The organism is Brevundimonas goettingensis, from assembly GCF_017487405.1.
Taxonomy (GTDB): Bacteria; Pseudomonadota; Alphaproteobacteria; order Caulobacterales; family Caulobacteraceae; genus Brevundimonas; species Brevundimonas goettingensis.
This window is the reverse complement of sequence record NZ_CP062222.1, coordinates 3,667,501-3,892,753: the sequence shown is the minus strand read 5'-3', so window position 1 is coordinate 3,892,753 and position 225,253 is coordinate 3,667,501. Positions and strand designations below refer to the sequence as shown.

212 protein-coding genes, 5 tRNA genes and 2 rRNA genes (2 of these 219 running past the window's edge) are annotated in these 225,253 nt (G+C 67.5%); 115 read left to right on the top strand and 104 right to left on the bottom strand.

Annotation, left to right across the window (positions count from 1 at the left end):
• A protein-coding gene (locus IFJ75_RS19155) for an AsmA family protein (protein WP_225896910.1) crosses the window boundary here: on the top strand, positions 1-1,657 show its 3' portion. 383 nt of this gene lie to the left of the window's left edge; only the last 1,657 of its 2,040 coding nucleotides appear in the window; its start codon lies beyond the left edge, outside the window; the stop codon is at positions 1,655-1,657.
• Between the two features lie 73 nt (positions 1,658-1,730).
• Positions 1,731-2,606: an alpha/beta hydrolase gene (locus IFJ75_RS19150; protein WP_207870434.1), complete on the top strand. Its 876-nt coding sequence runs from the start codon at positions 1,731-1,733 to the stop codon at positions 2,604-2,606.
• Here IFJ75_RS19150 and IFJ75_RS19145 read toward each other — a convergent pair.
• Positions 2,603-3,496 carry an SDR family oxidoreductase gene (locus IFJ75_RS19145; RefSeq protein WP_207870432.1) on the bottom strand — a complete coding sequence of 298 codons (894 nt, stop codon included), beginning with the start codon at positions 3,494-3,496 and terminating at the stop codon, positions 2,603-2,605. The two genes, IFJ75_RS19150 and IFJ75_RS19145, sit on opposite strands and share 4 nt — an antisense overlap.
• A 99-nt stretch (positions 3,497-3,595) precedes the next feature.
• On the opposite strand from IFJ75_RS19145, the gene IFJ75_RS19140 reads away from it, so the two are divergent.
• Positions 3,596-4,423: a helix-turn-helix transcriptional regulator gene (locus IFJ75_RS19140; protein WP_207870430.1), complete on the top strand. Its 828-nt coding sequence runs from the start codon at positions 3,596-3,598 to the stop codon at positions 4,421-4,423.
• Positions 4,424-4,469: 46 nt separating this feature from the next.
• Complete coding sequence (locus IFJ75_RS19135; protein ID WP_207870428.1) at positions 4,470-5,915, top strand: AMP nucleosidase; 1,446 nt, start codon at positions 4,470-4,472, stop codon at positions 5,913-5,915.
• A gap of 88 nt (positions 5,916-6,003) precedes the next feature.
• Here IFJ75_RS19135 and IFJ75_RS19130 read toward each other — a convergent pair whose 3' ends face one another.
• Complete coding sequence (locus tag IFJ75_RS19130; protein WP_207870426.1) at positions 6,004-6,756, bottom strand: SAM-dependent methyltransferase; 753 nt, start codon at positions 6,754-6,756, stop codon at positions 6,004-6,006.
• Positions 6,757-6,865: 109 nt separating this feature from the next.
• Here IFJ75_RS19130 and IFJ75_RS19125 point away from each other — a divergent pair, with 109 nt between their 5' ends.
• The 5 genes from IFJ75_RS19125 to IFJ75_RS19105 are packed head-to-tail and all read left to right on the top strand — an operon-like array spanning position 6,866 to position 10,568.
• Positions 6,866-7,438, top strand: coding sequence for a hypothetical protein (locus IFJ75_RS19125; RefSeq protein WP_207870424.1), 573 nt, complete (start codon positions 6,866-6,868; stop codon positions 7,436-7,438).
• 23 nt (positions 7,439-7,461) lie between these two features.
• Complete coding sequence (locus tag IFJ75_RS19120) at positions 7,462-8,100, top strand: hypothetical protein (RefSeq protein ID WP_207870422.1); 639 nt, start codon at positions 7,462-7,464, stop codon at positions 8,098-8,100.
• Positions 8,100-8,402, top strand: coding sequence for a winged helix-turn-helix domain-containing protein (locus IFJ75_RS19115; RefSeq protein ID WP_207870420.1), 303 nt, complete (start codon positions 8,100-8,102; stop codon positions 8,400-8,402). Before IFJ75_RS19120 ends, IFJ75_RS19115 begins: the two co-directional genes overlap by 1 nt.
• A gap of 19 nt (positions 8,403-8,421) precedes the next feature.
• Positions 8,422-9,204: a tyrosine-protein phosphatase gene (locus tag IFJ75_RS19110; protein ID WP_207870418.1), complete on the top strand. Its 783-nt coding sequence runs from the start codon at positions 8,422-8,424 to the stop codon at positions 9,202-9,204.
• Entirely contained in the window at positions 9,201-10,568 is a 1,368-nt protein-coding gene (locus tag IFJ75_RS19105; RefSeq protein ID WP_207870416.1) for an anthranilate synthase component I family protein, read from the top strand. The genes IFJ75_RS19110 and IFJ75_RS19105 overlap by 4 nt, the downstream gene beginning before the upstream one ends.
• On the opposite strand, the gene IFJ75_RS19100 is transcribed toward IFJ75_RS19105, so the two are convergent.
• The 3 genes from IFJ75_RS19100 to IFJ75_RS19090 all read right to left on the bottom strand — a co-directional run bounded on the left by IFJ75_RS19100 (position 10,569) and on the right by IFJ75_RS19090 (position 12,096).
• A complete protein-coding gene (locus IFJ75_RS19100) occupies positions 10,569-11,135 on the bottom strand; it encodes a TadE/TadG family type IV pilus assembly protein (RefSeq protein ID WP_207870414.1) in 567 nt (188 codons plus the stop codon).
• Positions 11,132-11,596, bottom strand: a complete 465-nt coding sequence (locus IFJ75_RS19095) for a TadE/TadG family type IV pilus assembly protein (RefSeq protein WP_207870413.1) — start codon at positions 11,594-11,596, stop codon at positions 11,132-11,134. The genes IFJ75_RS19100 and IFJ75_RS19095 overlap by 4 nt, the downstream gene beginning before the upstream one ends.
• An 83-nt stretch (positions 11,597-11,679) precedes the next feature.
• Positions 11,680-12,096, bottom strand: a complete 417-nt coding sequence (locus tag IFJ75_RS19090) for a pilus assembly protein N-terminal domain-containing protein (protein WP_207870412.1) — start codon at positions 12,094-12,096, stop codon at positions 11,680-11,682.
• Between the two features lie 287 nt (positions 12,097-12,383).
• Between IFJ75_RS19090 and IFJ75_RS19085 the strand changes: the two genes are divergently transcribed.
• The 10 genes from IFJ75_RS19085 to IFJ75_RS19040 all read left to right on the top strand — a co-directional run bounded on the left by IFJ75_RS19085 (position 12,384) and on the right by IFJ75_RS19040 (position 22,106).
• The gene (locus tag IFJ75_RS19085) at positions 12,384-12,560 is read left to right on the top strand and encodes a Flp family type IVb pilin (protein WP_207870410.1); all 177 of its coding nucleotides are present in this window, start codon (positions 12,384-12,386) and stop codon (positions 12,558-12,560) included.
• 296 nt (positions 12,561-12,856) lie between these two features.
• On the top strand, positions 12,857-13,033 hold the full coding sequence (locus IFJ75_RS19080; protein ID WP_207870410.1) for a Flp family type IVb pilin: 177 nt from the start codon (positions 12,857-12,859) through the stop codon (positions 13,031-13,033).
• A 128-nt stretch (positions 13,034-13,161) separates the two neighbouring features.
• Entirely contained in the window at positions 13,162-13,677 is a 516-nt protein-coding gene (locus tag IFJ75_RS19075) for an A24 family peptidase (protein ID WP_207870408.1), read from the top strand.
• Positions 13,678-13,866: 189 nt separating this feature from the next.
• A complete protein-coding gene (cpaB, locus tag IFJ75_RS19070) occupies positions 13,867-14,811 on the top strand; it encodes a Flp pilus assembly protein CpaB (protein ID WP_207870406.1) in 945 nt (314 codons plus the stop codon).
• A gap of 8 nt (positions 14,812-14,819) precedes the next feature.
• Entirely contained in the window at positions 14,820-16,250 is a 1,431-nt protein-coding gene (locus IFJ75_RS19065) for a type II and III secretion system protein family protein (RefSeq protein WP_207870404.1), read from the top strand.
• Between the two features lie 7 nt (positions 16,251-16,257).
• Positions 16,258-16,947 (top strand): CpaD family pilus assembly protein, encoded by a 690-nt coding sequence (locus IFJ75_RS19060; protein ID WP_207870402.1) that lies wholly within the window; start codon positions 16,258-16,260, stop codon positions 16,945-16,947.
• Positions 16,948-16,954: 7 nt separating this feature from the next.
• A complete protein-coding gene (locus IFJ75_RS19055; protein ID WP_207870400.1) occupies positions 16,955-18,475 on the top strand; it encodes an AAA family ATPase in 1,521 nt (506 codons plus the stop codon).
• Positions 18,476-18,532: 57 nt separating this feature from the next.
• Entirely contained in the window at positions 18,533-20,134 is a 1,602-nt protein-coding gene (locus IFJ75_RS19050) for a CpaF family protein (protein WP_225896908.1), read from the top strand.
• A 10-nt stretch (positions 20,135-20,144) separates the two neighbouring features.
• The gene (locus IFJ75_RS19045; RefSeq protein ID WP_207870396.1) at positions 20,145-21,125 is read left to right on the top strand and encodes a type II secretion system F family protein; all 981 of its coding nucleotides are present in this window, start codon (positions 20,145-20,147) and stop codon (positions 21,123-21,125) included.
• A gap of 12 nt (positions 21,126-21,137) precedes the next feature.
• Positions 21,138-22,106, top strand: a complete 969-nt coding sequence (locus tag IFJ75_RS19040; RefSeq protein WP_207870394.1) for a type II secretion system F family protein — start codon at positions 21,138-21,140, stop codon at positions 22,104-22,106.
• A 172-nt stretch (positions 22,107-22,278) separates the two neighbouring features.
• Here IFJ75_RS19040 and IFJ75_RS19035 read toward each other — a convergent pair whose 3' ends face one another.
• From IFJ75_RS19035 to IFJ75_RS19025, 3 genes are read right to left on the bottom strand one after another with little or no spacing between them, the layout of a single operon-like run.
• Positions 22,279-22,725, bottom strand: coding sequence for an SRPBCC domain-containing protein (locus tag IFJ75_RS19035; protein ID WP_207870392.1), 447 nt, complete (start codon positions 22,723-22,725; stop codon positions 22,279-22,281).
• Between the two features lie 42 nt (positions 22,726-22,767).
• On the bottom strand, positions 22,768-24,069 hold the full coding sequence (locus IFJ75_RS19030; protein ID WP_207870390.1) for an MFS transporter: 1,302 nt from the start codon (positions 24,067-24,069) through the stop codon (positions 22,768-22,770).
• Positions 24,070-24,071: 2 nt separating this feature from the next.
• Positions 24,072-24,443 (bottom strand): hypothetical protein, encoded by a 372-nt coding sequence (locus IFJ75_RS19025; RefSeq protein ID WP_207870388.1) that lies wholly within the window; start codon positions 24,441-24,443, stop codon positions 24,072-24,074.
• A 94-nt stretch (positions 24,444-24,537) separates the two neighbouring features.
• On the opposite strand from IFJ75_RS19025, the gene IFJ75_RS19020 reads away from it, so the two are divergent.
• The 3 genes from IFJ75_RS19020 to IFJ75_RS19010 all read left to right on the top strand — a co-directional run bounded on the left by IFJ75_RS19020 (position 24,538) and on the right by IFJ75_RS19010 (position 26,529).
• Positions 24,538-25,872 (top strand): amidohydrolase, encoded by a 1,335-nt coding sequence (locus IFJ75_RS19020; RefSeq protein ID WP_207870386.1) that lies wholly within the window; start codon positions 24,538-24,540, stop codon positions 25,870-25,872.
• Between the two features lie 106 nt (positions 25,873-25,978).
• Positions 25,979-26,320 (top strand): RidA family protein, encoded by a 342-nt coding sequence (locus tag IFJ75_RS19015; RefSeq protein WP_207870384.1) that lies wholly within the window; start codon positions 25,979-25,981, stop codon positions 26,318-26,320.
• Complete coding sequence (locus IFJ75_RS19010; RefSeq protein WP_207870382.1) at positions 26,320-26,529, top strand: hypothetical protein; 210 nt, start codon at positions 26,320-26,322, stop codon at positions 26,527-26,529. Before IFJ75_RS19015 ends, IFJ75_RS19010 begins: the two co-directional genes overlap by 1 nt.
• 74 nt (positions 26,530-26,603) lie before the next feature.
• Here IFJ75_RS19010 and IFJ75_RS19005 read toward each other — a convergent pair whose 3' ends face one another.
• Entirely contained in the window at positions 26,604-26,969 is a 366-nt protein-coding gene (locus IFJ75_RS19005; RefSeq protein ID WP_207870380.1) for an endonuclease domain-containing protein, read from the bottom strand.
• A 100-nt stretch (positions 26,970-27,069) separates the two neighbouring features.
• Here IFJ75_RS19005 and IFJ75_RS19000 point away from each other — a divergent pair, with 100 nt between their 5' ends.
• Entirely contained in the window at positions 27,070-29,610 is a 2,541-nt protein-coding gene (locus IFJ75_RS19000; RefSeq protein WP_207870378.1) for a ligase-associated DNA damage response DEXH box helicase, read from the top strand.
• Positions 29,611-29,651: 41 nt separating this feature from the next.
• Positions 29,652-30,365 carry a ligase-associated DNA damage response endonuclease PdeM gene (gene pdeM, locus IFJ75_RS18995; protein WP_207870376.1) on the top strand — a complete coding sequence of 238 codons (714 nt, stop codon included), beginning with the start codon at positions 29,652-29,654 and terminating at the stop codon, positions 30,363-30,365.
• Between the two features lie 3 nt (positions 30,366-30,368).
• On the opposite strand, the gene IFJ75_RS18990 is transcribed toward pdeM, so the two are convergent.
• Positions 30,369-31,190 carry an ABC transporter permease gene (locus IFJ75_RS18990; protein ID WP_207870374.1) on the bottom strand — a complete coding sequence of 274 codons (822 nt, stop codon included), beginning with the start codon at positions 31,188-31,190 and terminating at the stop codon, positions 30,369-30,371.
• 203 nt (positions 31,191-31,393) lie between these two features.
• Between IFJ75_RS18990 and gcrA the strand changes: the two genes are divergently transcribed.
• Positions 31,394-31,927 (top strand): cell cycle sigma 70 cofactor GcrA, encoded by a 534-nt coding sequence (gcrA, locus tag IFJ75_RS18985; protein ID WP_207870372.1) that lies wholly within the window; start codon positions 31,394-31,396, stop codon positions 31,925-31,927.
• Positions 31,928-32,132: 205 nt separating this feature from the next.
• Here the strand turns inward: gcrA and IFJ75_RS18980 are convergent, their stop codons facing one another.
• The 4 genes from IFJ75_RS18980 to rpoN all read right to left on the bottom strand — a co-directional run bounded on the left by IFJ75_RS18980 (position 32,133) and on the right by rpoN (position 35,574).
• The gene (locus IFJ75_RS18980) at positions 32,133-32,678 is read right to left on the bottom strand and encodes a dihydrofolate reductase family protein (protein WP_207870370.1); all 546 of its coding nucleotides are present in this window, start codon (positions 32,676-32,678) and stop codon (positions 32,133-32,135) included.
• 55 nt (positions 32,679-32,733) lie between these two features.
• Positions 32,734-33,201 carry a PTS sugar transporter subunit IIA gene (locus IFJ75_RS18975; protein WP_207870368.1) on the bottom strand — a complete coding sequence of 156 codons (468 nt, stop codon included), beginning with the start codon at positions 33,199-33,201 and terminating at the stop codon, positions 32,734-32,736.
• A gap of 94 nt (positions 33,202-33,295) precedes the next feature.
• Complete coding sequence (gene hpf / locus IFJ75_RS18970) at positions 33,296-33,979, bottom strand: ribosome hibernation-promoting factor, HPF/YfiA family (protein ID WP_207870366.1); 684 nt, start codon at positions 33,977-33,979, stop codon at positions 33,296-33,298.
• A 74-nt stretch (positions 33,980-34,053) separates the two neighbouring features.
• On the bottom strand, positions 34,054-35,574 hold the full coding sequence (gene rpoN, locus IFJ75_RS18965) for an RNA polymerase factor sigma-54 (RefSeq protein WP_207870361.1): 1,521 nt from the start codon (positions 35,572-35,574) through the stop codon (positions 34,054-34,056).
• Between the two features lie 234 nt (positions 35,575-35,808).
• Between rpoN and IFJ75_RS18960 the strand changes: the two genes are divergently transcribed.
• Positions 35,809-36,591: a DUF805 domain-containing protein gene (locus tag IFJ75_RS18960; protein ID WP_207870359.1), complete on the top strand. Its 783-nt coding sequence runs from the start codon at positions 35,809-35,811 to the stop codon at positions 36,589-36,591.
• A gap of 4 nt (positions 36,592-36,595) precedes the next feature.
• On the opposite strand, the gene lptB is transcribed toward IFJ75_RS18960, so the two are convergent.
• The 5 genes from lptB to IFJ75_RS18935 all read right to left on the bottom strand — a co-directional run bounded on the left by lptB (position 36,596) and on the right by IFJ75_RS18935 (position 39,524).
• Complete coding sequence (lptB, locus tag IFJ75_RS18955; RefSeq protein ID WP_207870357.1) at positions 36,596-37,396, bottom strand: LPS export ABC transporter ATP-binding protein; 801 nt, start codon at positions 37,394-37,396, stop codon at positions 36,596-36,598.
• A 33-nt stretch (positions 37,397-37,429) separates the two neighbouring features.
• A complete protein-coding gene (locus tag IFJ75_RS18950) occupies positions 37,430-37,924 on the bottom strand; it encodes an LptA/OstA family protein (RefSeq protein WP_225896907.1) in 495 nt (164 codons plus the stop codon).
• Between the two features lie 8 nt (positions 37,925-37,932).
• The gene (lptC, locus tag IFJ75_RS18945; RefSeq protein ID WP_207870353.1) at positions 37,933-38,622 is read right to left on the bottom strand and encodes an LPS export ABC transporter periplasmic protein LptC; all 690 of its coding nucleotides are present in this window, start codon (positions 38,620-38,622) and stop codon (positions 37,933-37,935) included.
• On the bottom strand, positions 38,615-39,229 hold the full coding sequence (locus IFJ75_RS18940; RefSeq protein WP_207870351.1) for a ribonuclease D: 615 nt from the start codon (positions 39,227-39,229) through the stop codon (positions 38,615-38,617). Before IFJ75_RS18940 ends, lptC begins: the two co-directional genes overlap by 8 nt.
• A 208-nt stretch (positions 39,230-39,437) precedes the next feature.
• A tRNA-Leu gene (locus IFJ75_RS18935) sits at positions 39,438-39,524 on the bottom strand.
• A gap of 212 nt (positions 39,525-39,736) precedes the next feature.
• Here IFJ75_RS18935 and IFJ75_RS18930 point away from each other — a divergent pair.
• Complete coding sequence (locus tag IFJ75_RS18930) at positions 39,737-40,726, top strand: complex I NDUFA9 subunit family protein (protein ID WP_207870349.1); 990 nt, start codon at positions 39,737-39,739, stop codon at positions 40,724-40,726.
• A gap of 465 nt (positions 40,727-41,191) precedes the next feature.
• On the opposite strand, the gene IFJ75_RS18925 is transcribed toward IFJ75_RS18930, so the two are convergent.
• Positions 41,192-42,001 carry an undecaprenyl-diphosphate phosphatase gene (locus IFJ75_RS18925; RefSeq protein ID WP_207870347.1) on the bottom strand — a complete coding sequence of 270 codons (810 nt, stop codon included), beginning with the start codon at positions 41,999-42,001 and terminating at the stop codon, positions 41,192-41,194.
• A gap of 33 nt (positions 42,002-42,034) precedes the next feature.
• Positions 42,035-42,418, bottom strand: coding sequence for a citrate/2-methylcitrate synthase (locus IFJ75_RS19875; RefSeq protein ID WP_263973062.1), 384 nt, complete (start codon positions 42,416-42,418; stop codon positions 42,035-42,037).
• 940 nt (positions 42,419-43,358) lie between these two features.
• Between IFJ75_RS19875 and IFJ75_RS18915 the strand changes: the two genes are divergently transcribed.
• Both IFJ75_RS18915 and fzlA read left to right on the top strand, forming a co-directional pair.
• Entirely contained in the window at positions 43,359-44,345 is a 987-nt protein-coding gene (locus tag IFJ75_RS18915) for a cation diffusion facilitator family transporter (RefSeq protein WP_207870345.1), read from the top strand.
• 62 nt (positions 44,346-44,407) lie between these two features.
• Entirely contained in the window at positions 44,408-45,088 is a 681-nt protein-coding gene (gene fzlA, locus IFJ75_RS18910) for an FtsZ-binding protein FzlA (protein WP_207870343.1), read from the top strand.
• A gap of 45 nt (positions 45,089-45,133) precedes the next feature.
• Here the strand turns inward: fzlA and IFJ75_RS18905 are convergent, their stop codons facing one another.
• Positions 45,134-46,321: an acetyl-CoA C-acetyltransferase gene (locus IFJ75_RS18905; RefSeq protein ID WP_207870341.1), complete on the bottom strand. Its 1,188-nt coding sequence runs from the start codon at positions 46,319-46,321 to the stop codon at positions 45,134-45,136.
• A gap of 157 nt (positions 46,322-46,478) precedes the next feature.
• Between IFJ75_RS18905 and trhA the strand changes: the two genes are divergently transcribed.
• The 9 genes from trhA (at position 46,479) to IFJ75_RS18860 (ending at position 51,780) form a co-directional block, all read left to right on the top strand.
• Positions 46,479-47,183 carry a PAQR family membrane homeostasis protein TrhA gene (gene trhA, locus IFJ75_RS18900; RefSeq protein WP_404822106.1) on the top strand — a complete coding sequence of 235 codons (705 nt, stop codon included), beginning with the start codon at positions 46,479-46,481 and terminating at the stop codon, positions 47,181-47,183.
• Between the two features lie 108 nt (positions 47,184-47,291).
• Positions 47,292-47,954, top strand: coding sequence for a polyhydroxyalkanoate synthesis repressor PhaR (gene phaR / locus IFJ75_RS18895; protein ID WP_207870335.1), 663 nt, complete (start codon positions 47,292-47,294; stop codon positions 47,952-47,954).
• 62 nt (positions 47,955-48,016) lie between these two features.
• Positions 48,017-48,367 (top strand): hypothetical protein, encoded by a 351-nt coding sequence (locus tag IFJ75_RS18890; RefSeq protein WP_225896906.1) that lies wholly within the window; start codon positions 48,017-48,019, stop codon positions 48,365-48,367.
• A gap of 218 nt (positions 48,368-48,585) precedes the next feature.
• Complete coding sequence (locus tag IFJ75_RS18885) at positions 48,586-49,017, top strand: hypothetical protein (RefSeq protein ID WP_207870331.1); 432 nt, start codon at positions 48,586-48,588, stop codon at positions 49,015-49,017.
• Positions 49,018-49,050: 33 nt separating this feature from the next.
• Complete coding sequence (locus IFJ75_RS18880; protein WP_207870329.1) at positions 49,051-49,491, top strand: DUF4440 domain-containing protein; 441 nt, start codon at positions 49,051-49,053, stop codon at positions 49,489-49,491.
• 22 nt (positions 49,492-49,513) lie between these two features.
• The gene (hslU, locus tag IFJ75_RS18875) at positions 49,514-50,815 is read left to right on the top strand and encodes an ATP-dependent protease ATPase subunit HslU (protein WP_207870327.1); all 1,302 of its coding nucleotides are present in this window, start codon (positions 49,514-49,516) and stop codon (positions 50,813-50,815) included.
• A gap of 115 nt (positions 50,816-50,930) precedes the next feature.
• On the top strand, positions 50,931-51,107 hold the full coding sequence (locus tag IFJ75_RS18870) for a YegP family protein (protein WP_207870326.1): 177 nt from the start codon (positions 50,931-50,933) through the stop codon (positions 51,105-51,107).
• A gap of 287 nt (positions 51,108-51,394) precedes the next feature.
• Positions 51,395-51,589: a hypothetical protein gene (locus tag IFJ75_RS18865; RefSeq protein WP_207870324.1), complete on the top strand. Its 195-nt coding sequence runs from the start codon at positions 51,395-51,397 to the stop codon at positions 51,587-51,589.
• Positions 51,589-51,780: a hypothetical protein gene (locus tag IFJ75_RS18860; protein WP_207870322.1), complete on the top strand. Its 192-nt coding sequence runs from the start codon at positions 51,589-51,591 to the stop codon at positions 51,778-51,780. The genes IFJ75_RS18865 and IFJ75_RS18860 overlap by 1 nt, the downstream gene beginning before the upstream one ends.
• On the opposite strand, the gene IFJ75_RS18855 is transcribed toward IFJ75_RS18860, so the two are convergent.
• On the bottom strand, positions 51,761-52,465 hold the full coding sequence (locus IFJ75_RS18855; protein WP_207870320.1) for a glutathione S-transferase N-terminal domain-containing protein: 705 nt from the start codon (positions 52,463-52,465) through the stop codon (positions 51,761-51,763). The two genes, IFJ75_RS18860 and IFJ75_RS18855, sit on opposite strands and share 20 nt — an antisense overlap.
• Positions 52,466-52,491: 26 nt before the next feature.
• On the opposite strand from IFJ75_RS18855, the gene IFJ75_RS18850 reads away from it, so the two are divergent.
• Together IFJ75_RS18850 and IFJ75_RS18845 are read left to right on the top strand one after the other, a co-directional pair.
• Complete coding sequence (locus tag IFJ75_RS18850) at positions 52,492-52,896, top strand: hypothetical protein (RefSeq protein ID WP_207870317.1); 405 nt, start codon at positions 52,492-52,494, stop codon at positions 52,894-52,896.
• Positions 52,893-53,105 carry a hypothetical protein gene (locus IFJ75_RS18845; protein ID WP_207870315.1) on the top strand — a complete coding sequence of 71 codons (213 nt, stop codon included), beginning with the start codon at positions 52,893-52,895 and terminating at the stop codon, positions 53,103-53,105. The genes IFJ75_RS18850 and IFJ75_RS18845 overlap by 4 nt, the downstream gene beginning before the upstream one ends.
• A gap of 18 nt (positions 53,106-53,123) precedes the next feature.
• Here the strand turns inward: IFJ75_RS18845 and rimM are convergent, their stop codons facing one another.
• The 3 genes from rimM to ffh form a co-directional block, all read right to left on the bottom strand.
• Complete coding sequence (gene rimM, locus IFJ75_RS18840; RefSeq protein WP_207870313.1) at positions 53,124-53,654, bottom strand: ribosome maturation factor RimM; 531 nt, start codon at positions 53,652-53,654, stop codon at positions 53,124-53,126.
• A 120-nt stretch (positions 53,655-53,774) separates the two neighbouring features.
• Complete coding sequence (gene rpsP, locus IFJ75_RS18835) at positions 53,775-54,353, bottom strand: 30S ribosomal protein S16 (protein WP_207870311.1); 579 nt, start codon at positions 54,351-54,353, stop codon at positions 53,775-53,777.
• A 28-nt stretch (positions 54,354-54,381) separates the two neighbouring features.
• Positions 54,382-55,923, bottom strand: coding sequence for a signal recognition particle protein (ffh, locus tag IFJ75_RS18830; RefSeq protein ID WP_207870309.1), 1,542 nt, complete (start codon positions 55,921-55,923; stop codon positions 54,382-54,384).
• Positions 55,924-56,234: 311 nt separating this feature from the next.
• On the opposite strand from ffh, the gene ppc reads away from it, so the two are divergent.
• From ppc to IFJ75_RS18805, 5 genes are all read left to right on the top strand, one after another.
• The gene (gene ppc / locus IFJ75_RS18825) at positions 56,235-58,943 is read left to right on the top strand and encodes a phosphoenolpyruvate carboxylase (RefSeq protein WP_207870307.1); all 2,709 of its coding nucleotides are present in this window, start codon (positions 56,235-56,237) and stop codon (positions 58,941-58,943) included.
• Positions 58,944-58,995: 52 nt separating this feature from the next.
• A complete protein-coding gene (locus tag IFJ75_RS18820) occupies positions 58,996-59,169 on the top strand; it encodes a DUF1328 family protein (RefSeq protein ID WP_207870306.1) in 174 nt (57 codons plus the stop codon).
• A gap of 235 nt (positions 59,170-59,404) precedes the next feature.
• A complete protein-coding gene (locus IFJ75_RS18815) occupies positions 59,405-59,701 on the top strand; it encodes a UrcA family protein (RefSeq protein ID WP_207870304.1) in 297 nt (98 codons plus the stop codon).
• Between the two features lie 177 nt (positions 59,702-59,878).
• Positions 59,879-60,211 (top strand): UrcA family protein, encoded by a 333-nt coding sequence (locus tag IFJ75_RS18810; RefSeq protein ID WP_207870303.1) that lies wholly within the window; start codon positions 59,879-59,881, stop codon positions 60,209-60,211.
• Between the two features lie 154 nt (positions 60,212-60,365).
• Positions 60,366-60,698 (top strand): UrcA family protein, encoded by a 333-nt coding sequence (locus IFJ75_RS18805; protein ID WP_207870301.1) that lies wholly within the window; start codon positions 60,366-60,368, stop codon positions 60,696-60,698.
• A gap of 111 nt (positions 60,699-60,809) precedes the next feature.
• On the opposite strand, the gene IFJ75_RS18800 is transcribed toward IFJ75_RS18805, so the two are convergent.
• Positions 60,810-63,005 carry a M3 family metallopeptidase gene (locus IFJ75_RS18800; protein ID WP_207870299.1) on the bottom strand — a complete coding sequence of 732 codons (2,196 nt, stop codon included), beginning with the start codon at positions 63,003-63,005 and terminating at the stop codon, positions 60,810-60,812.
• Between the two features lie 181 nt (positions 63,006-63,186).
• Between IFJ75_RS18800 and IFJ75_RS18795 the strand changes: the two genes are divergently transcribed.
• Entirely contained in the window at positions 63,187-63,774 is a 588-nt protein-coding gene (locus IFJ75_RS18795) for a hypothetical protein (protein WP_207870297.1), read from the top strand.
• 39 nt (positions 63,775-63,813) lie between these two features.
• Positions 63,814-64,674, top strand: coding sequence for a glutamate racemase (locus IFJ75_RS18790; RefSeq protein ID WP_207870296.1), 861 nt, complete (start codon positions 63,814-63,816; stop codon positions 64,672-64,674).
• Positions 64,675-64,678: 4 nt separating this feature from the next.
• Here IFJ75_RS18790 and IFJ75_RS18785 read toward each other — a convergent pair whose 3' ends face one another.
• On the bottom strand, positions 64,679-64,888 hold the full coding sequence (locus IFJ75_RS18785) for a hypothetical protein (protein ID WP_207870294.1): 210 nt from the start codon (positions 64,886-64,888) through the stop codon (positions 64,679-64,681).
• Between the two features lie 100 nt (positions 64,889-64,988).
• Here IFJ75_RS18785 and IFJ75_RS18780 point away from each other — a divergent pair, with 100 nt between their 5' ends.
• Entirely contained in the window at positions 64,989-65,570 is a 582-nt protein-coding gene (locus tag IFJ75_RS18780; protein WP_207870293.1) for a hypothetical protein, read from the top strand.
• Positions 65,571-65,637: 67 nt separating this feature from the next.
• Here the strand turns inward: IFJ75_RS18780 and yihA are convergent, their stop codons facing one another.
• From yihA to rpmH, 4 genes are read right to left on the bottom strand one after another with little or no spacing between them, the layout of a single operon-like run.
• Positions 65,638-66,276, bottom strand: coding sequence for a ribosome biogenesis GTP-binding protein YihA/YsxC (yihA, locus tag IFJ75_RS18775; RefSeq protein WP_207870291.1), 639 nt, complete (start codon positions 66,274-66,276; stop codon positions 65,638-65,640).
• Position 66,277: 1 nt separating this feature from the next.
• A complete protein-coding gene (gene yidC / locus IFJ75_RS18770) occupies positions 66,278-68,116 on the bottom strand; it encodes a membrane protein insertase YidC (RefSeq protein ID WP_207870290.1) in 1,839 nt (612 codons plus the stop codon).
• Positions 68,117-68,120: 4 nt separating this feature from the next.
• The gene (gene rnpA / locus IFJ75_RS18765) at positions 68,121-68,552 is read right to left on the bottom strand and encodes a ribonuclease P protein component (RefSeq protein WP_207870289.1); all 432 of its coding nucleotides are present in this window, start codon (positions 68,550-68,552) and stop codon (positions 68,121-68,123) included.
• 46 nt (positions 68,553-68,598) lie between these two features.
• Positions 68,599-68,733 (bottom strand): 50S ribosomal protein L34, encoded by a 135-nt coding sequence (gene rpmH, locus IFJ75_RS18760; RefSeq protein WP_013268133.1) that lies wholly within the window; start codon positions 68,731-68,733, stop codon positions 68,599-68,601.
• A 146-nt stretch (positions 68,734-68,879) separates the two neighbouring features.
• Between rpmH and IFJ75_RS18755 the strand changes: the two genes are divergently transcribed.
• The 3 genes from IFJ75_RS18755 (at position 68,880) to IFJ75_RS18745 (ending at position 73,503) form a co-directional block, all read left to right on the top strand.
• Positions 68,880-69,617: a TVP38/TMEM64 family protein gene (locus tag IFJ75_RS18755; protein ID WP_207870287.1), complete on the top strand. Its 738-nt coding sequence runs from the start codon at positions 68,880-68,882 to the stop codon at positions 69,615-69,617.
• Positions 69,618-69,654: 37 nt separating this feature from the next.
• Positions 69,655-71,127, top strand: coding sequence for a sensor histidine kinase (locus IFJ75_RS18750; protein ID WP_207870285.1), 1,473 nt, complete (start codon positions 69,655-69,657; stop codon positions 71,125-71,127).
• Positions 71,128-71,286: 159 nt separating this feature from the next.
• Positions 71,287-73,503 carry an AGE family epimerase/isomerase gene (locus IFJ75_RS18745; protein ID WP_207870284.1) on the top strand — a complete coding sequence of 739 codons (2,217 nt, stop codon included), beginning with the start codon at positions 71,287-71,289 and terminating at the stop codon, positions 73,501-73,503.
• 34 nt (positions 73,504-73,537) lie between these two features.
• Here IFJ75_RS18745 and IFJ75_RS18740 read toward each other — a convergent pair whose 3' ends face one another.
• The gene (locus tag IFJ75_RS18740) at positions 73,538-75,301 is read right to left on the bottom strand and encodes a gamma-glutamyltransferase family protein (RefSeq protein ID WP_207870282.1); all 1,764 of its coding nucleotides are present in this window, start codon (positions 75,299-75,301) and stop codon (positions 73,538-73,540) included.
• 180 nt (positions 75,302-75,481) lie between these two features.
• On the opposite strand from IFJ75_RS18740, the gene IFJ75_RS18735 reads away from it, so the two are divergent.
• The 3 genes from IFJ75_RS18735 (at position 75,482) to IFJ75_RS18725 (ending at position 78,652) form a co-directional block, all read left to right on the top strand.
• Positions 75,482-76,651, top strand: coding sequence for a polysaccharide biosynthesis/export family protein (locus IFJ75_RS18735; RefSeq protein ID WP_207870280.1), 1,170 nt, complete (start codon positions 75,482-75,484; stop codon positions 76,649-76,651).
• A gap of 4 nt (positions 76,652-76,655) precedes the next feature.
• On the top strand, positions 76,656-77,237 hold the full coding sequence (locus tag IFJ75_RS18730; RefSeq protein ID WP_207870278.1) for a hypothetical protein: 582 nt from the start codon (positions 76,656-76,658) through the stop codon (positions 77,235-77,237).
• 104 nt (positions 77,238-77,341) lie between these two features.
• Entirely contained in the window at positions 77,342-78,652 is a 1,311-nt protein-coding gene (locus IFJ75_RS18725; protein WP_207870276.1) for a glycosyltransferase family 4 protein, read from the top strand.
• Positions 78,653-78,660: 8 nt separating this feature from the next.
• On the opposite strand, the gene IFJ75_RS18720 is transcribed toward IFJ75_RS18725, so the two are convergent.
• A complete protein-coding gene (locus tag IFJ75_RS18720; protein ID WP_207870275.1) occupies positions 78,661-78,990 on the bottom strand; it encodes a hypothetical protein in 330 nt (109 codons plus the stop codon).
• 182 nt (positions 78,991-79,172) lie between these two features.
• Between IFJ75_RS18720 and IFJ75_RS18715 the strand changes: the two genes are divergently transcribed.
• From IFJ75_RS18715 to IFJ75_RS20060, 4 genes are all read left to right on the top strand, one after another.
• Positions 79,173-80,912: a type I secretion system permease/ATPase gene (locus IFJ75_RS18715; protein ID WP_207870273.1), complete on the top strand. Its 1,740-nt coding sequence runs from the start codon at positions 79,173-79,175 to the stop codon at positions 80,910-80,912.
• Positions 80,909-82,258, top strand: a complete 1,350-nt coding sequence (locus tag IFJ75_RS18710; protein ID WP_207870272.1) for an HlyD family type I secretion periplasmic adaptor subunit — start codon at positions 80,909-80,911, stop codon at positions 82,256-82,258. Before IFJ75_RS18715 ends, IFJ75_RS18710 begins: the two co-directional genes overlap by 4 nt.
• A 150-nt stretch (positions 82,259-82,408) precedes the next feature.
• Positions 82,409-86,497, top strand: coding sequence for a DUF4214 domain-containing protein (locus IFJ75_RS18705; RefSeq protein ID WP_207870270.1), 4,089 nt, complete (start codon positions 82,409-82,411; stop codon positions 86,495-86,497).
• 189 nt (positions 86,498-86,686) lie between these two features.
• The gene (locus IFJ75_RS20060; protein ID WP_207870268.1) at positions 86,687-90,883 is read left to right on the top strand and encodes a DUF4214 domain-containing protein; all 4,197 of its coding nucleotides are present in this window, start codon (positions 86,687-86,689) and stop codon (positions 90,881-90,883) included.
• A 50-nt stretch (positions 90,884-90,933) separates the two neighbouring features.
• Here the strand turns inward: IFJ75_RS20060 and IFJ75_RS18695 are convergent, their stop codons facing one another.
• Positions 90,934-91,197 (bottom strand): hypothetical protein, encoded by a 264-nt coding sequence (locus IFJ75_RS18695; protein ID WP_207870266.1) that lies wholly within the window; start codon positions 91,195-91,197, stop codon positions 90,934-90,936.
• A gap of 68 nt (positions 91,198-91,265) precedes the next feature.
• Positions 91,266-92,486, bottom strand: a complete 1,221-nt coding sequence (locus tag IFJ75_RS18690) for a class I SAM-dependent methyltransferase (protein WP_207870264.1) — start codon at positions 92,484-92,486, stop codon at positions 91,266-91,268.
• Between the two features lie 271 nt (positions 92,487-92,757).
• On the opposite strand from IFJ75_RS18690, the gene IFJ75_RS18685 reads away from it, so the two are divergent.
• The 4 genes from IFJ75_RS18685 to IFJ75_RS18670 all read left to right on the top strand — a co-directional run bounded on the left by IFJ75_RS18685 (position 92,758) and on the right by IFJ75_RS18670 (position 97,637).
• Positions 92,758-93,684 (top strand): GDP-L-fucose synthase family protein, encoded by a 927-nt coding sequence (locus IFJ75_RS18685; RefSeq protein WP_207870262.1) that lies wholly within the window; start codon positions 92,758-92,760, stop codon positions 93,682-93,684.
• Between the two features lie 95 nt (positions 93,685-93,779).
• Positions 93,780-95,897, top strand: coding sequence for a glycosyltransferase (locus IFJ75_RS18680; RefSeq protein ID WP_207870260.1), 2,118 nt, complete (start codon positions 93,780-93,782; stop codon positions 95,895-95,897).
• Positions 95,894-97,051, top strand: coding sequence for a glycosyltransferase family 4 protein (locus IFJ75_RS18675; protein ID WP_207870258.1), 1,158 nt, complete (start codon positions 95,894-95,896; stop codon positions 97,049-97,051). The genes IFJ75_RS18680 and IFJ75_RS18675 overlap by 4 nt, the downstream gene beginning before the upstream one ends.
• Before the next feature lie 7 nt (positions 97,052-97,058).
• A complete protein-coding gene (locus IFJ75_RS18670) occupies positions 97,059-97,637 on the top strand; it encodes an NUDIX hydrolase (protein ID WP_207870256.1) in 579 nt (192 codons plus the stop codon).
• Positions 97,638-97,639: 2 nt separating this feature from the next.
• Here the strand turns inward: IFJ75_RS18670 and IFJ75_RS18665 are convergent, their stop codons facing one another.
• A complete protein-coding gene (locus tag IFJ75_RS18665) occupies positions 97,640-98,551 on the bottom strand; it encodes a WcbI family polysaccharide biosynthesis putative acetyltransferase (RefSeq protein WP_207870255.1) in 912 nt (303 codons plus the stop codon).
• On the opposite strand from IFJ75_RS18665, the gene IFJ75_RS18660 reads away from it, so the two are divergent.
• From IFJ75_RS18660 to IFJ75_RS18635, 6 genes are all read left to right on the top strand, one after another.
• Complete coding sequence (locus IFJ75_RS18660) at positions 98,531-99,286, top strand: DUF6492 family protein (protein WP_207870253.1); 756 nt, start codon at positions 98,531-98,533, stop codon at positions 99,284-99,286. The two genes, IFJ75_RS18665 and IFJ75_RS18660, sit on opposite strands and share 21 nt — an antisense overlap.
• Before the next feature lie 157 nt (positions 99,287-99,443).
• Positions 99,444-102,149, top strand: a complete 2,706-nt coding sequence (locus IFJ75_RS18655) for a coiled-coil domain-containing protein (protein WP_207870251.1) — start codon at positions 99,444-99,446, stop codon at positions 102,147-102,149.
• A gap of 303 nt (positions 102,150-102,452) precedes the next feature.
• On the top strand, positions 102,453-103,229 hold the full coding sequence (locus IFJ75_RS18650; protein ID WP_207870249.1) for an ABC transporter permease: 777 nt from the start codon (positions 102,453-102,455) through the stop codon (positions 103,227-103,229).
• Between the two features lie 45 nt (positions 103,230-103,274).
• Positions 103,275-104,438, top strand: coding sequence for a chain-length determining protein (locus tag IFJ75_RS18645; RefSeq protein WP_207870247.1), 1,164 nt, complete (start codon positions 103,275-103,277; stop codon positions 104,436-104,438).
• Complete coding sequence (locus IFJ75_RS18640; protein WP_225896905.1) at positions 104,435-105,112, top strand: ABC transporter ATP-binding protein; 678 nt, start codon at positions 104,435-104,437, stop codon at positions 105,110-105,112. The genes IFJ75_RS18645 and IFJ75_RS18640 overlap by 4 nt, the downstream gene beginning before the upstream one ends.
• A complete protein-coding gene (locus IFJ75_RS18635) occupies positions 105,109-106,005 on the top strand; it encodes a hypothetical protein (protein ID WP_207870246.1) in 897 nt (298 codons plus the stop codon). Before IFJ75_RS18640 ends, IFJ75_RS18635 begins: the two co-directional genes overlap by 4 nt.
• Positions 106,006-106,012: 7 nt before the next feature.
• Here IFJ75_RS18635 and IFJ75_RS18630 read toward each other — a convergent pair whose 3' ends face one another.
• A complete protein-coding gene (locus IFJ75_RS18630) occupies positions 106,013-107,194 on the bottom strand; it encodes a glycosyltransferase family 4 protein (RefSeq protein WP_207870244.1) in 1,182 nt (393 codons plus the stop codon).
• A 4-nt stretch (positions 107,195-107,198) separates the two neighbouring features.
• Positions 107,199-108,080, bottom strand: a complete 882-nt coding sequence (locus tag IFJ75_RS18625; protein ID WP_207870243.1) for a hypothetical protein — start codon at positions 108,078-108,080, stop codon at positions 107,199-107,201.
• A gap of 271 nt (positions 108,081-108,351) precedes the next feature.
• On the opposite strand from IFJ75_RS18625, the gene IFJ75_RS18620 reads away from it, so the two are divergent.
• The 3 genes from IFJ75_RS18620 to IFJ75_RS18610 all read left to right on the top strand — a co-directional run bounded on the left by IFJ75_RS18620 (position 108,352) and on the right by IFJ75_RS18610 (position 112,909).
• Complete coding sequence (locus IFJ75_RS18620; RefSeq protein WP_207870241.1) at positions 108,352-110,406, top strand: hypothetical protein; 2,055 nt, start codon at positions 108,352-108,354, stop codon at positions 110,404-110,406.
• Entirely contained in the window at positions 110,403-111,581 is a 1,179-nt protein-coding gene (locus IFJ75_RS18615; protein WP_207870239.1) for a glycosyltransferase, read from the top strand. The genes IFJ75_RS18620 and IFJ75_RS18615 overlap by 4 nt, the downstream gene beginning before the upstream one ends.
• A gap of 98 nt (positions 111,582-111,679) precedes the next feature.
• Entirely contained in the window at positions 111,680-112,909 is a 1,230-nt protein-coding gene (locus tag IFJ75_RS18610) for a WcbI family polysaccharide biosynthesis putative acetyltransferase (RefSeq protein ID WP_207870237.1), read from the top strand.
• A 14-nt stretch (positions 112,910-112,923) separates the two neighbouring features.
• On the opposite strand, the gene IFJ75_RS18605 is transcribed toward IFJ75_RS18610, so the two are convergent.
• Complete coding sequence (locus IFJ75_RS18605) at positions 112,924-113,673, bottom strand: hypothetical protein (RefSeq protein WP_207870235.1); 750 nt, start codon at positions 113,671-113,673, stop codon at positions 112,924-112,926.
• Between the two features lie 291 nt (positions 113,674-113,964).
• On the opposite strand from IFJ75_RS18605, the gene IFJ75_RS18600 reads away from it, so the two are divergent.
• The 9 genes from IFJ75_RS18600 to IFJ75_RS18560 all read left to right on the top strand — a co-directional run bounded on the left by IFJ75_RS18600 (position 113,965) and on the right by IFJ75_RS18560 (position 122,281).
• Positions 113,965-114,690 carry a glycosyltransferase family 2 protein gene (locus tag IFJ75_RS18600; protein ID WP_207870233.1) on the top strand — a complete coding sequence of 242 codons (726 nt, stop codon included), beginning with the start codon at positions 113,965-113,967 and terminating at the stop codon, positions 114,688-114,690.
• Positions 114,687-115,301: a PI-PLC domain-containing protein gene (locus IFJ75_RS18595; protein ID WP_207870231.1), complete on the top strand. Its 615-nt coding sequence runs from the start codon at positions 114,687-114,689 to the stop codon at positions 115,299-115,301. Before IFJ75_RS18600 ends, IFJ75_RS18595 begins: the two co-directional genes overlap by 4 nt.
• Positions 115,298-115,927, top strand: a complete 630-nt coding sequence (locus IFJ75_RS18590) for an HAD family hydrolase (RefSeq protein WP_207870229.1) — start codon at positions 115,298-115,300, stop codon at positions 115,925-115,927. Before IFJ75_RS18595 ends, IFJ75_RS18590 begins: the two co-directional genes overlap by 4 nt.
• Entirely contained in the window at positions 115,924-116,670 is a 747-nt protein-coding gene (locus IFJ75_RS18585) for a glycosyltransferase family 2 protein (protein WP_207870227.1), read from the top strand. Before IFJ75_RS18590 ends, IFJ75_RS18585 begins: the two co-directional genes overlap by 4 nt.
• Positions 116,660-116,992, top strand: coding sequence for a hypothetical protein (locus IFJ75_RS18580; RefSeq protein ID WP_207870225.1), 333 nt, complete (start codon positions 116,660-116,662; stop codon positions 116,990-116,992). The genes IFJ75_RS18585 and IFJ75_RS18580 overlap by 11 nt, the downstream gene beginning before the upstream one ends.
• A 64-nt stretch (positions 116,993-117,056) precedes the next feature.
• A complete protein-coding gene (gmd, locus tag IFJ75_RS18575) occupies positions 117,057-118,043 on the top strand; it encodes a GDP-mannose 4,6-dehydratase (RefSeq protein WP_207870223.1) in 987 nt (328 codons plus the stop codon).
• Positions 118,044-118,091: 48 nt separating this feature from the next.
• On the top strand, positions 118,092-119,048 hold the full coding sequence (locus tag IFJ75_RS18570; RefSeq protein WP_207870221.1) for an NAD-dependent epimerase/dehydratase family protein: 957 nt from the start codon (positions 118,092-118,094) through the stop codon (positions 119,046-119,048).
• Positions 119,049-119,210: 162 nt separating this feature from the next.
• Positions 119,211-121,352, top strand: coding sequence for a glycosyltransferase (locus IFJ75_RS18565; RefSeq protein WP_207870219.1), 2,142 nt, complete (start codon positions 119,211-119,213; stop codon positions 121,350-121,352).
• 56 nt (positions 121,353-121,408) lie between these two features.
• Positions 121,409-122,281 carry a CatB-related O-acetyltransferase gene (locus IFJ75_RS18560; protein ID WP_207870218.1) on the top strand — a complete coding sequence of 291 codons (873 nt, stop codon included), beginning with the start codon at positions 121,409-121,411 and terminating at the stop codon, positions 122,279-122,281.
• Positions 122,282-122,316: 35 nt separating this feature from the next.
• Here IFJ75_RS18560 and IFJ75_RS18555 read toward each other — a convergent pair.
• A tRNA-Val gene (locus IFJ75_RS18555) sits at positions 122,317-122,391 on the bottom strand.
• A 492-nt stretch (positions 122,392-122,883) separates the two neighbouring features.
• Between IFJ75_RS18555 and IFJ75_RS18550 the strand changes: the two genes are divergently transcribed.
• A tRNA-Arg gene (locus IFJ75_RS18550) sits at positions 122,884-122,960 on the top strand.
• 77 nt (positions 122,961-123,037) lie between these two features.
• On the opposite strand, the gene IFJ75_RS18545 is transcribed toward IFJ75_RS18550, so the two are convergent.
• From IFJ75_RS18545 to IFJ75_RS18525, 5 genes are all read right to left on the bottom strand, one after another.
• Complete coding sequence (locus IFJ75_RS18545; RefSeq protein ID WP_207870217.1) at positions 123,038-124,690, bottom strand: carboxylesterase/lipase family protein; 1,653 nt, start codon at positions 124,688-124,690, stop codon at positions 123,038-123,040.
• Entirely contained in the window at positions 124,690-126,009 is a 1,320-nt protein-coding gene (locus tag IFJ75_RS18540) for a spinster family MFS transporter (protein ID WP_207870216.1), read from the bottom strand. Before IFJ75_RS18540 ends, IFJ75_RS18545 begins: the two co-directional genes overlap by 1 nt.
• Positions 126,010-126,071: 62 nt before the next feature.
• Positions 126,072-126,659, bottom strand: coding sequence for a TetR/AcrR family transcriptional regulator (locus IFJ75_RS18535; protein ID WP_318781039.1), 588 nt, complete (start codon positions 126,657-126,659; stop codon positions 126,072-126,074).
• A gap of 240 nt (positions 126,660-126,899) precedes the next feature.
• Positions 126,900-128,474 carry an AMP-binding protein gene (locus tag IFJ75_RS18530; protein WP_207870215.1) on the bottom strand — a complete coding sequence of 525 codons (1,575 nt, stop codon included), beginning with the start codon at positions 128,472-128,474 and terminating at the stop codon, positions 126,900-126,902.
• Between the two features lie 95 nt (positions 128,475-128,569).
• Positions 128,570-130,750, bottom strand: coding sequence for a TonB-dependent receptor (locus IFJ75_RS18525; protein WP_207870214.1), 2,181 nt, complete (start codon positions 130,748-130,750; stop codon positions 128,570-128,572).
• 187 nt (positions 130,751-130,937) lie between these two features.
• Here IFJ75_RS18525 and IFJ75_RS18520 point away from each other — a divergent pair, with 187 nt between their 5' ends.
• The 7 genes from IFJ75_RS18520 (at position 130,938) to IFJ75_RS18490 (ending at position 138,682) form a co-directional block, all read left to right on the top strand.
• On the top strand, positions 130,938-131,825 hold the full coding sequence (locus IFJ75_RS18520; protein ID WP_207870213.1) for an SDR family NAD(P)-dependent oxidoreductase: 888 nt from the start codon (positions 130,938-130,940) through the stop codon (positions 131,823-131,825).
• Positions 131,826-131,871: 46 nt separating this feature from the next.
• Entirely contained in the window at positions 131,872-132,873 is a 1,002-nt protein-coding gene (locus IFJ75_RS18515; protein ID WP_225896903.1) for a LacI family DNA-binding transcriptional regulator, read from the top strand.
• 77 nt (positions 132,874-132,950) lie between these two features.
• Positions 132,951-134,096: a fumarylacetoacetate hydrolase family protein gene (locus IFJ75_RS18510; RefSeq protein WP_207870209.1), complete on the top strand. Its 1,146-nt coding sequence runs from the start codon at positions 132,951-132,953 to the stop codon at positions 134,094-134,096.
• Positions 134,096-134,854, top strand: a complete 759-nt coding sequence (locus tag IFJ75_RS18505; RefSeq protein ID WP_207870207.1) for an SDR family NAD(P)-dependent oxidoreductase — start codon at positions 134,096-134,098, stop codon at positions 134,852-134,854. The genes IFJ75_RS18510 and IFJ75_RS18505 overlap by 1 nt, the downstream gene beginning before the upstream one ends.
• 60 nt (positions 134,855-134,914) lie before the next feature.
• A complete protein-coding gene (locus tag IFJ75_RS18500) occupies positions 134,915-136,342 on the top strand; it encodes a sugar porter family MFS transporter (protein ID WP_207870205.1) in 1,428 nt (475 codons plus the stop codon).
• Between the two features lie 70 nt (positions 136,343-136,412).
• Positions 136,413-137,855 carry an aldehyde dehydrogenase family protein gene (locus IFJ75_RS18495; RefSeq protein ID WP_207870203.1) on the top strand — a complete coding sequence of 481 codons (1,443 nt, stop codon included), beginning with the start codon at positions 136,413-136,415 and terminating at the stop codon, positions 137,853-137,855.
• A complete protein-coding gene (locus IFJ75_RS18490; RefSeq protein WP_207870202.1) occupies positions 137,852-138,682 on the top strand; it encodes an aldose 1-epimerase in 831 nt (276 codons plus the stop codon). Before IFJ75_RS18495 ends, IFJ75_RS18490 begins: the two co-directional genes overlap by 4 nt.
• Positions 138,683-138,694: 12 nt before the next feature.
• On the opposite strand, the gene IFJ75_RS18485 is transcribed toward IFJ75_RS18490, so the two are convergent.
• Positions 138,695-140,485 carry an IlvD/Edd family dehydratase gene (locus IFJ75_RS18485; RefSeq protein WP_207932686.1) on the bottom strand — a complete coding sequence of 597 codons (1,791 nt, stop codon included), beginning with the start codon at positions 140,483-140,485 and terminating at the stop codon, positions 138,695-138,697.
• Positions 140,486-140,607: 122 nt separating this feature from the next.
• Here IFJ75_RS18485 and IFJ75_RS18480 point away from each other — a divergent pair, with 122 nt between their 5' ends.
• Positions 140,608-141,369, top strand: coding sequence for a FadR/GntR family transcriptional regulator (locus IFJ75_RS18480; RefSeq protein ID WP_207870200.1), 762 nt, complete (start codon positions 140,608-140,610; stop codon positions 141,367-141,369).
• Here the strand turns inward: IFJ75_RS18480 and IFJ75_RS18475 are convergent.
• Positions 141,366-143,006 (bottom strand): family 43 glycosylhydrolase, encoded by a 1,641-nt coding sequence (locus IFJ75_RS18475; protein WP_207870198.1) that lies wholly within the window; start codon positions 143,004-143,006, stop codon positions 141,366-141,368. The two genes, IFJ75_RS18480 and IFJ75_RS18475, sit on opposite strands and share 4 nt — an antisense overlap.
• 136 nt (positions 143,007-143,142) lie before the next feature.
• On the opposite strand from IFJ75_RS18475, the gene IFJ75_RS18470 reads away from it, so the two are divergent.
• A complete protein-coding gene (locus IFJ75_RS18470; RefSeq protein ID WP_225896902.1) occupies positions 143,143-144,054 on the top strand; it encodes a rhamnogalacturonan acetylesterase in 912 nt (303 codons plus the stop codon).
• A gap of 158 nt (positions 144,055-144,212) precedes the next feature.
• Here the strand turns inward: IFJ75_RS18470 and IFJ75_RS18465 are convergent, their stop codons facing one another.
• Positions 144,213-147,650, bottom strand: coding sequence for a TonB-dependent receptor domain-containing protein (locus IFJ75_RS18465; protein ID WP_207870194.1), 3,438 nt, complete (start codon positions 147,648-147,650; stop codon positions 144,213-144,215).
• A gap of 367 nt (positions 147,651-148,017) precedes the next feature.
• Here IFJ75_RS18465 and IFJ75_RS18460 point away from each other — a divergent pair, with 367 nt between their 5' ends.
• Positions 148,018-148,362 (top strand): TadE/TadG family type IV pilus assembly protein, encoded by a 345-nt coding sequence (locus tag IFJ75_RS18460; RefSeq protein WP_263973001.1) that lies wholly within the window; start codon positions 148,018-148,020, stop codon positions 148,360-148,362.
• A gap of 43 nt (positions 148,363-148,405) precedes the next feature.
• On the top strand, positions 148,406-149,992 hold the full coding sequence (locus IFJ75_RS18455; protein WP_263973000.1) for a TadG family pilus assembly protein: 1,587 nt from the start codon (positions 148,406-148,408) through the stop codon (positions 149,990-149,992).
• Here IFJ75_RS18455 and dapD read toward each other — a convergent pair.
• Genes dapD through argB form a run of 3 tightly spaced genes read right to left on the bottom strand, consistent with a single transcriptional unit; the run spans position 149,989 to position 152,497 of the window.
• Entirely contained in the window at positions 149,989-150,858 is an 870-nt protein-coding gene (gene dapD / locus IFJ75_RS18450; RefSeq protein WP_207870190.1) for a 2,3,4,5-tetrahydropyridine-2,6-dicarboxylate N-succinyltransferase, read from the bottom strand. The two genes, IFJ75_RS18455 and dapD, sit on opposite strands and share 4 nt — an antisense overlap.
• The gene (locus IFJ75_RS18445) at positions 150,855-151,574 is read right to left on the bottom strand and encodes a pyrimidine 5'-nucleotidase (RefSeq protein ID WP_225896900.1); all 720 of its coding nucleotides are present in this window, start codon (positions 151,572-151,574) and stop codon (positions 150,855-150,857) included. Before IFJ75_RS18445 ends, dapD begins: the two co-directional genes overlap by 4 nt.
• Positions 151,571-152,497, bottom strand: coding sequence for an acetylglutamate kinase (argB, locus tag IFJ75_RS18440; protein ID WP_207932683.1), 927 nt, complete (start codon positions 152,495-152,497; stop codon positions 151,571-151,573). The genes IFJ75_RS18445 and argB overlap by 4 nt, the downstream gene beginning before the upstream one ends.
• A 101-nt stretch (positions 152,498-152,598) precedes the next feature.
• Here argB and IFJ75_RS18435 point away from each other — a divergent pair, with 101 nt between their 5' ends.
• Positions 152,599-152,775 carry a hypothetical protein gene (locus IFJ75_RS18435; protein ID WP_207870189.1) on the top strand — a complete coding sequence of 59 codons (177 nt, stop codon included), beginning with the start codon at positions 152,599-152,601 and terminating at the stop codon, positions 152,773-152,775.
• Here IFJ75_RS18435 and IFJ75_RS18430 read toward each other — a convergent pair whose 3' ends face one another.
• Together IFJ75_RS18430 and IFJ75_RS18425 are read right to left on the bottom strand one after the other, a co-directional pair.
• Complete coding sequence (locus IFJ75_RS18430) at positions 152,776-153,864, bottom strand: nucleotidyltransferase family protein (RefSeq protein ID WP_207870188.1); 1,089 nt, start codon at positions 153,862-153,864, stop codon at positions 152,776-152,778.
• Positions 153,861-154,859, bottom strand: a complete 999-nt coding sequence (locus IFJ75_RS18425; RefSeq protein WP_225896899.1) for a GDP-mannose 4,6-dehydratase — start codon at positions 154,857-154,859, stop codon at positions 153,861-153,863. The genes IFJ75_RS18430 and IFJ75_RS18425 overlap by 4 nt, the downstream gene beginning before the upstream one ends.
• A gap of 123 nt (positions 154,860-154,982) precedes the next feature.
• Between IFJ75_RS18425 and IFJ75_RS18420 the strand changes: the two genes are divergently transcribed.
• Positions 154,983-155,675, top strand: a complete 693-nt coding sequence (locus IFJ75_RS18420; protein WP_207870184.1) for an acylneuraminate cytidylyltransferase family protein — start codon at positions 154,983-154,985, stop codon at positions 155,673-155,675.
• Here IFJ75_RS18420 and neuC read toward each other — a convergent pair.
• Positions 155,672-156,865 carry a UDP-N-acetylglucosamine 2-epimerase gene (neuC, locus tag IFJ75_RS18415; protein WP_207870182.1) on the bottom strand — a complete coding sequence of 398 codons (1,194 nt, stop codon included), beginning with the start codon at positions 156,863-156,865 and terminating at the stop codon, positions 155,672-155,674. The genes IFJ75_RS18420 and neuC overlap by 4 nt on opposite strands.
• The gene (locus IFJ75_RS18410) at positions 156,862-157,944 is read right to left on the bottom strand and encodes an N-acetylneuraminate synthase family protein (RefSeq protein ID WP_207870181.1); all 1,083 of its coding nucleotides are present in this window, start codon (positions 157,942-157,944) and stop codon (positions 156,862-156,864) included. The genes neuC and IFJ75_RS18410 overlap by 4 nt, the downstream gene beginning before the upstream one ends.
• A gap of 230 nt (positions 157,945-158,174) precedes the next feature.
• On the opposite strand from IFJ75_RS18410, the gene IFJ75_RS18405 reads away from it, so the two are divergent.
• The 6 genes from IFJ75_RS18405 to IFJ75_RS18385 all read left to right on the top strand — a co-directional run bounded on the left by IFJ75_RS18405 (position 158,175) and on the right by IFJ75_RS18385 (position 166,311).
• On the top strand, positions 158,175-159,053 hold the full coding sequence (locus tag IFJ75_RS18405; RefSeq protein WP_318781038.1) for an outer membrane protein: 879 nt from the start codon (positions 158,175-158,177) through the stop codon (positions 159,051-159,053).
• Positions 158,990-159,340: an OmpA family protein gene (locus IFJ75_RS20150; protein WP_318781037.1), complete on the top strand. Its 351-nt coding sequence runs from the start codon at positions 158,990-158,992 to the stop codon at positions 159,338-159,340. The genes IFJ75_RS18405 and IFJ75_RS20150 overlap by 64 nt, the downstream gene beginning before the upstream one ends.
• A 392-nt stretch (positions 159,341-159,732) precedes the next feature.
• A complete protein-coding gene (locus IFJ75_RS18400; protein WP_225896898.1) occupies positions 159,733-160,998 on the top strand; it encodes a capsule biosynthesis protein in 1,266 nt (421 codons plus the stop codon).
• 115 nt (positions 160,999-161,113) lie between these two features.
• Positions 161,114-161,791 carry a peptide-methionine (S)-S-oxide reductase MsrA gene (msrA, locus tag IFJ75_RS18395; protein ID WP_207870179.1) on the top strand — a complete coding sequence of 226 codons (678 nt, stop codon included), beginning with the start codon at positions 161,114-161,116 and terminating at the stop codon, positions 161,789-161,791.
• Positions 161,792-161,992: 201 nt separating this feature from the next.
• Positions 161,993-164,518: a TonB-dependent receptor gene (locus IFJ75_RS18390; RefSeq protein ID WP_225896897.1), complete on the top strand. Its 2,526-nt coding sequence runs from the start codon at positions 161,993-161,995 to the stop codon at positions 164,516-164,518.
• 104 nt (positions 164,519-164,622) lie between these two features.
• Positions 164,623-166,311 carry an amidohydrolase gene (locus IFJ75_RS18385; RefSeq protein WP_207870175.1) on the top strand — a complete coding sequence of 563 codons (1,689 nt, stop codon included), beginning with the start codon at positions 164,623-164,625 and terminating at the stop codon, positions 166,309-166,311.
• Between the two features lie 3 nt (positions 166,312-166,314).
• Here the strand turns inward: IFJ75_RS18385 and IFJ75_RS18380 are convergent, their stop codons facing one another.
• Positions 166,315-166,884, bottom strand: coding sequence for a YqgE/AlgH family protein (locus IFJ75_RS18380; protein WP_207870174.1), 570 nt, complete (start codon positions 166,882-166,884; stop codon positions 166,315-166,317).
• Between the two features lie 129 nt (positions 166,885-167,013).
• On the opposite strand from IFJ75_RS18380, the gene IFJ75_RS18375 reads away from it, so the two are divergent.
• Both IFJ75_RS18375 and IFJ75_RS18370 read left to right on the top strand, forming a co-directional pair.
• On the top strand, positions 167,014-167,496 hold the full coding sequence (locus tag IFJ75_RS18375) for a peroxiredoxin (protein WP_207870172.1): 483 nt from the start codon (positions 167,014-167,016) through the stop codon (positions 167,494-167,496).
• A 108-nt stretch (positions 167,497-167,604) separates the two neighbouring features.
• Entirely contained in the window at positions 167,605-168,012 is a 408-nt protein-coding gene (locus IFJ75_RS18370; RefSeq protein WP_207870170.1) for a very short patch repair endonuclease, read from the top strand.
• Here the strand turns inward: IFJ75_RS18370 and IFJ75_RS19855 are convergent.
• The 5 genes from IFJ75_RS19855 to IFJ75_RS18340 all read right to left on the bottom strand — a co-directional run bounded on the left by IFJ75_RS19855 (position 168,009) and on the right by IFJ75_RS18340 (position 172,849).
• Positions 168,009-170,069, bottom strand: a complete 2,061-nt coding sequence (locus IFJ75_RS19855) for an ATP-binding protein (protein WP_225896896.1) — start codon at positions 170,067-170,069, stop codon at positions 168,009-168,011. The two genes, IFJ75_RS18370 and IFJ75_RS19855, sit on opposite strands and share 4 nt — an antisense overlap.
• A 76-nt stretch (positions 170,070-170,145) precedes the next feature.
• On the bottom strand, positions 170,146-171,201 hold the full coding sequence (locus IFJ75_RS18355; protein ID WP_207870168.1) for a quinone-dependent dihydroorotate dehydrogenase: 1,056 nt from the start codon (positions 171,199-171,201) through the stop codon (positions 170,146-170,148).
• Positions 171,198-171,542 (bottom strand): DUF952 domain-containing protein, encoded by a 345-nt coding sequence (locus IFJ75_RS18350; RefSeq protein ID WP_207870166.1) that lies wholly within the window; start codon positions 171,540-171,542, stop codon positions 171,198-171,200. The genes IFJ75_RS18355 and IFJ75_RS18350 overlap by 4 nt, the downstream gene beginning before the upstream one ends.
• Positions 171,539-172,051, bottom strand: coding sequence for a SixA phosphatase family protein (locus IFJ75_RS18345; protein WP_207870165.1), 513 nt, complete (start codon positions 172,049-172,051; stop codon positions 171,539-171,541). The genes IFJ75_RS18350 and IFJ75_RS18345 overlap by 4 nt, the downstream gene beginning before the upstream one ends.
• Before the next feature lie 9 nt (positions 172,052-172,060).
• Positions 172,061-172,849 (bottom strand): methyltransferase domain-containing protein, encoded by a 789-nt coding sequence (locus IFJ75_RS18340; RefSeq protein ID WP_207870164.1) that lies wholly within the window; start codon positions 172,847-172,849, stop codon positions 172,061-172,063.
• Positions 172,850-172,921: 72 nt separating this feature from the next.
• Between IFJ75_RS18340 and gloB the strand changes: the two genes are divergently transcribed.
• Positions 172,922-173,650 carry a hydroxyacylglutathione hydrolase gene (gloB, locus tag IFJ75_RS18335; RefSeq protein WP_207870162.1) on the top strand — a complete coding sequence of 243 codons (729 nt, stop codon included), beginning with the start codon at positions 172,922-172,924 and terminating at the stop codon, positions 173,648-173,650.
• 9 nt (positions 173,651-173,659) lie between these two features.
• On the opposite strand, the gene IFJ75_RS18330 is transcribed toward gloB, so the two are convergent.
• The 4 genes from IFJ75_RS18330 to IFJ75_RS18315 form a co-directional block, all read right to left on the bottom strand.
• Positions 173,660-174,445 (bottom strand): DUF4908 domain-containing protein, encoded by a 786-nt coding sequence (locus IFJ75_RS18330; RefSeq protein ID WP_207870160.1) that lies wholly within the window; start codon positions 174,443-174,445, stop codon positions 173,660-173,662.
• Between the two features lie 49 nt (positions 174,446-174,494).
• The gene (gene phbB, locus IFJ75_RS18325; protein WP_207870158.1) at positions 174,495-175,220 is read right to left on the bottom strand and encodes an acetoacetyl-CoA reductase; all 726 of its coding nucleotides are present in this window, start codon (positions 175,218-175,220) and stop codon (positions 174,495-174,497) included.
• Positions 175,221-175,346: 126 nt separating this feature from the next.
• Positions 175,347-176,099, bottom strand: coding sequence for a DUF72 domain-containing protein (locus IFJ75_RS18320; protein ID WP_207870157.1), 753 nt, complete (start codon positions 176,097-176,099; stop codon positions 175,347-175,349).
• A 4-nt stretch (positions 176,100-176,103) separates the two neighbouring features.
• Entirely contained in the window at positions 176,104-176,736 is a 633-nt protein-coding gene (locus tag IFJ75_RS18315; protein WP_207870156.1) for a hypothetical protein, read from the bottom strand.
• A 191-nt stretch (positions 176,737-176,927) separates the two neighbouring features.
• Between IFJ75_RS18315 and IFJ75_RS18310 the strand changes: the two genes are divergently transcribed.
• Positions 176,928-178,532: a carboxylesterase/lipase family protein gene (locus IFJ75_RS18310; protein ID WP_207870155.1), complete on the top strand. Its 1,605-nt coding sequence runs from the start codon at positions 176,928-176,930 to the stop codon at positions 178,530-178,532.
• A 40-nt stretch (positions 178,533-178,572) separates the two neighbouring features.
• The gene (locus tag IFJ75_RS18305; protein WP_207870153.1) at positions 178,573-178,959 is read left to right on the top strand and encodes a hypothetical protein; all 387 of its coding nucleotides are present in this window, start codon (positions 178,573-178,575) and stop codon (positions 178,957-178,959) included.
• Between the two features lie 6 nt (positions 178,960-178,965).
• Here IFJ75_RS18305 and IFJ75_RS18300 read toward each other — a convergent pair whose 3' ends face one another.
• The 11 genes from IFJ75_RS18300 to coxB form a co-directional block, all read right to left on the bottom strand.
• Complete coding sequence (locus tag IFJ75_RS18300) at positions 178,966-180,636, bottom strand: putative bifunctional diguanylate cyclase/phosphodiesterase (RefSeq protein WP_225896895.1); 1,671 nt, start codon at positions 180,634-180,636, stop codon at positions 178,966-178,968.
• A gap of 19 nt (positions 180,637-180,655) precedes the next feature.
• The gene (locus IFJ75_RS18295; protein WP_207870151.1) at positions 180,656-181,258 is read right to left on the bottom strand and encodes a GNAT family N-acetyltransferase; all 603 of its coding nucleotides are present in this window, start codon (positions 181,256-181,258) and stop codon (positions 180,656-180,658) included.
• 207 nt (positions 181,259-181,465) lie between these two features.
• Positions 181,466-182,677: a M16 family metallopeptidase gene (locus IFJ75_RS18290; protein ID WP_207870150.1), complete on the bottom strand. Its 1,212-nt coding sequence runs from the start codon at positions 182,675-182,677 to the stop codon at positions 181,466-181,468.
• Positions 182,678-182,727: 50 nt separating this feature from the next.
• Positions 182,728-183,453: an SURF1 family protein gene (locus IFJ75_RS18285; protein WP_207870148.1), complete on the bottom strand. Its 726-nt coding sequence runs from the start codon at positions 183,451-183,453 to the stop codon at positions 182,728-182,730.
• 40 nt (positions 183,454-183,493) lie between these two features.
• Positions 183,494-183,748 carry a DUF983 domain-containing protein gene (locus tag IFJ75_RS18280; RefSeq protein ID WP_318781035.1) on the bottom strand — a complete coding sequence of 85 codons (255 nt, stop codon included), beginning with the start codon at positions 183,746-183,748 and terminating at the stop codon, positions 183,494-183,496.
• A 125-nt stretch (positions 183,749-183,873) separates the two neighbouring features.
• The gene (locus IFJ75_RS18275; RefSeq protein ID WP_207870144.1) at positions 183,874-184,752 is read right to left on the bottom strand and encodes a cytochrome c oxidase subunit 3; all 879 of its coding nucleotides are present in this window, start codon (positions 184,750-184,752) and stop codon (positions 183,874-183,876) included.
• 118 nt (positions 184,753-184,870) lie between these two features.
• Entirely contained in the window at positions 184,871-185,473 is a 603-nt protein-coding gene (locus IFJ75_RS18270) for a cytochrome c oxidase assembly protein (protein ID WP_207870142.1), read from the bottom strand.
• The gene (locus IFJ75_RS18265; protein WP_207932696.1) at positions 185,470-185,682 is read right to left on the bottom strand and encodes a hypothetical protein; all 213 of its coding nucleotides are present in this window, start codon (positions 185,680-185,682) and stop codon (positions 185,470-185,472) included. Before IFJ75_RS18265 ends, IFJ75_RS18270 begins: the two co-directional genes overlap by 4 nt.
• Positions 185,683-185,695: 13 nt before the next feature.
• On the bottom strand, positions 185,696-186,685 hold the full coding sequence (gene cyoE / locus IFJ75_RS18260; RefSeq protein ID WP_207870140.1) for a heme o synthase: 990 nt from the start codon (positions 186,683-186,685) through the stop codon (positions 185,696-185,698).
• A gap of 159 nt (positions 186,686-186,844) precedes the next feature.
• Complete coding sequence (ctaD, locus tag IFJ75_RS18255; protein WP_207870138.1) at positions 186,845-188,536, bottom strand: cytochrome c oxidase subunit I; 1,692 nt, start codon at positions 188,534-188,536, stop codon at positions 186,845-186,847.
• A 20-nt stretch (positions 188,537-188,556) separates the two neighbouring features.
• Positions 188,557-189,510, bottom strand: coding sequence for a cytochrome c oxidase subunit II (gene coxB, locus IFJ75_RS18250; protein ID WP_225896894.1), 954 nt, complete (start codon positions 189,508-189,510; stop codon positions 188,557-188,559).
• 302 nt (positions 189,511-189,812) lie between these two features.
• Here coxB and IFJ75_RS18245 point away from each other — a divergent pair, with 302 nt between their 5' ends.
• From IFJ75_RS18245 to IFJ75_RS18225, 5 genes are all read left to right on the top strand, one after another.
• Complete coding sequence (locus IFJ75_RS18245) at positions 189,813-190,178, top strand: PadR family transcriptional regulator (RefSeq protein WP_207870134.1); 366 nt, start codon at positions 189,813-189,815, stop codon at positions 190,176-190,178.
• On the top strand, positions 190,175-190,768 hold the full coding sequence (locus IFJ75_RS18240) for a DUF1700 domain-containing protein (RefSeq protein WP_207870133.1): 594 nt from the start codon (positions 190,175-190,177) through the stop codon (positions 190,766-190,768). Before IFJ75_RS18245 ends, IFJ75_RS18240 begins: the two co-directional genes overlap by 4 nt.
• Entirely contained in the window at positions 190,765-191,553 is a 789-nt protein-coding gene (locus IFJ75_RS18235) for a GIN domain-containing protein (protein ID WP_207870131.1), read from the top strand. The genes IFJ75_RS18240 and IFJ75_RS18235 overlap by 4 nt, the downstream gene beginning before the upstream one ends.
• A 671-nt stretch (positions 191,554-192,224) precedes the next feature.
• On the top strand, positions 192,225-193,655 hold the full coding sequence (tldD, locus tag IFJ75_RS18230) for a metalloprotease TldD (protein WP_207870129.1): 1,431 nt from the start codon (positions 192,225-192,227) through the stop codon (positions 193,653-193,655).
• Between the two features lie 82 nt (positions 193,656-193,737).
• A complete protein-coding gene (locus IFJ75_RS18225) occupies positions 193,738-194,292 on the top strand; it encodes a hypothetical protein (RefSeq protein WP_207870127.1) in 555 nt (184 codons plus the stop codon).
• Positions 194,293-194,313: 21 nt separating this feature from the next.
• On the opposite strand, the gene IFJ75_RS18220 is transcribed toward IFJ75_RS18225, so the two are convergent.
• A complete protein-coding gene (locus IFJ75_RS18220) occupies positions 194,314-195,228 on the bottom strand; it encodes a TraB/GumN family protein (RefSeq protein WP_225896893.1) in 915 nt (304 codons plus the stop codon).
• A gap of 216 nt (positions 195,229-195,444) precedes the next feature.
• Here IFJ75_RS18220 and IFJ75_RS18215 point away from each other — a divergent pair, with 216 nt between their 5' ends.
• Positions 195,445-197,526, top strand: coding sequence for a TonB-dependent receptor plug domain-containing protein (locus IFJ75_RS18215; protein WP_207870123.1), 2,082 nt, complete (start codon positions 195,445-195,447; stop codon positions 197,524-197,526).
• Positions 197,527-197,689: 163 nt separating this feature from the next.
• Here IFJ75_RS18215 and IFJ75_RS18210 read toward each other — a convergent pair whose 3' ends face one another.
• From IFJ75_RS18210 to IFJ75_RS18195, 4 genes are all read right to left on the bottom strand, one after another.
• Positions 197,690-199,510 (bottom strand): peptide MFS transporter, encoded by a 1,821-nt coding sequence (locus IFJ75_RS18210; RefSeq protein WP_207870121.1) that lies wholly within the window; start codon positions 199,508-199,510, stop codon positions 197,690-197,692.
• A 208-nt stretch (positions 199,511-199,718) separates the two neighbouring features.
• Positions 199,719-203,054, bottom strand: coding sequence for an error-prone DNA polymerase (locus IFJ75_RS18205; protein ID WP_207870120.1), 3,336 nt, complete (start codon positions 203,052-203,054; stop codon positions 199,719-199,721).
• Between the two features lie 59 nt (positions 203,055-203,113).
• Complete coding sequence (locus IFJ75_RS18200) at positions 203,114-204,724, bottom strand: Y-family DNA polymerase (RefSeq protein ID WP_207870118.1); 1,611 nt, start codon at positions 204,722-204,724, stop codon at positions 203,114-203,116.
• Entirely contained in the window at positions 204,642-205,310 is a 669-nt protein-coding gene (locus IFJ75_RS18195) for an ImuA family protein (protein ID WP_207870116.1), read from the bottom strand. Before IFJ75_RS18195 ends, IFJ75_RS18200 begins: the two co-directional genes overlap by 83 nt.
• A 209-nt stretch (positions 205,311-205,519) precedes the next feature.
• Between IFJ75_RS18195 and IFJ75_RS18190 the strand changes: the two genes are divergently transcribed.
• Positions 205,520-206,656, top strand: coding sequence for an N-acetyltransferase (locus IFJ75_RS18190; protein WP_207870114.1), 1,137 nt, complete (start codon positions 205,520-205,522; stop codon positions 206,654-206,656).
• Here the strand turns inward: IFJ75_RS18190 and mscL are convergent.
• The 6 genes from mscL to aroA form a co-directional block, all read right to left on the bottom strand.
• Positions 206,653-207,072 (bottom strand): large-conductance mechanosensitive channel protein MscL, encoded by a 420-nt coding sequence (gene mscL, locus IFJ75_RS18185; protein ID WP_207870112.1) that lies wholly within the window; start codon positions 207,070-207,072, stop codon positions 206,653-206,655. The two genes, IFJ75_RS18190 and mscL, sit on opposite strands and share 4 nt — an antisense overlap.
• A 111-nt stretch (positions 207,073-207,183) precedes the next feature.
• On the bottom strand, positions 207,184-207,474 hold the full coding sequence (locus IFJ75_RS18180) for an integration host factor subunit beta (RefSeq protein WP_207932680.1): 291 nt from the start codon (positions 207,472-207,474) through the stop codon (positions 207,184-207,186).
• A gap of 302 nt (positions 207,475-207,776) precedes the next feature.
• Positions 207,777-209,480, bottom strand: a complete 1,704-nt coding sequence (gene rpsA, locus IFJ75_RS18175; RefSeq protein WP_207870110.1) for a 30S ribosomal protein S1 — start codon at positions 209,478-209,480, stop codon at positions 207,777-207,779.
• A gap of 163 nt (positions 209,481-209,643) precedes the next feature.
• Positions 209,644-210,285, bottom strand: a complete 642-nt coding sequence (cmk, locus tag IFJ75_RS18170) for a (d)CMP kinase (RefSeq protein WP_207870108.1) — start codon at positions 210,283-210,285, stop codon at positions 209,644-209,646.
• Positions 210,282-210,560, bottom strand: coding sequence for a hypothetical protein (locus tag IFJ75_RS18165; protein WP_207870107.1), 279 nt, complete (start codon positions 210,558-210,560; stop codon positions 210,282-210,284). The genes cmk and IFJ75_RS18165 overlap by 4 nt, the downstream gene beginning before the upstream one ends.
• The gene (gene aroA, locus IFJ75_RS18160; RefSeq protein ID WP_263973061.1) at positions 210,560-211,795 is read right to left on the bottom strand and encodes a 3-phosphoshikimate 1-carboxyvinyltransferase; all 1,236 of its coding nucleotides are present in this window, start codon (positions 211,793-211,795) and stop codon (positions 210,560-210,562) included. Before aroA ends, IFJ75_RS18165 begins: the two co-directional genes overlap by 1 nt.
• A 235-nt stretch (positions 211,796-212,030) precedes the next feature.
• Here aroA and IFJ75_RS18155 point away from each other — a divergent pair, with 235 nt between their 5' ends.
• A complete protein-coding gene (locus IFJ75_RS18155) occupies positions 212,031-212,489 on the top strand; it encodes a TIGR02300 family protein (protein ID WP_207870104.1) in 459 nt (152 codons plus the stop codon).
• A gap of 173 nt (positions 212,490-212,662) precedes the next feature.
• Positions 212,663-212,738: transfer RNA gene (locus tag IFJ75_RS18150), tRNA-Ala, on the top strand.
• Positions 212,739-212,793: 55 nt separating this feature from the next.
• Here the strand turns inward: IFJ75_RS18150 and IFJ75_RS18145 are convergent.
• From IFJ75_RS18145 to IFJ75_RS18085, 13 genes are all read right to left on the bottom strand, one after another.
• Entirely contained in the window at positions 212,794-213,423 is a 630-nt protein-coding gene (locus tag IFJ75_RS18145; RefSeq protein ID WP_207870103.1) for an ATP-binding cassette domain-containing protein, read from the bottom strand.
• A complete protein-coding gene (gene modB / locus IFJ75_RS18140) occupies positions 213,420-214,115 on the bottom strand; it encodes a molybdate ABC transporter permease subunit (RefSeq protein WP_207870101.1) in 696 nt (231 codons plus the stop codon). Before modB ends, IFJ75_RS18145 begins: the two co-directional genes overlap by 4 nt.
• Before the next feature lie 25 nt (positions 214,116-214,140).
• Entirely contained in the window at positions 214,141-214,923 is a 783-nt protein-coding gene (gene modA / locus IFJ75_RS18135; RefSeq protein WP_207870099.1) for a molybdate ABC transporter substrate-binding protein, read from the bottom strand.
• Positions 214,920-215,423 carry a molybdopterin-binding oxidoreductase gene (locus IFJ75_RS18130; RefSeq protein WP_225896892.1) on the bottom strand — a complete coding sequence of 168 codons (504 nt, stop codon included), beginning with the start codon at positions 215,421-215,423 and terminating at the stop codon, positions 214,920-214,922. Before IFJ75_RS18130 ends, modA begins: the two co-directional genes overlap by 4 nt.
• Positions 215,424-215,433: 10 nt before the next feature.
• Positions 215,434-216,633, bottom strand: a complete 1,200-nt coding sequence (locus IFJ75_RS18125; RefSeq protein ID WP_207870098.1) for a molybdopterin molybdotransferase MoeA — start codon at positions 216,631-216,633, stop codon at positions 215,434-215,436.
• A complete protein-coding gene (moaC, locus tag IFJ75_RS18120; RefSeq protein WP_207870097.1) occupies positions 216,630-217,118 on the bottom strand; it encodes a cyclic pyranopterin monophosphate synthase MoaC in 489 nt (162 codons plus the stop codon). The genes IFJ75_RS18125 and moaC overlap by 4 nt, the downstream gene beginning before the upstream one ends.
• Positions 217,118-217,684, bottom strand: a complete 567-nt coding sequence (moaB, locus tag IFJ75_RS18115; RefSeq protein ID WP_207870096.1) for a molybdenum cofactor biosynthesis protein B — start codon at positions 217,682-217,684, stop codon at positions 217,118-217,120. Before moaB ends, moaC begins: the two co-directional genes overlap by 1 nt.
• A gap of 7 nt (positions 217,685-217,691) precedes the next feature.
• Positions 217,692-218,141, bottom strand: a complete 450-nt coding sequence (locus tag IFJ75_RS18110) for a molybdenum cofactor biosynthesis protein MoaE (protein WP_207870095.1) — start codon at positions 218,139-218,141, stop codon at positions 217,692-217,694.
• Between the two features lie 3 nt (positions 218,142-218,144).
• Positions 218,145-218,399 carry a MoaD/ThiS family protein gene (locus IFJ75_RS18105; RefSeq protein WP_207870094.1) on the bottom strand — a complete coding sequence of 85 codons (255 nt, stop codon included), beginning with the start codon at positions 218,397-218,399 and terminating at the stop codon, positions 218,145-218,147.
• Between the two features lies 1 nt (position 218,400).
• A complete protein-coding gene (gene moaA / locus IFJ75_RS18100) occupies positions 218,401-219,444 on the bottom strand; it encodes a GTP 3',8-cyclase MoaA (RefSeq protein WP_207870093.1) in 1,044 nt (347 codons plus the stop codon).
• A gap of 211 nt (positions 219,445-219,655) precedes the next feature.
• Positions 219,656-220,525, bottom strand: coding sequence for a tyrosine-protein phosphatase (locus IFJ75_RS18095; RefSeq protein ID WP_207870092.1), 870 nt, complete (start codon positions 220,523-220,525; stop codon positions 219,656-219,658).
• Positions 220,526-220,550: 25 nt separating this feature from the next.
• Positions 220,551-221,165, bottom strand: coding sequence for a TonB-dependent receptor domain-containing protein (locus IFJ75_RS18090; RefSeq protein WP_318781107.1), 615 nt, complete (start codon positions 221,163-221,165; stop codon positions 220,551-220,553).
• 48 nt (positions 221,166-221,213) lie between these two features.
• Complete coding sequence (locus tag IFJ75_RS18085) at positions 221,214-221,627, bottom strand: hypothetical protein (protein WP_207870090.1); 414 nt, start codon at positions 221,625-221,627, stop codon at positions 221,214-221,216.
• A gap of 244 nt (positions 221,628-221,871) precedes the next feature.
• On the opposite strand from IFJ75_RS18085, the gene IFJ75_RS18080 reads away from it, so the two are divergent.
• Positions 221,872-223,023 carry a TetR family transcriptional regulator gene (locus IFJ75_RS18080; protein WP_207870088.1) on the top strand — a complete coding sequence of 384 codons (1,152 nt, stop codon included), beginning with the start codon at positions 221,872-221,874 and terminating at the stop codon, positions 223,021-223,023.
• A gap of 121 nt (positions 223,024-223,144) precedes the next feature.
• On the opposite strand, the gene IFJ75_RS18075 is transcribed toward IFJ75_RS18080, so the two are convergent.
• The 3 genes from IFJ75_RS18075 to IFJ75_RS18065 all read right to left on the bottom strand — a co-directional run.
• A tRNA-Met gene (locus IFJ75_RS18075) sits at positions 223,145-223,221 on the bottom strand.
• A 59-nt stretch (positions 223,222-223,280) separates the two neighbouring features.
• Positions 223,281-223,395: ribosomal RNA gene (rrf, locus tag IFJ75_RS18070) — 5S ribosomal RNA — on the bottom strand.
• A gap of 73 nt (positions 223,396-223,468) precedes the next feature.
• Positions 223,469-225,253, bottom strand: a 23S ribosomal RNA gene (locus IFJ75_RS18065); it runs 995 nt beyond the window's last position.

Genomic DNA, 225,253 nt, shown 5'->3' with positions numbered 1-225,253 from the left:
GATCGAGGCCTCGGTGCGGCTCAGGAAGTTGCTGGCCGGCCAGATCGAGATGCCGCTGCTGTCCTTCACCCGTCCCGAGGTCGTGCTGATCGCGACGAAGGACGGCAAGAACAGCTGGACCTTCGGCAAGCCCAAGCCCGACACGGGCGAAGGGATGAAGCTGCCGGTGATCCAGCAGCTGATCATCACCGGCGGCCACATCGTTCTCGATGAACAGAAGCGCGGCCTGACGCTGGACGCCTCGGTCAATGCGCGCGAGACGGCCAATGACGGCGACGCCGGCTTCGTGCTGGACGGCAAGGGCAGTCTGAACCGCTCGCCCCTGACGCTCCGGATCGAAGGCGGCCCCTTCATCAACATCCGCCGAAACCGGCCCTACCATTTCAGCGCCAACCTCTCGGGCGCTCGCTCGCGGCTGGTGGCGGACGGCTCGATCACCCGCCCCTTCGATCTGGGCCAGTTCCAGTCGACCCTCAGCCTCCAGGGCCAGGATCTGAACGACCTCTATATGCTGACCGGCATCACCCTGCCCAACACCCCGCCCTACCGCCTGTCGGGCGCGCTCAAGCGGGATGACAGCACCTGGACCTTCAACGACTTCTCGGGCCGGGTCGGGGCGTCCGACCTGTCGGGCGACGTCAAGGTCGAGGCCAAGGGCCGGCTGCGCGTCGATGCGCAACTCGCTTCGCGCAATCTCGACATCAACGACCTGACCGCCATTCTGGGCGCGAAGACCCAGACCAATGCGGCCGGGACCAACACCACCACCGTCAGCTCCGGCGCGCCCGGCAAGCTGCTGCCCGACGCCACCCTGCAGGTCGACCGCCTGCGTTCGATGGACGGGACCCTGACCTACCGGGCCGCGACCGTGAAGGCCAACGACCTCGACATCCGGGCCGTCAATCTGGGGGCGAAGCTGGAGGCGGGCGTGCTCGACCTCGACCCGGTGTCCTTCACCTTCAACCGCGGCGAGCTGAACGGCACGGCGAAGATCAACGCCACCCGCGACATGCCCTATAGCGCCATCGACTTCCGCCTGGCCGGCTATCCGCTGGAGTCCATCATCCCCGTGACCAATGGATCGCCGCCGATCACCGGACGCGCCCTCGGCCGGGTGAAGCTGGAAGGCTCTGGCAATTCCATCCATCGTTTCGCGGCGGGGTCGAAGGGTTCGATGAGCCTTGTCGTGCCGCATGGCGAGATGCGCGCCGCCTTCGCCGAATTGCTCGGCATCAACGCCTCGGCGGGTCTGCTGAAACTGCTCAGCGGCGACCAGTCCAAGAGCGACATCCGCTGCGCCGTCGCCGATTTCAACGTTTCGAACGGCGTGGCGAGGGCCCAGACCTTCGTCATCGACACCGACGTGGTCCTGGCCAAGGGCTCGGGCTCGATCAATCTGGGCGACGAAACCCTGAACCTGAAGATCGACGGCGAGTCCAAGAAGCCGCGCCTGCTGCGGCTGTGGACGCCGATCCTCTTGCGTGGCCCGCTGACCAAGCCGAGCATCGGGGTCGATACGGCCTCGCTGGTCGGTCAGGGCGGTCTGACGGCCATCCTCGGAGCGGTGGTCGCCCCGGTCGCCGCCCTGTTCGCCTTCGTTGATCCGGGTCTGGCCAAGGACGCCGACTGCGGCGCCCTGATCCAGCACGCGGGATAATCGTCGCCGGACTTGAGCCGAACGGCGCGGCCGTGCGTATCTGCGGTTCGATGCGCTTGCCCAAAGAGACTCCATGACCCGCAGAGGCATACTCGCCGCCGGCCTCGGCTCGCTGACCCTCGGCTCACTGGCCGCCGCCTGCTCCCCGCTGGGCATGCTCAACACCCTCGGTCCGCGTGACCGGGGTGTCGGCCGTGTGGCGCGCGACCTGGCCTATGGCGACGACCCGCGCCAGAGGTTCGACCTCTACGGCCCGAAATGGGCGCCGGGCGATCCGACCCTGCCGGTCATCGTCTTCTTCTACGGCGGCGGCTGGGATTCCGGCTCGCGCACCCTGTACGGCTGGGCGGCCCAGGCCCTGGCGGCCAAGGGCTTTCTCGTCGCCCTGCCCGACTACCGGGTCGTGCCGCAGGTGGTCTTCCCGGCCTTCATCGAGGACGCCGCCCAGGCGACGGCCAAGGTCGCCGAGGTCGCCGGCCGGTACGGCGGCGATCCAGCCCGGCTCGGCGTCGCCGGCCATTCGGCGGGCGCCCATCTGGCCATGATGATCGCGCTGGATCGCCGCTACATGGCCGCCGTCGACCAGCCAAACCTGATCAGGGCCGCCGCCGGTCTGGCCGGCCCCTATGAGTTCCTGCCGCTGGACGTTCCGGCCTCGATCAACGCCTTCGGCCGCGCGCCCGACCCAACCCTGACCCAGCCCGTGACCTTCGTGCGGGCCGACGCCCCGCCCCTGTGGCTCGGCCATGGCACGGCCGACACCGTGGTCCATGACGAGGACACCGTCATCCTGAACGACCGGATGCACGCCGTCGGCGGTCGCTCCGAGGCCAAGCTCTATCCGGGCCTCAACCACGCCGACCTGATCGCGACCTTCTCGCCCCTCTTCAGGAAGAAGGCGCCGGTGCTGGACGACGTGGCGGCCTTCTTCCACCGCGAGCTGGGCTAGGCGGCCGAATAGTCCATGGCCTTCAGGTCGGCGATCAGGCCCGGCCCGGTCGGCGTCCAGGCCAGGGCCTCGCGGGTCAGGGCGCTGGAGGCCGCCATATCGAGGCCGGCGAAGATGGCCATCCAGCCGAAATGGGCGGGCGCCTCTTCCGGCGTCAGGCTGACGACCGGCAGGTTCAGGCCCTCGCCGAGAACCTCGGCGATGGCGCGGGCCGTGACGCCCTCCTCGGCGACGGCGTTATAGCGGGCGTTCTTCGTCCCCTTCTCCAGCGCCAGCCGGTACAGGGCCGCCACATCCTCGACATGGCCGGCCGACCAGCGGTTCAGACCGTCGCCCAGATACGCCGAGACGCCCTTCTGACGCGTGATCTCGATCAGGGGCGTGATCAGCCCCTGTTTGACCGTGTCGTGGACCTGCGGCAGGCGGATGACGCGAACGTCGACGCCCTGGGCCTTGAGCGTCTCCCCGGCCTCTTCCGAGGCGCTGCGAGGATTGGGGTGGTCGCGGTCGAAAACGTCTTCGGTCGCCGGCTTGCCCGGCGTCCCGCCGCCCATGCCGACGCCCGAGGTGATCAGGAAGGGCCGGTCGGACCCCTTGAGCACCTCGCCCATGGCCGTGATCACGCGCCGGTCCTTCTCGCAGTTGTCGACGAAGTTGGAGAAGTCGTGGTCGAAGGCGGTGTGGATCGCGGCGTCGGCCGCCGCGGCGCCCGCGCGCAGACTGTCCAGATCCTCGATGTCGCCGCGATGGACTTCGGCGCCCGCGGCGGCCAGGGCGGCGGCGCCCGCCTCGGACCGGGTCAGGCCCAGCACCGAATGGCCAGCCCCGATCAGTTCGGGCACGATCCGCGACCCGATGAAGCCGGTCGCGCCGGTCAGGAAAACACGCATGGAAAACTCTCCGTCTTGCTTGGGGAGCCTTCTGGGCGCAGGTTTGATCCTGTTAAAGTAGTGACCTTATCCCGGTATAATGACCACCCGGATCGCCGCATGACTGCCGAAGCCCCCAACCGCCTCGGAGACTATCTCAGGGGCCGCCGCGCCCGGATGGACCCCGCCGCCCTCGGCTTTGCGGTCGGTCGCCGCCGCACGCCCGGCCTGCGCCGCGAAGAGGTCGCCCAGCGCGCCAACATCAGCCCGACCTGGTACACCTGGCTCGAACAGGGTCGCGGCGGGGCGCCGTCCGCCGATGTCCTGGACCGCATCGCCTCGGGCCTGATGCTGACCGAGCCCGAGCGCGAGCATCTGTTCATCCTCGGCCTCGGTCGGCCGCCCGAGGTCCGTTACCGCCCCGTCGACGGGGTCAGCCCGCGCCTGCAGCGGGTGCTGGACGTCATGACCCACAGCCCGGCCATCGTGAAGAACGCTACCTGGGACGTGGTCGGCTGGAACGCCGCCGCCGCCGCCGTCCTGACCGACTATTCGAAACTGCCGCCAGAAGGCCGCAACGTCCTGCGGCTGATCTTCTCGGACTCGCGATTCAAGGCGGTGCAGGAGGACTGGTGGAAGGTCGCCCGCTTCGTGGTCGCCGCCTTCCGCGCCGATGCCGCCCGGGCGGGCGCCGGCGCAGAGATCGACCGACTGGTCGAGGAGCTGTCGCGCCAGAGCCCGGAGTTCGAGACCCTGTGGAAGGAGGTCGACATCGTCGCCCACGGCGAGGGGTTCAAGCGTCTGCACCACCCCGAGCTGGGCGTGCTGGAACTGGAGTTCTCGACCTTCGCCGTCGAGGGCAGGCCGGAGTTGGCGATGGTCGTCTACAACCCGCTGAACCCGGAAGACGCCGACAGGATCAGGGCTGTGGTCGCGTCGCGGAACTGACGCGCCCTCCCCTCGCCAATGTCATCTTCTTCCGTTAGAGGAGGCCATGACAGAAACGATGACAGCTCAGGCGGCGCTGGACCGCCTCGAAACCCTCTACACCCAGTCCGTGGCCAACCTGCGCGAAGCCGTGCGCCACTTCCTCGTTACCGGTGAACGGGCCGACGCCGAAGCCCGCGCCAGAGGCCTCTTCTCCTATCCTTCGCTGAAGATCAGCTGGTTCGGGGACCGCCCGATCGACCTGCCCATCCGCGCCTATGCCCGGATGTCGCGTCAGGGGGTCTATGCCACCACCGTGACCCGGCCGGAGCTCTACCGCGCCTATCTGCACGAGCAGCTGACCCTGCTGGAACAGGACTATGGCGCGACCTTCGAGGTCGAGCCCTCGACCCAGGAAATCCCTTTCCCCTATGTGCTGGACGGGTCCGACGTGGTGCTCAACCCGTCGCAGACGGCGGCCATCGCCCGCTATTTCCCGACCACCGACCTGGCCCATATCGGCGACGAGATTTCCGACGGCCTGTTCGATCCGGACGAGGACTTCCCCCTGTCGCAGTTCGACGGCCTGAGGACCGACTTCTCCCTTGCCCGGCTGCGCCACTACACCGGCACCCCGGTCGAGGACGTCCAGTCCTACGTCCTGTTCACCAACTACAATCGCTATGTCGACGACTTCGTGCGCTGGGCCTGCCAGCAGCTGCGCGATCCGGACAGCCCCTATGAGACCCTGTCCTGCGCCGGCGGGCTGGTGATCACCCGCGAGACCGCCGATCCCGAGGCCGCCGTCATGGACGCCGCCTGGAAGAAGCACCAGATGCCCGCCTATCACCTGACGGCGCCGGGCGCGACGGGCATCACCCTGGTCAACATCGGGGTCGGGCCGTCCAACGCCAAGACCATCTGCGACCACCTGGCCGTCACCCGTCCGCACGCCTGGCTGATGATTGGTCACTGCGGCGGCCTGCGTCCGACCCAGACCATCGGCGACTATGTCCTGGCCCACGCCTATCTGCGTGATGACCACGTGCTGGACGCCGTCCTGCCGCCGGACATTCCGATCCCCAACATCGCCGAGGTCCAGCGCGCCCTTTATGACGCGGCCAAGATCGTCTCGGGCGCCCCGGGCGAGGAGGTCAAGCGCCGGCTGCGCACCGGCACGGTGGTCACCACCGACGACCGGAACTGGGAGCTGCGCTATTCCAAGTCGGCCCTGCGCTTCAACCAGAGCCGCGCCGTCGCCATCGACATGGAATCCGCGACGATCGCCGCCCAGGGTTATCGCTTCCGCGTCCCCTACGGCACGCTTCTGTGCGTCTCGGACAAGCCGCTGCACGGCGAGATCAAACTGCCGGGTCAGGCCAACCGCTTCTATGAGGGCTCCATCTCGGAACACCTCCAGATCGGCATTCAGGCCATCGACATCCTGCGTCAGGAAGGCTCGCGCCTGCACTCCCGCAAGCTGCGCGCATTCGACGAGCCGCCATTCAGATAAGGCGCGCTAACGCTCGCCCCACGGGGGCTCGCTGCTTGAGCGCCATTCCGGTGAGGCCGCTACCGATCGCTGCTTGAGCGCGTGTCCCTCAGGGAACCGGCGCCCTAAGCAAATACAGGCCGAAGCCCAGCGCCCCCTCGCCGAAATCGAACATCAGACCCAACTGATGCGCCCGGCTGCGGATCGAGGCGGCCGCCGGGTGATCGGGGTGCGTCTTCAGCCAGGCCTCGACCGCCGCCATCATGGTCATCCGGTAGCGGTTCCAGAGTTCGGGCGACGACAGTTCGGCGGAAACGACCGTCAGCCCGGCCGCTTCGGCCGCGGCCTGCCAGCCCGCGTGGTCGGCATAGCTGTTGTTGAGTTCCACGATCTGCCGCAACGGCTGCGACGGCTCCGCGAGCCAGACCAGATCGCCCCACAGCAGCCAGCCGCCCGGGGTCAGCCGCCGCGCCAGTCCCTTCAGCATGCCGCGCGGATCGCGCACCCCGCCGCCGATGGGTTCGGTGGTCCCGAGCGCCACGATCAGGTCGAACGGACCGCCCGCCTCCAGCACCACGTCCGAGCGCGCCTCGTGCAGGATGATCTGGCAGGAGGCTTCGGAAGCCTCGATCCGCGACCGGGCCAATTCGGCCATGGCCGGGTCCAGCTCGACCGAGGTCACCTCGAACCCGAACATCTCGGCCAGGGTGATCGCCACGGCGCCGTTGCCGCTGCCGATGTCCAGCACCCGCGCGTGGGGCGGAAGACCCGTGGCCCGCACCGCCGCCTCCAGCGTCGCCATCTCGACCGCGTTGCACACGTCGAGGGCTTCATAGGCGATGCGGTGAAAGGTCGGACGCATGGGTCAGACTAACCTGCGCCGCAGGGTGTCTCCAAGAGGATCACGAAAAGCACTTTACATACCAAAGTGAATACCGTACCAAGCGCCATCACCGCAGGGGGACCGACCCATGACCACCACCGTCTATTCCGTTCCGTCATCCGCCGCCGCAGAGCCCACGCTGGCCATCTGCGCCGGGCGCGTCATGACCCTCGCCGGGTCGGTCTTCGCCGCGGCCAACCTGTTTCAGTACGGCGTCTACAGCGGCCTGCTGCATCTGCATCCGGCGGCCCTGTCGCTGAGCTGGCCCGCCGCCCTGATCGTCTTCTTCACCGTTCTGGCCCGACTGCGGGCCGGCGGCGGCGCCAATGGCCGCCGGGTCGCCCTGTGGTCGCGCATGGCCATCGGCGCCCAGATCCTGATCGCCCTGGGCCTGCTGGGCGTCAGCCTGCTGCGCCACGACTTCACCTTCATGTACTGGACCTCGCCGGTAGGTCTCGTGATCTACGGTCTGGCCTGGATGACGGCGGCGGCGCGCGGCGGTCGCGGCTGGATGATCGTCCCCTCGCTCGGCGCCTTCGTCGCGGCGGGGGTGGTGATCGCCCTTCTGGGCACGCCCCCCGCCTACCTCGCCTACGCCGCGGGTCTCGCCGCCTTCGTCCTCCTGCCGGGCCTGTGGCTCATGCTGGGCCATAAGGCCTGAATCGCTCTAGAGAAGATCAGAACATGACCGACGATCTCGACACCCGCTCCACGGACATCGCCTGGATCCGCAGCCTGGCCGAAGAGGGCGCCAACGCCCCGCTCGGCGGCGGCCGCATCCTGATGGCCGCCGGGGTCATCTACGGCCTGGCCAGCCTGACCCAGTGGGCCGCCATCACCGGCCTGACCCCTTTCAGCGTGCGCCAGAGCAACTGGATCTGGCTGGCCGCGACCGCCGTCTTCCTGCTGCTGACCCTGCTCGACAAACTCCTCCTCTGCCCCGCCGGCGGAGTGAGGACCGCCGCCAACCGCGCCGCCCAGGCGGCCTGGGCCTGCGTCGGAACCGGCATCTTCGCCATGATCGCCTCCATCGCCGTGGTGGCCTGGAAGATCGGGCCGACCGGCGGGGCGCTGATCTTCCTGCTGCCCTCCCTGATCATGGTCTTCTACGGCCTCGGCTGGGGCGTCTCGGCGGCGATGATGCGCTCGACCCGGCTGGGCGCCCTCTCCGTCGCCTCCTTCGTCTCGGCGGTGATCATCGCGACCATGACCGGATCGGACACCCAGTATCTGGCCTATGCCGTCGCCCTGTTCGCCCTGATGGCCCTGCCCGGCTTCCTGCTCATGCGCGCCGCCGGGCCCACCCGTTTCAAGGGCGCCTGATGTCCGACGATTTCGACATCGGCCGGATCGACGACGTCATCCACGGGCGGGTGCGACTGGGCATCATGGCTGTGCTGTCCGGAGTGGACAGCGCCGACTTCAACACCCTGAAGGCCCGGCTCCAGACCACCGACGGCAACCTTTCGGTCCACCTTCGGAAACTGGAGGAGGCCGGCTTCGTCGCGGTCGAGAAAAGCTTCCAGGGTCGCAAGCCCCTGACCCAGGCGAAGATGACCGAGGCGGGCCGCACCGCCTTCCTCTCCTATCTGGACGCCATGGCCGGGCTGGTGCGCGACCGCTGACCGGTCCTATAGAGCGGGCATGAGCACCGATCGCCTGCGCCGCCTCGAGACCCTCGACAACCTCCGCGACTATGGCGACTACGCCGTGGCGAGCGGCGGCCGCATCAAGTCGGGCCGGCTGATCCGGTCGGCCCATCAGTCGCGCATCAGCGACGCCGATCTGGCGGTGCTGGGCGAATACGGCTTCGGGACCATCGTCGACCTGCGTCGCCCGATCGAACGCTCGAAACAACCCTCGCGCCGCTATGCCGGGTTCGACGGCCGGGTGATCGAGAACGATCTCGACGCCGTGGGCGAGGCCCCGCACATCACCTTCCTGAAGTCGGCCGACCTGACCCCGGATTCCGGCCGCCGCTTCATGACCGCCCTCTATGGCGAGATGCCCTTCGCCCCCTCCCATCTCGAGATCTTCGCCCGGTATTTCGAGGTCCTGGCCGAGAGCGACCGACCGGTCCTTATCCATTGCGCCGCGGGCAAGGACCGCACCGGCATGCTCGCCGCCCTGACCCACCATCTGCTCGGCGTCAGCCGCGACGATCTGCTGGAAGACTATCTGCTGACCAATGTCGCGGTGGATCTGGAAGCCCGCGCGCCCGAAATCGCTCTGCAGATGCAGAAATTCACCGGCCGCCTCGCCGCCCCCGACGCCGTCGTCGCCTTCATGGGGGTCGAGGCCGCCTATCTGGACGCCGCCTTCGCGGCCATCGACGACCGCCACGGCTCGCTCGACGTCTATCTGGAACAGGCCCTGGGCGTCGACGCCGCCCGCCGCGAGCGGATCGCGGAGCGGCTGACCGCATGACGCAGTCCGGGCCCGGATCGGCCGGGGATCGCCCCCTTCGGGATCGGCCCGTCCAGACGCGGCGCTTCCTGCCCTGGGTCTCGCCGCTCAGCGTCGCCGCCGCGATCGCGGACCGTCCCGGCGCCCTGTGCCTGTTGTCCGATCCGACGATCCCGGGCAGCCGCTCCTTCATCGCCGCCGATCCCGACCACGTCGGCGTCCTCGAGAGTGCGCCCTGGGGCGAGCTGTTCAGGCCGTTGAACGCCCCCGGCTGGCGCGGCGGCGGGGTGGTCGGCCTGGCCAGCTACGACGCCGGCGCCCGCGAGGCGACCGGATCGCGCGAACCGGTCTGGCCCGACCTCATCATGGCCCGCTACCCGGCCGTCGCGGTCTTCGACCATGACACGGAAAGCCTGACCCTCGTCGGCTGGGGGCGCAACGGTCGGGAAGCCGGACAGGCCTGCGACGAGGCTCAAATCTGGTTCGATCTCGCCTGGGCGCCCGACCGCCCCGCGCCGCCCGCGACGGTCTTCTCCCCCGACGCCCCGCCCCGGACCTATCGTGACGCCGTCGCCGAGGTGGTGGCCCGCATCGCCGCCGGCGAGCTGTTCCAGGCCAATATCGCGCGCGGCTGGAGCGGCGCGCTGAACGAGGCGGCCGATCCGTTCGACGTCTTCCTGCGCCTGACCCTCGGGGACGGCAAAGGCCGGATCGCCCCCTACGGCGCCTTCTGGCGGGTCGGCGACCGCGCCCTGGTGTCCAACTCGCCCGAGCTGTTCCTCGCCCTCGACGCGGCGACCGGACGCATCGAGACCCGGCCGATCAAGGGCACCCGGCCGCGCCACCCCGACCCCGCCGTCGATGCGCTCAACGCCGCGGAACTGCGCGCCAGCGCCAAGGACCGGGCCGAGAACCTGATGATCGTCGATCTGATGCGCAACGATCTGGCGCGGGTCTGCCGCCCCGGCTCGGTCGTGGTGGAAAAGCTGTTCGAGATCGAGAGCCACCCGACGGTCCACCATCTCGTCTCGACGGTCAGCGGGACGCTGGCGCCCGGTCTCGGTCCGGCCCGGGTGCTGGAGGCGACCTTCCCGCCCGGCTCGATCACCGGCGCGCCCAAACATCAGGCCATGAAGGTGATCGCCTCGCTGGAGCCCCCGCGCGGCGCCTGGTGCGGCTCGCTGTTCGTCATCGACGAGAATGACGACCTGACCGCCTCGGTCCTGATCCGCACGGCGACCTTCGAGAAGGTCGAGGGCCGCTGGACCTTCCGCACCCAGGCGGGCGCCGGCATCGTCGCCGACAGCGACCCCGAGGCCGAACTTCAGGAAACCGAGGCCAAGATCAGCGCGCTCAGAGCCGCCCTCACCGGGCGTTCCGCCTGATCAGCAGTCGCTGCAGCCGACCTTGTCGACGCGGCGCGGGCGTTCGTAGAAGACGTTCGAGAACTTGGTCACCGCCGGCATCAGATATTTGACCGGGGAGCTGTAGTCATAGGTGGTCTCGGCCATCACGGCGCTCTCGCCGTTGGCGATCATATCGGTCGGCACCGTGACGGTGTCCCCGGCCTTGTAGGCGGTGATGCCGCTGGCCCGGCTCCAGTCGACCTTGGCCACACCCTTGGAATCGCGCGTCACGCTGGACACACGCGTGGTCAGGGTCGAGGTCGAGAACGGCTTCATGATCAGGGCGCCGATGGCCATGACGTCGTCCAGCTCGTCCTTGGTAACCACATCCGTCTGGGCCACCAGATCGGCGACGGCCGAGGCGCTGTGGGCCAGCCGTTTCTGGGACATATAGCCCTGACAGAACTCGGCCAGGCCAAAATAGAAGGCGATCATCAAGGGCGCGATCAGGGCGAACTCGACCGCCGAGACGCCGCGCCGATCGCCCGCCAGCCGGCTCAGGAAGCCCGCCGAACCCTTGCGCTTCTCGCTCCGGGGAGGCGTCATTGGTTATAGGGCTCGTTGCGGAAGGTGGTCGTCGCCGTCAGCATGGCCGCGCCATTACCCAGCCTGGACAGGGACTGGGCCATGAACGGCGTGATCAGCGGCTGGCTGTACCAGACCCGGATCAGCATCAGGCTGCCGGGCTGGCCGGTCACATAGGTCAGACTCGATGAGTCGAAGGTCTTGCCGTTGGCCATCGGGTCCGGCGGATTGGCGTTCCGGAACTGGGTGATTTCGCGCACATCGACCGTGGCGCGCGTCGGGCAATCGCCGCTGAAGATGCTCATGCGCGAGCACAGGGCGGTCTTGAACTGGGCGGCCGTCAGGCTGGAGTTGGCGGCCTGGCCGGTGCGGACCAGACGCCCGGTCTCGATGACGGCGTTCTCGAGAATGGAGTCCGTCACGAAGATCAGTCCGATCTCCATGATGGCGAACAGCATGAAGAAGAAGGGGAACGCGACCATGGCGAACTCGACCGCCGACGACCCGTCGCGCTTGCGACGGTCTGGTCGGGCGGATCGGAGACGGCGCAGACCCCTCACGACGCTCAGGGGGTCGGGGTCGCCGAGGCGCCCTCGCCGGTCGAGCGGATGCTGGGCGAGCAGGACGAGGCGCAGGCCATTTCCGTGACCTGGGCGCCGCGCCAGACGCGGACCGAGCCGGACTGGCCGCCGGTCACGACGATCTGGTTCTGGAACAGGACCCGGCCGATGGCGTCCACGGCGGTGACCTGGGTCGTTCCATAGCCCTTGCCCGTGACGAACAGGGTGTTGGCGTCCACCACCGTCGCATCGGCGATCTGGGGATTGGCCACGATGACCGAGCTGATCGAGCCTCGCACCGAGACCCGCTGCATGGTGTCGACGGCCAGGTTCATCGGCGCCGATTGGGCGAGGGCGGTTCCCGCGATCGCGAGCGCCGCGATGGCGACGACGGGAGCGAGACGGCGGGGGGTGACGATCATGGCGATATATCCTGCGCGCAAGGCCCACGCACGCAAACGGGCGCGCGAGACCCGGCGCGACCATGCTCTCCAAACCTCAACAAAGTCTGAAAAGACAGAGCGGCCCTGAACCTCAGATTTCAAGTAAACGCTTGGTAACCATGCCTTTCTACCTGAAGTGATATTCCGCTTTACTTGATTTTAATCGAGGAGGGCTACATTGTTCACGTGAATGGGGGATCCAGCGGGCGAAACCGATGGTCCCACGGTGGATACCAAAGCAGCTCGCTACCAGAAGGAAGACAACCATGACCAAGTTCATTTCCAAGTTCGTCCAGGACGAGTCGGGCGCGACCGCCATCGAGTACGGCCTGATCGCCGCTCTGATCGCCGTCGTCATCATCTCGGCCGTCACCACCCTCGGCACCACGATTTCGACGAAGTTCCAAGCCGTTACGACCGGCATGGCGGGCACCGGCGCCTAAGTCGCCGACCCTTAAATCTTGAAACCGGCGAGGGCCGGGGCGGAAACGCCCCGGCCCTTTGCTTTTGCGATCGGCCCTTCGCCGAGCGTCGCCCGAGCTTGGCCGCGCGTGTGCGCCCGACGCCTTGGTTCCATCGCCACGGGACTTTTTTAAAGTAAACGCCGGAGTAACCAGTCCCGACGACGCACTCTTAACTGCTTGGGGGCATGTTGATCGTGCGTTTGGGGGTCAAGCGGGCGACCGGTCTCCCCCCAGCCATTGTTGCTCGCAAAACCGCTTTTCAAAGGGATATCACCATGACCAAGTTCATCTCGAAGTTCGTTCAGGACGAGTCGGGCGCCACCGCCATCGAGTACGGCCTGATCGCCGCCCTGATCGCCGTCGTCATCATCTCGGCCGTCACCACCCTCGGCACCACGATCTCGACGAAGTTCCAGGCCGTGACCACGGGTATGGCCGGCACCGGCGCCTAAGTCGCCGACCCAGGTCTTGAAACCGGCGGGGGCCGGAGCGGAAACGCTCCGGCCCTTTGCTTGTCCGGTCACTGCATTTCCGAGCGGCTTGAAACCCGCCCTTAACGCGACCTCGCGATAGTGCCCCCATGGATACCGTGACCCTGCTCCTGCTCAGCGTCCTGCCCCTGCTGGTGATCGCCGCCGGCCTGCGCGACCTGACGACCATGACGATCCCCAACTGGATCTCGGGCCTGCTCATCCTTGCCTTCTTCCCGGCCGCCTTCATGGTGGGTCTGTCGCCCCTGACCGTGGCCGCCCACGCCGGCGTCGCCGTCATCGCCCTGTTCGTCGGCATGGGTCTGTTCGCCATGCGGGTCATCGGCGGCGGAGACGCCAAGCTGATGGCCGCAACCTGCCTGTGGCTGGGCGTCACGGGCTCGGCCATGTTCATCCTGTGGACCGGCGTCGCGGGCGGCGTGTTCTGCCTGACGCTGATGTTCGCCCGGACGCAGCTGCGTCCCTATGTTCACGGCGCTCCACACTGGGTCGACAGTCTGCTGGAGCCCAAGGGCGACATCCCCTACGGCGTCGCCATCGCGATCGGCGCCCTGATGGCCTTCCCGTCCAGCGCCCTGCTCACCGTCTTCGCCGCCGGACGTTAGGCGGGGCCACGCTTCCGGTCTCGCGCTGGAACAGCAGCACCGCGAGCGTCGACCTTCGTACACCGGGCTGAGAAGCGCGGGGCCCCGCCCCGCATTTAGGCGCTCGTTAACACGTGGCGTTCATTCTCATTAATGGCGCGTCGTCGGTGGGGACCGATTCCGTTTGCCCGACTGTGCCGGAGACCGTCGATGAAGCCCGCCCGTATCGCCGTCATCTGCGTCGCCGCCGCAGCCGCCATCGGCCTCGCCTTCGTGGTGCGCGCCATGGGCTCGAACGGCAAGCCGGTCGCCGTGGCCACCGCCGCGCCGATGGAAGCCGCCCGTCCGATGGCCAAGGTCCTGGTCGCCGCACGCGATCTGGAGCCCGGCAAGCGTCTGGAAGACGCCGACCTGACCTGGAAGGACTGGCCGGTCGACGAGGTCAATCCGGCCTTCATCACCGACGGCACGACCCCCGTTCCCGCCCCGCCGACCGCCAATGAGGCCAAGGCCGCCGCCGGAACCCTGGAAGGCGCGCCTGCTGCCGCCGCCAAGTCCGGCAACGCCATCGCCGAGGTCGCCCGCGCCGCCAACAATGTCGCCACCGGCGGCGCCAAGGCCGACTACTACGGCTCGGTCGTGCGCGAACCCATCCTGGCCGGAGAGCCCATCGTCGCGCGCAAGATCGTCCGCGCCGGCGACAGCGGCTATCTGGCCGCCTATCTCGAGCCCGGCATGCGCGCCATGGCCATCCGGGTGACGGTCGAGACCGCCGCGGGCGGATTCATCCTGCCGGGCGACCGGGTTGACGTCCTGCTGACCCGCCAGACCTCCCTGTCCAACCTCGACAACGCCGGTCAGAACTCCAAATTCTCGTCGTCCACCGTGATGCGCAACATCAAGATCCTGGCCATCGACCAGACCACCCGCGCCGGTGATGACGAACAGTCGGTGGTCGGCGCCACGGCGACCCTGGAGGTCGGCCCGGCCGACGCCGAGGCCCTGGCCCTGGCCAAATCCGAGGGCGAGCTGTCGCTGGTCCTGCGTTCCTATGCCGATACCGCCGGACCGTCGGGCCGCGTCCAGGTCCCGCGTCAGGCCGCCGCCGTCCGCATCTTCCGCGGCGGCGCTCCCGAAGTGGTCGTGGTCCAATGAAGCGTCTCATGAACCCCATCAACAAGCCTGCGCGCCTGCTCGCGGTCCTCGCCTCGGTCAGCCTGACGGCGCTCGCGCCGGTGGCGGCCTCCGCCCGGACCTTCGTCTCGGAAGCCGACGGCCGGTCCTCGGTCCAGGTCGGTTCGACACCGCGCCTGATCAACCTGCCGCGCGGCTCGTCGATGGCCATCGACCTGCCGACCGACGCCCATGACGCCATCGTCTCCAACCCGGCGGTCGCCGAGGCCCTGACCCACAGCTCACGGCGCTACACCATCATCGGCGTGGCCCCGGGCCAGACCGACGCCGTCTTCCTGGACGCCGCCGGCCGCACCATCCTGTCGCTGCGCATCCGCGTCGACGCCGGCGTCTACGCCCTGCAGGACACCATCGACCGCGTCGCCCCCGGTTCCCAGGCCCATGCCGAAGCGCTCAACGACAGCATCGTCCTGACCGGCATGGTCACCTCGCCCGGCGAGGCCGACCGCATCGTCCAGCTGGCCCGCGCCTTCGTCTCCGCCCCCGAGAAGGTCATCAATCTGATGACCGTCGCCGGCTCCGACCAGGTGACCCTCAAGGTCCGCGTCGTCGAGGTCCAGCGCAACGCCGTCAAACAGCTCGGCGTCAATCTTCAGGCCATCATCGCCAACGCCGCCGACGGCCTGTCCTTCACCCAGGCCCCGACCTTCGGCGTCAACGGCAACCTGCTCGGCGGCGGGGTGATCAACTACACCGACGGCGCGACCGACGGCGTCACCGCGGCCCTGGGCGCCTTCGAGCGCGCCGGTCTGGTTCGCACCCTGGCCGAGCCCAACCTGACCTCGGTGAACGGCGAAGGCGCCAGCTTCCTGGCGGGCGGCGAATTCCCGATCCCGGCCAGCCGCGACCGCGACGGCAATATCTCGGTCGTCTACAAGCCCTACGGCGTGCGCCTGTCCTTCCGCCCCGTGGTCCTCTCGGGCGGCCGCATCTCGATGCAGATCTCGGTCGAGGTCTCGGAACTGACCTCGGACGGCGCCTTCACCCTCGGCGCCGGCACCTCCTCGGCCCTGACTCTGCAGGCCCTGCAGGTGCGCCGGGTCGAAAACACCGTCGAAATGCCCTCGGGCGGCGCGATGATGATCGCCGGCCTGCTCAAGGAAAACTCGCGCCAGACCATCGATTCCCTGCCCGGCGCCGGCGGCATCCCGGTCCTGGGCGCCCTGTTCCGCTCGCGCGACTTCACCTCGGGCGAAACCGAACTGGTGGTCATCGCCGAGCCCTATATCGTCACCCCGACCTCGCCCGGCCGGATGCAGACCCCGGCCGACGGCCTGCGGATCGCCAGCGACCTGCAGACCAATCTGTTCGGCCAGTTGAACGAAGCCTACGGCACCCCCGCCCCCACCGCCTCCGCGGGCACGGGCTGGCAGGGCCCCGTCGGCTATGTGATCGAGTGAGGCCCCGATGACCCGCATCCTTCGCAAGACCGTCCTTGCCCTCGCCCCCTTGGCCCTCTCGGCCGGTCTGGCGGCCTGTATGGGCGCTCCGGCCGGCGGCATCGGCCCCGAGCCGCTCAATCCGGCGACGCGCTTCAGCCTGCAGGTCGAGCCGGGCGTCGATCGCATCGCCTTGGCGGTGCATGAGACCGGCCTGTCCGGCGCCCAGCAGAGCGCCCTCGTCGCCCTGACCGACCGCTTCGGCCTGCAGGGCGCGAGCGTCCTCCGTATCGAGGCCCCCTCGGGCGGCGACCCGGTCTCGGCCGAGTTCGCCTATCGTGTGAAGGCCGCGCTGGAGGGCATGGGCTCGCCCGGCGTGACCATCCAGGTCGTCGGTTATCAGGCCCCGGATCCCCGCGCGCCTGTCGTCGTCGGCTTCGAGACCGTCCGCGCGGCGGTGCCCCAGTGCGGCACCTACTGGGGCAATATGACCCGCACCAACGGCAACGACACCTCGGCCAATTTCGGCTGCGCCGTGACCGCCAATCTGGCGGCCCAGATTGACAATCCGCGCGACATCGTCACGCCGCGCGGCATGACCCCGGTCGACACCGGACGACGCGCCGTCGTCTATGACCACTACCGCAAAGGCGAAGCCACCGCGGCCCCTCAAGAGGAACTCGTCGCGAACCGGCGGGTCTCCCAGGCGGTGAATTGATCCGATCATGAGTAACGCCTTCGCCCCCCGGAGCTACGAAGCCTTCGAGGACGAATTCGATCTCGACGCCGAGTTCGCGCCTCAAGCGGGCGGTCCCGACGTGCGCGAACCGCTGCAGTTCACCGCACCCGCCGCGGGTGTCGCGCCCGCGCCCGCCGCGCCGATGAGCGCGCCCGTCGAGGTCAGCGGCCAGATGCCCGTCGCCGCCTCCAGCTTCAATCCGGTCGGCGACATGATGGCCGGCGCCGCCTCGGCCCTGCAGCCCTCGTCGATGGGCGCGGAAGTGTCGGTGCCGCGCATCGCCATCCACGTCTTCGCCGAACGTCAGGACACCCTGGCCGCCGCCGAGCGCGCCGGTCAGGACCGCCGCCTGTCGCGCGCCACGACCCAGATCCGCGTCGGCGGCGTCCCCGCCGCGGTCGAGGCCTATCACCACGAGCCGACGCCGCCCCTGATCATCGTCGAATGCCTGTCGGATCCGCACACCTTGCTGCAGCAGGTCGACATGCTGGCCGAGGTCTGTGACGCGGGCACCAAGGTCGTGGTCATCGGCGCGACCAATGACATCATCCTTTTCCGCGAGCTGATGCGCCGCGGCGTGTCGGAATATCTGGTCGCCCCGGTCCAGCCGTTGCAGCTGATCGCGGCCATCGGCGGTCTGTTCGCCGACCCGGCCCAGCCCTTCGTCGGCCGTTCGATCGCCTTCGTCGGCGCGCGCGGCGGCGCGGGCGCCTCCTCGGTGGCCCACAACACCGCCTATGCGATGTCCGAGCGGATCGGCGCCAACACCGTCATCGTCGACTATGACCTGCCCTTCGGCACCGCCGGTCTGGACTTCAACCAGGACCCGCTGAACGGCGTCGCCGACGCGCTCGGCCAGCCCGACCGTCTGGACGCCACCCTGCTGGACCGGATGATGGTCCGCTGCACCGACAAGCTGTCGTTGTTCGCCGCCCCCGCCACCCTCGACGTCGACTGGGACATCTCGCCCGACGCCTTCGAGGAGGTCACCAGCCGCATCCGCTCCACTGCCCCCTTCGTCGTTCTGGACCTGCCGCACCTCTGGTCCGGCTGGATGCGCAAGACCTTGATTTCGGCTGATGAAGTCGTGGTCGTGGCCACTCCGGACCTGGCCTCCCTGCGCAACGCCAAGAACATGATCGACCTGATCCGGTCGGGTCGGCCGAACGACGCGCCGCCGCGTCTGGTGCTCAACCAGGTCGGTGTGCCCGGCCGTCCGGAGATCCCGGCCAAGGACTTCGGCGCGGCGCTGGGCGTCCACCCCAGCCTGATCATCCCGTTCGACGCCAAACTGTTCGGCGCGGCGGCCAACAACGGCCAGATGATCATCGACTCGGGCGCCAAGTCCAAGGCCGCCGAGGCCTTCCAGACCCTGGCCCAGATCGTCTCGCGCCGCGAACTGCCCCAGATCGCCGGGCCCAAGGGCAAGTCTGCACCCGCAGCGGCCGCCGCCTCGGGCAAGCCGGAGAGCAAGTCGCTCTTCGCCAACATGTTCAAGAAGCGCTGATCCCCCGTGTTCGGTAAGCGCACAGGCCAGCCCAGCCCCTCGGCTCCGGTTCAGCCCATGGCTCAACCCGCCATGGAGGCCGCGCCCGCGTTCGGCGGCCAGTTCGGGGGCCAGCCCGGCCAGCCGCAACAGGGCGTCCAGACCCAGGCCTTCGCCTTCAGCGCCGAGGAGGCCGCCCAAGTCTCCTCAGGAGGGGCCGCCGCCGGCTTCGCCCAGGCGGCCGCGCCTGCACCCTCCGGTCCCGACCGTCTCGACGCCCTGGCGGCGCGGCCCAAGCCCGCCGCCCCGCCCGCGCCCAAGACCTCGGGCGGCCCCGGCCCGCGCGCCACCGCCGGCTTCGAACAGCTCAAGAAGGCCCAGCCCGTCGCCGAGATCGTGCGCGAGCAGAGCGACTATTACCACGCGACGAAGACCACCATCTTCAACGCCTTGATGAACACCATCGACCTGTCCCAGCTGGCCCAGCTGGACACCAAGGCGGCGTCGGAAGAGATCCGCGACATCGTCGCCGAGCTGGTGGCGATCAAGAACGTCTCCATGTCGGTCGCCGAGCAGGAGCATCTGGTCCAGGACATCGTCAACGACGTCCTCGGCTACGGTCCGCTCGAACCGCTTTTGATGCGCGACGACATCGCCGACATCATGGTCAACGGCGCCGGCCGGGTCTTCATCGAGGTCAACGGCAAGGTCCAGCTGACCAACGTCCGCTTCCGCGACAACACCCAGCTGATGAACATCTGTCAGCGGATCGTGTCCCAGGTCGGCCGCCGCGTCGACGAAAGCTCCCCGATCTGCGACGCCCGCCTGCCCGACGGTTCGCGCGTCAACGTCATCGCCCCGCCTCTGGCCATCGACGGCGCGACGCTGACGATCCGTAAGTTCAAAAAAGACAAGCTGACGATGAAGAACCTGGTGGAGTACGCCTCCATCAGCCCGGAAGGGGCCCGCGTCCTCGGCGTCATCGGAGCCTGCCGCTGTAACGTCGTCATCTCCGGCGGTACGGGTTCGGGCAAGACGACCCTGCTCAATACCCTGACCGCCTTCATCGACCCGACCGAACGCGTCATCACCTGCGAGGACGCCGCCGAGCTGCAGCTGCAGCAGCCGCATGTGGTCCGTCTGGAAACCCGGCCGCCGAACCTGGAGGGCCAGGGCGCCATCCACATGCGCGACCTGATCAAGAACTGTCTGCGGATGCGCCCCGAACGCATCATCGTCGGCGAGGTCCGCGGCCCCGAGGCCTTCGACCTGCTGCAGGCCATGAACACCGGCCACGACGGCTCGATGGGCACGCTGCACGCCAACTCCCCGCGCGAGGCCCTCGCCCGGATGGAGTCGATGATCACCATGGGCGGCTATGGCCTGCCGTCCAAGACCATCCGCGAGATGATCACCGGCTCGGTCGACGTCATCGTCCAGGCGGCCCGCCTGCGCGACGGCTCGCGCCGCATCACGCACATCACCGAGGTGGTCGGTCTGGAAGGCGACGTCATCGTCACCCAGGACCTCTTCGTCTACGAAATCACCGGCGAGGACGAGCACGGCAAGGTCGTCGGCCGTCACCGCTCCACCGGCATCGCCCGCCCGCGCTTCTGGGACCGCGCCCGTTATTACGGCCTGGAACGCGAGCTGGCCGAAGCCCTCGACGCGGCGGAGTAGAGTTCACGCCATGCTGCCCATTCTCGCCGCCATCCTCGCCTTCGTGACCATAGGCGGTCTCGGCTGGGCGCTTGTCGGCGGCGACGATTCCTCGACCGCCGCTCTCAAGCGCGCCCAGGGTCTCAGCCAGCGCAACCCGGCCAACGCCAAGAAGCTGGCCGCCGCCGCCGCGAGCAACACGCCCGAGGCGCGCCGCAAGCAGATCGTTGATCAGCTGAAAGAGGCCGACCGCAAGGAACGCAAGGCCCGCATGACCATGGCGGCCAAGCTGAAGCACGCCGGCCTGACCCTGAACATCAGGACCTTCTGGATCATCAGCGCGGTGCTGGGCGTCTTCGGCCTGCTGCTGCCGCTCCTGCTCGGCGCCAATATCTTCATCGCCCTGGGCGCCGCCGTCATCTTAGGCGCGGGCCTGCCGCGCTGGGTCGTGGGCTTCATCGGCAAGGGCCGGATGAAGAAATTCTCGGGCGAGTTCGCCAACGCCGTCGACGTCATCGTGCGTGGCATCAAGTCGGGCCTGCCGGTCCACGAGTGCTTCAAGATCATCGCCCGAGAGAGCCCGGCCCCGCTGGGACCGGAGTTCCAGACCTTGGTCGAGGGCATGGGCGTCGGCCTGACCCTGCCCCAGGCCCTGGACAAGATGTACGAGCGGATGCCGACCTCCGAGTTGCGCTTCTTCTCCATCGTCATCGCCATCCAGCAGAAGACCGGCGGCAACCTGGCCGAGGCCCTGTCCAACCTGACCACCGTGCTGCGCGCCCGTCGGATGATGGCCGAGAAGATCAAGGCCCTGTCGTCCGAAGCCATGGCCTCCGCCGGCATCATCGGCTCCCTGCCCCCCGTGGTCATGGGCCTCGTCTTCATCACCACCCCCGCCTACATCATGCTGCTGTTCACCGACCCACGCGGTCAGGTGATGCTGCTGGGCGCGGGCCTCTGGATGTCCGCCGGCGTCTTCGTGATGAAGAAGATGATCGCGTTCAAGTTCTAGGCGGGAAAGATCATGGTCGCCTTCCTCACCAATCCCCAGAACCTGCTCTCCATCCTCGTGGGGGTGCTGGCCTTCGCCACACTGTTCACCCTGCTGTCCTCCTTCGGCGGCGGGGCCAAGCTCGAGAACCGGATGAACGCCGTCGCCGTGCGCCGCGACGAGCTGAAGCGCCGCTCGCGTCAGGCCCTGGCCAAGGACAGCGGCCTGCGCCACACCGACGCCGGCTTCCACAAGGACGTGGTCGAGAAGTTGAATCTGGCCAAGATGCTGGAAGACCCCAAGGTCATCGAAAAGCTGGCCCAGGCCGGCTACCGGGGTCCCAAGCCGCTCAACCGCTTCTACTTCTTCCGCTTCGCCTCGCCCTTCATCTTCTTCGCCTTCGTCGGCTTCTACCTGTTCATCTTCAACGACTTCGGCCTGCCCCTGATGGCGCGGGTCACGGCGACGATGGCGGCGGCGGTGGTCGGCTTCTATGCGCCGAACATCTATCTCTCCAACATGATCACCAAGCGTCAGCAGTCGATCATGCAGGCGTTCCCCGACGCGCTCGACCTGCTGCTGATCTGCGTGGAATCCGGCATGTCGATCGAGGGCGCGATCCAGAAGGTGTCGCAGGAGATCGGCGGCTCCTCCATCGAACTGGCCGAGGAGCTGTCGCTGCTCTCGGCCGAGCTCTCCTACCTGCCCGAGCGGCGTCAGGCCTATGAGGGTCTGGCCAAACGGACCAACCACGCCGGGGTCAAGGCGGTCACCACCTCCATGGTCCAGGCCGAGCAATACGGCACGCCGCTGGGCGCCGCGCTCCGCACCATGGCCAAGGAAAATCGCGACCTGCGCATGTCCGCCGCCGAGAAGAAGGCCGCCGCCCTGCCGGCCAAGCTGACCGTGCCGATGATCGTCTTCTTCCTGCCGGTGCTGTTCGTCGTGATCCTGGGTCCGGCGATCATCAACATCCAGGACACGATGGCGAAGAGCCACTAAGCGGCTCTACTCAACTCATTCACCGCTCATCCCGGCGAAGGCCGGGATCCAGATTCACATGCGATGTTTGAGGTTTCGCGCCGTCGGTATCCCTGCGGCACACGCACTGTCTGGATCTGGATCCCGGCTTTCGTCGGGATGAGCGGTGTAAGGAGGGATGAGCGGTGAAAACTCAGCCCGCCTCGATCGCCTCAGCCGCCGCCTTCAGGGCCTCGCCGATCTGGATGTAGGCGTCCTTGATCGCCTTGCGGTGCTTGTCGTGGAAAAACTCGCCGCGGAAGCCGCCGAACCAGACGCCGTTGGCGACGATGCAGTTGCCGGGGACCAGTTCCTCGATCTCGAAATAGCGCATGGCGTTGAACTGCCAGCCGCGCCGCTCGTGCCAGATCAGCTGGGCGTAGGGCCGCCAGTCGCCGACCTTCCCCACCACCTGCCGCTCGGGCATGCCCGGAATGGCTTCGGTCAGGGTGATGGAGCCGCCATAGCCGATGCGGCCCTCGGCCCCCGTCTCGATCGGGTTCCACTGGCTCCAGGTCGCCAGATCGCCGACCAGGCTCCAGATGGTGTCCGAGGTGGCCTGCACCCCGATGCGGTTTTCGATGCGTGTCGAACTGTCCATTTCCGGTCTGTGGCACGACGGCCCGACCGAGGGAAGACGCCTCTACCGATTGCCTTCCGGTCCCGGCTGGGAGGCCGGGGGCTCGGACGCGACCTCGGCCCCAACACTGGTCGAGACGGCCGCCGCCCTCAGCGCCGCGCTGCTCAGACAGATCAGGAAGGCGAGCGCCAGAAGCACCGCATTGGCCGCGAACGGTCCGAAGGTCGCCACCTGATACAGCGCCACCCCGACCACCGGCGGGACCAGATAGCTGATGCCGGCGATGGACATCATCAGCCCCGCTACCGCCCCCTGCTCGGCCGGGCCCACCGCCAGCGAGGCGCCCGCCGTGAATCCCGGGCGGGCAAAGCCTACGCCCATCGACACCACCGCATAGCCGACGACCACGCCGTAGAAACCCGGCGCGAAAATGCTCAGCAAATTGCCCGCCAGCGCCATCCCCGCGCCCCAGCGCATCAGGGCGCGCGGCTCCAGCTTGAGCAGGGGGATCAGCCCCCACTGCACCATCAGGGTCGCGGCGGCGCCGGCAAACATGGCCGTGGCGATGAAGGGCTGGGCCTGAAGCGTCGACAGCCCCGTCTTCGCCATCTCGTCGATGACATGAAAGCCCAGCACCGAGATGTTGATCGCCTGCGCCCCCGTGACCAGCAGACCATAGATCAGGAAGTCCCGCACCCGCCCGTCCTTCCACAGGCCCCGTCCGTCATGATCCGGCAATCCCGTCGGCGAGGGCACGCGCGTCACGCCCCCGCTCGGCAGCTTCCGCGCCACCCAGACGAAGGCGCCCGCCGCCACCGCGGCGAAGACGTACATCGGTCCGGCCAGCCCCACGACCGGCAGGATCAGCAGCGGCGCCAGGGTCGGCCCGATCACCGTGCCCAGCCCCTGGGCCGAAGCCAGAAGGGACATGGCCTGGGTCCGCTCGTCCGGCGCCGTGCGATCGGCGACATAGGCCTGGGAGGCGATCGGCGCGGCCGAGCCGAAGACGCCGTAGATGGTCCGCGCCACCGCCATCAGGACGAAGGCCGCGACCGGCCCCAGCCAGTGCTCCAGCCCCGAGGTGGCGGCGAGGCCGAACCCGGCCATGGAGGCGCTGAACCCGGCCATGCCGATCAGGATGACGCGCTTCCTGCCCAGCCGGTCCGACAGCCGCGCCCAGACCGGCGAGGTCAGGGTCCACATCAGGGCCGAAATGGCGAAGACCCCGACCACCAGGGTATCGGCCAGATGGAACTGGCGCCCGATCGCCGGCAGCACCGCCTGCAGCGCCATGTTCCCGGCCGAAGCGATCAGGCTGACCGCGCAGAGCATGATGAAGGCCGGGGACCGGGGCGGCATGGACATGGTCAGTCGCCGATCAGGGTCAGGCTGGGCCGTGTGCGCCGCCCGTCATGCAACCCCAGCCGCGCCTTGACCTCCAGCAGGTCGGCGCCGGCGGGAACGATCAGCAGGGCCTTGGGGTTGGCGGCGTTGACGGCGATCACCGCATTCCTGGGGCAGACGTCGAAACAATCGGTGTGTTTGACGGTCAGCTCGGCCTTGCGCCCCTTGTCCGCCTTCGCGCTCTTGGGCGGCTTCAGATAGCGCTTCAGCGCCTTCTTCAGCGACACGTCGCCGTCGGGCCCGAAGCCGCCGTCCAGCTTCTTCGAGCATTTCTTGCAGACGAGGACGACGTCCTTCCACTGGGTTTTCGCGACCTGGATGGGTTTGTCAGCCATGCTCCGGAGATCGCTGACTCGCGAGACGGACGCAAGCGCCTTGCGCATCGCGTCGCTGAAGCTTCATGATCGGATGTCCCTCCCGGAGAAGCGCATGACCCGCCTGAAATCGCACCTGACCGCCTTCGTCATGACCTCGGCATTGGCGATCGGAGCAGGAGCAGCACAGGCCCAAAGCGCCCCGTCCGACACCCTCGCCGCCGACGTCGCGGCCGCCGTGGCCCAGATCAACCCCAGCGTCGTCGAATGGCGCCGTCACCTGCACCAGAACCCCGAGCTGGGCTTCGCCGAGGTCAACACGGCCGCCTATATCGCCGAACACCTGCGGGCCATGGGGCTGGAGGTCCGCACCGGGATCGGCAAGACCGGGGTGGTGGCGATCCTGCACGGCGGCCTGCCGGGCGATCACGTCGTCGCCCTGCGCTCGGACATGGACGCCCTGCCGGTGCAGGAAGCGACCGGCGAGCCCTTCGCCTCGACCGCCACCGGAACCTATATGGGCCAGACCGTGCCCGTCGCCCACGCCTGCGGCCACGACGCCCACATGGCCATGCTGCTGGGCGCCGCCGAGGTCCTGTCGAAGATGAAGGACCGCATTCCCGGGACCGTCGTCTTCATCTTCCAGCCCGCCGAGGAAGGCGCCCCTCCCGGAGAACCGCTGGGCGGCGCCGCCCTGATGATCAAGGAAGGCGCGCTGAACGATCCGAAGGTCGAGGCCATCTTCGGCATCCACGTCGTGCCCGGAAAGACCGGGACGCTCTTCTACCGGCCCCAGGGCTTCATGGCCGCGTCCGACCGCATCGACATTGTCCTGCACGGCAAACAGACCCACGGCGCCTGGCCCTGGCGCGGCGTTGACGTCATCGCCGCGACCAGTCAGGTGATCGAGACCATCAACACCCTGACCGCCCGGACCATCGACCCGACCATCCATCCGACGGTCTTCACCATTTCCACGATCAACGCCGGGGTCCGCTACAACATCATTCCGGACCAGTCGGTTCTGTCCGGCACCCTGCGCACCTTCGACATCGCCTCACGCGACGATCTGGTGAAGCGCGCCGAGGCGGCCATCGACCATGTCGCGAGCATCTATGGCGCGACCGCCGACTTCTCGATCCGCCAGAACGCGGCCCTGACCTACAACGACCCGGCCCTGTCGACCTGGCTGGCCCCGGTGCTGGAAGAGGCGGCGGGCGCGGGCAACGTCAATCCGGCCAGCCCTCCGACCACGGTCGCCGAGGACTTCTCCTACTTCCAGGGCCAGATCCCGGGCGTCTTCTACCACCTCGGCGGCACAAAGGTCGGCGAGGACCCGGCCACCGCCGCCCCCAACCACTCGCCCGGCTTCGACGTCGACGAGAGCGTCCTCCCCGTCGGCGTCCGCGCCCACGTCATGACCGCGATCCGGTTCCTGCAACGGCCGTGAGTTTCCTCCCCATGAAATGGGGAGGGGGACCCCGAAGGGGTGGAGGGGCTCTTTCCGCGCTCCAGACGCTCGGGTAAGCCACCCCCGAACTTCAGGAGCCCCCGCCATGATCACCCGTCTCGAACCCGGCGCCCGCATGAGCGAGGCCGTGATCCACGGCGACACCATCTATCTCGCCGGTCAGGTCGGCGAGCCCGGCGAGGACGTCGTCGCCCAGACGAAGACCTGCCTGTCCGAGATCGAACGTCTGCTGGGCCTCGCCGGATCGGACAAGTCGAAGATCCTGATGGCGACCATCTGGCTGGCCGACATCGCCGACTTCGCCGCCATGAACAGCGTCTGGGACGCCTGGGTCGATACAGCCAACCCGCCCGCCCGCGCCACCTCGGAAGCGAAACTGGCCTCGCCGGACTACCTCGTCGAGATCGTGGCGACGGCGGCGAAGTGATGAGTGACAGCGAACTCGAACGCTTCAAGGCCCAGCGCGTCACCGCCCTCTTCCGCCTCGACCTGATCGAGAAGGGGGCCCAGATCAGCTACGAAGACGGCACGCCCGTCGACATGGCTTCCGAAAAGGCCCGCCTCCAAGAAGTCGTCGCCGACATGGACCGCCGCATCGCCTGGCTCGAGGCCGAGGCCCCCGACAAGCCGAACTGATATCCTCACCAAGCGCAGCTTGGGGAGGGGGACCGCCCGCCTCTTGGCGGGTGGTGGAGGGGGTTCTTGCTTCCTTACCGTCGAAGACGCGCCTCCGCCGCCTCCCGGATCGCGACCAGAACCCCATCCAGATTGTCCCGGATCGACAAGGCCTGGAACCGGATGACTTCTATTCCCTGCCTTGCCAGCCATGCTGTCCGCCGCCGGTCGTGTTCGATCTGGTCAGGCTGATCGTGCACTGCGCCATCGACCTCGACGGCGAGCTTCGCGGCCACGCAGTAGAAGTCGAGAATGTACGGCCCCTCCGGCCGCTGGCGGCGAAACTTCAGCCCGGCCAGCCCGCCGTTCTTCAGGCAAATCCAAAGCCGCGCCTCGGGCGGCGTCAGACTGCGGCGGAGATCGCCCGCGCGATGATAGGTGACGGCGTCTGGCTTCGGCAAAGAACCCCCTCCACCGCCCTGCGGGCGGTCCCCCTCCCCACGCTACGCGTGGTGAGGATATTCCAAGTGAAACGGAACGGGAACATGCTATAGGTCCCGGGTGACGCTGACCGCCGCGACATTGCCGCCCCTGTTCGCCGACTGGTTCGCGAAGCGTGGCTGGAGCCTGCGTCGGCACCAGGCCGAGATGATCGCGGCGGGCGTCGCCGGACAGCATGCGCTGCTCGTCGCTCCCACCGGCGGCGGCAAGACCCTGGCGGGCTTTCTGCCCAGCCTGATCGAACTGGCCGGGCGCGGCCCGCGACCGGCCATAGGCCCCGGCTCGGGCATCCACACCCTCTACATCTCGCCGCTCAAGGCCCTGACCACCGACGTCGAGCGCAACCTGATGACGCCCATCCGCGAGATCGGGCTGAACATCCATGTCGAGAGCCGCACCGGCGACACCAAACAGTCGAAGAAGCAGCGCCAGCGCGACTTCCCGCCCGACATCCTCCTGACCACCCCCGAACAGCTGGCGCTGTTCTGCGCCTGGGATGGCGCGCGCGCATACTTCGCCGACCTCAAATGCATCGTGCTGGATGAGGTCCACGCCATCTGGAGCGGCAAGCGCGGCGACCTGCTGGCGCTGGGGATCGCACGGCTCCAGCAATTCGCCCCGGCGATGCGGCGGGTGGCCCTGTCGGCGACCATCGACGATCCCGATCTGATCAGGGATTGGCTACGGCCTCACGTCCCCGAAGGCGACCTGCAGGATGTGACCTTGGTGAAGGGCGACCCCGGCGCCCCGCCGGTCGTCGATGTGCTGGTGTCCGAGGGCCATGTCCCTTGGGCGGGCCACACCGGCCAGCACGCCATTCCCGAGGTCTATGAGGCCATCAAGCGCTCGGGCATGACCCTGATCTTCGTCAACACCCGCTGGCAGTCGGAGTTCGTCTTCCAGCAGCTGTGGGAGATCAATGACGACAACCTGCCCATCGGCCTGCACCACGGCTCTCTGGCGGCCGAGCAGCGCCGCAAGGTCGAGGCGGCGATGGCGCGGGGCGATCTGCGCGCCGTGGTCTGCACCTCGACGCTCGACCTCGGCATCGACTGGGGCGATGTCGATCTGGTCATCCAGCTGGCCGCGCCCAAGGGGGCCAGCCGCCTCGTCCAGCGCATCGGCCGCGCCAACCACCGGCTGGACGAACCGTCCCGCGCCCTGATGGTCCCCGCCAGCCGCTTCGAGATGCTGGAGTGTCAGGCCGCGCGCGAGGCCGTCGCCGAGAACGCCTTCGACTGGGAGCCGCACCACATCGGCACCCTCGACACCCTGGCCCAGCACATCATGGGTCTGGCCTGTTCCGAGCCCTTCCGGCTGGACGACCTGCACGCCGAGATCACGACCTGCGGCCCCTATGCCGACCTGCCCTATGAGCAGTTCGAGGAGGTCGTCGATTTCGTCGCCACCGGCGGCTACGCCCTGCGCTCCTACGACCGGTTCGCCCGGATCGTGAAGGACCGCGAGGGCCGCTGGAAGGTTCGCAACGCCGACACCGCCCAGCGCCACCGCATGAACGTCGGCGCCATCGTCGCGGCCGGGACGCTGAACGTTCGCGTCGCCTCGCGCCGGGGCGCCGGGGCGACCAAACAGCTGGTCGGCGGCCGCAAGGTCGGCGAGGCCGAGGAGTGGTATTTCGAACAGCTGACGCCCGGCGACACCTTTCTGTTCGCCGGCCAGATCTGGGCCTTCCAGGGCATCTCGGGCACCGACGCCCTTGTTACCCATGCCCAGGACAAGGACCCCAAGATCCCGTCCTGGGGCGGATCGAAATTCCCCATGTCGACCTCTCTGGCCGATCGGGTTCGCAGCCTGGTCCAGAACCGCGACCACTGGCGTGTCCTGCCCAACGACGTTCAGGAATGGCTCGAGCTGCAGGAGGCGAAGTCGGCCATTCCGACGGCGGACCAGATGCTGATCGAGACCTTCCAGCGCGGCAGCCGCCACTTCATGGTCGCCTATCCGTTCGAGGGCGGCCTCGCCCACAACACCCTGGCCATGCTGCTGACACGGCGGCTGGACCGGGCGGGCGTCGGGCCTCTGGGCTTTGTCTGTACGGACTATTCGATCGCCATCTGGTCGATCAAGCCCATGACTTCGACCGCCGACGGCGGCGATCTCGACTACGACGACCTGTTCCAGCCCGACATGTTGGGCGACGATCTGGAGAGCTGGCTGGAGGAGAGCTTCATGATGAAGCGCACCTTCCGCAACTGCGCCCTCATTTCCGGCCTGATCGAAAGGCGTCAGCCGGGGCAGGAGAAGACGGGCCGTCAGGTGACCTTCTCCACCGACCTGATCTACGACGTCCTGCGTCGCCACCAGCCCGATCATCTGCTGCTGCGCACCGCGCGAGCCGATGCGGCGGCGGGCCTGCTGGATGTGGCGCGGCTGGGTCAGCTGCTGACCCGCATCTCCGGCCACATCCGGACCAAGGCGCTGGAGCGTCCCTCGCCCTTCTCCGTTCCGGTTCTGGTGGTCATCGGCCGCGAGCGGGTCGGGGGCGGCGACGCAGCCGACATGATCCTGAAGGAATCCGCCGAGGCCCTGATCGCCGAGGTCATGGACGACGCCCCGCCTGAGTTGCAGGGGGCGGCGTGACGGCGACTGTGCGTGTTGAGGCCAAATCGGAGGAGTGGCGGATGGTTCTGGCGCCGAGGCGGAGCGGATGCGGCGGGCTGGCGGTGCGGATCGCCGGCGAGCGCTGCGTGCTGCGCTGTTCGGGCGCCATGCATGTGGTCGAACACGACGTCCTGATCGTCGCCGACCTGCATCTGGAGAAGGGCTCGGCCTTCGCCGTGCGCGGCCAGATGCTGCCCCCCTATGACTCGGCCGCGACCCTCGCCCGGCTGGAGGCCGAGATCGCCGAGGTGAACCCCGGCCGCGTCGTCCTGCTGGGCGACAGCTTCCACGACCGCCGCTCGATCCCGCGCATGGCCGACAGCGACCGCGAGACCCTGGAGCGGATCGCCTTCGGCCGCGACTGGCTGTGGCTGGAGGGCAATCACGACCGGGAAGCTTTAGGCGCCGACCTCGACCGCCTGCCCGGCTCGGTCATCGAGACCTTGTCGCTGGGCGCCCTGCGGCTGGTGCACGAGCCCATGCCGGGCGATCAGCCGGGCGAGGTGGCGGGACACCTGCATCCCGCCGCCCGCGTCGCCGCCTATGGCCGGGGCGTGCGCAAGCCCTGCTTCATTACCGACGGCAGCCGCATCATCCTGCCGGCCTTCGGCGCCTTCACCGGCGGGCTGAACGTGCGCGATCCGGCCATCGCCAGCCTGTTTTCGACGCCGCCGCTCGCCGCCGTTCCGGGCCGGGACGAGGTGCATGCGATCGCCTGGAAGAGTCTGGTCTAGGGCCTAGCTCTTCAGGCGCCAGCCCGAGCGGAACACCAGCCAGCAGGCGAAGGCCATGACGACCGTCAGGACCGCGCTCATCACCACCCCGATCATCAGACTGCCCTCGGCATGGCCGATGAAGCCCGCGCGGAAGCCGTCGATCAGATAGAAGAAGGGGTTGAAGTGGCTGACGGTCGCGAACGGCTCCGGCAGGTTCTGCACCAGATAGAAGGCGCCCGACAGGAAGGTCATGGGCATGACGACGAAATTCTGGACCGCCGCCAGCTGGTCGAACTTCTCGGACCACAGCCCGGCCAGCACCCCCACCATCCCCATCAAGAGCGAGGCGATCAGGCCGAAATAGAGAATGATCGCAAGATTGGCGACGCCCAGTTTCGCGAACGGCAGGACGCAGACGGCCGTCACCAGACCAACGGCGATGCCACGCGTCGCGGCGCCCATGGAAAAGCCGATCGTCAGCTCCAGCGGGCTCAGCGGCGGGGTCAGAAAGTCGGTCGAGGTGCCCATGATCTTGGCCTGGATCAGGCTGGAGGACGCATTGGCGAAGGCGTTGTTCAGGATGGCCATCATGATCAGGCCGGGCGCCACGAACTCGGCGAAGGGGGTGCCGTCGATCGGCGGTCGCGACCCCTTCAGGGCCACCACGAAAACCAGCATGTAGAGAAGCGTGGTCACCACCGGCGCCGCCACCGTCTGGGTCCCGACCTTCCAGAACCGCCGCACCTCGCGCAGGTACAGGGTCTGCACCCCCACCCAGTTGACCCCGTTGTAACGGCGGGGCGTCGGCAGTCCGGACGGGCGAGTGGAGGCGAGATCAGTCATGGGCCGGGAAATGCGCCCGACGGCGGCGCTTCGCAACCGCTTAGCGCCCCAAATAACACCGATTCAACATCTGGTTTCTGTGGACGGACTGATTCGCACATCTTGCGTCTGTTAACCGCTCGTTTACGATTGGTGGTAGGTCGCGGGTCCGGGAGGACGGTCTCGCCACTACATATTGAATCCTGATCCCCCCGGAGGGCGACATGACCGCAGGCTGGACCGAAGACCGCGTTGGCGCGCTGAAGAAGCTCTGGCTCGAAGGCCAGTCGGCCAGCCAGATCGCCAAACAACTGGGCGGCGGCGTCACCCGCAACGCCGTGATCGGCAAGGTGCACCGTCTGGGCCTGTCGGGCCGCGCGACCCCGTCGCAGCCGGCGCGCACCACCACGACCGCCTTCCGCCCAGCCAAGACCCGGACCACCCCGCCCAAGCAGGACTACGGCCAGCCCTCGGCTCCGCGTCGCATCGAGGCCGTCCAGCCGCGCCCGACCGCCCCGGTCCCGCCGACCCCGCTGCCCGTCGTCGTCGAACAGCCCGGCACCGCCACCGTCCTGACGCTCGGCGCACACATGTGCAAATGGCCGATCGGCGACCCGTCGTCGCGTGAGTTCAGCTTCTGCGGCCGTCGCGCCTCGGAAGGCGTCTATTGCGGCGAACACGCCCGCGTCGCCTACCAGCCCGCCGTCAAGAAGAACGGCACCAGCGAACTGACCCGCTCGCTGCGTAGATATATCTAAGTAGGGGCGCTAACGCTCGCGACGCGGTCGCTCGCTGCTTGAGCGCGAGGGCCGCGTCGTTGCGTTTGGCGTCTCTATGAGTTGCTCCGTCGAGACTTCGGCGGACACACATCCACCCCGCACGGCTCCCCAGTCAGCGCGGGCTCTGGGCGGGGCTGCGGTTATCCGGGTTGACGCAGCCCCATCGCCCTCTCGTCACGCCGTCTCAGGCAGGCGCATAAGTCAGCAGGACCACGTCATCCCCGACCAGTTCGCTCGACACCAGCTCCAGAGGCGGCGGCGCCTCACTGAAGAACAACACCCCCTCGGCGCCGAGCTTCGGCCCCACCACGACCGGGTGCAGATAGATCCGGTATTCGTCGATCATATCCGGCGCCATCAGCTGGTTCGCCAGACCCGGCCCGGCGATCTCGATCTCGCCCTCCAGCCGTTCCTTCAGCCCGCGCATCGCCGTCGCCAGGTCGCCCTCGACCAGGGTCGCATTGGGCCCCACCTCTTTCAGCGTTCGCGACACCACATATTTCGGCGTCGCCCGCCAGGCCTGGGCGTACTCACGCTCCGGCGCGTCCCAGCCGGGCTGGTCCTCGTCCCAGTAGCGCATGATCTCATACATCCGCCCGCCATAGACGCTGGCCGTCACCGCGCCCATGTGGTCGATGAAATGCCGGAACAGCGTCGGCCCGGGCCCGAAGGCGTCGTGGTTCACATAGCCGTCGAGCGACTGGTTCAATCCGTAGACGAGCTTGGCCATGGGCGGATCTCCGTGGAGATCAGCGTTCTAGCACCGACCCGGCCTGAAAGCAGCCTCAGGCGGCCGTGGCCGGAACCTTGTCGGTGACGAACAGGGCATGGGCGGCGTCGACCGTGCGGGCCTGACGCAGGCTTTCGCGCAGTTCCGGCGAGCGCACGGCGCGCGAGACCGCGGCCAGGGCGCGCAGATGGTCGGCACCGTCGCGCGGCGGGGCGAACAGGGCGAACAGCAGATCGACCGGACGGTCGTCGACCGATCCATAGGCGACGGGCGTATCCAGGCGCACGAAGACGCCGAACACGCGGGCCAGGCCTTCGATCCGGGCGTGCGGAACCGCCACGCCCGAACCCAGGCCCGTGGAGCCCAGGGCCTCACGTTCCAGAAGCGCGTCCATGACGCGGGCCGCATCCAGCCCCATGGCCGAGGCGGCGGTTTCGGCGACGACCTGAAGAGCCTGCCGTTTCGACGACGCACCGCTGCGCAGGACGATCCCGTCCTCCGCCAGCAATTCACCGATGTCCATGACTATCCCCGACTCGATACGCTCGTCCCCGATGGGGCGGGCGGGCTTTAACCCTTCCGCCGCATCAAGGAAAGCCTTCTACTGACAGCTAGCACTAAGGGCTTACGGAAGCGTGCCCATTGGTTTTCGGCCTGGAAGCGCCGCCGTTCAGGGTGGAAGAGGTCCGCTCCGGATCGATCCAGCCCACATTGCCGTCCGGCCGGCGATAGACCACCGACAGGCCGCCATGGGCCGCATTGCGGAATAGCACGACCGGATAGCCGGTCATGTCGAGCTCCAGCACCGCGCGTCCGACCGTGATGGTGCGGATTTCGGCCTCGGTCTCGGCGATGACCATGCCGACCGGCGGCGGTTCGTCCGAGGTTCCCGTATCGCCGAAGACGTCATCCTCGACGGAGTCCGGATTGCGCAGCACGATCGAGCGTGCGACCGAGGCCGCGGCCATTTCGGTCTTTTCGGGCGACAGGCCCTTGGGCCCGATATGGTGATCCTTGAGACGGCGCTTGTAGCGGCGGACCCGCTTCTCAAGCTTGTCGAGACTGTCGGTAAAGGCCGAATGTGCGTCCCCGCCGAGTCCGGTCGTCACCAGCGACTGGCCCGAGGCCAGGCGGACCCAACAGTCCACCTTGAACCCATAGCCATCCTTGGAGACAACGACCTCGGCGTCCTGACCGCCGCGTTCGAAGTACTTACCGACTCCCTCTTCGAGTTCCTGGGAGATGCGCGAGCCTAACGCTTCGCCGACATCCACTTGCTTGCCGCTGACTTGGACTTGCATGCGGATAGAACGCTCCCGACTGATTTTGGTGTCAATCGGGATCACTGTTTTGTGGTCGAATCTTCGAACGCCGGTCAGGCGAACTTCAGCATCCGGCGGCGTTGGACCGAGGACGGAATCCTCAAGGCTTCCCGATACTTGGCGACCGTACGACGGGCGATGTCGATGCCCGCCTCGTTCAGAAGCTCGACGATGCGGTCGTCGGACAAAACGTCACCCTCGGCCGTTTCGTGATCGATCATGGATTTGATCCGGTGCCGGACGGCCTCGGCCGAATGGGCGGCGCCGTCGCCGGTCGAGGCGATGGAGGCGGTGAAGAAGAATTTCAGCTCGAACACTCCGCGGGGGGTCGAGACATATTTGTTCGAGGTGACGCGACTGACGGTCGATTCATGCATGCTGATCGCGTCGGCGACGGTCTTCAGATTGAGCGGTCTCAGGAATTCGACGCCGAAGGCGAGGAAGGCGTCCTGCTGGCGCACGATTTCGGAGGCGACCTTCAGAATGGTCTTGGCCCGCTGGTCCAGCGACTTGACCAGCCAGTTGGCCTGGGCCGCGCAGTCGGCGACGAAGGCCTTCTCCGTCTCGGTCCGCGCCCCGGCCGAAACCGAGGCGTGATAGCGTTTGTCGACCAGCAGCTTGGGCAGGGTGTCGGTGTTCAGCTCCACCTTCCAGCCGCCGGCCGGGTCGGGGCGGACATGGACGTCGGGGATCACCGTCTGGGCCGTCTCGCCGCCGAAGCCGGCGCCGGGGCGCGGCGTCAGCCCCTTCAGCTCCGAGATCATCTCCGACAGGTCTTCGGAATCGACGCCGCAGGCCTGACGCAGACCCTGCAGGTCGCGCCGCGCCAGCATCTCCAGATTGTCGAGCAGGGCTTCCATGGCCGGATCGAAGCGGTTGCGCTCGATCAGTTGCAGCTTCAGGCACTCGGGCACCGAACGGGCCATGATCCCGGTCGGCTCGAAGCCGTGGCAGACGGTCAGGACCGCCTCGACCCGTTCCAGGCCGCAGCCCAGGCGGTCGGCGATCTCGGCCAGTTCGCCGCGCAGATAGCCGCCCTCGTCGACCGCATCGATCAGGCTGATGGCGATGGCGTGGTCGGTGGCGTCGAAACCGGCGGAGGACGCCTGGGCCTGCAGATGCTCCCAGAGGGTCGCCTCGCGCTGGTCCGGACGTTCGCCGCCCTCGCCGTCGGAGAAGGCCGAGCCGCCCTTGCCCGCGCTGGACCAGTCCGACAGCCCCGGCTGGGCCGCCTCGTCGGACAGGCGGTCGACGGTGCGCTCGCCCGGGGTGGCGTCGCCGTAGACGTCGCTGTCGCCGGCGTCGACGGTCGAATTGCGTTCGGAAATCCCTGTGTCGGAAAAACTCAGCTCGCTGCTTTCGCTGGAGGCGAGGGCGGGAATCTCGTCGCCGGCCTCGCGCGCCGGACCGGCCTCGGTCTCGTCGCGCTGGAGCAGCGGGTTCTTCTCGAGCTCTGTCTCGACGTATTCGTCCAGTTCCTGGTTCGACAGTTGCAGCAGCTTGATCGCCTGCTGCAGCTGGGGCGTGATGACGAGCCCCTGCCCCTGTCTGATCTCCAGCCTCTGACCGACCACCGCCGTTCGTCTCCCAACTCGGGCGTCTGGCCCGGAACTTGCTGTGCCCAGAATGGGGCCAAGGGGTTAACGCCGCGTTTTCCTCCCTATCGCTTGCAATGGGGGGCGCGGCGCGCCTTCGCGCCGTGACGGAGGGACCTTCCCACGCCGACCGTTTACCCTGTCCGTTTCGCGGGATTTCATCGTTCGGCGGCAGAGTGACGTGGAAACGCCCCGTCACAGGTCTCCCCCGCCATGCTGATGTTCCGCCCCCTGCTGCGCTACGCCGACTTCAAGGGTCGGGCGAGCCGGACCGAGTACTGGCTGTTCGCCGTCTTGCAGGGTCTCTGGTACGCACTGCTGATGGGCCTTGCCGTCGGCTCCATGGGACAGTCCGGGGCGGGCCGGGCGACAGCCGGCGTCGTGATCGTCTTCGGCCTGATCGTCGTCAGCCTCCTGGCTCTCATTCTTCCGAATTACGCGGTGCTGGTGCGCCGCCTGCATGACAGCGGACGCGGCGCGGTCTGGCTGTGCCTGATGCTGCCCTCGCTGTTGAGCAGCGTCATGGCGGTCGGCACGATCGCGACGGCGATCGGTTCGGTCGGCCTGGGCGCCAGCCGCGAGGCCTTCCTCGGCACAGCCCTGGTGGGACTGGGCGCGGCCGGTCTGCTGGGCATGCTCGGCTATATCGGCCAGCTGGTCATGTTCATCCTGACCCTGTTGCCCGGCACACGCGGCGAGAACAGGTTCGGTCCCGATCCGCGCGACCCGAGCCAGCGCTACGGCGGCGGCTCCAACCCCGATCTGGATACGGATCGCTGGGACGCCCTGATCGCCGAGGCCAAGCGCGGTGACCCGGACCAACCCTACAAGCCGATCTTCGATTTCGGCCCCGGCCCGATCCAGCCCGAACCGGTCCGTCGAGACGAGCCCGCGCCCTTCCCGGCCCAGCCGCAGCCCCAGTTCCAGGCGTGGAGCAATCCGGCCTGGGACCCCGGCGTCGCCCCGTCACGCCCCTTCGGCCGCCGCGGCGCCTGAAAGGTCAGCCGTAGAGGTCGCCCAGATAGACGCGGCGCACTTCCGGATCGTGGATCACCTGATCGGCGGTGCCTTCGAACAGGACCTCGCCGCCCGACATGATCGAGGCGCGGTCGATGATGTCCAGGGTCTCGCGGACATTGTGGTCGGTGATCAGGACCCCGATGCCCTCGCCCGCCAGATAGCGGATCACCTGACGGATGTCGGCGATGGCCAGGGGGTCGATGCCGGCGAAGGGTTCGTCCAGCAGCATGAAGGACGGCCGGCCCGCCAGCGAGCGCGCGATCTCGACCCGGCGCCGTTCACCGCCCGACAGGCTGGAGGCCGGGGCGTGGCGCAGATGGTCGATATGCAGCTCTTCCAGCAGCCGGGTAGTCTCGACCTCGATCCCCTTGCCGCTCTCGCGCAGCTCGACCACGGCCTTGATGTTCTGCTCGACCGTCATGCCGCGGAAGATCGAGGCTTCCTGCGCCAGATAGCCGAGGCCCATCCGGGCGCGCTGGTACATCGGCTGTCTGGTGATGTCCTCGCCGTCCAGCCAGATCGAGCCGCTGTCGGCCGGGATCAGGCCGGTGATCATATAGAAGCAGGTGGTCTTGCCGGCGCCGTTGGGGCCCAGCAGGCCCGCGACCTCGCCGCGCTGCACCGTCAGGGAGACGTCGCGCACCACCTGCCGCGCGCCGAAGGCCCGGGCGATGTTGTTGACCCTCAGGCCGCGCGCGGGGCCCGGCTCGGGGGCGAGCGTCGGTGCGACCCCGGCGGCGGGGTCGTTGACGTTGAGAGCGGAGAGTTCCTTGCGCGCCAAACCGGGCCTTTCAGTCGATCGAGACCCGCGGCCTCAGTTCGACCCTTGCGGATAGAAGACGCCCTGAATGCGGCCGTTCCCGCCCGCCGCCATGTCCGTCTGCCCCGTGTCGATATTATAGCTCAGCCGACCGCCGGTCAGGACGTTCTTGCCCTGGGTCAGGATGACGTCGCCGGTCACCACGATGGTCGCGCTCGAGACCGTATAGACGGCGCGGTCGCCGCGGATCGTCTCGTTCGGGGTGACGTAATAGACATTGCCCGTCGCCGTGACCGTCGAGATGTTCTGGCCCTCGGCATTGGTCCCGACGATGGAATCGGCGCGCAGCCGGTTCTGGCCCTGGGTCACCTCGGCGCGACCGCGCAGAGCGAAGCCCGTGTTGGTGCGCTCGCCGCCGTCGGCGCCGACCATGATCGGCTGGTCGCTGACGTTGGAGCGCGCCCTCGCCGAAGTCTGGGCGAAAGCCGCGCCGCCGACCACGGCCAGCCCGACCGCCGCCGAAACACCCGCGATAACCGTTCTGTTCATCGTCATCATCATCCACCCGAACGCGTCGTGTTGAACACGCCGCGAATCTTGTTGTCGCCGGAGCCGTTGAAGGTCACCCGCTCGCCCTGATCATAGATGGCATAGGACGATGCGGAAATGGTTCCAAGAGGGCCGTGGCCCTCGATGCCCTTGTTCCCGGTCGTGATCCCGGTCGCCGTGTCCACCACCGCCTCGGGCGTGGTCAGGGTGAAGCCCGAGCCGCCGTCGGTGATCCTGACGTTCGGACCGATGGTCACGGTGCGCTTGACCTCGTCATAGATGCCCGCGTCGGCGGTCATCTGGGTCACCTTGCGGCCGCCGAGATTCAGCCTCAGCACCGGGCCGTTCAGGCGGAAATGCCCGGTGTTCGGGTCGCGCACCGCGCCCGCCGCCCCGATCAGGAAGGAGCGGCCCTGGGCGTCCTGGCCGTGGAACATGGGATTGTCGAGCCGGACCTCGCGGCTCTGGGCGGCCTTGCGCTCGACGCCCGAGATCACCGTGCGGAACACCGTCCAGGTAAAGGCGCCGCCCGCCAGGACCACGATCAGGATCGGCAGCAGCCGGCGATACAGCTGCACCCGGCGCGAGCGCGCACGCCATTTGGCCGCGGCCTGGGCCAGACGCGCCTCGTCCTCGGCGCGCCGCGTCTCGACCGCTTCCTGATCCTGGCCCACGCCCTCAGGCCCGAACTCAGGCATGGGCGAAGATGTCCATCTCTTCCCAACCCTCGAGGTCCAGACGCGACCGGGTCGGCAGGAAGTCGAAACAGGCCTTCGCCAGTTCGGTGCGGCCTTCGCGGGCCAGCATCATGTCCAGCTTGTCCTTGACCGCGTGCAGATAGAGGACGTCCGAGGCCGCATAGTCGAGCTGGGCCTGGGTCAGGACATCCGCGCCCCAGTCGGACGACTGTTGCGCCTTGCTGAGGTCCACGCCCGCCAGTTCGCGGGTCACATCCTTCAGCCCGTGCCGGTCGGTATAGGTGCGGGCCAGCTTCGACGCGATCTTGGTGCAATAGACCGGCCCCGTCTCAACGCCGAGATAGAGCTGCATCATGGCGATGTCGAACCGGCCGAAATGGAAGATCTTGAGCACGCCCCGGTCGGCCATCAGGGCCTTCAGATTCGAACAGTCATAGGCGGGGCGACGCAGGCGCACGACATGGGCGTCGCCGTCCCCGGCCGACAGCTGGACCACGCACAGGGGGTCGCGGTGATAGCGCAGCCCCATGGTCTCCGAATCCACGGCCACCGAGGGGCCGAGGTCGAGATCGTCGGGCAGGTCGCCTTCGTGGAAATAAACGGTCATGCACAGCCTCTAGCCCAGCAGCGCCGTCGATGCGAGGGCGCCGGGTCGAGTGAAAAGTGCCGGTGAGCAAGAGGTGAGCAGGATCGCTTGCACGCATCCAGCCCGGCTCACGCCTTGCTCACCAGCACTTTTTCACAGCAAGCCACCCATGGCGGCGCCCGAAACGAAAACGGCGCCGCATCTGTCGATGCGACGCCGTTTCGAGAATTGGTGCCCAGGAGAGGACTCGAACCTCCACGACCTTTCGATCACTGGCACCTGAAGCCAGCGCGTCTACCAATTCCGCCACCTGGGCCCCTGTCGGTCGGCCGGTGAAGGCGTTTCCGTCGGGAAGGCGCGGACCTCTACGGGAGCCGGACGGGCGGGTCAATATACTTTTGCGACAAGTTTTGCGCATCGCGTTCAAACCCCCTGCCCGCCCCGTTATCCGGCTCCATTGTGCGGTGCGTTGCGATGCAGCGAGACCTGGTCTATCCCGCCACTCTGAGATTTCGATTGGAGCTTCCCATGTCCGCGTTCAGCCCGGGTCTGGTCACTGTGTTCGGAGGCTCCGGCTTCGTCGGCGCCCAGGCTGTACGCGCCTTGGCGAAAGCCGGCTGGCGGGTGCGGGTCGCCGTGCGCGCGCCCAACATCTCCTATGACCTGCGCCCGCTGGGCGAGGTCGGCCAGATCCAGCCGGTCCGCTGCGACATCACCTCGCCCGCCGATGTGGCGACGGCCCTCAAGGGCGCCAGCGCCGCGGTCAACCTGGTCGGCATTCTGCACGAGGGCGGCAAGCGCACCTTCCAGGCCCTCCACGTCGACGGCGCCCGCAACGTCGCCGAAGCCTGCGCGGCCGCCCGCATCGATCGTCTGGTCCAGGTCTCGGCCATCGGCGCCAATCCGGAGAGCGACAGCGACTACGCCCGCACCAAGGCCGCCGGCGAGATGGCCGTGCGCGTCGCCAAGCCGGACGCCGTCATCATCCGCCCCTCGATCGTCTTCGGCGCCGGCGACGGCTTCCTGAACCGCTTCGCGTCCCTGGCCGTCATGGCCCCCGCCCTGCCCCTGATCGGCGGCGGCGAGACCAAGCTGCAACCCGTCTATGTCGGCGACGTCGCCGAGGCCATCGCCCGCGCCACGACCCGTGCCGACGCCGCCGGTCGCACCTTCGAACTGGGCGGCCCGGCCGTCTGGACCTTCGGCGACGTGCTCAAATACATCCTGCGCGAGACCAAGCGCGAGCGCGCCCTGGTCCCCCTGCCCTTCGGCGTCGCCCGGATCATCGGCTCGCTTGCCCAGATCACCGCCGGCTTCGGGATCACCCCGCTGCTGACGAAGGATCAGGTCGTCTCGCTGGAGAGCGACAACCTCGTCGCCCCCGGCGCCGAAGGCCTCGCCGCCCTCGGCATCGAGCCCACCGGCCTGGAAGCCATCGCCCCGGCCTATCTCTGGCGATACCGCAAGGGCGGCCAGTTCGCCGAAAGCCCGGCGGCCGAGACGCTCGTCACGGCTTAAGACCCTTCTCCCTCCCGGGAGAAGCCCGTCTCCCTTCGCCGCTCATCCCGGCGAATGCCGGGATCCAGATCCATGCCGGGCGGTTGAAGCTTCGCGCCTTTCGGGACTTCGCGGCAGGCACGGCGTCTAAATCTGGATCCCGGCATTCGCCGGGATGAGCGGTGTGAAATGCGCCGACCCAGCATACCCGCGCCGAAAAACCCGCCCATGATCAAGGCCTTGGCGCACCATCGCCCCCATCGACTGCGCACGCCTCCGCGCGGCCGTACAATGCCGTCCGCCGGTCTTTGACATCGCGAATCCAGACCACCGCCCGGGCGCACGCCGCTACACCCGAGTGCACGCCGGGTGCATTTTTCAGCGCTGAAAAAATACCTTCAGAGTCCACGCCCTACGGCCCGAACCTGACACCTCGTCTTCGGCCTTGCACTTTTTGCACTCGCCTTTTTTCGAGTGCAAAGACCGTCAGGCGACGACGCCCATAGTCAGCAGGAACAGGCCGGTCGCGCCGATGGCGATCCGCCACCAGGCGAAGGGGGCGAAGCCGTGCTTGGACACGAAGCTCAGCATCCAGCGGATGACGATCAGGCCGCTCACGAAGGAAACGATGAAGCCCAGGGCGATGATCCAGGCGAAGTGGAAGTCGATCGAGTCCTTGGATTTGAGCAGGTCCAGACCGAAGGCCGCGACCATGGTCGGGATGGCGAGGAAGAAGGAGAACTCCGCCGCCGCCGGCTTCTCCAGCCCCAGAACCAGACCGCCCGAGATGGTCGCGCCCGAGCGGGACACGCCGGGCACCAGCGCCAGGCACTGGAACAGGCCGATCAGGAAGGACTGACGCCAGGTCAGGGCCATGGCGTCGCCAGTATGCGGCTTCGGCGCCCAGCGCTCGAGCACCAGCAGGATGACCCCGCCGATGATCAGGGCCCAGCAGATGGTCCTGAGGTCCTCGAAGAGGACCTTGGTGATGAAGTCGTGCAGGAACAGGCCCGCGACAGCCGAGGGAATGAAGGCGATCAGCACACTGATGGCGAAGCGGCGCGCCGACGGGTCGGTGGGCAGCCGGATCAGCACTCCCCACAGCCGCTGGAAATACAGCGCCACCACCGCCAGGATCGCGCCCAGCTGGATCAGCACCACAAAGGCGTTCCAGCGCAGGTCGGTCAGGCCGAGCAGGTGTTGGGTCAGCAACAGGTGGCCGGTCGAGGAGACGGGCAGGAACTCGGTCAGTCCCTCCACGAGCCCAAGGATGATCGCCGCAATCCAGTCCGCCATAGATATCCCCAATGCCCGGATGGGAGTGCCTGATCAGGCCCCGGGTCTGGGACCCACATAGCGCAGTCGGGCGGCGATAGGCGAGCCGTCCGTCGTCTGATCCAGCGCATGGCCGAGCAGGCCCACCAGACGGCCGATCAGCAGCATGTCCGAGGCGCCGTCGCGGGGCAGGTCCAGACGGCGGGCGACGAGAGCCAAAGCCAGGCCCACATTGGCTTTGACGCCCGTCGCCGCCTCGCCTTCGCGCACGATGGCGGCCAGATCGGCGGGCAGTTGGGCGGCTTCCAGCAGGGCCTGCGCCCGCGGATCGCCCTCGGGCCAGGCCGGATCGCCGAAGCCGGGGACGCGTCCGTCGGCCTCCATGCGACGCTGGGCCGCGCCCCTTGGATCGCGCCGGGCCTCGATCACCCAGGCGATGGTCCGCGCCAGTTCGAAGGCCTTGGGCGAGGCGGTGAAGGTGGCCAGCCCCGCCAGCGCCCCCCGCCGGAGAGGCGCCGCCCTCCGCCGCCGCTCGCGTGGCGATGACCGAGGGGTTCATGGCGTGGTCCATGATCAGGACCAGGGCCTGACGGATGATGGTGCTGTCGCGCTCCAGCACCTTCCAGCCGCGACCCAGCCTCTGGTGGAAGAACAGGCGAGGACCGGGGCCGGCGATGGCGTCGACCACCTCATTGAGCACAGAGGCGGCCTGGGCCTTGACCTGATCGGGGGTCTTGCCGGCGCTGGAGGCGTCCTCCTCGGCGCGGCGGGCCAGCGACGCGAACAGCCGGGTCCGGGCCGTGACCCCGCCGGCGCTGTCCAGCCGGGGGCCCAGCCCCGCGAAGGGATTGTCGCCCTGGGCGTCCCACAGCAGCCGGGCCGCGTCCTCCACGGTCGCCGTCTGCGACAGGGCGATGGCGTCCTGCCCCCGGTAGAACAGCCGCCCGTCCGACACCAGGCTCAGGGACGACCGGATGAGGGCCTCGCCCCGCGCCGGGGCGTGCTCGAAAGGTACGAAGGGCGGCGGGGTCTCGCCGGGCGCCAGGGGCGCGCTCAGCCGGGCGATGTCCCCGGCGGCGTACTGGCTGCGGCGCGGGTTGTCGGGGTCCGGACGGGCCGCGATCCGGCCGCGGCTGACATAGGCGTACAGCGTCTGGGTCTTGACCCCCAGCCGCTCCAGGGCCTCGCCCCGGCCGATCCAACGCTCTGTGGTCTCCCCGACCGCCGCCCCACCGCTTGCCATGCGCGATCCACGTCCTGCCTGTGGATGAATGCAGCGCTCACCATGCGGCCATTTCGTGACCGGGGCAATACGGCCAAGCTTGCTGAAACATAAGCCCGCTCTGGATTTGCGCCGCCTGATCGGCGACAAGGCAGGATGACCGAACCCGCCGGCGACACCCTCCCGTCAACTGTGGACAAGGCCGCGATCACGCGCCGGATCACCCGCCTCTCGGTCGGGGTCGCCGTGGCCCTGATCGCGCTCAAGGCCTTCGCCCTAGGCGCCTCCGGATCGGTGTCGGTTCTGGCCTCCCTGACCGACTCGGTCCTGGACCTGATCGCGTCGCTCGCCACCTTCTACGCGGTGCGCTGGGCCGCCGCCCCGCCGGACGAGGAGCACCGCTACGGCCACGGTAAGGGCGAGGCCATGGCCGCCCTGGTCCAGGCCGGTCTGATCTTCGCCTCGGCCGTCTTCATCGGCTGGGAGGCCCTGCAGCGCATGGTCGATCCGCGCCCGGTCGCCGCCGGGGGCTGGGCCGTCGCCGTCATCCTCATCTCCATCGGCCTGACCGCGGGCCTCGTCTGGCTGCAGGGGCGGGCGCTGAAGGAGACCGGGTCCCTCGCCGTCGCCGGCGACCGCAGCCACTATGCCGCCGACCTCGCCGCCAATGGGGTGGTCCTGATCGGCGTCGTCTCCGGCGCCTGGCTGCGCGCGCCGGGCCTCGACGCCGCCGCGGGTCTGATCGTCGCCGTCTGGCTGTTCTGGGGCGCCTTCGGCCTCCTGAAGGACGCCTCGGACCACCTGCTCGACCGGTCGGCGGGCGAGGCCGAGCAACAGGCGGTGACCACCGCCGTCCTCGCCGATCCGCGCATCACCGGCATCCACGCCCTGCGCACCCGGATGGCCGGCTCGACCCTGATGGTCCAGATGCACGTCGATCTGGACCCGCACCTGACGCTGGAGGCCGCCCACGCCATCGTCGAGGCCGCCGAGGCCCGCATCCGCGCCGTCCTGCCCGACTCTGACATCCTGATCCACGCCGACCCGGCCGGGGCCCGCCCCGTGGAACCTCCGGTCAAGCCGGCGGTTGAGACGCCGGTCGCGGGCGGCCAAACCGTCCCACACACAGGACCTTGGTCATAGACGGCGGCTGAACCGAGCGCGGTAAACGGCCCGTTAAGAGCGAGGGGGCCATGGAGTCGCGCATGACGGCCGTACTGTTCCACTTCCCCTTCGATCCCGGCTCGCGCTCGGCGCGACTGGCGCTGGGCGAAGCGCGGATCGCCGTCGAGGAGACAGGGGTGCGGCCTTGGGAGGCAGACTGCCCCGTCCGTGACCTCAATCCGTCCGGTATGCCCCCGGTGCTGCAGACCGCCCATCAGGGCCGGCCGCTGACCCTGTGCGAGGCCAATGCCATCATGGGCTGGGTCGAGGACCAGCAGAAGACGCCGCTGCTCATGCCCGCCGACGCCGGCGAGCGCGCCGAGGTGCGCCGTCTGACCACCTGGTTCGACCGCCGCTTCACCGACGAGGTCAACGCCGTCCTGCTGCACGAACGGATGGAGAAGCCCCTGCTCCGCCTCGGCCCGCCCGAGGCGCAAGGCCTGCGCGAAGGCCGCGCGGCCCTGCGCGAGCATCTGGTCATGCTGGAAGGCCTGCTGGGCGAGCGCGACTGGCTGGCCGGCCGCCGGATGAGCCAGGCCGATCTGGTCGCCGCCGCCCACGTCTCGGTGCTGGACTACTTCGGCGAGGTGGCCTGGAAGTCGTATCCGCTGCTCAAGACCTGGTACATGCGGCTCAAGTCGCGGCCCTGCTTCCGCCCCCTGCTGGCCGACCGGTTCCAGGGCCTGGCCCCCGCTCCCCACTACGCCGACCTCGACTTCTGAGGCCCGGCCGCCCGCCTCCCCGCGAGGGAAGACGGACCTCGGTGATCAGGCGCGTTCCACGCACATGGCCACGCCCATGCCGCCGCCGATGCAGAGGGTGGCCAGACCCTTCCTGGCGCCCGAGCGCTTCATCTCGTGCAGCAGGGTGGTCAGGATGCGGGCGCCCGAAGCGCCGATGGGGTGGCCGATGGCGATGGCGCCGCCGTTGACGTTGACCTTGGCCGGGTCGAGGCCGAGCTCTTTCAGCACGCACAGCGACTGGGCCGCAAAGGCCTCGTTGGACTCGACCAGGTCGAGATCGGCGACGGTCCAGCCGGCCTTCTCCAGCGCCTTCCTCGAGGCCGGGATCGGGCCGGTGCCCATGACCGCCGGGTCGACGCCGGCCGTGGCCCAGGACGCGATGCGGGCCAGAGGCTCCAGCCCCCGCGCCTTCGCGTCCTCGGCCGACATCAGCACCAGGGCGGCCGCGCCGTCATTGAGGCCCGAGGCGTTGGCGGCGGTGACCGTTCCGTCCTTCGTGAAGGCCGGCTTCAGCTTCTCCATGGCCTCCAGCGTCGCGCCGTGGCGGATGTACTCGTCCTGATCGACGGTGATGTCGCCCTTGCGGCCCGGGATGACCACCGGGACGATCTCATCGGCGAACCGGCCGGCCTTCTGGGCGGCCTCAGCCTTGTTCTGGGAGGCGACGGCGAAGGCGTCCTGGGCTTCGCGGCTGATGTGGCCCTCGGCGGCGATGTTCTCGGCCGTCTGGCCCATGTGATAGCCGTTGAAGGCGTCCCACAGCCCGTCCTTGATCATGGTGTCGACCAAGGCGATGTCGCCCATCTTCTGGCCGGTCCGCAGGTGCTGGGCGTGGGGCGCCTGGCTCATGCTCTCCTGACCGCCGGCGACGACGATCTTCGCATCGCCAAGCGCGATCTGCTGGGCGGCGACGGCGACGGCGCGCAGGCCCGAGCCGCAGATCTGGTTCAGGCTCCAGGCCGGGGTCTCCTTCGGGATGCCCGCGCCCATCGAGGCCTGACGGGCCGGGCCCTGACCGGCGGCGGCCTGAAGCACATGGCCCAGGATGACCTCGTCGACCTCGGCGCCCGCGACGCCCGCCCGCTCCAGCGCCGCCTTGATGGCGATCTCGCCCAGCTTCGAGGCCGGCAGGCCGGACAGGCCGCCGAGGAAGGATCCGACCGGGGTGCGGGCGGCGGAGACGATGACGACGTCGGAGAGGGGGGAGGCCATGATGGTATTCATCCAGTCGTGAAATATTGCGTGGCGTTTCTGCCGCATCCCGGCGCTTTCGTCACGCCCCTTACGCCGGATTCAGCGGATGGTCATCGTGTCGAGTCCAGATGGAGGGAACGAACCGAACGGTCGTGGGCTTGATGGGGCCATGAAGATGCGTTTGCGATCCCTGTTCACCCATGTCTGCACGCCTGACGCGCTGGACATGATCGACCACTACCAGACGCGCGCCGAGCGCCTCGCGGATCTCTGGGTGCACGTTACGGGCCTGTCGCTGGCGGGCGTCGGCGGCGTCGTTCTGGCGGGTCTTGCGGCCATCTATGGCGGGCCGGGCACGGTGATCGCCACCGCCGTCTACGCCGTCTGTCTGATCGCCATGCTGTCGGTCTCGACGATCTACAACTGGACCAATCCCTGCGCCGCCCGGCCCGTGCTGAGGCGGATGGACGAGGCGGCCATCTTCCTGATGATCGCAGGCTCCTACACCCCCTTCACGACCCAGAGGTTCGAGGGGATGTGGTCGATCGGCTTCACCCTGGCGGTCTGGCTGATCGCCGGCGCCGGCGTGGCGACCAAACTGGTCGCGCCGCGCATCTCCGACGCCTTCTGGAGCGGGGTCTATGTCCTGTTCGGCTGGCTGGCGGTCCTGGCCCTGAAACCCATGCTCGAGACTGTGCATCCGGTGGCCCTGAGCCTGCTGGTGCTGGGCGGGCTGATCTATACCGCCGGGGTCTTTGTCTTCATCAGCCCGCGCCTGAAATACCGCCGTGCGATCTGGCACGGCTTCGTCGTCGCCGGGGCCGGGGTGCACTGGGTCGCGGTGCTGCTCGGCGTCGTCCTGGTCCCTCAGATGGCCTAGCCGACTGTCATACCTGAGTATTTCAACCTTGTGCGGCGCCAAATATTGCACTGGCGTCCGTCTTCGCACTGCGGGATACTGAGGAAAAGAAAAAGGGAGTTGATTGGCGTGGCCGACGATAAACCCCAGACGGGGAAGACCAGGGCGGGCGACGTTGTCGTCATCAAGAAGTATGCGAACCGCCGTCTCTACAACACCTCGACCAGCGCCTATGTGACGCTCGAGGATCTGGCCAAGATGGTCCGGGACGGGGTCGAGTTCGTGGTGTTCGACGCCAAGACCAATGAGGAGCTGACGCGTCAGATCCTGACCCAGATCATCTTCGAGGAAGAGAGCCGCGGCGAGGCCCTGCTGCCCGTCCAGTTCCTGCGTCAGCTGATCGGCTTCTACGGCGGCCAGATGCAGGGCGTCCTGCCCTCCTATCTGGAGATGTCGCTCGAAACCTTCTCGCGCCAGCAGGAGCAGTATCGCGCCCAGGTGGCCAAGGCCTTCTCGGGCGGTCCGACCGGCAATCTGATGGAAGAGGCGGTCAAGCAGAACATGGCCATCTTCCAGAACGCCATGAAGATGTTCCCGGCCTTCTCGGGCGCCTATGGCGCGCGGGCCGAGCCCGAGGCGCCGAAGGCGGCGTCCGAGGCCGCGCCCTCGACCTCTCCGGAGCCCGCCAACGACCCCCTGGCCGACATGCGCCGCCAGATGGACGAGATGCGCGCCCAGATCGAGCGCATCTCCACCCCGCCCAAGACCTCGAAGGGCGCAAAGGGCGAATGACCGGCCGCGTTCCGCCTGTCGGACCGGTCACAGGGGTCGGGGGCGGCGCGATCACCCCCGCGGTGACGCGCACCAGTAATGAGGACCGGCGCGGACAGGAGCGCCGCTCGGCCGACCGCCGGGCCAAGAAGGAAAGCGCCTCGCGCGACCTCGTCCCGGTCGGCAAGCCCGTTCACCATGACCCGGCAGGCCCTGCCGCGTCGAAAGCCGCCCATGCCGCCGCCATGACGGAAGCCCAGGCCGCCGCCGCGGGCTTCGCGGCCCAGATGCTGGGTCAGGGCGGCCAGAGAAACGGCATCAAGGGCGGCCCGCCGGTCATGGATGCGGCCCGCTCCGCCTACCTCGGCGCGGAATATACGGGCGAGAAGGACCGCCGCCCCGCCGCCGGAGCGACCAAGCGCACCGACATCTGAGACGCGGAACCGCCATCTGGCGCGCGGTTTGCAGTGAGGACGGACATCTGTCCCGATCCTGCGGTCCGCGCCCATGTCTCACGCCGTCAGCTCCGCCTTCCGCGCCTTCGACGTGATCGTCGTCGCCCTGATCTTCGCGGCCCTGCTCTAGAACCTGTCGCGGAATTCACTGGTCGGGGAACCCCGACCCGGGATCAATGCGGGCCTGGAGACCGCGCATGATCCGCAGACCTGCCTCTTTGGCCCTCGCCTTGCTCGCCGCCGTCACGACGGCCGCGCCCGCACTGGCGCAGACCGCTGATCCCGCCCCTGTCGTCGCGGCCGAACGCGCCTTCGCGGCGGAGACCGCCACGGTCGGCGTCAACCGGGGCTTCACCCACTGGTCGGTCGACGACGCGGTGGTGTTCGACGAAGGCCGGGCTTCGACGGTTCGCAAGACCTATCCCGACCGCGACCGCCCGGCGGATGAGCCCGGCCTGAACTGGTGGCCGAACTTCGCCGGGATCGCGCGGTCCGGCGATCTGGGCTTCACCACCGGCGGGGTCGAGGTCGGCGGCCGCCGGACGGGTCACTATTTCACCGTCTGGAAGCTCCAGGCCGACGGGTCTTGGAAATGGGTCTATGACGGCGGATCCGGCGCGACGGCGTAGGGCGTGCCCGGGCCGGAGACCGAGCCTGTCGCCATGACCCCGGGCGCCGCGACGCCGATGGATCCGGTCGCGGCGCTCGCCGCCGTCGACCAGGCCGAGACCGCGCTGGCCGAGGCCGCCGGAGCCGATCAGCGCGCGGCCCATCTGGCGGTGCTGGCGGAGGATGCGCGGGTCTATGTGGCGCGCCGACCGCCCGCGGCGGGGAAGGCCGAAGCCGCAGCCGCCCTGTCGGCCTGGCCGAAGACCTTCCTGTTCGCGCCCAGGACCGGCGGCGGCGCCTCGGACGCGGGCGATCTGGTCTGGACCTATGGCGAGGCCGCATGGGAGGCGGACGCGGCCCTGCACCAGGGCTGGTTCGTTCGGGTCTGGCGACGGGACGAGGGCGAGGTCTGGAAACTGGTCTTCGTGCAGCTTGTGCCCGGGGTCGCGCCGCCGCCCCTGCGCGTGACGACGCAGCCCCCTCCCGCAAGCTGAGCGGACGCCCTATCTGAGCGTCATGACCGATCTGTCCCCCCGCGAAATCGTTTCCGAACTCGACCGCTTCATCGTCGGCCAGCACGACGCCAAGCGCGCCGTCGCCGTGGCCCTGCGCAACCGCTGGCGGCGCAAGCGCGTGCCCGCCGATCTGCGCGACGAGGTGACGCCCAAGAACATCCTGATGATCGGCCCGACCGGGGTCGGCAAGACCGAGATCGCCCGGCGTCTGGCCCGGCTGTCGGGCAGCCCCTTCCTGAAGGTCGAGGCGACGAAGTTCACCGAGGTCGGCTATGTCGGCCGCGACGTCGACCAGATCATGCGCGACCTCGTCGAGGCGGCTTTGATCATGGTCCGCGACACCCGCCGCGCGGGCGTGCGGGCCAAGGCCGAGGCGGCGGCCGAGGAGCGTATTCTCGACGCCTTGGTCGGTCCCGGCTCGGGTCCGGCGACACGCGACAGCTTCAGGAAGAAGCTTCGCGCCGGCGAGATGGACGACAAGGAGATCACCCTCGATCTGGCCGATACGGCTTCGCCTCTCCAGGGTATGGACATGGGCGGCGCCGGGGGCGTCGGCATGATCAATCTCAGCGAGATGCTCGGCAAGATGGGCGGGCCGCGCACCAAGTCCGTCCACACCACGGTCAGGGAGGCCCTGACGCCCCTGGTCACCGAGGAGAGCGACAAGCTGCTGGATCAGGACAGCCTGACCCGCGACGCCGTCACCCTGGCCGAACAGGAGGGGATCGTCTTCCTCGACGAGATCGACAAGGTCGCGGGCCGTCAGGATCGCGGGGGCGCGGACGTCAGCCGCGAAGGCGTCCAGCGCGACCTGTTGCCCCTGATCGAGGGAACCACCGTCTCGACCAAATATGGGCCGGTGAAGACCGACCATGTGCTGTTCATCGCCTCGGGCGCCTTCCACGTCGCCAAGCCTTCGGACCTGCTGCCCGAGCTGCAGGGGCGGCTGCCGATCCGGGTCGAGCTGAAGGCCCTGACGCGTGACGACTTCGTGCGCATCCTGACCGAGCCCGAGGCCAATCTGATCCGTCAGAACCAGGCCCTGCTGGCCACCGAGGAGGTGACCCTGAACTTCACCCCCGACGCCATCGAGGCCATGGCCGATGCGGCGGTCGCGGCCAACGGCCAGGTCGAGAACATCGGGGCCCGGCGTCTGGTCACCGTGATCGAACGGGTGCTGGAGGAGACCTCGTTCAAGGCTTCCGACCTGTCCGGCCAGACCCTGACCTTCGACGGCGATCAGGTGCGCGAGACCGTCGGCGACCTGGCGAAGAACGCCGATCTGAGCCGCTACATCCTCTAGCGCAATTGTAACTCACGCGCCTGTGTCCGGACGCCGACATTTGGCGATTGACGGTCCGGACCGATCTGCGAGCCTGAAGCGGCCCGACAGGGCCGAGAAATCAAGGAGACGCCCCGTGGCGCACAAGTTCGAAGTCTACAAGGACAAGGCCGGCGAGTTCCGCGTCCGGTTCAAGTTCAACTCCGAGGTCATCTTCTCGACCGAGGGCTATTCCGACAAGTCGGGCGCCAAGCGGGCGATCGAGTCGATCAAGAAGCACGTCGGCGACGCGGAAACCGTCGAGATCGATTAGTCCGGCTCGACAGCCACGACAGGAAGGGCCCCGCGGCGCGTCCGCGGGGCCTTTTCGTTACGCCCGCCTTATGCCCCGGGCCGCATTCGACATGGCGCGCTTACGGGGCTCGGGAGTGATATCCGCGCGAAAGGACATCTTCCCATGTCGCGCATCTCACCGGCCTCGCCGGAGCCTTCCCCATGGACCTGCTGGCGAGCGGCCCTGGCTGTTCTCGGCGCCGCCTTTGGGGCCGCGCCACGCTCTGGATCGATGTCATCCGGGCCGGTTCGCCGGAGGGCCGCCAAATGATGTCGGGCGTCATTTCCGAAACCCGACCGCGCGCCGTGAAGCCGCGTCATTATGAGGTGGTGGCCCGGGCGGGCGGCTGGAGCGTCATGCTGAACGGCGCCTGCACCCGGCCCTTCCGCAGCCGCCGCGCGGCCGAGCGGATCGCGCGCTCGCTGCAGAAACAGGCCGACGCCCTGAACGGGGCTCACTGATGGCCCTCGCACTCCAGACGCCGCCCGCGGTGATCGAGGTCCTGCCGGACGGACCGCACTGGCGGCTTCAGTCCAGCGACCGGCTGTTCAGCGGGATCTTCACCGACCGCCGCAGCGCCCTGAGGCACGCCATGGCCGAGGCGGAATGCCACCCCGGCCATGTGGTCGTTGTCAGCTCCGCGCGGGGATGACCAGCCCGCGCTGCACGGCGGGACGGGCCAAAGCCCGGTCCAGCCAGGCGGGGACATTCTTGAGGCTGGCGTAGTCGACGAGCTCGCCGGCCTCGTAGAAGCCGACCAGATTGCGGACCCAGCCGATCATGGAGATGTCGGCGATGGTGTACTCATCGCCCATGACCCAGTCGCGGCCCTCGAGGCGGGTTTCGAGCACGCCCAGCAGGCGTTTGGCCTCGGCGACGTAGCGGTCGCGCGGACGCTTGTCCTCATAGTCCTTGCCCGCAAACTTGTGGAAGAAGCCAACCTGGCCGAACATCGGGCCCAGACCGCCCATCTGCCACATCAACCATTGGATGGTCTGGTAGCGCAGGGCCGGATCGGCGGGCAGGAACCGGCCGGTCTTCTCGGCCAGGTAGATCAGGATGGCGCCGGATTCCCACAGGGCCAAGGGCTTTCCGCCGGGACCGTCGGGATCGAGGATGGCCGGGATCTTGCCGTTCGGATTGAGCGACAGATAGTCGGGCGTCCAGCTCTCGTTCTTCATGATGTCCACGAGGTGGACCTCATAGGGAATGCCGATCTCCTCCAGCATGATGGAGACCTTCACCCCGTTGGGCGTCGGCAGGCCGTAGTACTGCAGGACCGTCGGGTCCTTGGCCGGATACTGGTGGGTGATCGCAAAGGCGGACAGATCGGCCATGGGGCTCCCTCTCGTGGCGAGCCCCTATGTCGGAAGGCGAAAGCGTCGCCGCAAGCCGCAGCGTTGCCGAAGACGGCGCTCCGGGGCAGGGTGCAGGGATGAAAGCAGCGGCGGTATCAGCGGTGATGGCGGGACTCGCGCTCGCGGGGTGCACGCCGGAAGGAGATACGCCGACGAACCCGGCCCAGCCTCCCAAGCCGGTGCTGGGTCGGGACGTCTATTGGGACTATCTGCCCGCCGCCGACTGGGCTGAAAACCTTCCGGTGCTGGCGCTCGCGCGCAGGGGTCCGATCTACCCAACCGCCCCTGATGTCGTGCTGGCGATCTGGTGCCGGGATCAGAACCGGATCGAGCTTCCCGCCGTCTTCAACACCGGAGACGTCAACCCCAGCCGAGGCCGGAAACGATCGGCCTGTCGGGCGGAGGCGTGACGCTCATCGGCGTCCCGACCTGGCGATCCACGGGATTTGGCAGCGAGGGAGACTTGAGCCTGTCGCTGCAGCCGGGACAGCTCCCGCAGCTGCTGTCCGGCGACGCCCTGACGCTCACCGCGCCGGCCGGAGCCGATGACGGAGGGCGCTATCCCGCCCCACCGAAGGCGATGGCGGAGGCCTTCCTGCGCGATTGTCTGCGGCGGTAATCGGCGTCGAGAACCGGATCAGTCCGGTTCGCGCTCGCCGGTCTCGGTGGGGCGGACGGCGAGGAGCCAGCCGTCGGCGATGTGCAACTCGGGCGCGGCCTCTTTCGTGAAGGGCAGATACCAGGTCTGGCCGCCGGCGCTCGGCGTGATTTCCAGCATGTCGTCGGCGCCGAAATTCTGGACCGCCTTGACCTTGCCGAGCACGACACCCTCAGAGTCGCGGGCCTCGAGACCGACGAGGTCGGCGAGGTAGAATTCGTCCTCCTCCGGCTCGGGGAAGCGGTCGCGCGGGACGTAGAGTTTCAGATTGCGCAGGGCGTCGGCCTGTTCCTTGGTGTCGATCTCCTTCGCCCGGCCGACGACGCCGTCCTTGGTCGCGCGGGTCCCGGTGACCGTCAGGGCGTGGGAGCCGTCGGCGCGCAGCAGCGGGCCATAGGCGGTCAGGGCCAGGGGGTCGGCGGTATAGGCGGTGATCCGCACCTCGCCCTTCACCCCGAAGCCGCCGGCGACATGGCCGACGAGGATGAGTTTTGCGTCGTTCTGCGCCATCGTGGCCGCTCCGTTCGATCCGTGTGTCGCCAGATAGCAGAAAGGCAGCGTCCGATCGCTCGAACACTGCCCTCCGCCACCCTTGTTCCGGCGTGAACCGGAGACGTGGGCGAGAAACCCTTAGGCTTCGGTCTTGTCTTCTTCAGCAGCGCCTTCGGCCGGAGCCTCTTCGACGCTGACTTCAGCCGAACCTTCGGCTTCAGCGGCGGGAGCCTCTTCAGCAGGAGCTTCCTCGACGGCCGGAGCGTTCTTGGCGGCTTCGGCGGCGGCGGCGGCTTCTTCCTTGGCGCGGACGGCGGCTTCGGCAGCCTCGACCTTGGCGGCGGCTTCAGCCTCGGCGCGGTCGGCTTCGCGCTGGGCGCGCTCGGCCGAACGTTCCTGGGCCTTCTTGCCCGGCGTGCCCTTGTTCGGGTTGTTGCCCTGGGTCCACTTGACCTTGCCGGCCAGGACTTCTTCGGTGCTCTGCGAGATGAAGCGGGCGACGCGGTCGGTCGGCTGGGCGCCCTTGCCGAGCCATTCCGAGATACGGTCAGCCTTCAGGGTGACGCGCGGCTTGTCGCCGTCCTTGGCCAGCATCGGGTTGTAGGTGCCGACGCGTTCCAGGAACTTGCCGTCCCGGGGAGCGTGCGAGTCGGCGACGACGATGTAGTAGTAGGGGCGCTTCTTGGAGCCACCGCGCGACAGACGAATCTTCAGCATTTTCAGTCTCTTTCTTTAATCTGTAGTCTTATTTCTTGGGTGGAAAGCCCGGCAGGCCGGGCAGGCCTCCCGGAAGTTGTCCGCCGCCCAGACCCGCGAGGCGGTCCTGGATGGCTTTCATTTCGTCGGCCGAGGGTTCGGGCATCTTGCCCCCGCCCATGGCCTTCAAACGGTTGAGGTCGGGGCCGCCCATACCGGGCATGCCGCCACCCGCGCCGCCGCCGAGGCCGCCCAGCATGGCGGCCATCTGCTGCATCTTGCGCGGGCCGCCCTTGGCCATCGACTTGACCATATCGGCCATCTGACGGTGCTGTTTGAGCAGGCGGTTGATGTCCTGGACCTCGACGCCCGCGCCGGCGGCGACGCGCTTCTTGCGGCTGGCGTTGAGGAGGTCGGGCTTCTTGCGCTCGGCCTTCGTCATCGAGGAGATGATGGCTTCCTGACGGGCGATCGACTTGTCGTCGACATTGGCCTCGGCCATCTGGTTCTTCATCTTGGCGACGCCCGGCAGCATGCCCATGATGCCCTGAAGACCGCCCATCTTCTTCATCTGCTGGAACTGGGCGGCCAGGTCGTCGAGGTCGAACTGGCCCTTGGCCAGCTTGCGGGCCATCTTCTCGGCCTTGGCCTGGTCGAGTTCCTGCGACGCCTTTTCGACCAGGGCGACGATATCGCCCTGGCCCAGGATGCGGCCGGCGACGCGGCGGGCGTCGAAGACGTCCAGCGCATCGACCTTCTCGCCCGAGCCCATGTATTTGATCGGCAGGCCCGTGACGGCGCGCATCGACAGCATGGCGCCGCCGCGGCCGTCGCCGTCGGCGCGGGTCAGGACCAGACCCGTCAGGGGCAGGCGTTCGTGGAAGGCCTTGGCGGTGCGGACGGCGTCCTGACCGGTCAGGCTGTCGGCGACCAGCAGGGTCTCGACGGGATTGGCGATGGCCGCGACCTCGGCGACCTCGGCCATCAGACCCTCGTCGAGGGTGATGCGGCCGGCGGTGTCGAGGATCAGGACGTCGAAGCCCTGAAGCTTGGCGGACGTCAGGGCCCGTTTGGTGATCTGGACCGCGCTCTCGCCCGCCACGATCGGCAGGGTGGCGACCTCGATCTGCTTGCCGAGGGTGGCCAGTTGTTCCATCGCCGCCGGTCGACGCGTGTCGAGGGATGCAAGCATGACCTTCTTGCGATCGAACTTGGTCAGTCGCAGCGCCAGCTTGGCGGAGGTCGTGGTCTTGCCGGACCCCTGAAGGCCGGCCATCAGGACGACGGCGGGGGGCGTGGCGTTGGTATTGAGGCCGACCGGCTCCTCGCCGCCCAGCATCTCGATCAGGCCGTCATAGACGATCTTGACCACCTGGTCGGCCGGCTTGACCGAGCGGATGACCTCTTCGCCCGTGGCGCGCTCGGTGGCGAAGGCGATGAAGTCCTTGACCACCGGCAGGGCGACGTCGGCCTCCAGCAGGGCCACGCGCACTTCGCGCATCGCCTCGGCCACATCCTTTTCGGACAGGGCGCCGCGGCCGGTGATCCGGTCGAAAACGCCTGTCAGCCGCTCGTTCAGAGCCTCGAACATTCAACACCTTTCATGCGCTGAACCCCGTCCCCATAGCGAAACGGCCTCTGGCGACGATCACGTCGGCAGAGGTTTCTCGCCATCCTCGTCCATCCTGGGATGGGGTCGTGATGGTGGAGACGCGAGGTTCACTTGCGCCGGAAGCGGCGGCTTATGAGGGAAAGTGGGCCGTTTGTCGACTCTTGCGGGGAATTGAGCGTCCAGCGGCGGACCGCACAATCCGTTTCAGCGTTAGGGTTGCGGATGGTCAGATGGGAAACCCCTGATACGGTCCCGCTTCCACACCAGCCTCCCCGCTGAAAGACACGCCCATGCCGACTTCATCCGCTCCTGTCGCTGACGACCGTCTGCGCGAGGAGGTTCGCAAACTGGGCGCGGTGCTCGGCGAGGTCATTCGCGACGAGGGCGGGCAGGAACTCTACGACAAGATCGAGGCTGTGCGGCAGGCGTCGGTCGCCTATCACCGCGACCCGGGCTCGCACCCGGCCGGGCGGCTGGAGCGGCTGCTGTCGGAACTGTCGCTGGAGCAGGCGGTCGGGCTGGCGCACGGCTTCGCGGTCTTTTCCCTGCTGGCCAATGTCGCCGAGGACCGGGCCGGCAAGCGCCGCGCACGGACCCAGACGGCGGAGGGGGCGCGGCCCGATACGCTGGAGGGCGCCATGGCCCGGCTGGCGGCGGCGGGCAAGACGGCGGCCGATGCGCGCGACCTGCTGAACGACGGCCTGATCTCGCCCGTTCTGACCGCCCACCCGTCGGAGGTGCGGCGCAAGAGCGTCATCGACCGGATCGCGGCGGTGTCGGACCTGCTGGACGCCTGCGACAAGGATGATCTGTCCTGTTCGCCCGAGGTGCTGGACCGGGGACTGCGGCGTCAGACCGTCATCCTGTGGGCCACGCGGCTGGTGCGGACCACCGGCCTGGTGGTGCAGGACGAGATCGACACCGTCGTCTCCTTCCTCGACCGCATCTTCCTCAGGGTCGCGCCGGAGCAGCTTCAGGAGTGGAGAAAGGCGCTGGAGGCGCCCGACCTCAACCCCTTCATCCGCATCGGGGCCTGGGTCGGCGGCGACCGCGACGGCAATCCCAATGTCGACGGCAAGACCCTGACGGCGGCCTTGGCGACGGCCTCGCGGGCGGTGCTGCGCTACTATCTGGACGAGGTGAATGCGCTTGGGGCCGAGCTCAGCCTGTCGGGGTCGCTTGCCCATGTCTCGCCCGAGATGGCGGCCCTGTCGGGGGCGTCGGAGGACGACAGCCCGCACCGCGCCGACGAGCCCTATCGCCGCGCCCTGACCGAGATCTACGCCCGGTTGGCGGCGACCCACCAGAGCATCACCGGGACCCCGGCCCCGCGCGCCGCCCGGTTCGGCGCCGAACCCTATTCCGGACCCGACGCCTTCCGCGCCGAGCTGGCGGTGTTGCGCGACAGTCTGGTGGCCAACCACGGCCAGGTCTTCGCCGACGACAGCCTGACCCGGCTGATCACCGCGGTGGACATCTTCGGCTTCCACATGGCGACGCTGGACCTGCGCCAGAACTCCGACGTGCACGAGCGGGTGGTCGCCGACCTGTTCAAGGTGGCGGGGGTCGAGGCCGACTATTCGGCGCTGGACGAGGAGGGCCGGATCGCCCTGCTCTCAAGCGAACTGGCCTCAGGCCGGCTGCTGTTCAGCCCCTACTCGACCTATACGGACGAGACGCTGAAGGAGCGGGCCATTCTGGAGGCGGCGGCGAAGGCCCTGTCCGTCTACGGACCGCAGGCGATCCGGACCCATATCGTGTCCAAGACCGACGCGGCCTCGGACCTGCTGGAGGTCTATCTGCTGCTCAAGGAGGTCGGTCTCTACCGGCCCGAGGCGCCCGGCGAATGCCCGATCCAGGCCGCCCCCCTGTTCGAGACCATCGACGACCTGAGGGCCGCAAAGCCCACCCTGTCGCGCCTGCTGCAGGAGCCCTCGGCCCTGGCCGTGGCGAAGGCGCGCGGGGTGCAGGAGGTCATGATCGGCTATTCCGACAGTAACAAGGACGGCTCCTATCTGACCTCGACCTGGGAGCTGCATGAGGCGTCGCGGGCGTTACTGGACGTCACCGATGCGGCGGGGCTGAAGCTGCAGCTGTTCCACGGCCGGGGCGGGGCGGTCGGGCGCGGCGGGGGCTCCAGCTTCGCCGGGGTCGTCAGCCAGCCGCAGGGCACGGTCCACGGCCGGATCCGCATCACCGAACAGGGCGAGGTCATCGCCAACAAATACGGCGAACCGGACGTGGCGCGCAGGAACCTCGACGCCCTGACCGCCGGGGTGCTGATCGCGTCGCTCGCGCCGCCGCCGGACGACGAACTGACCGCGCGACATGGGCCGACGGCATCTAAGCTTTCGCAAGCCTCGATGACCGCCTACCGGTCGCTCGTCTATGAGACCCCGGGCTTCGTCGACTATTTTCGCGCCGCGACCCCGATCGCCGAACTGGCCGAGCTGAAGATCGGGTCGCGCCCGGCCTCGCGGACCTCCTCCACCGCCATCGAGGATCTGCGGGCCATTCCCTGGGTGTTCAGCTGGTCGCAGTCCCGCGTGATGCTGCCCGGCTGGTTCGGCTTCGGCAGCGCCGTGCAGGGCATGGACATGGCCGAGCTGCAGGCGATGGGCAAGGAGTGGCCCTTCTTCCGCACCCTGATCCAGAACATGGAGATGATCATGGCCAAGGCCGACATGACCATCGCCCGCCGCTATGCCCGGCTGGTCCCCGACGCCAACCTCGGCGCGACCATCTACGGCGCGATCAAGGACGAGTGGGACCGGACGAAGGACGCGGTCCTGCGCATCACCGGCCAGTCCGACCTGCTGGGCGGCCAGCCCGAGCTGGACCGGCTGATCCGTCTGCGCATGCCCTATGTCGAGCCGCTGAACCACGTCCAGATCGAGCTGATCCGCAGGCGCCGGGCGGGGGATACGGATCCGCTGGTCCGCGAAGGCATTCTGCTGGCCATCAACGGGGTCGCGGCGGGCTTGCGGAACAGCGGCTAGACCGGAACCTGCGACATTCTGTCACGTTCAGCAGGCCGAAAGGATTTCTGTCATGCTGAAATGGGCTCTCATCTTCGCCGTCATCGCCATTGTGGCGGGTCTGCTCGGCTTCGGCGGCATCGCCGGCGCCGCGGCGGGCATCGCCAAATTCCTGGCGGTTCTGGCTCTGATCGTCTTCGCCGTCTTCCTGGTGCTGGGCTTCACCGTGGCCAAGAAGGTCACCTGAAACAGCAGCTTGCGCGATAGCCGAAAACGATGAAGCGGCGGCCCCTCGGGTCGCCGTTTTTCCGTATGCGAACAGGTTTCGAAATCTGTCAAAAACGTCATGACTTCAATGTCATGACCTCGATTTAAAGCTTGGCCACACGGTCGCCGCCGAAGGGTCCGCGTGCCGCTCCGAAAGGGGTTCAGAACACGGTTCGTCGCCGACAAGAGCGACGCCTACTCAGGAACCGCCCATCATGAAACTGATCCTCACCGCCGCCCTCGCCGCGGCCGCCATCGCCGGCTCGGCCTCCGCCCAGAACGCCCGCATCCCCTATGGCGATCTGAACCTGTCCACCGCCTCCGGCGCCGACGCCTTCGACGCCCGGATCGCCAAGGCCGCACAGTCGATGTGCAAGAACGCCACCCGCCCGGTCAGCCGGCTGAACGACAGCGCCCAGTGCGCCGCCGCCGTCCGCGCCGAGGCCGTGGCCCAGCTGCCCGGCCAGACCCGCGCCCAGTACGCCGCCAACCGCCAGCCGATCACCCTGTAAGCGGGTGAAGAACAGAAATGTCCAAAGGGCCCGACGGAACGATCCGCCGGGCCCTTTTCTGTCCGCGATTTAAGGCGGCGCCTTATCTCGGCCATCACCGTCACACGCGCGCGAAACACGGAAAGCTCACACCAAACGGGTCGCCGACAGAGCGACGAACCCCTCAGGAGACACGCCATGAAGACCCAGCTCACCACCGCGTCCATCCTTGCCGCCGCCGCCTTCGCCGCAGCCCTTCTGGGCACGGGTGCCCCCGCCTTCGCCGGCGAGAAGGAGGCGCGCGTCCCCTTCGCCGATCTGAACCTGTCCACGACCCGGGGCGCTGACGTGCTGGACGTGCGCATCGATCAGGCCGCGCGCGACCTGTGCCGGGGCGCCCGCCGTCCAGGCAGCCGGATCAGCGACCGGGAGTATTGCCAGGCCGCCGTCCGGGCCGAGGCGATGCGTCAGCTGCCCCTGGGCTCGCAGCGCGACTACGCCATGGCCCGCCTGCCCCGGATCGATCTCTAGCCCGTCTGGTTAAGGGCCGTTCGTCCCCGGAGCGACTGTCAGAACGGCGCCCGCAAAGCGTGAGGAAAGTCTCACAAAGCGGGCGTCGCACTGTCACCGATCCGGCCTAGAGGGGCGCCGTCGCACTCCCCCGCGACGCACATGGATATCGGTCATGACCCGGTTCGCCCTTCCCGCCCTTCTCGCTGTTCTTTCCATCGCCGTCCCTGCAGTCGCGCAGGATCGCGCGCCCGCCCGTAACGACGACGCCCGCGTCCGTATCGACGATCTGGACCTGTCCTCTGCCAACGGCGCCGCCCGTTTCGACGAACGCATCGAGCGCCGCGCCCGCAACGCCTGCGCCGGCCGCCCGACGATCGCCGGGATGCAGTGCCGCGAGACCCTGTCGCGCGAACTGCGCGACGCCCTGCCCGCCCAGCAGCGTCAGGACTACGCCCGTGGCCGCTCGGGCCGGGTTCTGGCCATGGTCCCGAACGTCTCGGCCTGAGCCTTCCGCGTCCGAATTGAAAAGGGCCGGCGAGTCGCCTCGCCGGCCCTTGCCATTTGCACCCGCGCTACCGCGCGGCGCCCTCAAGCAGCCCGAAGGGCGTTAGGGCGATCAAGAGACGGGGAAGCCGCGAACCTTCAGCAAGGCCGAGACGTCGACGTCGCGGCCGCGGAACTGACGGTAGGCGTCGGCGCGGTCGGTGGTGTTGCCCGGCGCCAGCATGATCGACTTGAACCGGCCCGAGATGTCCGGATTGAAGACGTCGCCCGACTCCTCGAAATAGGCCCAGGTGTCGGCGTCCATCGTCTCGGACCAGAGGTAGCTGTAATAGCCCGCCGAATAGGCGTCCGATGTGAAGAGGTGATTGAACTGCGGCAAGCGGTGCCGCATCACGATCTCCCTGGGCATGCCGATGCGGGCCAGCGACGCCTTCTCGAAGGCGTCGATGTCGGTCGGCGGGGTGTCCTGGGTGTGCAGGTCCATGTCCACGATGGCCGAGGACAGGTAGCTGACCGTGGCATAGCCCTGGTTGAAGGTCTCCGAGGCGTCGATCTTGTCGACCAGGGCCTGGGGCATGGGCTGGCCCGTCTCCACATGCTTCATGAAGCCGTCGAGGATCGGGCGGGTCAGCACCCAGTGCTCATGCACCTGGGACGGATATTCCACGAAGTCGCGCGGGGTGTTGCCGAACGACGGATAGGTCACCACCGAGCTGAAATAGTGCAGGGCGTGGCCGAACTCGTGGAACATGGTCTCGGCGTCGTCGAGCGAGAGCAGGACGGGCTGGCCGGGTTCCGGCTTGGTGAAGTTGTTGTTGTTCGAGGCCAGGATGACCTTGGAGCCGTCGAGCTGGGAGAAGGACCGGTAGGTGGTCATCCAGGCGCCTGAACGCTTGCCCGGACGGGCGTAGTCGTCGGTGTAGTAGAGGCCCAGCAGGCGGCCGGTGGCCTTGTCGTGAACCTCGTAGGTCACGACGTTTTCCTCGAAGACCGGCACGGAGCCGGCGGGCAGCTTCTTGAACTGGAAGCCGTAGAGGCGTTCGGCCATGTAGAAGGAGCCGGCGCGGACGGCGTTGAGCTCGAAGTAGGGCTTCAGCTCGTTCTGATCGAGGTCGTACTTGGCCTTACGGACCTTCTCGGCGAAGTAAAGGTAGTCCCAGGGCTCGATATCGTAACCGGCGATCGCCTTCATGTCGGCGACCTCTTCAGCGACGCGCTCGCGGGCCGGAGCCCAGACGCGATCCATCAGCGACTTCGCGGCGGCCGGGGTCTTGGCCATGGTGTCCTGCATGCGCAGTTCGGCGTGGTTCCTGTAGCCCAGCAGCTTGGCGCGCTGGTCGCGCAGCTTCACGATCTCGGCGATGGTCGCATTGGTGTCGTTGGCGTCGCCGTTGTCGCCGCGATTGACGAACTTCTTCCAGACCGCTTCGCGCATCTGACGGCTGTCGGCGAAAGTCAGGAAGGGATCGACGCTGGAGCGGGTGTTCATGATGATCCAGCCCGGGATCGACTTGCCGCGCGCGGCGGCCGCGGCGGCGGCCTTGTTGGAGGCGGGCAGGCCCGCGACCCCGGCCTCGCTCGGGATCACCGTCCAGGCGTTCTCGTCGGCGACGACCTTCTGGCCGAAGCGGGTGAAGGCGTTGGACAGGGCGGTGTTGATCCGACCCAGCTCCGTCTTGCCGGTCGCGTCCAGATTGGCGCCCGAGCGGATGAAGCTGTCGCGGCTGCGCACGGCGAGACGCGTCTGCTGGGCGTTCAGACCCATGGCGTCGGCGTTGTCGGCGACGGCCTTCACGCGCTGGAACAGTTTGTCGTTGAAGCTGATCTCGTCGAAGAAGGCCGACAGGATCGGCGACATCTCGGTGTCGAGGGCGTCGTATTCATCGCCGCCGATGTTGCCGGTCATGACGCTGTAGATGTTCGAGACGCGGTCCAGCGGCGCGCCCATCAGCTCCATGGCCACCAGGGTGTTGGCGAAGGTCGGGGCCTCAGGGTTGTTGGCCACGGCGGCGACGTCCGCGCGGTTCAGTTCGATGCCTTCCAGCAGGGCCTCGCGCAGCTTGGCGGGCGTGACCTTGTCCCACGGCGGCACGCCGTCATAGGGGCCGGTCCAGGGCTGGAGCAGCTCGGCCTTCGGCGTCGTCTGTGGCAGGACCGCGCGGGCGATGCGGGCCTCCTCGGCGAGCGTGGTCGGGTTGGACACGGGCAGGTACTCACCCGCCATCCTGTCGGCCGGAGTTGGGACGGAGGCGCAGGCGGACAGGGCCATCAGGCTGCCGCCCGCGATGAGAAGCTGGCGTCGATGCATCGAAAACTCCGGTCGAATGCGGTCATGATGAAAAACCTTTAGGCGCGAACACGCTGGCGGTCACCTGAACGTCGTGTAACCCTGATCGTTCGTTCGCGGAGGGGGATTTCCAATGAACAGGTCGAAGCTGGCCTGCGCCGTTGTCGCAGGACTTCTGGCGAGCCTCGCAGGTGGGACAGTGATGGCCCAATCGCTCGAGCAGGTGTCGCCGTCGCCGCATCCGACCCCACTGGACTATCGGCGGACGCGGTCGGAGACGCCGATGCGGGCGGCGGGAACCACGACCCTGACGCCCTGGCTGGAGGAATGGGCGCGCGACCGGGCGGAGCGGCCCGTGCGCGATCAGGAAGCCCTGGACGCCGAGGCCAACGCCGCCATCGCCGATCCGGCGTCGGGCGTCTATCTGCGCGACGCGGTCGGTTTGAGCAGCCAGGTGCGGACGGTGTCGGACCGGGTGCGTCAGGTTCAGGCGCGCGACGCCGGCCGAAAGGAGGCGCGGCCGGCGCCCCATGCGGCCCTGCCGCTCGACGCACCCCGCCCAGTCGCCGTAGCCGCCTGCGGCGCCGACTGCCTGTCGCCGGACCTCAGGGACTGGGCGCGGCAAAGGGCCTACGGACCGGCGGGCGACCCGGCATCGCTGCAGGCCGAGGCCGAAGCGGTGATCCGCGCGCCCTGGTCGGGAGTCGCCCCCGCCCAGGCCGAAGACCCGGCGCTGATCGAGGCCCTGACCGCCTATCTGGCCCAACAGATGCGTGAGCGGCGCGGATAGCAATTCCCTGCGCCCGCCAGACCGGCTAAAGCCCGCCCCATGGCGATAGGCGTATTTGACTCCGGCGTGGGCGGACTGACGGTCCACCGTGAACTCGTGGCCCGTTTTCCGGAACGGGACTTCGTCTATTTCGCCGATCAGGCGCGGGGCGCGATCGGCGGCAAGACCGGCGAGGAGATCGTCGAACTGACCCGCGAGGGCTGCACGACCCTGTTCGACGCCGGCGCGAGCCTGGTGGTCCTGGCCTGCAACACCGCCTCGGCCGTGGCGCTGCGCCGGCTGCAGCAGACCTGGATTCCGGGACTGAAGGCCCATTACGGCCGGCCGGTGAATGTGCTGGGCATCATCGTCCCGACCATCGAGGCCGCGACCGGCCTGCCCTGGACCTATGAGGCGGACAAGTCGGCCAAGGACGACAAGATCGAGGCCATCGACATCCTGGGCGTCTTCTCGACGGCCGCCACGGCCATGAGCCGGGTCTATGAGATCGAGATCGACAAGCGTCGCGAGGATCTGGCGGTCTTCTCCGAGCCCTGTCCCGGCCTGGCCGGACTGATCGAACTGGGCGCGACGCCCGAGGAGCTGACGGTCGTGGTCCAGGAGCATGTCGACGCCCTGCGCCGCCGCATCGGCCGCCATCCCGACACGGCCATCCTGGGCTGCACCCACTATGAGATCATCGCCGACCTGTTCGCCCAGGCTCTGCCGGCGGGCACGAACCTGATCCATCAGCCGACCGCCGTCGCCGACGCCCTGGAACGCTACTTCGCCCAGCACCCCGAATACGACCTCGGCTCTTCGGGCCGCCGCGATTTCCTGACCAGCGGGACACCCGGACCGCAGTCGGAGCTGGTCAGCCAGTTCTGGGGCGCGCCGCTGACCTTTTCTCCGACACCCTAGACCATCAGTCCTCGAAGTCGCCGATCCGTTCGAACATCGCCTCGGCCTCATCGAAGGTGTCGAACATCAGCTGTTCGGGCGGATTGACCACCCAGAAGCGGCTGATCACGCCTCCCGCCGCGTCAGCCTCGTCCTGCTGCCAAAGGGCATGGGTCACATGCTCCTGCAGCAGGGTCCACACGCCGGAGCCTTGGGGATGGGCGGTATCGGGCATGGGCGTCTCCAAGGTTTCCGCCGGTTGTAACATCGATCTCCGGCTTGACGAGCCTCGCCGTTCGGCGCGTCGTGTCGCGGCCAATCCGGGAGGAGCCGTCGTGTCCGCCAAAGCCGCCATTCGCACCGCAGCCCGATCCGCCATCGCCGCCCTGTGTCTGTCCGCGCCCATGGCCCTGATCGCCCCGGCCGCCGACGCCGAGGTGATTGAGAAGGACGCCGACCATTTCGTCCTGCGCTATTCCGTGGGCCTGGAGACCGCGCCGGAGGACATCTACAGCGCGATCGGCGAGGTCGGGCAGTGGTGGGACAGCGCCCACACCTATAGCGGCGACGCGCGCAACCTGACCCTGCCCCTGGAAGTCGGCGGCTGCTTCTGCGAAGCCTTGGCCGACGGCAAGACCTTCGAGCATGGTCGGGTCATGCAGGCCGATCCGGAAACAGGCGTCCTGCTCGAGGCGCCGCTCGGGCCGCTGAAGGGCAAGGCGACCACGGCCCAATGGAGCCTCGGCTGGTCGGGCGTCGCCGGGGGCTGGGAAATGGTCATGACCTATGTGGTGCGCGGCCCGGGCCTGGGCGCCTTCGCCGAGGGCGTGGACGGGGTCATGCAGGGCCAGTTCAGCCGCTGGGTCCGTTTCACCGAATACGGACCGGACGTCCCGGCCGAAACGTCCTCACACTAGGACCTGATCGCGCTCAAGCAGAGAGCCGCCGCACGGCGAGCGTTAGCGCGGCCCGAAGGGCCCGAGCTTACGGCGCGGTTCCGGTCGTGCGCATGATCTCGGCGCGCAGTTCGGGCATGCCGTCGCCCTTTTCGGCGGACGTCAGGGCGACGTCCGGGAAGGCGGCGGGGCGTTTGGCGATGGCCTTGAGGGTCTTCTCGCGCACGGCCTCGCCCTCGCCCTTCTTGAGCTTGTCGGCCTTGGTCAGGACGATCTGGTAGCTGACGGCGGCCAGGTCGAGAGCGTCGAGCGCCTCGGTGTCCACCGACTTCAGCCCGTGCCGGCTGTCGATCAGCAGATAGACCCGTTTCAGCGTCACCCGGCCGCGCAGATAGTCGCGGCCCAGATCCTGGAATTTCTTGACCGTGGTCTTGGACGCCTTGGCCCAGCCGTAGCCGGGAAGATCGACGAGACGCAGCTGGCCGTCCAGGTCGAAGAAATTGACCTCGCGCGTGCGGCCCGGCTCGTTGGAGGCGCGGGCCAGCTTGTGCATGCCGACCAGGCCGTTGATCAGGCTGGACTTGCCCACGTTCGACCGGCCGGCGAAGGCGATCTCGGGCAGGTTCGGCTCGGGCAACTGGTCGATCTTGGCCGCCCCCATGACGAAGGTCGCCTGGCGCTGGAACAGGACCCGCGCGGCCTCGATCTCTTCGTCTTCGTATTCCAACTCAGGTCGCCTTCTTGAGCTTGGAGAAGAAGTCGTCGATCGGGTTCTCGGCCTTGAAGCGGTGCATGATGAAATACTGCTGCACGATCGAAAGAACGTTGTTCCACGCCCAGTAGACCAGCAGCCCGGCCGGGAAGCTGGCCATGATGAAGGTGAAGACCAGCGGCATGAACATGAAGATCTGGCGCTGGACCGGATCGGGCGCGGGCGGGTTCATGGCCTGCTGCAGCCACATGGTCAGGCCGTAGATGATGGCCAGGACGCTGAGCGCCAGGGTGAAGCCGCCGCCGACGTGGGGCGACAGGAACTGACCGATCAGCGGAGCCGTCGCCGGATCCCAGGGGATCAGGCCGAACAGGTTCCAGATGTTGGTCGGGTCGCGGTCCGACAGGTCGCGGATCCAGCCGAAGAAGGGCGCATGCCGCATCTCGATGGTGACGTAGAGCACCTTGTAGAGGGCATAGAAGACCGGGATCTGGACCAGGATGGGCAGGCAGCCCGCCAGGGGATTGATCTTCTCGGACTGGTACAGCGCCATGGTCTCGCGCTGCTGAGCGGCCGGATCGTCCTTATGCGCCGCCTTGATGGCCTCCATCTTGGGCTGGAGCTTGCGCATCTTCGACAGGCTCTCGTAGCTCTTGTTCGCCAGCGGGAACATGATGAGCTTGATCGTCAGCGTCAGCAGCAGGATGGCCACGCCGAAATTGTGGACCAGGCCGTAGAAGAACTCGACCAGCAGGAAGATCGGGCGCGTCAGGAACCACAGCATCCCCCAGTCAATGGCGTAGATGAAGCGCGGCAGCTTCATCGCCTTCTCGTAGTTCGCGAGGATCTCGTTGCGCTTGGCCCCGGCGAACAGGTTCTGCTGCTCGACGATGGTCTGGCCCGGCTGAATCGTATGCGAGGCGCCCAGCATCTGGGCGACGTGGATGTCGAAGCGGGTCGCGTCGTCGACCTTGAACTGGGCGGTGACCTTTTCCGTCTGGGGCGGGATCAGGGCCGCCATCCAGTATTTGTCGGTGATGCCGAGCCAGCCGCCGGTCGAGGCGTGCTCCTGGAGCGGCTTCTTCTCCCAAGCCTTGTACTTGAGCTGCTCCGTCGAATAGCCCTTGCCGTCGGCGGTGCTGAAGGTGCCGATGGCGCCCTCATGCAGGATCTGGGTCTTGCCCAGAGCCGGGGGCACGCCCTGGCGCTCGACGCGGCCATAGGGGGCGATGGTCACGGCCTGGGTTCCCAGGTTGGTGACGGTGTCCTTGACCGCGAACATGTACTGATCGTCGATCGAGACCACGCGGGTGAAGCGCAGGCCCTGGCCGTTGTCCCAGGTCAGGGTGATCGGGGTGGCGGGCGTCAGGGTCGAGCCGCTGGTCAGAGCCCAGACGGTGTTCGGGCCGGGGACGCCGCCGGTGATGTTGGGGCCGGTCCAGCCGAACTGGGCGAAGTAGGCGTGCTCCATCCCCTGCGGGCGGAACAGCTCCTCCATGCCCGAGTCCGGCTTGATGGTGGTGCGGTATTTGGTCAGGAACAGGTCGTCGATGCGACCGCCCTGCAGCGACAGCGAGCCGCGCAGGGTCGGGGTCGCGATCGGCACGCGCGCGGCGCCGCCCAAGGCCTGGGTGCGGTCGGTGACGAAATTGGCGCTCGTCGGCGTCGTCTGGGGGCCGACCGCGTCGGACACGCCCGGCTTGCCGCCCTGGGTGGTCTGGCTGGTCTCGTGCGCGGCCATGGCGGCGCGACGCGCCTTGCTCTGCGGCTCCAGGACGAAGATCTGATACAGGATCAGGATCACCACGGTGCAGATCACGAAGATCACCGTGTTGCGGGCGTTATCGAATTTCATTCGGTCAGCGGTCCTGGGATTGGGTATCGCGGGCGGCGTTAAGACGGGCGGGGGGCGGCGTATCGCCCGAAATCCCTGCGGAAGGGGCCGGCGCGGTCGCCAGCCTTGTAAGCGCCGATTTCACGTCGTCAAGCAAACGCGGCCACTCGCGGGCCGCCGTGCCCATGCGGGCGATCAGCACATAGTCGCTGCCCGGCACGCCATGATCGGAAACGAGGGCGCGAGCGGCCTCGCGCAGACGGCGCTTGGCCCGGTTGCGAACGACGGCGCCGCCGACCTTGCGGGTGGCGGTGAAGCCGACGCGCACGACGGGATCGCCGTCGGCCCGGTCAAGGCGCTGGACGACCACGGCGCCACGGGCCTGAGAAACACCTTTCGCGGCCGCCAGGAACTGGGGCCGCGAGGTCAGGCGTTCGATTTTCAGAACATCCGTCATGGTTCCTCCCCCAAGATAAGGAATTGGGGGGAAGAATACAGGCCGCTTAAGCAGTCAGCTTCTTGCGGCCCTTGGCGCGACGGCGCGCAACGATCTTCTGCCCGTTCTTGGTGGCCATCCGCGAACGGAAGCCGTGACGGCGCTTGCGCACGAGTCGCGACGGCTGATAGGTCCGCTTCACGGTCGGCTCCTCGGGTTGAATGTGGTCGCTACGGACAGATAAGCGTCCGCTGCAGGAGGGCGGGCGTATAAGGGGCCTGTCGGCGCGAGTCAACGCCGAACGCGCCCAAAAGCCCTTGTCGCACGCGGTCGCGTGTCGGAGTTCGAATGAATCGTCTGCGGCGCTTTGCGCCCCTCATCATCCTGGCCGGTGTGGCGGCCCTGATCTTCGGCATGGGCTGGAACCGCTATCTGTCGCTGGAGACCCTGCGCGTGCACGGCGCGGAGCTGCGCGCCTTCACCGCCGACCACTGGATCCTGAGCCTTCTGACCCTGATGGCGATCTTCACCATCGCCACCGCCAGCGTGGTGCCCGGCGTCTTCTTCGTGACCATCACGGCCGGCTATCTGTTCGGACCGTGGGTCGGCGGGGTCTCGACCTCGGTCGCCGCCACCCTGGGCGCGCTGATCGTCTACGGCGTGGCGCGCTCGGCGCTGGGCCGGTCGATGCGCGAACGGGCCGAACAGAACGCCGGCCTGATGCAGAAGGTCTGCGTCGCCATCGACAAGGAGACATTCTGGTACGTCCTGGCCTCACGCCTCGCCGTCGTGGTGCCCTTCCACATGATCAATATCGCCGCGGGCGTGATGGGGGTGCGGCTTCTGCCCTATGTGATCGCGACGGTGATCGGCCTCCTGCCCGCCCACATCATCTATTGCTGGATCGGCGCCCGGCTGAACGCCCTTTTGGCCAACGACCCCAACCCTGACTTCCAGGCCCTGTTCGGCCAGTTCTGGGCCCCGATGCTGGGCGTCTTCATCCTGGCGGTCGTCCTGCCCTTCGCCCTGAAGGGGGTACAGACCCGATTTACGCCGAAGACCGCGACGCCCAGGGTCCCGGAATGAGCATAGGCAGCGGCGCCATCCTTGCAGGACCCGGGACATGAGTCTGGGGGACGATCTGGCCGGAAAGGTGCGCGAGCGCCTCAGGATTCCTGCCGACTGGCGAGAACGGCTGACGCCGCATGCGCCGGACGGCCTGTCGTCGCGCCTGCTGCTGCTGACCGTCGCCTTCACCCTGGCGGTCGAGGCCCTGATCATCGCCCCAAGCGCCGCCTCCTTCCACGAGCGCTGGCTGTCGGACCGGCTGCAGGCCGCCGAACTGGCCTCGGTCGGGGTCGAGGCCCTGCCCTACAACGCCGTGGACGACAACACCGCCGAGAGCATGCTGCGCATCGGCGGCGTCTCGGCTGTGGCCATTTCCGATCAGGGGGTGATGCGTCAGCTCCTCCAGGCGCCCCAGCTGACCCGGGCGCCCGACTTCATCGACCTGCGCCGCCGGGGTCTGGCCGCGCGGCTGTGGGACCCGGTCGTCACCCTGAACGGGAAGCCCGACCGCTCCATCCGGGTGCGGGCCAAGCCGCGCTATCGCTCGGGCGACTTCATCGACGTGGTCGCGCCGGCCGAGCCGCTGAAGCTGGAGCTGCGCGCCTTCCTGCTGAACAGCCTGCTGGTCTCGATGCTGATCTCCATCGTCGCCGGCGCCCTGCTCTATGCGGGTCTGGCCTTCCTGGTGCTGCAGCCGCTGCGCCGGGTGACGCGGTCGATCGAAGGCTTCGCCGCCGACGTGGAGACCATCGCCCCCACCCCCTCGGACCGTCACGACGAGATCGGCCGGGTCGAGCGCGAGCTGGCGCGGATGCAGGATGAAGTCCGTCAGTCGCTGCGCGCGCGCTCGCGCCTCGTGGCGCTCGGCGAGGCGGTGGCCAAGATCAATCACGACCTGCGCAACATGTTGACCTCGGCCCAGATGGCGTCCGAGCGTCTGGCCTCCTCCGCCGACCCCCAGGTGGCCAAGGCCATGCCGCGTCTGGAGCGAGCCCTGGGCCGCGCCGCCGCCCTGACCCGCAATGTCCTCGACTATGGCAAGTCCGAGGAGCCGGCGCCGGTCCTGATCCGCATCCCGCTGGCCACGGCCGCCGCGGGCGCCGCCGAGGACGCCGGACTGGACCCGGCGGGGGTGCGCCTGACCAAGGCCATCCCGGCCCGCTTCGCCGTCGTCGCCGACAGCGACCAGTTGCACCGCATCCTGGTCAATCTGATGCGCAACGCCCGTCAGGCCATCGAGGCCGACTCCACCCGGGGCCCGCGCAAGGGCAAGGGTGTCATCCGCATCGCCGCCGAGGCGGATGGCGATGTGGCTGTGATCCTGATCGCCGACGACGGTCCAGGCATTCCGCCGCGCCTCTCGGAACGCCTGTTCGAACCCTTTGTCAGCGGCAAGGCGTCCGAAGGCACGGGCCTGGGTCTGACCATCTCGCGCGAACTGGCGGCCAACCATGGCGGCGAGCTGCGGCTTGTCGACACAGGGCCGAAAGGCACCACCTTCGAGATCCGGTTGCCCCTTCCGCTCTAGGGTGACCGTCGTTTGGGCGGCCCCGGCAAACTCCGCGGTCACGCATGCGAAGTCTCCGGATTGTCGCCCAAGCGTGACAGTTTTCGGGCGCTCGACGTAGCGTCGCTATTCGCGCTTGAAACTCTTTCTTCCCCGTCCCTCTCGCCTATAAGTCGACACATGACCCTATATCCGATCATTATGTGCGGCGGCGCCGGAACGCGTCTGTGGCCTGCGTCACGGCCCTCGCGCCCCAAGCAATTCATCGCATTGGCCGGAAACCGATCGCTGTTTCAGGACACGGTGAACCGGGTTTCCGACCTGGCGGGCGACGACGGTAAGGTTGTGGTCATCGCAGGCCTGTCCCATCGCGAGGCGATCGAGACCCAGTTGGCGGAGATAGACGTCAGCGGGCAGATCCTGCTCGAACCCGAGGCCCGGGATTCGGCCGCGGCCATGGCGGCGGCGGCCCTCTGGGTGCAGAAGCGCGACCCGCAAGGGATCATCGTTTTCGTCGCCTCGGATCACTATATTCCCGACGACGCCGCCTTCCGCAGTGCGGTGACGGAGGCCGCTTCGGCCGCGGCGCAGGGGCGGATCGTGACCCTGGGCGTCAAGCCGACCGAGCCGTCCTCGGCCTATGGCTATATCAAGCCGGAAGCCCCGGGACTGTCGGCCGTCGCCTCCTTCCACGAAAAGCCCGAACCCGAGACGGCGCGCGCCTTCATCGAGGCCGGCTATCTGTGGAACAGCGGTAATTTCATCGTTTCCGCCACCACCCTGATCGAGGAACTGGCCGCCCACGCTCCAGCGGTTCTCGCGGCGGCCTCCTCGGCCTTCGCCGTCGAGAACGCGGCCGATCCGGTGCTGGCGCTCGGCGAGGGCTTCCGCAATGCGCCGAAAATCTCCATCGACTATGCCGTCATGGAGCCCACCCAGAGAGCTTCGGTTCTGGAAGTCGATTTCGCCTGGTCCGATCTCGGCGCCTGGGACTCCATCGCCGCCAGTGGTGAGGGTGGAGTCGGCGTCCACATCCTCGAGGACGCCGAACGGATTCTGGCCCGGGCGCCCGACGGCAAGCTCGTGGCGGCCCTGGGGGTCCGCGATCTGGCCATCATCGTCGAGGACGACGCCGTCCTGGTCTGCGATCTGGCGCGGTCGCAGGAGGTCAAGCGGCTGGTCGAGCGGATGAAGGTCATCTCGCCGCGCCATCTGGACTTCCAGAAGCCCGGACCGGAGAGCCTCGAGACGGGCGCCCGGCGGTTCGCCGACTGGCTTCGGCTGCGCGCCCTGCCGATCTGGGCGACCCTGGGTCTGGGCGCCGACGGCGGCTTCAGCGAAACCCTGAGCCTGGACGGACAGGCGCCCGGCGGCAACCGCCGCGCCCGGGTCCAGACCCGTCAGATCTTCGTCTATGCCCAGGCCGGCGCCATGGGCTGGAAGGGGCCGTGGAAGCCTATCATAGCCTCAGCCCTGGAGCGCCTGCGCGCCGCCTATCTGCGCCCCGACGGCAAGACTCGCGCCCTGATCGGCGCCGACTGGAGCGTGGTCGACGACACGGCGATGCTCTACGATCAGGCCTTCGTCCTGTTTGCCCTGGCCGCCGCGAAACAGGCCGGGATCGACGACCCCGAACTTGAAGCCGATGCGGTCAGGCTGCGCGAACAGCTGTTGTCCGAGGCGATGCCCAACGGCGCCATGCGCGAAGTCGATGACCACCCGTTCCAGTCGAACGCCCATATGCATCTGTTCGAGGCCAGCCTCGCCTGGGAGGCTCTGAGCGACGATCCCGCCTGGAGCGCCATGGCCGACCGGATCGCCGGCCTGGCCATGGACGTCTTCATCGACCGCGAAGGCGGTTTCCTGCGCGAATTCTTCAACGAGGACTGGGCGCCCGCCGACGGCGAGGACGGCCGACTGTTCGAACCTGGCCACCAGTTCGAATGGGCCTGGTTGCTGGCGCGTTACGGTCTGCTGCGCGGCGACGCCCGCGCTACGGCCGCCGCCCGCGCCCTCTACGACAACGGCCGCAAGGGTATCGGCCAGCGCCCCCCGGTCGCTCTGGACGCCATGAACGAAGACATGACGATCCGCAGCCACCGCGCCCGGTTGTGGCCCCAGACAGAGTGGCTGAAGTCCTCCCTGATCCTCGCCGAAAACAGCGACGACGGCCCCCGCGCGGCCTATCTGGAAGACGCCGCAACGGCCCTGCGCGCCCTGTGGCTGTACCTGACCGAAAACGGGGTGTGGCGCGATAAGCGCTTCCCCGACGGGAAATTCCTGGATGAACCGGCTCCGGCCAGTTCCTTCTACCACATCATCGCCGCCTTCGATCAGCTGAGCCGGACCTATGCGGCGCTCGACCTGGGCTCCGGACACAGGCTGACGCTGGGCTGACGCGCTCCAGTCCGACGCGAATGGCGGCGCGGCCTCAGTGCGTGCGCGCCTGGCCTTCGCGTCGGTCGTCGGCCCCGCCGTCCCAGCCCCAGGTCCCGTCGGCGGCGCGCCGCCACAGGGCGCCGTGCAGGCCCGAGTTCTCCGACGCGTTCGGCTGGATGTGGATGCCCGCCGCATCCATGCCCTCGCGCAGGGCCGGGCTGAACCGTTCGGTGTCCGCGCCGAAGCCGTCACCCTTGGCCACCAGATTGGGCAGGTTGAAGGCCGCCTGGACCGGCAGGCCCCAGACCAGGGTCCCGATCAGCCCCTTGGCGTTATAGGCCAGGATGGACGAGCCGCCGGGCGACCCCATGGCCCCGACCAGATTGCCCTGCTGATCCATGATGATCAGGGGCGACATCGACGACCGCGGCCGCTTGCCCGCCGCGACGGCGTTTGCCGCCTGACCGCCGTCCGCACGGGTGGGGGTGAACGAGAAGTCGGTCAGCTGGTTGTTGAGGAAGAAGCCGTCGACCATCCGGCCAGAGCCGAAGATGCTCTCGACCGTTGTGGTCATGCTGACCGCATTCCCCTGGGCGTCGATGATGACCATATGGCTGGTGCCGCCCGGCTCGCGCGTGACGTCACCGCCGCGGAAGACCCCGCCCGGAGGCGTGCCTGCGGTGGCGGCTCCGGTGAGACCTGAAGCCAGTTCGGCGCGGCCCGCGACATAGTCCTCGTCCAGCAGCCCCTCGACCGGCACCCCGACGAAGGCCGGGTCGCCGACGTAGCGGTCGCGGTCGGCGTACATCAACCGCTGCAGCTGGGCGAAGGCGACCCAGGACGCCGCATTGTCCGGCCCCCAAGCAAGGTCCGGCGCATATTCCGACATCTCCAGCAACTGAAGCACGGCAACCCCGCTGGACGGCGGCGGCGGCACGCAGATGACATAGACCCGGAACGGCCGGCACAAGGCACCGCGCTCGATGGGCGTGTAGCCTGCGAGGTCAGCGGTCGTCAGCGAACCGGGACGCGGCGCCTCGTGGGTGGCGGCGACGATGGCCTCGGCGATAGGCCCCTCATAGAGGGCGCGGGCGCCGTCACGCGCCAGGGTGGCGACGGTCTCGGCATAGGCGGGGTTCCTGATGACGTCGCCGGCGACGTAGCGGGTTCCGTCCGGCTTGGTAAAATAGGCGTCGGCCCAGCGGGTGTGACCCTGACCGTAGTTGGCAGGCAGGGCGATCATGCTCGCCAGACGCGGGCTGACCACGAAGCCGTCGCGGGCCAGACGTTCGGCGTCTCCGAACAGCGCGCTCCACGCCAGTTTGCCGTGGGCCTTCTGGGCCAGGCCGAGCATGGCCACGGCGCCGGGCACGCCGGTGGAGCGGCCGCTGAGCACCGCCTGCTGGAACGGCAAAGGCTTGCCGTCCTCATAGAACAGCTCGGGCGTCGCGGCGGCCGGCGCCGTCTCGCGCCCGTCATAGGCGGTGACCTCCTTCGTCGCGGCGTCATAGACCATCATGAAGGCGCCGCCGCCGAGACCCGACGACTGCGGCTCGACCAGGCCCAGCACCGCCTGGACCGCGACCGCTGCATCGACGGCTGATCCGCCGCGCTTCAACACGTCGAGCCCCGCCTGCACCGCCAGCGGATTGGCGGCGGCGACAAAGGGACCGCGCGCGGGCGGGACGGCGGGTGCGGAGACAGGAGGTGCATCCACCGACGCCGCCCCGGAAAAGCCCGTCGCGCCCAGTCCCTGACAGGCCGCGAGAGCCAGAGAGGCGACAGCGACCAGGAATCCGGAAGGTGACAGGCGCATCAGGCGTCGCTTTCAGCTGGGAGGGAGGCTTTCATGACCTAGTCCCAAGGGTCTGCTCCGCCAAGTCCATCGACCGCCGGGAACGTCGAAAGCCGCGTCCATCGACCGCCGTCGCGCCGGAAGCGAAAATCGTCTTCGCGGGACTGGCTAGCCACTCAAAACGCCTTTAATCAGCGGACCATGCCCCTGCCCAGCACGCTCCTGCGAACCCTGTCGACCCTGACGCTGATCGCCGTCCTCAGCGGCTGCTCCACGTTGCCACGCGATGGCCCCACGGGCAGCGCGGTGGAACGCGGCGCGAGCAACGCGACGACCCAGGGCAGCTATGTCATCGTCGATCTGGACTACGCAGTCAGCGAACGGATCAAGGCTCAGCCCCGTCAATTCCTGGGCAGTCTGGCGGGCGGGGAGTCCGATGCGCCGGGCGGCCAGATTGGTCCTGGCGACGTGCTGGCGGTCTCGATCTTCGATCCCGGCGGCAGCTTGTTCGGCGCGGGCGGCTCGACCTCGACGGGCGTCCGTTCCGGCAGCCAGACCCTGCCCGCAGTTCCTGTCGATTCCAGCGGATCTGTGACCATTCCATTCGCAGGACGGGTACGGGTCGCCGGCCTGTCCACGACCGAAGCGGGAACGGCCATTCGTCAGGCCCTGGTTGGCAAGGTAGGAAACCCCCAGGTCATCGTGGCCATGGAGCAGAACAGCTACAACACCGTCACTGTCCTGGGAGAGGTCCGCCAACCCGGCCGCGCGCCCCTTTCCTCCAACGCCAACCGGATCGTCGATGTGATCGCCGATCGCGGCGGGGTTCCGCGCCCTGCCGAAGACGTCACCGTAACCATCCGGCGCAACGGCCAGGTGTTCAGTGCGCCCCTGTCCGTGGTGACTTCCGATTTCGACGAAAACATCCGGCTGGCGCGCGGTGACCAGATCAATCTGGTCTATACGCCGCGCCACTTCAGCACCTTCGGCGCCCTCGGCGCCGTCACTCAGGTGGACATGCTTGCCGGCCCCCTGAGTCTCGCAGGCGCGATCAGCAAGGTCGGCGGACTGGACACCAACAGCGCCAATGCCCGATCCGTCCTCGTGTTTCGTTTCGAGCGGCCTGAGGTGGCCCAAGCCCTGGGTCTGACCCAACCGGCCACCCTACGCGGCGTCCCGGTGGTCTATCGCCTGAATCTTGAAGAGGCCGAAGGACTGTTCATCGCCAATAATTTCGAGATCCAGGCCGACGACATCTTCTACGTACCGCGCTCCGGGTCGGCGGAGCTGAGCAAATTCTTCACCCTGGTCCAGACGTTCACGCGCGTCATCTATGACGTCTCGGTCACCAGCACGCTGTCCACTAACTAAGCCGATGGCGATTGGTCCGCTTGGCTTCGCCAGACGTCTGCTGGCGAGCCGGCCCGGGCGTGTCGATCACTCCCCGGTTCTGATCGAGGATCCGTGGTCCATTCAGGGAGAGCCGACTGCACCGCAACCGGTGCACACACTGCTGAACCAGATCGAGGCTGCGGCCCTGTCCGTGTACGAAAAACATGGTCTGCCGACACGAGTTGGCCAATACGCACGCTCGGCCCGGGGGCGCACGTGGAAATTCGTCGCCGAGACCCTGAACGCAGAGGAGCGATGGGCCCTGTTCCTGGCCAATGATTCCGGAAAGGGCTGGCGCTTCGCCAGCCTTGAGGATCTCGGCCTGATGGAGCCGAACGAGTCCGCCGAAACCCGCAGAGCCTCCGAACTTCTGGCCGCGTGCCAGACACTCCGGTCGAGCTTGACGGGTCAGGGAACAACGTCGCGGGCCGACGACATCGAGACAGCCCTCCGATTGGGGTCAGAATGGCGGCTCATTGAACTCACGCTCTCCCGCAAGCGGGACGGGCCGCTGCTGCTTGGAAAGCCCCGGCGAGCGGGGAAGCGAGCGCCGCCCACCGACTGATCGCGGCGCCCATCCGCAAACACACCGGAAATCATTCCGGCGCGCTTGCCCCGCAACCATGGCCCGGTAATGTCCCCGGCCCTTCGGAATCGAGACTGTCCCGTATGTCGAAAATCACCGCCTGCGTGGACGGACGCGACCTCTCCCTGGCCGAGGGCTCAGGCATCGCCACCTACGGCCGCAATCTGCTGACGACGCTGTCCAGCCTGGGGATCGAAACCCAGGTTCTGTATGGACCGCAATCGCCGGTGTCGCGGGAAAGCCTGATCAACGAGATCGCCCTGGTCGGGCCCGCCTCGAACGGCGGCCACCCCACTGCCCTGAAGCGGCGCGTGCGGATCGCCCGCGCGCGGTTCGGCCTGCCGGCGTGGCCGGTGCGGCGCGAGCATGTCATCTGGCCCAGGGACGGGGCGGTTCCGCCGCAGGCGGGCATGTTCTGGGCCAGCCAGGACCTCTATCGCACGGGCTATCGCTCATTCGTGAAGACCGGTCAGCTGACCGAGGTGAAGTTCAAACCTTCTGCCGACATTCCTCGCCCCGACGTCTGCCACTGGACCTCAACAATGCCGTTCCACGGCAAGGGCGCGGTGAATATCTACACGCTGCATGACCTGATCCCCCTGCTGCTCCCGCACCTGTCGCTCAGCGACAAGACCCAGTATCTCAGGACATGCCGCGCCATCGCGGCCAAGGCGGACCACATTGTCGTGGGTTCGGAATCCGCCAAGACGGACATCATGGCGATACTGGGCGTTGAGCCCGAGCGAATAACCAACACCTACCATGCCATCGAGCTGCCACGCGGCCATATGGACCGTCCGGACGCCGAGGTGGCGCGCGAACTGGAAGGCGCGTTCGGCCTGGAGTGGAAGGGTTATTTCCTGCACTACGGCACGATTGAGCCGCGCAAGAATCTCGGCCGCACCATCGAGGCCTATCTGGCTTCCGGCGTCGATACGCCCCTGGTCATCGCGGGCGGCGACGGGTGGCTGTTCCAGCCCGAGGTCGCCCTGCTGAATCAGGTCCAGGAAGGCGACGGCTCGGCGAGCAAGCGGATCCTGAAGCTCAAATATCTGCCCGCCGGGGTGCTTGCCAGCCTGGTCCGCGGAGCCAAGGCCCTGCTCTTTCCGTCGTTGTACGAAGGTTTCGGCCTGCCGGTGCTGGAAGCGATGACCATGGGCACCGCCGTTTTGACCTCGACGGCGGGCTCCCTGCCCGAGGTGGCGGGCGACGCCGCGGTCCTGGTGGATCCCTACGATGTCGACGCCCTGCGCGCCGGCATCGTCGCCCTGGACCAGGACGACGACCTGCGCACCGCCCTGGTCGAACGCGGGAAGCTACAGGCGGCAGCCTTCTCTCCGGCCGCCTATCAGGCGCGGGTCAAAGGACTATATGAAAAGCTCGGCCTGGTCTGACGCCCGGCCTAGGCAAGCGGGGCGCGTTCGAGACGGTAGCCGCCCTCAACCGCATTGAAGAGGTCAACGTCGCGACGATCAAAAGTCGCCAGCGTCTTGCCCGCAGGACCGATCAGTTCGAAGCCGCCCACGACCGGCCGCCAGCCGACGGCGGCTGCAAGGGGCTGAATGGCGCAGGCTTCGATATGGACGCCATAGCTGGTCGTGTCCTCTGACCGGGCGAATCCGCTCAGCGCGATCAGGCAGGTCGCCCCGCCGTCGCCTGAGGTCGCCCGCCACAGGCCGGTCGCATCCTCGATCGCGATCACGCCCCGATCGCCCGTTTCGTGGATGGACATCGGCGCCTCCCTGGCTTCACAGCCGCCCGTCAGGCCTGAGCCCGCCAACATCGCCAGCGCGGCGGTCCGCAAAATCCAAGACATTCGCCTGTCCGAAATTCTAACCGCCGACACGGCCTGCGGTGTCTATCCGGAATGACACAAAGAGCCTAGGATTGGAAATTATCAGGAGCCGACTTCGCGTGTTCAAAAGCCTGGTTTCCGACCAGCCCGGCGCCAGGCCTTTGATGGAGGCCTTCAAGGCCTGCAGGGTGCATTTCACCAACGCACTGATCTTCAGCGCGCTGGTCAATCTGCTCTACCTGGTTCCAACCCTCTACATGATGCAGGTGTATGACCGCGTCGTGCCGACAGGCGGCATGCTGACGCTCGCCCTGCTGACGGTGGTGGCGGTGTTCGCCCTGGGCGCCCTCGCCGCGCTCGACTGGCTGCGCACGCGGCTGCTGATCCGGGCCGGCCTTCGCCTTGACAAGCTGCTGGCGGCCAAGGTCATGGCGCGCATCGTCGATCTGCCGGGCGGCAAAGCCTCCAGCCAGACCATGCGCGAGTTCGACAATGTGCGGAGCGCGGTTTCCGGTCAGGGAATTCTGGCGCTGTTCGACGCCCCCTGGACACCGCTTTATCTGGCCTGCTGCTTCCTGCTGCACCCGGCCATCGGCGCCCTGACGCTTGCAGGCGGGATTATCCTGTTCGCCCTGGCGGTTCTCAATGAACGCGACAGCCGCCCCCGACTGAAGCGGGCGATCCAGTCGACCAACACCGCCTATGCCGCCCAGGAAGCCATCGCCGGCCAGACCGAGGTCGTCCGCGCACTGGGCATGCGCGAGGCCAGCATCAATCGCCAGATCGAGGAACGTAAGACCTCGGTGGAGCAATACGCCGACGCCCAGTTGAACGGCGGCAAATACTCCGGGGCCATCAAATTCCTGAGGCTGGCGCTGCAATCCCTGTCGCTGGGGCTCGCCGCCTTCCTCGCGGTCAAGGGACAGATTTCGCCTGGTTCGATCATCGCCGCCTCGGTGCTGCTCAGCCGCGCCGTGGCGCCGGTGGAGCTTCTGGTCGGCGCCTGGCCCAACCTGACCCAGGCCCGCACCAGCTGGAAGGCGCTTGTCGATCTTTTCGTCGCCACGGCTGAGGTCGAGCGGCCCCGCACCGCCCTGCCCGCCCCCGCGGGCAAGCTTCGGGTGGAGGCCGTTACGGTGCGCCTGCCCGGCACGGAAACGCCGCAGCTGCGTCAGGTGTCTCTGGTTTTGTCTCCAGGTCAGACCCTGGGCGTGATCGGCCCCAGCGGTTCCGGCAAGACGACCTTCGCCCGGGTCATCGCGGGAGCCCTCACACCGACCGCAGGCATCGTCCGGCTGGACGGCGCCGACTACGGCGCGCGGGAGTCCGACGATCTGGCCCGACACATCGGCTATCTGCCCCAGAATTCCAGCCTCTTCGCCGGCTCGATCAAGGACAATATCTCCCGCTTCGCCGCCGCGACCGGCGCGCCGGTCGCGGAAGTGGACTCGCGCGCCGTCGAGGCCGCCATGTCCGCCGGCGCGCATGAAATGATCCTGCGGCTGCCCAAGGGATATGACACGATGCTTGGCCCCTTCGGCGCCGGCGTCTCGGCCGGACAGGCCCAACGCATCGCCCTGGCCCGCGCCCTGTTCGGAAACCCGGCGCTGCTGGTCCTCGACGAGCCCAATTCCAGCCTGGACCAGGAGGGCGAGATCGCCCTGATGAACGCCATTCTCGCGGCCGCCGCACGCGGCGCCGCCGTCGTCATCGTCGCCCACCGGGCCGGGGTGCTGGCGCGGGTCGACCGGCTGATGACGTTGCGCGACGGCGCGGTGCAGATGGAAGGCCCCCGCGAAGACGTGTTGGCCAAAATCCGCGGCGAGCTGGCCGTCCCGGCCGGAAACCGCCCCCAATGACCGCCGTCTCACCCCATCCCGCAAACCCCTCGCCCGCCTCTCAACCGGTGACGGATTCTCCGCGCCTCGAGCTGATGATCGGCGGCGCGGTCATCGCCCTGTTCTTCATCATCTTCCTGGGCTGGGCGGCGTTCGCCCCGCTCGATGCCGGAGCCTTCGCCCAAGGCCAGGTCTCGATCTCCGGCAATCGTCAGGCCGTCCAGCATCGAGAGGGGGGCATCGTCAGCGCCCTGCATGTCGCCGAAGGCGACCGCGTCCAACAGGGACAGGTCCTGATCGAACTGTCGACCGGGGAACTGGCGGCGACAGAGCGCGGCGTCGCCGGTCAGGTCGTCTCCCTGCTGGCCCAGCGCGCCCGAATGGTCGCCGAACGCGACAGGCTGCCCGCCGTCGCCACACCGCCTGAATTCGCGACCCTGATCCCCGAGGACCGGCCGCTGGCGAATGAGGCGATGCGCCTGCAACGGCTGCAGTTCGCCGCCCGACGCAGCGGACGATCGACCGAAACCGGGGTTCTGGGCCAACGCATCGGCCAGTTGGACCAGCAACGGGCCGGGCTGGAGCGCCAGATCGCCTCCAATGTCGAACAGCGCCGGCTGATCGAGGAGGAGCTGGACGGCATCCGTGAGCTCGCGGCCAAGGGCTTCGCGCCACAGAACCGGGTTCGGGCCCTGGAACGGACCGCCGCGGCCCTCGACGGCGAGCTTGGCTCGCTGCGCGCCCAAGTGGCCAGCACGGGCGAGGCGGTCGGCCAGACCCGGCTGGAGATGCTCGGCGTATCGACCAAGATGAACGAGGACGTGGCGGATCAGCTGCGTCAGGCGGAGGTGGCCCTGAACGAGCTTCGTCCCAAACTGGTCGAGCTGCGCAGCCAGATGGCCCTGTCCCGCATTCGCGCGCCCGCCACGGGCCAGGTCGTCGGGCTGACGGTCTTCACCGTCGGCGGCGTCATCGCTCCGGGACAGGTTCTGATGGATGTCGTTCCGGACAACGCCTCCCAGGTCATTGTCGCCTCAATCAAACCCACCGATGTCGACAACCTCAGGCTTGGACAATCGACCGAGGTCAAGTTTCCTGGCCTGCGCGATCGCTCAACCCCCATCCTGCACGGGACCGTCGAGCGGATTTCCCCCGACAGCTTCACCGACGAGAAGACCGGGCAGAGCCACTATCGCGCCGAGGTGGTCATCTCGCCGGCTGAGCTTCGCAAACTGGGCGCCTCGGCTCGACACATCCGGCCCGGCATGCCGGTCGAGGTGGTGGTCCTGCTGAGAAAGCGCACCGCCCTGCAGTATCTGGTCGAACCCTTGGTCCGCAGCCTGTGGCGGACCGGATCGGAAGAATGACGCCGTAAATTGCAGGCCTTGCTACAGCTCCATGCCGTGGCGGCGCGCACGATGGCGCAGACATTCGCAATCGGTGCAAACCCTGACGCTTGTCCTTCGGGCTATTGACGTTACGGTGCTGAAACCACCAGTTCATTTCAGGCCTTTTTCATGCCCGTCCTGGCTCTTCTGCCCGAAGATACCGGTTTCACCGACAGCGGAGCGGCCATGGGGCCGGCGGGCGGCGGCGCGGTCCAGTTCAGCGAGGGAAGCTTCTCGTCGCCCTGCCCCGGCTGCGGCAGCTATCACGCCAACTTCGACAGCACGGATTTCGGACCCCTGGCCTTCCTGAACGGCGACGACCGCGGCGGGACGCCGACCAACAACAAGCCATCGCTCACGGTGACCGACGCTGGCGCCCAGATCACCCGCACCAATCAGAGCTGGACGACCGGCGCCCTGGGCACGGCTGCCTCGGTCAGCTTCGCCTTCCGCAGCACCGCACCCTCGTCGATGCCTTCGGACACGACCGGCTTCACCCGGTTCACCGAGGTCCAGATCACCGCGGCCCTGGCCGCGCTCCAGGCCTGGTCGGACGTCGCCAACATCACCTTCAACCGGGTCAATGACGGGGATGGCTATTCCGACAACGCCACCATCCTGTTCGGCGACTATGCCTCGGGACAGACCGGAGCGGCGGCCTTCGCCTATATGCCGGGCAACCAGTCGGTCACTTCAGCGTCAGGCGACGTCTGGGTGAACTATAGCGGCACAAGCGTCACGCCGGCGCTGCTGAACTATGGCCAGCACACCCTGACGCACGAGATCGGCCACGCCATCGGCCTGAGCCATCCCGCCGCCTACAACGCCGCCGAAGGCGTCAGCATCTCCTACGGCGTCGACGCCACCTACTATGAAGACTCCCGCCAGTACACGGTGATGAGCTACTTCAGCGAAACCAACACCGGGGGCAACTATCGCGCGCCCAACGGCACCTTCGCGAGCCAGTATTCCGCCGTCCCCCTGCTGGACGATATCGCGGCGGCCCAGCGTCTGTACGGCGCCAATATGACCACGCGGACCGGCGACACGGTCTATGGCTTCAACTCCAACGCCGACCGGGCCTGGTTCAGCGCGACCTCGGCCTCCACAAGCCTGATCTTCGCCGTCTGGGATGCCGGCGGCGTCGATACCCTCGACTTCTCGGGCTATAATCAGGCCGCGACGATCGACCTCCGCCAGGGTTCGTTCTCCAGCGTTGGCGGCCTGACGGGCAACATCGCCATCGCCATGGGCGCGGTCATCGAGAACGCTATCGGCGGGGCCGGATCCGACCGCATCTATGGCAACTCCGCCGACAACCGCCTGTCCGGCGGCTCCCTCGGATCCGACGTCATAGACGGCGGCCTGGGCACCGACACGGTGGTCTTCTCCGGCGCACTGGCGAATTACACGATCACCTGGAACGGGCGGACCGGCTACATCACCGCCAACGGCAGCCCCCAGTTCACCATGGTGACCAATGTCGAGTTCCTGGCCTTCTCCGACCAGACCATCGCCGCGGCTCCGACCGGCGGCCTGAACGTATCAGGCGACGCAACCAACGATCTGATGACCGGCACCACGTTCACCGACACCCTTTCTGGCGCCGGGGGAAACGATAGCCTCAACGGGCTGGGCGGGAATGACCAGCTTGACGGCGGCTCGGGGAACGACACCCTGAACGGTGGCGATGGCGACGACATCCTGACCGGCGGCCTTGGCAATGACCGGTTGGACGGCGGCGCGGGGGCGGATGAGGCGAGCTACGCCCTCGCCGCCAGCGCAGTCACGGTCAACCTGGCGGCGGGAACGGCGACCGGAGCCGGATCCGGAACCGACATTCTGATCGGCATCGAGGGCGTGCGGGGCACCTCTTACGATGACCTGCTGCGCGGCGACGCCGGAGCCAACATCCTGCGCGGCAACGGCGGCGCCGATATCATGTACGGCGGCGCGGGCAACGACGCGTTCTACTCCGGCCTGACCGGTCTCAGCGGTGGCGCGCCCGACTTCATCAAGCGAGCGGACGGCATCAACATTAACCGAGCCCAGGCGATCCAGCTCGACGGCTCCTTCGATGTCCTACCCCGCACGGACGTCGCCAATGCCGGGACCGTGCCGCACGCCACCGTCGTCTCCACCAGCGGCGGCAACGCCGAATGGTACGGATTCACCGCCACGGCCGGCGCTGCTATTGTCGTGGATATCGACAATGCGTCGTTCGACAGCGTGATCCGCCTCTACGATATCAACGGCCAACTCCTGGCGACGAACGACGACGGCTCGACACCGGGCGACAGCGGCAATGACACGGACTCCGCGATTACCTTCACCGTTCCCGCGAACGGCATGTATTACGTTGAAGTCACCGAATGGTTGTCCAACGAACCCTCGCTGACGACCAAGAACATTACGGCCGGCGCGACCTATACGATGCACATCTCGGTGCCCGGACACTCGGTGGCCAACACGGAACATGTTGGCGCGACCATGTTTGGCGAGGACGGGGATGACATATTCTATCAGGGCCTCTCTTCCGACATGAGCAATACCGGCTCGGCCAACGACCGTATAGACGGTGGAGCAGGCATCGACACGGTGCTCTATACCGGAAGCTACATGCAGTACGTCATCACGACGGCGAACGGCGTGACCACGATCAACGGAAACGCCTCCGGCGCCGGCACAGGCATCGACACCTTGACCAATGTCGAGTTTCTGCAATTCGGCCAGCAGCGTTACGCCCTGACCCCGGACGGCCCGGCGCTGACCGGGACAGAGGCCGGCGAGAACCTTTACGGAAGTCCGGGCAACGACATCATCCTGGGCTTGGGCGGGAATGACACCATCGTCGGCGCCCCCGGCAACGATCTTTTGAACGGCGGTGCGGGTTCGGATAATCTGGACGGCGGCGACGGGATCGACACGGCGGCGTATGCGGGCATCCGTCGTCAGTACGGGACGGCGAACAGTTCGACGGTGGTGGGCGGGCCGGAGGGCGGTGCGGATACGCTGACCTCGATCGAGAACGCGCGCTTCGTGGACGGGACGCTGACGTTCGACGTGGACAGCGCCTCGGCCCAGGTCATGCGGCTGTACGATGCGGCCCTGGGCCGGCACTATGACGAGGCGGGGCTGGAGGGCCAGGCGGCCTGGATCGCCAACGGGACCATCACCCTGCGCACCCTGGCCGACGCCTTCGTCCATTCGGCCGAGTTCCTCGACCGCTTCGGCGCCCTGGACAACCGCACCTTCATCGAACAGCTGTACCGCTTCTCCCTGGGCCGCGACGGTGAGCCGGAGGGGGTCAACGGCTGGACCGCCAGCCTCAACGCCGGGATGAGCCGCGGCGACGTCGTCATCGGCTTCTCCGAGAGCGCCGAACATCGGGGCCTCACGCAGGCGGTGCTCAACCAGGGTCTGTGGGTCGCCGACCAGCAGGCCCTGATCATCGCCCGGCTGTATGACGCCACCTTCGACCGGCTGCCGGATTCGGCCGGGCTGATCGGCTGGACGGCCTCGCTCAAGGGCGGCATGGCCCTGTCCCAGATCGCCTCCGGCTTTGCCGATTCCCCCGAGTTCCAGGCCCGCTACGGCGGCCTGTCCAACTGGGACTTCGTGGCCCAGCTGTTCCGCTTCTGCCTGAACCGCGAGGGCGACCCGGCCGGGATCCAGAACTGGGTCAACAACATCGACGCGGGCCTCAGGACCCGCGCCCAGGTCCTGCTGGAGTTCTCCGAGAGCCAGGAGCACGTCAACCTGACCACGCCCAACATGCTGGCCGGCATCCAGACCTTCGATTACCACTCCAGCCCGGCCGAGGTGGTCGGCGACGCCGCCGCCAAGGCGGCCGCCGAGCCTCTGGTCCTGCCGACCCTCACCTCTGAGGACGGGCCCGGCGACGCCCTGGTGCTGCCGGCCATGGCCAGTGAAGACGCCGCGATCAAGGACGTGGCCCTGACCCTGCCCGCCCTGATCCACGACGACGCCTTCGTCCTGCCGGCCGAGGTCGCGCTGGCGCCGCTGGTCCTGCCCGCCGACGACGGAACCGACGGGACCGGAGACGAGGCATCCGCAGCCCTGACCCACACGCCCCTGACCGGCGCCACCCCCGAAGCCGGTCACGACACCGCCCTCACCCTCTCCGACGACCCCGAATGGGCCGCACACCACATCCCCGCACGCCTCAACGACACCGGACACTGGACACTGCACTAAGACTCACGAAAACCCCCGGCGACCGCGGGGCCGCCGGGGGTTTCGCCTGACCGAAGGCGACAGGCCGTTCTACCGACAAGCGTGATTTTCGCAGGCCAGTAACGCGGGTTACCGTCTGGCTAGCCAAGCCCGATATGGCGCCCTAAAACTCAAGGTTGAGTATTCCGGGTTAAGTATCAGGGGGATAGCGTGCCGACGATTCTGGTTAGAGACACCACCTATGAGGTCGGTGAAGGTCAGTCGCTAGAGTTTGTGAACACCCCGGCCTTTCGGGTTCAGGATCCGACCCAGGACTATGGGCAACTGGAGCTGGCGCCGCATCTGATCAACCGTGGCACGATCTGGGCGCACAGCAATGCGGCGCCCTTCCTGTCCGGCACACGCGTCATTTTCAACGGCATATACAACGACTATCTGACCGATGGCGGGGACTTTTTTGAAGCAACCTTCGTCAACACAGTGACGGGGGTTATGCGCTTTTCCGGGGAAACCGCGTCTACGGACGTCTTCGGCTTTTTCTCCGGTGGCGGGAGCGCAGATTTTCAGAACGACGGAGTGTTTATCGTCGAGTCCCTCGGCGATGCGACCGCGCTGAGCACCTATAACGGCGGGGTTACGGGCAGCGACAGCGACTACATGGGCTTCGAGTTCCTGAACTCGGGCCGGGTGACCGTCACTTCCGACCGCAACGCCAGCGGGATCATGATGTACAATGGCGGCCTGGGTCATAACTCGGGGCTTATCGATGTCCGCGGCTCCGCCTCCGCCATCGGCGTGCTGATCTGGGGACATCACAGCGAGTTCCTCAACACCGGCACGATCACAGCGCAAAAGACGTCGGGAACCGACACCAGCATCGGCATATCCGTCGCCGCCGGTGTCTTCGATTCGCACATTTTCAACTCTGGCCTGATCAGCGCCGCCGTCGCCATCACCGAGCGCCCGGTCAGCGGCGGCTTCTTCCCCGTCGGCAACGACTGGATCGAGAACACCGGCGAAATCCGCGGCGACATCACCCTGTATTTCGGCACGGACAGGATCACCAACACCGGGCTGATCTCCGGCAACATCTCCTTCGCTTCGGGCGACGATCTCTTCCTGGGCGGTGAGGGACGGCTGGTCGGCCGTCTGTCCATGGGCGACGGTGATGACCGCGTCTTCTCCGGGACCGGCAACGACGATGTCTTCGGCGGCGCGGGTCGCGATGAAATTCACGCCGGGTCAGGCGCGGATGCGGTGGACGGCGGCGATGGCGACGACCTGATCTTCGGCGATGCCGGCGACGACCGCCTGACCGGTGGTGCGGGTCGAGACCTGTTGTTCGGCGGCGACGGCGCGGACATCCTTTACGCCGCTGGCGGCGACACCCTGATCGGGGGCGCGGGATCGGACCGTCTGGTGCTGTCGGCAGGGGCCGACGAGATCGTTCTGGGCGCGGACGGCGGCGACGATATCATCGAGGGTTTCGATGCCGCCGAGGACCGGTTCGCCCTGGGTGGCGCGCAGTTCCTGGGCGCGACGATCGAGGGCGCGGACACTCGCCTGACCTACACGGGCGGCTCGGTTCTGGTGCGGGGCGCAACGACGCTTTCCTTGTCACAATGGAACGCCCTGGCCACCGGCGGATCCAGCGCGTCTCCGGGGGGCGACGGGTCGCTGACAGGCGCGGCTTCGGCGGACGATCTGATCGGCGACGCGCGAGCCAACCGCATCGAAGGCGGGGCGGGGGCCGATCGCATCTTCGGCGAGGATGGGGACGACCTGCTTATCGGCGGCACAGGCGATGATCTCCTGGCCGGCGGACGCGGCTGGGATCGGCTTGAAGGCGGCGACGGCAATGACCGGCTGGTCGATGACGAGGGCGGGATGGACGCCTATGGCGGCGCCGGGGACGATATCATCGCGGGTGGAGTTGGGAACGACCGGATCGACGGGGGCGTCGGCGGGGATCTACTCTCGGGCGGCATTGGCAATGATGTCATCGACGGCGGCGCGGACGCCGACACCATCGATGGCGGCGATGGCGACGACACCCTTTACGGGGGATCCGGCGCCAACCTGATCACCGGCGGTTTTGGACACGACATCATCTACGGCGGCGACGACGGGGAGCGGCTCATCGGCGACTACGGCGACGACGAAATCCACGGCGGCGGCGGCAATGACAATATTTCCGGCGGATGGGATGATGACATTCTGTACGGCGACGCAGGTCACGACACCATCGACGCCGGAGGCGGGACCGATCTCGTCCATGGCGGCGACGGCGATGACGTCCTGAGCGGCGACGGCCTCTACAGCCGCTTCTTCGGGGAGGCGGGCAACGACGTCATCAACAGCCGTACCGTCGAGGGCTGGCTATACGGCGGCGAAGGCAACGACAAGATCTCCAACACCGGAGGCTCCAGAGGCCATCTGTTCGGCGGCGACGGAAACGACACCCTGCTGGGCAGCGGCACCGGCGACATCCTTCAGGGCGGTGACGGCGATGACACTATCTATGGGGGTCTGGGAAACTCACTGGACATCGTCGACTACAGCGACGCCCGGTCGGGCATTACCCTCGACCTTCGCATCCAGGGAGCTCAGGACACCGGCGGATCCGGTCGGGACTATATCGGCTTCGTTTCCCGCTTTGTCGGCTCGAACTTCGCGGACAATCTGATCGGCAGCAGCGGCGCCGAAACCTTCAATGGCGCCGCCGGCGACGACCTCATTACCGGCGGGGGAGGCAACGACACCCTTGACGGGGGAGCGGGCTCCGACACCGCCGTCTTTTCGGGCTTGTTTTCCGCCTATACCATCAGGACGATCGATGGCGTGACGACGGTATCGGGCACCGGGTCCGGCACGAGCACCCTCACCAACTTCGAGTTCCTGAAGTTTGCTGACCGGACCGTCGCGCTCGCTTCTTTGAACGTCGTCAACGGCACGGCCAGTGCGGACACCCTGAGCGGCACGACGGGCAATGACGTCATCAACGGTCTGGCCGGCAACGACATCCTGAACGGTCTGGCGGGCAACGACGTCCTGACGGGCGGTGCGGGTTCTGATCAGATCAACGGCGGCGACGGGATCGACACGGCGGCCTACGCGGGCATCCGTCGTCAATACGGGACGGCGAACAGTTCGACGGTCGTGGGCGGGCCGGAGGGCGGTGCGGATACGCTGACCTCGATCGAGAACGCGCGCTTCGTGGACGGGACGCTGACGTTCGACGTGGACAGCGCCTCGGCCCAGGTCATGCGGCTGTACGATGCGGCCCTGGGCCGGCACTATGACGAGGCGGGGCTGGAGGGCCAGGCGGCCTGGATCGCCAACGGGACCATCACCCTGCGCACCCTGGCCGACGCCTTCGTCCATTCGGCCGAGTTCCTCGACCGCTTCGGCGCCCTGGACAACCGCACCTTCATCGAACAGCTGTACCGCTTCTCCCTGGGCCGCGACGGTGAGCCGGAGGGGGTCAACGGCTGGACCGCCAGCCTCAACGCCGGGATGAGCCGCGGCGACGTCGTCATCGGCTTCTCCGAGAGCGCCGAACATCGGGGCCTCACGCAGGCGGTGCTCAACCAGGGTCTGTGGGTCGCCGACCAGCAGGCCCTGATCATCGCCCGGCTGTATGACGCCACCTTCGACCGGCTGCCGGATTCGGCCGGGCTGATCGGCTGGACGGCCTCGCTCAAGGGCGGCATGGCCCTGTCCCAGATCGCCTCCGGCTTTGCCGATTCCCCCGAGTTCCAGGCCCGCTACGGCGGCCTGTCCAACTGGGACTTCGTGGCCCAGCTGTTCCGCTTCTGCCTGAACCGCGAGGGCGACCCGGCCGGGATCCAGAACTGGGTCAACAACATCGACGCGGGCCTCAGGACCCGCGCCCAGGTCCTGCTGGAGTTCTCCGAGAGCCAGGAGCACGTCAACCTGACCACGCCCAACATGCTGGCCGGCATCCAGACCTTCGATTACCACTCCAGCCCGGCCGAGGTGGTCGGCGACGCCGCCGCCAAGGCGGCCGCCGAGCCTCTGGTCCTGCCGACCCTCACCTCTGAGGACGGGCCCGGCGACGCCCTGGTGCTGCCGGCCGTGGCCAGTGAAGACGCCGCGATCAAGGACGTGGCCCTGACCCTGCCCGCCCTGACCCTGCCCGCCCTGATCCACGACGACGCCTTCGTCCTGCCGGCCGAGGTCGCGCTGGAGCCGCTGGTCCTGCCGTTCGAAGAGCCTGCGCCCGGCGACCTCAAGTCCGATCTGTTCCCGGATGAGGCGCCCGTCCCGGGCCACGATGTCGCCCTGACCCTGCCCGAATGGACCGGCGGCGACGGGATCGACCTCAACGGCGACCATTCCGCCTGGCGCCGCGTCGACGACACCGGCCACTGGACCTTCCACTAGCCGCGAAAAGGGCCGGGCGGCGTCGCCCGCCCGGGCCCCGGCGCCTGTCCCTATTCCAGGCCGTCGCGAGTGACCGTGAACGATCGACCGTCTCGCGCGGCGGCGGCGGCGAGGTCGTTCTGCTCGATCTGCCAACGCCGCAAACGTTCATAGTCGATGAGGTGCTGGGGCTCGGCGTCCAGCCATTCTCCAAACGCGATCCGGCGCGCCTCATATTCAGGTTCGTCAGGATGCGGGATCGGGGGCACGGAGGGCACTTCCGCCTCGACCGTCTCGGGCACCAGGAAGTCTCCGGACGAGGTGCTGAGCATCATGGCGGCGATATCCGAAGGCTTGTGCGGAAAGAGGCGAACGCGCCCGGGACCATCGGGTTCAGCCGCTCTCAGGCGAAGGTAACGGTTTCCAGGTGCAGGCTCAGGCGACGAGGGTCGCCGTTTCCAAGCTCCTCGTCGGGCACCCAGACTTCGGAACTCAGGTCGATCCGCATCCGGTCGGCCCGTCGGTCGACCGTGACCACGGTCGGCCCCATAAGAGCCTCACCCGCGAACAGGACCGTGTCACCGTGGCTCATGCGCGCCGGTACCGCCCGTGGACGGAAATTCTGGAACACCAGCTCTGCCCGCGTCGCCTCACGTGGGAACACCAGGTCCAGAGAGCCCTCGCCGCTGAAGATGCCGAACTGCGGATCGCCGCTGAACCCCGTCGCCGTGGTGGACCGGATGAACTCGGCGCCTGAACGCGCGCCCAGCTGCAAGGGCCGGGCGATGACGGTGAACCCGACCAAGGGGTCGGCGTCCACAACGACCTGGGTGGCCAGGCCCGCGCGCAGGAAGCACTCGGTCAAAAAGTCCTCGGACCACCCGCTCTCGAACCAGCCGAATTTGTGGATGCAGTAGACGGAAAAGGCGTCCAGCCGCAGCCCCCAGTGGGTCCACCAGATGGCGTTGATAGGCTCTCCGGCCAGGACGATCTTGCCAGTTTCGCCCAGCGACCGGCCCAGGGTCTCGATCAGGGTCCAGGGCCTCACAGCGTGGTGCAGACACTCATAAAACAGCACAGCGTCCGCCGCCGCCGGCTCGTAGGAATCGAACGGCGACTGGACCGCAGAAATATCCCAGCCCGAGCGCGCGGCGCGCTGGTTCACAAGACTGACGAAGTCAGGATTGATATCGACCGCCCGGACGCTCAGCCCCAGATAGGCGGCAAGTTCCGATGACAGTCCCCAGCCGCACCCCATGTCGATGAGCCGGCCGCCGCGCGGAATCTCCGCCAGGCGCATGGCCTTGGACAGACGTTCGATGTGCAGGGCCAGTCCAGACGGCTGGGGATGGTTGTACGGATTTACCGCCGCGACATGCTCGGCGAGGTTCAGGGCGGTCATCTCGGTCTCGACCTGGTTCAGCTCGCGCCCGGCGATCTCGCGATAAAGGGCGATCTGCTCGGCGACATAGGCTTCGCTGAACGGATCCAGACTCTGATCGACCCGATAGCTCGGTTGGTAGCTGAAATCCGCCCAGTAGGCGTCGCATGCCGGTGAGCCCGGCCCGCCGATCTCATCGCTCCGCGAAACGAACGCGCCGAGCGAGGTTGCATCTACCAGCATTCAACACCATCCACGCCCGAAGCGTCCCATCATGCCCGGACGCCGCCACGGCGATCCAGAGGTCATGGTCAGATTAGCCGACCCCCGGACCCCACCACAAGGCGACAGTTCGCTACCGCAACATCATCGCCCCACGACAAGCGTTGCCTTAATTGCGGAAGAGAAAAGGGTCCGACATTCTGCGGAGTTCAGCTTCGGTTTCACTGGCTTATGCGGCTTGGATAAGCCTAACCGCTATGGTAGCTGACCTCGACGCCAAGGGAATTATGTCATGCAGGAAGCCATCTGGGTGGCCGGGCATCGCGGGATGGTCGGCAGCGCGATCGTGCGTAATCTCGAGGCGCAGGGCCGTCGTGTCCTGACCGTCGACCGCAAGGATCTGGACCTGCGCAACCAGAAAGCCGTCGAGACCTGGATGCAGCAGCATCAGCCGTCGTCGGTCATCTTCGCCGCGGCCAAGGTCGGTGGAATCCTGGCTAACGACACCCTTCCGGCGGATTTTCTCTACGACAACCTCTGCATACAGACGAACACGATCAACGCCGCCCACCTGGCCGGAGTGAACCGCTTCGTCTTCCTCGGATCGTCGTGCATCTATCCGAAATTCGCCGAGCAGCCGATCAAGGAAAGCAGCCTGCTGACGGGGCCGCTGGAGCCGACAAACGAGTGGTATGCGATCGCCAAGATCGCCGGCATCAAGCTCTGCCAAGCCTATATGAAGCAGTACGGTCGCCAGTATGTGTCGGTGATGCCGTGCAATCTTTACGGCCCAGGCGATAATTTCGACCTCAAGAGCAGCCACGTCATGCCGGCTCTGATCCGTAAGATCCTGGCGGCCAAGGAGCAGGACCTGCCCGACGTCGAGGTCTGGGGCACAGGCACGCCGCTGCGCGAGTTCCTGCACGTGGACGACATGGCCGCGGGCGCGGTCCACTGCCACGACAACTATTTCGACTTCGAGCACATCAACTGCGGCAGCGAGAAGGAAGTCACTATCCGTGGCCTGGCCGAAACCATCGCCGAGGCGGTCGGCTATGAGGGCGGCATCGTCTTCGACAGCAGCAAGCCAGACGGCACGCCGCGCAAGGTGATGGACTCAAGCCGCTTGCGCGCCCAGGGTTGGGAACCGAAGATCGAACTGCTGGACGGGATCCGCACGACGATCGACTGGTTCACCAAGACCTACCCCAAGGGCTGAACCGGGACGAGATGGGCGCGCGTCCCCGCAGCCATTCGTCGCAGTGACCGGCGCCCCGCAGGGCGGACATGAAGAACCGAAAGAACGCGGAACCGATGACACTTGCCGAGACTGCCGCCGATCCCGACCCGCAGCGTCTCGGCGCCGGTGTGAGCGACCGCCTGGTCTTCCAGGCCCTCTATGAGGCGGTGTTGGAGCGCGAGGTCGGCGAGGATCTCCTGGACCTCTACCTGCGGACCCTCGATAGCGGCTGGCCTGCGGCCGCGATCATCGCCTCAATCGCAGGTAGCGAGGAGGCTCAGGCGGTCCGCGAGCGGAACCTGCGCGGCAACCCGCCGATTCCGCCGTGGGAGCGTCCAATCCTCCTGGACCCGACGACGTTCGCGGATCTCGACGCCGCGGCCTTCTTCGCCCTGCTGTACGGCGCCGTCCTCGAAAGAGACGCGTCCGAAACCGAGCTGGGTCACTACAAGACCGAACTCGAACGCGGCACGCCCCTGCCCCATCTGATCGCCTCGATCGTGGAAAGCGAAGAGGCGCGGGCGGTCCGGGAGGAGGCGGTCGAGGCGGCGACGCCGCCGGAGGTGATCGAGCCGGAAGGTGTCGACGAGGCCGAATCACCGGTGATCATGCGGTCCCACGAGGCCTACAGCATCCGTACGGACGACGTGCTGGCCACCATCGCCCAGGTCTACCGCGCAGCCGGCCGCGAGCCGCCGGCCCTCGACGAAGCCTTGGGGCGGTTCGAACATTTCCGACGCGGCGCCGATCTCTCGGCGGTCGTCGCCGATGTGACCCCCGCCCCTGTGCCCGCCGTCGAACCCGAAGCGGCGATCCTGGAGCCCCGGGAACAGGTCGAATACGTTATCCGCATCCTCTACCAGGACATTCTCAAGCGGCCGCCAGCGCCGCAGGAGATCGCCGTCTGGTACGACATGTTCCAGAGCACGGGCCGGCTTTCCAACGTCGTGATCGCCATTGCGGAAAGCGCGGAGGCCCAGAATGTCCGGCGTGGCGCGGCGCCGTCCGACGTTTCGTCCGGCGTCTTGGTCCAGATGGCCTATGAGATCATCCTGGGGCGCGGCGCCTCGGCGTTCGAGGTCGACCATTTCCGGGATCGGATGGAGCGCTCCGGCCTGTCTGTCGAGTCCCTGACCGCCAGCTTCTTCCAGGACTCGATGAAACGCCGCCTGGCCGTCGAGACCCCCAATACCGAGAACGACCCCAGCCAGGCCTATCTGTTCGGCTCCGAAGGAGTGGTTGATGCTGAGGTCTGGGACACCCGACCCCGGCTGGAGCCCCGCGAGGGTGCAGTTCCGGCCAATCTCTTCCGTATGAAGCGGACCAAGGGTCCGGTCGTGAGCATCATCACCAGCCTGTATCGCGGCGGCGACTATATCGAGCCCTTCCTCGAGAACATCACGAGCCAGACGATCTTCAAGGATCACTGCGAACTAATCATCATCGACGCCAACTCGCCCGAGAACGAGGGCGAAGTGATCGAACGCTACGCCGAGCGCTTCCCCAATATCGTCTATCGCCGGTTCGAAAGCCGGATCGGCATCTACGAGGCCTGGAACATCGGCTGCGCCCTGGCCAAAGGCCGCTTTCTGACCAACGCCAACCTGGACGACTGCCGCCGGGCGGACTCGCTGGAACTTCAGGCCTCGGTGCTGGATTCCCTGCCCTTCGTCGACGTGACCTATCAGGACGTCCTCTATTCCTTCGAGCCCAACATCAGCTTCGAAGAGATCGAGGCACATGGGCTGCGCGCCAAACTGCCGGTCATCAGCCACTACAATCTGATGGAGTTCAACAGCCCGCATAACGGACCGATGTGGCGCAAGACCCTGCACGCCGAGGTCGGGGTCTTCAATGAGAGCTACAAGTCGGCGGCGGACTTCGATTTCTGGCTGCGCTGCCTGATCAAGGGCAAGACCTTCTACAAGCTCAACGAGCCGCATGTGGCCTACTACGTGAACCCCCAAGGCCTCTCGACCCGGGCCGATACGCGCGGCGTGGTCGAGGCCAATGCAATTTCGCGCACCCTCTATCGCCAGATCGTGTCGCCCCTTCTGACTCTGAGCGACGCCGACTTCCTGGCGAAGGTCGGACCGGTTTCGGCCGAGGTCGCCGACAGCCACAGGCGTTATGACATCCTGCAGGCGGCGCTGCGCGCGCACGGCGCCGGCCAGACCGGAGCCGCAGCATGAAGCTCCTGATCGACGGCGTCTTCTTCCAACTGGCCAGCTCCGGCATCGCCCGGGTCTGGCAATCGATCCTGCCCCTGCTGATCGCCGACACCCGGCTGGAGGTCCTGATCCTGGATCGGGGCGGAATCCCGGATATCCCGGGCCTGAAGCGGATTCCTTTCCCGGCCTACAAGGACCACTACACGGCCGATGACAGCATCCTGATCCAGAAGGTGTGCGACTTCTACAAGGTCGATGTCTTCACCTCGACCTACTACACGACACCGCTGACCACTCCGATGTTCCTGATGGTCTACGACATGATTCCGGAGCTGTTCGACTTCGACCTGTCGCACCGTCACTGGCAGGAAAAGGCCGTCGCCATCTCCTACGCCCGGTCGACGATCTCGATCTCCGAGAGCACGCGCACGGACTTGATCCGGCTCTATCCCCATACGGCGAACGCCGCCGAAGTGGCCTTGCTCGGCTATGACACGGCGGTGTTCAAACCGGCGACGGAAGCGGCCGTTCAGGCCCTGCGCGACGCCGTCGGCTTCGACCGGCCCTATGTTGTGATGGTCGGATCGCGCGAGCAGCATCTCGGCTACAAGAACACCCGGCTGTTCTTCGACGCCGTCGCCGCGATCAAGCGCACCGATTTCGACATCCTGTGCATCGGCGGCGAACCGGAAATCAATCCGGCCAGTCTGGCCCTTCTGCCGCCCGGGATGAAGATCAAGCGGATCGTCGCCACCAATGCGGAGCTGGCCGCGGCCTATACCGGCGCTCTCGCCCTGGTCTATCCGTCGCTTTACGAAGGCTTCGGCCTGCCCGTGCTGGAAGCCATGGCCTGCGGCTGCCCGGTCATCACCACCAAACGCGGATCTCTCGGAGAGGTGGCCGGCGACGCCTGCATCACCATCGAAGGCTCCTCGGCGCCCGAGATGGTCGCCGCTCTTGGTTCGGTGCAGGTCGAGGCGAACCGCGTGGCGCTTCGGCGCAAGGGACTTGAGCGGGCCGCGACCTTCTCCTGGAACGACATGGCCCAGGCCGTCTATGCGGCGACCGAGACCCTGAGCGAGACCAGCAAGACCGACGCCTACGCCGCCTTCGCCGAACGCTGGTCCGAGCTGCGCATCATGCAGTCAGAGGTCGACGTGGATCGTTGGGGCTGAGCCCCGAATGAAGACCCCTGCGGTGAAGGCGGAAGTCGTTCGCGACGTCGAGATTCTGGGCGGCTGGGTCAAGGTGCGGCGCACCGAGGTCCGTATGCCCGACGGCGCCGTGGTGGAGCGCCATATCGAGGATCACGGCCCGGGCGTCGCCGTCTTGCCTTACGACCCGGTGCGCAAGGTCGCCCTGGTTATCTCCCAGCCCCGCGTCCCGGTGCTGCTGGCCGGCGGCGGCGACATCATCGAGACCATCGCCGGCCGGCTGGACGGCAGCGATCCCGCCGATCGCATCCTGCAGGAGGCGATGGAGGAGGGCGGGGTCCGGCTGACCACGCTCGAACTTGTGGTCCATGCCTGGACCATACCTTCGATTTCCACCGAGCGGCTGCATCTCTATCTCGCGCCCTATGAGGCCACGGATCGCTTCGGCGTCGGCGGGGGCGCGGCGGAGGAACACGAGAACATCACCGTGCGCGAGATCAGCCTCGCCGATCTGGCCGTCGCCGCCGCCTCGGGCGCCCTGCCTGACGCCAAGACCCTGATCCTGGTCCAGGCGCTGCAGATTCGCCGCCCAGACCTGTTCGCCTGATATCAGGCCGCCGCGTCCACCGCCGCCCGGTCGGCCGCCCAGTTGGCCATGTGCATCCGCAGCAGGTTGCGGAAATAGTGTTCTGCGCCCTCGTCGGGCTCAGCCTGATAGGTCAGGCCCAACTCCCGATGCGCATAGCGATCGACAGGGATTCGTCCCGGCAGGCCGACGATGTTCGGATCGAATTCGGCGGCGTCGAGAACCCGGGGCGCATCCCAGAGCCGGGGCGCGACCTGGTTGATCATCTCCACGATCGTCGGCGTGGTCGGGTGGTTCTGGGTCAGGAAGAGTTCCTGCCGCCGGAATTGGTTCGAGATAAAATCGGCGACCCGGACATCGGTCTCGGCTTCACGGTCGGCGAGTATGCGCACGGTGTTCTCAAGACGCTCGGCAAACCGGAAATCAAGCCGATCCTCGTCATAGGCTGCGAAAATCTCTTCCTCTCCGGCGCCGGCCTCCAGAAGCGGGTCGACCACCGAACCGTTGAGCACCTTGCCGCCCTCCTCCAGCATCGGCCACAGCCCGTCGTTGTAGATGTAGGGAAACGAGATCAGCTGGCAGTCCGGACGAACGGCGCCGATCAGACTGTCAACCTTGTCGGACGTGGACAGGAAGCCGTGCTGCTCACCGATCGGCTGGTAGATCAGAACGTCGGCCTCCCGCAGATCCGACAGAAAGGAATCCACAGGAATTTCGCCCGACAGGGCCAGCCAGTTTTCGACGTGACGAATCGCCAGGCCGTCCTTCAGCTGGGGCAGGAAAGTCTTGAAGGCCTGCCCCTGGCAATTCGCGTAAACGAAGATTTTCATGGCGCCGTCGCTGGGTGGTAGGGGTTTGTCCGATAGGACGGAGAGGGTATTGTAATCGTCTCCGCAAGCAAGGCCTCTGTACCCATGAAGCGTTTCGGCACTCACGGCATCCTTATTCGCACCTATGAGAAGGATGCCGCCCGACTGGGCTTCTGCCTCGCCTCAATCGCCCGGTTCTGCTCCGGCTTCGACGACGTGGTGATCGTCTGCCAGGAAAAGGCGGTCGAGTTCATCCGCCCCATCGTAAACGCCTCGCCTGTCGGGCGTTTGAAAATCTGCCCTGCCTACGAGAACGACTATATCGGCCAGCAGATCACGAAGCTGAGAGCAACGGACTACATCGACACAGATTACATCTGCCATGTTGATAGTGACTGCGTTTTCTTCGAGGCCTTTAAGCCTCAAGACTACTTTTTCGACGACAAGCCAGCCATGTACTACAAAGACTATGATTGGTTCTACAGGCAGAAACACTTGAATCCTTGGCAATTCATCACCTCCCGACTGATGAATCGTCAGGTCGATTACGAATTCATGGCCCTGTTTCCGCTTATCTACCCCAAGGAATTGTACAAAGACCTTGAAGCGTGGTTCGTAGAAGCCAACGGTTATACGTATGAAGAACTGGAAGCTAAGCTTATAATTCCAAATCAGGTTTCGGAATTCAATCTGATGGGCGCGTTCAGCTACTATGAAGGTGGCGGTAAGTACCACACGTTCCTCGACTGGGGGGAAAATCCGATCAAGCACTATCTCAAACAATACTGCACCGACGCCTGGGTGGATCGCGAGATCAGCGACGAGGAATACGAAGAGCTTCGCCGCACCGTCGGCCAATAGGCCCGCCGCAACGCCTCGATCTTTGTCGCAAATCTGTAATACCGGCCGACAACGACGTCCCGCCTTGCGCGGGATCGACGGCGCTCGATAAACTCGACTCCATGTCGACGCTCGAGGACCGGTCGCGGCAGGTGAGTCCAGCCGGAGAAGGCATTCCATGACCAAGGCCGTTCGACCCCGGCCGGCCAAAACGCCGGTCAAAGCCACGGTGACCGCCACCGCTGAAACCCTTCCCGGGAAGAAGGCGATCACGGTCGCGCCTCCCGCCGCAGCCGGCCCCGCACCAGTCTTCCTTCATTCCGGCTTCCGGACGTCCAGCACCTGGTTGTGGAAACATTTTCGCGAGCGCCCGGCATTCCGCGCCTATTACGAAATCTTCCATGAGGCGCTCGGCGGGTTGCGCATGGACGCCGCCCGCACCGTGCAGAGCGATCAATGGCGTTCGCGCCACCCGTCCGGCGCGCCCTATTTTCTGGAATTCATTCCGCTGATGGACCCGGCGGGCGGGATTCGCGGCTTCACCGGCGAGCCCGCCCTTGCGGCCGCCTTCTTTCCCGACGGCGGCCTCGGCGGCGACCTCCCCTCCGGCGAGGTGAAGTATGTCGCGGGTCTGATCGCCAACGCCCAGGATGCGGGCCGTATTCCCGTCCTCACCTGCACCCGCACCCTGGGGCGGGCCGACGCCTTGAAGCGTCGGTTTGGCGGGACCCATATCCTGATCCATCGCAACCTGTTCCATCAATGGAACTCTTTCTCGGGCCAGCACCGGACCGGCAACCTCTACTTCCTCGAATATCTGTTCCTGATCATCGCGCGGTCCCGCGACGATGCGTTCATGGACCTGCTCAAGACCTTCACGCCGGCGGACATCGAGACCGATTTCCCGATGGCGATCGAAAGTCGCTACGATGACGCCTTCGCCATCTTCGTCGCCTGGCACGTGTATATGACCTTGCATGCGACGCGATCAGCCGACATCGTCATCGATGTGACGCGGCTCGCGAGCGACGACGCCTATCGCCTCAAGACCGAGGCGCGGATTCGCGAAACGACCGGACAGGCACTCGACCTGGGCGATGCGACTACTCATGTCGATGCACCCTGGCGACCGATCCAGAACCCGGAAACGACCAAACTGACCGTCCGCCTTCTGGTCGACAGCGCTTATGCGGCCCTTGGCGCCACTTCGGCCGAACAGGCGCTGGGCGAGGAGATGGTGGCTTCGGCCTGGGCCGAGCATCGAGCCCACGCGACCTATACCCAGGCCTATTTCGAGGCCGCCGATGCGGCGCCGCGAAGACTGGGACAGCGCGCCCCCCAAGGTGCGCTCAGCTATTCCGCCACGACGGTCACGTACGAGGATGAGGCCTCGCCGCTGCAGGACGAGAACGACGCCTTGCAGTCAGATCTGAACGATGCGCGCCAGGCCCTGATCGACCAGGAAGCTTTGTTCGCCGAGGCCGAAGACCGACGCACGGCCCTCAGCCGCGCCATTGTCGCGGAGGAGCGAGACGCGATACTGGCCTACACGGGCGCCGAGACCCAACGCCTGAAGGTCGCGCTGGAGGCCTCGGAGGCTGCGGGCGCGGCCTTGCAGGAGACCTATGAGGTCCGAATCGCCGAGCAGGCGGCCGAACTCACCGATCTCAGGATCGCCCTTGAACTCCAGGCCACGGCCCAGGCGGCCGCCCTGGCGGCGCGGACGGCCGAACTTGACCAGTTGAAAGTCGGGTTCGAAGCCACCGAAGCGGCGACCATGGAGCTTCGGCAAGCCCACACCGCGTTGACCGAGCAATGGGTCGAAACGAACGGCAGGGCCGAGAGCCTGACCGCCGAACTGGCCGAGACCCGATCCATGCTGGAGGCTTATCAGGAGGACAACGCGAGGGAAGCCTCGCACGCGCGCGCCGCCGTCCACAACGCCTTGGCCGATGCCGAATACGAAAAGGGGCTTCGGCTGGCCGCCGTGGCCCGCGAGGCGGAACTGACCGAAGCCTTGTCGGTCGCCGAGGCCGGAACCGCTGCGGTCCGGGACGAGGCCGACGCGACGCTCAAGGCCCTCAAGATCCAGGTCAACGCCAATGCGGCGCTGGAACGCGACCGGAGTCGGATCATGTTCGCGTTCGACGCGACGCGCGCCCGCGAGGGCGATCTGGAGGTGGACGCGGCCCGATCGGCGGCACGCGCCGCCGAACTGCTGGCCGAGCTCGAGGGCTTGCGGCTGACCCTCGACTATGAACGGATCGCCCGCGAGGCCGCCACGGCGGAAGCCGCAGAGGCGCGACGGGCCCTGGCCTATCTGGAAGTCGCCCACCGGGCGGCCCAGGACGATCTGGAGCACGCCACGACGGCGACGGCGAAGACCAACGCCGAACTCTCCGCCGCGCATGCGGACGACGCCCGCTCAAGGGAACAGGCCGAGAGCCTCGCCGGGGATCTGGCGGCGGCGTTAGAGGAACTGGGTCTTCTGCAACAGGCCCGGGACGAGATCGCGGCCGCGCGCGATGACCTCCAGATTCGCATGGACGGAGCGGTTCAGGAGAACATGCGGCTGGCGCGCCTCGCCGAGACCCGGTCGGAAGAACTGGAGGCGTTGTCACGGACCCTGACCGATGCGGAAGAAGGCCGCGCCGCCGCCCTTGGGCGACTCGCGGAATCGGCGGCGCGCGAAGCCGGGCTGCAAGCGGCTCTCGAGCAGGCCGGGACCGATCGCGACGCCGTCGTCGCCGAACGGGACAGCGCCATCGCCGAGCGTCACGACCTCGGCCAGCGACTCGCGGATCGCCAGGCGGAACTCGCTTCGATCAAGGAGGGCGTCACCTGGCGCGCGGCGTCAACGCTCAAAAGGCTGGGGGTCGGATAAGGCCTGATGTCCGATGCGCGCGCTCCAGAAAACGCCCTCTGATGACCGGGTTTGGGGAGGTTAACTGCGGCGCTAGGAAATGCTGGATGCTATTTTGGAATACTGCTAATCCCTACCCAAGCCCCGGGATGAAGGCCCGCGACCCCGGTTTTTTGAGAATTATCACTAACATAAGCACCTGACGCGGGCAGTTTCACGGGAACGGTCCAACTCCGGTCGCCGGCGTTCCCTGACCCGGGATCATCGGCGCCGCGGCATGGGGACCGTGGTCTGGCTGATACGGGAAGGGCCGAGCTTAAGCGTATGGGACTGAAGACGATTTCCAAGCATTTGCGCATCATCGGCGCGCTGATGATGCGGGAAACCAGCACGCGCTTCGGCCGTGAGGGACTCGGCTTCGCCTGGCTCGTTCTCGAGCCGCTGTCCTTCTGCTTCGGCGTCATCATCCTGTGGACGGCGACCAAGCCGGAATACGAGCACGGCATCCGCGTCTCGGCCTTCACCATGACCGGCTATATGTGCGTGCTGCTGCTGCGCCACCAAGTGACCTACACGGTTACCGCGATGCCGGCCAACATGGGTCTATTACACCACCGGCTGATCACACCCGTGCACATCATCCTGGCCCGTAACCTGCTCGAACTGGGCGGTGCGACCATCGCATTCCTCGTCGTCTATACTGTGCTGTTCTGTCTGGGTCAGGTATCCCTGCCGCACGACTACATCCTGTTGTATTCTGGTTGGATGCTGCTCGCGTGGATCGGCATGGGGACCGGTCTGGTCCTGGCCGGGGCGGCGATGCGGTTCGAGGTGATGGAACGGCTGATCACCCTTCTCATGTATGTTCTGGTCCCCCTGTCAGGGGCCTTCTTCATGATCGCCTGGGTGCCCGCCCACATTGCGTCGATCTATCTCTACATGCCCTTCCCCCACCCGATCGAAATGCTTCGCGCCGGGGTGTTCGGCGAGTTCGTGCCGACGACCTATCACACCTACTACGCCTTCATGTTCGGCTGCGCGCTGAACTTCATCGGCTTCATCCTGATCGCTATCTCGCGAGACCGTCTCGATGTGGAATAGCCCAGCCCAACGCCCGCCTGGCGGCGCATCAGACAGATATACGGTATGAGCGATCCGAAGCTGAACTACATCGGCCCCGTTCCCGAGGCCCTCACCTATCAGCGCCCGGCAAAGCCGTTTTGGCGCAAGGTGCCGCTCGCCTTCGTGATCGTCGTGATCGTCCCCAGCGTGGTCGCGGCCTTCTACTTCTTCCTGCTCGCCTCCGATCGCTATGTGTCCGAGGCGCGGTTTATCGTGCGGATGCCGCAGCAGACCCAGCCCTCCAGCCTGGGCGTCGCGCTCCAGGGCGTCGGCCTGTCGACGGGGTCTTCAGACGCATTCGCCGTGCACGAATACGTCAACAGCCGCGACGGCCTGCGCGATCTGTCCCGCCGCATCAACGTCAAGGCCATCCTGAAGGGCCGAAACGCCGACATTTTCTCGCGCTATCCGTCGCCTTGGCAAACGCCGAACGAAGAGGACACCTTCCACGCTTATCAGAAGCGGATCGTCGTCGGATATGATTCCACCACCGGCATAAGCACCTTGCGCACCGAGGCTTTCAGTCCGCAGGACGCCCGGGCCATGGCCGAAGGCCTCCTGGAGGGCGGCGAACAGCTGATCAACCGGATGAATGAGCGGGCCTCGACCGACGCCGTCACCAACGCCCAGTCGGCCGTCGAACAGGCCCGGGCCAAGCTGACCAAGGCGCAGATCGACATCACCAACTTCCGCAACCGTGAGAAATTCATCGACCCGGCGCGCAGCGCGACCGAGAGCGGCTCGCTCATCGGCGGCCTGCTGGAAACCGTCGCGGGCCTGCGCGCCGAGCGGGCCCAGATCGCCAACCAGGCGCCGCAGAGCCCGCAACTGCCGGGCATCGACGGCCGCATCGCCGCCTATGAAAGCCAGATCGCCGCGGAGCGCGCCAAAATCGTGGGCGACTCCGGGTCGCTTGCGCCCAAGATCGCCGATTATGAAAACCTGGTGCTGGCCCGCGAATTCGCCGACCGCGAACTGGCCCAGGCCACGGCCGCCGTGCTGTCGGCCCAGCAGGACGCCAGTCGCCAGAGACTGTATCTCGACCGGGTCGTGAATCCGGATCTGGCCGACAAATCGACCCAGCCGCGCCGTCTGATGAGCTTCCTGACCGTACTGTTCACCAGCCTGATGCTGTACGGCGTGGGCTGGCTGATCTGGGCCGGGATCAAGGAGCACCAGCAGACGTGAAGGACCTGGTCCCCGCCAATATCGGCCTTCGCGTTCAGGAGGTCAGCAAGACCTATCCGACGGGTCACAGCGCTGTGTTCCGCGATCTCAGCTTCGATCTTCCGCGCGACGGCCGGTTGGCGATCCTCGGTCGAAACGGCCAGGGAAAGTCCACGCTGATCAAAATTCTCGGCGGGGTGCTCGCCCCAAGCAGCGGCCGGATCAACTGGACGATGACGGCGTCCTGGCCGATCGGTCTGGGCGGCGGGTTTCAGGGCAGCCTGACCGGCATCGACAACATGCGATTCCTGGCTCGGCTCTATAATCGCAACTTCCGCGAAATCTACGACCGGGTCGAAGACTTCGCCGAGCTGGGCGCCTCGCTCAAATTGCCGGTCAAACACTATTCGTCGGGGATGAGGGCGCGGCTGGCCTTCGGCCTGTCGCTGGCGATCGAGTTCGACTGCTATCTGATCGACGAACTGGTCGCGGTGGGTGACGCCCGTTTTCAGGAAAAATGCCAGCGTGAACTGTTCCAGCACCGCGCCGGCCGAGCCTTCATGATGGCGTCTCACGACACCAATCTGATCGCCCAGCACTGCTCGCGGGCGCTGATCATCGAGAGCGGAAAGGCCAAGATGTTCGACGACATCGAGGAGGCCGTCGATATCTACACCTGGCTGCGCGCCGCATGAGCGCGCATCGCCTCTGCCTGGTTCACCTGCCCGCCGCCCAAGGGACGGCCTGGCGCGACGCGGCCAACGCCGCCGCCGCCGCCGCCGGCTGGCGCATCGTCGAACTCGGCCCCGACCAAACCCCTCCGGATGACGCGCACGACACGCTGATCCATGTGTTCGAGGCCCGTCTGGGCGAAGTCTGCGCGCCGTTGCAGCGGCTGATCATCGCTGATGACCCGGACCGGGCTGCCGAGGCGTTCGAGACGGTGCACGCCCTGGACCGAGATGCCGCCACCCGGGTCGTCGCGGTGCAATACGCCCGGGCAGCAGAAATGGCCGCAGCCGGCTGGCCCGTCGCCGACGGCCGCCTGCAGAGCCTGGATTTTCCGGGTCTGGGGACGATCACCCGCGAGGGCCCGCCGCCGACGGTGCGCGGCGCCGAGGGACCTCTGGCCTTCTATCGCACCTTGCCCCCGACGCCGGGCGTCTCGGTCAACTGGCCGACAGACATCGTCCTGAGCACCGAGGCCAGTGGTCCGGGCCGGAGGATGACGGACCTGACCGGCCGCCGCCGTCTTCTGCGTTACGGCCCCTATCTTGAACTCAGCCCCGGGCGCTGGACCGTGGATGTGGACTTCGCCTTGAGGATCGATCGCGCCAAGGTCGAGCTTCGATTCGAATGGGGCACCCAGCACGACGTGGACGTCGCGACCCACCTGCTCACCACGTCCGGCGTCTACGCCCTGACGCTTTCCAAGGTCTGGACCGAACCGGCTGTCGTGGAACTGCGGGTCTGGCTGGACCGGTCGGTGTTCGACGGCGATCTCGAGATCACCGGCTGCCGCGTCAGCTTCTCGCCCCTGGAGAGCGAACCGCCGGCGGCGCTGCCAGAGCCCGAAGCCGCCGCCTGACCCCGCGTCACTCGAGGGGGAGGCCGCCGTACCAGGCGTCTGTCCCGGGCGACGGGGGCGGGTTGGCCAGATCGCGGACCCGCCCGGCGATCCGCTCGCCGAAGCGCTCGCGGGTGAAACCCTCGACATAGGCCGATCCGGCGAGGTCGAATGCCTCGACAGACATCGACCCGCGATCCAGCCACAGCCGCCGCGCCCCGTCCGCGCCCAGGGCGTCGATCACGCCTTTCAACGCCTCCGCCAGAGCCTCGGGCGTATCGTCCAGAGCCAGGACGCCGAGCCCGTCTGCGATATAGCGGAGGTTGCTGATCGCATAGCTGACGGGCACGCAGCCGGCGGCCAGCCCCTCGATCACCGGGACGCAAAAGCCCTCGTGGCGCGAACCGGTGACCAGCACATGGGCGCGGCGGTAGGCGGCGGCCATTTCGGCGTCAGATACGGCGCCGACGAAATCGATGCTGTCGCCCAAATCCAGCTCACGCAGCAGCGCGTGAAGCCCTTCGACATAGTCCGGGTCGGAAAAGCGCAGATTGCCGACCAGCCGCAGCACGAAGGGCGTCGTCGAAATTCGCCGCAGCCGGTCCGCCGCCTGGATCAACTCGTGTACGCCCTTGGACTGGAAGAACCGGCCGACATAGAGCAGTTCGATCCGGGCGCGCGGCTTGTCAGCCAGACGCGCGCGAGCCGGGAATTCGACCCCGAGGGGGACCACCGAGACCCGGGCCCCGCCCTGGCCGTTGCGCGCCAGTTCCTCGGCGTTCTCGCGACTGTCGGCCCAGAGGGCATCGGCGCCGGAGAAGGCCTGGATCTGGACGAACGACTTCTCGATCACCGGCCAGTGCTTCTCGGGCATCAGCCGTTTGGGGGTGACGTTGTGAAAACGAACGACTTGTTTCGCATGGCCGTTGCCCAGCAGGACCGCATCGAAGAACGGATGGTAGACGGCGAAGACGTAGACGATCACATCGGCGCGCAGAAAGTCGGGGTCCAGCAGAAGGTCGGCCAGGGTCTCGACCTTGCGGCCCTTCACCTCGTCGTAGTCGTTCGCGGTCCACAGGCCCGTGACTCGCATATCCGGCCGGGCCGCGAGCTGGGCGTAGGTCTCGCGCGCCGCCGCGCCGACGGCGTCACCCCGGAAAAACCACGGGCAGACGACGACGACCTGAAGGGGTCGATCCGCCGCGCCCATCCGCTCAGGACTTCGCCGCGGGCCGCCGGCCCTGGACCGTGAAGCCAAGGCTGGCCTTGCCGCGGGTGATCCGCACCTCGCGCAATCCGGCGGCGGCGGCGGCGGTCTTCAGGGACTCTGCGGACAGGCCGGCGGGCGAGGCCTGCAGGGGCGCCGCCGACAGTCGAGCGCGCGCGTCGTCCAAGGTCAGACTCCCGTTCGACAAGGCGCCGACCATGTCCAGCACATCGAAACGGTGAAGCGTAAGCCGACCACCGGCGTCGAGAAGGTTGAACCATTGCGCCATCAGGGCCCGCGTCGCGGCCTCGTCAGCGCCGAGGGGATAGCCCGCCTCGACGACGATCTCCTTGACCCGCCCCTGCCCAAAGGACAGATCCGCGTCAGGAGACACCACATCGACGCCCGGCGCCGCTGCGCGAGCGACGACGATCGTGCCGGGCTTCGGCGCGTCCCCTGCGACGAACTGCAAGGTCAACTCCCCGGCCAGGGCCTCGGCGACTGCGCCCATCGACAGGATCCGCGCTCCACCCTCGTCAGGACCGGACGGCGTGAACTGGTCCATGCGGGCCTTGAGGTCGAGCAGGCCCAGGTCGAGCCTCGCGGTCAGCCGGTCCATATCCTCACGCAGAGCGTCAATGCGCGCATGTACGCGGTCGGCGCTCCGCGCCTCGCTCACCGCCAGGGTGACGCTGTTCAGAAGACCAGGAAGGTGCTGGTTCCAGCCGGCCTGCAGCCGCTCGACCCGCCCCTCCAGCGAGGTCAGTCGGGCATGGTCGATATGGGAAGGGATGGGAGTCGCCGGTCGGCTGGCGCTCAGGGCGGCGGCGGCCCTCCGCTCCTGGCGCTTCATCCGCCAGGGCCGCGTCATGCGAGCGAACCCCTTCATGGAAAAATCTTCGCGGAGCGGACGGGTGACGCGGGCGAACCGCCGTTTCATGCTCTCAGCCACAATAATCCACCCGTTCGGCCTGCCGGATCGGCATCATCCGGCGCCCCGTTGCTAGACGATGCCGTCCGCGCAGGTCAATGCGGTGAAGTGGGGGCACGCTCTTCCCCGACCGGCTTCGCGAGCCGCGCGCCGCACAGCCGCACTTGACCATTCAGTCCCGGTTCCTCAGGACAGGGTCGCCGTCGAGACGGCTTCGGAGACGGCCGACTTGCAGCCTATCGTTCCTGAGATTCTGGCCGGCCTTTCGGGTGACGTCCTGTGGGCCGGTTCGCTGCCGCCGCGCGCGGACATGGTCGACGGCAGCGCCCTGTTCGATCCGCACCAGGACTTTCGCCTGCCGCCTGGCTCGCATCAGGCCTTCGATATCGCCTATCTGGTCGAGCGGGATCTGGGTCAGATCAAGCAATGGCCTCTGGTCCTCGACGAGGCGTTGCGCGCGCTGCGGCCTGGCGGCGTTCTGGTCGTGCGGGCCCGGCAGTCCGCCTTCCTCAGCGTGTTCCAGTTCGCCAATTTCATCGAACGCTGGACCGGCGGCGCCTACGAACTCATCGACCAGACGCTGTCCGACCTGCAGTTCGTGATCAGCCTGCGGCTGGGTCACGGCGCGCCCCGCCCGGCGTCGGCGGCCGACTTCTCCTTCGCGATCATTACCGACGGGCGCCGCCCCGAAGCGGTGAAGACCTTCATTCGCAGTGTACTGAGGGCGGATCATCACGGGGGGGCATCGAGCGAGATCCTGATCTGCGGCCCGGATTCGATCCTGTCCGACCTGGGGCCGTTGGCCAAACGCATCGTGCATGTGCCCCAGTCCGACCGCTTCGCCAGCGTCGGCTGGATCACTCACAAGAAGAACGCCCTGGTCGCAAAGGCGACCCGCGAGAACGTCCTGATCGCCCACGACCGCTATTCGGTCCCGGACGACTTCCTGCTGCGCATGGCCGATTTCGGCGGCGATTTCGGCGTCGTCGTGCCGCATCAGGTGACCACCGAAGGGTTCGGCCTGCCCGATTGGGTCATGCTGTCCGACGATCTGAACTGGACCACGCCTGGCTGGATGGAGTTCGGCGACTATCACCCGTTCGCCTATGTGAACGGCGGCGTGATCATCGCCAAGACCCGCCTGCTGGCCGCGATCCGTTGGAGCGAACTGCTGCTCTGGGGCCAGGCGGAGGACGTCGATCTGTCACGACGCCTGGACAGGGCCGGGATCGTCGCCCGTCCCTGCCGTTCGTTGCTGCTGACCAGCGAGCCGCCGCGCAAGGGCTTCATCGAGGGTTTCGAACGCCTGCCCTGGCTGGAAGACGCCTATGCTCAGACCGAGGCCCCCGACTGGGGCGGCGAGACGCCCATCGGCCCCATGGGCCTGGCCCTGGCCGAGGCGCCGCGCAGGGTGGCGGGAAACGCGCCCATCGAGATGGAGGCCGAACTCGACCTCACCGGAGCGAAATCCCCCTCGGCCTTCGTCGCCCAAGGCCTGATCCTGCCCCGGGATTGGCGGCCGACCGGCCCGGGCCTCAGGTGGTCAGGGGCTGAGGCGCCGGTGTTCAGCTTCCGCCTGCCGGTGCTGGACGACGATGTCTCCCTGCGCATTAGCTTCGCCACGGCAGGTGATCTGGCGGGACTTCTTGGGATTCGGGTCAATGCGATGGATCGCCCGTTCGAGGTCGTCGACGACCGGACGCTTCAGGTCCGCCTGCCCCACCTCGACGCCACCGAGAGCCATCTTTTCCATGTCTGGCTGGTGCGGCCGCCCGTCGGGCCGCTGACGCCGCTGTCCCCCGTGACCCTGACGTCGGTGCGGGTCAGCCGCCGACACGACGATTTCGCCTATCGCCCGGGCAAGGAAATCGTCTTCGCCTCGGACGGCGCCGGCAAGCTGGTCATGGGACGCGGCTGGCGGCCGCAGGAGAGCTGGGGCGTCTGGGCGGCGGACCGTTCCGCTGAACTGATCTTCCACCTGGCCGAACCGCCCCGGCGGCGTCTCAAATTCGTGTCGACGATCCAGACTGTGGCCGGGCCCGCCCTGCCCGAGCAGGTGGTCAGCATCCATTTCGGCGACAAGGAGCTGGGCCGCTGGACCCTGTCGCCGCTGCGCTCGCGCCGCGAGGTCCGCGTCGCCTTGCCGCGCCGGCTCGACAGCCGTGAAATCCGCCTGACCTTCCGCTCCAAGCGGCTGATCTCTCACGCCGCCCAACCCGGTGGGATCGACGACCGGCTTCTGGGCGTCGGCCTGGTGAAGTGCGCCCTCGTGGAGGGTCGATGACGATGTCGAAGACCGCCATCCTGATCGTCGACCGCGACTTCCTGACCGAACATGTCGGTGTGCGCCGGGTCACCTTCCACTATTGGCGTCAGCTGCAGCGGGCCGGCTATTCCGTCACCCTCGGCACGCCCGAAGACGGGCGAATCCTGCGCGGCCCCGCCCTGTCGCTGGACCAGACCCTGGCCATGGTCGGCGATCGCCGGGACGACGCCCCGGACTGGACGTCCGCTTCCGGCCTGCCCCTCCCGGACCGGTTCGCCGCGCCGCGCGCCCCCAGGGTCTTCCGCTGGACCCGGAACGCCGTCCGGATCGAGGATTTCGAGATCTCGGTCCTGACCGATCCCTGGCTGTGCCGCCAGGGCATGCCCGATGTCGCCTTCACCATCGGCATCGTTCACGACATGGTGCCCAATCTCGTCGCCTGCGGCGCCCTGAACCTGGGGGCGGTGATGGACATCTACGCCTTCGCCCATGATCACGACCTCGGCTATCGGGCCTATATTCGCAACGCCACCCGAATTCTCTGCGTCAGTCAGAGCAGTGCTCGCGACTTCGTCGCCTTCTATCGGCTGGAAGGGGCGGAGGGCGACAAGGTGCGCTCCGTCATTCCCTTCATTCCCGACCCCGGCGCCCGGGTGAAGGTCGACATCGGCCGCGCGGGCGAACGCAAACGCCTGTTGCTGGTGAATGTTCTGGATATCCGCAAGAATTTCAGCGGCGCCCGCGCCAGTCTGGAGCGGGCCGCGCAGACGGGCGAAGGCTTTGACATCGATGTCGTCGGCCGCGAGCGCGTGCCGTTGAAACAGGTCGCCCGCTTCTTCGACGCCCTGGCGGCCTCAGGGCACCGGGTGCGCTGGTTCCGCCAGGCGTCCGACGACTGTCTGGCGCGTCTCTACGCCGAGGCCGACGCCTTGGTGTTTCCCTCCTTCTACGAGGGCTTGGGCTTGCCCATCCTGGAGGCCCAGAACCACGGGGTGCCGGTGATCTCGTCCAACGTCTCCTCCTGTCCCGAGATCAATCTGAACCCTGATCTATGCGTGGGTCCCTCGGACCACGCCGCCATGGCCGACCGGATTTCGGGCGTTCTGAACGGTTCGCGATCCACCCTTTCCGGCCCGGCGCTGAAGGCCGCCCTGATCGACAGCCTCGCATCCCGCGACCAGCTGCCGTTCTGAGCGCGGCGCCCCGGTTCGCCCGCGGGCCGTCTTGACAGGCGCCCGCTGCAGGATCGAAAGGTCGAACGGATGCGGTCTCCGCGTTTCGGATGAAGAGCTTGAAAATCTACGTGCACGGCAACTGTCAGGCGCCCACGCTCGGCGACCTGCTGGCCGAAGCCTGCGGTCCTTCGGTCGAGGTGGTGACGCGTCAGGTGTTCAGCATCGACCTGGATGCCGAGGTCGAGGACTATCGCCGCGACGTCGCTACCGCGGACGTCATCCTGGCCCAGCCCGTTGGTGAGAACTACCGCGGCACCGAGATTCTTTCGACCCAATGGATCAGGGCCAATGCCCGTTCAGACGCCAAGATCCTGACCTTCCCCGTCGTCTATCACCGGGGTCAGCTGCCGCAGTGTTTCGCGATGACAGCCTGGCACAACGGCCGGCTGGCCTATCACGACGCCCACGCCCTGGACTATTTCCTGCGCGGCAAGGAGGCGGACCAATTCGTGGACGACACCAGCACGTCCGATTTTCTGCCCGCCGGACTGGTTCATGCCGAACTGTCCCAGACCACGCTAGAGCTGATGCGTCGCGAGCACGCCGCCGCGACTGACCTGCGCGTCTCCGAGATCATCGCGGGGCGGCTGACCACGGAACAGCCTCTGCACACGGTGAACCATCCCACTCGTTCGGTGATGTGCGAGCTGGCGGATCAGGCGCTCGACAAGCTGGAACGGCCCGAGCGCGCCCGGCTGGAAGGCGTCGACATGCTCGACGGATTCGTCATGCCCCCCTATCTGTCGACCCTCCTGGCGTTGGGCCATACCGGCGCGGGGGTCTGGCTGGACGAGGTCCGGGTCGATGGACGGATCGAGACCCGGCGCGATTTCTTCCGCGAGGTCTTCGCGATCTACAAGTCGCTCGGCCCCGAAGCCGTCGCGACGGGCGTGGCGGTGGACCTGGAAATCAACGCCTATCTCGACCGCTATCGCCGGGCCCGGGCGGTGGAAGTCACCCATGACGAGCGGCCCCTCATCGAGGCCCTCTACAAGGTGTTCAACAACCGCTCGCCCAGCTCCGACGAGGTCTTCCACCATCTCCAGACCCTGCGTCGGCATGGACCTGAGGTGGTCATCGCCGTCTTCGTCAACTCGGCCGAGTTCGCCCAGACCGGCGGCGTCGAAGGCTTCCGCGCCCGCACTGGCCTGGAAGTCGACGCCCCTCCAGTGATCGCTGCGCCAGAACGCCCGCGCCGTCCCGACGCGACGCCGCAGACGCCTCAGCCCAGGCCCGCTGGTTGGAAACGGGCCAGGAAGACTCTTCTGTCGCTCGTGAACAAATAGGCGGGAGCCGCGGCTCAGACCGCATCGATCGCCGTCACCGGCGCATTCTCTGGTTGGCTTTCCGGCGCGGCGACCGGCTCGAAGGCGGCGACCGATTCCACGGGGACGAGTTCAGGTTCGGGCGGGGCCGGCGCCGGCGCCGGCTCGTAGGGCGACCCGCGCACGGGATCCAGTTCCCACTGGGTGATCTGGATCTGGCGCGCCGTGATCCCCGATCGGGTCAGCATGGACTGGAGGATGTCCTCGGGAATGACCGCGGTGGAGAACAGCTCCCGCAGATCCTCCAACGACCGGTAGGTCCAGGCATCGAGCATGACCTTCGGCCCCGCCACGGAAAACTGGTCGTTGATGAAGGCCTGGCCGTCCTCGCGACAATGGATGGTCGTATAGAGATCAGGGCGCGCGAGCCATTCCGGCAAGAACGGGCCGAGGGCGATGTTCAGGTCGGACCGGGTGTGGACGATGAAGTCGTAGTCCCCGGTCAGATTGACGGCGTTCAGCGCCAGCCGCGCCAGGAAATACTGGTAGAAGGTGTTGCGCACCCCGAAGCGGTCGTCGGCCAGGGTCGTCAGGCCGATCATCTCCACCACCTCCTCCTCAGTGGGAGGCTGAATCATCATGACGTCGTCGAACCGGTCGCCAAAAACGATCTCGTCAACGCCGTTGAATGGCTGGTTCCAGGTCGCAAGAAAGACCCGCGTCTCGACCCCGGCGGCGGTGAATTCACCACGAAGATTATCGATCCGGCGGGCAAGATGTTCCATCGGAGTCCTCAACGGACCTCGACAGACGATGGCGACGACAGGCGGTTTGGACACGGAACTCTCGGGCTGCGGCGCATCCTATGTTTACCGCTTGCCCGGGGTTGGCAAGCGGTGTCTGGCGATTTGCTTGCGGACCAGTGTTCGCCGCCGGCGTGTACAACCGGCGGTCCCGGCGCAGCGGGCGACTATCGGCAATTTACAAACCGAACGGTCCAGCCTAGACCCCGATCCGGCGGTCGCCTCAACGTTCAGCAACGGAAACCGATGAGCCTTCTATCGATCATCATACCGATGGCGGGACGCGGCAGCCGCTTCAGCGCTGTCGGCTACCAGGATCCCAAGCCGCTGATCCCGGTCGGTGAATCGCCGATGATCAAGGTCGTCATCGACAACCTGACGCCGTCGCGACCGCACCGGTTCATCTTCATCTGCCAGGCCGAACACGTCGCCGCTTACGGGCTGCGCGAGCGCCTCCAGGCCTGGGCGCCGGGCTGCGAGATCATCGAGATCGACGGCGTGACCGAGGGCGCGGCCTGCACCGTCCTCAAGGCCCGGGACCTGATCGACGCTGATCCGATCATGATCGCAAACAGCGATCAGTACGTCGACATCCCCATCGACAACTATCTGGCGGCCCAGGACGGGGTCGACGGACTGATCATGACCATGCGCGCCGACGATCCGAAATGGTCGTTCGTCGGCCTCGACGAGGCCGGCCGCGTCACCCGCGTCGTCGAAAAGGAGGTCATCTCCAACGAGGCCACCGTCGGCATCTATAATTTCGGCTCGGGCGCTGATTTCGTCCGTGCGGCGGACGAGATGATCGCGGCGGATCGTCGCGTCAACGGCGAGTTCTACGTGGCGCCAGTCTACAACGAGCTGATCGCCGAGGGGCAGCAGGTCGCGACCTACAACATCGGCGCCGAGGCCGAGGGCATGTACGGCCTCGGCACGCCCGCCGATCTGGAACTGTTCCTCTCGCTTGATGTCTCGGCGCCCTTGCGAGCCACCGCATGATCATCCTGAGCCATCGGGGCTTCTGGCGCACGCCTGACGAAAAGAACCGGCCCGTCGCCTTCGAACGCACCGTTGCGGAGGCCTTCGGGACCGAAACCGATGTGCGCGACCTGGTCGGCGATCTGGTCGTGTCGCACGATCCCGCGCTTACAGGCGCGCAGCCCTGGTCAGAGGTGCTGGACCTGTTCGAGGGCAAGGGCCTGCCCCTGGCGGTGAACGTCAAGTCCGACGGCCTGTCGGACGCTCTGGCCCGCGCCTTCGCGGGTCGCGACATCGACTGGTTCGCCTTCGACATGTCGGGGCCGGAAACTCTGCGGTATGCGACGGCCAGCCTGCCCTTCCTGACCCGGCACAGCGATATCGAGACCACCCCGATCCTTTACGATCAGGCGGCGGGCGTGTGGCTGGATTCGTTCGGCCCTATCTGGTTCGACCGGTCGGTGATCGAAACGCATCTGGCCGCCGGGAAACGGGTCTGCGTCGTTTCGCCCGAACTGCATGGCCGCGATCCGGACACCCTGTGGCCGCTACTCAAGGGCTTTTCGGACACTGAAGGACAACTCATGCTCTGTACCGACCGGCCCGACCTCGCCCGGAGCCATTTCGCATGATCAAGGCTGTCGTCTTCGACATGGACGGCGTCCTGATCGACGCCAAGGATTGGCACTACGAGGCCCTGAACCGCGCCCTGCGGCTGTTCGGCCTCGAGATCAGCCTGGCGGACCATCTGACGACCTTCGATGGCCTTCCGACTCGTCGCAAACTTGAGTTGCTGACCATCACGGAACGGTTTCCGCTGGAACTGCACAGCTTCGTCAACGAGCTGAAGCAGAACTACACGATGGAGATCGTGCACGCGCTGTGCAAACCCACCTTTATCCACGAATACGCCCTTTCCACACTGTCGCGGCGCGGTCTGAAGCTGGCGGTGGCCTCCAACTCCGTGCGCAACAGCGTGGAGACCATGATGCGCAAGTCCGGGCTGGATGCCTATCTGAAGCTGATGCTGTCCAATGAGGATGTCGCCAGGCCCAAGCCCGAACCCGATATCTACACCCTGGCCATGGAGCGGCTGGGCGTGGCGCCGGAAGAAACGCTGATCGTCGAGGACAATGACCACGGCATTCGGGCCGCCCGGGCCTCTGGCGCCCACGTCCTGGTGGTCAGGGGCGTGGAAGACGTCAACCTGGCCAATATCGACGCCCGCATTCTCGAGATCGAGGAGCGGGGCGCATGAACATCCTGATCCTGGCCGCCGGCGGCGGTGACACGACGGCTCCGGATGCGCCGGCCGGCTATCCGATCTGGCTCTCGGAGATCGACGGCAAGCTCCTGCTGGAGCGGCAGGTCAATGCCCTGCGACTTCAGGAAGGGTCGAAATTCATCTTCGCCTTCCGCGGGGCCGACATCGACGCCCAGCACGTCGACGATATCGCCCGCCAGCTCGCCTCCGACGCGGCCGTGGTCGAGGTGCGCCGGCGCACGGCCGGCGCCGCCTGCACGGCCCTGCTGGCGATCAGCCATATCAACCTGGACGAAGAACTGATCATTGTCAGCGCGACGGATCATATCGAGGTCGACTACGACGCCGTGGTCGCCGGCTTCCGGACGCGACAGGCCGACGCCGGCATCCTGACCTTCGATTCCCTGCATCCGCGCTATTCGTTCGTCACCACCGACGCCGACGGCTGGGTGCTGGAGGCGGCGGAAAAGCGCCCCATCAGCCGGCAGGCCAACGCAGGCTTCTACTGGTACGCCCGCGCGCGCGACTTCATCGACAGCGTCCAGCGGATGATACTGAAGGACGCGCACCTGAACGGCGTCTTCTACATCAGCCCCTCGCTGAACGAGATGGTGCTCCGGAACAAGCGGATCGCGGTTACCGCCATCGACCCGCAGCTCTATCACCCGCTGAAGGACCAACGTCAGGTGCTCAGCCTCGACTATCAGATCGACGAGAGGAAGCGCCATGCGTCATGACCGCCTCGAAGGAATGACCAAAGGTTGGTTCGTGGGCGATTTCGACCCGCATGTGTTGCGATCTACGGATTGCGAAGTCGCCATTAAACATTATAGGGCTGGCGACCACGAAGCTGCGCATTTTCATAGGGTAGCCACCGAGATAACGGCCATCGTCAGCGGATCGGTGCGTATGCTAGGCAAGGATTGGTCGGCGGGGGACATCCTGACGATCGAACCGGGTGAGACAACCGACTTCCTCGCACTGACCGACTGCGTCACCGTGGTGGTCAAGGCGCCGTCCGCGCCGAATGACAAATTCCTGGCGACGGCGCAGTCCTGAGCCGCCTTTTAAAACCCGAAACGGGGTCGCAGACCCCTGATGACAAGACGAAGGATCCTGACCGATGACGACGAAATGCGCGGTGATCACCGGCATCACGGGCCAGGACGGCGCCTATCTGGCGCAGCTTCTGCTCTCCAAGGGCTACCGCGTCGTCGGCGTGGTTCGCCGCTCCAGCCACTTCGGCGTCGCCACCCACCGTCTGGACTGGCTGGGCATTACGGATCAGGTCGAACTGGTCGACGGCGATCTGCTGGACCTGGGCGGCATGTGCCGCATCATTCGTGAATACAAGCCCGTCGAGGTCTACAACCTGGCGGCCCAGTCCTTCGTGAAGACCTCTTGGGCCCAGCCCAGCCTGACCGCACAGGCAACCGGCGTCGGCGTGGTCAACATGCTTGAGGCCGTTCGTCTGGAAGCCCCGGACGCGCGCTTCTACCAAGCCTCGTCTTCGGAAATGTACGGTCTGATCCAGGAAGCGGAACAGAGCGAGACCACTCCCTTCTATCCGCGCTCGCCTTACGCCGTGGCCAAGCTCATGGGCCACTGGATGACGGTGAACTACCGCGAGAGCTTCGGCATGTTCGCCTGCTCGGGCATCCTGTTCAACCACGAGTCCCCACTGCGCGGCCTTGAGTTCGTGACCCGCAAGGTCACCGACGCGGTCGCCCAAATCAAGCTCGGCAAGATGACCGAACTGGCTATGGGCAATATCGACGCCAAGCGCGACTGGGGCCACGCCCGCGACTACGTCCGCGGCATGTGGATGATGCTGCAGCATGACACGCCCGACGATTACGTCGTCGCCACCGGCCGCACCGTGACCGTGCGCGAAATGATCAACGTCGCCTTCGAGCACGTGGGCCTCAAGGCCGACGACTATGTCCGGATCGATCCGCAGTTCTTCCGTCCCGCCGAAGTCGACGTCCTGCTGGGCGATCCGGCCAAGGCCAAACGCATCCTGGGCTGGGAGGCGAGCACGACCATGGAAGAGATGATCCGCGAAATGGTCGACGCGGACCTCGCCCGGCATTCGCCCCCCACCGCCTGATCCCTGTCCCGTACCCCGTTGCGTCGCGAATTCCAGGGAACCGAAGTCTTGTTTTCTGAGGTCAATCCGGCTCCCGCCGTGGTCATGATCACGGGCAGCACCGGCTTCGTCGGCCGTCGGCTCAGCCGACGGCTGCGCGATGCCCTGCCGGCCGGATCGCGGCTGGTCGCCGCCGGGCATTCGGGGGCGCCGAATCAGCAAGGCCTGTCGGAGATCCAGATCGACCTGGAGGACGGTGCCTCGGTTGCCGCCGCCGTCGCCGAGGTTCGCCCCGACCTGGTGATCCACCTGGCTGCACGGGCCTCGGTCGGACAGGCGATCAGGACCGCAGGCACGACATGGGCGGTCAATTTCGGCGGCAGCCTGGCGTTGGCCCGGGCCATGGCGACCCATACGCCCGACGCCACCCTGCTCTACGCCAGCTCCTCGGAAGTCTATGGCGGCGCCTTCGGCGACTTCCCGGTTTCAGAGGACACCGTTCCGGAGCCCCTGACCGCCTACGCCCGCTCAAAGCTGGCGGCGGAGATGATGTTCGCCGACGTTCTGGACAGCTGCAAACTGATCGTCGCCCGCCCCTCCAACCAGGGGGGCGCCGGCCAGGATCCCCGCTTCGTACTGCCGTCGTTCGCCGAGCAGATCCGCGCGGGCGCTGCCGAAATCCACGTCGGCAACCTGTCCGCCAAGCGCGACTTCCTGCACGTGGACGACGCGATCGACGCCTATATGAGCCTGATCGCCGCGGCGCCGACCTTGCCCGAACGTTCGGTCTTCAACATCGCCTCCGGGATTCCGCGGGTGATTTCAGACCTTCTGGACCGCCTGCTGGAATTGTCCGGCAGCCAGGCCTCGGTCGTGGTGGACCCCGCGCGCCTGCGGCCCCTCGACATCCCAATGGCGTGCGTCGACGCCCGGCGTCTTTCCGAGACTACCGGCTGGCGACCGACGCGCACTCTGGACCAGATGTTGCGCGACGTTCTTGCCGACGCCGCCGTCGCTTCGGCCTGATGGCCGACACGCCCGTTCCGTTTGCCGGGCGAGCGACAAATAGGTTAGTGAATCTTCATCGTCCGACCGGGCGCATCCCCTTGATCCCCCCTGCCGGGCGCGTCCAGGTCGCGGATGGTCGATGACGCGGGTGACAGCCGGAGCGGCATAAGGGAATCCGGAATGTTTAGTCAGCAGAAGTCCAAGCTCGTCGACAGGCTCCTGGAGGCCCAGGCTTATTTCGACACGGACCGGCCGGTCGAGGGCGTCACCTCCCTGGGTCAGTACGTCCAGGAACAAGGCGGTTCTGCAGCCGCCCTCATTACCGTCGGGGACGTGGCCCTGGCAGCGAACCGCCCTGTCGAGGCAGGTCAATTCTTCGCTCGCGCCCTGTCGATCGAGCCCGCCAACGCCGTCCTGCTGGCCAAGATGGGCGACGTCGCCAAGGCCGAGGGCCGCAACTCCGACGCCCTGACCCTGTATATCCGGGCGCACAATCAGGACCCCCATAGCGAAAGCGGCGGTCGCGCCCATTCCATCCTGGCCGATGCGGACCGCCTGCTGGCCAGCGAGCTTCCCGATGGCGCGGTTCTGTTCTCGATCCAGGACCTGTTCGGCTATCTGAAGGCGCATCCGACCATGTCGGGCATTCAGCGGGTCCAGGCCGGCATCGCTGCCGACTGCATCGCCCAGAACCGGCCCAACACCCATTTCATCGTCAATGACCTGAACGGAAACATCGAACGCAGCGTCTTCTGGAAGATCCGTCCCGACGATCTGGCCGATCTGATAGCCTATGCGTCCGGGACCAGTGTCGATCACACCCGTCTGCGCGCCAAGCTGGATATCTGCGAGGCCAACGCCACCGCTGTCTATCCGGGGCACGGTTCGACGATCATCCTGCTGGGCTGCTTCTGGAGCCACGGCAACACTGCCGACCGCTTCATCACGGCCAAGCGCGCTGGCGCCCGCATCGGCGCCTATATCTACGACATCATCCCGATCTCGCACCCCGAGTTCTGCGACGCCGGCCTGGTGCGCGACTTCTCCCGGTCGGTCAGCGAACTGTGCCGGATCGTCGACTTCGTCCTGACCATCTCGGTCAGCACCAGGGACACTTTACTGGACTTCATGGGCAAATACAGCGACCGGACCTTCCCGGCCGCCGCAGTGCCCTTGGCCCACTCCTTAACGGCCCGCTCGCCCGGCAGCCAGTGGCCGGCCAAGCTCAACGCCCTGAAGGGAAAGCCATACGTCGCCTATGTCTCCACCATCGAGGGGCGCAAGAACCACGCCTATGTCGTCAGCGCCTGGCGTCAACTGGCGCTGGAAGGGGTGGAAACCCCGCACCTGATCTTCGTCGGCCGCTACGGCTGGCGCATCGACGGCCTGATGGATCTTCTGGACGGCACCGACAACCTGGACGGCAAGGTCCAGTTCGTGCACGACCTGACGGACTCCGAGCTCAACGCCGTATATGAACACTGCCAGTTCACTGTCTTCACCAGCTATGTCGAAGGCTGGGGACTGCCGGTCGGCGAAAGCCTGATGCATGGCAAGCCCTGCGTCGCGTCCAACAGCTCCTCCATCCCGGAGGTCGGCGGCGACTTTGTCGATTACGTCGATCCCCTGAACCTGCGTGAAGGGATCGAAACCTTCCGCAAGATGATCGTCGACGCCGACTACCTCGAGCAACGCCGCCTCAACATCGTCGAGAATTTCGTTCCGCGCTCGTGGGAGGAAGTTACGGCCGACATGTTGTCGCGCATCGCGGAGTTCAGTCAGGGGCCGGTCACCCCGGTGGGCAGCGTCTCGCTCCCGGAGGGTTATCTGTTCCAGCCGCGCTCGCTGATCGGCCCCGGCTTCTCGATCCAGGAGTATATGCACTCGCCGTTCCGGCTGCTGATCGCCGACCAGTTCTACGATCCGGAGGACCACGGCGCCTGGATGAAGGGCCGCTTCAGCGAAATCGTCTTCAAGACGGACCTGCCCCGCGACGAGGAGATCACCGTCTTCATCCAGATGCACTGCGCGCCTTGGCACGCTGACACCGAGGTGACCATCGCCGTCGGCGGCGGAGATCCGAAAAAGGCGCTCAAGTTCGATGTCGCCTCTCTGGCGGGCGGACGCATGATGCGGCTGTTCGGCAAGGTAGGCGCCGATGGGCTGTGCAGCGTCTCCATCACCGTCAACGGCGTCTATGAGGTGCCGAGCATCGACTTCCGGGACTTTGTCCTCGGCCTCAAGGCCCTCGGCTATACCGGCTCGTCCAATTTGCGGGCGCGCATGGACCTGCGCGACGCCATCGAGTTCGATACCGTCTAGAGCCCCATAGGGGCCTCCAGGAGCCCCTTTCGGGGTCTCATGGCGAAAGAAGACTCATGACCATCCGCCGCACCCTGACCGTCCAGGATCTGGCCGCGCTGCGCCAGAACAGGATCTTCACGACTCCCGATGGTTCCGATCGGTTGACGCCCGGTGAGACGGTTTCGTTCAACCCCGATGTGGTGATCGAGAAATACTCGGGTCATTTCTCGGGGCTGATCTTCTGCACCATGGGCGCCTTCTCCTACAGCTGGTCGCATTTCAACACGCTGGACATGGACCTGAAGATCGGTCGCTACTGCTCCATTGCAGGGAACGTCACCGTCTTCCCGGGCAATCACCCCCTGCAGTTCCTGACCACCTCATCGTGCACAGGCGACATTGAGCTGGCTCCCTTTCGCGCGGCGATCGAGGATTTCGGCGATACCGGCTTCGTGCCTCGATATTCGCCCGCCCCCCTGGCTCCCGCTCCGGTCATCGGCCACGATGTCTGGATTGGTCAGGACGCCACCTTGGCCCGGGGCATCACCCTGGGGCACGGTTGCGCCGTCGGCACAGGTTCTGTGGTGACAAAGTCGGTGCCGCCCTACGCCTTGGTGGCGGGCAACCCCGCACGCATTATCCGCATGCGTTTTCCCGACCCGATGATCGAGGCCCTGCTGGCCAGCGCATGGTGGCGGTATGCCTTCCCCCACTTCGGGGCGATGCGCTTCGACGAGCCCGAGCAGTTCCTGGGCGAGCTGGGCGAGCGCATCGCCGCCGGGACGATCACGCCCTTTGAGAGCGGCATTGCGGCCAAGGACCTGTTCTCCTCGCCGCCGACGCCGTCACCACCGCCGCCGCCGCCGCCGCCGCCGCACCTTGTCAGAAGCAGCGCCAACCGCGCGCTGAGGGCTCTGGGCCTGAAAAAGACACGCCAGACCCCATAAGCGCCTGTCGGGCTTTGGATGATGGATGGAAGAAATGGTGGACGCGACAGGGATTGAACCTGTGACCCCTACGATGTCAACGTAGTGCTCTCCCGCTGAGCTACGCGTCCGCCTTGGCGGTTCCGATGTCGCCGCAGCGGCTTCGGAACGGGAAGGCGCGGTCTATAGCCCGTGATCGCCGCATACCGCAAGGGCCTTTCTCGGCCATTTTTCCGGCCTGTCCCGACAGCGCGCGAACCCCGTCCCGACCCCCGGCCCGAACCGCGCCGGATGACGCCTTTACGGCGACGTCGGCAACAACCTTCTGGTCCGAAAATGATCCCTTAGACGGGGGGTCTGGAGCGGCTGACACAGGGGTGCGCGACGTTGATCGGGAAGTCGGCCCTTGGGGGTCGGCATTCAAATGACCGGTTCGCCGTGCTGGAAAAGTCGGGGCGTCACCATCCGCCTAGGCGGACTGCCGCCGGGCGCGCGTCTTCTGATCATGCCCCCGGCGCCAGCCCCGCACGATCCGCGCCGACATCATGTGACGATTGTGACGAAAGGCGCTTGCGCCCGCCGGAGCGAGCCGCTAGATAGCCGCCCTCGCCGAGAGGCAGTACGCACCCGTAGCTCAGCTGGATAGAGCATCAGACTACGAATCTGAGGGTCGGACGTTCGAATCGTTCCGGGTGCGCCATTCTCCTTCAGCGACTAAAAAGCCCCGCCATCGCAAGATGACGGGGCTTTTTGCTGTTCGACTTCCGGAGCCTGCGATCAGCAGCCGGCCGGCCCCGCCGACAGGTCCGGCGACACCACCCCGACGTTCCAGTTCCAGGCCAGGTTCAGGGCCTGGCGGCGGCAGACGGCGGCGCGATGCAGGTCGAACATGCCGGGCATGAGGTCGCGGCCGGCCTTGGGCGCCGCCTTGAAGGCCATCCAGGCCTCATCCGTACCGTAAGGGGCCCAGACGGCGGCGCCCGGGGCCTCGGGGCGGCCCGTCTTCACGAAGGAGGCCCAGTAGCCGACCATGGCCGCTGAGAGGGCATGCTCCTCAGCCGTGTCGGGGATGGCGGGCCAGCGCGGCGTGGTGCGGTCGATATTGCCGAACATGAAGGGCAGTTCCGAGGCGTGGAAGCCGTGCAGGTTCGCCTGATCCGCCGCCGGATAGCCGTGGTCGAACAGATAGAGGAAGGACGGCTTGCCCAGCGCCGTCTGGTCGCGCACCAGCCGCTCGGAGGTCCAGCCGTAGAGGGCGTCGCGGGTGGTGGCGAGGACGCTCTCTCCGAGGTCGGACGAGGGATAGAGACGCAGGAATTCGTCGGCCAGATCGCCGTAGCGGGCGCGGATCACGGCCTCATAGTCGGCGGCGGTGCGCGGGGCGGGCGGGGCGAGGACCCGCAGCGAGCGGATCTCGCCGCTGTTGAACCCGGCCAGGATCGGAACGGGCGCCTGGCGCCCCTGCGCGAAGACATCGACCAGCTGGCCGGTCAGGACCTTGCCGTCCACGGCGCCGAAGGGCGAGAAGCCGGACATGGCCGCGGCGTCGGTAAGCTCCTGCGCATCCTTCCCACGCAGCACCTGCAGGCTGGGCGCCTGAAGGGCGCGGGCCAGAGTGGTCCCCGCCGTCTCGGCCGAGGGGGCGCCGTAGCGGGCCTCCTTCAGCTCGGGCGTGGAGATCATATAGGCGCTCTGGGCGATGGCGCGCTGGAACAGGCCCCGGGCGATCGGCGAGGCCATCAGATACATGACGCTGAGCCCGCCGGCAGATTCACCCGCGATGGTCACCTGATCCGGATCGCCGCCGAAGGAAGCGATGTTCCGCTTGACCCAGGTCAGGGCCGCGACCTGATCCATCAGCCCATAGTTGCCCGAGATTCCGACCGGGGATTCCGCGCTGAGGTCCGGATGGGCGAGGAAGCCGAGGACGCCGAGCCGATAGTTGATCGAGACGACGACGATCCCCTGTTTCGCCAGGGCGGCGCCGTCATAGAGGGGCTCCTTGCTCGACCCGGCGACCAGGGCGCCGCCGTGGATCCAGACCATGACCGGCGCCTTGCCGGTCGTCGCCGGGGTCCAGACGTTCAGGGTCAGGCAGTCCTCGCTGGTGCGGCCCAGATCGGAAGAATAGATCGAGGCCGGCGCGCGCGAGGGCTGGATGCAGGCGGCGCCATAGTCGGAGGCGTCGCGCACGCCCGACCAGGCCGCGATCGGCGCGGGCGGCCGCCAACGGTTCTGGCCCACCGGCGGGGCGGCGTACGGGATGCCCTTGAAGGCCTGGATGCCGTCGGCCTCCCGGCCCTGAACCGCGCCGGCGGAGGCGTGGACCGTGGGGCGGTCCGAAGTCCCGGCAGGAGGGGGCGGCGCGAAGGCGGTCGTCAGCAAGGCGACCGCGGCGACGGCGGCGGTCAGCAGGCTACGCGCGAACATCAGGCGTCTCCGTTGGATTGGATTTTGCGGCCCAGTACCTTCGCGAGCCACAGGAACAGGCCGATGGCGACGAGGTAGATGGGCGCGAGGGCGTAAAGGGCGATCTGCAGCGAATTCTCAGGGTGGGCGGCGTGGAAGAAGTCGCTGGCCGCGCCCACGAAGGTCGGCCCCACTCCCATGCCGATGAAGTTCATCACCAGCAGCAAAAGAGCACCGGACATGACGCGTTGATGGGGCTTCACCTCCTCCTGCACCAGGGCCACCGAGGACGACAGATAGAAGTAGTTCAGGAAGGTCGGGCCGCTGAGCAGGGCCAAGGCCAGCGGCCAGGAGGGGGCCCAGACGAAGGCGATGTAGAAGGGCAGGGCCAGGCTGAGCGAGATGGCGGGCAGGAGGGCATAGGCCTTCTTCGACTTGCGCGTGAACCGGTCCAGCAGCCAGCCGGAGACGAAGATGCCGCCGCTCATGCCGATGGCCACGACCAGGGCGTACCAGACAGCGACGTCGCCCAGCCCCATGCCCTTCTCCCGCATCAGGAACAGGACGGAGAAATTGCCCATGCCGTAGGTGATGATCTGGGTGATGCCGCTGGCCAGCGCCGCCAGCACCAAAGCGGGCCGGGAGAAGAACATTTTCACCGTGGCCCAGAAGGGAGCCTTGGCCGGCGCGGTCGCGGGGGCGCCCTCGACCTGGTCCAGACCGCCGCGTTTCGGCTCCTTGACCAGGAAGGGGGTGGCGACGGCGACGATCAGGCCGACGATCCCGATGGCGACGAAGGCGTCACGCCAGCTGAAGACGGCGGCGATGGTCGCCCCGAAGGCGATGCCCAGGGCCGCGCCCACGGGCGGACCGAGGTTGAAGAGACCAAGCGCCATGCCGCGCCTGCCCGACGGGAAATAGTCGGTGATGATGGCGTAGGACGGCGGCACGCCCCCGGCCTCGCCGAAGCCGACGGTCATCCGCGCCGTCGCCAGTTCGCCGAAATTGCGCGACAGGCCGCAGGCCATGGTCGCCGCGCTCCAGATGCCGCAGGCGACGGAGACCACCGCCACCCGGTTGGTCCGGTCGGCCAGCCAGCCGACGGGGATGGCGATGAAACAATAGAAGAAGGCAAAGTAGAGCCCACCGAGCAGACCGAGCTGGCTGTCGGTGACGTGCAGGGTGTCCTGGATCGGCTTGGCCAAAATCGACAGCAGCTGCCGGTCGAGGAAGTTCAGCACATAGATGAACCACAGGGTCGCCAGGGCGATCCAGGCTCTCGCCCCCACGGATGACGGTCGGGTTCCACCCGGCGTCGCAGTCGCCTCGATCTCGCTCATGTCTTTTCCTCGGACTGCGGGCCTTCAGACCCGTCTCTGTTCTGGAAGATGGAAAGTCCGGCTTAGCCGGGCGGCGCGTTCGCGGCGCGTTCGGCCGCCCGGCTTTGGCAGATGCCGATGAAGCCGTAGGCCATGAAGGCGGCCATCCGCTCCTTGATGGCCTCGAAGTCGTCGGACCGGCACAGGCCGCCGGACAGGTGATCGATACGCCCGGTACGCGCCAGGCTCAGGGTCAGGGCTCCGGTGACGAAGTGGTAGCCCCAGAAGATGTCCTCGTCCAAACTCTCGGGCATGGCCTTCTTCAGCAGGCCGATCAGCTTGAGCACCACCGGGTCATAGAGCCGGTCCATGACCTCGGCGCCCCAGGCCGGGGTGTTGTTGATCTGGGCGCCGAGCACGCCGAAATTGCGCCACCCGTTTCCGCCCGTCGAATAGGTGTCCAGATCGGTGTCGAGGAAGGCCCGAAGCGCCCCCTCGACCGTCGGCTTGCCGCCGCAGGCGATCTCATAGGCGTCAAGCGCCTCCATCCGGCGGCCGGAGGTCACCGGCGCCCGGCGGGCCAGGACCTTGTCGAAGACGTCCTGTTTGTCGGTGAAATAGTAGTGGATCAGCGACTTGTGGACACCGACCTTGTCGGCGATGTCGCGCACCGTCACCCCGTGCAGGCCGTGCAGGGAGAACAGCTCCTCGGCGGCATCGAGAATCTGCTCCAGACTCTCGGCGCGCTGTTCGGCCTTGCGGCGCGGGGTTCGCGTGGCGGGTTTGGCGGCGGGGCGGGCGGGCGTTTTCGGGGCCGTTTTGGGGGCGTCTCGGACATGGGCTGAACCTCAGCACGGTTCGACGCTCCGGAAAACCGGTCCGCCGCCTCCGTGATGAAATCAGCCGCCATCTCAGGCCGCTCCGTAGGTGGCGCGGAGCTGGATCTTGTTGATCTTGCCGGTCGCCGCCAGAGGCATGGCCGGCACCCGCACGATCCGGTCCGGGATCCACCAGTCGGCGACACGGCCCTTGAGACTGGCCTTCAGTTCCGCGTCCTCGATGGCCTGCCCCTGACGCGGTTCGATGACCATCAGGGGTCGCTCGCCCCATTTGGGGTCGGCGCGTCCGATCACCGCGACCAAGCCCACCGAGGGCAGGGCCCCGACGATCTCCTCGATCTCGACGGGATTGATCCACTCCCCGCCCGACTTGATCAGGTCCTTGGACCGGCCGGCCAGGGTCAGGGCGCCGTTGTCGTCGATGATCGCCAGATCCCCGGTGTCGAACCAGCCGTCGTCGCCGACGGCGGGCTGCCCGGCGCCGAAGTAGCGGCCGACGACCGAGTGGCCCCGCACCTTCAGATGGCCGACGACATTCCTCTGCTCCGGCAGGGCGGCGCCCGAGGCGTCGGTCAGCAGCAGATCCATCCCCATCGGCGGGCGGCCCGAGCCGCGCGACACGCCGTCGGGCGTGGTCATGGGGGATATGGTCCCCTGCGGCGACAGCTCGGTCATACCCCAGCTGGTCTGGACGGTGACGCCGAGCCGGCTCTCCATCCGCTTCAGAAGGGTGTCGGGGCAGCTGGAGCCGCCGATCATGACGCGGTTCAGGGTGGGGACGTCCTCGCCGGTGGCGTCGAGATGATCCAGCAGGCCGATCCACACCGTCGGCACCCCGACGGCGACGGTGACGCCATGCGTATTGATCAGCCGCGCCAGCGACGGCCCGTCGGTGACCCGGCCGGGAAGGACCAGGCTCGCCCCCACCGCCGGCGCCGCGAACGGCAGGCCCCAGGCATTGGCGTGGAACATGGGCACCGCGACCAGCACCGTATCCACATCGGTCAGGGCCATGGCGTCGGCCTGCAAGGACCGGATCGTATGCAGATAGTTGGAGCGGTGGGTATAGACGACGCCCTTGGGCGCGCCCGTGGTGCCCGAGGTGAAGCACAGGCCCGCGGGGGTCCGCTCATCGAAGTCGCCCCAGACGGCGGGACGACCCGAGGCGGCCAGAAGCTCTTCCAGCATGACGGCGACGGAGGCCTGGTCACCGTCCAGCAGGATCAGCCGCTCCAGGCAGGGGCATTCGTCCATCAGGGTCCGGCCCATGGCGGCCAGACCCGCGCCCACGATCAGGACGCGGTCCTCAGCCTGGACGATCATGGCCGCCAGATGGGCGACGGTCAGGCGGGGATTGAGGGTGTGGCAGACGAGGCCCACGCCCATGGCCCCGTACCAGACTTCGAGGTGATGGCGGGTGTTCCAGGCCAGGGTGGCGACGCGCTCGCCGGGCTTCAGTCCCAGATCGAGGAAGGCCCCCGACAGACGATTGGCGCGGTCGCGGATGTCGGCATAGCCGGCGACGTTGTCATCGCCCTCGAGACCCGCCGTCACGATCCGCGCCCCGCCGTGCCATTTGGCGCCGTGGTCGAGGAAGCGGTCCACCGTCAGGGCGTAGTCCTGCATGAAACCGGGATCGAGGGTCATCAAAGGCGGCTTTCGGGGAGGCAGACGTCAAGCCAATGGGCAAACTTGACAAAGGACGAGCGTGGACGGGATCGCCGCCCACGCTCGCAGTCCGGCTAGAAGGTCTTGGTCAGGTTGATCCCGTACTGACGCGGCGGTCCGGCGTAGCGCAGGCCCGAGTTGATCGCGGCGATATAGGTCTCGTCGGTGGCGTTCATGGCGTAGGCCGCCCAGGTCCACTCACCCGTGTTCAGCTTGATCGAGGCGTTGACGATGTCACGCTCCGACAGGCGGTCGCCCAGGGCGGCGTTGTTGAAGATGGTCGTCCAGCTCTTGCCGATGTGGGCGTAGTCGACCCGCGGCGTCAGGGTCATGTTCGACCCCAGGGCGAAGGCGTATTGGATGCCCGCGTTGAAGGTGAACTCCGGCGCGTAGTTCTTAGTGTTGCCCGAGATGTTCACGCAGTTGGCGCTGGTCGGACCGGTCGCGGGATTGCAGACTCCGGTGCGGCCGAGACGCGGATCGGCGGCAAAGAAGTCGCCCATCTCCGAGCTCGACACCGATCCGGCGATATCGAACGACAGCGGCCCGAACCGGCCCTGGGCCGAGGCTTCCAGACCCATCATCGTCGTGTCGCCGATGACGTTCTGGATGCGGCTGATCTGCGGGTACTGCGGGTCGCCGATGTTGACCTGGTAGTCTTCGTAGACGGTGTAGTAGGCGCCCAGCTGGGTGCGCAGGCGACCGCCCATCATCGTCGACTTCCAGCCCAGCTCGTAGTCGACCAGGTTCTCGGCGTTGAAGGACGCGGCCGGCTGATAGAGGTTCGGACCGTTCAACCCGCCCATCTTGTGGCCTGTCGCCACGAAGCCGTAGACGAAGTTGGTGTCGTTCAGCTTCCAGTTCAGCGTGACCTTGCCGGTCAGCTTGTCGTCCTCGACCTTGTCGTCCTGGAACAGCACGATCCCGAACTGCGGATAGGTCTGGTAGACGTCGTCATTGGTCGAGACCGAATGGGCGTAGCGGGCGCCGACCTGCAGCTGAAGCTTGTCGGAGATGTCGTAGCTGATCTGACCGAAGGCCGCCGAAGTTTCCTTGGGCGTGTCGCCGTACAGATAGATGTCGAGCACATTCTCGGGGAAGCCGATGCGGTATTCGCCCCTGCCCGGCGTGGTCGGCGGGAACTGGGCCATGTCGTTCTGATAGTAGAGGCCCAGCAGCCAGGTCAGGCGCTGATTATCCGGCGACAGCAGGTTGAACTCCTGCGACCAGACCTGTTCGTCCAGCTGGTCGTAGAAGGTGTTGTTGCCGGCCGAGGTGCCGTCCAGGTCGGTGGCGAAGCGCGAGACACCGTTCTGATAGCCGGTGATCGACTTCAGGGTCATGCCGTTCTCGAAGACGTAGCTGACGTTCAGCGAGGTCCGGACGAACTCGTCATGCGCCTCGTTCGGGCCGTTCGAGGTGATGATGAAGGGATCGTTGGTCGCCAGGGCCGGGTCGGCCATGTAACCGCCCAGGTCGATGTTGTTGTAGTCGGTCTTCCACAGCACCCTCAGGGCGTCGGTCGGCTGCCACAGCAGGCTGGCGCGCACGCTGTTGGAATCCACCACGCCCGGGTGGCCGCGATAGGCGCCGGTGACGGTGTAGAAGCTGTCGCGGGTCTCGTGGTTGAAGGCCAGACGCATCGCGACCGTGTCGGTCAGGGGCAGGTTGATCGCGCCCTGCAGCTTGATGTCGTTGTAGTTGCCGGCCTGGGCGAAGGCATAGCCGTTGATGCCGGTGAAGTCCGGGTTGCGGGCGGTGATGAAAACCGCGCCGCCCGTCGCGTTGGCGCCGGCGAAGGTGCCCTGCGGCCCGCGCAGCAGCTCAAGGCTGCCGATGTCGTAGTAGGGCTCGGTCTGGAAATAGGCGGGGAAGGCGGCGACGCCGTCGCGATAGGTAATCACGCCCACGCCGACGGCCGTGGTGGCCTCGGACTTGCCGATGCCGCGCACGTTGAAGAAATTGCCCTGGCCGAAATTCTGGATCGTCGTGGACGGCGCCGCGAACTGCAGCTGGTCCAGCGAGGTGACGGCCTTGTTCTCCAGATCCTGACCGCTCAGGACCGTGGCGGCGACGGCGGTCGTCTGCAGGTTGCTGGTCCGGCGCTCGGCGGTGACGACCACGTCGGCGACGCTGGTCGATTGTTCCTGCTCGGAGCGGGTGTTGTCGGTGTCAGCTTGTTGCGCCTGGGCCGATGCGGCGGCGCACCACAGCAGAGCGGCGGCAGATGTCGTTATCCAGAGCTTGCGGCCCATGGTCAGTCCTCCCTCGATGTTCCTCGGACGCTCTGACGGCGCCATCGAAGCGAAGCCTCTCACCCTTTTCGACGGCCGTCAACATTCACTAGCCGTCCGGTGAAGATTGACCATCCGGCTAGTATTTGCTGCATTGCACCCATGAAGGTCGGCGCAGTCCGGCTGCTGCATCTCAGGGACGAAGACCATGACCATCGATCTCACCGGCCGCGTGGCCGTCGTCACGGGCGCGGGCGGCGGCCTGGGCCGCACCCACGCCATGGCCCTCGCCCGCCATGGCGCCAAGGTCGTGATCAACGACATGTCGGCCCCCGGCGTCGAGGCCGTGGTCGCCGAGATCACCGCCGCGGGCGGCGAGGCCGTCGGCTGCGTCTGCAGCGTGACCGACCGCCAGGCCGTTTCCGCCATGATCCAGGGCGCCGTCCACCGCTGGGGCTCGATCGACATCCTGGTCAACAACGCCGGCATCCTGCGCGACCGGACCTTCGCCAAGATGGAGCTGGACGATTTCGAGCTGGTGCTGTCGGTCCATCTGATGGGGTCGGTCAATGTCACCAAGGCGGCCTGGCCCTTCATGCAGGCGCAGGGCTATGGCCGGGTGATCTTCACCACCTCCTCCTCGGGGCTCTACGGAAACTTCGGCCAGTCGAACTACGGCGCGGCCAAGATGGCCCTCGTCGGCCTGATGCAGACCCTGGCGCTGGAGGGCCGCAAGTCCGGCATCCACGTCAACTGCCTGGCCCCCAGCGCCGCGACCCAGATGACCGAGGGCCTCTATTCCGCCGATGACCTCAAGGGCCTGTCGTCGGATTTGGTCAGCCCCGGCGTCGTCGCCCTGGCCGCCGAGGGCGCCCCGACCCGCACCATCCTCCTGGCCGGCGCCGGCGCCTTCGAACAGGCTCACATCACCATGACCCAGGGAATCTACGTCGGCGACGCCCGTGACGCCGCCGAACAGGTTCAGGCCCAATGGAGCGTCATCTCGGACCGCGCGGGCGAACTGGTCCCCGACTCGGGCGCCGCCCAGTACAAGCATGAGGTCCGCCACACCCTCGCGGAGCCCGTGCCCGCTTGAACGCTGCCGGATGGACCTTTCACCCGCCGCGCCCCATGGTCGGCGGATGAGCGGAATCAGGATCAGCGACGTCGCGGCGCGGGCCGGGGTCTCGGCCATGACCGTGTCGCGCGTCATGAACAACCGCGGCGCGGTGAAGCCCGAGACGCGCGAAGCCGTGCTCAGGGCCGTCGAGGCCCTGGGCTATGCGCCCAATGTCGCGGCGCGCAGCCTGGCGCTCGGCGGCCTCGATCGCATCGGCCTGATCTGGTCCAACCCCAGCGCCGGCTATCTGAGTGAGTTCCTGCTGGGCGCTTTGGAGGGTGTGCGGAACCACGGCGGCCAGCTTCTGGTCGAACAGTGCGACGACGACGCCGAGAGCGAGGTCGCGGCGGTGCGCCGTCTGGCGGCGGGCGGCGCCAAGGGTCTGGTCCTTCCCCCGCCGCATGGCGAGTCCATCGCGGCCCTGGCGGAGGCAGAGCGGCTGGGTCTGAAGGTGGTGGCCGTCGCCGCCGGGAGCTTCCGCTCGGAGGCCGGGGCCGTCCGCATCGACGACCGAGCCGCCGCCGGCGTCATGACGCGACGCCTGCTCGACCTCGGCCATCGCCGGATCGGCCTGATCACCGGCGCCGCCAACCAGAGCGCCAGCGCCGAGCGGGTGATCGGCTTCCAGTCCGAAATCGACGCCTGCCCTGGCGCGGAAGCCATCATCGAGGCGGGCGATTTCACCTATCGCTCCGGACTCGACGCCGCTGGCCTTCTGCTGGACCGGCCCCGCCCGCCGACGGCGATCTTCGCCTCCAACGACGACATGGCCCTGGGCGCCGTCGCGGTTGCGCATCAGAGAGGACTGGATGTTCCGCGCGACCTGACCGTGGTCGGCTTCGACGACATCCCCATGGCCACGGCGGTCTGGCCGCCCCTGACCACCGTCCGCCAGCCGGTCGCCCGCATGGCCGCCGAGGCCGTGGCATTGCTGGCCGAAGGCGCGACCGGTAGCGACCTCGTATTCCCCCACGCCCTGATCGAACGGGGCACCTCGGCCCCGCCCCGCCTGACAGCGTCTTGACAACCCGGCTCGCGCCAGTCGATGTTAGCGCTAACACAAGACGACCCCGGCGGACGCCGACCGGGGCGGAGGAACAGATGCAGCTGACGGACATCCTGCCCGAGGACTGGCGCGACGCGACCCTTCTAGGCCGTATTCAAACCGCCGAGGGCCCGACCCCGGTCCTGTTGCACGCGGGCCGTGCCCTCAACATCTCCGCCTTCGCCCCGACCTCGGCCGAGGCCCTGTCGCGCGCGGAACTGGCCACGGCGACCGGCCCGGATCTCGGCGCGATCGAGGACCTGAGCGTGGCCTCGGTCTGGGAAGATGGCGACCTCAAACTCCTCTCACCGCTCGATCTTCAGTGCGTGAAGGCCTCGGGCGTGACCTTCGCCGTATCCGCCCTGGAGCGGGTCATCGAGGAGCGGGCGCGGGGCGAAGCCTCCGTCGCCGCCGGCATCCGCGAACGCCTCTCCGAGCGCATCGGCGGTGACATGGCCAAGGTCAAGCCCGGCTCCGAACAGGCCGCCGAGCTCAAGGCCGCCCTGATCGCCGACGGCCTGTGGTCCCAGTATCTGGAGGTCGCCATCGGCCCCGACGCCGAGATCTTCACCAAGGCCCCGTGCCTGTCCTCCGTGGGTTGGGGCGCCCATGTCGGGGTTCGCGGGGACTCCCATTGGAACAACCCGGAGCCCGAGGTCGTCATCGTCGTCGATCCGTCCGGCAAGCCGGTCGGCGCCGCGCTCGGCAATGACGTCAATCTGCGCGACATCGAGGGCCGTTCGGCCCTGCTGCTCGGCAAGGCCAAGGACAACAACGCCGCCGCCTCGGTCGGCCCGTTCATCCGCCTGTTCGACCAGACCTTCTCGATGGACGACGTCCGCGACGCCACGGTCTCGCTCGAAGTCAAAGGCCCCGAGGGCTTCGTCCTGGCGGGCGCCAGCTCCATGCGCCTGATCAGCCGCGATCCGGAGGATCTGGCCAGACAGGCGTCCGGCAAGAACCACCAGTACCCCGACGGCTTCGCCCTCTACCTCGGGACCATGTTCGCCCCGATCCAGGATCGTGACACGCCCGGCGGCGGCTTCACCCACAAGGTCGGCGACAGGGTGAAGGTCTCCTCCCCGCGCCTCGGCGTGCTGGAGAACGAGGTCACCACCTGCGACATCGCACCGCCCTGGACCATGGGCGTCATGGCCCTGATCAAGAACCTCGCCGGCCGCGGCCTTCTGGGAGCCGCCTGATGAGCAGCAACACCTACCCTTCCTTGGCCGGCAAGGTCGTGGTCGTCACGGGCGGCGGCTCGGGCATCGGCGCGGCTCTGACCGAAGGCTTCGCACGTCAGGGCGCCCGGGTCGTCTTCCTCGACGTCGCCGACGCGGATTCGGCGGCCTTGGCCGACACCCTGTCGGGCCTCACGCCCGCCCCCGTCTATCGCCGCTGCGACCTGACCGACCTCGCCGCCCTGCAGGCGACGCTGGAGGCGATCGCGACCGAGGTCGGGCCGATCGAGGTCCTGGTCAACAACGCCGCCAATGACGACCGCCACTCTCTGGCCGAGGTCACGCCCGCCTATTGGGACGACCGGATCGCGGTCAATCTGCGCCACCTCTATTTCGCGGCCCAGGCCGTGGCGCCCGGCATGAAGGCGACGGGTCAGGGCGTGATCCTGAACCTCGGTTCCATCTCCTGGCACCTCGGTCTGCCCGACCTGTCGCTCTATGAGACCGCCAAGGCCGGGATCGAGGGCATGACCCGGGGTCTGGCGCGCGAGCTGGGCGTCGACGGCGTACGCGTCGCCTGTATCGTGCCCGGCAACGTCAAAACCCCGCGTCAGATGAAGTGGTACACGCCGGAGGGCGAGGCCGAGATCGTCGCCGCCCAGTGCCTCAAGGGCCGGATCGAGCCGAAGGACGTCGCGTCCCTCGCCATGTTCCTCGCCTCGGACGACGCACGTTTCATTACAGGCCACGAATACTGGGTCGACGCCGGCTGGCGCTGAGGCAACAGTCCATCATCACAACAGGGGCCGTCAGAGCCCCATGCGGAGGAGAAGAGGCAAATGGCAGGACCCACCGGGGGCAATGGCCCCGACATCGCCGGGACCGACAAGGTTAATCTCGGCTTCATCATCGCCATCGTCGCGGTCGCGACCATCGGCGGTCTGCTCTTCGGCTATGACTCGGGGGCAGTGAACGGCACCCAGGCGGGCCTGCAGGCGCAGTTCCATCTGGACGCCAACGGTCTGGGCTTCACGGTCGGCTCCCTGCTGATCGGTTGCGCCTTCGGCGCCTTCTTCGCCGGCCGCCTGGCCGACCTGGTCGGTCGCCGCTCGGTGATGATCGTCGCCGCCGTCCTGTTCCTGGTGGGCGCCCTGATCCAGGGCCTGACCGACACCCATATCCTGTTCGTCTGCGCCCGCTTCGCCGCCGGCATGGCCGTGGGCGCGGCCAGCGTCCTGTCGCCGCTCTACATCTCCGAAGTCGCCCCCGCCAGGGTGCGCGGCCGGATGAGCACGGTGCAGCAGGTGATGATCATCAGCGGCCTGACCGCCGCCTTCCTCGTGAACTACTTCCTGGCCAAACAGGCCGGCAGCAGCGTGGGCGAATTGGCCGGCACGACCGCCTGGCGCTGGATGTATCTGGCCCAGGCCGCGCCCGCCGCAGTCTTCCTGCTGGCCCTGTTCCTGATCCCGGAAAGCCCGCGCTATCTGGTCATGAAGGGCAAGGACGAGGCGGCCCGCGCCGTCCTGACCAAGCTGTTCGGCGCCGAGGCGGCCGACCGAAAGATCGGCGAGATCCGCGCCAGCTTCAGCCAGGGCCATCGCCCCAGCTTCCGCGACGTCGTCGGCAAGGCCGGTTTCCGCCCGATCGTCTGGGCGGGTCTCGTGCTGGCCACCTTCCAGCAGTTCGTCGGCATCAACATCATCTTCTACTACGGCGAGACCCTGTGGCGTCTGGCCGGGGTGTCCGAGGAAGTCGCCCTTGAGCGCAACATTCTCTCCGGCGCGGTGTCCATCGCCGCCGTCCTTGTGGCCTTGGCGGTGATCGACAAGGTCGGCCGCAAGCCCCTGCTGCTGATCGGTTCGGTCGGCATGGCCATCACCCTCGGCGCCATGACCTGGGCCTTCTCGGGCGCCGGCGCCGACGCGGCCGGCAACCTGACCCTGAACCCCACCGCCGGTCTGACGGCCCTGGTGGCGGCCAACCTCTATGTCATCTTCTTCAACTTCAGCTGGGGCCCGGTCATGTGGGTCATGCTGGGCGAGATGTTCCCCAACCAGATGCGCGGTTCGGCCCTGGCCATCTGCGGCTTGGCCCAGTGGGGCGCCAACTATCTGGTCGTCCAGAGCTTCCCGGCCATGGCCGAGGGCATCGGCCTGGTCGGCACCTACGCCCTCTACACGGTCGCGGCCGTGATCAGCATCTTCCTGGTCCGCTCCTTCATCAAGGAGACCAAGGGCAAGGAACTGGAAGACATGCAGGGCTGATCCCCGGCTGACATCCATCCCCTATCGGGCGGCGCTCCCCCGCCGCCCGATTTCATTTGAAGGCATCCCCATGACCGACACCCTCGAACTCTCCCACTGGATCAATGGCGAGAAAGTCTCCGCCGACCGTCCGGGACAGGGTCTGAACCCGTCCGATACTCGCGAGGTCGTGGCCCGCACGCCCGACGGCGGCGTCGCAGAGGTCGATCAGGCGGTCGCCGCCGCCAAGGCCGCGTTCGAGAGCTGGTCGGAGGCCTCACCGGAGGTCCGTTCCGATGTGCTGGACCGCGCCGGGACCCTCGTCATGGAACGCCGCGAACAACTCGGTCGTCTGCTGTCGCGCGAAGAGGGCAAGACCCTGCCGGAAGGTATCGGCGAGACCGTCCGCGCGGGACGCATCCTCAAATATTTCGCCGGCGAGGCCCTGCGCCTGCACGGCCAGAACCTGGCCTCGACCCGGCCGGGCGTCGAGATCCAGACCTATCGTCAGGCGGTCGGCGTCGTCGGCCTGATCACGCCCTGGAACTTCCCCATCGCCATTCCGGCCTGGAAGATGGCGCCCGCCCTCGCCTTCGGGAACACGGTCGTCATCAAGCCCGCCGGCCTGACCCCGGCGACCGCCGAAGCGCTCGTGGCCATCCTGCATGAAGCGGGCCTGCCCAAGGGTGTCGTCAACATGATCATCGGCCGCGGCGGCGTCGGTCAGGCCATCGTCGACCACAAGGACATCGACGCCGTCTCCTTCACCGGCTCCCAGAGCGTCGGCGCGGGCGTGGCGGCCGGCGCGGTCGCGCGTCAGGCCCGCGTCCAGCTCGAGATGGGCGGCAAGAACCCGCTGATCGTGCTCGACGACGCCGACCTCGAGCGGGCCGTGGCCATCGCGCTCGACGGCTCCTTCTTCGCCACCGGCCAGCGCTGTACGGCATCCAGCCGCCTGATTGTTCAGGACGGCATCCACGACAAATTCGTCGCCGCCCTCGCCGAGAAGCTGAAAGCGCTGAAGGTCGGCCCTGCGCTCGACCCGACCAGCCAGATGGGCCCGGCGGTGTCGGAGGCCCAGATGGAGACCTCCTATCGCTACATCGACATCGCGAAGAATGAGGGCGGCCGGATCGCCGTCGGCGGCGAGCGGCTGACGCTGGAAACGCCCGGCTGGTATGTCCAGCCGACCCTGATCGCCGACACCGCGCCCGACATGAAGATCAACAATGAAGAGGTCTTCGGCCCCGTCGCCTCGACCCTGCGCGTCAAGTCCTATGAGGAGGCGCTCGCCGTCGCCAACGGCGTCGAGTTCGGCCTGTCCGCCGGCATCGTCACCTCGTCTCTGAAGCACGCCCGCGACTTCCAGCGCCGCGCCAGGGCGGGGATGACCATGGTCAATCTGCCGACCGCCGGGGTCGACTATCACGTGCCGTTCGGCGGCACGAAAAAGTCCAGCTATGGCGCGCGTGAACAGGGCTTCGCGGCGCAGGAGTTCTTCACCCAGACCAAGACCTCGTACTCGGCAGGATGATCCGGCTCCGACACGGCGACTGGTCGGCGACGATCACGCTTCAGGGCGGCGCGGTCGCCGCCCTGAGCAAGGGGGGCGAGGACGTCCTGCGTCCGACGCCCAGGGGCGCGACCGACATCCTCGACTTCGCCTGCTTCCCCCTCGTTCCCTACGCCAACCGCATCGCCCAGGGCCGATTCAGCTTCGACGGTCGCGAGATCCGCCTGCCGGTCCTGCCCCGGTTTGCGCCCCACGCCCTGCACGGCGAGGGCTGGCTGGGCGTCTGGACCGTGCTCGAGCAGGCCGCCGACCGCCTCACCCTCAGCTTCGGCGCCGACGGCTGGCCCTGGCGCTATGAGGCGCGCCAGACACTCAGCCTGTCCGATGACGGCCTGCGCATCGACCTCGCCGTGATCAATCGCGACACCACGCCCATGCCCGCAGGGATCGGCCTCCATCCCTATTTCCCGCGCCATGCGGACAGCCGTCTGGACGCCCCGGCGACCGGCGTCTGGACCGGCGAGGACATCGTCCCCGACCGCCTCGCCCCCCTTGCCGAGGTCATCGACTGGACCGACAAGCCGGTCGCCGACGCCCCCTTCGTAGATCACTGCTTCGAAGGCTGGAGCGGCGAGGCGCGACTGTCAGACGCCGCCGGGACCACCACTGTCCGCGCCTCGGCCGACCGCCTGCACATCTATGTTCCGACCGGCGAGGACTTCCTCTGCGTCGAACCGGTCAGCCACCGCCCCGATGTCTTCAATCAGGCGCAGCCCGGCGAGCAGGGCTTCACCGTGCTTCCGCCCGGCGAAACCCTGTCGCTCTGGATGACCATCGGCCGGGACTGACGCCCTCGCCCCTCAGTGATTGTCGCGAGGGTTGCCGAATTTGTCGATGATCCGGTGATACTTCACCGCCGGCTCCAGCACGGCGCCGGTCTGCAGCGGTCCGACCGTGGCGCGCTGCAACTCCTGCCAGGGCGTCTGCGACGGCGGGTACTGGAAGCCGCCCGCAGCCTCCAGCGCGGCGCGGCGTTCGGCCATCTGCTCGTCCGACACCCTCGCATCGACGCGGCGGGTCTTCAGATCGACGCGGATCCAGTCGCCTTCGCGCAGCAGCGCCAGATTGCCGCCGGCCGCCGCTTCCGGCGAGGCGTTGAGGATCGAGGGCGAGCCCGAGGTGCCTGACTGCCGCCCGTCGCCGATGCAGGCGATGGCCAGCACCCCCTTCTCGATCAGCCAGGAGGGGGGGCGCATATTCACGACCTCGGCCGCGCCCGGATAGCCGATCGGCCCGGCGCCGCGCATGAACAGGACGCTGTGCTCGGTGATCCCCGTCGCCGGGTCGTCGATGCGATGGTGATAGTCCTCGGGCCCGTCGAAGACGACGGCGGGGCCTTCGAAGGCCTCCGGATCTTCCGGGTTGGTCAGATAGCGCTCGCGGAACTCCGGTGAGATCACGCTCGTCTTCATGATGGCGCTCTCGAACAGATTGCCGCCGAGCACCAGGAAGCCCGCGTCGGTCATCAGGGCCTGATCGAACGGCCGGATGACGTCGGGCAGGACGATCTCCGCGCCCTTGCAGTTCTCGCCCATCGTCCTGCCGTTGACGGTCCGGGCGCCCTCGCGGATCAGCCCCTGCTCCATCAGCTGATTGATCACCGCCGGCACCCCGCCTGCCTGATGGAAGTCCTCGCCCAGATAGGTCCCCGCCGGTTGCAGATTGACCAGCAACGGCACGGCGTGGCCCACGGTCTCCCAGTCCTTGATCGGGAGATCGACGCCCGAATGACGCGCCAGGGCGGTAATGTGGATCGGGGCATTGGTCGACCCGCCGATGGCCGAGTTGACGACGATGGCGTTGTGGAAGGCCTCGGGGGTCAGGATGTCGGACGGCTTGAGGTCCTCATGCACCATCTCCACGATCCGCCTGCCGGTCTGATAGGCGACCTGGGGCCGTTCGCGATAGGGCGCCGGAATGGCCGCCGAGCCCGGCAGCGACATGCCCAGGGCCTCGGCCAGGGAGTTCATCGTCGAGGCCGTGCCCATGGTGTTGCAATAGCCGACCGACGGCGCCGAGGTGGCCACCAGATCGATGAAGCCCTCATAGTCCAGCTCGCCGCGCGCCATCATCTCTCGCGCTTTCCAGATGATCGAGCCCGACCCGATCCGCTCGCCCTTCAGCCAGCCGTTCAGCATCGGCCCGACCGACAGGCAGATGGCCGGAATATCGACCGTCGCCGCCGCCATCAGACAGGCGGGGGTGGTCTTGTCGCAGCCGATGGTCAGGACGACGCCGTCCAGAGGATAGCCGTAGAGCAGCTCGACCAGACCCATATAGGCCAGGTTCCTGTCCAGACCGGCGGTCGGCCGCTTGCCGGTCTCCTGGATCGGGTGGACCGGAAACTCCATGGCGATGCCGCCCGCCTCGCGGATGCCTTCGCGGACCCGCTTGGCCAGTTCGATGTGGTGGCGGTTGCAGGGCGCGAGGTCCGAACCGGTCTGGGCGATGCCGATGATCGGCTTGCCCGAGCGCAGCTCCTCCAGCGTCAGGCCATAGTTCAGATAGCGCTCCAGATAGAGGGCCGTCATGTCCGGATTGGCCGGATTGTCGAACCAGGCGCGCGAACGGAGAGGCTTTTGAGTCTTCATCGGGGTCTCGGTCACGCGGGTCGTCCTGCGCCAAGGCGGCGCTTCAAGAGGGGGTTTGGTGTTATCATCCGACAAATCGGCGCTTTGTCGTTGAGCTCAAAGGGCTGTAGAGCCGGAGACATATGGCCAGACGCACGACCAGAACTTCCCGAATCGGACACGAGGGTCAGCCCGAACGCGGCGACCGCGCCCTTTCGGGTCACGCCCAGATCGTCCGCACCCTCGGCGAAGACATCCTGGCGGGCCGCTTCGCCTCCGGCGAGAAGCTGCCGCCCGAGCCCGAGTTGCTGGACCGGTTCGGGGTTTCGCGCACCTCGCTGCGCGAGGCGATCAAGACCCTGACGGCCAAGGGGCTTCTGGTGGTCAAGACCCGCGTCGGCACCAAGGTCTCGGACCGGGTGCGCTGGAACCTGTTCGATCCCGAAGTCCTGTCGTGGAAGGTGCGCACCGGCATGGACGCCGACTTCCGCCGCCATCTGGCCGAGATGCGCCGCGCGGTGGAGCCGGCGGCGGCGGAGCTGGCGGCACTGCACCGGACGGACGCCGACATCATGGCCATGCGGCTGGCCATCGCCGCCATGCGGGCCGAGACCCGTTCCGAATACGGATTCGCCCGCGCCGACCTGTCGCTGCACCTGGCCATCGGGGCGGCGTCGAACAATCCCATGATGCGCTCGATCGCCAGCGTCATCGAGACGGCCCTGCTGGAGGCCTTCACCCTCAGCCCGCCGACCCGCGCTCCCGACCTGCATCGTGAAACCGTCGACGCCCACGAACGCATCGTCGACCGCATCGAGGCGCGCGACGGCCCGGGGGCCGCCGTCGCCATGCTCGCCGTCATCGACGCGGGCTTCCGTCGGGTCGAAAGCGAACATCAGGCCTAGAGCGCCCGGTATTTGAAGTTCTTGAACCGGGCCTCGCCCGAGCCCCCGGCCGCATAGATGCCGGGCCGCAGCATCATGAAGCCGCCGCGCACGTTCTGGTGATAGCCCGAGACCTCCATCTGGCGGTCGAACTTGGTCCAGGTCACGCCGTCCGCGCTCGAGTAGCAGGTGACGATGTGGTTATCGTTCGTCATCCGCATATGCATGTGGCGACCGTTCTGATGGCCCGGCCGCCCGCGTTCCATCCCGTAGGTATGGGTCACGAAGCGCTTCTCGTCGAAGCCCAGGCCGGCGTAGAGGCCAAAGTCGTAGAAGAGCAGCAGGCCCGCGGTCACGCCCTCGTCGATCTCGATCTCGCACTCGATCTCATAGGCGTGCTCGCCCTGGACGAAGGTCAGGGGCGAACAGTCCTTGGGCGCGGCGCCCTTGGCGGCCATGTGCAGCACCCCGCCCTCACGGCGGAAACGGCGGCCTTCGTCCGAACCCGGATTGTAGAAGCTCCACTGCACGCCGAACTTGTCGGTCGAGAAGTCGTCCGACAGGGCCATGCCGTGCTTCTGGCCGGGCAGGTTGGCGGGCTTGGCCATCGGGTGCGACAGGTCGCCACCGACCGCGTCGGGCCAGCCGTCCGCCGACCAGACGATCTTGTCCAGCAGGGTCTGGCGGCCCAGGGTCCAGAAGGCGTTTTCATAGCCGTGATAGACGGTCCACCAGTCGCCGGCAGGCCCCTCGATCAGGGTCGCGTGACCACGCGACCACCACTTCTCGCGCGCGGTGGCGGTGCGGACGATGGGGTTGCGCGGATGGTTCTCCCACGGGCCGAAGACCGACTTCGAACGGGCGACGATGACCATATGGCCGGTCGGCGGACCCGCCGTGCCGCCCACGGCGGTGATCATGTAAAACCAGTCGCCGTGCTTCAGGACCTTGGGCCCCTCGGGCGAGAAGCCCTCGACGTCCCAGTCGACCGGATAGCGCCAGGGCTCATAGACGTGGCGGACCTCGCCGACCGTGGCCATGCCGTCGTCCGTCAGCTGGATCATGTCGCCGCCGCTGAGGAAGAGATAGCGTTTGCCGTCCTCGCCGACGACGTGTCCGGGGTCGATATGGTTGGGCAGATGCAGATCCACCGGCTCGCTCCACGGCCCCTCGATCTTCTCGGCATGGATGACATAGCTGGAGCGGTACTCGTCCGTGCGGGCGGGAATATAGAGGAAGAAGCGGCCGTCGTGCTTGCACAGCTCCGGCGCCCAGACCGAGCCGATGTTCTTCGTCAGGGCCGCCACGATCGGGGTCCAGTTGACCAGATCCTTCGACGCCCAGATCGTCAATCCGGGCACGGATTCAAACGACGAATGGGTCATGTAATAGGTGTCGCCGTCCTTCAGGATCGACGGATCGGGGTGATCGCCGGCCAGGATCGGATTGAGAAAGGTCCCGTCGCCGAGGTCGGCCAGACGCTGACCCTCGATGCCCTTGGGCCAGGTCATGGAGGTCCAGTCGCCGAAGGCGCGGGCCGCGTCGCGGTTCAGGGGCGCCGCCGGGGTTTCCACCGCGGAAGTCTGGGCCTTGGCGAGGGTCGGCGCGGCCACGCCCAGGGCGGCCAGACCGAAGGCTCCGCGTCTCGTCATCTTCATGGCTGTTTCCTCGTCGAGCCGATTTGTATTATAAATCCATCGTAGCGCCGCGATAGACGGCGACAAGGGGCTGGACCGAAGAATCGCCTTCGGGGCCCGCCGATTTCGGAGAGTTGACGTCCCTATGAGCCATTACGTGACCCGCCTGCTGACGGTGGCCCTCGCCGGCGCCCTGCTCGCGTCCGCCGCGCCCGCCGCCTTCGCCCAGAGCGCTACGACCGCACCCGCTGCCGCGGCGCCGCCCGAGCCCGTGCGGCCGATCCGCGCCTCCAAGATCATTCTGATCGGCGATTCGACCACCCAGTCGAACAGCGGCTGGGGTGGCCGGTTCTGCTCGGACCACGTCGTCTCCTTCGTCGCCTGCCTGAACCTGGCGCGCGGCGGGCGCAGCACCAGCAACTACCGGGCGGAAGGCTCGTGGGACATCGCCCTCGCTGAGATGTCGACCGGCGCCTATGTCGACACCTATGTGCTGATCCAGTTCGGCCATAACGACCAGCCGGGCAAGCCGGGCCGCTCGACCGACCTGGCTACCGAATTCCCGCAGAACCTGCGCCGCTACGTCGCCGAAGTGCGGGCCAAGGGCGCCATTCCGGTCCTGGTCACCCCCCTGACCCGCCGTCAGTTCGTGGACGGAAAGCTCGACAATGATCTGGAGCCCTGGGCGGCCTCGATCCGCGCCGTCGCCGCCGAGACCAACACCCCGCTGCTCGATTTGAACGCCGACAGCGCCGCCGCCGTCGAGGCCATGGGGCCCAGTTTGGCCGCCGGCTTCGCCCAGTCGCCGCCTTCACCGATTGTCGCCGCCGCCCTGCTGACTGGCACGACGGTTCCGGCCAACACCGGCGCGCCCGTTCCGGCGGCGCCCGCGGCCGGCGCGGCTCCTGCTCCCACCCAGAACAACGCCGCCGTCGAGCCGATGGGGGACGCCAAACTGTCGTTCGACTACACCCACCTCGGCCCGACCGGCGCCGCCTTCTTCTCGGCCATGGTGACCCGCGAACTGGCCCTCGCCGTCCCGGCCCTGCGCCGCAACCTGATCAACTGATCAACTGATCAAACAAGAGGCCGGACCGTCTCGCGACGGCCCGGCCTGATGCAAAAAGAACCGGAGCGTCTTTCGACGCCCCGAACGTCTTAAAAAGAACCGGAGTGTCTTTCGACACTCCGGCAGGGACGGAAGCCCGGGGAAGGACTCGGCTCGCCCTAGAAGACTGCGCGGGCGCCGATGAAGAACTGGCGGCCCGTCGAGCCGTAGTTGGTCACCACGGGATCATCCGCGTAACCCCAACGGTTCGTCGTCTGGTTGGTCAGGTTCAGGGCTTCCAGCGTCAGGGTGACCTGCTTGGAGACCTTGTAGGTCATCGACGCGTCGACGTTCAGCGTCTCTTCCGAACCCAGGAAGTCGTTGACCAGCGGCGAGTCCGAATAGCCCGGGTCGGTGGTGCCCGAGGCGATCGGGTACTGGGTCACATATTCCGCGCGATAGGCGGCCGAAACTCGGGCCGAGAACTTCGGCACTTCGTAGAAGAGCGTGAAGTTGAAGGCGTCCGGCGAGGCGCCGGTGAACGGGCCCACGCCCGTGATCAGCGGCTGCGGCGTCAGGATGTAATTCAGCTCGGATTCGAGGTGGGTGTAGTTGGCCTGGACGCCGAGGTTCTCGAAGTACCAGGGCAGGAAGGTCAGGTTTTGCTGATAGTTGACCTCGACGCCGCGGATATAGCCGCCCGGCGCGTCACGGAACTGACGGATGGCGAACGTACGGTCGGCATTGATGTAGTCGATCTGGTTCTGGGCCAGGACACGGTTGGCCGCGGTCGTCGCCGGGTCGTTGACGATAGCCTCGAACTCGGCGCGCAGTTCGGCGACGGAGGCCGAGTCCATGATCGAGGACAGGGTGCCGTCGCCGACCAGGGTCTGCGGGAAGCTCTCGATCTCCTTGTCGAAGATGGCGATCGAGAACAGGGCGTCCGGCTGGAAGTACCATTCGAAGCTGAGGTCGTAGTTGGTCGCCGTGAACGGGGCCAGCTTCGGGTTGCCGATCGTGATCGCGCCGCCGGTGGTCGCGCCGAGAGCGTTCGGCACGGTGAAGGCGGTGACGCTGGGCGCCAGGTTGCCGAGCAGCGGACGCGACATGACCTTCGAAATGCCGAGGCGGATCAGCATATTGTCCGCGACCTCGTAGGCCATGTTCAGCGACGGCAGGTCGTTTTCGTAGTTGTTGGTCGCGTTGATCGCCCGGCCGCGGTTGGTGAAGCCGTCCGAGGACACGTCGGTGATCGCGCGACGCAGGCCGACGTTGCCGCGCAGGGTGCGGCCGAAGACCGGGAAGTTGAAGTCGACCTGGCCGAAGAAGGAGTTGTCGGTTTCCTCGACCTGATAGGTCTGGGCGAAGTTGTACTTCGTCGAGATCCGCCAGTCGTTCCACTTGTTGACGCAGTTGCACTCGAAGTCGAACAGCGAACGGAAGGCGTCCAGATCCGGGGCGTAGAAGCTGGTCGGGGTGCCCGCCGGCAGGTCCAGGCCCTGGCCGAAGGTGTGCAGGCTGCCGACCTTGTCGATGGTCGTCCCGGCCTCGATCAGGCTGGGGTTCAGGGTCTCGCGCGCCGATTCCCGTTGCAGGGCGGTGGTGTAGAAGGTGTAGCGGCGTTGCGAGGCGCCGAACTTCAGGGTGATATTCTCGTTGGCGTCCCAGGCGAAGTCGAACGAGCCGCCTTCATAGTGGTTGTCCACCGTCCGCTCGAAATAGCGGATGGCCGAGAAACCCTTGACCACGTCCCACTTGGTCGGGTCGGCGACGTCGAAGCCGAAATTCATCGACGGCATGTCGCCACCGCCGCGGGCGTCATAGACGAAATAGCCGTCGCCGGCGGCGCCCGTGCCCGAGTTCAGGCGGGTGAACTCGACCAGCGAGCCCTGGGATTTGTTCACCGACCGGCTCTCGCCGTAGATGGCGTGCACCCGGAAGGTGTCGCTGAACTGGTGATCGATATTGATCGTGCCCTGCGAGAAGATCGTCTTGAAGCGAGCTTCGTCAGCCGCCGAACGCATGTCGACATTGCCGAGCACCAGATAATCGGCGTTCTGGCCATTCGGGCTCAGGGCGGCGTCGATCAGGCGGATCGACGGACGGCCGATCAGGGCGTTACGCATCGCCAGACCGAGCGAGTCAGCGACGTAACCGCGCGAGGTCGTGGCGTTGTAGTAGTCGAACGGCTCGAGGTTGTTCGGGTTGTAGCTGGCGGTCATCCCCGGGAGCACGGTGTTGCCGTACATCTGCTGGCCGCAGTCGATGCCGGCCAGGATGTCTGTCTCGGCGCGCGCCGTACAGGAGGCGTACAGGGCGCGGCGCTGGGCCGGGGTGCCGGCCGCCGTGGCGTTCGACATCTGATAGGTCGCCTGGTTGGCGGTGCCCTGGGTGTTGTTGCGGTTCAGACCGACCGGAACGATCTGGTAGTTGGTCGAGACCTGTTCCAGCTCCGAATAGACGCCGTCGAAGCTGATCGTGGTGCGGTCCGTCGGGCGCCATTGGGCGCCGAAGGTCATGCCGACGCGCTCCTGGCTCAGGTCCTGCTGGTTCAGGGTCGGCAGGGCCGGGATGCGGACCAGCGAGCCCGGAGCCACGGTCGTGCCGGCGGCGGTGCCGCTGGCGTTGTTATTCCTCAGCGTCGAACCGATCGGGTTGTTGATCAGGTTATAGGCCGCCAGGTTCGAACCGCGCAGGGCGTCGCAGTACGAGATATTGGTGATGTTGACGCCGGGAATGACGCCGTTGTTGCAGCTCGTGCCGATCGGGGCGGCGAAGCCCTGACGAGTCTGGATCGAGGTCCCGGCGGCGATGTTCGGCGTCCCGGCGAAGGTCGCGCCGCGATAGGTGTAGTCCGACTGACCGGCCTGACGCTGGTAGCTGTCGATGGTCTGGTCGCGCTTGTTGTAGGCGATCGAGCCCAGCAGGCCGATTTCACCGACGTGGTTGAAGCGCCAGCGGTCCGAGACCAGGGCGGCGACGCGCGGGTTGTTGGTCTCGCCGTTCTCGTAATAGGCGTCCTGGACCGACAAGGCGTAGCGGGCGCCGCGATAGTCGAACGGACGGCCGGTCTGCAGATCGACGGTGGCGCCCAGCGAGCCCTCTTCCGTCTCGGCCGAGGCGGTCTTCTGGACCTTCAGCGAGTTGAAGAGTTCCGAGGCGAAGGTGTTGAAGTCGAAGCCGCGCGAACGGTTGGGGCTGTCGCCCGCGATCGAGGCGCCGGCGGTCGACAGGGCCTCGACGCCGTTCAGGCGCACGCGGGTGAAGTCCGAACCGAGGCCACGAACGGTAATGGTGCGGCCTTCGCCGTTGTCGCGGTCGATCGAGACGCCCGGCAGGCGCTGCAGCGATTCCGCCAGGTTGGCGTCAGGGAAGTCGGCGATGTCCTCGGCGTTGATGGCGTCGACCATCACGTTCGCATTGCGCTTGGTGCTCAGGGCGCTGCGCAGGGCGCCGCGGATGCCGGTCACCACGACTTCGTCGACCTGGGCGGCGTCATCGTCAGGCGCGGTCTGGATCGGCGCCGTCTGGGCCAGTACGGGTTGCGCGGACAGGACACCCATGATCAGGGCGGTGGCGGATACGCACTGCAGGGCGCGCACGCGAAGCGTGTTCATTTCTGTTCTCCTCCCAAGACGTCCGCCCCTCTCTGGAGGCTGAACAGAATCTCGCCGTGTTTCGGCCCGGTTACCTATCCTGACGCGTGACACCGGTGTCAAGTCACACGTCGGAAAAGATCAAATCATATTACAATTTGAACCCTTCTCGATGGGACTGAGCCGTCCGCCCCGACACTCGTTGAGTGCATCATATATTGATGACGGACGATGCATAATCATTGTTTAACGATGATCTGCGACCTTTTCCATTCGAAACGGGGCGAGCGTCATGAAACGGGGATTTCGGGACAAGGCGACGAGGCGGTGTTCGACGCGCGTTCGGCGACAAGGATCGGCGGCGATCGAATTCGCCCTCGTCGGACCGATGATGATTCTGCTCCTCGCCGGAATGGTCGTTTACGGCGGCTGGTTCTGGCTCGCGCAGTCCGTGCAATCCCTGGCTACGGAGGGGGCGCGGGCGGCCGTCGGAGGGCTGGACGCCGCGGAGCGGGAACACCTGGCGCGGGCCTTCGTGACCGACCAGGCGGACGCCGCCGCCGGACTGGATCCCGTCCTCGTCACCGTCAGCGTCACCAGCGACGCCCAGGCGATCCGCGTCCAAGTCACCTATGACGCCCGCACCAACCCGGTGATGCTGCTGGCCGGCCCCCTGCCCAAACCCCCTGCCCTGATCGAACGCTCCGCCACCGTGCGGATCGGCGGCTATTGAGATGCGCCGCCTCCTCTCCGACCGAAGGGGTGGAATCGCGGTCATGGCCGCCGTCGCGGGCGGCCTGTTCTGCGCCCTGGCCGCCCTGACGGTCGACATCGGCTCCCTAGCCCTGCACGCCCGCCAGCTTCAGGGCGCGGCCGATCTGGCCGCCCTGTCCGGCGCCCGGGATCTCGATCATGCCGAGGCCGCCGCCAGGGCGACGGCCCAGGCCAACGCCGGGACGGGCGTGGCCGCGACCGTCCTGAAGGGCCGCTACGTCTCCGACCGGACGCTCGCCCCAGCCCAACGCTTCACCACCGACGCGCCGGAACCGAACGCGGTCAGGGTGACCCTGACCAGCCAGGCGCCGCTCTATTTCGGGCGTTGGATTCTCGGCAAGAACACGCTGGAGATCACCCGGTCGGGCACGGCGGCGACGCCGGGAGAGCCCCGCGCCCTTTTCTCCATCGGCTCGCGACTGGCCGCGCTGGACGGCGGCGTCGCCAATCAGCTGCTCAGCGGCCTGACCGGCAGCAGCGTCTCGCTCAGCGTCATGGACTACAACGCCCTGGCCGCAGCCAAGGTGAATCTGCTGGCCTTCACCGACGCCCTCGCCGCGGACATCGGGATCCAGGCCGGAGACTATGACGCCCTTCTGGCCCATGAAGTCGACGCCGGTCAGGCCCTGCGGGTTCTCGGCGCCCTCGCCGGGGGCCAGTCCTCGAGCGCCCTGTCGCGCCTCGGCGCCGCCGCCGTCGGAACCCGGCTCAAGGTCGGCGATCTGATCGGCGCCGAGGCCGACGCCGCTCACGGCCTGGCCCAGGGCCTTGACGCCTCCGTCTCGGCGATGGACCTCGCCATGGCCATGCTGGAGATCGGCGGAGGCGACCGCCAGATCGCCCTGACCACCGCGGCCCAGACCGGGATCGCCGACCTTCATATCCGCCTCGCCATCGGCGAGCGGCCCAATCATTCCCCGTGGATCACCGTCACCTCGAAAGGCCAGCCGATCGTCCGCACGGCCCAGACCCGCCTATACGTCCGTGCACGGACCAGCCAGAAACTCTCCGGCCTTGCCCAGGTCAATCTGCCGATCCTGATCGAGCTCGCCTCGTCGGAGGCGCGGCTGGACACCATGACCTGCAAGCCGTCGCGCACAGTCACCCTCGGCGTGCGCCCTGGTCTGGCGCGGGCGGACATCGGGGTGGTCGACGAGACGAAGCTGGATGATTTCAAACAGACCCTGACCCCGGCGCCGGCGACGTTGATGTCGGTCGCCGGTCTGGTCAGCCTGACCGGCCGCGCCACCGTCGAGGCGGCGGATCAGGGCTTCAAACCCCTCGCCTTCAGCGATGCGGAGATCACGGCGCAGACGATGAAGACGGTCCATGCCACCGGACTGGTCAATGGCGTCGTGGTCAGCCTGCTTCAGAAGCTGGACGTGACGGTCAACATCGTCGGCCTGCCGTTGGGGCTGGGCGGACTGGTCAGCGCGCTCGGGACCCTGCTGGCGCCGCTTGGCCCCGTTCTGGACGCCGTGATCAATCCGATCCTCGACGCCCTCGGTCTCCGGTTCGGCGAGGCGGATGTCACCGTGCTCGGTGCCGTCTGCCCGGACGGCGCCGGGCGCCCCGTCCTTGTCGGTTAGTCGCGAAGCAGTTCGTTGACGCCGGTCTTGGCCCGGGTCTGGGCGTCGACGCGCTTGACGATGACCGCGCAGTAGAGAGACGGCCCGCCGTTCGGATCGGGCAGCGAACCCGGCACCACCACGGAATATGCAGGCACCTCGCCGCGGAAGACTTCGCCCGTGGCGCGGTCGACGATCTTGGTCGAGCCCGACAGATAGACGCCCATGGCCAGGACCGCGCCCTCGCGCACGATCACGCCCTCGGCGACCTCGGCGCGGGCGCCGATGAAACAGCCGTCCTCGATGATGGTCGGATTGGCCTGCAGGGGCTCCAGCACCCCGCCGATGCCGGCGCCGCCCGAAAGATGGACGTTCTTGCCGATCTGGGCGCAGGAGCCGACCGTCGCCCAGGCGTCGACCATGGTCCCCTCGTCGACGAAGGCGCCGATGTTCACGAACGACGGCATCAGGACGACGTTCTTCGCAATGTGAGCGCCCTGACGGACGATCGATCCGGGCACGGAGCGGAAGCCGGCGGCCTGATAGTCGGCCGCGGTCCAGTCACCGAACTTGTTGGGCACCTTGTCCCAGAAGGGGCCGACGCCTGGCGCGCCCGAGGTCGGGCTGGCCACGGCGCGTTCGCCGGCGCGCATGATCTGGTTGTCGTTCAGGCGGAAGGACAGCAGCACCGCCTTCTTCAGCCACTGATGCGTGGTCCAGACGCCGTCGTCGCCGCGCGTGGCGACGCGGGCCTCGCCCGAGTCGAGCAGGGTCAGGGCCTGTTCGACGGCATGACGGACGTCACCATGGGTCGAGGGCGACAGCTCGGCGCGGTCATCCCACGCTTTTTCGATGACGGTTTCCAGCTGGGCGCGATCGAAGGTCATGCTTTAGTCTCCGCAAGATGGGCGGTGGCGAGGAAGGGGCCGAGGGCGGCAGCCCGAAAATCGATATAGGCGTCTGTCGAGGTCAGCGCCCTCGGGCCGACCAGCACTGTGGTCATTCCCAGGACCTTGGCCGGCTGCAGGTTGCGCGGCGTGTCCTCGAAGAAGGCGGTGCGCGTCGGATCGATGCCGAAGCGGGCGATCATCTTCGCGAAGGTCTCGGGCGCCGGCTTGGGCAGAAGCTCGGCGTCCTCGATGGAAAACAGGCCGCTGAACAGATCGGTCAGGCCGAGCGCCTCCAGCACCCGCCGCCCGTGTTCGGTCGAGCCGTTGGTGAAGACGTAGCGGGGGCCTTGCAGCCGCTCCAGCGCCAGACGCAGGCCCGGCTCGGGGTCCAGCCCGTCCAGCGGCACATCGTGGACATCGGCGAGGAAGTCCGCCGGATCGAATTTGTAGTCCTGCAGCAGCCCGCCGAGCGTCGCCCCGTGGTCGGTCAGATAGCGCAGCTGCAGCGCCCGCGCCTCGTCCTCCGGCAAGCCGGTCAGCCGCACCATATAGTCGAAGATCCGGCCCGAAACCCGCTTCAGAATCTGGCGCTCGGGCGGATAGAGGGTGTCGTCCAGATCGAACAGCCAGGTGGTGATCCCGGTCAGGTCGGCGGAAAGCTCGGTCGCCGGTTCGCCTGTTTCGATCGGCGCCGCGACAGGTTCAGCCGTCACGCCTTCACCAGGGTGCCGGCGCCGTGTTCGGTGAACAGCTCGACCAGCATGGCGTGGGGACGGCGGCCGTCCAGAATGACCACGGCCTCGACCCCGGCCTTCACGGCGTCCATGGCCGTCTGCAACTTGGGGATCATCCCGCCCGAGGCGGTGCCGTCGTCGATCAGGCCTTGCGCCTCCGCGACCGTCATCTGGCGGATCAGCTGGCCGTTCTTGTCCAGCACGCCCTTGACGTCGGTCAGCAACAGCATGCGCTTGGCGTTCAGCGATCCGGCCACGGCGCCCGCGACGGTATCGGCATTGACGTTATAGGTCATGCCGTCTTCGGCGACGCCGATCGGGGCGATGACCGGCACCCAGTCGTCGGTCTCCGACGCGATCAGGCCGGCGATCAGCTTGGGATCGACCTTGGTCGGCTCGCCGACGAAGCCCAGATCGACCTCGTGTTCGATCAGGCTGTCGGGGTCGCGGCGCGTGCGCGTCGTCTTCTCGACGGTCAGCAGGCCGGCGTCCTTGCCCGACAGGCCGATGCCGCGCACATCGGCCTCCTTGCCCGCGACACTGATCCAGTGGGCGATCTCCTTGTTCACGGCGCCGGACAGAACCATCTCGGCGACGACCATCGTGTCCCGGTCGGTGACCCGCAGGCCATCGATGAAGTTCGACTTCACCCCGGCCTTGTCCAGCATGGCGCTGATCTGCGGCCCGCCGCCGTGGACCACCACGGGGTTCACGCCCATCAGCTTGAGCAGGACCACGTCGGCGGCGAATTGCTTCGCCACGGCGGTCTCGCCCATGGCGTGGCCCCCGTATTTGATCACCACCGTCTCGCGGTCGTAGATCTGGATATAGGGCAGGGCCTCGGCCAGGGTTTTCGCCGTGGCCCAGCCGCGCTCCTCCGACTGGCGTTCAACTTCGTCCATCATCGGCGGGCTGATAAACGCGAAGCGTGGCGCTGTCACGGCGAAAGGCCATGAAACTCCACGCCCCGCCTGACCGTTCAGCCTTTGAGAAGGAGGGCTTCATGAAAGAGCACGACATCGACGACCACGGCCTCACCCCGGTCGATCCGGCCGAGGCCCAGCATCACGATGCGACCCTGTGTCCCGAATGCGAGGGAACCGGGACCCTGCCCGCTGGCGAAACCTGTCCGGTCTGCGAGGGCACGGGCAAGGCCACGGGCCGCACCGGCGGCGGCTGACTATTCCGCCGGATCGAAGATGGCGGTGAACTCCGCCTGGGCGCTCTCGAAGTCCGGGGGGCGTCCGATATCCAGCCAGTATTCGTGGATCGGATAGGCGCCGACCGTCTCTCCATCCGCGTTCAGGGCGTTGAGCAGGTCAGGCATGTCGTACATCCCCTCGGCCGGCACCCGCGCCAGAACCTCAGGCGACAGACAGTAGACCCCGGCGTTGGCCAGCCAGCGGAAGGTCGGCTTTTCGGTCAGGCTGGTGACGCGCGGCCCGTCGGTCTCCACCACCCCGTGCGGTGACTGGAAGGCGTGTTCGCGCACGCACAGGGTCGCCCTGGCCTGATGCTCGACATGGAAGTCGATCAGCTCGCCGAAGCTCATCCGGGTCAGGAGGTCGCCGTTCATGACCAGCATGGGCTGATCCGTCGTCTCGGTCAGCAGAGACAGGGCGCCGGCGGTGCCGCGCGGATGATCCTCGCGCAGGTACTCGATCTCGACACCGAGCGATGAGCCGTCACCGAAATGATCCTCGATCATCTCGGCCAGATAGTTGACCGCCAGACGGAAGCGCCGGAAGCCCTGGGCCTGCAGCCGTTCGATGATGGTCTGGAGCAGGGGTCGCCCCGCCACCTTCAGCATCGGCTTGGGACAGTTCTGGGTCAGGGGAAACAGCCGCGCCCCGCGCCCGCCCGCCATCAGAACCACCAGATTGTCGCGCGGCGCGGCGACCCCCAGCACATCGGGATAGAGACCGATGACCCGGCCCTTGCCGTCGACCAGCGGCGCCAGGCCGACGCCGCGATCCGACAGGGCGCGCACCGCATCCTTGTCCGAGACCCCGGACTTCAGCGACACCGGATTGGCGTTCATTACCGCGCTGAGCGGCGCGTCCATGGTCAGGCGCCGCATCAGACCCCGGCGGATGTCGCCATCCGACACCGAACCCACCAGCCGCCGTTCTTCGTCGACGACGAGGATGAGCTTGCGCCGTACCTGATCCAGCCGCTCGATGGCGGCCAGAAGCGGCGTCTCCGGCCCCATCATCTGGGCCTCGAGATTGGAGGGAGAGCTGGTCGGCAGTCTGGAAGAGACGGTCACACCGCATACTCCGCCGGGCGGTACAGCTGCGGGTGTTCGCGAATGAAGTCGGCGGTGCGGGCCAGGCCTTCCTCGACGCTGACCGTGGTGGCCCAGCCCAGCTTCGCCTTCGCGAGCGAGGCGTCGGCGATCAGCCGCTCGACCTCGCTGGCCGGCGGACGGATGCGCTGCTTGTCCTCGACCACCTGAACCTCGATCCCGGCGGCCTTGCCGATCATGGCCGGCAGGTCGCCGACACGGACCTCGCGCCCGCCGCCGGTATGGACCGTCAGCCCCTCAATGCCCGGAACGATCCCCGCCCGCAGGAAGGCGTCGGCCGTGTCGTCGACGAAGACGAAGTCGCGCGTCGGTCGGGTATCGCCCAGCATGACCGGCCGCCCCGCCAGAGCCTGCATGGTGATCGACGGGATCACCGCCCGGGCGCTCTGGCGTGGCCCGAAGGTGTTGAACGGCCTCAGCGTCACCACCGGGGTCTCGAACGAGCGATGATAGCTCTCGGCCAATTTGTCGGCGGCGATCTTGGTGGCGGAATAGGGCGACTGGCCGACCAGAGGATGGGCCTCGGTCATCGGAATGGTCTGGGCCGAGCCATAGACCTCGCTGGTCGAGGTATGGACCAGACGGCCCACGCCCAGCTCCCGCACCGCCTGCAGCACGTTCAGCGTACCCATCATATTGGTCCGGACGTAGCTTTCCGGCGCGAGATACGAGTACGGAATGGCGATCAGGGCGCCGAGGTGGAAGACGACCTCCCGGTCCTTCACGGCGTTGTAGACGCTGTCGCGGTCGGCCAGATCGCCGCGCCGCACGTCGAGGTCCGGCCGCACCGACGACCGATCCAGCCAGCCCGCCTCGCCGTCCGAGGTGTAACGCACCAGCGCCCGCACATCGGCGCCGAGCTCGACCAGACGCTCGGTCAACCGGCTGCCGATGAAGCCGCCCGCGCCCGTGACCAGCACGCGCTTGCCCGAATAGGCTTTCAAGAGATCGTCCACGCCGTCTGCTCCGTGCGGCCCCGCTCCCCGGCGAGCCGCTGTCGCGCCCATGATTCTCCGGACGTGGTTAACCGCGCGTAAGGCCGGGCCCGGCATTACTCCCTATGTTTCGAGGAGGACCGCATGATCGACGGCAAACGGGTGCTGGGCCTCGTCCCCGCCCGCGCGGGCTCGCAAGGCCTGCCCGGCAAGAACCTGCGTCCGCTCGCGGGACGCCCGATGATCGGCTGGACCCTGATCGCCGGTCAGGCCTCGACCACGCTCGACCGGCTGGTGATCACGACCGACGACGATGCCGTCATCGCGCTGGCCGAAACCCTGGGCGTCGAGACCCTGCGCCGCCCCGCCGAACTGGCCGACGCCCAGGCCTCGGTCATCGACGCCATCGACCACGCCCTGACCTCCATCGGAGAGGATTGGGACTATGTGGTTCTGCTCCAGCCGACCTCGCCGCTACGCACCGTCGCCGACATCGACGGCGCCGTGGCCCTCTGCAACGCCCGCAACGCCCCCTCGGTGATCGGCGTCTCCCCCATGCCCAAGCCGCCCGGCTTCTACGGCGCCGTCGACGAAAGCGGCCTGTGGAGGCGCAACGATCCGTCTACGGACGAAGCCGTCATTATCAACGGCGCGATCTATGTGGGAAGGCCCGACATCCTGCGTCGCGACTGTTCCTTCCAGTCCGAAGGAACCCTGACCTGGGCCATGCCGCCAGAGCGCGGCTGGGACGTCGACACCCTGTTCGACTTCGTCGTCTGCGAGGCCCTCTGGCCTCATGTGAGGGCAGGCGACGACCTCGGCGGGGTTCGGCGCTAGTTCGATCCCGGAGCCATATCCACGAAAGGCTTGCGCGCCAGCCCGGAGAAATCCGTCCGCTCCAGCACCTCGACGATCCGCTCCGCCGCCCGTCCGTCGCCGAAGGGCGCAGGCTGATGGCGCGCCGCCGTTCGGAAGATCGGATCCAGCGCCTGTTTCAGGGCCGCGGCCACCGCATCAGGCCTATTGGCGCAGTCGATGACGCTGGGCGGCTTCAGCCGTCCCGACTGTCGCTCTCCGACATTGACTGAGGGCGTCCCCGCCGCCGGGGCCTCGATCACCCCGCTGGAGGAGTTGCCGACCACGGCGTCGCAGGCCGTCAGGGCGGCCGCATAGCGCCGCGCGCCGAGGGATTCGAAGGTCAGGACCTGATCGGGCCGTTCGTCCGCGAAGGCCTTCAGCGCTGCCCGGACCGCCCTGGCGCCCGCGTCGGCATTGGGCAGGGTGATGACGATCTTCCGACCCTCGACCGTCGCCAGCCCTTTCAGGAAGGCCGCGATCTGCGCCTCGGTCGATGTCGCCGCGAGGGTCTCCGGATGGAAGGTGACGACTACGAACCCCGGCTCCAGCCCGTCCGGCGCCAGGCCCAGCATCACCGCGACCTCGGCCCGGCTCGCCCGACCGAAAGCGACCAGGTTGTCGACCCCGGTCGCGCCGACCGTGAAAACGCGCCCGGCCGCCTCGCCCATCTGGACGATGCGTCGGCTGTACGGTTCGGCGGCGGTGAAATGCAGGGCCGCCAGCTTGGTGATCGCATGGCGGGCGGCGTCGTCCACGGCGCCCGCCGTCCGATGCCCGCCCTCCAGATGCAGGATCGGCAGGCCCAGCGGGACCGCCGCCGCGGCCGCCGCCAGCGCCTCCGTCCGGTCGCCCAGGATCATGACGGCGTCGAGTTTCAGCTCAGCATAGGCCACGGCCGCCCCGGCCAGGACCGCCGCCATGTCGTTCGCAACCGACACGCCGTCGTCGCCCGCCAGAGGAACCGGGATCCGCGCCGCGATCGTCCGCCCGTCCGCCTCGATCTCCGACACCGTCGCTCCGTGCCGCTCCGACAGATGGGTTCCGCTGACGATCAGGACGGCTTCAAGCCGCGCCGAGGCCTCCAGCCGGGTCAGGACCGGGCGCAGCAGGCCGTATTCGGCCCGGGTCCCGGTAAAGACGCCGATCCGCGCGGGAGCCGTCGCGCTCACGCCTCGATGATCTCGTCGGCGGCATAGGCCCGGGTCGCGGTCAGACCGATCAGATCCCACAGCCGTCCCGGCGCCAGTCCGCCGCCCGCGCGCCGCGCCGCCAGATTCTCCGCGCTGAAGGCCTCGCCCGCCGCGATGGGCCGGGCCGCCACCAATCCGCGCCGCGCCACGGCGATGTTGGGGATTTCGGCCGCCACCGGCCGCTTGACCGGATCACCCAAGGCCTGCGAGACCCGTCGCGCCCCGGCGACCAGAGCGGCCATCTCATCAGGCTCCAGCGAGGCCTTGTGATCCGGGCCCTCGGCGGTGCGGTCCAGGGTCAGGTGCTTCTCGATCACGGTCGCCCCGCGCGCCACGGCGGCCAGTGCGATATCGATGCCCAGGGTGTGGTCCGAATAGCCGGGCCGGACGCCGAGCGCCGCATAGGCGTCCATCACCCTCAGATTGGCCTGCTCATGGGGCGCGGGGTACTGGGTCGTGCACTGCATCACCACGGTCCCGGCGAGGACCGGGGTGGCCTCGGGCGAGGCGAAGGCCTCGGCGAAGGCGCCCAGCGACGGTGCGTCCGACGATCCCGCGATCCGGCCGAACACCACACAGCCCAGCGCCTGTTCGACATCGTCCATCGTCGCCATCCCGGTCGAGAGCAGCAGTGGGCGATCCATCCGGGCGAGGGCCAGCAGGAAGGGGAGATTGGTCAGTTCGCCCGAGCCGACCTTGATCCGCTCCATGCCCAGATCGTCGACCAGCATATGGGCAGAGCCGATATCGAAGGGCGTCGACAGGAAGCGGACGCCGCAGGCCCGGGCGTGATCGACGACGCGCGACAAGGCGTCGCGGGGCAGGACCAGCCGCGACAGCATTTCGGCCTGGACGGCCCCCTGTCCCGCCTCGGCCTGATAGGCGGCGGTCGGCGCGGCCGCCGTGGACAGTTCGGCGGGATCGAAGGTCTGGAATTTGACGGTGTCCGCCCCCGTCTCGGCCGCGGCCTCGACCAGCCGCAAGGCCAGCGCCTCCCGTCCGTCATGGTTCACGCCGGCTTCGGCGATGATTTCACAGCGCGGGGCGTCGGATGTCATGCCGACAGTGCATAGGACGGTTCGGTCGCTGCCGGAAGACGCCGGTGTTCCAACCGCCGAAGCCACCGAAACACTGCATTATTTTTCCGTGTAGCATCAGCGTCACGGTTGAACGGGCACGCGGCATATACCGGCGATATCGGCTCGACCTCTAACGGCAACGCTGTTAGAAGGCCTGAGGCGGTGAGACCGCCGCATGAAACAATATTGGCTGCGGAGGGCTCACACCCATGCGTATTAAGAGTGTTTTTCTGGCGTCCAGCGCCGCGGCGGCTATCGCCCTGTCGGCCGGCGCCGCTTCGGCTGAGCCGGACGGCTGGTACGGCGCCGTCGACGCCGGCTTCCACACCATGGAAGACGGCATCAACGCCGAGTCCCAGACCACCGGCAACAACTGGAACTTCGAAGTCAACGACGGCTGGGCCGCGTTCGTCCGTCTGGGCTACCGCTTCAACCCCAACTGGCGCGTCGAAGTCGAGGGCGGCTACCGCTCGGGCGACGTCGGCAAGATTCGCGCCGTCACCGGCGCCAACGGCGTCTGCAACCTGACGCCTGCCACCGGCGGCTGCTACTCGCCGGACGGCGACATCGAATCCACCACCCTGATGGCCAACGTCATCTATGACTTCGGCTACGAAGCCTGGGGCGTTCGTCCGTTCGTCGGCATCGGCGCCGGCGTGAACCACGTCAACACCGACGTTGTGGGCCGCCTGCGCAACAACCGCACCGTCGGCTTCGCCGCCGACGACAGCTCCACCAAGTTCGCCGCGCAAGCCATCGCCGGTCTGGCCTGGTCGCTGTCGGATCGCGCCAACATCGACCTGACCTACCGCTACCTGACCGGCGACGCCGAGTTCGCCACGACCACCTCGGTCGCGAGCTATGCTCAGGGCACCTTCGAAGGCGATTACGACAACAGCCACACCGTGACCCTGGGTCTGCGCTACGCCTTCGGCGCCGAGCCGGTCGCCCCCGCCGGCCCCGCCGCCGTACGTGGCTCCGCCGGCCCCGCCGCCGGTCGCCCCCGCCGGCCCCGCGTCCGCCGGTGGCTCCGAAGCCCGCCGCTCGCCAGTTCGTCGTTTACTTCGACTGGGATCGTTCGGACCTGACCACGGAAGCCCAATCGGTCATCGCCCAAGCCGCCGCCTACTCGAAGACCGGCGCTGCGACCCGCATCCTGGTCGTCGGCCACGCCGACACCTCGGGTTCGGCCGCGTACAACATCGGCCTGTCGAACCGCCGCGCCCGCACCACGGCTGACGCCCTGGTCGCTCAAGGCGTCGCCGGCGGCGTGATCTCGCTGGACGGCAAGGGCGAAACCCAGCTGGCCCGCGCCACCGCCGACGGTGTCCGCGAGCCGCTGAACCGCCGCGCCACCATCGACATCAACTTCTAAGTCCCGAGGGGCCTGCTCCGGCAGGCCCCGACGGTCTTCGGATGTCGAAGACTTTGAAACGCCGGCCCGCGCAAGCGAGGCCGGCGTTTCTGCGTTCGGCGGTTGTGCATTCTGGTCGCGGAATCGCACCGCTCTCCGCAGGACGCCGCAGACCTCGGCCCTGAAGGGAGTATCCGAAACTCCACACTCCGCGGCCGGGTCGCCCTGGCGCGGGAACCCCCGGCGAGCCGAAGCATTCCGGGCGAGGGTCGTCCGTCCGGGCGTCACTTTTCGCCCCCGCCATGACGGAATCGACATCTTTCACACGACCCATGCGCGAGCCGCCTTGTCAGCGGCCAAGGTGGCGCTCTAGTAAGAGAGACCTCAGCGCAGAACTCAGAAAGTCCACGGGTTTGCTCGCCAGTCTCGACCCCGATTATCCGGAAGCGCCCTCCCCCGTCATGGTGGGCGCGGCGACCGACGGGCTGACGGGTCGGCGTTTTCTGATCGTCACCGCGCCATTCGGGCCGTTCGGGCGAGTCCTGACCCAGGCGCTGCGCTCCCGCGGCGCGGACGTCACGCGAATGCTCTTCAACGCCGGCGACGTCCTGTACTGGCAGGGCGCAGGTGCGATGCGGTTCAAGGGCCCCGCGGCCCAGTGGCCCGAGCGGCTGAAAGCCCTCCTGCCCGACTATACCGACGTCATCGTCTTCGGCGAAGGCGGCGCATACAACCAGGCCGTGTTGCGCGACGCCGCAGCCTATGGCGTCCGGGTCTGGGTGCTCGAGAACGGCTATTTCCGACCCGACTGGGTCACGGTCGAGCGCAACGGCGTGAATGCTTCCAGCGCCCTCCCCCGCCACCGGCTGGCCTACGAGCCCCCGGTCCCCGAGACCCCGGTAACCCGACCGGTCGGCCGCATCCTGCCGTACCATGTGCTCAACATCAGCATCTATCACCTGATCCAGCTGCCGGGTCGCTGGCTCTTCCCGCGCTATGTCGCTCCCTATACCCAGGCGCCCTGGCTTCAGTGCGCGGGCCATATCCGGCGCTATTTCGGCCTGGCCTTCCAACCGCGCAGCCGGACCGACACGGACGTCATTGCCCGCCGCGGCCCCTTCTTCATCGCCTGCCTCCAGCGCGAGGGCGACGCCCAGCTGCTGCGCTATTCGCGTTTTGCCGACAACGCGGCCTTCCTCGCCGAGGTCCTGAACAGCTTCGCCGCCCATGCTCCGCCCGAGGCCCGGCTGGTGGTCAAGAACCATCCGCTCGACCCCGGCCTGGTCAATCTGGGCCGGATCACCCGCGCCCTGGCGGAAGAACGCGGCTTGTCCGATCGGGTCGACTTCATCGACGGCGGCAACCTGGCCCAGTTGTGCCGCGCGTCGCGGGGCATGGTGGTCAACAATTCCAGCGCCGCCCTGTCGGCCCTGGGCTTCCACACTCCGGTCAAGGCCCTGGGCCAGGCCTTCTTCGACTTCGAAGGCCTGACCGACCAGAAGCCGCTGGACGCCTTCTGGTCGGATCCGAAGCAGCCCGACACCGGCCTGTTCAATCGTTTCCGCGCCCACGTCATCGCGCGTAGCCAGGTCAACGGCAACTATCACGAGCCCCGGTCGATGCTGCCGACGGCGCTTGCCCTGGCCACGGTGTTCGAAACCCGCGGCGGCCCCCTCTAGGTCCCCGGCGGGCCGGCATGTATCCGGCCGGGCTTTTCAGACGTATCTGCTGACGACGCCATTTTCGGGAACGGAAACCCGGCGCCGATCCTCCTTCGTCGAGAGCCAGATCGCCATGTCCGCCATTCGCCCCAAACTGATTCTTCGCCCCAGACTGATCGCCGTCGCCGCCATCCTGACCGCCGCGGCCTGCTCCCAGAGCGAGGCGCCGGCCTCGGCTCAAACGACCCCAGCCCAAACGACTCCGGCCCAGACGACCCCGGCACAGCGCGACACCGGCCGCCGCGAGGTCGCCGTCTTCGCCGGCGGCTGCTTCTGGTCGGTGGAATCAAACATGGAACATATCCCCGGCGTAGTCAGCGCCGTATCGGGCTATGCGGGCGGAACCTCGCCCCGCCCCACCTATGAGGCCGTCGAGGCCGGCAACGGCTATGTCGAGGCCGTCCAGGTCACCTTTGATCCCGGCCGGATCAGCTATCGCCAGCTGGTTGACCGCTTCTGGCGCACCATCGACCCCACCGACGCCCGGGGCCAGTTCTGCGACACGGGCCCGGCCTATGGCACGGCGGTCTTCGCCACCTCCGCGCAGAAGCCCGCTGCCGAGGCCTCGCGCCAGGCCGCCATGGCCGTCATCGGCGCCCGCCGCTTCACCACTCCGGTCCGGGATGCAGGCCGGTTCTGGCCCGCCGAGGCTTATCACCAGGATTTTGCCCGCTTGAATCCCGCCCGCTATGCAGGTTATTCGCGATTCTGTGGCCGCGCCGCTCGCCTGAGAGCGGTATGGGGAGCCTAAGCGACTGACTCTGTTCAAGGAACGATGACAGGTTAACAACTGTGGCCGAGGGGCAACCCTGTGGCGCTGTCATATCACTGTCACATCACTGTCGTCCGACGTTACAAGAGCCCAACTAGATGGGGCGAGATTTCGTCAGGTCAGCCATCTGACGGCCATGGGCCCGCTTGCCCGCATTCATCTGGGGATACAGATACAATGATGAACCGCAAACGCGTGTTCTGGGCGACATCCGCCCTCTTTACCGGCATGGTTCTCGCCGGCGCCGCCTCCGCCCAATCGACCGGTACGGAAGCGACCGAAGTCGAACAGGTCGTCGTCACCGGCACGCGCGGCCCGCGCACCATCGACGGCGCCATCGTCGCTGAAGACGCCGGCAAGAGCCGCAACACGATCACGCAAGAGTTCATCGGCAAGCAGGCCGCCGGTCAAACCATCCTGCAGACCCTGAACCTGACCCCGGGTCTGAACTTCACCAACAACGACCCCTACGGTTCGTCGGGCGGCAACATCCGTCTGCACGGCTTCGACGGCAACCGCGTTTCGCTGACCTTCGACGGCATTCCGCTGAACGACACCGGCAACTACGCCACCTACTCGAACCAGCAGCTGGACCCGGAACTGATCGAGCGCGCCTCGGTCAACACCGGCACCACCGACGTCGACAGCCCGACCGCCTCGGCGACCGGCGGCACCATCAACTACACCGTCCGCCGTCCGGCTTCGGACTTCGGCGGCTGGGTCCAGGGCACCCTGGGTGACTTCGGCATGCGCCGCATCATGGGCCTGGTCGACACCGGCGAGATCGGCCCGTGGGGCACCTCGGCCTGGTTCGCCGTCTCCAAGCAGGAGTACGACAAGTTCAAGGGCCTCGGCGAGCTCCGCAAGACCCAGTACAACTTCCGCATCTACCAGCCGCTGGGTGACAACGGCGACTTCATGTCGCTGTCGGCGCACTACAACGTCAACCGCAACAACAACTACCTCGGCCCGAACCTGCGTACGGCCACCGGCTTCTGCGACGTCGCCAGGACCCAGGTCTGCGTCGATCAGGTCAATGACCCGACCAACGCCTTCGGCTGGAACGTCGACCTGACCCCGACCTACACCGCCCCGACCTTCCGCAACGGCACCGCCGACGTGGACTCGAACGGCACGGCCTTCTACGGCCTGCGCATCAACCCGTCGAACACGGGCAACATCCGCGGCCAGTCGAAGTTCACCCTAGGCCACGGCCTGACCTTCACCTTCGACCCCTCGTTCCAGTACACCCTGGCCGACGGCGGCACCCAGAACGTGACGATCTCGGAACGTGACGCCACGATCCGCGGCACCATCGCCTCCACCACCCCGACCTCGGGCGTGGACATCAACAAGGACGGCGACACGCTCGACACCGTTCGCGTGATGAACCCGTCGGTGACCAACACCCACCGGTACGGCGTCAACACCTCGCTGATCTGGGATCTGAACGACGATCACCGCATCCGCGGCGCCTACACCCTGGATTGGGGTCGTCACCGTCAGACCGGCATCTACGGCCTGATCGACTTCTCCGACCCGACCAACCCCCAGTACGTGAACCCGTTCGGCGGTCGCGACAGCGACACCAACATCATCACCAACCTGGACGGTTACCAGCTGCGCGCCCGCGACCGTAAGTCGATCGCTGAACTGAACCAGTTCGCGGCCGAATACCGCGGTTACTTCTTTGACCGCGCCCTGCGTATCAACCTGGGTGTCCGCGCTCCGTTCTTCACGCGCGAACTGAACCAGTACTGCTACTCGCAGAACGCCTCGTCGAACGTCCGCTGCACCACCGAGACCCCGAACGCGACGCTCGCCAACGGCAACGTCACCTTCGCCGCCACGGGCACGACCCAGTATATCAAGCCCTACACCGCAGAGAAGAAGTACGACGACGTTCTGCCGAACGTCTCGGCCCTGTACCGCTTCGGTGAAGGCCACTCGATCTTCGCCTCGTACGCCGAAAACCTGTCGGCGCCGCGTACGGACAGCCTCTACACCGTCCTGCGTCTGGCGGATGGTTCGGTCGGCAACCCGAACGTTCAACCCGAGCACTCGGCCAACTACGACCTCGGCTACCGCTACTCGTCGCGGACCGTCGTGGCCTCGATCTCGGGCTACCTGAACAAGTACCAGGACCGCATCGTCAACACCTACGACGAAGACCTGGGCTACTTCGTGGACCGCAACGTCGGCGACGTGGACATCAAGGGCGTCGACGCCTCGATCGGCTGGTCGCCGACCGAAGCCCTGTCGATCTACGCCTCGGCCTCGTTCACCGACTCCGAACTGCTGAACGACTACCGCCTGACCGCGACCACCGTCGCGGCCACCAAGGGCAAGGAACTCGTTGAAACCCCTGACCAGATGTACAGCCTGCGTCTGGACTACAAGTTCAACGACGTCTTCTCGGCCGGCATCCAGGGCAAATACGTCGGCGAGCGCTGGCTCTCGGACGTCAACGACCTGAAGGACGACGCCTACGCCACCGCCGACATCGACGCCCGCTTCGACTTCTCGACCCTGGGCTTCGAAGGCACCTACCTGCAGATCAACGTGATCAACATCACGGATGAAGACTACTACGGCTCGCTGGGCACCGTGACCTCGGCTACCCCGGGTCAACCCGGCTACGGCCGTCCGTTCGCCCAGGTCGGCGCTCCGCGCACGATGATGGCCAGCCTGCGCGTCGCCTTCTAAGACGAAACGCAGTCAAGACGATCAGGGGGCGGTCCGGAACGGACCGCCCCTTTTTCTTTGGCCCTGGACCCGATACCCCTGTGCCCCTCACAGGAACCGTCGCCATGCCCAGGTCTCTCGTCGCAGCCTCCCTGACATCGGCCCTGGGCGCCCTGCTGGCCGCCTGCGGCTCGCCCGCTCTGTCCCAGGACATGGTCCTGCGCGGCGGGACCATCCATACCGGCCTCCCCGGCGACGTCACGGCTGAGGCCGTGCTGGTCCGGGACGGCCGCATCGCCTTCGTCGGCAAGGCCTCGGACCTTCCCGCCGCCCCCGGCGTCCCGGTGATCGACCTGAAGGGCGCCGCGCTGTTTCCCGGCTTCACCGACGGCCACGCCCATCTGGACGGCATCGGCTGGCGCGAGCTGACCCTGAACCTCGAAGGTTCGACCTCCGTCGTCGACGCCATGGCCCGGCTCAGCGCCTGGGCCTCCGCCCACCCGGAGGGGCCGATCATCGGCCGCGGCTGGATCGAGACCCGCTGGCCCGAGAGCGCGAACGGCCCCCGCTTCCTGACGGCCGCCGACCTGGACGCCGCCGCCCCCGGCCGGGTCGTGCTTCTGGGCCGCGCCGACGGCCATGCGGTCACCGCCTCCTCGGCCGCCCTCGCCGCCGCCCATATCGACGAGACGACACAGCCCCCGGCGGGCGGAGAGATCGCCAGGGACACGGCCGGCAAGCCCACCGGCTTCCTGCTGGACGCCGCCATGGCCCTGGTCGCCGACCTGCGCCCCCAGACCGATCCCGCCGCCCTGCGCGCCGCCTATCAGGCCGGCTTCCGGGTCGAGGCCGCCTATGGCTGGACCGGCGTCCATTTCATGAGCGCGCCGTGGAAGGACATCCCTCTGCTGGAACAGATGGCCGAGGCGGATGAGGCGCCGATCCGCGTCTATACGTCCGTGACGCCCGACGGCGCCCGTGAGCTGTTCGCTTCGGGCCCGCGCAGCGTCGCCGACGGCCGGATCATCACCCGGGCGATCAAACTCTATGCCGACGGCGCCCTCGGCTCGCGCGGCGCGGCCCTCTATGATCCCTATTCGGATGCGCCCGAGACGCGCGGCCTGATGCAGACCGACGCCGCCGAGATCGTGCCCATCTATGAAGGCGCACTGCGCGCCGGGATCCAGGTCGCCACCCACGCCATCGGCGACCGGGGCAACGGCTCGGTGATCGAATGGTACCGTCAGGCCATGGCCGAGGTTCCTCGGGCCGAGTGGAAGGGTGGAACCGACATTCGTTGGCGCATCGAACACGCCCAGATCCTCAGGCCATCGGACTATCAGGCCTATGTCGACCTGCCGATCATCGCCTCCATGCAGCCCAGCCACGCCATCGGCGACTTCCACTTCGCCCCGGCCCGCCTGGGCGAGGACCGGCTGAACGGCGCCTATGCCTGGAAGAGCCTGGTCGACCTCGGCGTCATCGTGGTCGGCGGGTCGGATTCGCCGGTCGAGCGCGGCGATCCCCTGATCGAATTCTACGCCGCCGTCGCCCGCCGCGACCTTGAAGGCTTCCAGGGCCCCGACTGGCATCCGGAGGAGGCGGTGTCGCGCGAAACGGCGCTGAAGATGTTCACCCTCTGGCCGGCCTGGGCGTCCTTCCGCGAAAACGAACTCGGCACCATTGAGGTCGGCAAGCGCGCCGACTTCACCGCCTTCGACATCGACCTGATGACCGTCCCGGCCGCGCAGATCCCGCACGGCCATGCGGTCCTGACCGTTGTGGACGGCAAGGTGGTGTACGAGCGGAAGTAGGCCCTACGCCCGCCCCGCCTGTCCCGACAGGAAGGCCGCATTGACGCCCAGTCGCGCCAGAGCCCGGCTCCACTTCGTCTCGTGGTCGCCGTCGAAGATCAGGTCCATGTCGGCGTCGGCGGTCAGCCAGACGTTCTCGCCCAGTTCGTCCTCCAGCTGGCCCTCGCCCCAACCGGCATAGCCGAGCAGCAGCTTGGACCGGCGCGGCCCGGTGGCGACGTCGGTCATGGCCAGAAGGGCGTCCTTCGTCCCCGTCATGGCAAGGCCGCTGAAGAAGCCGACACTGGCCTCGGGCGACATCCAGTCGTCGGTGTGCAGGACGAAGCCGCGCTCGCGGTCCACGGGGCCGCCGTCCATGACAGGACGGCCGATGGCGCTGTCGGGCGCCGGAATCTCCAGCTTCGAGAGCACGGACTTGAGGTCGACCGCCGGCGCGGGCCGGTCCAGCCTGAGGCCCATCGCATGGTCGGGCTCATGCACGCAGACCAGGATCACCGCATGTTCGAACCGGTCGTCGCCGATGCCCGGCATCGCGACCAGAAGCCGTCCGACGAGGGATTGGAAAGCGTCCATGTAGCGAATGATCGGTGCAGCGGCCCGTCTTTGCAAGCCGACGCCCCTGTTTGGCGCTTGGCGAGGCAACCGTGGAAGCCTATCTGCGCTTCTGGAGCCACGGCTTCCAACCAACCCTCGGAGACGACCATGACCATCCAGATCGGCGACACCCTCCCGGCCGCGACCCTCGGCACCCCGACCCCGGACGGCCCCAAGCCGATCACCACGGACGAAATCTTCAAGGGCAAGACCGTGGCCCTGTTCGCCGTCCCCGGCGCCTTCACCCCGACCTGCTCGGCCCGCCACCTGCCGGGCTACATCGACAACGGCGCCGATTTCAAAGCCAAGGGCGTGGACACCATTGCCTGCCTGTCGGTCAACGATCCCTTCGTCATGGGCGCCTGGGCCAAGGCCACGGACGGCGCCGAGGACATCCTGATGCTGGCCGACGGCTCGGGCGACTTCACCCGTGAACTGGGCCTGACCCTGGACGCGCGCGGTTTCGGCATGGGCGAGCGCTCGCAGCGCTATTCGATGCTGGTCAAGGACGGCGTTGTAACCGAACTCAACATCGAGGCCGGCGGCGAGTTCAAGGTGTCCTCGGCCGAGCACCTGCTCGCGCAGTTGTAAGCACCGGTGCTGAAGGGGTGAGGAGTGCTGGTGAGCGAGAGGTGAGCCTCACCTCAAGCGCGCCGCCTCGCTCACTTCCTGCTCACTGCCACGTCTCGCTCACGCCCGATGACTGACGTCTTCACCCCCGAGAAACGCAGCGCCGTCATGCGGCGGGTGAAGGGCAAGGACACCACGCCCGAACTGGCCGTCCGCAGTCTTCTGCGCGCGGCCGGGATCGGCTATCGGCTGGGCGGCTCGGGCCTGGCCGGAAAGCCCGATGTGGTGATGAAGGGCCGCAGGGTCGCCCTGTTCGTCCACGGCTGTTTCTGGCACGGCCACGACTGCCCCCGCGGCGCGCGTCAGCCCAAGGCCAATGCCGACTACTGGATCGCCAAGATCGGCCGCAACCGGGATCGGGACGCGCGCAATACGGCAGTCCTGACCGGGCAAGGCTGGCGCGTCGTCACCGTCTGGGAATGCGAAATGAAGGCGCGGGACTTCGCGCCAAACCTGATCGCGGAGATGAAGGCCTAGGCGGCGACCGTCTGGGCCTCTTCCGTCGTCGACAGCACCTGCTGCAGCGCCCCGAGCAGGGCCGGCGGGGTCAGGGGCTTGGACACGAAATAATCCATTCCGGCGGCCATACAGGCGGCGATGTCGTCGGGCGCCGTATCGGCGGTGACCGCGATGACCGGGGTTTTGGCATTGGGGCTTTCGCCGGCGCGCAGGCGACGGGTCGTCTCGCGCCCGTCCAGCTCCGGCATCCGCACATCCATGAAGATGACGTCGAAGGCGGCGGCCTCGCACTGACGCAGTGCGGCCATGCCGTCGGCGGCGGTGGAGATGTCGCAACCCAGCGGGGCCAGGATCAGCTCGACCGCGCGGCGGTTGATGTCGTGGTCGTCGACGACCAGAACCCGCAGGGGACGGTCCTGCTCGTCTTCGCCCTCAGCGGCGGCGTCGACGGGGAAGACGGTGTCTTCGACCGGCGCCTCGACAGAAGCGGCCTCGGCAGAAGCAGCCCCGACGGGGGCAGGCGCGGCCTCGACGGGCGGGGCCACGACCACGGGTTCCGACATTCCGGACAGCAGGGAGGCCAGCAGCGCCTCGGACGCACTGCCCGGTTCGGAGGTGATGATCGGGGCGGCCGGTTCGGCGACGGGCGCAGGCTTCCGCTCGGCGCGGGCGACCTCGGCAGGACGCAGGACGCGGGCGACGTCGGCGCGGCTGTCGGCGTCCAGAACCTTGACCACCGCCTCGGGATTGATGGCCGGGGCCAGGGTCAGCGACAGGGTGAAACAGGCGCCCCGACCGGGCAGGCTCCGGGCCGTCAGGCGGCCGCCCATCAGCCCGACCAGATCGCGGCTGATGGCCAGGCCCAGGCCGGTGCCGCCGTGACGGGCGCTGATGCCCTCGGCGGTCTGGTCGAACGGGGTGAACAGACGCAAGAGCTGGGCTGCGGTCATGCCGGGGCCCGTGTCCTGGACTTCGATCAGGATGGCGTGGCCCGAGGGCTCCTCGACCCAGGACTTCAGCCGCAGGGTCACCGAGCCGGTGTCGGTGAATTTGAGCGCGTTGGAGACCAGGTTGTTGAGCACCTGACGCAGGCGCATGGCGTCGCCGCGCACCATGGCGGGCATTTCGCTGGCGCCCTCTACCCGCAGCGACAGGCCCTTGGCCCGTACCGGACCGGCCCACAGACGCAGGGTCTGGGCCAGCATGACGCGCAGGTTGAAATCGGCGACCTCGACCGTCATCCGCCCGGCGTCGAGCTTGGAATGGTCCAGCAGATTGTCGAGCAGCCCCTTCATCATCAGGCTGGCGTCGGTGATCAGGGCGGCATTGGCGCGCGAGGAGGCGTCGCCCGCGATGCGGTCCATCTCGGCCGCCCCGGTCAGGATGGCGCCAATGGGGGTGCGCAGGTCATGGCCGATGGCGGCCAGGAAGGCGGACCGGCTGGCCATGGCGCGTTCGGCCTCAAGGCCGCGACGCTCGGCGTCGATCCGGGCCCGGCTCTCGGCCTCATAGGCCTCGTTCATGCTCCGCCAGGTCGAGATACAATAGGCGATGAAGACCACCACCGAGATGGCGACCGCCGTCACGAAGGCCGGCTCGGCCCCGTTGGCGATCATGAAGAAGGGCATCATCGCCATATAGATGCAGTGCGGAGCGATGGTGATGACCAGCACCTCGGCCGAACGCGGCGAATTGACCACGCCGTAGATGGCCCCGGAGGCCAGGACGATGGCCGCGCAGACCCCGCCCATCGGGCCGCCGAACAGCCACAGGGCGATCGACAGGCTGCCGAAACTGGCGGCGTTCAGGAACAGGACCAGGCCGCCGGCGAAGGTGCGCAGCGGCCCCATCCTTTCCGGCTCGCCGGCGTTCATCGGGGCGAAAATCACCAGATCCAGAAGCTGAACGGCGAAATAGCAGACGATCCAGGCCGCGCTGACTTCCCAGCCGAACAGGGGGCTGAAGATCATGGCCGTGGCCGCGCCCATGCCGAGGCGCTGCAGCAAGGCCTTGCGGCGCTGCAGGACGGCGGGCTCCCAACGCTCAGCGGTCGTCTGGATGGCAACCTCCGACATGCGTGTCCCCGCTCGAGGCGAATACGCGCCCCCGATCGCGGGACAATGACGTCTTGGCCCTAACGCTCCGTCAACGTCAGGTCGAAACTGCCTCAGAAACGCTGGAAAATCCATCCGCACGCAGCCGATCGGCCAGATCGCGCTTGATCCGGCCGATCAGACCCGGCCCTTCGTAGATCAGGGCGGAGTAGAGCTGAACGGCGCAAGCGCCCGCGCGGATGCGCGCATAGGCGTCCGCGCCCGAGGCGATGCCGCCGACCCCGATCAGGGGCAGACGGCCCTGCGCCGCAGCCGCCGCATCGCGCAGGGCGTTCAGCGCCTTGTCCTTCAGGGGCGCGCCGGACAGGCCTCCGGCCTCCCCGGCGTCGGGCGAGCGCAGGCCCGGCCGGTCCAGGGTGGTGTTGGACACGATCAGGGCGTCGATGCCGTTGCCGTGGGCGAGGGCCGCCTCGACGATCATGGCGATCTCGGCCGAGGTCAGATCGGGGGCGATCTTGAGGAAGACAGGGGCCAGGGGCCTGCCGTCGCCTGCGACCTTCGGTCGCGCCTCTGCCACCCGCCCGAGCAGGTCGTCGAGCGCCTCGCGGCCTTGCAAGGCGCGCAATCCCGGCGTGTTCGGCGAGGAGATGTTGATGGTGAAATAGTCGGCCAGACCGTCCAGCCGCTCCAGTCCGATCACATAGTCGGCGGCCCGGTCCTCGGTGTCCTTGTTGGCCCCCAGATTGGCCCCGACCAGCGCGCCCCGTCCGCGGTCGCCGAGGCGGGCCGCGAAAGCTTCCAGCCCGGCGTTGTTGAACCCCATCCGGTTGATGATCGCCCGGTCTTCCGTCAGCCGGAACAGGCGCGGCTTCGGGTTTCCGGCCTGGGCCAGAGGGGTGACCGAGCCGCATTCGACAAAGCCGAAACCGAGCTTCGACAGGCCATTCAGCGCCTCGCCGTTCTTGTCCAGACCGGCCGCCAGCCCGACCGGATTGGGCAGTTTCAGGCCCGCGATGGTCGTCGCCAGGATCGGATCATCGGCCCTGGCCGCCGGCAGGGGAACGGTCTGCAGGGCCCGGATCGCCAGACCGTGCGCGGTTTCGGGATCCAGCTTGCGCAGCAGGGCCGCGCCGAGATCGGTCAGGCCCGTCATGCGAAGATCGTCCCGCCGTCGGCCCCGACCGAAAAGGCCTTTTGCGCCGTCACCGCCGCGACCGGCAGCGGACCGTAGATGTGGGGAAACAGGGCGCCGCCGCGCGAGGGCTCCCAGACGAGGGTCTCGCCCAGAACGGTAAGATCGACAGTCAGCAGCAGCAGGTTCTCGCGGCCCGCATAGTGTTTCGCGACCGTCCCCGCCAGCTGGTCCTCGGCCGACAGATGGATATAGCCGTCGACCAGATCGGCGGCCGATCCGGCATAGGATCCCGCCGCCTCGGCCTCGGCCCATTCGGCCGCATCGACGACCTTGAAGGCCTCGGTCGGATGGCTGGTCATTCGTCCGCGCCGCCGCCGAAGGCCTTGGGGATCAGATAGCCGTCATAGGCGCAGCGCCCGGCCACATCGACCTCGAACACCGCCGCCGCCGCCGTCGGGAAGCCGCCGGCCATCCGGTCCATCACGCCGGGCGAGGCCGCGCTCTCGATCAGATATTCATAGGCCAGCATGTGGACGCCCGGATTGTGGGCCAGGACCAGCAGGCAGCCGGCCTCCTCCTCCGCACCCTCGACGAAGCGGCGAATGACGTCCTGCGGGGCGTTGTACAGGGTCGGCTCCAGCCGCACCTCGACGTCGCCGAACGATTCCTGCAGCACCTCCCAGGTCTCGCGCGTGCGGGTGGAGGTCGAGACCAGGGCCAGGTCTGGCCTCAGGCCCTTTTCCGCCAGAACGCGGCCCATGATGGCGGCGTCGGCGCGGCCACGGTCGGTCAGCGACCGGTCGCGGTCGAGCCCGGAGGCGGCGGCGCGCTCGGTCTTGGCGTGTCGCATCAGGATAAGACGGTGCATGGCCGGGGTTTACGGCGCTTCGGGCGTCGCATCCAGACCGTCGCCGGTCCGAGGCTCGATTTCCGCTACCGACCTGTGGCTTCGCGACGCCGGTTGCGGGACCAGATCGGGCGTGGCCCGCACGCGCACGGCGGACCCGCCGGGCCTGACCCGGGCATAGGCCTGACGCGAGGCCTCCAGCAGGATGACCCCCGCCGTCCCCGGCGCCAGGGTCTTGCCGATCTGTTCGATGCCGTCGGCCATGCCGAGCAGGGGCCGCCACGGCGGGGTGTAGAGGGTCTGGGACCAGGCCGTCGGTTCGAGCCCGACCGAACGCACCAGCCGTTCCAGCTGGCCGCGGGTGAAGGGCCGTCCGTGTCCGAAGGGCGTCGCCTCGGCCCGCGCCCACAGGCCGCCGCGCGCCGCCGCAGCCAGGATGATCCGTCCCGCCGGAGCCAGGGCCCGCACGGCCTCGGTCAGCAGCAGGGTCGGATCGTCCGCCTCCTCCAGCGCATGGATCATCAGGATGCGATCGAAGGCGCCCGCCGCGAACGGCAGGCGCTTGTCATCCACCAGAAGGGTGCGGTTGCGTCCGGCCACGGGCCAAAGCTCCACCCCCTGCCCGCCCGGCATGGCCGCGACCACCCGACGGGCGCCGACGAAGGCGTCCAGCCAGGGCGTGGCATAGCCGATGCCGAGAACATCGCAGTTGGTCGCCTCGCCCCAGGCGTCCTCAAGACGCCGCGCCAGCAACCGGCGCACCAGGGCCCCGGTCGGCTCGCCGTAGAAGGCGCGAAGATCCTCGATGCTGCGACGCATGACGCGCACTATATGCGTTCAGACGCCCCCCGTCGCCCCTGCCCTTCGCGCCCCACACCTCAGAGATCCCGCATGGCCCTGACCGTCCACCTCTTCCCCTGCCTGTCGGACAACTACGGCTTCCTGCTGCGCGACGAGGCGACGGGCATGACGGCGACGGTCGACACCCCCGACGCCGAGGCCATCCTGGCCGAGCTCGAGCGGCTGGGCTGGGGTCGGCTTGACCTGATCCTCAACACCCACTGGCACCCCGACCACGCGGGCGGCAACGCCGCGATCCAGGCGGCGACGGGTTGCGAAATCTGGGGACCCGAGGAGGTGCGCCGCATCGCGCCGCTGGACCGGGTGCTGGCAGGCGGTGAGACGGTGAGGCTGGGCGAGACGACCTTCGAGGTCACCGCCGCACCGGGCCATACGCTCGGCCATATCCTCTACCGCTCGGCCGCCGACGACATCGCCTTCGTCGGCGACACCCTGTTCCCGCTCGGCTGCGGCCGGCTGTTCGAGGGCACGGCCGAACAGATGTGGTCCAGCTTCGCGGCCATCACCGCTTGGCCCGACCGGACGGTCCTCTACGGCGCCCATGAATATACCGCCGCCAACGCCCGCTTCGCCCTGTCGATCGACGACCGGCCCGAGATGCAGGCCCATGCGCAGATGATCTTCGCCATGCGCGAGCGCGGCGAACCGACCGAGCCGACGACGCTTTCGGTGGAGAAGGCCTTCAACCCCTTCCTGCGCGCGCGCGACGCGGCCGACTTCGGCGCCCGGCGGGCGGCCAAGGACGAGTTCAAGGGTTGAGGTTGTCGCTTACCGGCGGACGGCCTGGATGATCCGGGCCGAGGACGGCCGGCCGGTCGGCCCCTGGTTCGGACGCACCGTCACCCTGAGCTCGCCGTTCGAAAAGGTCACCGAACTGGTCCGGCCCTCGGTGATGGTCACGGTCTGCAAGCCGTTGAGCTGGCTTCGCAGCGTCGGCGAGGCCGCCATCCGCAGCACCGCATCGGTCGTCACCATCAGGGCGTCCGTGCACAGGCCCTCGTCCTGTTCGCCGTCCAGCTGGACGCTGATCATCCGGCCGAGTGCGCGGCTCATCAGGAAGCTGCGCTGAACCATCAGGTTGGACAGCTGGATCGGTCCCAGCAGCGGCCGCTCCAGCGCCGGCGCCGGACCGGCCATGGAAGCGGGCGAACCGTTCGGCGCCCGCACCGAATACAAGGTCATGCCGCCGTCGGGCGTGACCCGCAGGATCTGGTCGCCGGCATCGTTGCGATAGATGATGTCGCCGCGCGGGGCCGGGCGGGCGGTCAGGGCCCAGGTCTCGTTGCGGCTGGCGAAGCGGAACAGGGGGCGGGGGCCCGACCGGTCGAAAATGAAGCTCTCGCCCGACTCGGCGACATAGCGGCCGGTTTCCGGCTGGGCCCGACTGGGCCCTCGGCCGAGGCTGCGCGACTGTTCCTGCTGGGCGTTGGACCGGACCTGGGCCTCGGCATCCGCCGGAACGCTAGTGGCAAGGAGGGTCGAGGCGACGAGAGCGACAAACGCCATCGTCGCCGAAAGCGGCGCTGTCGCCGTCTCGACCCGTTGCAACTTCATGCGCTTATCGGTGCAAGCTTGGCGCGGCGGATTTTGGGCGCCGCTGTGTTCAGCCGACCAGATACTGGCCGCCATTCAGGCTGAGGGTGCAGCCTGTGACATATCCAGCACGTTCGCCGGTCAGCCAGGCCACCATGTCGGCGATCTCCTCGCCCTTGCCGAGCCGTCCGACCGGGATCTGGGCGATGATGGAGTCCAGCACGGTCTGGTCCATGGCGCCGACCATCTCTGTGTCGATATAGCCGGGCGCGATACAGTTGACCGTCACCCCCTTGCGCGCGTTCTCCAGGGCCAGAGCCTTGGTGAAGCCGATCATTCCGGCCTTGGCGGCGGAATAGTTGGTCTGGCCGACCTGACCCTTCTGGCCGTTGATCGAGGAGATGTTGACGATGCGGCCATAGTTGCGGTCGCGCATGCCGGTGATCACCTGGCGCGTCATGTTGAACACCGAGTCCATGTTCACCCGGATGACGTCGGACCACTGGTCGTGGCTCATCTTGTGGAAGAAGCCGTCGCGGGTGATGCCGGCGTTGTTGATCAGGACATCGATCGGGCCCAGCTCGGCCTCGACGTCGGCGACGGCGCGGGCGCAGTCCTCGAATGATCCGACATTGCCTTTGACCACCATGACGCCCAGTTCGCGGGCGGTGGCCTCGGCGGCCTCAGTGTTTCCGGAATAGCCGGCGGCGACGGCCATGCCGTCTTCCTTCAGCCGCTGAACGATCGCCTTGCCGATGCCGCGCGTTCCGCCGGTCACCAGAGCCACTCGCGCCATGTGCGTTTCCCCGTCCTGTTTCCTGTCCTCGCCGTCGGGGTCTGCCGCCCCGACCGGCTTCTGGAAAAAAGCTTTAGCCCGCGCGGAGTTGCGCGAAAAGCCGGTGTTACGCGGCGTGATCCGTGATCAGGCCCTCAGCTTGTCGATCAGGGCCATGGCCGCCGCCGGGTTCCTGACCTTGGCCCCGGCGATGAAGTAGGCGAAGACGTCGCCGCGTTTCGCCCAGCCCGCCGTCTGTTTCGCAATGGCGTCCAGTTCGGCCGAAGTCATGCCCGTCGGCTCGTCCTCGCGGCTCGACATCAGCCGCGCATAGGTGAAGTCGGCGGTCTCCTGATCGATCCGGGGCCAGGTCGGGCTCTCGTCATCGACGGCATAGACGATGGCCGCCCCGTATTTCCGCGCCAGGTCGTAGAATTGTTCGTTGTCGAAAGTCGGGCTGCGGACCTCCAGCGCATGCCTCAGCCGCACCCCGTCCTTTTCCTTGGGCAGCAGCTTCAGGAAGCCCTCGAAGTCGACCGGATCGAATTTCTTGGTCGCCATGAACTGCCAGTTGATCGGCCCCAGCTTGTCGCCCAGCGCCGTCAGCCCCTGATCCAGAAACCGCTCCAGGCTTTCATTGCCCTCCGACAGGACCTTGCGATTGGTGCAGAAGCGGCTGGCCTTGACCGCGAAGACGAAGTCGTCGGGCGTCTCGTCGCGCCACTTCATCCAGGTGTCGATCTTGAAGCCGGAATAGTAGGTGCCGTTGATCTCGATCGAGGTCAGTTTCGAGCTGGCGTAACCCAGCTCCTTCTTCTGGCTCAGCTTGTCCGGATAGAAGACCCCGCGCCACGGCTCGAAGGTCCAGCCGCCGATGCCGACATAGGTTTTTCCGCTCATCACATCAGCCTTTCGGAATGAACCGCACGGAGTTCAGGGAGGTCATCGTATCCGCGTCGAGGCCGATTCGCCCTTGTGTCGTGGCCACCACCGACCGGGTCCCGTCGCTGACCACGGCCCACAGACATTCGCCGCCCGCCGCGTGGAAGCCCGTTTCCTCGTCCTCCGTGCCGCAGGTCACGGTCGCCTTCAGTCCCGGTCCGCCCCGCGCCGTGAACCGTTCGACCGGCACAGGCTCGAACCGGCCGTAGGTGGTCATCAGCACGCCCTGGGCGTTCTTCTCGAACCCGGCCTGCTCCGTCGCCACCGTGTCCAGCGACCCGTCGACGGGCTGGAAATAGATCAGGGCCTCGCCCTCCCCGCCTTGGCCCGGTCCGAACAGGCCGATACAGACCACCCCTTCACCAACGTCGCCGCAACCGTCCGTGTGGCGGTCCGGAGCATAGTCGAAGGCGATGCCGAGGGCGGGGTCGCTATAGGTCTTCCAGCCCGCGGGAAGGGCCGGGGCGGCGGCCGGCGCAGGCGCGGGAGCGGTCGTACCGGCTGGAGACGGCGCGGCCGGGGCCGCCGGTTCGGGCCGGTCACAGCCTGCCAACGACGGGATCAGGGCCAGTGCGGCCAGCCAGTGTCTGGACATCGTTTCCTCGCCCCTGCCGGGTTCGTCGGTCACAGCCTCGGCCGGATGTGAGACCGGGGCAAGTCCTGATCCCACCCTCACGGGCTGCAACGCCCGGAACGCGCCATTGGTCGCGACCTGCCTTGACCGGTTTCCGTCGCGAGCCGAAAGTCACGCCGAAGAGACGCTCGAAAGTCTCCCGAGGAAACGCCATGATCGACCCCATCGACCGCCGCGGCCTGCTGGCCGGCGCCGCCGCGAGCCTGTCTTTGGCCGCCTCGCCGTCTTTCGCCGGGCCTCGCGATGACACCGGTGTCCAAGCAAGGACGAATGCCGGTCGTATCCGGGGCTTCCGCGATCGCGACGTCGCCGTCTTCAAGGGCGTGCCCTATGGCGCGGACACGGCCCAGACCCGGTTCGCCGCGCCCAAACCGCCCCGCCCCTGGCGCGGCGTAAGGCCCTGCCTCGACTTCGGCGCTCCCGCACCCCAGCCCGGCGGCAATCCCGGCGCCGGCTATCTGCCGGACAGCGCCTACACCCAGGACCAGACGTCGGAAGACTGCCTGAACCTCAACCTCTGGACCCCGGCGCTGGACGGCGCGAAGCGTCCTGTGCTGGTCTGGTTCCACGGCGGCGGGTTCTCTGGCTGGTCGGCCAACAGCCCCCTCTATGACGGCGCCAATCTGGCCAAATGGGGCGATGCGGTCGTCATCACCGTCAACCACCGCCTGAACGCCTTCGGCTATCTGTATCTCGGCCAACTCGGAGGCGAGCGCTTCGCCGATTCCGGCAATGCGGGGATGCTGGACCTGGTCCTCGCCCTGCAGTGGATTCGCGACAATATCGAAGCCTTCGGCGGCGACCCGGGCCGGGTCAGCCTGTTCGGACAATCGGGCGGCGGGGCCAAGGCCTCGGTCCTGATGGCCATGCCCGCCGCGCGCGGCCTGTTCCACCGCGTCATGACCATGAGCGGCCAGCAGGTCACCGTCACCCCGGCCGAGATGGCCACCACCGCCGCCCGCAAATTCCTGACCAACGCCGCGGTCGAGAGCCCCGACGCCCTGCTGACGATGTCGAAGGACCAACTGATCGCGGCGACGCGCGGCGTCTCGACCGGCCCGGTGCTGGACGGCCGCAGCCTGACCCGCGACCCGTTCGAGCCGGACGCCACCCCCGTCTCGCGCGACGTCGCCCTGATCATGGGCAACACCCATGACGAGACCCGCTATCTGATCGGTCTGGACGAGCCGGCGCTGTCGAACCTGACCTGGGACGAGCTGCTGCCCGCCCTGAAGCGGTCGATCCCCAACTTCTTCGGCCCCCTGACCCCGGAATCGGCGGTCGTCTGGTATCGCGACAAACACCCGGCCTATTCGCCCAGCCAGATCTTCTTCGCCATGACCACAGAGCTGCGGTCCTGGCGGGCCCAGATCATCCAGGCCGACCGCCGCGCGGTTCAGCCGGGCGCCAACACCTGGGTCTATCAGTTCGACTGGCAGAGCCCGGTGCTGGACGGACGCATGGGCGCGCCCCACTGCGGCGACATCCCCTTCATGTTCCGCAACCACCGCGAAATGGTCTCCATGACCGGCGGCGGGCCGGAAACCGACGCCGTCGCCGACGCCATGTCCTCGGCCCTGATCAATTTCGCCCGCACCGGCGATCCCAACGGCGCGGGCGTCCCCGCCTGGCCGAAATACGAGCTGCCCGGCCGGGTCACCATGCAGTGGAACACGGTGTCGAAGGCCACCCCCGACCCGCGCGGTGAGGAACGTCGCCTCGTCGGCCTCATCCCCTACCGCCAGCCGGGCACCTGATCAGGGGAACGGAACCGCGCGGCCCGCCGTTCGGCCCAGCATGATCGAACTTCTCCTCGACGCGTCCAACATCCTGGGCGGCTTCCTGCTGGCCATCGGCCTTCTCGTCCGGCTGCCTTCCGTGGGCGACAACCTCGGGCGGGCGGCTGAACGCCTGGGCGCTTTCGGCTGGATCGTGGGGATCGTGGCCCTGACGGCCGGAGGCTTCTTCCTCATCCAGCACCTGATCAGCGGACCGCGCGTCTTCCACTATGAGGTGGTGGCCATCATCACCGGCGTCCTGCTGCTGTGGGACCGGCTGAATCTCAGGGCGCGGACCGGGCGCGACCTTCCAGCCAGCGGCGCATCCGGGGCGGGACTGGTGCTGGCGATTTTCGGGATCGTCGCGATCCTGGTCGGCCTGCAGGGCCTGATGACCCCGAACTGACGCGATTCAGGCCGACCGCTGCTTCAGCGGCGCGGAGCCGTCGGACAGGCTTTCGTTGAGATAGACCTCGGCCTCCTGCGCCGGCAGGGCGGGGGCATAGCCGAAGCCCTGACCATAGTGGCAGCTGGCGTCGAGCAGCAGCTTGGCCAGCCCGGCGTTCTCCACCCCTTCGGCGACCACCTCGAGGTTCAGGTCGCGGCCCAGATTGACCACCGACTTGACGATCTTGGCCGAGCCCTCGTCCTTGTCCATGGTCAGGACGAAGTAGCGGTCGATCTTCAGCGTGTCGAACGGGAGGCGCGCCAGATAGGACAGGGACGAGAAGCCGGTGCCGAAGTCGTCGAGCGCCAGCGAGGCCCCGACGTCCTTGAGTTGCTGCAGGATCACCGCCGCCCGGGCGGTGTCGCGCATGATGTCGCCCTCGGTGACCTCCAGCTTGAGCGCGCCCTTGGGCAGGCCCGTCTCCTGAATGACCCGCTGCACGTCCTCGACCAGATTGGGCCGCTCGATCTCCCCGACCGACAGATTGACGCTGCAGAACAGCTTGCCGGCCAGCGGATGGCGCTGCAGCCATTCCGCCAGCTGCCGCGCCGACTGGGTCATCATCATCAGACCCAGATCGTTCATCAGGCCCATTTCGTCGGTCAGGCCCAGGAACTCGTCCGGCGGCACCAGACCGCGCTTGGGGTGACGCCAGCGGGCCAGGGCCTCGAAGCCGGCGACGGCGCCGGTGTTCAGGTTCACGATCGGCTGGAAGAAGGGTTCGATCTCGCCGCGCACGAAGGCGTTGCGCAGGTCCGCCTCCAGCGCCAGCCGGCTCAGGCTGTCGCTTTCCAGCGCGCGTCCATAGGCGGCGGCCCCGCCACGCCCGGCGCCCTTGGCCTGACCCACGGCCAGTTCGACACGGCGCAGCAGCTCGGCCGGATCAGGCGCATCCGCCCCACCCTCGCAGGCGACGGAGCCGATCGAGACGGTCGGATAGATGTCGAAGCCGGCGACACGCAGCGGCTGCTCCAGCGCATCGCGCACCCGGTCGCTGGAATGGGTGATGCCGCGTTGCAGGATGACCGCGAACTCGTCCTCGCCGACCCGCGCCGGAGCCGCGTCGTCGGAGAAGGCGGCCGCCAGCCGCGAGCCCAGGGCCGACAACACCAGATCGGTTCGTTCATGGCCCAGGGCCTCGTTCAGCCGCCTCAGCCGGTCGACGTCGGCGACCACCACATCATAGTCGCCGGGCACGGCCAGGATGTCTGAGGCGCGGGCCAGGAAGGCGCGGCGGTCCAGCAGACCGGTCAGGGCGTCCTTCTCGGCGCCCCCGAACTTGGTCTCCAGCGCCACCATCCCGGCGGCGCGCAAGCCGTCCTCCAGCCAGACGCCGCGCCACAGACAGGTCTCGGACCCGCGCATGCGCAGGCGCACGGCGATCTCGGAGCCTTCCTCGCGCGGGGTCAGGATGCTTTCGGCCAGCGACCGGTCCTGCGGCAGGGTGATGGCGACAAAGGCGGCGCCCGAACATTCCGGCGCCAGCGGCCCCAGTCCCAGCGGACGGGTCGCTCCGGTGAATCTCAGGGTGTCTTCGGAAGGGGTCCAGATCCACAGGGCCGTATCGGCCGCGGCCAGGGCCTCGATCGCCGTCGTCGCATCCCAGGCCAGTGTTCGGGATCGCGTGGGGGTCACGGGCGGGGGCGCTCTTCCTTCAGGAGGACCTTTGTTCGGCCCGTTCGGCGTCTTCTGACAAGAGGCCGAACAGCAGATGATCTGCCCATGCGCCGTTAATTTTAAGATAAGCCCGGGCCTCGCCCTCCAGCCGGAAGCCGGATTTTTCCAGCACGCGGCGCGACGGGGCGTTGGAGGGCAGGCAGGAGGCTTCCAGCCGGTGCAGCTTCAGCTGGCGAAAGGCATGGCGCGACATCGCCTTCACTGCCGCCGTGCCGTGGCCCTCGCCCGCATAGGGGCGGCCGATCCAGTAGCCGAGGGTCCCGGTCTCGGCGACGCCCCGGCGGATGTTGGACAGGGTGATGGCGCCGTAGAGGGTCCGCCCCGTGGGATCGAGCACGAAGAAGGGCCAGGCGTTGCCCAGCTCCATCTCGCGCGCATAGACGGTCAGCCTGCGCCGATAGGCCGCCCGGGTCAGGTCGTCGTCGGGCCAGGCCGGCTCCCACGGCTGCAGATAGTCGCGCGAACTCTCGCGCAGATCGGCCCAGGCCGCATAGTCGCCGATGCGCGGCGGCCTGAGGACCACCCCCCGCCCCTCGACCACCGGTCCGGTCGCATCCGTCATCCAGTCGAGAAGGGCCATGGCGGGCAGGTTAGCGTGGGGGATAGCGACATGGAAACCCTCTCCCGGCGGGAGAGGGCTTGAGCGCCTGAGAGCGTCAGCGATCAGACTTGCGCGAAAGGGTGAGGGGTTCCCTGCCAACCGATGAGCGCCGGCCCCTCACCCCTTCGGCTGTACGCATCGCTTCGCTCTGCGAGCCTCAAGCCCTCTCCCGCCGGGAGAGGGAGGTTATTTCGCCAACCCCTTCACGAACGCCGCGCCCGCCGCATGGGCCGCCTTGGGGCCCAGCACCGAGGTCGCCGACAGGCCCGTGGCCAGCACCCTCTGACCCACCCGGCGCAGATCGTCCGCCGTCGCCGCCGCGATCCGGGCGGCGCTGTCGTCCGAGGACACGGGCGCGCCGTAGATCAGGGTCTGGGCGGCGTTGCGGCCCGCGCGGCTGGCCGGGCTCTCGTCCGACATCCACAGGCCCGCCTTCAGCACGGCCTTGGCCCGCGACAGCTCGGCGTCCGTCGGCCCGTCCGTCGCGAGCGCGCGGATCTCCCCGGCGCAGACGTCCGCCAGTTCCACGGCCCGGTCGGCGGCGGCGCCCGCATAGACGCCCAGCACCCCGATGTCCTCATAGGCTTCCTGATAGGCGTCGATGGCATAGGCCAGGCCCCGCTCCTCGCGCGCGCTCTGGAACAGGCGGGACGCCATGCCACCGCCGAGGATTTCGGTGAACAGCCGCATGGCCGGCAGGTCCGGATCGGTCGCTGACACCGACGGCAGCTGGAAGACGATATTGGCCTGTTCGATCTTGCGGCTCAGCGTCGCCGCCCCGCCGGTGAAGGTCGCGGGCTCCGGCGCTTCGGCGGGCGTCGCCACGGCCTGACCGAACCAGCGCTCGGCCAGCGCCAGCAGCTCGGCCTCGTCCACGGCGCCGGACACCGCCACCACCATCCGGTCGGGCGAATAGAGGCGGGCGCGCCAGTCGCCGATGCTCTCGCGCGTGACCGGCGCCAGGCTCTCGACCGAGCCGAGGATCGGCCGCCCCATCGACTGGCTGGCGAAGGCCTTCGTCTGGGCCATCTCGAACACATGGTCATCGGGGGTGTCGAAGGCCTCGGCGATCTCCTGCGCGACGACGTCCTTCTCGCGCTCGATCTCGGCCGGATCCAGTCTGGGCCGGAAGACGAGGTCGGACACGACCTGCATCGCCAATCCCAGCGACCCGTCCAGGGCCCGGACCTCGAAACTGGTGCGCTCATATCCGGTGGCGGCGTTGATCGTGCCGCCCTCGGCCTCGATCCGCTCGACGATGTCCCTGGCCCCCATGTCTCCGGCGCCCTTGAACACCAGATGTTCGAGAAGATGGGACCATCCTAACCGGGTTTCGTTCTCCCACCTCGCTCCGCCGCGCACGGCGACGGTCAGGGCCAGGGTCTTCAGGCCGGGCATCGGATCACAGACGACGCGGACGCCGTTGGCGAGGGTATGGAGGGTGGCGGTCAGTGTGTGTCTTTCGCGGACGCCGGCGCCAGTCGCCGACGGAGCATGGCCACATAGAAGCCCATCAGGGCCACCGCCAGTCCGAACCAGGTCAGGGCATAGCCGAAATGATTGTTGGCGAAGGCCGCCGGCGGGGCCGAAGCTTGAAGCGCGCCCAACTCAGGATTGGTCGAAGACAGGGCGTAGAGGGTGAATTCCGAGGCGTCCGGCGCGCCCAGGGCCTTCGCCATGGCGGCGCTGTCGCGGGCGTAGAAATGGTTGACCCCCGCGGTCTTTGACGGCGCGGGCGTCATCCCGCCACCGCCTTTCGGCGTGCGCCTCAGCTCGACCAGCAGGGACAGGGGCAGGGTCGTGTCCAGCACGCGCGGCCGGGCCGGGACGGTGTCCGGCAGGAACCCCCGGTCGATCAGGAAGGGCTTCGCCTCGCCCGGCGCGCGGCAGACCGAGACCAGCCGCACTCCGACGCTGCCGTCATGAATCGTCTGCAGCTCGACATAGGGCGCGGTCGGCAGGCCCGGGCAGACGATCAGGGCCTTGCGGAACTCAGGGTTCGGCGCGGTCAGGACCTCGGCGATCGGCGCGGGCGGGGCCTTGGCCGCCGCATCCGCCTGGGCGATCAGGCCTTCCTTCCAGTGCAGCCTCTGCACCTGCCAGACGCCCAGCCCGATCAGCAGGACCAGGCAGGGCAGGACGGCGAGCGTCAGGATCCACGGGAAGCGCTTCACGAAATCCTCCCCCGTCGGGGGAGGATCGAAGCTGAGCCGCTCATCGCTCCCGCCCCTTCATCTGCAGCGCGATCATCAGCCCCTTGCCGGGCCGCATCAGCCCCAGAGACAGGATCAGCGAGGCCGGCAACGCGATCAGCAGCATCAGCCAGATCGGCGGGTTCAGCGCGATCTGCAGATAGAGGGCCGTGAACACCACGATCCCGCCGGCGATCTGCATGATGAAGATGGCGGCCCCGTCGCCGGTGTTCAGCCGGCTGAAGTCGAAGCCGCAGGCCTCGCAGCGTTCGACCACCTTCAGGAATCCCTCGAATAGCCGCCCCTCGCCGCAGTTCGGACAGCGGCAAAGCAGACCGGCCCGGATCGGGTCGATCCGGGCCGGCTCAGGTGCTTTCGAAAGTGGGTCTTGGCTCAAACGCCCTAGCCGAAGATGACGTAGACGAAGGCGAACAGGAACAGCCACACCACGTCGACGAAATGCCAGTACCAGGCGGCGGCCTCGAAGCCGAAATGCTGCTTGGGCGTGAAGGCGCCGTTCAGCAGGCGGATCAGGCAGACGATCAGGAAGATGGTGCCGACCAGAACGTGGAAGCCGTGGAAGCCGGTCGCCATGAAGAAGATCGAACCATAGAGGCCCGAGTTGGCGGCTTCCTCGTTGAAGAACAGGTTCTCCAGAATGATCTCGTGGTACTCGTACGCCTGCACGCAGGTGAACATCAGGCCCAGGGCGATGGTCAGGACCAGGGCCAGTTTGGCGCCCGAACGGTCGCCGACCTGCAGCGCATGGTGCGCCCAGGTCACGGTGCAGCCCGAGAGCAGCAGAGTCACGGTGTTGAGCAGCGGCAGCTGCCAGGCGTCCAGGGTCTCGATGCCCTTGGGCGGCCAGGCGGACCAGGCCTTGGCGGTGTCGGCCCAGCCGGCGACCTCGGGAATGTGCTGACGCGCGGTGTGGAACACCGACATCTCGAAGAACATCCAGAAGAAGGCCGCGAAGAACATGATCTCCGAGGCGATGAACAGGACCATGCCGTAGCGCAGGCCGATGGCCACGACCGGGGTGTGATCGCCCTGGTTGGCTTCCTTGACCACATCGGCCCACCACAGGCCCATGCCGCCGAGCGTCAGGACCAGGCCAACGAAGAACGGCCAGTGGGTGCCAGCCTCGAAGCCGAACAGCCCCTTCATCCAGATGACCGCCCCGACCATCATCACCACCGTGGTGGCCGAGCACCACAGAGGCCAGATGCTGGGATTCACGAGGTGATAGTCGTGATGCGGAGCGGCGTGGTTATCGGCCATCTTCAGGATCTCGTTGAGAACGCGAAAGTCGTCAGCTTCAGGCTATAGCCGATTTTGACGGTCCGTCGAGCGGGGCGCGGGGCAAAAATGAGGCGAGCGTTGCGGGAAGCCCGCAGGCTCAGCTTTTCGCCGGAATCGCCAGCCCGGTCTGACCGTTACCCAGGGCCACCGGCGCGCCGTCCTTCGCCGGATAGAAGGTGTAGCTCAGGGTGATTTCCGTCGCCCCCTTCGCCTCGCGATCCGTCGCCAGTTCGGGGGCGACGAAATACTGGACCGGGAATTTCCGCGTCTCGCCGGCGGCGATCGTCTGTTCGTCGAAGCAGAAGCACTGCAGCTTCTGGAAATAGGGTCCGGCGTATTCCGGGGTGACATTATAGGCCGCCCGGGCCTGGATCGGCTGGTCCGAGGTGTTGGTCACGTCGAAATAGGCGAGACCGGTCTCGCCGATCCGCACCCGCTGAAGCGTCTGTTCGGCCGTAAACTTCATCGGCATGTCGCGGACATTGGTGTCGAAGCGGATCGTCACCATCCGGTCCAGCACCTGATCCGGCGCCTTCTCGGCCCGGCGCACAGTGCCGTCGAAGCCGGTGACCTGACAGAACATCCGGTAGAGGGGCACGGCAGCGAAGGCGGCCCCGGTCATGCCGATCACCGTCAGCAGGCAGATCGCCGCGATCATCCGCGCCCGCTTCGAGGCGACCCCTCCCGAAGATCCGCTCATCGGGCCAGTGTCGAATCGTAGGTCTTCTCGGGATGCATCGGGCCGGCGGCGAGTGCGGCTTCCTTCTCCCGCTCGGCCTTCTGGTTGGCCTGCATCCTCAGGAAGGTGGTCGAGAACAGGAGGACCACGAAGGCCGCCAGGGCCAGGCCGATCCAGACGTTGCGGCGGCTGCGGGCCGCGACCTCTGCGGGGGTGAGCTGGATGACCATCGGAAGCGGCGTCCTACAGGGAAACGGGCGGCAGGCTGGACAGGTTCTCGACGAGCAGCGCCGCGAACAGGGCCATCAGATACAGGATCGAGAAGGCGAACAGGTTGCGGGCCGGTTTCGACGCCTGTTTGACGTCGTACAATGCGGCCTCTCGCCCCACGGTGTCGGCCTTGTCGGGTCCCTCGGCGCCGACGGGATCGCCCGCGCGCGACCGATAGAGCCGCCAGGCCAGACCGAGGAAGCCCAGGCCTCCGACCACCGAGACCGCCAGATAGATCCAGCCGCCCAGACCGGTCAGGCCGGGCGCTATGGCCACGGGCACGAAGATCAGGGAGTAGATCAGGATCTGCAGACGGGTCGATTTTGCGCCCCGCGCCACCGGCATCATCGGAATGCCCGCCTTGGCGTAGTCGCCGGCCGAATAGAGGGCCAGCGCCCAGCTGTGCGGCGGGGTCCACAGGAAGATGATCAGGAACAGCAGCCAGGCCTGCCCGGGCGCCGACCCCGTCGCCGCGGCCCATCCGATCACGGGCGGCAGGGCGCCTGCGGCCCCGCCGATGACGATGTTCTGGGGCGTCCGGCGCTTCAGCATCACCGTGTAGAAGCCGGCGTAATAGACGATGGTCAGGGCCAGCAGACCGGCCGCCAGCCAGTTGGTGTTCATGCCCAGCAGCATGACCGAGAACAGGCTCAGCACCGCCCCGAAGGCCATGGCGTCATTCTTGTTCACCCGCCCCGCCGCGACCGGACGGCCGCGCGTGCGCCGCATCAGGGCGTCGGTCTCGCCCTCGATGGCCATGTTGAGCGCGCCCGCCGCGCCGGCGCCGACGGCGATGCACAGGATGGCGATGGCCGCGACGAACGGATTGATCGATCCCGGCGCCACCACCAGCCCGGTCGCGCCCGTGAACACCACCAGCGACATGACGCGCGGCTTGAGCAGCTGGAAATAGTCTTCCGGCTGGGCGGTGGAAAGGACGGGGGCGGCGGCGGTCTTGGTCACGGAAACTCTTCTACACCGTCATCCTCGGGCTTGTCCCGAGGACCCGTTGTTCCACCGCAAGGAAAGAACCCCGGAGGCGCGGCAGCCACCCGGGGTCCCTTTTAGTCGTTCGTGTCATTCCCGCCATGGGTCCTCGGGACAAGCCCGAGGATGACGGATTCAGTGGTCGTGCTCGTCCTTGACCACCGGCAGCTCGTTGAACTGGTGGTAGGGCGGGGGCGAGGACAGCGTCCATTCCAGCGTCGTGGCGCCTTCACCCCACGGGTTGGCGACGCCCTTGCGACGACGGATCGCGGCCTCGGCCAGCATCACCAGGAAGACGCCGACGCCGACGATGGTGATCACATAGCCGATCGACGAGACGTGGTTCCACAGGGTGAAGGCGTCCGGATAGTCGATATAGCGACGCGGCATGCCCTGCAGACCCAGGAAGTGCTGCGGGAAGAAGACCACGTTCACGCCGACGAACATGATCCAGAAGTGGGCGCAGCCCAAGGCCTCGTTGTACTTCACCCCGAACATCTTCTCGAACCAGTAGTAGAAGCCGGCGAAGATCGCGAACACCGCGCCCAGCGACAGGACGTAGTGGAAGTGGGCGACGACGTAATAGGTGTCGTGCAGGCTGTAGTCGATGCCGGCGTTGGACAGGACCACGCCGGTCACGCCCCCGACGGTGAACAGGAAGATGAAGCCGATCGCCCACAGCATGGGCGTCTTGAAGTCGATGGAGCCGCCCCACATCGTGGCGATCCAGCTGAAGATCTTCACGCCCGTGGGCACGGCGATGATCATGGTGGCGGCGACGAAATAGGCGCGCAGGTTCACCGACATACCGACCGTGTACATGTGGTGGGCCCACACGATGAAGCCGATGAAGCCGATGGCGACCATGGCGTAGGCCATCGCGAGGTAACCGAAGACCGGCTTACGCGAGAAGGTCGAGACGATGTGCGAGATGATGCCGAAGCCGGGCAGGATCAGGATGTAGACTTCGGGGTGGCCGAAGAACCAGAACAGGTGCTGGAACATCACCGGATCGCCGCCGCCGGCCGGATCGAAGAAGCTGGTGCCGAAGTTGCGGTCGGCCAGCAGCATGGTGATGGCGCCGGCCAGGACCGGCAGCGACAGCAGCAGCAGGAAGGCGGTGATCAGCACCGACCAGGCGAACAGCGGCATCCGGTGCAGGGTCATGCCCGGGGCGCGCATGTTGAAGATGGTGGTGATGAAGTTGACCGCGCCGAGGATCGAGCTCGCGCCCGCGACGTGCAGGGCGAAGATGGCCAGATCGCCGGCCGGTCCGGGGGCGCCCTTGGTCGAGAGCGGCGGATAGATGGTCCAGCCGCCGGCGATGCCGTGGCCCGAACCGCCGTCCGAGAACATCGAGAGCAGCAGCAGCACCCAGGCCGCGACCAGCAGCCAGAACGAAACGTTGTTCATGCGCGGGAAGGCCATGTCCGGCGCCCCGATCATGATCGGCACGAACCAGTTGCCGAAGCCGCCGATCATCGCCGGCATGACCATGAAGAAGATCATGATCAGGGCGTGGGCGGTGACCACGGCGTTGTAGCCGTGCTTGGACTGGTCAACGAGGCCCAGCAGGTTGATCGAGGAGCCTTCGCGGAAGATCTGGATGCCCGGCTCGGCCAGTTCCCAGCGGATCAGGCCCGACAAGGCGCCGCCGACGATGCCCGCCATGATGGCGAACAGCAGGTACAGGGTGCCGATGTCCTTGTGGTTGGTGGACAGGAACCAGCGGGTGAAGAAGCCGGGCTTGTGATCGTGGGCGTCGTGAGCCGCGTCGTGGGCGTGCCCGTGTCCGGCGTGATCGTCTGCAGTGATGTCGGTGGCCATGATCTCTATCGGGCTCGCGATTACTGGGCGGCCGGCGCGGCAGGCGCCGCGGCAGGAGCGGTTGCGGGGACGCCGGTGGTCGCGCCCACAGAGGCGGCGGCGGGGGCAGCGCCGGCTTCGGCGGCGGGGACGGCGGCGTCAGCGGCGGCCGGAGCCGCCACGGGCGCGGCGGCCGGAGCGGCCGACTTCGGAGTCATCGAGCCGCCCTTGGACACGACCCACTTCTCGAACTCGGCCTGCGAGACGACATGGATCTCGATCGGCATGAAGGCGTGGTCGTCGCCGCACAGTTCCGAGCACTGGCCGTAGAAGACGCCTTCGCGCTCGGCGCGGAACCAGGTCTCGTTGACCCGGCCCGGAACGGCGTCGGTCTTCAGGCCGAAAGCCGGCAGGGCGAAGGCGTGGATCACGTCGGCGCCGGTGACCAGCACCTTGACCACCTTGCCGACCGGCACCACCAGCGGCTCGTCGGCGGCCAGGCGATAGAGGTCGTGCGGCATGCCGCGCTTGGCCAGTTCGGCCTCGGGCAGGACATTGGAGATGTACTCCGGGATGCCCTGGTCGGGATATTCATAGGCCCAGTTCCACTGGTTGCCGGTCGCCTTGATGGTCAGATCGACGGGCGGGGTGTCGTGGTAGGCGAACAGCAGGCGGAACGAAAACAGCGAGATGCCGACCAAAATCAGCACCGGCACCACCGTCCAGACGATTTCAATCGCCGTGTTGTGGCTCCAGCGCGCCGGGACCGGATTGGCCTTCTTGTTGTAGCGGATGACGATCCAGATGATCAGCGCCAGGACGAACAGGCAGATCACCGTGATGATCGGCAGCAGGATCGCATTGTGGAAGAAGATGGCGTCGCGCTTGAGCACGGAGGCGGCGGGCTGCAGGTCGATGCCGCCCGGCGTCGGCTGTCCAAGACGGTCCTGCGCCCAGGCCGGCGCGGACGCGAGGGCGAAGGCCGCGGAGGCCATCAGCCCACCGACGGTTCTGCGCAGACGCGCCGTATTTTCTCCCAGCCCCAATCCCATGCGGAACCCCCATAAACCCATTTGCAACAGGCCTTTGCGAGCGACTCGCAACGCCCGCCGCGCTCTCTGAACACGGCGCTCCCGCCGGTCCTTATCGGCTCGTTTCGCGCTTGCCAAGCGGTCGGCGCCGCGAAGAAGCCACACAGTCATCAGGGTCGATCATTAAATCGCAGTCATGTTTTGACAGCTACCTTGCGACGCACGATACCTTGTCATAGTCTCTCCTCATCGAAGGAGGACACGACGTGCCCGAAACCATAGAGATTCAGTTGAAGAAGGGGGTGCTGGGACTGTGCGTCCTGGCCCTCCTCAAGCGAGGCGACAGCTACGCCTATGAGATCGCCAGTCGCCTGTCGGACGCGATCGACATGGGCGAGGGCACCATTTACCCGCTGATGCGGCGGATGCAGTCCGACGGGCTGGTCGAGACCTATCTGGTCGAATCCAGCGCCGGCCCCTCGCGCAAATACTATCGTCTTTCCGAAGCCGGTCGCGAGGCTCTCGCCGTCCAGACCGCCGACTGGAAGACCTTCACCGATGCGGTCGATGCGGTCCTCAACGAGGCTCCGCTGACCCCCGTGCCCGAAAACACGACTGGAGACGTCCAATGACGCGCGCCGACTTTCTCGCCCGACTGAAGCGGGGCCTGGTCGGACTGCCGACCTCGACCGCCGCCGACATCCTCAACGACTACGAGGCCCATTTCGACGACGGCAAGGCCGCCGGACGTTCCGAGGCCGAAGTGGCTGACGCGCTCGGCGATCCCGACCGCCTGGCGCGCGAACTCAAGGCCGAAGCCGGGGTGAAGCGCTGGACCCAGGAACAGACCCCGTCGGCCGCGGCCGGCGCCGTCTTCGCGGTTCTGGGTCTGGGCGCGATCGACATCATCATCCTGCTGCCGATCCTGATGGGCGTCATCGGGACCCTGTTCGGCTGTTTCGTCGCGGTGATCGCCCTGTTCGGCTCCGGCCTGGGGGTAATGGTCGCCGGTCCGTTCGCGGGCTTCCCCGGCGGCGGCCTGGCGGCCTTCTTCATCGGCCTGGGCCTGATGGCCTGCGCCGTGACCGTCGGCGCCCTGCTGTCGATCGCCACCATCCTGCTGGTGAACGGCCTGATCTGGTTCGCCCGCCTGCACTACCGGCTGCTCAAGCCGGCCCTTGAACCCCACGCTGTCAACTCGACCTCGGGAGATCCGGCATGATCCGCACCCTTCTCGTCATCGCCGGGGCCGCCTTCGTGCTGGCCCTGGCCTCCATGGCCGGCGGCGTCGCCATCGGCGGTCGCGACATGGCCGCCCACGGCTGGAACTGGACCTTCCCGGGTCACGGCGACGGCGGCGACCTGACCATCACCCGTCAGGACGGGACCCAGGCGGCGGAAGTCACCCGCACCCTGGCCTGGACCGGCGGCGACAAGCTGGTCGTCGACCTCTCGGCCGATGTCGAATACGTCCAGGGCGACACTCCCGGCATCACCGTCCGGGGCCCCGCCGACCGGGTCGACAAGGTCCGCATCGAGGGCGACCGTCTGGTCTGGGCCGACGACAGCGAAAGCCACCACGGCGAACGCATCGTCTTCGGACGCCGCGCCAACGGCAAGGGCATCTGGGTCGACAGCGGCGAGGTCCATATCGTGGTCACCGCCCCGGCCGTGCACATCTTCGACCTGCGCGGCTCCTCGGACCTGACGGTCAAGAGCTATGACCAGCCGACCCTGACGATCGATTCCTCCGGCAGCGGCGATTTCAGCTTCTCCGGCGTCACCAAGGCCCTGGACCTGACCATGACCGGCTCGGGCGACGGCGATCTGGAGAATCTCCTGACCACCGACGCCAATATTGAGATCTCCGCCAGCGGCGACGCCCGTGTCGCCCCGACCGGGGCGGTGGTCGCCGACCTCTCCGGCTCCGGCGACCTCGAACTCCTCACCCCGCCGGCGACCCTGCGCCAGTCCATCACCGGCTCGGGCGACGTCCGCCAGGAATAGGCCTTTCTCCCCACGACAGTGGGGAGGGGGACCGCGAAGCGGTGGAGGGGCCGATCCCCTTGGCCCGATCCCCCTTCCGCCCGTCGGGAGGGGGATTTTCTTTGCCTCCGCTATGCCCCGCTTATCCCCACGAACGTCGGGATAGGCGGTGGGCGGATCCGGGCGCCCGAATTCCCAAACCCGCGCAATTCCCAACACCAATCCCAACGATTTCGGCACCTTGCGAACATTCAACCGTCGCGAACCCGCCCCACCCGCGACCTCGCCTATAATCCTCCCGTTCCGTCGTGGGAGGCGCAGAGGCCTTGCGACCGTCTGGCGGCGGAATGCGGAGAAGCGGGAAGTCTGGTTCCGATCAGACGGTAGGGGCCAGGGGGATACTGAGCCCGGTCCGGGGATCGTGTCGCAAGCACGACCCGCCCGTGGGCGGCGCTGCGGTAAGGCGATAAAACCGCCACCTGACGCAAGCTGCTCGAAACTCTTCGCGCGGGGCCAGAAGGCGGCGTCGAAACGGTATTCAAATCTCTTCTTCCGGGCGCCGCCCGGCGGCTCCGCTCGCCTCCCAACTCGCCGATCGCATCGGGAGATCGCGAACCCATGTCCGCATCACATGTCCGCATCACAGGCCAGTTCCCCGTGACGAACCGCCCCCGCCGTCCTATCTATCGGCCATGACCGTCCACACCTCCCCGCCCCCGATCCTCGAAACCGCCGGTGTCGATCCCTCCGAGGCCCTGTCGATCCTCGAGAGCGCCCTCGTCGGCGCCGATGACGGGGAGCTGTTCCTCGAGCGGTCGGAGTCGGAATCCCTCGTCTTCGACGACGGCCGGCTCAAGTCCGCCGCCTATGACGCCTCGGAGGGTTTCGGCCTGCGCGTCGTCGCCGGAGAGACCGCCGGTTACGCCCACGCCAACGAGATTTCCGCCGCCTCCCTGCGCCGCGCCGCCGACAGCGCGTCGCTCGCCAAGGCCGGCCATGCGGGCGTGACCGCCGAAGGGCCGCGCGCCACCAACCAGAAACTCTATGACGAGGTCGATCCCCTCGCCGCTCCCGCCTTCTCGGACAAGATCGCCCTGCTGGCCGAGATCGACGCCTGGGCCCGGGCTCGCGATCCGCGCGTGGTCCAGGTCTCGGCCTCCCTGATCGGCGAACGCCGCGCCATCGAGATCCTGCGCGCCGACGCCATGACGGTGCGCGACATCCGCCCCCTGGTCCGGCTGAACGTCTCGGTCACGGTCGAGAAGGACGGCCGCCGCGAGAGCGCCTCGGCCGGCGCCGGCGGCCGCGCCGGGTTCGACACCTGGATCGCGCCCGAACGCTGGCAGGCCCAGATCGACGAGGCCCTGCGTCAGGCCCTGGTCAATCTCGAGGCCGTCGACTGCCCGGCGGGCGAGATGGACGTGGTCCTCGGCGCCGGCTGGCCCGGGGTCCTGCTGCACGAGGCCATCGGCCATGGCTTCGAGGGCGACTTCCACCGCAAGGGCTCCTCGGTCTTCACCGGCATGATGGGCAAGCGGGTCGCGGCCCCGGGCGTGACCGTGGTCGACGACGGCTCCATCGCCGGCCGCCGCGGCTCCCTGTCGGTCGACGACGAGGGCACCCCGACCTCGCGCACCGTCCTGATCGAGGACGGCATCATGGTCGGGCTGATGAACGACCGGCTGTCGGCCCGCCAGTTGGGCCAGCGCGCCACCGGCAACGGTCGCCGCCAGTCCTTCGCCCACATGCCCATGCCGCGCATGACCAACACCTTCATGGAAGGCGGCAAGGACAAGCAGGCGGACATGATCGCCTCGACGAAGCGCGGCCTGTACGCGGCCAATTTCGGCGGCGGCCAGGTGGACATCACCAACGGCAAGTTCGTGTTCCAGTGCACCGAGGCCTATCTGATCGAGGACGGCAAGATCACCGCCCCCGTCCGCGGCGCCACCCTGATCGGCGACGGGGCCACGGCCCTGCAGAATGTGACCATGATCGGCGACGACTTCGCCTTCGATCCGGGCGTCGGCGTCTGCGGCAAGGCCGGGCAGGGGGTTCCCGTCGGCATCGGCCAGCCCTCACTCAAGATCGGCGGCCTGACGGTCGGCGGCACGGCGGTCTGACCGAACGGCACTCCGGAACCGGGGCCTCGGCGTCGGGTTTCGCAAACAACGCCCGAACGTTCGGGACGCGAGGAACAGGCCCATGACCGGCAAGGATGTTCTGGACTACCTCAGCCAGCCCCGGGCGCGCTGGGTCATGGCGGGCGTCGTCGCCGTCGCAGCCCTGGGTCTTGGCGGCATGATCCTGACCGGCGGCAATGACGGCGAGGCCCGCGCCGGCGGTGGTCCGGGCCTGAGCGTGGCTGTGGTCGCGCCGGTCGAGCCCGACGTCGCCCCTGGCGGCGTCATGGATGTCGGCCAACTGACCAACGGCTTCGACGGCAAGATGCCCGAGGCGCAGACCGCCTCCGACGCCACCCAACCGCCCGACGACTACTACGCCGAACAGCCGGCCTATGTGGAACCGCAGGTCCAGCAGATGCCCCCGCCGCGCCCCGGTGACGAAGTCCATCCTTATGTTGACCGTCAATCGCCGCCCCCGCCCCGCGATGGCAATCCACGCGCGTTCGGCTTCGACCAGCCGCGCCCCGACTACGCCGCCGAACGTGAGGCGCGTCGCGCCTTCATGGAAGCCCGCGAGGCCGAGCGCCGCGCCCGTCAGGATCGCCCGGTGGCCGGACCTGACACCTTTTACTGAGGTCAGAGCCGCCGACCGAAGCTAGCGCTGGTCCTCGCGCCAGATCGGGCCATGAATCTCCAGCCCCTGGGCCTCCAGCTGGTCCAGAACCCCGCCCGACTCCGCCAGGATGCGCAACGGCGCGACCCCCATGGTGACCCCGGGCCGGGTCAGGGCCAGTTTGGTCGCATCGGCCCACTGACCGCGCAGCACCGGAGCGATCTCCGGATCGCCCGACGGCCAGCACATGTTCAGGGCCTGATCCAGCGGCGTGGCCAGCACCTCGGGGACCTTCAGCGACCGCCAGGCCTCCAGCCGCGCCGCCGCCCCGGCCGGACCCGCCTCCGCCGCCCGCATCGAGGCCTCGAGGCAGGGCAGATAGGTCTGGGGCGGCTGGGTGATCAGATTGTCGACCAGTTCGTCGCCGCGCACGAACCCGACCGGCTCGCCTGCGATATGGGCCGTCCGCGCCGCCCGCCGGACCGCGTCGGGAGCCCCGCGACTGCGGCCCCGCTCGTACCCGGCCTGTTCCAACAGGTCGAAGCTGAGGCCGACGAAGCTCTGGGTGCGCCAGTTCGGGTTACGGTCGCCGGCCTTCAGCGCCTCCAGTCGCGCCTGCATCTCGGGCGACAGATAGTCGGCGGTCGTCTTGCTCTCGGGCAGTCTGGCGATGGTGCGGATGCGCCAGATCAGCCGGAGGACGTCGCTCAACGACGCCCGCCCCTCCTGCGGATACAGGATGCGTTGCGACCGGGCCGTCGCCGCCTCCAGCGCCTCGGGTCTCCATTCGAAGTCGCGCGGCACCCCGCCGATCGCTCCCACCAGAATGACCGTGCTCTCGCCGTCACTGATCTCCCACATAGGGGCTCCGGCCCGACGGGCGACGACAACGACCTCATCGACGGTGTCGACCTGTTCCTCCTGAGAGGGCGCCGCTTGGGCCCTCGTTTGAGCCATGGCGATAGGCGCAACGGCCAAGCCCGCACATAAAGCAACCAGCGATGTCAGGCTTCGGAAGTCGTTCATGTTCAAATAATGACTCGATGATTACAGAACATCCACATGACTTTCCGGTAATGATGGAGACGATTTAATCCACCTTTCAGCCTTGTAACTGGAGGCAGCTCGCCTGTCCCTCCAAAACCCTCCCACCAAAGAGGGGAACCCCAGGCGATGACCAAGACAATCCTGCTGGCCACTACGGCCCTTATCTTCAGCGCCGGCGCGGCGTTCGCCGGAACCGAGCCCCAGGTCGCCCAGGCCCCCGTGCCGACCGGCCCGACCCAGCCCGGCCCCGGCGTCGCTCCCCTGGCCGACGCGACCCAGCGCGGCGTCCTGGTCTTCACCCCGGACTTCTTCGCCGAACAGCGCCCGAACACGGCCCTGGACATGGTCAACCGGGTCCCCGGCTTCTCGGTCGAGGACGGCTCCGGCAGCCGGGGCTTCGAGGGCGCGGTCGGCAACGTCCTGATCAACAACGCCCGTCCGGCGTCCAAGAACGACACCGGCTCCAACGTTCTGTCGCGCACCCCGGCCAACCGGGTCGAGCGCATCGAACTGGTCCGGGGCGGCGCCGCCGGCATCGACATGCAGGGCTATTCGGTCGTCGTGAATGTGATCCTGAAGAGCGGGACCAGCCACCAGTCGATCGTGACCTTGAACTCGACCCTGTTCGAGGGCGGTCAGGACATCTACGGCGGAAGTTACCAGTTCACCGCCACCAACGGCGATCGCAGCTGGGGCGTGACCCTCAGCGACGGCATGGGAATGAGCGATTCCAACGGCGTCGGGCGTGTGATCCGCCGCGACGCCAACGGAAACGTGACCCGCGACGAGCATGTCTTCACCGACGGCTACGGCGGGGGCAACGGCATTCGCGGCAACTATTCAGGCCCCCTCGCCGGCGGCAAGATCGACCTGACCGCCCGCATCGGGATCAACGACTGGCATGGGATCCAGACCCAGACCTCCCCGACCGTCCTGCGTGAAAGCCTGGACGACCAGGACAGCACCTCGGGCGAACTGGGCCTCGTCTACACCCGGCCACTGAACGCCCGCTGGACCGCCGAAGCCCGGCTGATCCATCAGTACGAGGACTTCGACAACACCTCGACCAGCAACTTCAGCCTGAACAATGTCGCCGATCCGGAACAGGCCTTCACCGCCAGCGGCAACTCGTCGGAGAGCATCCTGCGCGGGCTGGTCCGCAACGAGCGCTCGCCAAAACTGACCTTCGAGCTCGGCGGCGAGGTCGCCTACAATATGCTGGAGGTCGAACAGGCCTTCACCATCGGCGGGACCAACATTCCCCTGCCTTCGGCCTCGGTGAAGGTCGAGGAGACCCGCGGCGAGGCCTTCGGCAAGGGCACCTGGCGTCTCCACCCCGACCTGACCCTGGAGGCCGGCCTGCGTCTGGAGGCCTCGACGATCAGCCAGTCGGGCGACGCCAATCAGGAAAAGAGCCTGTTCTACGCCAAGCCTCGCTTCCTCGCGACCTGGACGCCCATGCCCAACAACCAGCTGCGCTTCCGCTTCGAGCGCGAGCTGGGCCAGCTGGACTTCGGTGACTTCGCCGCCTCGGCGGACCTCAACGACGGCAATGTCTATGGCGGCAACGTCGATCTGGAGCCAGAACAGCGCTGGATCTCGGAACTGACCTATGAGCGCCGCTTCTGGGGCGAGGGCATCGTTTCCATCGGCTACCGCCACGACAAGATCATCGATGTGATCGACAGCCTGCCCCTGCCCGGCGGCCTGTCGGCGACCGGCAACATCGGTGACGGCACGCTCGATCAGCTGTCGCTGAACGTGGTCGTCCCGACCGACAAGCTGCACATCCCCGGCGGTCGTTTCACCTTCCGCAACGACTGGAACAAGACCGAGGTCACCGATCCGACCACAGGCGAAACCCGTTCGATCTCGGGCGTGCGTCCGACCCAGGCCAATGTCGGCTTCTCGCAGGACATCCACTCTTGGAAGACCCAGTGGGGCATCAATGTCCTGCCGCTGCTGGGCCAGAAGCAGTTCTACCCGGATCAGGTCTCGGGCTGGCGCGGTTCGGGCTATTACGAGATGTTCGTCGAGTACAAGCCGACCCCGACCCTGTCGATCCGGGGCCAGCTGAACCTGTGGGACGACTTCCAGATCCGCCGCACGGTCTATTCGGACCGCGCCGCCGGGACAGTCCTGTTCACCGAGGACCGCCAGATCGACCCACGCACCTTCTGGTCCTTCCGGATCCGCAAGACGTTCTAGGAGGGGTCGACTTCGTCGACGCGCTAACGCTCGCGACACGGTCGCTCGCTGCTTGAGCGCGGGCGTTATGCGTCGAGAAGGAAATGGGCGAGCGGTAGCCCCAACAAAAAAGGGCGGCGTCCATGCGGACGCCGCCCCTTCTTTTTGATCCTTGGATCAGGCGCTACTTCACGCCCCTCATCATCCACTTCAGGACCGGCGAGCCCAGCAGCAGCAGCACGCCGAAGCCGACCCCCCAGATGCCGATCTCCTGGAACACCTTGGCATAGGTCGCCAGGGCCAGTTCCGGGTTGGTCACCACGCCGCCGACGGTTTCCGTCGAGGTCGATTTAGCGACCAGGCCCGCGATGATATGGGCCAGGGCCGAAGCCATGAACCAGGCGCCCATCATCATCCCGACCATCCGCGGCACGGACAGTTTGGTGATCATGGACAGGCCGACCGGCGACAGCATCAGCTCGGCGATCGAGTGGAGGAAATAGGCCAGGAACAGCCAGATCAACGGCACCTTGAAGGCGCTGTCGGCCTGGGTGTGGGCGGCCCACACCAGCAGCAGGAATCCGGCGCCGACCCCGACCAGGGCCATGCCGAACTTGACCGGGACATTGGGCTCCAGGCCCTTCTTGCCCAGCCACACCCAAAGGCCGGCCATGATCGGGCCGAAGATGATGATGGTGCCGGGGTTGAAGGTCTGGGTCATGGCCGCGTTGAACCAGCCGGGGATTTCGGTCGACTGGTCGGCAAACAGGGTCAGGCTGGAGCCCGCCTGTTCGAACAGGGCCCAGAAGACCACCGAGAACATGGTCAGCAGCAGGGCCGCCAGCATCTTCCAGCGGCCGTCGCCCTTGATGAAGATCACCGAATAGCCCAGCAGGCCGATGAAGACGGCCGGCACGAGGTAGAGCAGCGAAGCCTCGACCGCATCGTGCTGCTGCACGATCAACCACATGGGCACGACGAACAGGATGCCGAGGATATAGATCCAGGCTTCGCGCGGGATGCCGAAGGTCTTCTTGTCCAGCTTGGCCGAGGCCGGCGGATCGGCGCGGTTGCCGAGCCATTTCTGGCCCACCCAGAAGGTGATCAGACCCGCCAGCATGCCGATGCCGGCCAGGCCGAAGCCGTATTTCCAGCCGTATTTGATGCCCAGCCAGGCGCAGACCGCCGAGGCCAGGACCGAACCCAGGTTGATGCCGACATAGAAGATGGTGAAGCCGGCGTCGCGGCGACGATCGCCCTGCTCATAGAGCGAACCCACCACGGTCGAGATGTTCGGCTTCAGGAAGCCGACGCCGACGATGATCAGGGCCAGGGCGAAGAACAGGGTCGCCTGACCACCCAGGTCCACCTGGGTCCGCTTCTCATAGGCGCCGGTCGGGATCTGGGCCGGGAAGCCTGCGGCGGCATTATCGGCCTGGGCGCGGGCCACGGCCGCCTCGGGCGAGGTGGCGGCGGCGGCGGCCGGACCATCGGCCGGAACCGCGGCCGCGGCCGGATCGGTCACGGTGGCGGAGGCCGGCACGGCTTCGGGCGAAGGCGCGGCGGCTACGGCCTGGGCGGTCTCGACGGCCGTCGGCAGGTTCAGGACGCGAATCCCTTCCGGCCCGATCTTGATCGGAACCCGCTTGTCGCCATCCACGATGAACATCTGGCGGCCGGTGTCGCGGCCTTCGACCGCGACCTGATATTCGCGGCCCTCGTATTTGATGAACTCCTTGCCGCCCGATCCCTCGAACGCCATCATGAAGTGACCGGCGACCAGCAGAAGCGCGCCGATGGTCACGGCCTTGCGCGAGCCCAGGAAGCGGTCGGCGATGGCGCCGCCGATGACCGGCATCAGATAAACCAGCGCGGCATAGGCCGCGTAGATGCCCTGGGCGTTGCTCGAATCGAACAGGAAATGCTGCGTCAGATACAGGACCAGCAGGGCCCGCATGCCGTAGAAGGAGAACCGTTCCCACATCTCGGTGAAGAACAGGATCACCAACCCCCGTGGGTGCCCCAGAAACTGTTTGTGAGGCGCTTCAACAGCCCCTCCCCCATCCGTCATACTCAAGCGACTGCTCCTTCAGGTGCGCCGATCCGGCGCGATTGGGCGCATAAGCAGCACGGCGGGAAAGACCGGACAAGTCTTAAGGATGAATCCGGACCGTCGCCTCAGTGTCGCATGCGGCCGCCGGAGGGCCTGCGGATCAGTGGAAATCGCGTGATCCGGGCAGGATGCGGACGTCGCGGGGGTGGCGACGGCGGTTGGGGCCGGTCGGCGAATGGCCCGATCCCCGCGCCTCGTCGGGGGACACCACGCCGTCCTCGCTGATGCAGCCCAGCATCGGGGTCCAGTCGATCAGGTCCTCGACGACCAGATGGCTGACCCCCTCGGCGCGCTGGATACGGCCCTTGGCCAGCACCATCCGCGCGCCCATGGCGACGGGACGCAGCCGTTCGAAGACGTCGGGCCAGACGACCAGATTGGCCACCCCGGTCTCGTCCTCCAGCGTCAGGAAGACCACCCCCTTGGCCGAGCCGGGCCTCTGGCGCACCAGAACCACCCCGCCGACCGCGACCCGCCGCCCCGCCGGCGCCGACTGGTAGTCGAGCGCGGTCAGGGCCCCGGCCTGCCTCAACCGCTCGCGCAGGAAGGACACGGGATGGCCCTTCAGCGACAGGCGAATGGTCTGATAGTCGCCGACCACCTCTTCGCCCTGACTCAGCTCCGGCAGGGCCTCGGGCGGGCGGCCGTCGGCCTCGCTCAGTCCCATGGCCGCGAACAGGGGCGCGCCCGACGCCGGCGGTGCGCCCTTCGCCGCCCACAGCCCCTGCCGCCGCGACAGTTTCAGCGACCCGAAGGCGTCCGCCTCGGCCAGCTTGTCCAGCGCCGCCGGCGGCAGTTTGGCGCGCAGCCGCAGATCCTCCAGATCGGCGAAGGGGGCCTGGGCGCGCTCCTCCCCGATCCGCCCGGCCCATTCCTTCCGGAACCCGTCGATGGCGCGAAAGCCGAGACGCAGGGCGCGGCGCTCACCCTCCCCCCTCTTTTCGAGGGTCGCGTCCCAATCGCTCGCATTCACATCCGGATGCCTGACCTCGACCCCATGCTCACGGGCATCACGGACCAACTGGGCCGGAGCGTAGAATCCCATCGGCTGGCTGTTCAACAGACAGGCGGTGAAGACCTCGGGATAGACGCACTTCACCCACGCCGAAACATAGACGATGTGGGCGAAGGAGCAGGCGTGGCTTTCCGGAAAGCCGTACTCGCCGAAACCCTTGATCTGGTCGAAGCAACGGCGGGCGAAGTCGGGCTCATAGCCCCGACGCACCATGCCGTTGATCATCATCTCCTCATAGTGGCCGATCGTCCCCATGTGCCGGAAGGTCGCCATGGCCCGACGCAGACCATTGGCGTCCTTGCCCGTGAACTCTGCGGCGACCATGGCGATCTTCATCGCCTGCTCCTGAAACAGCGGCACGCCCAGCGTCTTCCGCAGGACATAGGCCAGCTCCTGCGGATTCTCCCGTGAGCCGGGCATTTCGAAACGGTAGCTGCCAGGTCCGTGGCGCGCCTCATGCTCCCGGCGCTCCAGCCGGCGTTTGAGATAGGGATGCACCATTCCGCCCTGGATCGGACCCGGCCGGACGATCGCCACCTGCACCACCAGATCATAGAACTCCTTTGGCTGGAGGCGGGGCAGCATGGCCATCTGGGCCCGGCTCTCGACCTGAAACACGCCCAGGGAATCCGCCTTGCACAGCATGTCGTAGACTTCCGGCGCCTCCTTCGGGACCGTGTCCAGGGCCAGAGTGCGATTATAACTGTCCTCGATCATCGCGAAGGCGCGCTTCATCGCCGTCAGCATGCCCAGCGCCAGCACATCGACCTTCATCAGCTTCAGATGATCGATGTCGTCCTTATCCCATTCGATAAACGTGCGTTTTTCCATCACCGCATTGCCGATAGGGACGATTTCGACCAGCGGCCCCTGACTGAGAACGAAGCCACCGACGTGCTGGGAAAGATGGCGGGGAAATTTGATCAGCTCGGCCGTCAGCTGAAGCGCCAGAGCCATGCGGGCGTCATCGCGATCGAGGCCGGTCTGATCGACGTGGTCGTCCTTCACCGCATCGCCGTATGAGCCCCAGACGGTATCGGCCATCCGGGCGGTAACATCCTCGGTCATGCCCAGAGCCTTGCCGACGTCGCGGATCGCCGAGCGCGGCCGGTAATGGATGATGGTGGCGACGATCCCCGCCCGGTCGCGGCCGTAGCGGTCATAGACATACTGCATGACCAACTCGCGCCGCTCGTGCTCGAAGTCGACATCGATATCGGGCGGCTCGGACCGTTCGCTGGAGATGAAGCGCTCGATCAACATGTCCTGTCGGGTCGGATCGACATTGGTGACCTCCAGACAGAAGCAAATGACGGAGTTCGCCGCCGAACCCCGGCCCTGACAGAGGATGTTCCTCTCCGGATCGCGCGCCCAGGCGACGACGTCGTGCACGGTCAGGAAATAGGGAGCGTATTTGCGCTCGCGCACCAGCCGCAGCTCCTTGCGGATGGTCTCCACGACCTTCGTCGGCACGCCGTCCGGCCATTTCTTCCGCGCGCCGCGACAGGTCAGGCGGATCAGCCACCCCTGTGGCGACCACCCCGGCGGCACTGGCTCGTCGGGGTAGTCATAGCTCAGCTCCCTCAGCGAAAACCTGCACGCCTCCACCACTTCGATGGTCCGTTCCAGCGCCGCCTCATGCCCCCGGAACAGCCGGGCCATGGCGGCCGGGCCCCGCAGATGGCGTTCGGCGTTGGACTGGAGCCGGACCCCGGCTGCGTCGATGGTGGTTCCCTCGCGGATACAGGTCAGGACGTCCTGCAGGGGGCGGCGGTCGGGGTGGTGGTAGAGGACGGCGTTGGTGGCGATCAGGGGGGCGCCCGTGCGCTCGGCCATTGCCGCCAGCCGGTTCAGCCGCGCCCGGTCGTCGCCACGCCACAGGGGCTGGGCCGCCAGATAGAGGGTGTCCGGCCAGCGGGTGCGCCAGTCCTTCAGCCGGGCCTCGAAGGCGGCGTCGGGGACGATGGGCGCCACGGCCAGGGCGATCATCCCCTCGCCGAAGGCGACCGCCTGATCGAAGGTCAGCCGGGTCTCGCCCTTGGTGGTCCGTGCCTGCGCAGGATCCTCGGCCTCGACCTCCGCATGGGCCTCGCCGCCAGGGAAGCCGATCACGTTTGAGGCGGACGGGGCCGCCGCCGGATCCGGCAGGATTTCGCTCTTGCCCAGGGTCAGCAGGCGGCACAGCCGGCCATAGGCGGGGCGGTCGCGCGGGAAGACGATCAGCTCGGTCCCGTCGAGAAACCCCAGTCGGCAGCCGACTACCAAGGGAATGTCCTGATCCTCGGCCCCCATCAGGGCGCGCACCATTCCCGCCAACGTATTGCGGTCAGCGACGCCCACGGCGGCAAGACCGAGCGCCTTGGCCTGGATCATCTGCTCGCCCGGATGGGACGCCCCCTCCAGAAAGCTGAAATTGGTCATGACGCCGAGCTCGGCGTACTGGCCGGACCACACGGAAGATGGCGAAGAAGAGATCGGGCTCACGGGAACATGCCATGCATCCACCAGGAGGGCGCGCGCTCCTCGTCGGCGCCCGTGTACTCCCGGCCGTAGAGACCCTCGCGGAACAGCCAGTAGCGCAGACCCTGATCGTCCTCGACGCGGTAATAGTCTCGGGTGCGGGCTTCACGGTCTGCGGGCGGCGGGCGCCACCATTCAGGCGACAGCCGTTCGGGACCATCGGCGCGGGCGACGCGGCGCGCCAGCCGACGCCAGGTGAACAGGGCGGGCGCCCCGTCGGGCAGTTCGGCGATGGCCTCGACCGGCTCGGGCGGGTCGAGCAGCAGGATGGGGCGATGTCGGGGGTCGGCGTCAGCGGCGTCGGCGTCCGGCCGCACCGCCTTGCTGAGGCCAAGGGCGGGCCGCCAGCGTTCGGCGCGTTCGGGCAGCCACGACCCCTGCGGCTCCGCGACCCGCACCGCCCCATCGCCCAGCCGCGCCGAGAGTCGATCGATCAGGGCGGTCAGACTCTCGGCATGGCGCGCCGCCGCCTCGTCCTCCAGCGAGACCTGATACGCCTTCAACGGTTCAGCCAGGTCGGCCGAGAGCATCAGGGCATCGACGCCGAAGCCGAGATCGAGCCGCTCCACCCCGCGCTCGCGGAACAGCCGCATCCAGACCGCGACGTCGCGTCCCGGCAGGCCGGACTTGATCGTCAGGGCCGTGGTCCGGCCGTCGGTGCGGAAGCCGGTCAGGGTCAGGACCCGCGCCCCCTGACCGTCCTTTTCGAGGGCGGCGGCGAGGTCGGCCGCCAGTTCCGGCAGACGTCCCTCAACCCCGGCGATGTCGCACAGGGGTTCGGCATGGGCCTCCCACGCCCGGTATTTCGGCGGCGGGCGCGTCGGAACCAGCGCCTCGGCGGCCAGACCCAGGGCCTGATCCAGCCGCTTCACCAGACCCACGCCCGCTCCGTCGCGGAAGCGGCGGGCCAAGCCCGCGCGCGGCATCTCATAGAGGTCGCCGATCCGCTTCAGCCCGAACCGTCGCGCCTGTCTGAGGGCCGCCGCCTCGATACGCAGGGCCTCGACCGGCAGGGGGGCGAGGGCGTCCCGGGTCCGGCCTTCCGGAACCACCGCATGGTCTTTCCCCCAGCGCGCCAGGGCCCAGGCCGCGCCAGGGGTGGGAGCCAGGGCGACGCGGGCGCGGGCGCCGGCCTCGGCCAGACGCGCCTCCATCCCGGCCAGAAGCGCCGCCTCGCCCCCGAACAGATGGCCGGCGCCGGTGACGTCGAGGAACAGCCCCTCCATCCCTTCCTGTTCGGTATCCACCACCACCGCCGGGGACCAGCGCTCGGCCCAGACAGCCAGCCGCTGCAGCGCCCCCCGGTCGGCGGCGAGGTCGGCGGGGCGGCAGATCAGGGTGGGCAGGATGGCGCGGGCGTCGGCCTGGGTCTGGCCCGCCGACAGGCCCGCCGCGCGCGCCGCCGCGTTCAGGGCGTGGATGACCGCGCCCCGGGCGGTGCGGGTGATCAGGGCGAAGGGCGGGCCTTCGTGCGCGCCAACCGGGACTTCAGGCGGCGAGACCCGTCCGGCCCCGTTCGCCCAGACCGTCACCGGCCAGTCGATCAGCCAGACGGAGACGATGCGTCTCATCATCCTGCTCCAGTTTCCAGACGCCGGGCCGCTCCGAACGGCTACGGGTCAGTTCGGCGCTGAGGGCGAAACCGCCCGGGGACCTCAGGTCGTCGGGATTCGAGACGCTCCTCAGGGTTGTGATGCGCCAGCGGCGGCGGGCGGCGCTGAGCCCGCCTTCGGTCTGTCTCAGAAGCACCCCGACCGCCGCCCCGTCGCGCGCCGCGAACTCCAGCCGACGGGTCTGGGCCAGGGAGGCCGCCTCGACCGTGGTCAGGGCCGCAGAGACCGCCCCGGACCTCAGGGCCTGCTCCATGATCCACAGCAGTTCGCTCTCGGTCCGCCCCTCGCTGAGGATCAGGCCGGCGCCGCGCCCGTCGAGCCCCGCCCCCCGAAAACCCGGGCCATAGGGCCGTCCATGCTCGCCCGACCACCGGCGGCCCGCCGCCAGCAGCACCGGGCGGCCGTCATCCTGCGGCAGACGCGACAGGGCGAAGGCGAAGGCCCCGGCCATGTCCCGCGTCCCGACCACGCACACCTCTTCCAGCCCCTCGGCGAGGGCGGGCCAGGCGGTGGAGCCCGAAAGGGTCTGAAGGGGCGGGGACATGGGTGTGGATGGGGACATCGGAGGAGCAAAACCTGAATGTTCATTATTTGTTCCGGTCGCCGACAGAGTCAAATCCTGAATCGTTTCGCGTGAGGACGGCAACCCTTGCGCAATCCATAGTTGTTACAGGACAGGCTTCCCGTGGCCTGGGTCATGCAGCCCAGTACCTCAGACACCCCCGCCGTCCCGCATCGGGAAGGATATGTCCGATGAGCCTGCGCCCCTTCGAACCCGACGACCACGACGCCGTCAACGCCCTGCACCGCGGCGTCTGGTGGCCTGAGCGGTCCCACGCGGGCTGGGCCTGGCTGGCGACCAATCCGGCGCGGCTGGACATCGGGGCGCCGTCAGGCTGGGTCGTCCCGGACCGGGACGGCGCCGCGGCCGCCTTCATGGGCAATCTGGTCCAGCGGGTGTGGAAGGACGAGCGGCTGCATCACGTCGCCACCGGCTTCTCCGTCATCGTGCCCCCGGCCGTGCGCGGCAAGAGCCGGGCCCTGATCCGCGCCGTCCTGGACCAGCCGAACATCGCCGCCGGCTATACGCTGAACGCCAATCCCAAATCGGCGCCCCTCTACGCCCGCCACGGCATGCGGGCCTGGCCGGCGCGAACAAACGCTCTGAAACTATCCTGGATCGTCGATCCGATCGACTGTCTGCGGGGCCGGCTGCTGCGCGAGGCGGTGAAGCGGGCGCCCCATCTGACCGATCCGTACCGCGAGCGCTTTCTGCGGTCCGATCGCGCCCTGGGCCGGGTTCGGCGCCCCCGCTTCCCGTCCCTGGTCTCAACCCTGACCGACCTCTCGGACGGCTCGCCCTATTGCGACTTCTGGCGGGCGCTGAAGGGCGAAGGTCGGGCGGTCGCGGACCGAAGCCCGGAGATCCTGCGCTGGCGCATCGCCGATCCGGACCAGGCCGAACCGCCGCTGCTGCTGGCCTATACGCGCGACGGCGCCGTGACCGGCTATGCGATGGCCATCCAGGCCAAGGCGACGCCGATCGACCCGGTGTTTCTGGAGGTCCTCGACCTCGTCGCCCTGGAGGACGAGCCCCACGCCATTCCGGCCCTGATGCGGGCCCTGATGGATCAGGCCCGCACCCGCGGCGCGGCCAAGGTGCGGTTGCAGGTGGTCAATGAGGAGCTGAAGCGTCGCCTCGGCGCCTGGGCCCTCGGCGCCCGGCACGAAGGCGGCTGGGGCCACGGTCATTTGCGCTTCCGCAACGGAGCCGACGCCGGAGATCTGGCCACATGGTCGCCGACGCCCTTCGACGGCGACCACGGCGTCTGTCAGCGCCCGGCCCCGCGCCGCCAGCGGGCGACGACCGGCGCCGACCTGCGAGCCTAGGGGCGCGCCTTCAGTTCGTCGCGGATTTCGGTCAGCAGCAGTTCCGTCGGCGTCGGGGCGGCCGGAGCCTCAGGCGTCGGATCGGCGGCGTTCTGACGGCGCAGCTGGTTGATGCCCTTGACCAGCATGAAGACGACGAAGGCCACGATGGCGAACTGGATCACCGTGTTCAGGAAGGCGCCGTACTGGATCGAAACCTTCTCCACCGCCTCGGTCGCCGTGTTCTCGGGCCGCATAACCCACTCCAGCTTGGAGAAGTCGATGCCGCCGGTGATCAGGCCGATCGGCGGCATGACCACCTGATCGACCAGGCTCTTCACGATGGAGTTGAAGGCCGCGCCGATGATTACCCCGACCGCGAGGTCGACGACATTGCCCTTGATGGCGAACTCGCGAAATTCGGAAACCAGGCTCATCGATCTGTCCTTCTCAGCCAGCCAAAATCAGCCGCCGGAGCGGTTGCTGAAAAGGACTGAAAACCGGTTCGCCTGCGTTTTCAAGCCGCAAGCTTCAGGACCCCGTCGGGATCAGGCGTCGCCCGAGGCGTTGAGCCGCTCGCGCAGCTCCTTGCCGCTCTTGAAGAAGGGCACCGATTTGGCCGGCACGTCGACGGTCTCGCCGGTGCGCGGATTGCGGCCGGCGCGGGCCGGACGCGAGCGCACGGAAAACGCGCCGAAACCACGAAGCTCCACACGGCCGCCTTCGGCCATGGCGTCGGTCATACGGCCCAGAACGACATTGACCACCCGCTCGACCTCAGCGTGAGTGAGGTGGGTGTTTTCAGCCGCCAGCTTCTCGATCAACTCTGACTTGATCATCCGTTTCAAGGCCCCCGCCCTGTCTTGTTTTGCCCTTCCAGAGGCGTTTGAGCCGTCAGATACGCGACAGCGGGTTCCACCCTAACCCTCGCGCGAGCGGTGAAAAAGCCCTCATGAGCAAAAGGGGTCTGCAAAGATCATTAATTGTACGCAATCAGACACTGGTCATTGATGCTTGATCGGCAAAGAAAAAGGCGGCCGGATCGCTCCGGCCGCCTTCTCAGTCAGTCTGTGCAATCGGTGCGCGAGCCTCAAGCAGCGAGGTTCCGCGAACCGAGAGGTAGGCTCAACAAGGACTTAGATCAGTCCTTGCCGGCCTTTTCGCGCAGGGCCGCGCCGAGGATGTCGCCGAGCGAGGCGCCCGAGTCCGAGGACCCGAACTGCTCGATGGCTTCCTTCTCGTCGGCCATTTCCAGCGCCTTGATAGACACCGAGACGCGGCGCGAGGCCTTGTCGATGGCGGTGATCTGGGCGTCGACGCGGTCGCCGACGGCGAAGCGTTCCGGACGTTGCTCGTTGCGGTCGCGGCTCAGGTCCGACTTGCGCACGAAGCTGGTGACCGGAGCGTCGTCTTCACCGAACTTGACCTCGATGCCGCCCGACTCGATCGCCGTGACGGTGACGGTGACGGTCTGACCCTTCTTGTAGGTGTCGCCTTCGCCGACCGGATCGCCGCCGAGCTGCTTGATGCCCAGCGAGACGCGTTCCTTTTCGACGTCGACGTCCAGGACCTTGGCCTTGACCATCTCGCCCTTGCGGTAGCGCTGGATGGCTTCTTCACCCGAGACCGACCAGTCGAGGTCGGACAGGTGCACCATGCCGTCGATGTCGTTGTCCAGGCCGATGAACAGGCCGAACTCGGTGGCGTTCTTGACTTCGCCCTCGACGGTCGAGCCGATCGGGTGAGCGGCGACGAAGGCGTCCCACGGGTTGTCCTGGGCCTGCTTCAGGCCCAGCGAGATGCGGCGCTTGGAGGCGTCGACGTCCAGGACGACCACGTCGACTTCCTGCGAGGTCGAGACGATCTTGCCGGGGTGGACGTTCTTCTTGGTCCAGGACATTTCCGAGACGTGCACCAGGCCTTCAACGCCGGCTTCCAGCTCCACGAAGGCGCCGTAGTCAGTGATGTTGGTGATGCGGCCCGTGTACTTGGCGCCGACCGGATACTTGGCTTCCACGCCGTCCCAGGGGTCCGACTGCAGTTGCTTCATGCCCAGCGAGATGCGCTGGGTGTCCGGGTTGATCTTGACGATCTGGACCTTGACGGTGTCGCCGACGGCGAGGACCTGCGAAGGGTGCGAGACGCGCTTCCAAGACATGTCGGTGACGTGCAGCAGGCCGTCGATGCCGCCCAGGTCCACGAACGCGCCGTAGTCGGTGATGTTCTTGACGACGCCGTCGCGGACTTCACCCTCTTGCAGCTGGCCGACCAGCTCGGTGCGCTGTTCGGCGCGGGCTTCTTCCAGGATGGCGCGACGCGAGACGACGATGTTGCCGCGCGGACGGTCCATCTTCAGGATCTGGAACGGCTGTTCCTTGCCCATCAGCGGGCCGACGTCGCGAACCGGCCGGATGTCGACTTGCGAGCCCGGCAGGAAGGCCGAGGCGCCGCCCAGGTCGACGGTGAAGCCGCCCTTGACGCGACCGACGATGGCGCCGTTGACCGGCACGCCTTCGGCGAACACGACTTCCAGACGGGTCCAGGCTTCTTCGCGGCGAGCCTTGTCGCGGCTGATGACGGCTTCACCCAGGGCGTTCTCGACGCGCTCGAGGTAGACTTCGACGTCGTCGCCGACCTTCGGGATCACGGCGCCTTCGCCGATGCCGAATTCACGGGCCGGGATACGACCTTCGGTCTTCAGACCGACGTCGATGATGATGATGTCCTTTTCGACGCCGACGACGCGGCCGTGAACGACCTGGCCTTCGCCGAGGTCGCGGCCCTGCAGTTGTTCGTCGAGCAGCGCGGCGAAATCGTCGCGCGAGGGGTTGTGAGTATCAGCCATGTAGCTCTGGTGTTTCCGAATGGGTTGTGGCGCGTGACCGGACGGCCCCGCGCGAGGTGGAACAGAAGTTGGGAAGTCGATCTGGGACGCGAGGCCTGATGAAGACCAGAGCGCCCGCGGAAGCCGAGGTTGGAGCGTTGGATTTGTCCGTTAGGCCGATGGCTTAACGGGCGCGCGCCGCCTCGACGATACGGCGGGCCGCATCGAAGGCGGCCTCTATATCCATTTCGGTCGTGTCCAGCAAGACCGCGTCCCCGGCCTGGACCATGGGGGCTGCGCCGCGGCCGGCGTCGCGCTCGTCCCGCTTGACGATATCGGCCAGCATCTCGTCGAAGCCGATGGCGTCGCCGCGTGCGGTCAGCTGTTTCCAGCGGCGGGTGGCGCGGGTGTGCGGCGTGGCGGTGATGAACAGCTTGGCCGTGGCGTCGGGGGCGATGACCGTGCCGATGTCGCGCCCGTCCAGCACCGCTCCGCCCGTCTGGCGCGCGAAATCCTGCTGCAACTGCAGAAGCGCGGCGCGCACGCCCGGATAGCCGGCGATGCGGCTGGCGGCCTCACCGGCTTCGCCCGTGGTCAGGCGGGCATTTTCCGAAAGCCCCGACACCTCCAGAGACCGGGCGGCGGCCTCGGCGGCGGCCTCGTCGTCCAGCGACCCGCCGGCGTCCAGCACCTTCAGGCCGACGGCGCGATACAGCAGGCCGGTGTCCAGATGTGGCAGGCCATATTCGGCGGCCAGCCGGGCGGCGATCGTCCCCTTGCCCGAGGCGGCGGGTCCGTCGACGGCGATGATGAGGAAGCTGCTCATACGCCTTGCCTTTCCGAGCTGAAGAGATCCCATGCGGCCGAGGCAAAGCCCGCAAGGCAGGCCAGGGCGACCAGGGCCATGAGCAGCACGGTCAGATCAAACTGCCAACCGTCCTGCAGGCGGCTGATCGCGAACTCGGCGCGGGTGGGCCCCTTGCCGGAGGTCATGTGGATTCTGCCCGCGGTGTGAACGGCCCAGCCGGCATAGCCGACGACAATCGTCAGCAAGCCGAAGACCACGCCGCGCACCGGCGCCGTTTCCTGCTTGCCGGCCACTACCCGACATCCCCGCCGAGGCCGTTCATCAGATCGACGAAGCCGGGGAAGCTGGTGGCGATCATGTCGGGCTCGTCCACGGTCACCGGCGCGGCGGCGGCGAGGCCGAGCACCAGATGACTCATGGCGATACGGTGATCGTGGGCGGTGTGGACGGTCGCGGCGCCGGGGACTGGACCACCGGTCACGAGGAAGCCCTCGGGCTCTTCCTCGACCGCGACGCCACAGGCGCGCAGGCCGTCGACCATCAGCTTGATGCGGTCGCTCTCCTTGACCCGCATCTCGCCGACGCCGCGCATGACGGTGACGCCCTCGGCAAAGGCGGCCGTGGCGGCCAGGATCGGATATTCGTCGATCATCGAGGCGGCGCGCGCTTCCGGGACGACCACGCCCTTCAGGGCCGAATGGCGGGCAGTGATGTCGCCGATCTCCTCGCCGCCGCTTATCCGACGGTTGGCGATGGTCAGATCCGCGCCCATCTCGATCCAGGTGTCGAACAGGCCGGTGCGCAGGGGATTGAGCATGACGCCCTCGACCGTCACCGAAGAGCCCGGGACGATCAGCCCGGCCGCCAGCGGGAAGGCCGCCGAGGACGGATCGCCGGGGACTGAGACGGCGGTCCCGGTCAGGGGCTGGCCGCCCTTGAGACGAATGATCCAGCCTTCGCCGTCTTCCTCGACCTCCACCACCGCCCCGAAGGCGCGCAGCATCCGCTCGGTGTGGTCCCGGCTCTTTTCCGGCTCGGTGACCGAGGTCACGCCCTCGGCGTTCAGCCCGGCCAGAAGGATGGCTGACTTGACCTGGGCCGAGGCGACGGTCTGGACATGGTCGATGGCGGTGAGGGAGCCGCCGGTCAGGGTGGCGGGCAGAAGCCCGGCCTTGCCGCTCCAGTCGAAGGTCGCCCCCATCCGGCCCAGATGGTCGGTGACCCGGCCCATGGGACGGCTGCGCAGGGAGGCGTCGCCGTCGAAGGTCGCGGTGATCGGATAGCCGGCGGCCGCGCCCATCAGCAGGCGCACGCCCGTTCCCGCGTTGCCGCAGTCGATGACCGAGGCGGGCGACTGAAAGCCGCCTTGCCCCGTGATGCGCCATTTACCGTCGCCCAGACGCTCGATCGTCGCGCCGAAGGCCTCGGCGGCGCGGGCGGTGGCCAGGACGTCGTCGCCTTCCAGCAGCCCTTCGACCTCGGTCACGCCCGAGGCCATTGCGCCGAGGATCATCGACCGGTGGGACATGGATTTGTCGCCGGGCGCGCGGACCGTTCCGGTCAGGGCCGAGCCGGGCTTACTGGTCAGATTAGAGGCGGAAGACACCCGCTTGAACTCCGAAACGAGAGATATGGAGGGGGTGCGCCCCGTGATCGAGGCCGCAGTGCAGCCGCCGGGACCAAAGAGGGCTTTTGACAGCGAGCCCCCACAGTGGCAAGGGACGCGACCGAAATCCCCACACCCAATCAAAGGCTCCCCTCACGTGGCCGATCCCCAACTTGGCGCCAAGCAGGTCTGTCCGAACTGCCAGGCCAAATTCTACGACCTGAACCGTCGCCCCGCTCACTGCCCGAAGTGCGACACCGAATTCGATCCGGAAGAAGCGATCAAGCTGCGCAGCCGTCGCGGCCGTCCGGGCGGTTACGCCGCCGACGACGCTGAAGATCAGGTCGACGAGAAGAAGGTCTCGGACGACGAGGATGAGGAAGAGGACGTCGCAACCCCGGAAATCGACGAGGAAGGCCACGAGCCGATCCTGACGCCGGACGACGAGGACGATGTGGTCACCGACCCGACCGACGAACCCGGCATGGGCTCGAGCGACGGCGACGACGATGTCCTGGCCGACGATGACGACGACTCCGTCCCCTTCATCGAGGATGAGGACGACGACGGCTTCGACGAAGACATCGCCAAGGGCGGTGACGACGACGATCTCTGATCGAACAACGGACTCCGGAGGCCGCCGAACGGCGTGCTTCCGGAACATCCGGAGGCGGTGAAAATAAATCCGGAATCGGGGTTGATCGGAAAATCACCCTGACATACTAACGCCGCCTCGCCGGGGACCACAGGGAACCGGACGACACCGACCGGAGGCGCAACCTTCGGATTGGGGCTTTAGCTCAGCTGGTAGAGCGCTTGCATGGCATGCAAGAGGTCAGCGGTTCGACTCCGCTAAGCTCCACCAAATTCCTGGGGGCCGACAGCATCGCTGTCGGCCCCCTTTGCTTTTCCGGATCCGTTCAGACCTGCCGACCGCGATCCAGCGTCAGCACGGTCTCGGCCAGGGCCGCGACGTCGCGATCATCGTGGGACACCACGATCATGGGTGTCTTCACCGTGTCCCGCAGCCTGAGCAGCCAGGCGATCAGGGCCTGGCGGCGCGCGTCGTCCAGACCGGCGAAGGGCTCATCCAGCAGCAGCAGGCGCGGACGCGGCAGCAAGGCCCGTGCAATAGCGACGCGGCGCATCTCTCCGCCCGACAGGCCGGCGGGACGGCGATGTTCGAACCCCTCCAGATCGACCAGCTTCAGGGCCTCGGCGACCGACATGGGCTTCTTCGCCCAGCGCGCCCCGAAGGCGACATTGGCCCCGACCGACAGATGCGGGAACAACCGCCCGTCCTGAAACACATAGCCAAGGCCGCGCGCATGGGCGGGCGGGTCCAGACCCATGGCCGTATCCACCAGCGCCCGGTCATTGACGGTCAGCCGGACCTCCTCGGTCGGGATCAGCCCGGCCAGCCCCTGCAACAGGGTGGTCTTGCCCGCCCCCGAGGGGCCCACCAGGGCGACGGCCTTGCCCGGGGCGTCGCAGGCCGCGTCGAGCGCGAAATCGCCGCGTCTGGCGCGGACCCAGAAGGACAGGCTCATGCGCCCCTCCGGGCCAGGGCGCGGCGGTTGATCCATTCGGTGACCACGAGCGCGCTTACCGAGACGAGAACCGACAGCAGGGCCAGCCTCAGGGCCGCCTGTTCGCCGTCGGAGCGCTGCAGCACCGTATAGATGGCGACCGGCAGGGTCTGGGTCTCGCCCGGAATGGAGCCCGCGAAGGTCACGGTCGCCCCGAACTCCCCGAAGGCCCGCGCGAACCCCAAGAGGGCGCCGGCGACCAGCCCCGGCAGGGCCAGGGGCAGGGTGATGCGAAGAAAGACCTGCAGCGGCGATGCGCCCAGGGTGGCGGCCGCCTGCTCCAGCCGGCGATCGACCGCCTCAAGTGACAGCCTGAGCGGCCGCACGACCAGCGGCAGGGCCATGATCCCGGCGGCCAGGGCCGCGCCGCTCCAATGAAAGGCCAGGGTCAGGCCGAAGACCTCATACAGCCAGCCCCCGACCGGTCCGCGCACCCCGAAGACCATCAGCAGCGCCAGACCCGTCACCACCGGCGGCAGGACCAGAGGCAGGTTTACCAGGGCCTCGACCAGCCATTTGCCCCCGAACCGCCCCCGCGCCAGCAACAGGGCCAGCCCCAGGGACACGGGGACGACGCCCACGAGGGAGGCCGCCGCCACGCGCAGCGACAGCCACAGGGCCTCGGCCTCGAACGGGGTCAGGGGCGCGAACAACAGAGCCTCTTCAGGACAAGGAGCTTCAAGACAGGGGCTCGAAGCCGTGGCGACGGAACACCGCCCCCGCTTCCGACGTCCGCAGCCAACGCAAGAAGGCCGGCGCGGCGGGCGAAGCCATCGGCGTCAGGGCGGCGGGATAGACGATCTCGGGCTGTTCCGCGGGGGGAGGCTCCTGGACCACCCGGACCCCGGCGAAGCCCGTCGCGTCGCTGCGATAGACGACGCCCAGCTGCGCCTCCCCCCGCGCCACGAAGCTGCGCACGGCCCGGACGTCGGCGGCGGTGACCAGCGAGGATTGCAACTCGTCCCATCGCCCCGCCTTCTTGAGCCAGTCCCGCGCATAGGCGCCGGCCGGGACGCTGTCGGGATCGCCGATGACCAGCTTTCCGCCCGTCCGTTTCAGCCAATCGAGCGGTTCGCCCTCGATCCGGGCGTCAGGCGCCGCCACCAGAACCAGCCGATTGCCCAGAAGGCCCAGACGGCTCCCCGGCGCGATCCTGCCCGAGGCGGCCAGCCGGTCCATCCAGGGGCGGTCGGCCAGAATGACGATGTCGGCGGGCGCACCGGCCTCGACCTGGCGCGCGACCTGCCCGCTGGCGGCGAAGGACAGGCGCACGACCTGACCGGTCCGGGCCGCATAGACGCTCGCCAGCTCGCCGAGCGCATCGGTCAGGGAGGCGGCGGCGAAGACGGTGACGGGCGGGAGCGGCCGGGGGGCGGGCGCGGGCGAACAGGCGACCCCGGCCAGAAGCCCGGCCGCCAGTAGCAGGCCGGCCAGGGCCGAACGGCGCGAGGGCCCGCTCACGGATGCGTCCCAGAGGTCGACAGGCGCACAACCTCCACCGCCGTCACCTGACGCACGGACCGGGCCGGCCGGAGATCGCCCTCGGCCACCAGTCGAAACGGCCCGTCCCCGGCCTTCAGGGGCGCGCCGTCGACGGTGTCGGCCAGGATGATCCGGTTCGGCCGCGTCCCCGGATCCAGCTCGGCCAGACCGAAGACGACCGCATAGCCGTCCGCCGCCCGCACCACGACCGCCTGGGCCAGGGCCGGGCCGCGCAGGGCCGCCCCGGTCTGGATCCCCGTGGCCGTCAACACATCGATCAGCAGCGGCCCTTCGAAGACATGGGCCTCGCCGTAGATCGTCAGGGGGATAGAGACCCGGGGCAGGGCTGCGAGCTCCGGAGCCTCAAGCGTCGTGACCCCGCCGTCCGCTCCTCTCAGAGCGACGGATTGCGCGGCCGCCGGTCCCGCAAGGGCGAAACAGGCGGCGACGAGGGCGAGGATCGGGGCGCGATGCGACATGGGGCGGATGCTAGACTCCGGGGCGCAGGATTTCGACGACCGCGCCCAGGGGCGCCGCCGGGGCGAACGGCGGCCGGCGCACCAGAACATCGGCCTGGGCCATGACCGAGACCAGCGAGGAATCCTGATTGGGGAAGGGCGTCACCCGCCGGGCGCCGTCACGCCCCGTCTCGATGCGCGCGCGCATATAGTGGTCGCGCGGCCCGTTGGACGGCAGGGGCTCGGCGAGGACCGCCGTCTCGAACGCCATGTCCTCCGCCCCGCCCTGCACGGCGGCCAGCAGGGGCCCCAGGAACAGTTCGGCGCAGACCAGGGCCGAGGCCGGATTGCCGGGCAGGCCCAGCACTGGCCGCCCGTCGGGCAGGAGGGCGAACCAGACCGGCTTGCCCGGCCGCATGGCGCAGCCTTCGACGTGCAGCTCCGCGCCCATCGACCGCAGCGCCGGCTTGACCCGGTCATGATCGCCGACCGAGGCGCCGCCGATGGTGACCAGAAGGTCGAAGGTCACACCGTGGATCAGCGACAGGATGTCCGCCTCGTCGTCCCGCGCGTGCCGCAGCGCCTTCGGGACGCCGCCCTGCCGCGCCACGAAAGCCGCCAGGGCCGGGGCGCCGGCGTTATAGATCTGGTGCGCGCCCGCCGCCCGGCCCGGCTCCACCAGCTCGTCGCCGTTGGGCAGGATGGCGACGCGCGGACGCCCCCCGCAGACCACTCTCGCCCACCCCGCCGAGGCGGCCAACGCCAGCCGCCAGGGATTGAGCCTCACCCCCGCCTCCAGCAGGACCTGACCCTCGCGGAAGTCGCCGCCGCAGGGCCGCACATAGCTCGCCGGACCGCGCCCGGCCTCCAGGACCACCTCGTCGCCGTCCCGCCGCGCCTGCTCCTGCACCACCACATAGTCGGCGCCCGCCGGCAGGGGCGCCCCGGTGAAGATCCGCGCCGCCTCGCCCGGCCCGACAGCCAGACCGGCCTCGCCTCCCGCCGCGCTTTCGCCGACGATTCGCAACCGGGCGCCGCGCGCGACGTCGGCGACCCGCACCGCCCAGCCGTCCATGGCCGAGGCGTCGAACGGCGGCTGGCAGCGCAAGGCCCGGACGGGTTCGGCCAGCCGACGCCCGTCCGCCTCGCCGAGCGGCGTGGAGGTCGACGCCAGCGGCGTCACCGCCGCCAGCATGGCGGCCCGCGCCTCTTCCACCGTGGGCAGCTTCATGCGCGGGTCCAGTCGCCCGAGGCGCCGCCCGATTTGGCCAACAGCGCCACCTGTTCGATGACCATGCCGCGATCCGCCGCCTTGAGCATGTCGTAGAGGGTCAGCAGGGCGACGCTCGCCGCCGTCAGGGCCTCCATCTCCACCCCGGTCTGCCCCTTGGTCCGCACCGTCGCCACGACCTCCAGCCCGGTCTCGTCAGCGGTCGGTTCGACCCTCACCTTGACCGAGGTCAGCATCAGGGGATGGCACATCGGGATCAGGTCACTGGTCCGCTTGGCGGCCATCAGCCCGGCGATCTCCGCCACCGCCCGCACGTCGCCCTTCTTGCCCTCGCCCGACAGGGCGAGCGCCAGGGTCTCCGGCGCCATGACGATGCGGCCCCGCGCCGTCGCCTCGCGCGCCGTCTCGGCCTTGTCGGAGACGTCGACCATCCGGGCCCGCCCGTCGGCGTCGATATGGGTCAGTCGGGACGGTTCGTCCGGCATCATCGCTCCAGCAGCCGGGGCATCAGCTCGACCATGTTGCAGGGCTTGTGACGGCTGTCGAGTTGCCAGCGAATGACCTTGTCCCAGCCGTCGCGCACCGCCCCGTTCGAGCCCGGCAGGCAGAAGACGAAGACCCCGTCGATGATCCCCGCCGTGGCGCGCGACTGCAGGGTCGACAGACCCACCGTCTGGTAGCTGACCTGATGGAAGATCACGGAAAAGCCGTCGATGCGCTTGTCGAACAGGGGCTCCAGCGCCTCGGGAGTGACGTCGCGTCCGGTCAGGCCGGTGCCGCCGGTGGTGATGATCGCATCGACCGTCCCGGCCGAGATCCACGCCCGCACCTGGGCCCGGATCGCCGCGATGTCGTCGGGGACAATCGTCTTCGCCGCACAGTCGTGGCCCGCCTCCACGATCCGGTCGGCGAGGATGCCGCCGGAGGTGTCGCTTTCCTCGTCCCGGGTGTCGGAGATGGTCAGGACGCCGATCCGCACGACCGTCAGGGGAGCGTCGATCAGCTTGCCGCCGGGAGCGGGCAGAACGGGTTTGGGGAGGGTTTCGGTCATCGGCCTGTCATAGGGTTCCGGGCGCCCATCGGGCGAGGTCATCGTGATCCTGGAGGCGCGGCTCGACCCAGCGCACGCCGTCGGGTCCCTCCTCCTTCTTCCAGAACGGCGCGCGGACCTTGAACTGGTCCATGAGAAAGTCGCAGGCCTCGAAGGCGGCGCGGCGATGGGCGGCGGCGACGGCGACGAAGATGATCGGCTCCCCAACCCCGATCGGGCCCCAGCGGTGCACGGCCAGCACGTCCTGAACCTCGAACCGGTCGCGCGCCTCGGCTTCGATCCCTTCCATCACGGTTTCGGTGAAGCCCGGATAGGCGTCCAGCACCAGCCGCTCGATCCCTGCCCCGCCGCGCGTCAGGCCGGTGAAGCTGGCCACGGCGCCGGTCGTTTCCCGGTCGCGCGAAAACGTTTCCAGCCATTCGCCGGGTGACAGAGGTTCGGTCTGGATGCGGATCACGGCTCAGCCCCCGCTGACCGGCGGGCCGAAGGCGATCTCGTCCGAGACCTCGAGCGGCAGATCGTCGCCGCGCTCGCTTCGATGCAGCATCAGGGCGTTCTTGATCACGAGCGTCGTCGGGTGATCCAGCCGCTCGGCCAGGCCGGGATGATCCTCCACCAGTTTCGCCTTCAACCCGCCCAGGGTCGGAACGTCGATGACGCTCTCGCTCCAGCCGGCCAGGTCGCGGAAGACGCCGAACAGTTTCACCGTCGCCATCTCACCCCCCCGTCATCGACATGGGCCGCGCCACGGCGGGCGCCGCGCCGGGCCGGTCGATGCGGAAATCATGCCCCTTCGGCTTGGCGAGGATGGCCGCACGGATGGCCTCACGCAGCGGTTCGTCGTCGTCGGGATGGTTGCGCAGCACCGGCGTCAGCGCCACGCCGTCCTCGCGCCCCAGGCACAGGACCAGATCGCCGGTGCAGGTCACCCGCACCCGGTTGCAGGCCTCGCAGAAGCTGTGGCTCATCGGGGTGATGAAACCCAGCGTCCCGCCCGTCTCCTCGACCCGAACATAGCGGGCCGGGCCCGACGTCCGCCGCGCCAGAGGCGTAAGCGTCCAGCGCGCCTCGAAGTCCGCGCGGACCTCGGACAGGGGCAGATACTGGTCCATCCGGTCGGCCTCGATCTCGCCCAGCGGCATGGTCTCGATCAGGGTCAGCCCCATTCCGCGCCCGTGCGCCCAAGCCACCATATCGGGGAGCGCGCCGGCGTTGTCGCCCTTCAGCGCGACCGTATTGATCTTGACCTCCAGCCCCGCCGCCCGGGCCGCATCCAGCCCGACCATGACCTTGGCCAGCTCGCCGCCCCGGGTGATGCGCCGATAGAGGTCCGCATCCAGCGTATCCAGCGATACATTGATCCGCCGCACGCCGCAGGCCGCCAGATCGTCCGCATGTTCAGCCAGCCGCGTGCCGTTGGTGGTCAGGGTCAGCTCCTCCAGCCGCCCGCTCTCCAGATGGCGCGACAGGCCGCGCACCAGATCCATGAAGCCTTTGCGCACCAGAGGCTCCCCGCCGGTCAGCCGCAGCCGCCGCGTCCCGAGGTCGATGAAGCCGGTGCAGAGCCGGTCCAGCTCCTCGAGCGTCAGCAAATCCCGGCGCGGCAAAAAGGCCTGGCGCTCGGCCATGCAGTAGACGCAGCGCAGATCGCACCGGTCGGTCACCGAGACCCGCAGATAGTCGATGCGCCGCCCGAAGGGGTCGATCAGCACCGGCCGGGCGGTGGTCACGGACGGGACGGACTGGAACAGGACCGTCATCCCGATCGTCCTTCCCGTCTCATGATCCGAACCCCTCGCATTGCACCTCCCGACATCGCACGCCCGGCCCGCGCATGAAACCTCGACCATGGACGCAGTTCGTCGGCGCGCGCCGTTCCGTTTCATCCGGGCGAGTGTTTTCTCTGCGCCAGAACGCGGAACGCCCCCCGGGGCGGACCCGGGGGGCGTTCTCCTGTCACCGGGCTGGGGATCAGACCAGGTACAGGGATTTCAGGCGTTCGATGTCGGCCCCATCGACGCCCAGTTCGCGGTCGAGATAGGTCTCGACCGAGCCGTGATCGCGGTCGATCATGTCGAACACCGCCTGCAGATAGCGTTTGTCGACGCCCATGAAGACGGCGCGGATATCGGCCGGAAGCTGCATGAACGCCGCCGCCTGCGGATTGGCCGCGACGGCCTCGGGCGAGGCGTCCGGACGATAGTACTGATTGGACAGCTCATAATCCGCCAGGATCGTCTCGCGCGGCACGCCCAGGGCCGACAGGATCAGGGCCGTGGCCATCCCCGTCCGGTCCTTGCCGGCGGAGCAGTGATAGAGCACCGCGCCCTCACCCTTGAGCAGGTCCTCGAACAGGGCGCGCTGCTGCGGCCGCTGCGACTTGAGCATTTCCGGATAGGAGGCGGCGAAGACCTCGCGCGCCCGGTCCGCCGTCGGCATCCCGCCCTGGAACAGGGTCGCGAAACCCGAGGTGTCCATCGAATAGTCGAAGGCGGTGACAGTCGGGGCGCTCGCGTCGGTCCAGACGGTCGGCTGGGCCCGGCGTTCCTCGACCGTCCGCAGGTCGTGGATGGAGCGCAGGCCGCGCGCCTCCAGCAGGCCCCTGTCGTGGGCCGTCAGGTGCGACAGCTCGGCGGTGCGATAGATCACGTCCCACTTCACCGTGCGGCCGTCGGCCGTGCGATAGCCGCCGATGTCGCGGGCGTTCTGGACGCCCTCCAGGGGCAGCAGGCGCGAGTGCGCCTGCTGCTGGACCGGTGCGGCGGCGGTCTGGGCAAGCACCACCGTGGCTGGCGCGACGGCCAGCATCAGGGCGGCGGCGCTGAGAAGAACTCTCTTCATCTCGGTTTCCTCTTTCTCGTAGGGATCAGAAGCGGAAGCGCACGCCGGCCAGGAAGCGGCGGCCGATCTGCTCGACTTCGGTCGGGTGCTGCACGTCGCCCTCGTAGGCGACATAGGTTTCGTCGGTCAGGTTGTTGGCGTCGAAATACAGCGAGGCGTTTTCGGTCACCGCATAGCGCAGCGGCAGATCGACGTTGTCATAGGCGTCGCGCATCTGGTCGCCTAAGCCGGCGAAGTCGAGGGTGTCGATCCAGGACGAGCGCCACTGGTAGCTGAGGCGCGCCGACAGACCGAAATTCTCGTAGAAGATCGAGGCGTTGACGATGGTGTTCGACACGCCCGGGAAGGCGACGGTGCGGCCGTCCGGGGCCTCGAAGTCGCCGTCCAGCAGCGACAGATTGCCTTGGAAGCCGAAGCCGCTCCAGGCGCCCGGCAGGAAGACGAACTGCTGCAGATAGGCCAGCTCCACGCCGTACAGCTTGCCTTCGCCGCCGTTCAGGGTGGTGACATAGTCATAGCCGGTGCGGTCCAGACCCGGGGCGTCGAACAGGTCGCCCGTGACCTTGGTCTGGCTGTCGAACAGGACTTTGTCGACGTTGCGGTAGAAGACGCCGGCCGAGGCCAGGCCCGAGCCCGGCAGATACCATTCCAGCGAGGCGTCGCCGCCCCAGGTGCGTTCCGGCTCCAGCTAGGGGTTGCCCGCGGTCACCTTGCGGCCGATGTCGTCGACCGAGGCGCTGGTCCAGCGGTTCGGGCCGCCGCGGACCTGAAGATACCGCTCCTGTCCCTGGTCGCGCTGGACGGCGACGGCGGGCAGGCGGGCGAGCGCGGCCGCCGAGTTCCGGTCGGGGAACTGGCCGACGGTGTCGGCGGCGATGACGTTGATCAGATTGTCGGCGTTGCGCTGCTGGTTCAGCGCCGCGCGCTGGCTGCCGACGATCGGCGAGCCGGTGACGACGATATCCTCGACGTTCTGGGCCTCCGCCTGGGCGTCGGACGCCGCGGCGGTCTGGGCCTGGGCCGCGACGCCGCTGAGAAGGGTGACAGCGGCGACGCCGGCGCTCAGAACGGATCGTAGGACGAAGGAACGAGTCTTGGACATGGCGGCACCCCCTGATGCGATTGGAAGGCCGCTGAGTAGAACGTTTGTTTCGCGAATTTCGAACAGTTGTTCTGCCGATCTGTGATCCTATTGCAAAGGTTCGGCGACGAACCACGGGACGGTTGCCCCCGAAGCCGCGACCCGGCACACAGGGATTATGTCGAATTCGTCCGTGTCCGCACCCACCGCCAGTGAAGGCTAGTCGGATCGGGCAGCCGGCCTGATCACCGCCTTCCTGGCCCAGATGGCCGAATCGGGCCTCGCCGGCGCGACAGCCCGGACGGTGGCGGCGCGAGCCGGGTCCTCGCCCTCGGCCATCAACTATCACTTTGACTCTATAGAACGATTGTACGGCATCGCCCAGCAGCAGGCGATCTCCGAGGCCCGCCTCTGGCTGGCGGCCCGTCTGGCCGAGGTGGACCCCGGCGCGCCTTGGGGTCCTGCCGCGTTTCCAGCCTTTGCGGCGACCGTCATCGACGACTGGTGCGCGACCCGGCGCGTCCTCGCACAGGCCGAGGCCTGCGACTGCGCCGCCTTGGCCTGGCGCGTTTCCGACACGGCCGGCCAGTGGCTCAGCCTCTGGGAAGGCTTCTGGGCCGCGGCCCTGCCGCGCTTCTCCCTGCCCGTCGAACTGGCGCCGGTCGCCGCCGGCATTCTGCAGTCCGAGCGGTTCGGCCACCTCGCCCGCTGGCGCACCCCCTATGACCGCGCCGGTCTGGAGGAGGTCTGCACCCGCCTGGCGGCGCGCCTATCAGGCGACGCTGAACTTCTGGCGCGCCCGGCCCCCTGGCGCACGATGGCGGAGACACTGTCACAACAGGCGACCGTCTTTCCTCCCCTGACCGGCGCGGAGATCCGGATCACCCAGGCCGTGGTGGAGGCCGTCGACGAAGGGGGCGAGAGCGCCTTCACCCACCGCGCCGCGGCCGTCGGCGCCGGGTTGAGCCTGGGCGCGGTGACCTATCATTTTCCCACCCGGGCCGCCCTGATGGCGGCGGGCTATGCCTGGCTCTACCAGACGATCGTCATCTCGGCCCAACGATCGGGCGTGATCAGCGCCGATCATGACGATCTGGGACGGCATATTCTGGCCTTTCTGGATGTCGGACAGTCCGCGCCGCGCGCCCGCGCCTTCGAGACCTTCTTCTTTTCGGCCACCCGCGATCCAGCCCTGGCCGACTTCGCCGCGCGGGTGCGCTACAGCCGCGGCCTCTCGACCCTGGGCTTCCTCAGCCCTGTTGCGCCGCAGCTGACGCGGCTGGACGCCTTGCTGATCTCGCACTGGATTTCGGGGGCGGCGCGCGCGTCGAAGGCCGGGGCGACGGGCGCCGAGGGCGTCAAACAGGCTCTCGCCGCCCAGGCGGCCGCGATGTTCCCGCGCACGCCCGCCGTCTGAGCCGCGCCGAGACTGCGGATCATGGCGCTCCGGACCATAGGCCGGCTGCTGGGGTGGGCAACTGAGGCCGGCGGCGTAAACGCAAAACGCCCCGCTGGATCAGCGGGGCGTTTTGAGTGTTTGGGTGCGGGAGCAGGATTTGAACCTGCGACCTTCAGGTTATGAGCCTGACGAGCTACCGGGCTGCTCCATCCCGCGGCGAACGGTCGAGTGAAGGAAGATGTTCGAGAAGATTACAGAGGATATCCGCTTGGTAGACCCGGCGGCGACCTACTCTCCCACGCCTTGAGACGGAGTACCATTGGCTCTGGAGGGCTTAACGACCGAGTTCGGGATGGGATCGGGTGGGGAACCTCCGACATAGCCACCAGGTCAACCAAGCGGATATCGTACTGTAATGAGAAGACATTGTCGTATTCGAAAATCGAATGAGTTTTGCTGAGAAACGATCAAGCCGATCGGATTATTAGTACCAGTAAGCTTCACACGTCACCGCGCTTCCACACCTGGCCTATCAACGTGGTAGTCTTCCACGATCCTCAGCGAAGCCTTGTTTTGAGGTTAGTTTCCCGCTTAGATGCTTTCAGCGGTTATCTATTCCATACTTAGCTACCCTGCTGCACAGCTGGCGCCATGACAGGTACACCAGAGGTATGTCCATCCCGGTCCTCTCGTACTAGGGACAGATCCTCTCAAGCTTCGAACACCCACGGCAGATAGGGACCAAACTGTCTCACGACGTTCTGAACCCAGCTCACGTACCACTTTAATCGGCGAACAGCCGAACCCTTGGGACCTGCTCCAGCCCCAGGATGTGATGAGCCGACATCGAGGTGCCAAACTTTGCCGTCGATATGGACTCTTGGGCAAAATCAGCCTGTTATCCCTAGAGTACCTTTTATCCGTTGAGCGATGGCCCTTCCACTCGGGACCACCGGATCACTATGGCCGACTTTCGTCTCTGCTCGACTTGTCAGTCTCGCAGTCAGGCGGGCTTATGCCATTGCACTCGACGACCGATTTCCGACCGGTCTGAGCCCACCATCGCGCGCCTCCGTTACACTTTAGGAGGCGACCGCCCCAGTCAAACTACCCACCACGCCATGTCCCGGGACCGGATAACGGCCCTCGGTTAGACGTCAACGACAGTAAGGGTGGTATTTCAAGGATGGCTCCACCGGTGCTGGCGCCCCGGCTTCATAGCCTCCCACCTATCCTACACATACGGTCGCTAACGCCAAGGCGAAGCTATAGTAAAGGTTCATAGGGTCTTTCCGTCTGACCGCGGGAACCCCGCATCTTCACGGGGAATTCAATTTCACTGAGCCTATGCTGGAGACAGTGGGGAAGTCGTTACGCCATTCGTGCAGGTCGGAACTTACCCGACAAGGAATTTCGCTACCTTAGGACCGTTATAGTTACGGCCGCCGTTTACCTGGGCTTCAGTTCGACGCTTTCACATCTCCCTTTAACCTTCAGGCACCGGGCAGGCGTCAGACCCTATACGTCGCATTGCTGCTTCGCAGAGCCCTGTGTTTTTGCTAAACAGTCGCTACCCCCTGGCTTGTGCCACTCTGCAGAGGTTGCCCTTAGCAGAGTCACGCTTATTCCGAAGTTACGCGTGCAATTTGCCGAGTTCCTTCAGCATAGTTCTCTCAAACGCCTTGGTATGCTCTACCTGACCACCTGTGTCGGTTTCGGGTACGGTCTCTGCCAGAGTTATTTCCAGGGACAACTTCCCTGCCAGGACAATCCAATAAGCCCTGACAAGTTGCGCCATCCGTCACTTCTGGCTGGTGCAGGAATATTTACCTGCTTCCCATCGACTACGCTTTTCAGCCTCGCCTTAGGGGCCGACTAACCCTGCGCAGATTAGCTTTACGCAGGAACCCTTGGTCTTTCGGCGGGAGTGTCTCTCACACTCCTATCGTTACTCATGTCAGCATTCTCACTTCCGATACCTCCAGCCAGGCTCACGCCTGACCTTCACCGGCTTACGGAACGCTCCGCTACCGCGCACATAAGTGCACCCATATCTTCGGCGACTGGCTTGAGCCCCGTTACATTTTCCGCGCAGGATCGCTTGATCAGTGAGCTGTTACGCTTTCTTTAAAGGATGGCTGCTTCTAAGCCAACCTCCTGATTGTCAAAGCAATCCCACATCGTTTCCCACTTAGCCAGTACTTGGGGGCCTTAGATGATGGTTAGGGTTGTTTCCCTTTTCACGACG

Bases quoted from the DNA above. Each gene is read 5' to 3' on its own strand.
- IFJ75_RS19150 (WP_207870434.1), top strand. From the start codon at position 1,731: ATGACCCGCAGAGGCATACTCGCCGCCGGCCTCGGCTCGCTGACCCTC.
- IFJ75_RS19145 (WP_207870432.1), bottom strand. From the start codon at position 3,496: ATGCGTGTTTTCCTGACCGGCGCGACCGGCTTCATCGGGTCGCGGATC.
- IFJ75_RS19140 (WP_207870430.1), top strand. From the start codon at position 3,596: ATGACTGCCGAAGCCCCCAACCGCCTCGGAGACTATCTCAGGGGCCGC.
- IFJ75_RS19135 (WP_207870428.1), top strand. From the start codon at position 4,470: ATGACAGAAACGATGACAGCTCAGGCGGCGCTGGACCGCCTCGAAACC.
- IFJ75_RS19130 (WP_207870426.1), bottom strand. From the start codon at position 6,756: ATGCGTCCGACCTTTCACCGCATCGCCTATGAAGCCCTCGACGTGTGC.
- IFJ75_RS19125 (WP_207870424.1), top strand. From the start codon at position 6,866: ATGACCACCACCGTCTATTCCGTTCCGTCATCCGCCGCCGCAGAGCCC.
- IFJ75_RS19120 (WP_207870422.1), top strand. From the start codon at position 7,462: ATGACCGACGATCTCGACACCCGCTCCACGGACATCGCCTGGATCCGC.
- IFJ75_RS19115 (WP_207870420.1), top strand. From the start codon at position 8,100: ATGTCCGACGATTTCGACATCGGCCGGATCGACGACGTCATCCACGGG.
- IFJ75_RS19110 (WP_207870418.1), top strand. From the start codon at position 8,422: ATGAGCACCGATCGCCTGCGCCGCCTCGAGACCCTCGACAACCTCCGC.
- IFJ75_RS19105 (WP_207870416.1), top strand. From the start codon at position 9,201: ATGACGCAGTCCGGGCCCGGATCGGCCGGGGATCGCCCCCTTCGGGAT.
- IFJ75_RS19100 (WP_207870414.1), bottom strand. From the start codon at position 11,135: ATGACGCCTCCCCGGAGCGAGAAGCGCAAGGGTTCGGCGGGCTTCCTG.
- IFJ75_RS19095 (WP_207870413.1), bottom strand. From the start codon at position 11,596: ATGGTCGCGTTCCCCTTCTTCTTCATGCTGTTCGCCATCATGGAGATC.
- IFJ75_RS19090 (WP_207870412.1), bottom strand. From the start codon at position 12,096: ATGATCGTCACCCCCCGCCGTCTCGCTCCCGTCGTCGCCATCGCGGCG.
- IFJ75_RS19085 (WP_207870410.1), top strand. From the start codon at position 12,384: ATGACCAAGTTCATTTCCAAGTTCGTCCAGGACGAGTCGGGCGCGACC.
- IFJ75_RS19080 (WP_207870410.1), top strand. From the start codon at position 12,857: ATGACCAAGTTCATCTCGAAGTTCGTTCAGGACGAGTCGGGCGCCACC.
- IFJ75_RS19075 (WP_207870408.1), top strand. From the start codon at position 13,162: ATGGATACCGTGACCCTGCTCCTGCTCAGCGTCCTGCCCCTGCTGGTG.
- cpaB (WP_207870406.1), top strand. From the start codon at position 13,867: ATGAAGCCCGCCCGTATCGCCGTCATCTGCGTCGCCGCCGCAGCCGCC.
- IFJ75_RS19065 (WP_207870404.1), top strand. From the start codon at position 14,820: ATGAACCCCATCAACAAGCCTGCGCGCCTGCTCGCGGTCCTCGCCTCG.
- IFJ75_RS19060 (WP_207870402.1), top strand. From the start codon at position 16,258: ATGACCCGCATCCTTCGCAAGACCGTCCTTGCCCTCGCCCCCTTGGCC.
- IFJ75_RS19055 (WP_207870400.1), top strand. From the start codon at position 16,955: ATGAGTAACGCCTTCGCCCCCCGGAGCTACGAAGCCTTCGAGGACGAA.
- IFJ75_RS19050 (WP_225896908.1), top strand. From the start codon at position 18,533: ATGGCTCAACCCGCCATGGAGGCCGCGCCCGCGTTCGGCGGCCAGTTC.
- IFJ75_RS19045 (WP_207870396.1), top strand. From the start codon at position 20,145: ATGCTGCCCATTCTCGCCGCCATCCTCGCCTTCGTGACCATAGGCGGT.
- IFJ75_RS19040 (WP_207870394.1), top strand. From the start codon at position 21,138: ATGGTCGCCTTCCTCACCAATCCCCAGAACCTGCTCTCCATCCTCGTG.
- IFJ75_RS19035 (WP_207870392.1), bottom strand. From the start codon at position 22,725: ATGGACAGTTCGACACGCATCGAAAACCGCATCGGGGTGCAGGCCACC.
- IFJ75_RS19030 (WP_207870390.1), bottom strand. From the start codon at position 24,069: ATGTCCATGCCGCCCCGGTCCCCGGCCTTCATCATGCTCTGCGCGGTC.
- IFJ75_RS19025 (WP_207870388.1), bottom strand. From the start codon at position 24,443: ATGGCTGACAAACCCATCCAGGTCGCGAAAACCCAGTGGAAGGACGTC.
- IFJ75_RS19020 (WP_207870386.1), top strand. From the start codon at position 24,538: ATGACCCGCCTGAAATCGCACCTGACCGCCTTCGTCATGACCTCGGCA.
- IFJ75_RS19015 (WP_207870384.1), top strand. From the start codon at position 25,979: ATGATCACCCGTCTCGAACCCGGCGCCCGCATGAGCGAGGCCGTGATC.
- IFJ75_RS19010 (WP_207870382.1), top strand. From the start codon at position 26,320: ATGAGTGACAGCGAACTCGAACGCTTCAAGGCCCAGCGCGTCACCGCC.
- pdeM (WP_207870376.1), top strand. From the start codon at position 29,652: ATGGTTCTGGCGCCGAGGCGGAGCGGATGCGGCGGGCTGGCGGTGCGG.
- IFJ75_RS18990 (WP_207870374.1), bottom strand. From the start codon at position 31,190: ATGACTGATCTCGCCTCCACTCGCCCGTCCGGACTGCCGACGCCCCGC.
- gcrA (WP_207870372.1), top strand. From the start codon at position 31,394: ATGACCGCAGGCTGGACCGAAGACCGCGTTGGCGCGCTGAAGAAGCTC.
- IFJ75_RS18980 (WP_207870370.1), bottom strand. From the start codon at position 32,678: ATGGCCAAGCTCGTCTACGGATTGAACCAGTCGCTCGACGGCTATGTG.
- IFJ75_RS18975 (WP_207870368.1), bottom strand. From the start codon at position 33,201: ATGGACATCGGTGAATTGCTGGCGGAGGACGGGATCGTCCTGCGCAGC.
- hpf (WP_207870366.1), bottom strand. From the start codon at position 33,979: ATGCAAGTCCAAGTCAGCGGCAAGCAAGTGGATGTCGGCGAAGCGTTA.
- IFJ75_RS18960 (WP_207870359.1), top strand. From the start codon at position 35,809: ATGCTGATGTTCCGCCCCCTGCTGCGCTACGCCGACTTCAAGGGTCGG.
- IFJ75_RS18950 (WP_225896907.1), bottom strand. From the start codon at position 37,924: ATGAACAGAACGGTTATCGCGGGTGTTTCGGCGGCGGTCGGGCTGGCC.
- lptC (WP_207870353.1), bottom strand. From the start codon at position 38,622: ATGCCTGAGTTCGGGCCTGAGGGCGTGGGCCAGGATCAGGAAGCGGTC.
- IFJ75_RS18940 (WP_207870351.1), bottom strand. From the start codon at position 39,229: ATGACCGTTTATTTCCACGAAGGCGACCTGCCCGACGATCTCGACCTC.
- IFJ75_RS18930 (WP_207870349.1), top strand. From the start codon at position 39,737: ATGTCCGCGTTCAGCCCGGGTCTGGTCACTGTGTTCGGAGGCTCCGGC.
- IFJ75_RS18925 (WP_207870347.1), bottom strand. From the start codon at position 42,001: ATGGCGGACTGGATTGCGGCGATCATCCTTGGGCTCGTGGAGGGACTG.
- IFJ75_RS18915 (WP_207870345.1), top strand. From the start codon at position 43,359: ATGACCGAACCCGCCGGCGACACCCTCCCGTCAACTGTGGACAAGGCC.
- fzlA (WP_207870343.1), top strand. From the start codon at position 44,408: ATGACGGCCGTACTGTTCCACTTCCCCTTCGATCCCGGCTCGCGCTCG.
- IFJ75_RS18905 (WP_207870341.1), bottom strand. From the start codon at position 46,321: ATGGCCTCCCCCCTCTCCGACGTCGTCATCGTCTCCGCCGCCCGCACC.
- trhA (WP_404822106.1), top strand. From the start codon at position 46,479: ATGCGTTTGCGATCCCTGTTCACCCATGTCTGCACGCCTGACGCGCTG.
- IFJ75_RS18885 (WP_207870331.1), top strand. From the start codon at position 48,586: ATGATCCGCAGACCTGCCTCTTTGGCCCTCGCCTTGCTCGCCGCCGTC.
- IFJ75_RS18880 (WP_207870329.1), top strand. From the start codon at position 49,051: ATGACCCCGGGCGCCGCGACGCCGATGGATCCGGTCGCGGCGCTCGCC.
- hslU (WP_207870327.1), top strand. From the start codon at position 49,514: ATGACCGATCTGTCCCCCCGCGAAATCGTTTCCGAACTCGACCGCTTC.
- IFJ75_RS18865 (WP_207870324.1), top strand. From the start codon at position 51,395: ATGATGTCGGGCGTCATTTCCGAAACCCGACCGCGCGCCGTGAAGCCG.
- IFJ75_RS18860 (WP_207870322.1), top strand. From the start codon at position 51,589: ATGGCCCTCGCACTCCAGACGCCGCCCGCGGTGATCGAGGTCCTGCCG.
- IFJ75_RS18855 (WP_207870320.1), bottom strand. From the start codon at position 52,465: ATGGCCGATCTGTCCGCCTTTGCGATCACCCACCAGTATCCGGCCAAG.
- IFJ75_RS18850 (WP_207870317.1), top strand. From the start codon at position 52,492: ATGTCGGAAGGCGAAAGCGTCGCCGCAAGCCGCAGCGTTGCCGAAGAC.
- rimM (WP_207870313.1), bottom strand. From the start codon at position 53,654: ATGGCGCAGAACGACGCAAAACTCATCCTCGTCGGCCATGTCGCCGGC.
- rpsP (WP_207870311.1), bottom strand. From the start codon at position 54,353: ATGCTGAAGATTCGTCTGTCGCGCGGTGGCTCCAAGAAGCGCCCCTAC.
- ffh (WP_207870309.1), bottom strand. From the start codon at position 55,923: ATGTTCGAGGCTCTGAACGAGCGGCTGACAGGCGTTTTCGACCGGATC.
- ppc (WP_207870307.1), top strand. From the start codon at position 56,235: ATGCCGACTTCATCCGCTCCTGTCGCTGACGACCGTCTGCGCGAGGAG.
- IFJ75_RS18820 (WP_207870306.1), top strand. From the start codon at position 58,996: ATGCTGAAATGGGCTCTCATCTTCGCCGTCATCGCCATTGTGGCGGGT.
- IFJ75_RS18815 (WP_207870304.1), top strand. From the start codon at position 59,405: ATGAAACTGATCCTCACCGCCGCCCTCGCCGCGGCCGCCATCGCCGGC.
- IFJ75_RS18810 (WP_207870303.1), top strand. From the start codon at position 59,879: ATGAAGACCCAGCTCACCACCGCGTCCATCCTTGCCGCCGCCGCCTTC.
- IFJ75_RS18805 (WP_207870301.1), top strand. From the start codon at position 60,366: ATGACCCGGTTCGCCCTTCCCGCCCTTCTCGCTGTTCTTTCCATCGCC.
- IFJ75_RS18800 (WP_207870299.1), bottom strand. From the start codon at position 63,005: ATGCATCGACGCCAGCTTCTCATCGCGGGCGGCAGCCTGATGGCCCTG.
- IFJ75_RS18795 (WP_207870297.1), top strand. From the start codon at position 63,187: ATGGCCCAATCGCTCGAGCAGGTGTCGCCGTCGCCGCATCCGACCCCA.
- IFJ75_RS18790 (WP_207870296.1), top strand. From the start codon at position 63,814: ATGGCGATAGGCGTATTTGACTCCGGCGTGGGCGGACTGACGGTCCAC.
- IFJ75_RS18785 (WP_207870294.1), bottom strand. From the start codon at position 64,888: ATGCCCGATACCGCCCATCCCCAAGGCTCCGGCGTGTGGACCCTGCTG.
- yidC (WP_207870290.1), bottom strand. From the start codon at position 68,116: ATGAAATTCGATAACGCCCGCAACACGGTGATCTTCGTGATCTGCACC.
- rnpA (WP_207870289.1), bottom strand. From the start codon at position 68,552: ATGACGGATGTTCTGAAAATCGAACGCCTGACCTCGCGGCCCCAGTTC.
- IFJ75_RS18755 (WP_207870287.1), top strand. From the start codon at position 68,880: ATGAATCGTCTGCGGCGCTTTGCGCCCCTCATCATCCTGGCCGGTGTG.
- IFJ75_RS18750 (WP_207870285.1), top strand. From the start codon at position 69,655: ATGAGTCTGGGGGACGATCTGGCCGGAAAGGTGCGCGAGCGCCTCAGG.
- IFJ75_RS18745 (WP_207870284.1), top strand. From the start codon at position 71,287: ATGACCCTATATCCGATCATTATGTGCGGCGGCGCCGGAACGCGTCTG.
- IFJ75_RS18740 (WP_207870282.1), bottom strand. From the start codon at position 75,301: ATGCGCCTGTCACCTTCCGGATTCCTGGTCGCTGTCGCCTCTCTGGCT.
- IFJ75_RS18735 (WP_207870280.1), top strand. From the start codon at position 75,482: ATGCCCCTGCCCAGCACGCTCCTGCGAACCCTGTCGACCCTGACGCTG.
- IFJ75_RS18730 (WP_207870278.1), top strand. From the start codon at position 76,656: ATGGCGATTGGTCCGCTTGGCTTCGCCAGACGTCTGCTGGCGAGCCGG.
- IFJ75_RS18725 (WP_207870276.1), top strand. From the start codon at position 77,342: ATGTCGAAAATCACCGCCTGCGTGGACGGACGCGACCTCTCCCTGGCC.
- IFJ75_RS18720 (WP_207870275.1), bottom strand. From the start codon at position 78,990: ATGTCCATCCACGAAACGGGCGATCGGGGCGTGATCGCGATCGAGGAT.
- IFJ75_RS18710 (WP_207870272.1), top strand. From the start codon at position 80,909: ATGACCGCCGTCTCACCCCATCCCGCAAACCCCTCGCCCGCCTCTCAA.
- IFJ75_RS18705 (WP_207870270.1), top strand. From the start codon at position 82,409: ATGCCCGTCCTGGCTCTTCTGCCCGAAGATACCGGTTTCACCGACAGC.
- IFJ75_RS18695 (WP_207870266.1), bottom strand. From the start codon at position 91,197: ATGATGCTCAGCACCTCGTCCGGAGACTTCCTGGTGCCCGAGACGGTC.
- IFJ75_RS18690 (WP_207870264.1), bottom strand. From the start codon at position 92,486: ATGCTGGTAGATGCAACCTCGCTCGGCGCGTTCGTTTCGCGGAGCGAT.
- IFJ75_RS18685 (WP_207870262.1), top strand. From the start codon at position 92,758: ATGCAGGAAGCCATCTGGGTGGCCGGGCATCGCGGGATGGTCGGCAGC.
- IFJ75_RS18680 (WP_207870260.1), top strand. From the start codon at position 93,780: ATGACACTTGCCGAGACTGCCGCCGATCCCGACCCGCAGCGTCTCGGC.
- IFJ75_RS18675 (WP_207870258.1), top strand. From the start codon at position 95,894: ATGAAGCTCCTGATCGACGGCGTCTTCTTCCAACTGGCCAGCTCCGGC.
- IFJ75_RS18670 (WP_207870256.1), top strand. From the start codon at position 97,059: ATGAAGACCCCTGCGGTGAAGGCGGAAGTCGTTCGCGACGTCGAGATT.
- IFJ75_RS18660 (WP_207870253.1), top strand. From the start codon at position 98,531: ATGAAGCGTTTCGGCACTCACGGCATCCTTATTCGCACCTATGAGAAG.
- IFJ75_RS18655 (WP_207870251.1), top strand. From the start codon at position 99,444: ATGACCAAGGCCGTTCGACCCCGGCCGGCCAAAACGCCGGTCAAAGCC.
- IFJ75_RS18650 (WP_207870249.1), top strand. From the start codon at position 102,453: ATGGGACTGAAGACGATTTCCAAGCATTTGCGCATCATCGGCGCGCTG.
- IFJ75_RS18645 (WP_207870247.1), top strand. From the start codon at position 103,275: ATGAGCGATCCGAAGCTGAACTACATCGGCCCCGTTCCCGAGGCCCTC.
- IFJ75_RS18635 (WP_207870246.1), top strand. From the start codon at position 105,109: ATGAGCGCGCATCGCCTCTGCCTGGTTCACCTGCCCGCCGCCCAAGGG.
- IFJ75_RS18630 (WP_207870244.1), bottom strand. From the start codon at position 107,194: ATGGGCGCGGCGGATCGACCCCTTCAGGTCGTCGTCGTCTGCCCGTGG.
- IFJ75_RS18625 (WP_207870243.1), bottom strand. From the start codon at position 108,080: ATGAAGGGGTTCGCTCGCATGACGCGGCCCTGGCGGATGAAGCGCCAG.
- IFJ75_RS18615 (WP_207870239.1), top strand. From the start codon at position 110,403: ATGACGATGTCGAAGACCGCCATCCTGATCGTCGACCGCGACTTCCTG.
- IFJ75_RS18605 (WP_207870235.1), bottom strand. From the start codon at position 113,673: ATGGAACATCTTGCCCGCCGGATCGATAATCTTCGTGGTGAATTCACC.
- IFJ75_RS18600 (WP_207870233.1), top strand. From the start codon at position 113,965: ATGGCGGGACGCGGCAGCCGCTTCAGCGCTGTCGGCTACCAGGATCCC.
- IFJ75_RS18595 (WP_207870231.1), top strand. From the start codon at position 114,687: ATGATCATCCTGAGCCATCGGGGCTTCTGGCGCACGCCTGACGAAAAG.
- IFJ75_RS18590 (WP_207870229.1), top strand. From the start codon at position 115,298: ATGATCAAGGCTGTCGTCTTCGACATGGACGGCGTCCTGATCGACGCC.
- IFJ75_RS18585 (WP_207870227.1), top strand. From the start codon at position 115,924: ATGAACATCCTGATCCTGGCCGCCGGCGGCGGTGACACGACGGCTCCG.
- IFJ75_RS18580 (WP_207870225.1), top strand. From the start codon at position 116,660: ATGCGTCATGACCGCCTCGAAGGAATGACCAAAGGTTGGTTCGTGGGC.
- gmd (WP_207870223.1), top strand. From the start codon at position 117,057: ATGACGACGAAATGCGCGGTGATCACCGGCATCACGGGCCAGGACGGC.
- IFJ75_RS18565 (WP_207870219.1), top strand. From the start codon at position 119,211: ATGTTTAGTCAGCAGAAGTCCAAGCTCGTCGACAGGCTCCTGGAGGCC.
- IFJ75_RS18560 (WP_207870218.1), top strand. From the start codon at position 121,409: ATGACCATCCGCCGCACCCTGACCGTCCAGGATCTGGCCGCGCTGCGC.
- IFJ75_RS18545 (WP_207870217.1), bottom strand. From the start codon at position 124,690: ATGTTCGCGCGTAGCCTGCTGACCGCCGCCGTCGCCGCGGTCGCCTTG.
- IFJ75_RS18540 (WP_207870216.1), bottom strand. From the start codon at position 126,009: ATGAGCGAGATCGAGGCGACTGCGACGCCGGGTGGAACCCGACCGTCA.
- IFJ75_RS18530 (WP_207870215.1), bottom strand. From the start codon at position 128,474: ATGACCCTCGATCCCGGTTTCATGCAGGACTACGCCCTGACGGTGGAC.
- IFJ75_RS18525 (WP_207870214.1), bottom strand. From the start codon at position 130,750: ATGGGCCGCAAGCTCTGGATAACGACATCTGCCGCCGCTCTGCTGTGG.
- IFJ75_RS18520 (WP_207870213.1), top strand. From the start codon at position 130,938: ATGACCATCGATCTCACCGGCCGCGTGGCCGTCGTCACGGGCGCGGGC.
- IFJ75_RS18515 (WP_225896903.1), top strand. From the start codon at position 131,872: ATGAGCGGAATCAGGATCAGCGACGTCGCGGCGCGGGCCGGGGTCTCG.
- IFJ75_RS18510 (WP_207870209.1), top strand. From the start codon at position 132,951: ATGCAGCTGACGGACATCCTGCCCGAGGACTGGCGCGACGCGACCCTT.
- IFJ75_RS18505 (WP_207870207.1), top strand. From the start codon at position 134,096: ATGAGCAGCAACACCTACCCTTCCTTGGCCGGCAAGGTCGTGGTCGTC.
- IFJ75_RS18500 (WP_207870205.1), top strand. From the start codon at position 134,915: ATGGCAGGACCCACCGGGGGCAATGGCCCCGACATCGCCGGGACCGAC.
- IFJ75_RS18495 (WP_207870203.1), top strand. From the start codon at position 136,413: ATGACCGACACCCTCGAACTCTCCCACTGGATCAATGGCGAGAAAGTC.
- IFJ75_RS18490 (WP_207870202.1), top strand. From the start codon at position 137,852: ATGATCCGGCTCCGACACGGCGACTGGTCGGCGACGATCACGCTTCAG.
- IFJ75_RS18485 (WP_207932686.1), bottom strand. From the start codon at position 140,485: ATGAAGACTCAAAAGCCTCTCCGTTCGCGCGCCTGGTTCGACAATCCG.
- IFJ75_RS18480 (WP_207870200.1), top strand. From the start codon at position 140,608: ATGGCCAGACGCACGACCAGAACTTCCCGAATCGGACACGAGGGTCAG.
- IFJ75_RS18475 (WP_207870198.1), bottom strand. From the start codon at position 143,006: ATGAAGATGACGAGACGCGGAGCCTTCGGTCTGGCCGCCCTGGGCGTG.
- IFJ75_RS18465 (WP_207870194.1), bottom strand. From the start codon at position 147,650: ATGAACACGCTTCGCGTGCGCGCCCTGCAGTGCGTATCCGCCACCGCC.
- IFJ75_RS18460 (WP_263973001.1), top strand. From the start codon at position 148,018: ATGATGATTCTGCTCCTCGCCGGAATGGTCGTTTACGGCGGCTGGTTC.
- IFJ75_RS18455 (WP_263973000.1), top strand. From the start codon at position 148,406: ATGGCCGCCGTCGCGGGCGGCCTGTTCTGCGCCCTGGCCGCCCTGACG.
- dapD (WP_207870190.1), bottom strand. From the start codon at position 150,858: ATGACCTTCGATCGCGCCCAGCTGGAAACCGTCATCGAAAAAGCGTGG.
- argB (WP_207932683.1), bottom strand. From the start codon at position 152,497: ATGGACGAAGTTGAACGCCAGTCGGAGGAGCGCGGCTGGGCCACGGCG.
- IFJ75_RS18435 (WP_207870189.1), top strand. From the start codon at position 152,599: ATGAAAGAGCACGACATCGACGACCACGGCCTCACCCCGGTCGATCCG.
- IFJ75_RS18420 (WP_207870184.1), top strand. From the start codon at position 154,983: ATGATCGACGGCAAACGGGTGCTGGGCCTCGTCCCCGCCCGCGCGGGC.
- IFJ75_RS18410 (WP_207870181.1), bottom strand. From the start codon at position 157,944: ATGACATCCGACGCCCCGCGCTGTGAAATCATCGCCGAAGCCGGCGTG.
- IFJ75_RS18405 (WP_318781038.1), top strand. From the start codon at position 158,175: ATGCGTATTAAGAGTGTTTTTCTGGCGTCCAGCGCCGCGGCGGCTATC.
- msrA (WP_207870179.1), top strand. From the start codon at position 161,114: ATGTCCGCCATTCGCCCCAAACTGATTCTTCGCCCCAGACTGATCGCC.
- IFJ75_RS18390 (WP_225896897.1), top strand. From the start codon at position 161,993: ATGAACCGCAAACGCGTGTTCTGGGCGACATCCGCCCTCTTTACCGGC.
- IFJ75_RS18385 (WP_207870175.1), top strand. From the start codon at position 164,623: ATGCCCAGGTCTCTCGTCGCAGCCTCCCTGACATCGGCCCTGGGCGCC.
- IFJ75_RS18380 (WP_207870174.1), bottom strand. From the start codon at position 166,884: ATGGACGCTTTCCAATCCCTCGTCGGACGGCTTCTGGTCGCGATGCCG.
- IFJ75_RS18375 (WP_207870172.1), top strand. From the start codon at position 167,014: ATGACCATCCAGATCGGCGACACCCTCCCGGCCGCGACCCTCGGCACC.
- IFJ75_RS18370 (WP_207870170.1), top strand. From the start codon at position 167,605: ATGACTGACGTCTTCACCCCCGAGAAACGCAGCGCCGTCATGCGGCGG.
- IFJ75_RS19855 (WP_225896896.1), bottom strand. From the start codon at position 170,069: ATGTCGGAGGTTGCCATCCAGACGACCGCTGAGCGTTGGGAGCCCGCC.
- IFJ75_RS18355 (WP_207870168.1), bottom strand. From the start codon at position 171,201: ATGACGGGCCTGACCGATCTCGGCGCGGCCCTGCTGCGCAAGCTGGAT.
- IFJ75_RS18350 (WP_207870166.1), bottom strand. From the start codon at position 171,542: ATGACCAGCCATCCGACCGAGGCCTTCAAGGTCGTCGATGCGGCCGAA.
- IFJ75_RS18345 (WP_207870165.1), bottom strand. From the start codon at position 172,051: ATGCACCGTCTTATCCTGATGCGACACGCCAAGACCGAGCGCGCCGCC.
- IFJ75_RS18340 (WP_207870164.1), bottom strand. From the start codon at position 172,849: ATGCGTCGCAGCATCGAGGATCTTCGCGCCTTCTACGGCGAGCCGACC.
- gloB (WP_207870162.1), top strand. From the start codon at position 172,922: ATGGCCCTGACCGTCCACCTCTTCCCCTGCCTGTCGGACAACTACGGC.
- IFJ75_RS18330 (WP_207870160.1), bottom strand. From the start codon at position 174,445: ATGAAGTTGCAACGGGTCGAGACGGCGACAGCGCCGCTTTCGGCGACG.
- phbB (WP_207870158.1), bottom strand. From the start codon at position 175,220: ATGGCGCGAGTGGCTCTGGTGACCGGCGGAACGCGCGGCATCGGCAAG.
- IFJ75_RS18320 (WP_207870157.1), bottom strand. From the start codon at position 176,099: ATGAGCGGAAAAACCTATGTCGGCATCGGCGGCTGGACCTTCGAGCCG.
- IFJ75_RS18315 (WP_207870156.1), bottom strand. From the start codon at position 176,736: ATGTCCAGACACTGGCTGGCCGCACTGGCCCTGATCCCGTCGTTGGCA.
- IFJ75_RS18310 (WP_207870155.1), top strand. From the start codon at position 176,928: ATGATCGACCCCATCGACCGCCGCGGCCTGCTGGCCGGCGCCGCCGCG.
- IFJ75_RS18305 (WP_207870153.1), top strand. From the start codon at position 178,573: ATGATCGAACTTCTCCTCGACGCGTCCAACATCCTGGGCGGCTTCCTG.
- IFJ75_RS18295 (WP_207870151.1), bottom strand. From the start codon at position 181,258: ATGGCCCTTCTCGACTGGATGACGGATGCGACCGGACCGGTGGTCGAG.
- IFJ75_RS18290 (WP_207870150.1), bottom strand. From the start codon at position 182,677: ATGCCCGGCCTGAAGACCCTGGCCCTGACCGTCGCCGTGCGCGGCGGA.
- IFJ75_RS18275 (WP_207870144.1), bottom strand. From the start codon at position 184,752: ATGGCCGATAACCACGCCGCTCCGCATCACGACTATCACCTCGTGAAT.
- IFJ75_RS18270 (WP_207870142.1), bottom strand. From the start codon at position 185,473: ATGAGCGGATCTTCGGGAGGGGTCGCCTCGAAGCGGGCGCGGATGATC.
- IFJ75_RS18265 (WP_207932696.1), bottom strand. From the start codon at position 185,682: ATGGTCATCCAGCTCACCCCCGCAGAGGTCGCGGCCCGCAGCCGCCGC.
- ctaD (WP_207870138.1), bottom strand. From the start codon at position 188,536: ATGGCCACCGACATCACTGCAGACGATCACGCCGGACACGGGCACGCC.
- coxB (WP_225896894.1), bottom strand. From the start codon at position 189,510: ATGGCCTCCGCGGCCTTCGCCCTCGCGTCCGCGCCGGCCTGGGCGCAG.
- IFJ75_RS18240 (WP_207870133.1), top strand. From the start codon at position 190,175: ATGACGCGCGCCGACTTTCTCGCCCGACTGAAGCGGGGCCTGGTCGGA.
- IFJ75_RS18235 (WP_207870131.1), top strand. From the start codon at position 190,765: ATGATCCGCACCCTTCTCGTCATCGCCGGGGCCGCCTTCGTGCTGGCC.
- tldD (WP_207870129.1), top strand. From the start codon at position 192,225: ATGACCGTCCACACCTCCCCGCCCCCGATCCTCGAAACCGCCGGTGTC.
- IFJ75_RS18225 (WP_207870127.1), top strand. From the start codon at position 193,738: ATGACCGGCAAGGATGTTCTGGACTACCTCAGCCAGCCCCGGGCGCGC.
- IFJ75_RS18220 (WP_225896893.1), bottom strand. From the start codon at position 195,228: ATGGCTCAAACGAGGGCCCAAGCGGCGCCCTCTCAGGAGGAACAGGTC.
- IFJ75_RS18215 (WP_207870123.1), top strand. From the start codon at position 195,445: ATGACCAAGACAATCCTGCTGGCCACTACGGCCCTTATCTTCAGCGCC.
- IFJ75_RS18205 (WP_207870120.1), bottom strand. From the start codon at position 203,054: ATGACCAATTTCAGCTTTCTGGAGGGGGCGTCCCATCCGGGCGAGCAG.
- IFJ75_RS18200 (WP_207870118.1), bottom strand. From the start codon at position 204,724: ATGAGACGCATCGTCTCCGTCTGGCTGATCGACTGGCCGGTGACGGTC.
- IFJ75_RS18195 (WP_207870116.1), bottom strand. From the start codon at position 205,310: ATGTCCCCGCCCCTTCAGACCCTTTCGGGCTCCACCGCCTGGCCCGCC.
- IFJ75_RS18190 (WP_207870114.1), top strand. From the start codon at position 205,520: ATGAGCCTGCGCCCCTTCGAACCCGACGACCACGACGCCGTCAACGCC.
- mscL (WP_207870112.1), bottom strand. From the start codon at position 207,072: ATGAGCCTGGTTTCCGAATTTCGCGAGTTCGCCATCAAGGGCAATGTC.
- IFJ75_RS18180 (WP_207932680.1), bottom strand. From the start codon at position 207,474: ATGATCAAGTCAGAGTTGATCGAGAAGCTGGCGGCTGAAAACACCCAC.
- rpsA (WP_207870110.1), bottom strand. From the start codon at position 209,480: ATGGCTGATACTCACAACCCCTCGCGCGACGATTTCGCCGCGCTGCTC.
- cmk (WP_207870108.1), bottom strand. From the start codon at position 210,285: ATGAGCAGCTTCCTCATCATCGCCGTCGACGGACCCGCCGCCTCGGGC.
- aroA (WP_263973061.1), bottom strand. From the start codon at position 211,795: ATGTCCCACCGGTCGATGATCCTCGGCGCAATGGCCTCGGGCGTGACC.
- IFJ75_RS18145 (WP_207870103.1), bottom strand. From the start codon at position 213,423: ATGAGCCTGTCCTTCTGGGTCCGCGCCAGACGCGGCGATTTCGCGCTC.
- IFJ75_RS18130 (WP_225896892.1), bottom strand. From the start codon at position 215,423: ATGTCGCATCGCGCCCCGATCCTCGCCCTCGTCGCCGCCTGTTTCGCC.
- IFJ75_RS18125 (WP_207870098.1), bottom strand. From the start codon at position 216,633: ATGAAGCTGCCCACGGTGGAAGAGGCGCGGGCCGCCATGCTGGCGGCG.
- moaC (WP_207870097.1), bottom strand. From the start codon at position 217,118: ATGCCGGACGAACCGTCCCGACTGACCCATATCGACGCCGACGGGCGG.
- moaB (WP_207870096.1), bottom strand. From the start codon at position 217,684: ATGACCGAAACCCTCCCCAAACCCGTTCTGCCCGCTCCCGGCGGCAAG.
- IFJ75_RS18105 (WP_207870094.1), bottom strand. From the start codon at position 218,399: ATGGCGACGGTGAAACTGTTCGGCGTCTTCCGCGACCTGGCCGGCTGG.
- moaA (WP_207870093.1), bottom strand. From the start codon at position 219,444: ATGACGGTCCTGTTCCAGTCCGTCCCGTCCGTGACCACCGCCCGGCCG.
- IFJ75_RS18095 (WP_207870092.1), bottom strand. From the start codon at position 220,525: ATGAAGAGAGTTCTTCTCAGCGCCGCCGCCCTGATGCTGGCCGTCGCG.
- IFJ75_RS18085 (WP_207870090.1), bottom strand. From the start codon at position 221,627: ATGTCCAAGACTCGTTCCTTCGTCCTACGATCCGTTCTGAGCGCCGGC.
- IFJ75_RS18080 (WP_207870088.1), top strand. From the start codon at position 221,872: ATGGCCGAATCGGGCCTCGCCGGCGCGACAGCCCGGACGGTGGCGGCG.